Below are 226,841 nucleotides of genomic sequence, written 5' to 3' on the forward strand. Positions count from 1 at the left end.
ACGGAGCATTCTTCTCCTCCTCCGGTACGGAACCAAGTCCACGCTCGAAGTTGTCTACAACCGGAAGAATCTTTTCTATGATATCTTTCGCTCCGATCTCGTACATCTGGGATTTCTCCTTCTCAGATCTCTTGCGGAAGTTATCAAACTCTGCCATCTGACGAGTAACGCGGTCTGTGAGTTCCTCGATCTTCTCGTCTTTCTTGTCCTTCTTCTCTTTCTTTCCGAAGAACTTTTTCTTACCTTCTGATGCTGCTTCTGAATCTCCTTCAGTCTCAGTTGCTTCCTCTGTTGCTTCTTTCGCTTCAGCCTCAACTCCCTGGGCATCTTCTGTTTCTACTGTCTCTTCAGCTTCTGCCTGCTCTTTTGCAGCCTTTGCTTTTGCCTCTTCAACAGCTTCTTTTACCATATCTTCTTTGCTCATGTTCTCTGTCACCAGCTTTCTACCTTCCTATTATTACTCTTTGGGTTCTTTATTATAAATCGCATCCAACTCACTTTGCAGCGTTTTCAGCGTCTTCATGACATGTTCATAATCCATTCTCTTCGGACCGATGATTCCAATCGTTCCTTTCATACCTTCTCCCAGCTCATATGTGGCGGTAACAACACTGCAGTCTTTCATGGTCTTAACCGGAGTTTCATCTCCGATGTAAACCTGTATGCCGTTGTTCTCCTCACTTGCCAGTGTCTCTGTCACCAGATCTGCCAGCTGCTGTTTCTCTTCAAATGCACTGATGATCTCCTGTGCGCTCTGCTTATCACTAAGCTCCGGATATTTGAAAATATTCGTTGCGCCGCTTGTGTAGATCTCCATGTCATTATCTACATGAATGATCTCTGCCACTGCATCCAGTACATGACCGACAACCTCGCTGTGGATACCAGCCTGTTCTTTCAATCTGGCAATCAGACCTAATGTAATCTGATCAATGGATAATCCATTCAGTGTCGTGTTCAGAAGCATATTCAGCTTCAACAGATTCTCATTACTTAAGGTTTCTCCAACTTCAATGATCTTATTCTTGATCACATTACCACCAAGTACGATGACTGCTACGATCTGTTCTTCATCCACCTGTGATAGCTGAATGAACTTCAATGTGTTCCGGCTGTTGACCGGTGCGGAAACCATCGTCGCATAATTGGTGTTCGAAGCAAGAACCTTTGCTGCCTGCTGGAGTACCTTCTCGACCTTATCGGTCTTTTCAAGAAGTGCATCCTCTCGTCTGCTGATCTCCTGCTCCTTGTTCTCCATCAGAAGATCTACATAAAAGCGATATCCCTTATCTGATGGAATTCTTCCTGCCGATGTGTGTGGCTGGAAGATGTAACCAAGATCTTCCAGATCTGCCATCTCATTCCTTATCGTTGCGGAACTTAATTTCAAATCTGTGTATTTTGAAAGGGTTCGTGATCCGACCGGTTCGCCAGTCTCCAGATAATTCTGTATGATGGCTTTCAATATCGTAAGTTTTCTTTCACTTAATTCAGCTTCTACAGACATCTCTGTGTTCCCCTTTCTTCTCATCTTTGTTTGTTATTAGCACTCTTTGTTTTTGAGTGCTAACACCTTACAGATACTAAGATAGCACCTCGATTTCTGTTTGTCAACACTGATTGTTATTTTTATAAGTTTTTTATTTTCTTCTTATTTTATTAATAGGATGCTTTTTGGGGGAGGGAATGTGATTTTATAGAAATGTTGTTGACTTGGATTGTAATTTTGTGAATTCCGGGCAAGCTTATAGCCAAATCATAAGTTGACTTGAATTATGATACATAAAATCCAGGTCAAAGACAAGTTTATTTAACTTACACTAATTGACCTGGATTTTAAAACCTGCTATCTATACTATCCCCTGATCTGTCCGTTTCCGAAGATAATATACTTTGTTGTTGTCAATGCTTCGAGTCCCATCGGGCCTCTTGCATGAAGCTTCTGTGTGCTGATTCCGATCTCTGCACCGAATCCGAATTCGAATCCATCTGTAAATCTTGTTGATGCATTTACATAAACCGCTGCCGCATCGATCTCATCCTGGAATCTCAATGCATTGTCGTAATCCTTTGTAATAATGGATTCAGAATGTCCTGTATTGTATGTATTGATATGTGTGATTGCCTCATCGATGGAATCAACAATCTTTACAGAAATAATTGCATCCAGGTACTCTGTTCCCCAGTCTTCTTCTGTTGCCGGAATAATCTCTGAACTGATTGCCTGTGCTCTCTCATCTCCACGTATCTCTACACCATGTTCCTTCAGTCTTGTTACAATCTTCGGCAAAGCTGCATCTGCTATCTTGGAATGAATCACAAGTGATTCACATGCATTACACACACCAAGGCGCTGTGTCTTTGCATTTTCAATAATATCTGTTGCCATCTTAATGTCTGCTGTCTCATCAACATATACATGACAATTTCCGGTTCCTGTCTCAATTACCGGAACCGTACTGTTTGCGACAACATTTGCAATGAGTCCCGCTCCGCCTCTTGGGATCAGGACGTCGATCCAGCCATGCATCTTCATCATCTCATTTACAACTTCTCTGCTTGTATCTTCCACAAGAAGGATGAGATCCTGAGATAACTTCTCTTTGCGGAGTCCTTCCTTGATTACACGGGTAATTGCCCGATTGGAATGGATCGCATCACTTCCTCCGCGAAGAATTACCGCATTTCCAGTCTTGAAGCAAAGTCCGAATGCATCTGCTGTCACATTCGGTCTGGATTCATAGATAATTCCGACAACGCCAAGCGGTACGCGTTTCTTTCCGATACGAAGCCCGTTCGGTCTTGTCTTCATGCCAAGCACTTCTCCGATGGGATCATCAAGTGCTGCAATCTGACGCAGACCTTCTGCCATGTCTTCAATTCGCTGTTCCGTCAGTGCCAATCGATCAATCAAAGACTGCTTCACGCCTTTCGCTTTCGCAGCTTCAATATCCTTTGCATTCTCCTGTAAAATCAATTCTCTCTCTTCTACAAGTTCATTCGCTACTGCGAGAAGCCCTCTGTTCTTTGCCTTCGTTCCAAGCTTTGCTGCCTCACGGGATGCACTCTTTGCAAGTCTTCCAAGCATCTGCATATATGTCTCCATTTTATTGCTCCTTTCATCAGCCTGCCGTTAAATATCTCTATCAGTTTCCATTCAGGAATGCCTCGGCATTTCTGCAATCCTGCCAGAGGCTATGTCGAGAGTATACCACACACCTTTTCTTTTTTCTATATTATATCAGTATTTTGCTTTATCTTTTTCACGTATTAACGTATTAGTGCATTTCTGTGAAAACAAACATCAGATGTTTATTCCGATGTTTGTTTTCTTATTCTATAATATTTTTCATCCAGATATCTCTTAAGAATCCGCCATATTTTTCCTTCGTAAGCATCTTCTGATACCCCTGTTTCATGACATTTGATCTGCTGAAAACATTTTCCGGATGCACCGTACAAAGCAGGTAGCGATATCCCATCTGTCTCAAATCACCTTCCGCGTGCTGCATCATTTTATATTGTAAATAGTGCCCTCGAAACTCTGGTAATACAGCCGCCGTATCCATCATAGCACAAAGCTTCAGTTTCTCTTCCTCCATTCCAAGATCATATCCCAGATTATCCGGGTGAGCGCCCGGTAAAATTACGAAAAACATAGCTCCCGCCTTGCCCTCTTCATCAACAGCAAGATATAAAAGACCTCGTTCCTTCTTCATCCAGAAATCAAATTCTTCATACGTTTCTGCAACAAACCATTCCGGAACGTTCATCCCCTGGTCTACCTTATTCACAATTTCGTACGCTTCTCGTAAGCGCTCTCTTCCAACGCGAATTATCTTTATCATCAATAAATCTTCCTATTTTGTAATCACTTCTGTTCATTTATGTCTAATGCTTATACACTAAAATTATTTTTACAGTTCTTGTAGTCCTGCAAAAAACAATTCATAAGGGTCATCCTCTCCTGTAAGCACCGGTGAATTCTCTCCGCCACCATTCGTACTGCGCTTCATTGCGGCATAAAATTCATCTCCCGCCTGCACAATATCCATCGGATAAAGTTCATAACCCGTCTCACGACATACAGAGCAGAATCCTCCAAGAGGATCTTCTGCATCCCTTGTCTTTATGAACTGTTCTCTTAATTTATCATCATGTCTTGCTTTGCGCTGTAATTCATCTAAAGCTTCTACTGCGTTCATCTCTTTCTCCTCATTCTGCTCTGTTTTTCGTGGTATTTGTTTCAGCCTCACTTCCAATATGTGTTTAAGTATTCCTCTGTTTGCTCCTCTGTTAATTTATACTCTTTCCGAACATTATTAAACGTCTCTATTCTAGAAGCATTCAAATTTTGACACGTTCTAATAGTTGCTGCTATTCCTTGCTGAATTCCATCTTTCACTCCATCATCATACATTTCCTGTATTGCCTTACACATATCTACCATCTCCTCCTTCTGCTCTGTTTCACTTGGTATTTGTTTCATGTTCAAAAATGCTTTCATCGCCTGACTTGTTTCATAATCAACATTCTGAAAAAACTTTTTATTTTCATCAATATAGTGTTTCAGTTCTTCCTTACTGTCCCTATATCTTAGCATAGTTAATATCACTTGTAAATCATCCGAAAATTTTTCAACATCTTCCAATCGTTCTGCGTCTACAAGATTGATTTTATAATTGGGAAGATATTTCTCCAAAATTTCTTTCTCTTCTTTCGTTCCTTCCAACCGAAACATATCATACAGATCAACAGGTCCATCCCACGGTTCTGAACCATAATAAAAGACTAATGAAATAATCGGTATCAATCGATCTTTTTTTCGAAATCGCGACAGATATTCTCCTGCGGTAAGATGCTCTAACGACTGACCTGCTTTTTTATTCTGCTTTCGTCGGTCATTAAAGTTTTTCCAATTATTCCGAATCTGTGTTTCGTAATCCATTCCATCATAAAGCATTACCTTGTGCGGCATTGCATAATGAACCTTATCCTGTGATTCATTTGCAAGTAACACAAGTGTAGCCTGATTTCGCCATTTCATAATGATATCGCGGTATTTTTTCATGTTTTTTGTTTTCCCGGTCCGATTTTTCACACTGACAGATGAAACAGGATTCACTTCTTCCAAATCCTCTGGCAATATCACCTGCCTTCCACCATAAATCACACCATTAAATAAATTCGCAAATCTTTTCTTCTCACTTAGCCAGATATTCACATTAACATCTGCTTTTCCCATAGACGCTTCCTCCTGGTTTCTTATTCTTTTGTTATTTTGTAACTCATCAAAATGGAATCTCCTGCTGATACAGCCTTGAATATGAGATAAAGTTATCCTTTCGATAACACATTCAGACAAATGAAATATAGAAAATATACGTCTGAGATTTTGATGTGGATTTACTATAGCAGAATAAAATAACAATGTCAACGTAAAAAAGCTATCAACGACGATATTCAACTCCATTCGTTGTTATCGTAGTTGATAGCTTCCTTATTTCACTTCATTCTTCCCCGACTCCAAGTCTAACGCCCAGAAATTCCTCTGTAAATTTTCTCCGCTGTCATCGGCAGTTCTCTAATGATCACTCCTGTCGCGTTCTGGATTGCATTGCTGATTGCCGGTGACGGTGTATTGATTACGATTTCTCCGATAGACTTCGCTCCGAACGGTCCTGTCGGCTCGTAGCTGCTCTCGAACTCAACACGGATTGTTCCGACATCAAGACGAGTCGGGATCTTATACTGCATCAGGGAATTGCTGAAGTTCTTTCCCTTTTCGTTATATACAACATCTTCATACAGTGCCATACCGATTCCCTGTGCGATTCCGCCTTCCACCTGTACACGCGCAAGGTTCGGATTTATAACTGTTCCGCAGTCTACGACTGCTACGTAATCGATCAGTTCAAGTACACCTGTCTCTTTGTCGATCTCAACTTCTGCCATACCAACCATGAATGGCGGTGGAGATACCGGTGAGGAAAATGCTTCACTTGCGGAAAGTGGTGCGTTACTGAAACACATTACATTATTTCCAATCTGACTTCTTGAAATCTGCTTTCCTGTTGCCAGCTCTGTTACATATTCTCCATCGAAATCTACATCTTCCGGCTTGCATCCGAGATACTCTGCTCCACGCTCGCAGATTTTCTTGCGAAGGGATTCACAAGTCTTAACAACTGCCTGTCCTGTTACATAAGTTGTACTGGATGCGTATGAACCACAGTCGTATGGAGAGATGTCTGTATCTACTCCGAATACAACAACTTCTTCCGGTTTACATTCAAGACACTCTGCTGCCATCTGGGCAAGGATCGTATCGCATCCTGTTCCCATATCAGTAGCTCCAATGATCAGACTGTAGAATCCGTCATCATTTACTTTGATTTCAACCGCACCTGTATCTACTGCTGAGATTCCAGATCCCTGCATGGACATTGCAACTCCGACGCTGCGTACTTTTCCATTTCCCATATCACGGTATGGATACTTTTCATCCCAGTTGATCATTTCTTTTGCTCTGGCAAGACATCTGTCGAGTGTACAGCTGTTTGTAACTTCGCCATAATAAGCCGGCATCTTATCGCCCTGGCGTACCATGTTCTTCTCACGAAGCACTGTCGGGTCCATTCCGAGAACTTCTGCAAGTTCATTTACAGCTGATTCTACAGCGAACTGTCCCTGTGTTGCTCCGTATCCACGGTAAGCTCCTGCTGACATAACATTTGTATAAACGACATCATATGTAAAGCGAAATGCTTCTGTCTTTCCATAAAGTGGAATGGATTTGTGACCGGAAAGACCTACGGTTGTCGGTCCGTGCTCACCAAATGCTCCAGTGTTGGAAAGTGTATAGAGATCGATTGCTTTAATATTTCCTTCTTTATCCGCTCCCAGACGTACATGAAGTTCCATCTCATGACGCGGTGAAGAAGCGATCAAAGACTCTTCTCTTGTGTAAATGATCTTCGCCGGTTTTCCTGTCTTCCATGTGACAAGTGCCGGATAAACTTCGGAAACTACAGTCTGCTTCGCACCGAATCCTCCACCGATTCTCGGCTTGATCACACGTACTTTGCTCTTCGGAATATCGAGTGCATGAGCAAGGATTCTTCTTGCATGGAACGGAACCTGTGTAGATGAAACGACATTTAATCTTCCGTATGCATCTAAATATGTATAAGTACGGAAAGTCTCCATCATCGCCTGCTGGTTCGCCTTTGTATGATAAACGCGATCGATCACGTGATCACATTTTGCAAGAACTGCTTCTACGTCTCCATCTCCACATACATCATGTGCACAGAGATTTCTCTTGTTGTCTGCGCCAACCGGGCAGAGGCTTCTCCAGTTATCTTCCGGATGCACAAGGATTGGATTATCCTTTGCTGTACGGAAATCAAGTACCGGTTCAAGAACCTCATACTGGATCTTCACAAGCTTCATCGCTTTCTTAACTGCTTCCTCTGAAGTTCCTGCCACGATTGCAGCTGCATCTCCAACGAAACGTACTCTCTGGTCAAGGATCAGACGGTCATACGGACTTGGTTCCGGATAGGTCTGACCAGCCATTGTAAATCTCTTATCCGGACAATCTTTATATGTAAGAACACATTCGATTCCAGGTACAGCCTCAGCACGTGCTGTGTTAATATCCTTAATTAATGCGTGTGCATATGGACTTCTGATCACTTTAACAATCAGACAGTCTGACGGTGCAAGGTCATTTGTATAAACACTTTTTCCTGTAACAAGTGCAGCAGCATCTTTCTTTACGACAGGACGGTTTACAATCTTCAGGGATTCTATAGCTTCTCCTTTTTCCTGATTGCTGTGGACAAATTCCGGTTTCTCAGGAATCAGATTCTGAACTTTATCTATTCTTTCCATTCTTACTCCTCCCCGCCCATTTTCTTTACTGTAATGTTAACTGCTGTATTTCTGACTTCCATATATTTCTGGATTGCACGAAGCTGTCCCATGTATCCTGTACAGCGGCACAGATTTCCTGCCAGATATTCTTTGATTTCTTCTATAGAAGGGTTCTTCAATTCACGAAACATTGCGAGCACGTTCATAATGAATCCAGGGGAACAGAATCCACACTGCTCCGCACCTTCCTGTGCAAGAAATGAGCCGAATTCTGCTGCTTCTTTCTCCACACCCTCAAGTGTTGTCACTTCATGTCCGTCAATGCTTGCTGCAAGAACAGAACATGACAGGCGGGATTTTCCATCGATCCATACTGTACACAAACCACAGTTTGTTGTCTCGCATCCACATTTTACACTCTTACATCCAAGATCACGCAGAAGGTTCAAAAGGACTGTATCTGCAGCGATCTCTGTACTTACTTTCTTTCCATTCAGGGTAAACTGTACTTCCATCCTATTTCTCCTCCGCATTATATTCATCTAAAATTGAGCGCATCTCTCTGCGAAGCAGAACCTCCGCAAGGTGCTGTCTGTACTCCGCACTTCCGCGCATATTGCTTCCATAAGTAAATTCTGCTGCCACACGTTTTGCATACTCTGTGAGCTGCTCGTCTGTAGCATCTTTCGGGATCTCCCACTGCTTTTCAAGCAATGCCGCTTTCATCGGTCTTGCTCCTACCGAAAAGAACCAGGACTCCTGACCTCTGTAAATTCCTGTTACGACAGAACATGTCAGTACTGGAAAATCTGTCTTTGTCTGACGAATTGATTCATAACGGAATTTTCTCTTGCTCTTTCTGACGATCACGGATACAAGAATATCCTTATCTGCTTTTCTGTTTACAAACTCAGAAAGTCGAACAGTTCCTCCATTATATAATTCCACAAATGTATCCAGTGCCAGTAATGCAGTCAGCACATCAGAAAATCCGTATCTTCCATAGATACTGCCTCCAACTGTTGCCTGATTTCTAAACTGAACTCCAACAATATGACGAAGGCTTTCTGCAATTCCGTCCCCATAGAATTTTCTCAGCCCCTCATGCTCTTCCAGCTGGCGCAGTGTACACATTGCTCCAATGCGGAATACATGGTCTGTCTCCTCAATCTCATTCAAACCAAGTTCCGACATATCAATGATTGTCTTCACTCTTGCATTTCCTAATCTCATCCACATCATACCGCCCATGATACGACTGTTTCTTGCCTGATTCAGCTCGTAAGCCTCCTCCAGTGTCTTAACTTTCACGTAATTACCGATTGTTAACACAGTAGGTCTCCTTCCTATCCACATACCTTTTCCAAGGATCGCGGTTCTCATCCTCGCAATTTTCTCTTGTTATCTTATGTCGTTTCTTGCGATTGTTTTTCAAAAAACAAACATACAAGCATAAAAAAAGTGCAAATGAAACAACTTTGTCATTCACACATCTAGCGAATTAATGATATCATATATATAAGAAAAAAGTCAAAAAATCGGTTATACTTTATTATAATCAATTTTTATAAGGTGTACTTATAACCCGGGTACTATAAATAAGAAAGAAATCCAGAAACCATGTTGACATCATTGTACCCTCGGTGTTATTATTTGCTTAAACACGGAAACGTAGATAGAGGTTGCATTTTTCATAAGTAAGGTGACGGATGTGTCAGGAACAGAAGAACTCATCGGAAAGGGAAAGATGCCGAAAGGGTAAGAATCCTGAGTTCTTGTTCTTGGGCATGACGTGAATAGCGGCATGACTGTCATCGCAAGATGGAGAGCTATCTGAATTATACATAATGTATATTTTGGGACGGCGCATCTTGCCGTTTCTTTTATGTTTATTTACAGTTTACGCATTCTTGCATAGATGTATATTAAACAGTTACTGCTCATGGCTATTATAATTATCGTTCACAAGGAACTTATGCGCAATAACCGTTACTGTTCACACGATGTGCGACCAGCAACGCATCTCGCCATTTTAAATCGCCTTTGGCGATGGGGCGAGATGCATTCAAGTCAAAACACGCATCCTCCGTGTCAATCAGCGAAGTGATTGACACGGGAGTGAACAGTAACCAATAACCTGCTGTGACCAGTAATACTTTGTTTCACCATGTTGAAGGAGGATAAAAAGAATGGCAATTTTTAAAGGCGCAGGTGTAGCGATCGCTACTCCGATGAAAGAGAATCTTGAGGTCAATTATGACAAATTAGATGAGATGTTAGAGGAGCAGATTGCAGGCGGAACAGATGCGATCGTCATCTGTGGAACAACAGGTGAATCCGCTACTATGACAGAGGAAGAACATGCAGCAACAATCCGTTTTGCAATTGAGCGTGTGAACCACCGTATCCCGGTCATCGCCGGAACAGGTTCTAATTGTACAAGAACAGCGATCCAGTTATCCAAAGAAGCTCAGGAAGATGGAGCTGACGGAATTCTGCTCGTTACACCATATTATAATAAAGCAACACAGAACGGACTGATTGCTCATTACACAGCAATTTGTAATGAAGTAAATATTCCGGCGATTCTGTACAATGTACCAAGCCGTACAGGATGTGGACTTCAGCCACAGACAGTTGCAACACTTGTGAAAGATGTTGAGAACATCGTAGGTATTAAAGAAGCATCTGGAAATATCAGCACAGTTGCACAGATCATGCATCTTTGTGATGGCAACGTTGATCTTTACTCAGGAAATGATGATCAGGTTGTACCGCTTCTCGCACTTGGCGGAATCGGAGTTATCTCCGTTCTCTCCAACGTAGCTCCGGCTTACGTGCATGACATGTGCTACAAATTTTTCTCAGGAGATATCGCAGGTAGCCGCAAGATGCAGTTAGATGCACTTCCACTGGTTGATGCTCTCTTCTGTGAAGTGAACCCGATCCCGGTTAAGGCTGCTCTTAACATGATGGGAAAAGAAGTTGGAACTCTTAGAGCACCTCTGACAGAGATGGAAGATGCACATAAAGAAGTTCTGAAAAAAGCAATGATGGATCTTGGAATTCTGTAAGAGAACAAAGAAAGGAAGAAGTGATTTTGAGGTCGCTTCTTCCTTTTTTATAATTGCCTGATCCGGCGTTTCTCTTGGTATTAACATCACATCATATCGCCCGTAACCGCTTTCTCTGTTGGACTTTACTTCATAACAATCTCTTAATTCTACCAAAAGTCCCAGAACGAATCCATGATAGAAACGCTCCGGCTGACTTTTTCCTGACGGATGTCTTCCTGTATCAAAACTGTTGAATGTAGCTAGTGCAACTTCATTCATATAAGTATTCATCTCTTTCACATTCCCCCGAAGCATCGCTTGGATAAATGCGTTATAATTTGATTCAGAATTAGAGAACCATCCTTGAAACATTTCTTGAATTTTCTTTATTTTTTTCTTGACATTCATCACTCCATAAGGTATACTTAACAAGTCGCTTGAGTTAAGCGACAACTGAATAGGGGATTGGTCAAATGGTATGATAGGGGTCTCCAAAACCTTTGGTGGGAGTTCGATTCTCTCATCCCCTGTAAGCCCAGTAATCGTTATGATTGCTGGGTTTTTTGTTTTTCCCAGTAAATACAAGGGTTCTAGGATTCTAGCATATTAGAATAATTCTCATAAAATGGTGAAAATATACGATATTAGAAAACTATGCAACACGAAATGCAACACGAAAATAGAAGAAAATGATACAATATTAAAGCCCCAAAGCGAACTGCTCTGGGGCATCTTTTCTACTCAATCCAAGCCTGGAACTTATCCACGAATCTCTTCTTGTCCCCCGCATAACCGTCTGCACCGTTGGTTTTTAACGTGTCGATCTGCTCACCGTAGAAGTTAGAGTTATCTCTAACAGAAACTCTGTAATGAACCATCTTGTACTTATATCCATCCGGTGTGATGTAGTACAGCTCAATAGCAAGAATCTCTGAACCATCTCCGAGGATTCCGTTCTTTTTATCATTCAGATCATAGCTATTGCCGAATGTAAGATACGGAAGCCAACCACTCTTTCTTGTGTATACTCGACAACGGATACTTCCCTTGCTAACTTTGATCGCAAGCCACTTGATTGGAACATTATCACCTTTTCCAGCCCAATCAATCTTGTTCACTACTGGTGGCCACCATCTATCCGTGAAAGCCTGATATGTAATATCGACCTGTCCTAAGTCTTTCTTCTCTGCTGGCTTAGAAGGTGCTGACGGTGTAACAGGCTGAACAGTTCCACCAAACTCCATGTAGCAATGGTTCACATCTACTCTTCCGCTGACTCCATCTACATAACCATCTGAGGAATACTGCCAAATTGCGTACTGTCCCTTGTATGTATCTTCCGGAAGATTCTTGTATCTTGCCATCCATTCAATATACTTGCCACGTACACTTCCAAGATGGTTGCTAAACCAACTCAGTGAAGCGTAGATTCCCGGAATATATCCATTCGCCTTAAGTCCTTCGCAGACGATTTCACAGCATCTAGGAGCATAGTTCTGTGTTCCCGGCTCTTCTACATCAATGAAAATTGGTAACTGGAATGTATGCCCTTTAATCAATCTCAAGATGTGATCAAGTTCGCTCTGCGCCTGTCTGTCACAAGTAGCGTAGCTGTACAGATAGACTCCTACCGGAATTCCAAGTCTTTCGCACTCTGCAAGGTTGCGAATCCACTGCTTATCGTCCTGTGATGCGATATCATCTCCATATCCACAGCGGAGAATAGCTCCGGCACAACCAGATGCTTTTACCTTTTCCCAGTTGATGACTCCATTATGATAAGATACGTCAATAATCAGATTACTCATACCATCCACCTTCCTTCAATTCTGCTTTCTTCTGCTCAATCTCCGCAGCGTGTTCCTCTGCGAACTTCTCCATAACTTCAAGTGATGTTCCTTCGTTATCGGAGATTTCCTTTGCTGAAAGTCCGTAAGCGAAACTCTTAATTGTTTCTTTAATTGTCTGTTCTGTCATGATTCTTCTCCTTTCTTGCACTGGTGCAATTCCTTGGCTGCTTCTTTCGGAAGCTCTTCTGTCATATCATCGAGGAATTTCTGAATCCATTTCTTGATTTTGGTTGGTACTGGAAGTCCGCATAATGTCATATTCTTGAGGATGCTAACCAGTTCGTACAATATGAATAGTAGACTGAAGAATTCGCAGATTCCCATCTTATCAATTCCAAGAATCTGTACATATTTCTCAGGTACCATGCCTAATACATTAATATGCATAATCACGTCCGTTGCCATAAGGAATCCTACTGACAGGAGCATTCCTGCTTTCCGAATTGCTCCGTCGATTCCTACGCAGCTGTTGAATTTGTGTTCTTTAATCGCTCTGAGTACACCAAGTATCGTATCTAGAGCAACCGCTATCAGCAAAATTTTTACAAATGAATTGCTTGACAGCAATGTGATAATCTTATCCATCATTTCAATCCTTCCTTTCTAAAATTTATATTTTGGCCGTTTTTCTCCCCACAGCAAGTATCTTATCCAATCATCTAGATAGACGGCTACAGCCGACAGGAAGAACCACAATACCGTAAATTGCGGACAAATCTGTCCAAGCAGATTTCCTGGAAGATTGCTGTAGTCCCATACATTCCATCCCAATATGATATTTACAATAGTTCCGACAATCAACTCCAATAACGTTATAATGATAGCTCCTGCTGCCATAGCAATACCTCCATGAGCCGCATAAACTCCGGGGTTTTCGGTGTTTTTGTGTACCACCTGTATATCACGGTTGTCAGTTAATTCAAACGAGTTTCTTCTTATTTAAACAGCTCAGGGTAATTTGATGATACAATATTCAGTCCCTCTGAAAATCATTTTTATGTTTCTTTCGGTTTCGCTGTGACCGTGCAGGATACCGGGAAATCATAAGGATAGTCATACGGATAATCTGCTGTCTCCTGAATCTGCACAGATATGGTAAACTTTTCCCCTGTCCCGACAGGATTTTTGCTCAATTTGATTTCCGTGATTGTCAGCATCATACCACCTCTACTTCTATCCTTACTTTCCTCGTTGAATCAGCAACCACATAAGTAACTTCCAGTATATAAGACTTCGCCTTTTGCACTGGTGCAATTTTAATATCCAGATAATGACCATTGATCTCACATTCTCCATGAGATTCAACTTCTCCAAACCGTGACAGACTGTAAGATGCTGCCAGAATGGTAAATGGTTCATTATTCGGACTTCTTACCAGCAGTTTGACATGTTTGTCCTCACCCTGGATAAATCTTACTCTATTCACAACAGCACCTCCCATGACACGGATGAACCACATCCACACAAAATTCTTCCTGAACTACTTCCACGGTATACTCATATGGTATGAGATGGATGCATAGAGTAGCTGGATCCACGATTAACAGTAACTTCGTGCAAAATGCTATATTACCCGCCTCGTCTTCTGCAGTCACTTCTACCACATACATCCCATCAAGATCATAGGGGATCGTGACTTTCCACAGATCCCCTTCTGCCCGTTCAAAGATAACCTCTTTCCCGTCTACCTTGCCGGTTGCCTTCACAACCATAACAGAACCTCCTAGTCCGTAATCTCTACAGCAATCACAAAGGTCTTACCACAATCAACCGGATTCGGAGTCAGGGTGATAGACTTGATCACCGGAGCGGCTGTATCAAGCGTTACATTTCTCGTGATCGTTGTAGTCTTACCTGCTTTGTCCTTGGCAATGATCGTAATCTTGTTTGCACCATTGGTCAGCGTTACATCCTTGCTAAAGAATCCATCTGTCCCAACTGTAGCCGCTGCACCATTTACAGTAACTGTAACCGGCTTAGATGTTGCATCGTCTGTCTTACCTGTAACAGTAATAGTTGTCTTATTTGTCACAAGACCTTCTGCCGGTGCTGTAATCGTCAGAGTCGGCGGTACTGTATCCACTGTAAAGGTTGCTGTCTTCGCTGAAGCTGCATTTCCATCATTATCTGATGCTGTCACAGAAATTGTGTGACTTCCATCTTTCAGTGCGGTAGTCGGTTTATAGCTGCATTCATATCCACCTGTGATTGCTGTCTTTGTAACTGTAACGGCTGTACCATCCAGCTTCATTGCGATTGTACCGGAATTTACACCAGAATCTGCATCTGTTACCGTAAACTTGATGGTCGGTGTTGCGTTTGTAATATAAGAATCGGCTGTCGGTGCAGTGATACTGATTACCGGAGCTACCTTCTCTTTGACTCTGATCTTCAGAGAGGAACCAAGTGTTGCATGGCTCTGATCAACGGTCGTTGTATTTCCTGCCACATCTGTAGCCTTTACCGTACCGCCCAGAACGTGGTCCGTCTGGCTATAACTGGATTTACTTGGTGCAGTTACCGTCGCTTCCCATTTTCCTGATGTTGAATTGTATGTCAGATTAATCGTCTGACCATTAAATATATACTGTGCTGTTTTTACTGCCATCTGTTTTCACCTCTACTCCTGTGTCTCATCTGTAACAAGTTCGCCCATTCCGGAATCTTCCAGGATCTCTTTTACCTTATCTTTCAAAAGTCTTGGAACCTGTTCATACGTTTTCTTTCCCAACATAATCTGCTGTGCCCATAACATTGCCATCATTTCTTTACCTCCGTTGTTTTGTAGCATTATGAATAAATTGGTTAATAGAGTTACCATTACTGATATACCAGCTCAGACATTTCCAGAAGACAGCCCTCTAACTGGTCAATCTTCTCCTTCATGTCTGCCTTTTCTTTCTCAAGTGCCTTGATTCGGTCTTCCGGTGCCTGCTCTTCCTGGTACATGACAATTCCAAGAATGCCCGCTGTATACTTCACAACAGCATCAAACTTCGTATAATTTTCATAGCATGCAAGCTCTGATCCACGCTCACGGACTGTCATCTTCTTTGTTGTCATGGAGTCTGAAAAAATTGCTTTGATCTCATCCTCTGTTGCTGAGATTGTTTTGACCAGAAGACCACCATCAGCCTGAATGGATACATCCTGCACTGTCAGCTCCTGACCATCGTTGAATATAATTTTCATATCTTTTCCTTTCTCTGAATCATGTTTCTATGTTGCATATATAAAAGCGCATAACAAAGACACCCGACCTGCGCCGGATGTGAATCCAAAACCACTGCCAATTCCTTAGAAATAAGAATTGTGAGTTATTTCCAGGTTCCCTTAACATCATAGTTTAAATCTGTTGCTCTGGAAGTATTACCATATTGCAAGATAGTTCCTTTCATGTCGATTCCAGACACAGATGCATTGCCAGTCCATACAACACCAGAGTTATTTGCCGTGTGTTGTACAGATGAAATGGTTTTAGCAGTAATCCCAATATTTAATTTCTGATATTGAGCGTAATAAACACCGCTTGATCCAATCTGATTTGCAAATACAAGATCCTTGATTGCTATATGACCATATGCTTCAAAGCGTCCGTCTGCGTATTTCTTCACATATCTGTTATCACTGACTTTGATCAGCTCATATGATTTGCCATTTAATTCAGCAAGTGATCCCACTACACTCAACAGGCTCTTCACCTCCGTAACATTGATTCCATTGTAGTGAATTTCAAATACCGGACACTCATCTACAAGATCTCCCTCCTGAAGATTGCTCTTCGTATATGTCGGAACTGCTGGGCTGCTCGCCTTTGCTGTCCCGGTGATCACCTTCCATTCGCATTTTTCAACCTCTGTCTCCGCATTCCTGGTATACCGGTTTACCACGAGGTCAATTCTCTGCATTCCATGTGATCCATTCGTCAGAGTGACCTCATCATAAGTTCCGATTTCCACACAGGAAATACATCCATGATGGCACATCATCCCGCTCCGGATCTTGAGCAGATTATTGGAACTCAATTCCGGCTTTAAATTTTCTCCGCTCGTGAGAATATAACTGTCCTGTCCCAGTATTCCTTCCAGCATCTGCCGGAACTGCTGCGAAGTCACATGGGGTGATCCGGTTCTTCCAGATACAATTTTCATTCTTCATCTTCTCCTTCCAATTTATAAGTAATTGATTCTACATCATTTGTGATTTCATAGATGATGTTCTTTACAGGCTTTGACATATACATCCCGGTCAGGTAATCTCTGCCTCCTACGATATCTCCAATACCGACCTGAAGTCCAAGACTTGCAACATCCATTTTGAATGTCTTCTTATTCATTCGGTCCTGAAGTCGTTCAATTGCATTTTTCTCAAGTTCATCCGTCTCCGTTGATGTATTTTCGTACACCTCCGTGATTTCATCCAGCCCAGTATAATATTTTTCTTTTCCAATACTACCGTTTTTCTGTACATACAGATGGAATACATTTCTTTCCTGAAGTTCTCCCTTTCCTGCTACGATCAGATGATTCACTCCATTCCGCTTATCATCCATTGTATAATTCAGCTGCATGTCTTTCGACAGTTCCAGTTTTTTTGAATAATCTACAACAGGAACTGCTTCTATCAGCAGATATCCCGGTTCTCCCTGCTCCCGAAGGAACCGGATGTTCAACCTATACTCTTTGCTTTTCAGCATCTTGCTAATCCCTGCAAGCAAGGTACAGTAGCGGTCAAACAGATAATTACTGACCGTGATTTCTGTATTCTTGGAAGACACTACATACAAGCCACTAAACTCCGGTTCAATCAATGCTTTCATAACCTGATGTATTTCCCCTGTTACTTTCTTGTAATCAGATCCTGCCGGCGGCTCAATCACTTTGTACTGCAAAAATCCACGCCAGGTGATCCCTTTCACTTCCACATAATCAAGTGTGGTATCCGTCAGGATCTCACCGATAATTCCACCATATTCTGTACCAACAATGTATATATAACTGGAAAAGTTCAATTCCGGATACCAGTTTGATCTTGCGATCTGAACTGAAAACTCGTACTCTCCATTCACATCTGCAGTAAAATTAGCATCTTTCACATATCCAATCTCATGTAGATTCTTATCTGCCAGTGTTACCACGGCGGCTCCCTCCTGTTCAAAAATAAGGTCAAATCAAAACCAAAGTCTCCCGACCAGTTGATATTTAAAAGCCCGGAAGGAATTTTCTCAAATATGCTATGTTCCAGCGCTCTCTCATTAAATGCATTCTGCACAGTTCCATTTGATAAATATCTCATAACCTTACAAGATCTGCTGTCGATCACAAGATATTCATTTCGTTCCAGTGTCACAAATACCTCATAAGGATAATCATTGATTAAGATTCTTGGATTCACGCATGGTCCGTAGATAATCATCTGGAAATCACTCGGAATAATATGCTCTACTTCCCACACAGCGGTCCCGCGCTTCACTCCTGCAAAGTCGAACGGATGATTATACGGAAAATCAATACCTGCAGCTGCCTCTTCTTCGGGCTGTGGAAAGAATTGTTTTCCAGTTTCTACCACCCACACAAGCTCCGGTGCCTGAAAGGTAAGTCCCACCTCGGAATAGACGTAACCTTTCCATCCTTCCTTTGCCGATTTTAATATCCTGCATCGTAAATAAGCTCCATTTACATACAGCCTTCCATATACTTCATTTTCCGCATCAACTGCTATGATCTTATAGAGTTGCTCCATATTCGACCGGAATTCGTTTCGTTTCCCGAATACGTCAATTGTCACGGTCTTTTCATACCCGTTAGAAGACTCTGACCAGTCCGCATCAAACCAGTCTGTCTTCATAGTCCTATAGGGAGCCTTCAGAAGATTCAGTTGCTCCCCTTTTGAATTTTCATAATATACAATCATACTTGCGGTACCGCTCCTTTCGGCAGTGGCTTGTCAATTCGCTCTGTTCCAAGATATATTGGTCTCTTCGCTATCGTCTTGGCCGCTTTCATCTGTATCCTCTCCAATCTGTCATAATCCGTCTGATCCGTTGGTCCGCCCCATACCGGATGGTTTCGTATTCCATCCACGCTGTTGTTGGATGTGCTTCTGCTTGTAATCAATTCAGCTGACTTCTTCAGGCTTCCTACAGCTCTCTTGACTCCTGCGCTCATGCTCTTGACTGGAATATTCTTCTCAAATCCGATTCCCATACCAAGAGCCATCATCTTACCTACCTGATCACGAAACACACGGGACGGTGAATGAATACCAAGTTTTGATTTCACCCAGTCAAGGGCATTGCTTGCTGCATTTGCTGCTGCATCTGCCAGACTCTTTGCCGCGCTGCTAAGTCCGCTTGCAATTCCTTTGATAATATTAACGCCGACACTTCCCCAGTCCACACTGGTGAATGCATTCTTGATCTGGCTGATCATGGACGGGATCTTACCAAGCAGGGTCGGAATTCCTTTTACCAGTCCGACCGCCAATTGTGTGAGAATCTGAATACCAGTTTGTATGATCTTTGGCAGGTTCGTAATAATCGTAGATGCCAGTTTTCCAATAATGACCGGCGCTTTCGCTGTCACCTGCGGGATTGCATTTGCGATCCCCTGTGCGAGCCCCATCATTAAATCAAGTCCTGACGAGATAATCTGTGGGAGATTGCTGATCATCGCCTCCACCAGTGTCAGAATCATACTTGCCGCTGCCGGAATCAATTGCGGGAGCTGTTCTGCCAAACTGCTCACAAGTGTTGCTATAATACTTGCGCCCGTAGAAATAAGCGCCGGCAGATTCGCTGTGATTGCATTCATTAATCCCAAAATCAGCGTTGCGCCCTGCCCCATCAATCCCGGAAGTGCTGCTGTAATTCCATTTCCAAGATTGGAAATAATCTCCGGACCTTTCGTCTGCGCAAGAAGCAGCAGCTGATCAATCTGCGTTCCAAACTGACTGTAGATCAATCCCAAGCCGGCAACAACAACGGCTGCGACCGCCCCGAAATTCAGCAGACTGATAAAGGATGGGATAAATCCGGCAACCGATGACAGAATCGGCGCAAAGGCATTTCCAATGATACTTGCATACCCGGAAATCTGTGTTCCTACTTTTCCAAAACTTCCACCGATTACCGATCCAAGTTTTCTTATTGGCGCAGTAAATTTAGACACTGCATTTGTCACTGGTGCGCCTAATTTGCTGATCTGATTCTGAATTCCGGCTCCATAATATTTCACATGGTACGTTATTTTACCAAGCACTCCGGAAATCTGTTCTTCCATTCCTTCAAATGGAATCAACACTGCATCTTTTGCTGTAGAAAGTGCCTTGGCGCCAGCTTTCATCTTTCCGCCGAGTTTTTTGATATCTCCCGGCATCTTGTTCAGCTTTGCTACTGTTCCGCCGCTTATTTCTCCCAGACCACTCAAGATATCGCCACATGTACCGGCACTTTTCCCAAGTGCACTAAATGCCGGAGCTGCCCCTGCAAGAACCGCTACCGTCTTGCCGAGATTCATAAGCTCATCTGTGCTCATGTTCTGCAACTTATCTGCCAAATTTCCAACACTATCCGTAAAAACTTTTAGCTGCGGCACAGCTTCTCCGATTTTTCCAGATAATGATTCAAGAACATCCATTCCAGTCTTCCCAAGTCTCGGAATAATCTGTTCCAAATTGTTGAAGATATTTTGTGAAGCTGTCCAGAAAGTATCTACAAGATCATTCGCGCTGATCACGCCTGCTTCAAAGTTCTCCCATGCAGCTTTCGCAGAATTAACAGATCCCTCAATTGTTGTTGACGCTTCCTTCGCAGATGTTCCGGTTATTCCAAGATTTTCCTGGATCTTATGGATTGCGAGGATCATCTGATCAAATGTAACGTTATCGAGATCCTCTATCTTTTCGTTCAGAACACCTGAGTCGTTGATCAGCCGGATCATTTCCGCCTGTGTACCGCCATATCCCAGCTTCAGGTTGTCGAGCATGGTGTAATTCTGCTTTGCAAATCCCTGATAAGCATTCTGGATGTCGCGCATGTTCGTGCCCATCTTATTGGCATTATCTGCCATATCAATCAGTGCTGTATTCGCAATTTCTGCTGCCTTCGCAGTATCTCCACCAAGCCCCTGCAGCAATGATGCCGAGAAGCTCGTTACCGTGGACATATACTCATTCGCGGAAATCTGAGCTGTCCTATACGCCATATTGGCATTTTTAATTACCGTCGATGCACTGTCCTTAAACAGTGTCTCTACTCCGCCGACCTGCTGCTCCATATTTGCCACCACATCAAGTGATGTCTTTACGATTGCGGCCGCTCCTGTTCCAATAGCAGCTACTGCTCCTGCAGTTGCTTTCGTTACAACCGATAATCCGCTTTTCCCGAGGCTTCCCAGCTTCTTTATGCCGTCGTTGAACCCTTTTTCATTAATTTTTGTATCAAAATTCAAATAGCCGTCCGCCATACTATCACCCTTTCTGATAGCACGGCTCAACGGCTCACATGTGCTTAAATCCTAATCTTCACTTCTCTCCTGCATTCCCGACAATTAAGATACACGCCATTGCACTTGGCTGTATCTTCGTATATCAGCAGTTTCTTTCCACAATAAGGACACCTGTACCATTTGCGTTCTGTCGGGATGTTGATCATCATTTTCTTTGTCACGCAAACATATCCCCAATCTCGTAGTCTGTCATTTTTCTCTTTCTCTTCTTCAGCGCAATGGCATCCTGTATTCTCTTGATTCTTTTACGCTCATCCTTGTCCTTTACAGTTCTGAGATCTATACTTCGGTACATCATTCTCTGCTTAATCTCTGTGCTTTCCGGAAGCCCTGTAAATAATGTCTGAAACTCCCACCAGTGCATATACTCAATTTTCTGCAGGTCAATACCATACACTTCCCTGAATGCGCTGTAGATCCATGTCATGTCTTCCTCGTAGGAATAGACCTGTTTTGATGATTGCACAGGTGCAATTTCTTCTTTTTCACCCGGATTCATGGCGAGGAACTCGCCGAGTGCATCAATTGCAGCTTCCAGATCGTCCGGTATTGCGTCCGTATACCATTGCATCATTAGTCCGCACTTAACATTCTCCGGTACACTGTCGTCCTCTACCAGTTTCATTAGTCTTATCCATTTCCGGAAATCTGTCTCCACCGGATATTCCTTTCCGTCCACTGATACAAATTCCGGAAACTTATCAATCAAAATGTTCATCTCTTACCTGTTGTTGGAGTATTTCCTATTCTTCTGCTTATTATAGTTCCTTCTCTGCTGCCTGTTTCCATGTTGCTGTATGGTATATTCACTATACTTTCCATTGATTCTTTCAGCGTCCGCATCCTCGAACTTTTTCAATGCCTCTGCAGCTTCAATGCACAGGTTCAGGCTTGTCTTTCCGCAGAACATTGCTTCATGTGCCCCGTCTCCGATGATTCTGTCGAAGAAATTGAAATAGCACCTGCACTGGGCACGGATGATGTCTGCCGTCTTCCCTGTAACCGGAGTCTTCTTTGCTTCTTCCTGTAACAGCTCCTTTGCTTCTTCCAGGTTTTCCAGGAAATCAGCGTCTGTAAAATCGATCTCCGCTTCAAGATCTCCAAATTTAAAAATTTCCATTAGCTAACCTCTCTTTCTCACTCTGCTGCAAATGTACAAGTCTCCCAGCCGTCTGTAGTAGTGGCTGTGCCTTTCGTGATATTGCCTGACGCCTTGAAGCTACCTTTGTAGATCAGTGCGTCCGTTCCATCCCCTTCTGTATCCGGGATTACATTCCAGTCACGCTTTCTTGCGGTACATGTGTTTTCCACTTGCTTTTCGTCAAACAGATCTACAGTCACGATTGTAACCTGTGTGTCTGATCCAATAAGTTCATCATCTGTAATTTCTGCGATTCTTGCTTGTACCGGATCGTTTGTATACAGGTCGAACTCATAATCGACAGATGGTGCATAACCAACCACGTCCGAACGCTCACTTGCTTCGTCCACATACTGTCTGCTGTATTCTGTTGCGTTTTTTCCGTCTGACATGGAAGTAAATCCTGTCATCCTGGTGAAGTTCTTCCCATCACCTGTTGCATCCATAAACGCAACTCGCTTATGTCTTCCAACCAATTTCTTTTTTCCATCAGCTGTTGTCATTTCCATACCTCCTGTTTATTTATAAATTGCTCTGCAAATCATCTGATACCGTCCCAGATCAGCTTCTGCGCTAAATAAATAGCCGGACTGCAGCACTTCTACTCGAATAGCGTCATGCCCGTCCAGCTCCGGTACGATATCATTCATATTGTTCTGTTGTGTCCACTCCTCGAAGTCCTGATAGAACCCGCTGTTTGCGATTCCTGTTCTGGCGTCCCCGTCATAAGCTTCCTTACTTGTCAGAGCGAACTGGAACTGTTTCAGGCAGGAGCCATCCACATATTTCTTGTATATCGGATCTGCTCCGATCGGATCAATGGAGTATTCCATTCCGTCACCGAGATAATCGATATTGATCTTCCGGTTGTTAATGCCTGGGTAGGACTTCACATATTCCCGGATACTTTCGATGATTGGCGTCTTCTTATTTTCCTGCAATCTTCTCTGCCCCTTCCCTTATAACATCCTTCTTGCTTGCTTTCATGGTTTCAAACCATTTTGACCTTGTCTTGTGTTCATAGTACTGGCGGCGTGCATACGGAGTGATATACTCGATTGATCCGGATCCGATCACCGTTCCAAGCGTTCCGGACTTGATCAGCATCCCGGTTCTTCTCGGAGTCAGTGGATTCATATAGCGCAGGCATTCTGAATCGACGAATTCCTGTGCATTGGAAAAAGCACCCTCTTTTCGCTCTGAAAAGCCAGGTGCCCATTTCAGTTCTGCCGTTACCGATCCGTCTGAATTCGTAACCGTGGTGATACTTCCACGTGGCGTATTGATTGAAAATGCTTTCTTGCCAGCCATCTACTCACCTCCGACCCTCCAATGTGGAAGCGTCCCAAACCGGTTATCTGACCAGCTTGTCACCTTACAATGCCTCTGGAACAGCTTTTTCAAATCCGCCGGCTTCTCAATCTCCTGACAGCACTCACCGAGCACGATCTGATCCCCGTTCTGTATAGTCCAGTTTCCGAAGCCTCCACAACAGGCATACTCTTCCGGCGGGAGATACTGATCTGCTTCTGGAATATCCGCAGGAATACGGATCTTATAGACTTCCGCACTGTTCAGACCGTTATCTGAAACTGCGGCCTTATGATCTACATAAACATGAACGCCGTGCAAGACTGTCCGGGACCAGGTATCAAAATGAGTGGTCTCATCGTATTTCCTGTTATAAACAGTCACATCCATATTTGTGATCACAACGCATCCCCACCTTTCTTGACAGCCATCCAGTAGGAAGAAGATAAGGATATACCGCATCATATACCTTTTTCTTCACAATCTCTTCTGCTGTCTTTCCATCCGTCTGCTCTGTAACATAAGTGACACTGTATCCGTCATTATTTTCTGACTTCACCAACGGGGTTTCTGACTGCTGCTGTGCATTGTATTTGTAATAAACCTCTGCTGCAGCGCAAACAGCATCTTTTACCGCGTCATTTTCCACAGCAAAGATATCACCTTTCACATAAGTCAAATGCCGGATATAGGCTTCCGCCTGCCTTTCGGCTTTTCGAAAGTCCTGTTCCGGAATGGTTCTTCCTCCATATTCGTCTGCATAATATCCATACGTGACCTGCATGGATCATCACCTTCCCTTACTCACCGGATTTCAGAACTGCAAACGGACATCTCTTGGTCTTGTCTGTCTTCAGTGAATTGATCGGGTTCGGGATTTCCCATCCAAGACGCATCACTGCACGAAGCGCAACCATATCGTTCTGCATAAGATTGTATGCGATGGTTCCGTCCGTATTCTGGACAACACCTTCTGTGAACAGCTTAAATGTAATATCCTGACGGATAGAATATACAAGCTGCGAGAAATCTCCGGAGATCATGAGAGCTTTTGATTTATCAAACGCACCGTTGTTTGGGAAGTTCATTGGGGATCCATCAAGTGCATACTGTGTAGTTCCCTGCAAATCCTGTTTAAACAATGGATCACCATTTGTATTTTTCAGTCCTCTAAGTTTAGCTCTCATAGAGATATCTGCCATGTGACCATTTACAAAATATCCGCAATCTTCAACTTTTGCGATCACTCCATCCTCTGCCATGATTTTGTCATAGAGGCTGTCTGACGTTCCTAATGTCACAACTGCATTCGCTTTTGTAGCTGTCGCAACTACATCTTCTCTCCATGTAGAAGGTTTATTTTCACCAAACAGCACAGCTGCATCAATCACTTTTCCAAATGCCTCTGTTACTCTTGGCTTTACTTCTGCCCAAATGTCATATTCTACATCGTCCAATACAGCTTCCGGAATCGGAACAATAACAGCAATTTCCTCAGCTGTAATAAACTTCTTGTCCCAAGCCTGCTTTGTTGTCTTCTTCTGGCCATTATCACCATTTACAAAGTAAGCAATCGGCAGCATATCAAGGACTGGCATCTTGTACTGCTTACTCGTCATATTTGCAAGCTTACGTCCTCTTGACAGCACTGCTGACTGTGCGATTGTTCCCTGGATAATCTCGCTTGCTTCCTGCGTAGGAATAAGTGACTCTGCTCCGCTACGATCAATAATGTTTACATCTGTTTCAAATATTCTTAAATTCATTCTTTTTCTATTCATTTCATGCCTCCATTATCTTCTTGCAGCAGCTCTGATTCTGTCATTGATGGATGCATTCATATTTCCACCAGAACCATCGGATGCATTTCCTACTGAAGAATCTGCGATACGATAAGAGCTACCGCCTGCATATCTTGGATTCTCTTTCAAAAACTTCTCTGCTGCCTTTTCAAATGTTGTTTTATCATCTACCATTTTGGAGATTTTAAAAGTTACATAGTCCAGATCGTCCACCTTTACTCCTTTGCTGGACAAGAATTTTTCATTTTCCATCTGCTGGACCTTGTTCTGAGATTCTGCTAACTGCTGTTGTAACTGCGCTACGTTCGGTTGGTTTTTAGCTCTCTCTGTTTTGAACTGGCTAATTGCCTGAGTTACCTCGTCTTCTGTCATTCCCTGACCTCTGAAGAAATTTGCAAGAGCTGCTCTTTCCGACTTTTTCGCTCGTGAACTTGCAATCTCTTCCAATTGTTCATAGGTATATGTTCCGGTTCCATGTGCTCCGGATGCGCCACCAGTGGATCCATTTCCACCATCTCCATTCCCGGCATTTCCACCCTGTGTACCAGAGCCAGCTCCTGCGCCGTCTTCAAAGAGCTGTAACATCATTCTTTTTTTATACATTTCATACCTCCGTTTTGCCTCGACAGGCTCTGAGCTTTTTCCGTCTTCACGTTTTGGACATAATAAAAACACCCCGAAGGATGTTTTCTACATAAATGTTATACAGTTGTATTCCCTGTTAATATCTGTAACCCCAAGGAACCAAGAATCCATCAGAAGTTTTCCACCATCTGATAGTTTTTCCCATTCAATTATTGTCATTCCACTTCCAGTATCCTCTCTTATCCGATCATTAGACAGATCTTTTAATGAATTAATCAGATTACATGTAAGCGCTGATACCGCAGCGCACACACGATCGACACCGTTAGGACCATTTCTTCCTGCATGACCGTTCATCTGAATACTGCGATCTGTTATTTTAATAGTTATCATTGAAACCTCCTAAAATTGAGTACAAAAATACCACCGGTCATTATGACTGGTGGCAACTATACAACTGCATTTAATGCTTTGTTGTATTCAATTTCTAATTCATGTTTAAACTTTTCAATCTCTTCTTTTTCCCAACCCTTTTCTTGCAAAGTAGATACAATCTCTTCTGGTTCGCATAAAATTTCTTTCAGGCTATTTATTTCATCGAGCAGATGTGTATTTCTAATAGCAATTTTTATCTGCTCTTCTGAATATCCCTGTTCAACCATAACACTACGCATATCTTCATCTTCAATTTCTTGTAGTTTTTTATCTACATCTGGTGTGCTCATGTCAAACATCGTCATTGCAATCCCTCCATAATCTCTTTTAAAACCTCTCCAAAGATTCTAGCGGCTTCTCTTGGCTTTTTACTAGTCATATATTCTGAAAAGCATTCTGCAAAAAACTCTCTTTCATTCTTATTTGCATACTCTGATATATGTTTAGTAATAAATTCTTTTTTAGAAAACTCTAACGCTTCGTTAAGCTCTCTTCCATTATATCCCATCCGGGACCATTCCGCACGCTCTACACGAATATAATCAAAATATCCTAATTGTTGCAATACTTCTCGTTTTACAGCTGCACTCGTTCGAGTTGTTCCGTATATGCTTATTTTTCCTCCCCAAACTCTATTTCGTGTAAGATAACCATCTAATTGATGCCCCATTTCGTGAATTATAATAGCGTCCGCATCAGTCCCTTCAGGATGAAACTGCATTCTTACATCTCGGTCATACCGCTTTTTTAGCTCCTTGTAGTCACTAAACTCACTGCTAATTCTCAAAACGCCAGACAAAGACTCGCTCATTGCATAGCCTGTTATATTGGGATCATACAATACTTTGTTCGTATATCCTTTAAGCTGTGGAAATTTATCGTATACTTTCTTAATTCCATTATATACCGATTTCTTTGATCTTTCATCCATTTTTCCAAAATCGACATTCTTTTTATCCACGCCTAGCATTTTTACTACCTTGCTCTTTTCAAACAGATTGTCTGTACCCATTATATTCTTTGCCACTTTTAATTCTGCTTTGCTTGGAGCTACTTTTCCCCGCATATCCAAATAGATACGCTCACGTTCTTCTGTAAGGCTCATCTTCCGGCAGAATCTGGAATACTCATTAAGCTGTCCTTGATATTTTGCTTTTTGAAGTATTACTTCATTCGGATCAGCGCCACCATGTTGCAGTAAACACACTTTTTCACGCTGTGCCCTCATGGCTGTTTCCATCTGCCTCTGTCTTTGTTTTGCTTCGTATAGCGTATATTCTTTACCACGGAACTCCTTCGGATCATTCTCCTTTTGATTCTGCTCTTCCAGCCAATCATCTGGCCAGTTCCTCTCTGAAATTCCTTTTATGAATGGATAATAGGTATGATAGCAGTTTGCTCCTAGAAGACCTGTCACCGTACCAAGACCGCAAACAGAATGTAATTGCTCTTCTGTCCATATTCTTCCTTGCCATACGGAATGAGTTGGTCGTGCTCCTGCATGCCACTCCACCTCGAAATACTCCGTTCCTAGCTTCTTTGCGTTATACTCTGATATTTTCCCAGTGATCTGGCTTACCGCTGTCATAACAGCTCTCCTAGCAGCCACATCCACACGATTGGTTCTGCCGGATGCATATTCTATCTGCCGTAATCCGCTATTGGTCAGCTGTGTGACTACTCGTCTTAGAACTGTATTATAATCAAACGATCCGGTCACGATATCAAAGCAAGCTGAATCAAGATAATTTGTATAGACCTGCGACAACGGTGTTATAATCTTTTTTCCATCTCCGTAATCTAAGTAAAACCCTAGAGAATTTGTCACATTTTCTAAATTTTCCAAACTCTGCTGCACGATTGCATCTGTAATCTGCTTGAGCTGTTCATTTTCTTCGAATGGTATGTACTCTGCATTAATCTGTTCGTATATATCCTTATTGCGGACATATTCCCAATCAATCACTTTATCGTACAACTCAAACATCTCCGGGTAAGAAGCACTAAGCGTTGCCTTGATTTCATTTTCAATGTCTTCTGATGAATAACCCAAAATAAGCAATCTGCTAATCTGCCAGTCTGCTGTGCCTGTAATCTTTCCGGTTTTCTTGATCCGCCGGACAATATCCTTCATAATCCGAAGTTCTAAATCTTGATATCTTCCAGCAATCTTACTGGCCATCTGATTCTTGTAATCATCTCGCATATTATTCCATCACCTGATTCTGCTCTGGTAGATTTTGCCTTGCTTGCTCCACGGTCTCCCCGTACCATTTTGCACGGTATTCTTCATGCCGCATCACTCCCATGCTGACATCCTGACGGTCCTGCTGCCGCTCTGCGCCTTTATCCTCGATAATAGAATCGTCAAAAGCAATCACAATATCTGTATTTATATCCAGTGCGTTCCCTGTCACAATCCCGAGTCGGATAATAATTCTGATCAGCCGCTCCAGGACATCTTCCAGAATCGTCTCATGCTTTTTCAGCATCCGGTACATATCTGAGTTCTCAGAAATGATCTCTGTCGCAGTCTTTGCTCCTGCCCCATCAAACCGGTATCTTTCTGTACCGAATCCACATTTCAGAGACAGATAATTCAGATCATCCTCGATTGCCTTGCTGTGCTGCTCTACCCGAAGACTCATGTCTACTTCTTTGATCAGACCAGCCTGGTTCTTATCGTAATCTTCCGGAAGCGAATAGAACACGCTGTCATCTGGATCAAAGGTTGGAGATCCATCTTCGTTCGTCAGCATTTCCGGAGCAACAAAGATTCTTTTTCTTCCAAGATCAAACTCGTTGCAGTAAGAATCAAATTCCATGTCCAGCTTTTTCAGAGTATCGATTGCGTTTGCAAAAATCGCAATTCCCATTGGATTGCACTCAGCTGCATTGTTTGTGATATTCAGTCTGTCAATAACAAACTGTGGTTCTGTGGATCCGGTCTCGGTTCTGGCTGCCAGATTTGTAAATGGTTTCAGCTGTTTCCATTCCTGTTCTGTCAGCTCTCGCCATTCCGTACTGCCTTTTGTGCATTCCAGAACGCTGTTCTCAATCACATACATTCCCTTTTCTTCAATCCGATGGAACTGGATCTGCACGTATTTCTTCTGGCGGACTGTATGCACGAACGTAAAAATACACTCCGTAACCTCTCCATTATTCCAACTGACCGGATAAATGTTCTTGGCATCCACATAGTTGATCCCAATCTCCCCTGCCGATATCGTTCCGTCTTCCTGTACAACCGCATTATACAGATAAGGAATATACGCCACTGTTCCAGAATACGCCTTCCGTTCCTGGTAATCATTTCCCATAACCAGAAAATGATTATTATCTAGAACCTTCTGCACAAATTCCTGTGTTGCTTCGTCTTCCAGTGTAATCATAACTCTCTCGTTCAGAAGCAGATCTGCAATGTCTTCAGACAGCTTCTTTGCCATTCCCATGCTCTTTCTGCGGCATCGTTTACTTGTACCGCGTCCGGTATATACCTTGTAAAATGTAAACTGCCGGACATTGGAATTGTACCAGCTGATCCACTCATCAATCTTACGATAGAATGAAGCATCTACCGTATCGATTCCCTTCTTTCTGAAATAATTAAAGATATTCATCCTCTTCTCTCACCTCCGTGCTGCTGATATCGCCTACACTCACGTCATCTCCGACTGTATCTAAGGGCAGCCAATGTTTGATCTTGCTCCAGGCTCCCATAACCACATAACGGATTGCGTCCATGCAGTGATCACTTTCTTTCACTGGCACTTCTTTTCCCTTTTCGATGGATTTTTTATCATACTCGTATGTTCCAAACTCCTGCACCGCATATTCCTGCTTCGGAGAAATCGACAAGATATCAAATACCAGTACCTTCTGTACCCGGCTGATTCCCAGAGCCACATCATTTTCCGCATCCCGCAGAAATACCTGATAATCCAATCCGTTCCTGGTAGCTCTCTTCACCTCTTCCGCCAGACCTTTGGCAGATGGGTCCAGAAAAATATAAAAAATCCGGTTCTCATACTGTTCATGCAGCTCATTCATGAACTCAACCAGATCCTGCGCATATTCTGACGGACTTTTCTGTTTTCCAGTCTCTCGACCACTGTGATAATACTCTCCAAGTCCTGGAAACTTCTTTCTGTAAGTATCAAGACCAAATGCCTGAAATGTTGTTGCATTCTGCTGTCCATAGTCACCACCAATGTAGATTCTGTCGTATCTTCTATCCGGATCTGGCTTCTGTCTGTGCCTTTCTCCAAACATATAATAAATCAGTTCATCTACTCCTACTGATTCTCCAAGCCAAACCCATCTGTACATTTTCGGATCAGCAACCTCCATTGCCTTGGCAGAAGCAATCAGATCAGGGCCTAGCCAGGCAGCAGGTACATCTCTGTAATCTGTATGGATATGTACGCAGTCAGGACGTTTTTCCATCTTCTTACACCACTGGTTGATCGGTGCATTTGGATTCTTCGGTGGGTTATACAGATAAATCATTTGGAAACCACCTTTATTCCCACGAACAAAAGTAGCTTCGATATTACTTAACTCATCCTCTCCCTCACCATCATCAAAGAACTCTGTCAGCTCATCCAGCACAACCAACTTGATTGGCTTATCCTCATCTATAATACCTTTCGTATCATCAATTCCATCTGATCCAGCAAAATACATGGTCGTTCCATGTCTTTTATAAGTAATCTCCATTGGAGACTTTGTAATCCGGAACTTACTTTTCGGAATCTCCAAACGGTTGATTCCTCGGAGCATCTCCTTGTAAACTGTTTTCCGCAGCTTGTTATGATGCTTACGCAGCACAACCACAGAGCCATTGGCATCTGATACAAGTTGATAATCTGACCGGATGGCTGCATAGCTGGATTTCGTCCCGGCACGACCAGACGTCAGGATGATATGCTTGATACTTCGGTTATTAAATATCGGAAGATATTTCGGAATTACTATATCCGAGATTCTGATCTGTCTCTTTCGGTGCGTCATTTATGATTTCCACTCCTTCATCCTCGTTATCAGTGTTTCCGGAGCTTCTACGGATCTTTTCTGTATCCGCCTCCATCCGTTCTGTCCTGCGTTGCTGTTCTTTATCATCCGCAGCAGTCTGTGCATTCTGTCCAGCATACTGGGCAACAAAATATGCAGCCTTTGTATTTCCCCGCATTGCCTCCTTGATTTGAGCCATAAGCAAAGCCGATTCCAGAGTACACTCAACACCAAGCGACTCTAAAACCGGCTTCCATTCTTCATTATCTATTTCCGCAGTAAGCAGTAGGTTCAACGTCTTCCGGAAGTCTGCCTTCCTACGTCTTGCCCTTCCACTTGCTTTCCCGCCCTTACGTCCGTTTTTCACGGCTTCCTCACGGCTTTGATTTGTTGTAAATGGAACTAAATTTTGTTCATTCGCCACTTCACCACCTTCAATTCTGGTTTATTTCATGGACCATGTAGGAATCGAACCTACGACATTTCGCTTATGAGGCGAATGTTCTACCACTGAACTAATGATCCGTGGTTTTAGGGATTAGAAAAGCACCCCGTCATCTGACCGGATGCCTATTATTTTGTAACTAAACTTATATTTATTCTTTCTTTACATCTATCGATATTGCACTGACAAAATTCTCTGTTTTTCTATACAGATCATGATTTTTCTCTTCTTTTACAGTATCCACTTTTCCTAAAACTTTATATATTTCTATTGCATACATTCCAGTTCTAGGAAATTCAAAATCTTCAATATTTATTGAAACTGGGAATCGATGAGTCATTACTCCTTCATTGTCTTTCTTTAGCCCCATTTCACTAACTAATAATGGCATCTCATACGATGGAGATCCACCTAGTGTTCTTACAAAAAATCTAAAGGAAATCATCCCTCCTTCTTTCGGTATCTCATATTCAATAAAATTAAAGTCACATAGCAATAAAAAACTAGATTTATTGTTTTCGTTCAAATATAGAGTATCTTTGATTCCTCTTATATCTGTAATTAACCCTTCCTCTTCATCACATTTATCACATATAAACATTCCCACGTTTAATTTATTCAAATATTCATTCATCTATTTTTTCCCACTTTCTGGCATCTAATCTATTCTCTACGCTTTCGAGTTCTTTGCTCTTACCGCTATAGTTGTAATGCTTAATATCTGAAAACTGTTTATTCATATCCAATTGTAATTCATTCAATTTCAATTGAATTTCTTCTTTAACTTTTGTCATAATTTCAACAGTCTCACGTTGTACATCATTGGATTGTTCAACGTTATAGAAACTTAAAAACAATGAAATAACACCCATTATCATGGCAACCATACCAACAATCAAGCTCACCCATTCATTCATTACTGACAATGTTATACATTTATCTAGCACGAAACTAGCAATAAATAATGCTATTATGCTTTCCAAAATTATAAATGCCACTAAGCTGCCCCAATGTTTTTTCCAAAAGCTAATTACATCATTCATATATTTTTTCACCTTACTCGTCCTCCTCATAAGTATATGAGAAGATTATAACATTATTCTGATGCCTTTCCAACCTCATGCTTTATTTTATAGAGTAAATTTTATTTCAACATAGAAAAACACCCGCACATTCCTGCGCAGGTGCTTCTTGGGTTTCATATAAAGAGAGGACGAGCCGCAGGAATTCAGCCTTTGGCTCAAGTATTATTATATATGTGATTCGTGTGATTTGTGTGAAAGTTGAAGATATCTGTCGATTTTCTTACTTATCGTACTTCTCTCAAGATGAATCATCTTCGCTACCTCTGTCTGATTCACTGCATTGACACCATCAATATAATACATCCTGAAGATGTTGTGTAGCTGCGCATCTTTGATTCCTTCAACATAATGCTCTACCTCTTCACATTCCTTTTCCAGACGTTCTTTTCTCTTTAAATCACGTTCTTGTAACCGCTCATATTTTTCTTGGTCAAAACCAACTATGCTCTGCGGCATTGGATATCCCTTACTGTAATCTAAGATCACATCATTTCCCAACATGGTTTCTGATTGCCACCTGTTATTAAGAATATAGTCCAAGGATAATATCTCTGTCTTATTATTCCGGTATGCTTCCAGCCTTTCCTTCGTCATTGTCTCCAATGGTATCACTCCCTATCTTGTATTTTCTGGCTATATATCCAGTAACATCTCCATGCCACAACTGCTGCCCTTGTACTTTGATCAGATTGCCTGCTTGGTATGCCGGCCGGTGAAACTTCTCGCTTGCCTTCCGATCAGGTGGATGCTCTGCCATAGCAGCATAATGTTCTTTTTGGTTCTGCTGGATCTCTGCAGGACTCCAGCGTGTGTCTGTACTTCTTTTCACTGTTTATCACTCCAATCCTTAGCGCACTCATCACAATCACCATTCGCAGCTCCGAAGCAACCGCAACAAGCATTTGTCTGCTCTTTATTTTTCATCTCTTCCACCTCTCTTGACAATTTCAATGGCTCTGTCTAACCCGGCATTGTATCCTTGATGTATATCCGACAAAACCGTTTCGCTTTCAATAAATTTTTCCCTCTTCAACTCATTAACAACGCTATCCACATCAACCGCTGTCGGCTGGCTATCTACCAATTTGCAAAGTGCATTAGCTTTGTCCGGTGGATAATTGTTCAAGATTGCCATTCCTACTATCTGTTTTTGAAATTCATCTGCATCAATTAATCTGCTCATATCATTCTCCTTTGTACCTCTTAGGCAGTGGCATCCATGCTATCACTCCGTCCACTACATAATCATCATCGTTTGTCCACCATCTGCCATCCCAATAAGCGGAAAATGGCTGTATAACGTGCCTACTCTGCACAATGTAACCATCGGAAGAATCGACCTTTGGTTTCTCCGGCAACCTCTCGCTGCATGGAATCCACTTCTGACTTTGCAGCGCAATAGCAATTTTCGCAAGTTCGATAGCGTCAATCCATTCTCCACATTTTTCTTTTTCCTCAAACTCGGCTAACTTCTCCATAGCTTCTGACAGTTTGTTCTTGTCTTTAATTACTGCTTTTCCACAGTGGTATGTTGTTAATCTCTCTTTCATTCCATCACCTCTTCCAACAAGCCATTCACAACCAATTCGCACTCAATCTCGGTTGCTGTCCGCTTGTCACTGAATTTACAGTTTGGATTCTTGTGTATCCTTGCATCTTTGATCGGCCACTCAGTTTCAGTAAAATGCTTACTGTCCACAAACATCACTCTGTGTCCGTTCTTCACGCAGAGATAGTAACTCTCTGCGCTTTTCGGAAGTCCTCGGCAAGGCTTGAATCCGAATCTTGCAAACTCACTTGCCTTTACCTTTGGTCTTAATCTCACGATATCTCACTCCTTTTTCATACTTTGTACATTCCGACGGATCACAACCACGTTCATGGTCAGTGATTAAAATATAGTCGCAGCCTTTTCTTGCATCAGATGCTCTGTATTTACACGTCATGCAAAGATGTTCTGTCTCCGTTGAAGCTATGTACTTCTCTTTCTTTCCTTCTAATTTGACCGGCGTATATGCTAATAGTGCTATAGGAAAGTCCAGTTTCTTCTGAAATCTGCTTATATGTCTTTCCCTCTTTCATCATCTTTTTGATGATCGCTTTCTTTTCGCTTGGCTCTTTCATTTCTTCCTCGCTCTCTAAATCTCATCATCTGCCGGAAACCGGAATAGATATTTGTCTGCAAGTTGATTTCTAACTTCTCCGGTAAAAGTTATTGATACACCTTCTAAATTATCAGCTGCTTTCTGAATCAAATGCTTATTGATTTCACACTGTGCATACTTTTCTCTGCACATTTCCATAGCTTTGATTGCTTTTTCTTCGGTGGAATATTTAGCTAAAATATAAATTCTATCTCCTTTGCCGAGGTCATTCCCCGGAAACGATCCAACGATTGTTGCCCTATTTCCTGAATACGGGGAAATTGCAATTAATTCATAAGGCACATCCAGTAATCCGCTCTGACTAATGATTCTCATAACTAACTCCACCTTTCGTATCCCATGCACAAATGTCGCAATCCTCCGGACATACATTTGCCTTTATTGCTCTTTTGCACATCTCCATTTTCAATTTCCTATCATCCTCAATGTCCTTGATAAAACCGAGTTTCCTCAAGATTTTATGAATCAGTGATTCTCTTCTCACTTTATCTCCTTCTTCCTCTGTGATACTTCACTTTATTGTTTTTGATTGCATCCCATACAATCTTTTTTAATTCTTCATCGGTAATCGCTATTACTTTCCCATGTTCCAATCTTCTTTCTTCAACAAGATACACGCTGCTGCTCACCTTGTCCAAATCAAGTATTGCGATATCTTCCGGATGCATAAACAAAATGCGTTTATTTGACAGCTCTATTTTTAGCCTGGCTTCTTCAAGCACTCCTATAAAGTCTTTACCATTCATCTTTACTTTCCTTTTCAACCAACAGTTATGACCGCCGGATTTACAACACCGTCACCGTCATATCCATAATCTTTGTTGTGCCATTTTCTTAGACATTCTCCGTATTCCCAACATTGAGAAAGAATACTGACAGCTACTCCGTACATAAATCCTGTAATTCCCTCTGTATCCGCTTCATAGCTCAGCTGCTTTGCATTATCAACAATAACTTTCATTTCATCATCTTCTGATGCTTTTATCTTCTCTTCCATCATTCCAGCCCATCTTTCAGCATATGTAAAACACGCTCTACCGTATGGATCACTGTTTTTTTCATACCAGTCTTTATATTCCTGTTCTTTACCTTTTACAATTTTCATCTTTATTCTCCTTCACATAATACGGGCACTCTACCGCATATTCGTCACCGCACCGAATATTGCATTGGTCTTTTATCTGACATTCCAGACAACAAGCATTCTTTCCATACCAGCAATAATTCTTACATCCCATCTTTTCACTCCGAATACTTGAATTCACACTTGATCTGTCTGGCTGAAACAATCATATTCACGAAATCATCTGCGTGGTTGATTTCAATATTTGCCGGAATTCCACAGTCATCAAACATCTTAATTTCATAATGCTCGTCTACTAACTCCAAAACATCGGCGAAATCATTGTCCTCGTCTGGAAATCCATCGAGAATATCTGTGATTTCATCTTCGATGTTTGACAGTAATGAAATCATCGGAACATTGACTGTTCTCTTCGGAATTACAAGCCTTCTGGTTGCCTCTCCGCAAGTCAGAAGTAGCTCATATTCGCACTCGTAATATCCTTCTGTCAGATAAGCGTTTTCCGGGAATTCGTCCGTCACTGTCGGTCTATTCTTGCTGCTCTCCTGGATATCATACGGAACATAATAGTCAATCACATTCTTATCTTCTATCGTTTCTCGACTAAAGACGGTATGCTCTTTTTCTAACAATGTGACGTTCTCCCGGAATCTGTCAAATTCCGCTGTGTTGCCATTTTTATTGTCTATCTTAAAGAATGATTCGAATTCTCCGGTATCAACATTCTTTCTGCCGATTATACTCGCATAAATGTCCGGAATTGCTGTTCCTCTGCATTCAAGTTCAAGTTTATTTGGTAACACCAAACCTTTCGCTTCTAAATCTTCTCTTGCTATTCCTGTTAATTTCATAATTCGTTCCTTTCTCCTTAAAAAAGCGTAAAAAAATACCAACCACCGAATATTGATGGTTGGTAAGCTTCTTAAGCTATGTACGCATCCAAAAAAGCAGAATTTGCATTTTCTATGTCGAATATTTTTCCTATAATTGTCTGTTCTCCGATAATTTCACATGTAGTGCAATTCATATTCATAGTCAATATCGTTTTCACATCTTCGCACGTTATTACTATATCAAAACCAATAGATAGTTTTTTTGATGTACATAAAATATTTCGAAGTTTTTCGTCTGTTGAGCAAAATGTTATCATTAATGTATCCTTTGACTTATACTGAAACGTAACATTTTTTCCTTTACCACAGTCTGCATAAAACTGACGTTCATCATCTCTTGGTTGATCAAAATCACTTGCTGAAAAATGCGTTACATGAATTCTGGAAATCATTGCCTTTGACAATATTTTCAACTTCACGTTAATAAAAATATCATATTTATCCTTTTTACTAGATTTTAACACATCTGTTTTCATACCGCTATCATTATCAATGACAAGCATTGCTTTATTCTCAGAAATGCTCGCTCTTTCATATTGTTCTTTGTTTGAACGATACACTAACAAGCTTAACATAAATGTTGCACCGAACGTTAATACAGATCCTATGTACGTCAGCAAGCTCCCTGGTGGTATTTTTTCTTCTAATAATTCGCACGGTGCTGGCGTATGGTATATTGCTTGAATAATTAAAGGAGCACCAACTAAAAGCACAATAGCTATTATCAGAACAATTATAATAGGATGTTTTTTACAAACCTCTTTTATTTTTTCGATTATTGTCTGCATATAGATATATTCCTTTTCATTTTTTGTATCATTATACCATTCCAACCATCAATATTCAATTGTCAAGGTGCTTTCATGATTTTTCTCCACGTTTACAAATATCTAAAGCACAATGCATACATCCTTTGCTCCCAGTCGCACCGAGATAAAAGCTCGTCAAAATCCTTTTCCGGCATGAACTTTATCCCGTAATGCAATCTGGATATGAATTTATATAATTCTTCAAACATTGCTACTCCTTGTATTTCTCTATAATTTCCATAATTGCTTCCATGTGTTCAGCTACTTCCGGCAAATCTTCATCGCTGATTCTTGCGATGTAATTATTTCTTTTCAATTCGGTTAACTCAAATATTCCGTTTTTAATAGCACAAAATGCCTTAGCAAGAAAAGTTTCTTTCTCAGCTTCACTATCACACTCATAAAATACTTCTCTTTTGTCATGTTCTCCAAACTTATCCGTAAAGAATTTGGTTCGCTTTGGAGTGATTCTTGTAATTTGTGCCGGAAAAATCAGTCTATGCCGGAATGATAAACCCCATCCGTAGCTTACTTCTCTTGCAATCCCGACCCAATCTCCAACTTTCAATGTGTCTTTGTCTATCTCTTTTAATTCAATATTCATTTCTTACCACCTACGCAAATCTTTCATTTCGGCATTACCTCCGGGAAGTCTTCAAGGCTCATCTGCGACTCTTTTTCAACTTTCAGCATTTCATTCTTAGCTCTTTCATAGAAATTTCGGTCAATTTCAAAACCGAATGCGCTTCTACCCAGGTTTCTAGCTGCTCTCAACGTGCTTCCAGAACCGCAACATGGATCAATAACTACATCTCCAGGATCAGTAAATGTCTGAATCAATTGTTCTAACAATCTCACTGGCTTTTGAGCCGGATGAATTTTCGGAATATCTTTTCCATCCTTTTCCCACTTGAACCAGTTAAATACCATATGTCCTGTACCTCGAATCGTTTTTCCATTTTCATCAAACTGTGCGCCATTTCTAAATTTTGGAAGTTTGTCTCGGTATAATACCAAAGCGTATTCCGTAGCGCCTACAACACGCATATTTGCTTTCAATACCTGTGGGCTGTAATTTTTCACAAATACAAGCGGTATGTAATTCACAAAGCCATGTTTCTTAGCTGCGTTGATCAGTGTGCTTAACTGTTCAAAACTGCAAAATACAATCATGCACGGAGCATCAGAACTTCTGCCACGCTTGCCGGCTTTCTTAGGTTCTTTCTTCAACATCTTTGAGCAAAAATGGAAATACTCATATAGATTGAAATTGAAATCTGAATTGAACGCTGCTTTCTTTGCAAGTTTACTTTCACCGTTTTTGTTATCCCCACCTACGTACCACATTGGATTACTTCCGTAGAAGTTGCTTCCGACATTGTATGGCACATCAGCTATAATCAGCTGCGCTGGTGGGATTGCATATTTCTTGTAATTCTGCATTGAATCTCTATAAATCTCACACTTAAGTTTCTTTTTTCTTTGTTCCATCTTCTCGAAAGGAGCCGATATATCTTTGCCCGGCCGGAGCTCCGTACTCCTTTCTGTAAATTACATATTGTTTCTAAAAATTACGTCTATATATCCAGTTTGCAGTTCATATGCCGGCATTACATCTTTTACCCATATAATCGCACCCTTTGGATGTTCGTACTTCCATTCTTCTTCCGTCAGTTTCACATTTCTAAGTACCCACGCATGAGGTCTTTTATACCTTTTCTTCAACTCTGAATAAGATATGTCAACACAGTGTTTTTCTCTTTCCTCAGACCAATCAGAACAGGATATTGGATATGTAGAGTCTATAATACATGTGCCTTTTACAAGGTTTGTCCCACTTTCCAGTAAATAGATCGGCTGTCCTATTTTCTTGGTATTACTACCTCTTATTTCAATAGTTTTCTTCCCACTAAGGATAAGATTTAACCATCTCTTTTTTACAATTAGTCCATCCATCACTTCACCTCATTTGCAAGCTGGAATCCCATTCTTGCCACATTCTTTAAGTTGTCTTTAATTAATGCTTTGTTTGGACTTCTGTGTGTATCAAGAAAATTCCACAGTTCTAACTGTTCAGTTGGTTTCTTTGCTATGTAATCAGCTGTGTAATCGTACTCAGCTTTTGCGACTTTCAAACACTGAATCATGTAATCTATCTTGTCTCCAATATTCATGACTTACTCCTTTACCGCATATCTGCTTTCGCATATTGCAAAAAACTTTCCGTCATGCTCTTCGCAATATCTTTTCAGCACTTCTTCGCAAGAATCATGATTGTCAATTTCCTCTTCGTGAACAACCGTTCTTTTTTCGTCTATTACAAGGCAACAGGTTTTCTTCACAACTTCAATTTCTTTCTTTTCATGGTCTTTCTTGTACTGTTTGAGGACTTCGATATATCGTTCAGGATGTTTTACCGCTAATTCATTACAGGTAATACCCGTGCCATTGTTATAGGCACTCAGCTTGCAACGACTGCAACTCCTTCCCTCACACATTTCGCCTCTAAGTATAATTGCTTCTTCCGCTGTCAGTTCGTCCTCTGCTAATCCCTCAAGCATTTCATCTGTCCACGCATAGTCATCTTCTACAACTTTGTAGCAACCATCATACACGTATGTAATCGTTACAATCTTTTTCTTTATCATTTCAGCAACTGCGTATAAACTGCCATACAACACCGATGTTTTTAAGTCACTTCTAACTTTTACCTTGTCTCCAACTTTGTATTTCATTTCGTGCCTCTCTTTCTCAGTTTTTCTAACAGATTCTTTCTCTTCTGTTTCTTCTCTTTCCATCGTCTCAGGTACTCAATCTGCGCCTGATCCTCTTTTTCTTGTCTGTTCATGGTCTTTATCCCTTGTACAGATTCGGAATCGGCATCCATGCTGCCACTCTGTACAGTGAGCATCCACCGTGTCCGTTTGAGTATTTATCCCACTCTAGATATCCATACTGTCTGTCAAGCCAGTGCTTTTCTGTGTCCTCGTCAAATACTTGGATGTAGCATCCTACACTGTACTCTCTGTATCCGTTACCGTTCGTTGACTCAAGTGTGAGTAGTACATCTCTTTCATCTTCCGGAAGTCTTTCTGTCACTGGTATCCATCCACGCTTACTGTCAGCATTGTCAATCTTGCACATGCTCTCGACATACTTTCTGACGGTCTCTGTTGTGAGTAGGATCCCTTCGTCCTTTCTGTCCGGATTCAGTTCATCTGCCATCGTGTTCTTCAATTCTTCCTCTGATTCGTTCAGCCAGGAAAGAAATTCTTCTGCATCAATCGTCTTAGCCATATCTTCTCCCTTCACAATTCGCTACGTATTTGCCATAGCTCATTCCATGTTTTCTTGCTTCCGCTGCAGCTCTTGCTAGCTCGTTTTGAAACTTCGGTTTCATTGCGCCTTTTACTTTCTTCGGTTTGGCTTGCTTTCGTTTCATTGCCAGTTCCTTTTTCTGTTCAGGACTCAAGGCTCTGTATCTTGCCTTTCCTCTCTCACAACACTGTCTTCGGCTTCTTTCTTCTCCGCAAGCCTTGCTACAACACTTCTTTCGGTTGCCGACTATCTCAAATTCTTTTCCACAGACTGAGCATACCGCCCAGCCTTTGTTTGCTTCTGCCATTCTTAATCACCTTCCTAGCAACTTACTTTCCAGATCATCCATGTCGTAATGTCTTCTCTCAAAGTTGTTATTGTTCTTCGTTGCTGGTTTCTTATCGTGCCGTTCATCATACTTTCCTTCAAGCACCTTCACAAAATTATTCGGATTGATGAACCAATCGAAGTTCAGTGAGAATCTCGCATCTGTCTTTCCCTGAAGGAAATCACTCTGTTTGACCTTATCAACAGCTTGTATCACTTTTTCTTCTCCGAATTGCTCAAGCAAGGCAATCAGTGAAGTATATCTCTTAGAACCAGGATTGATACGGTAAATCATTTTGATTCCGTAAGGCTCTAGTTGATTCCAAGCATCGATGATGGATTGAATGCTATGCTGCTTTATAGATACGTTAGTATCTATATATTCTTTCTTTCTTCCTTTCTTCCCTTCTTCTATTGTTGTCACTTGCTTGTCACTTGCTTGTCGGTTGCTTGTCGGTTGCTTGTCACTTTGCGTGTCACTCGATTGATACGAGCAGTAATTATTTACCGTAAATACGCTGAATTTGTTATATTTTTTGCTTGTCACTTCGCCTGTCGATTCTAGGTGTTTTATTGCTGTTCTTATCTCTCTAACTGAAAGGTTAGTTTCTTCAGATAATTTGGCTAAAGAAGATACGAATGACCCCCTTTTTATCTCAATTCCTAAGAAAAATCCGTCCTTCCAGTTCGCTTTTAAAAGCATGTGTATGAACAATCTGGAAGTGTTTTTGTCTTTGTACCACCCCCACTCGAGAAGTGACCGATTAATCTTTATGTAATCGCCTTTCATATAATTTCATCCAATCTTCCATTGTCATTGTGACCAGCCAATCCTTGTGATTCTTCCGATGCATTACCGTAGGCATTTCGCCCTCTCTCGCATCGTTTATGGACTGTTCCACAGCTTCATAGATGTTAAGCTTCTCTACCCTCTTGCACTCAATATGGATGCCAGGAAGACCGACTACATCTGCATCTCCATTGGATCCACAGAACTGCTGCCCTCTCCGGCAATCATATCCGTATCTGTCTTTAAGCAGATTTGCTAACTCTCTTTCTCCCTCTTTCCCTTTTCGGTTTGAATTCATCTGTGTCTACCTCCATGTTGCAATTCTTGGCTGTTCGCCTTGCTGTTTTTAGTGCCCAGCCGATACTCTTCAGCCGGCTTTCTTCTTGTCTGATGTACTTCATCAGCATCATTCTCTCTTCTAAGATGTTCATGTCTGGAACGAAGTACCCTCTGCCATCTTGCATATTGAGAATCGGAATATCTCGTCTTGCATAATGGATCATGTCTCTTATCGTTCTATCGTCTATACCGGTCAGATCAGACAATTCAGCTCTCGTGATTGCTCTGTCATGTCCGGTTCTGATGTAATCTAATATGTCAATATCGTAAGTCTGCATTGTTCTCCTTTCTCTCCCCGGACAAGCCGAGGAGACGAATCATCATGGCTCTGATTAAGGATTGTGACATACTGTTTCAGTCAGCCATTAGGAGTTTATATATCAACCTTATCCGCTAGGTTAATACCAGTTATAGCCAAGACTTTCCGAATACCTCTCTGAACTCTTCTCTGCTGCCTATATGCTCTTCGAAATATCGTTGAGCCATCTGTTTAAGCTCCAAGTCCAAACCGTGATTCGGATTGTCATGTACACTCCCCTTTTGAAATTCATGGAGATACGGTGCAAGGGGAATCACAAATCCGTATCTCTCTGATAGTTTTCGTCTGCTTCCATAGAAGATATGGTGAATATGTGGATATGGATAACCAGTAAAGTAGCAATGGTTCATATCTTCTGTGAATACGCTCTTCAATCGTTTAGCCAATATCCACACCATACCTTTCTTTCAGCAATCTCTTTTCATCCGGTGTTGCAATCGCAGCATCCGTCATTCCAGCTTCTTTGCAGCTTGTGATAAGTCCATCAATGAGCCTTGCCATCTCTTCTGTGTTGTAAGTGCTCGATCCTCTCAAAAGCTTGTAAGTCCTGTACATTACACCGTCTACACCTTGCCTTACTTGTGATGTTGGCATCAGATGATATTCTGTTGCTTGCATCACTTTCTTTTCCGCATCTTCCGTATCCGGTACTGTCATGTATATCGGCTTTCCTTCAATGATCTCCGGCTCTCCGTAGTGAATCAGCATCAAGTTATGCATCTCTGCATTCGATGTGTTCATTACCTTTGCAAGCTTGGTGAGTAGTACCCAGTAGTAACCATTCGCATCAAGGCTTCTTTTCTTCCTGTATGGCTTGATTTCAAGGCTTAAAACCTCTTTGCCTTTCAATTCCTCATAGGTTTCGAGAAAGTCCTCATTTGGCTCAAATAGAATGGTCAGACGATGCGTTACGAAGTCGATAATTGGTTCTTTGAGTTTTCCAGTGAAACGCATTACTCATCACCATACTTCTGTTTCAATGCATTGAGCATCATGGCTGCTTCTTCCTCTGTTAGTTCTTCCCAAGTCTTTCCATTGCCAGCAACCCAGGCATCGCCATCGACACCATGACTTGTACATATTTGCTTGATTGTTTTGATTTTTGCAGCGGATGCACGTTTCTTTAATGTTTCCGGAATGAATGGTTCGTTGTGGTTCTCTTCTTTCAGCCACAGATCAAATCCTAGTCCAGTATGGATAGCTACACACTTTACAAATGCTCTGCACATGCTGTTCCATACTCTCTGCTGTGTCATTGAATTATCCTTTACCGGATTACTTCCGTTCATGACAGGTGTCTGCATGAAGTACGTGTTCTCATCAATAACAACCTTAATCAGTGTCTCGTAACATCTGTTTTTATTTCCGTTCTTATCAGAGAACTCTACATCTGTCTTTCTAAGGCTGCTACCGGTTACTGGATCCGGTACTGGTTCCCAGTAAACCTTGTCTGCTCCATGCATTCTCAAAAGGTTGATGCATGTTGCCCAGTTAAGATAATCGAGTCCATCTCTTTTCTTGCAGTACTTCTTGATATCTACTTTTCTAAGTTCTTCGTAGCTTGCAAGTGGCATTACAATCCACTCCCTTCTTCGTCTATCCAGTTCCCGGAGAAGAACCACTCTACAAGTTCTTTCTTGAACTCTCTCTGGTCTTCTTCTGTTCCTTTCAAACATCTTTCCAATGCGTAATCAAACGCTTCCTCTTCTGTTACGATTGTTCCCTCTTCCGGTCCGATGCCTCTATAAACTCTCATGTTTCGTCACCCCAATGATGAGTTTCACAGTATCAAGTTCAACGAATCCACCCTTCTTCTCAGCTTTCTCAATGTAAGCTTTAAGTGTTTCCATGCGTGCATCTATCTTGCACAGCTCTATAAATTTATCTACACTTACCTCTAATGTTCTTTCTTCCATTGCTTTCTCCTCTCTGAAATGTTATTATTAAGTTGGTTTTATAGCCGAGTGCCTGAAGGTTGCCGCCTTTATCATGGCACTCTTTTTTAATATCCGAAGATAACCCATGTTGCGATACTTAAGAAGATTACCAATGCCATCGCAACTACTGTCATAACAGCAGACTTTTTTTCTTCTCTATCATCATGTTCAATTCTTCTTGGCTTTCTCTTGATATCAATGATCTGGATTGTTCTTCTTTGGATGTCGATCATATCGATCTGATTCATTTTTTCCACCTTCTTTCCTATAGGATGTACATGGATAACAGCGGCTGCGTTCCATGCAGCTATTTCTGTATCTGCAGTAGCAGCAATCTTCCACGCTCAAATCACTTCTCTTCCTATTCGTTCTTTTTCTGATTCAGAAATTTTAAGTACCCTCAAGATCTCCCTCAGTTCTCCAAGCCGAATATCTTCCGGCATACCAAATCTCTGGTAGAGAGTACTCATCGGGATTCCTGTCAGCTTGGAAAGTTTTCCCATGTTGATGTCTTCCATCGTCTTGCCTGATTGTATGATTGCAATAAGTGTTCTGTTCTGCCTTTCCCTGTCAGATATTTTTAATTTTGGCATCTCTTCTCACCTCTCTAATCATCATAAGTGCGTGGGATCATGTCCTCTGTCAGTGCGTAAAACTCGCTGAGATACGCTCCGTCATCTGTAATGCTTAAATCAACAGCAACGTTGTTCTCGTTCATCAGCATGATACTCAACGCACACTCTTCTCCAATTGTTCCGTTGCCAACAGCTAAGACCTTAAAGCCTTTCAATGCGTGCAGCTCTTCAGAATCTCCATTGACTCTCTTATTGATAATCTTTTTCTTCATTGCTTTCACCTCTCTTCATCAGTACCCCTCACGCCACCTACTCAATCGCTGGAACCCAACCACATTTCTTACACTTTTGCGTCCTCATCACTGATAGCACTTAAATCATCCTTAACTGCGTGTGGCTCACTGATCCAAATAGCTTCATCCGAAATAGTTACATCAATAGCTACATGATGTTCATTTACCAATGTAAGAACAGTTATGTCTCCAAAATCACCATTAGTGGGTCCATCTTCCACACTTACTACCTTGAATCCAATAAGCGGAGCAAAAGCTTCTTTTTCTCCTGCGTATTCTCGATTTATAATAGTTTTCATCTTGATTCCCTCCTACACTTCAAAACTCATCTGCGCATTTTCAGCGTCAATCTCTTCTTTCAAAAACATTGGGAGCTTGTACGCTTCGATAATCTTTACTGCCAGGTTGCACTGATTTCTCTTGATTGCCTTGTATGTGTCAACGCCGAATTCTCTTTTGAGCTGTTTATCAAGGTCTTTGTAAACTTTGGTTCGCAAGCTCCTGTTCCGATACGCTGGACTACTCTTTCCGCCCATCAGTGGAACAATCTTGTTATTCTTTGCCCATGTGATTCTCTGACACTCCAAGGCAAGTAACGGCATGTCCTGTTTGAACTCCTGTAAATCCTTGTCAATGGAATTTACTTTCTCTGTTAGTTCCACATTACCCTGTGCAAGTAACTGAATCTTCTGGTCGGTTGTCATTGGAACTACTTTTGGTTTCTCAAAATAGTTGTCAACCAGTCTGTCGTAGACTTCCCATGCTGTGTCAGTGTTAAGTGACTTCGCATGAAGGAAAGCTCCTTTTTCCGTCCAAAGATAAAGCTTCGATGCTTTCTTTGAACCGTCATCAATTTGATGATGGTCAACAAACTCTCTCTTTTCACCATCTTCCAAGCAGATGTAATGTTTTCCTTCAATATATCTTTCCTTATTTCTATTGAAGTTGTTTGAAATAACTCTTGTGTCAGAGCCATACGCTTCAGCGATCTGCTGTGTTGTGAGCACTCTAATGCTTTTGTACTCTGTAATCTGTAAGTTGTTCATTTCTGTGATTCCTCTCTAAAGTGTCATTTAATTCAACTTTTCGTTTAAAAAAATTCTGTCTCTATCTGACCTTGAAAGTTTTAGCGTCTTTGTTAATCCAACGATTTCAGAAGCTGTAAACTCTCCACCTTTTAAACGATTGTAGAATGTTTCTCTAAGAATACCGCTTTTTTCACAAATGGCTTTGACTGTCATTCCGCTATCAGCAATTCTTTCTTTTAAAAGTTTGATGTCTGCCAAGGCAACTCCCCTCCTTTCTGGTTGAACTTTATTCAACATCATCAATATATCACGGAGTTGAATATGTGTCAACCATTTTTACAAAAATGTTGAATATTTTTCAATCTTGTGATATATTGAAATCAAGGAGGTACGCAAAATGCTTCAATTATATAAAAACATAAAAAAGAGACGATTAGAATTGCAATTAACGCAGACTGATTTAGCAACTAAGCTGGGTTATGCTGATAAAAGTATGATTGCAAAAATAGAAAAAGGGGTAGTAGACTTGCCTCAGTCAAAAATACTTGCTTTTGCTGATGTGCTACAGACATCCCCTAGTGATTTAATGGGTTGGGAGCAGATAGACACAAATTTTTCCGGGAAAGAAGCTCCGAAAGAAATCTATGATAAATTCAAAAATAATGTATCTAAATTTCACGGAGAACATAAAGAACTTCTTGATATATATGAAAAGCTCTCTTCTCCAAATCAGAAAAGAGTCTTCACCTATTCAAAAAATTTGCTCATGAACCAGCAAATGGAAGAAGAGTTGGCCGTCCAGGCAGCTCATGAACGTACCGATATAGAAGTAACGGATGAGATGAGGCAACATGATGATGACATCATGGATGACGAAAACTTCTAATCTCCATAGTCCACTTTTATAGGACAAATTGCTTAGTACAATTATGATGGAGGTGTTGTAAGTGAATTCTTATGAAATACTTTTAGACGAAGCTCGCAATATTGGATTAGTGGTAAAGGAAAAGCCACTTCAAAGCGGAGATGGAAGAATAAAAGGAAACAAAATTGCTATCCGGCATGATATTAAGACATCACGACAGAAAGCCAATGTTCTTGCTGAAGAACTTGGACACTACTATACTTCCACAGGTGATATTCGAGATCAGTCCAAACTGGAGAACCGGAAACAGGAACGTCAAGCCCGGTTGCACGGCTACAACCGCCTGATCGGACTTATGGGAATCATCCACGCATTCAATGCTGGATGTCAAAATAAATATGAAATTGCAGACTTTCTAGATGTTACAGAAGAATATCTAGAAGAATGTATCAGCTGCTACCGTGATAAGTATGGAGTATATACTACCGTTGATAACTATATTATATACTTCATTCCGAATCTGGTAGTAGTTGAAATAATTTGATATAACCTCACAAGGGATTATATATACGAGCAGTGGTGGCTCGTAAGGAACAGGTCTCGCAAAAGAAAGAGAGGGATAAAAAACATGGGTTTTTTAGACAAATTAAAAGGAAGCTGGGATAACGCTTCTAGATATGCTGACTTAAGGCAAAAAATAGAAAATAATGAAATTTCTACATTGACTGAAGACGACCGCAGCTTCTTTGAAGCCACTGCCAAAAAGACTCCAGAAGAACATTTAGCTGACTGGGAGAAGCGACAAGCCGAAAAGGCTGAGCGCGATCGCATCAAAGCCTTAAGAAAAGCTGAAACACAATACAATATAGGTGGTTTAAAATTCCGTAAAGATGGAAATGGTTTATATTATTTCGGAAATTCTTTTCAGGAAGGCGCTGGACACTTTAAACTGGTTGATTTTATTTGGGACGGTCCTCAATACAATTTAATCAGCAAAACAACCGGAAATAATAAAACTCACGGTCGTGCTGGCAGCGCACTAATTGGTGCTGCAGTTGCTGGACCTGTCGGTGCCGTCGTCGGCGCATCCCTCGGAAAGAAAACAAAAGTCAACACAACTACTACGACAAAACAGCAGGAATTAGATACCGTTGCATTTTTAGTATTCGAATCTACAGAAACAGGAACGAGAGTTCAAAAGGAAATCAAATGTAATACCAATACTGCAAATGAAGTTCGCAGACTTTCTTTTAATTAATACCAAAAAAGAAACCGCTCCTGCGCCAACAGGAACGGTCAACTAAAAGAAACACACGCCAATGTGCTTCTTTTAGTAACTCCGAAGAGATACTCCAAAATCCAATGAATATTGTATCATCTTCGGAGCAGTCAATCAATCAGAACTCTTGTTCTGTTGCTAGGCTGTTATTTTTATACCATTTTTTATAAAAAGGAGATGATTATATGGCAACAGCTAAGAAGTTACCTTCCGGATCATGGAGATGTCTGGTATTCTCACACTATGAAAATGTGGTGGATAAGGATGGAAAACCAGTTATTGATCCGAAAACAAAAAAGCAGAAGCAGAAAAGAATCTATAAGTCTTTCACTTGTGATGATCCATCGGCAAGAGGAAAAAGAAAAGTTGAAGCAATGGCTGCTGAATGGGCAGATAACAAAGAAATCAAGAAAGATGAAGAAGTGCAAATGACTTTCGGTGATGCACTGGAAAAGTATATACAGGAACGGTCCGCTGTCCTCTCTCCGTCCAGTATCAGGAAGTACAAGAGCATGCAACACAATTGCATGGTACCGCTTAAGGAGTATCAGCTGAAAGAACTCACCCAAAGCGTAATTCAAAAAGTGATTAATAATGCATCTACAGAGCTGTCACCTAAGTCTGTTCGTGACATGAACGGTCTGATCAGTGCGGTAATGAAAAGATTTCGTCCTGGAATCGTAATCAATATCACTCTTCCGAAGAAACTTAGGAGCAATATTTACATTCCTACAGAAGAGGACATCAAAAAGATTGTTCGTGCATCAGAAGGAACTATCATGGAAGTGCCGATTCTTCTCGCAGCGTTTGGAGCTATGCGAAGAGGTGAAATCTGTGCATTGCAGAAGTCTAACATTAAGAATCACACAATCCACGTTACAAAAACAATGGTTATGAATGACGAGGGGGAATGGATTGTAAAAGCACCTAAGTCTTATGCTGGTGACAGATATGTGAACTACCCATCGTTCGTAATCGAAAAGTTCTTGAAACTACCAACCGACACTGTAGACATGAATCCGAATACATTAACAACATTGTTTGGAAATCTGCTTAAGAAATTAGAGATACCGCACTTTCGTTTCCATGACTTAAGGCATTACAACGCTTCTGTCCAGCATGCACTTGGTATACCAGATGCATATATCATGCAATCTGGTGGATGGGGAAATGATTCGGTACTGAAAGAAGTCTACCGTCACACTCTTCCGGACATGGAAGATAAAATGAATAAGATTGCAATCGACTATTTTGAGTCTATGCAACACGAAATGCAACACGAAACATAACAATCATTGATTTTACAGGGGTTTTAGCACTTTCTGTGGGAGTTCGATTCTCTCATCCCCTGTATTAAAAAGTCTTAGAAACCGCGTAAAATCGCTGTTTTAAGGCTTTTTCTTTTTTCCAAAAAGCAAAGGTAATCAAAAAGGTAATCAACCATATGTTCGAAACATCTGAAGAAGGAGGAAATCTTGCACAAATGCGTCTCATATGGTACCAAAAAGACATACTTTGCTAAAAATTTGATTATTTCAAATGATATTTTAAAGATACAAATAAAAAGAAATGCCTTAGCAGATTAATTCATATTCACATAAACATGAAGAATACTGTTAGGACATTTCTTTTTTATCCAGATATTAACACAAGAGTATCAAAATACAATAAAACAAAGTTGATTGATATATTCTTAAAAATAGCCACTTTTCCTTAAAACATCTATAATTCTCTTTTCCTCTATTAAGTAGATACCTTATATGGGTCTCATACAACTAATAACAAGAAATAATTGAAGAATATCCAACTCTTTAAAAAAGAGGATTTTTATTGAACATACTAGATTTTAGATTAGAGTTATAAAATATTTTTATCTTTATCATTTTTAATAATCTTATAAGCTTCCAAAATTCCTTGCTTTACTGCAGATTTAATAATAAATGCTAGTAACGGAATTATAAAAAAAATAATGATTAAAGCAATAAATAGTATCATTTGTAAATCCATAGAAAACTCCATTTCTAATAACTATAGTAAGTGTTTCAAATTTATCAGATTTATTCTAGTATAACATACTATTAATGAATGTAAAGAAAAATATTCCTAAGAACAACCTTTAATGGTCATAGTACCGTTAGTTCTTTTTCCTGCTTTTTGATGTCGTTCTCTTTTCAAAATAGTATTCCCCTTTCCGGCATGACTACTCTGCAGATATAAAGGAAAGCTGCGTCTACTCAAGTAGTAAGCCATTAAAAATCTGTTGATTGATACAAGTTCGAAGGAATGGGGAGCGAAATCCCCATCAAGATTGCCAGGCATCCTGATTTCCAAAAGGAAATTAGAGTTACTCAAGGGCGCATCTTGCCCTTGTTTAATAAAAGATTCGTTATGCTTTGCAGTAAATCAATGTTTTAAGTTTTCTCCAATTTTGGGAATAACCTGTGCCTAAGTGTCTAAAGTATGATATCATGTGAGTAACAAATTAGAAGTTGCAAGGAGGAAATTATGAAATTTATGCAAACAGAGAAAAAACAGCTATTGATCTATGTGATTATAGCATACGGAATCACATATGTAATGGGACTTCTGATGTGGTATGGCTATGGAAAAGGTCTTGATCTCAGCGCTTTTCCAAATGCGCAGATGCTGTATCCAGCAGCAGGTGTGATGATGGCTTATTTAATTACCAAAAAAGGAGATAAAAATCTTCCAACGGCTTTTTTCATATTCTTTATAGCACTCACGGCGGTGCTGGTTGTCTGCACGGCGGCTTCTGTTCTGGCTCCCCAAAATAGAGATCTGATGAGCATGCCATATTCTCAGTGGGCACCGATCATGGAGTACGTTATAATAGGTGGCAGCGTTATTTTCTGGATTCTTCTTCTGCAATCCGGTAAAGAAAAGCGCAGATCCTATGGACTGAACAGCGAACATTGGAATATATCTATTCGTATGATCCTGTTGTTTATTGGATTATATCTTCTCAGATTTGTGATTGCCTGTGCTCTGAGCGGCCAGCTTTCTGAATTTGGCAAAATAATGGCAAATCCTACTACCTGGATCATATTTTTTACTGTTTTGGTAAACTTTTTCCTGTCAGTAGTGGCATTCTTTGGAGAAGAATACGGATGGAGATATTATCTTCAGCCTCTTCTTCAGAAAAAATTTGGACTAAAAGGCGGCGTAATCCTTTTGGGCTGTGTGTGGGCTGTATGGCATCTGCCAATAGACTTCTTCTATTACACTACGCCGGATATGGGGCTGGCGGCTCTGGCAAGCCAGTTTGTTACCTGTATTTCACTGGGGATTTTTATGGCATATACTTATATGAAAACCCAGAATATCTGGGTCCCGATAATTATTCATTTTCTGAATAATAATATGGTGGTAGTTTTTTCAGGAACGTACTCTGCGGATGTACTTCAGAATCAGCAAATCCACTGGGGAGATATTCCTGTTGCACTGGTAATGAATCTGCTGATCTTTGGATGGGTGATCTTTCTGAAGCCATTTAAGGAGAAAAAAGCATAATATTGAATTCATTCAAATTATTTAGAACAATTTGCAGGAGTACCTGCATTTTTAGGAATAGTTATTTTAATTTCATGTATTGCAGATTGAATGATATTTGCAAAAATTGAAGTGGCATAACTTATAATAGGTTAATCATAATTGTAATCAAAAATCAATGTCCATTCTGTGGCAAATCATTAAGGGTTGTACCTATAAATAGTGAAGAATATTGTCCACACTGTGGTTGTAAAATAGAACCGGAGCATAAGAAAAATCAAGTTTGTAGAATTTAAAAATTTAATATGAAATATGGGATAGAGCGTATGGAAACTATACGTTCTATTTTTTTGCCTTTTTGAGAAAAGTAAAGGCAAAACGCAATGTCTAGACATCGTATTTTTAGCACAGAATCGATTTTATCGTTAATGGTCATTAATACATTCAAAAAAAATCGTCAAGTCTATTGATTCGTATTATTAATAAAACATATAGGGAAATGTAGGTCATCCATAAAGTCTGCATTAAAGGAATTGGACGAAGCCGGACTACTGGTAAGAGAATCTGGTGGGTTTTCTAAGCCAAATCACTTGTATATAAAGATTCCCGCAGAAGAGATTTATCAGAAGGACAGAAATTCACCCCAATTAGAAAATAGACGGTCATATAAACAATCACTGCATAGCCAGAATACTGGCTCCCTGAGGGTCAAAAAGTCGACGCCTAATAAAGTAATAATAAATAAGAATAACATTAGTAATAAAGAGCTGAACTATGAATGTCAGGAAGGAGAGAGTTTATGATGGATGCTTTATTTATAAGCTTTTCTGGCTTTTTTGTTTTACTGGAAAATCAAAAGGTATCAGAAAAGGTATCAAAAAGGTATCGAATTGAATCAAAAGGGCTGAATCATTTTGGAGTTCCGGATTTGAAAATATGAATGGAAATTCTCTTCGTTTGCCTATTCGTCTGAAAAAATAGTTATGTAGCAAGTGATTGTCAGCTTGTCTTGTGTGAGTAATTTGTCCGCGAAGTCGAAAAGGAAGTGCTTTATCTACGGAAAGTTTCCAGATAACAGATAAGAGGACTTGCAAGGTTCGTGACCTTTCAAGTCCTCTATATAGCATGGTGGTATTGGATACCGTCTGTTCTGTCAAGGACTGCCCTAACGGCGTATCGGCTTCGCCTTGTTCCTTGACATCACTAGGGAATTCATGAGTTATTCTTCTTTAATAATATTATCTTCCCTTATATAGCCCCATATAGAATCATTATATACTTCAATATATGTAACTTTTTTTTCGTATAGCTTTCGTTAGTTGTATATAAGTAATCCCCTTGTTTTACTTTATAATTCCAAAATTTTAATTCTATAGGATCTTTTAAATCCACAGTACCGCTTTCCCAATTTGCTTTAATAGCAATAAATATATTGTCATCATTTTGAACAATACATTGTGTATTTTTTTGACTTTGACAATAAGCTATTCGGCTTTCAATTGTTTTATTTTTTCCGTTATATAAGAGCAAAAAAATTAGAAATATTATTAAGCAATCAATAACAATAGAAAGAGTATTCTCTAACCAATCAGCTAAACGAATTATTATCATAAAGATAAAATTTATTCCATATCCAATTAAAGAGGCGAATAAAAATCCTTTTGGATTTTGATATATATTACTTATTGAATGGTCTAGAATATGTATGTAATTCACATCTAGGAATTTTCCACTAATCAATAAAAACACGAGCAACATTATTGGAAAAAAGATAAAAAAATACCCAACAATATACGTGTTATTCTACTAATAAGAATTTGATTAATGGCTACGGGTCCATCGAATAAAAAGTATAAACTAAATACTATATTAATACCAGTAAGCATAAAAGATAAAATAACAATAAAAGTTGATAATAAATTTCCCAAAGCTCCGATGGTTCCTAATGCGAGAAAAAGAAGAGCCAGTATTGGTATATCCATAATCCAAAAAATATACATAATATTTATCACCTTCTGAAATAGTATTGTAATAATTGGTTATTCATGTTTCCTTGTTTACACTAATAATAATTACATAGCAAGAGAATCCTAAAAGAAAGCGGAAAGTTCGTGAGATGATTAAATACGATAAATTATGGAAGACAATGAAACCCAAAGGCATTTCACAATATGATTTGTATACGCATTATCATATGAACCGTTCTCAACTGAACAGATTAAGACATGATCAGAATGTTGAAGTGAATACCATTGATAAGCTGTGTAATATATTGGATTGTAATGTGGAAGATATTATGACACATTATCCAGATGATAATGTATTTTAGAGAAGATATGAAGTGATGCTTGAAAAAGATGACACCATGCTGAACGATTTCTCCTTTCTTATTTTTATCCCCCATATTGTCAAAAGGTAGTCAAAACTCAATCTAAGAAATGCTTATTTTACGGGGAGTGTGAGGATTTTCCACAGGGTTCGATTCTCTCATCCCCTGTATTAAAAAGTCTTAGAAACTGCGTAAAATCGCTGTTTTAAGGCTTTTTTCTTTTTTCCAAAAAGCAAAGGTAATCAATCATATGTTCGAAACATCTGAAGAAGGAGGAAATCTTGCACAAATGCGTCTCATATGGTAGCAAAAAGACATACTTTGCTAAAAAATTGATTATTTCAAATGATATTTTAAAGATACAAATAAAAAGAAATGCCTTAGCAGATTAATTCATATTCACATAAACATGAAGAATACTGTTAGGACATTTCTTTTTTATCCAGATATTAACACCACGGATTGAAAATGTAATCTTCTCCTGAACGCATCTAAAATAGGTTTATCCATTGTTTCATCATATTTGAAAAGCATATAATTAATAATGTCTGTGTAATTAGTCTCATTGGTCTGTTCTTTGCTTCGCATACAATAAGTATCTAAATTAGTTGTATCTACACTTAAGCCAAGCATTTCACGTATAACATCGACCTGCCAAACTTCAAGTGGAATTTCTAGTTCTCTGCCATCATATGCGTCAATTACTAATCTCACAGATTTAATAGTATCTTTTCTTTCTGCGTACTTTTTTGACATAAATACTCCTCTTCATATTTTACTTTGGTCAGTTCTTCAAGTAAATCTTGATTTTTTAATAATTCTACGAGCTGGAATTTATCTATTTTGTTGCCACAATACAAAGCCAATGATTTTTGGCATCGGCATATGGTTTTATTTCCATAAAACCTGCTTCTTTTAAAGCGGTGATAAGTTGATCGCAATTATAAATCTTCATACCATCAATTATCTTTGTCCATTTATCATCTGAGGCATTCATTCCGTCGCTCTCGTTACAAATCAGGAAGGTTCCTCCGTCTTTCAAAACACGATTTACCTCAGAAAAGCATTTTTTCAGTTCTGGCCAGAAGTAAACAGTCTCAAAAGCTGAGACATGATCAAAATTTGCATCTGGAAATGGGATGGCAGATACATCTCCCTGAACGACCTTGCATTTTCCCTGTTGAATGGCGGCAGCGTTCAATTTTTGAGATTCTGCCACACTAACCTCCGAATAATCCAATCCTGTCACATGGCCCTTCCTGCATTTGTTCAGCCAGACCGCAATGTTTGCACCACCTCCGCAGCCAACATCCAGCACCTCAGCGTCCGGATTTACAGAGATATTCGAGAACCCCCATTGCGATAGCCTGGAGTGGCCGCTGTTCATCATCTTTGTCATCAATTTTCCGCCGAATCCTTGTGGCTTACGGGTATTTTCAAAAAAGCTCATTGAAATATTCCTCCTTCATATTCCGATTGAGATTTCACCTGTTTTAGGAAATTTAATAACTGTTATATTTTGTTATTAAATTCACTGTAAACCTTTGAAAACGCTGGATTTGTCGCAGGTGAGCTTTCCCTTATTGTTTCCCTTGTGTTATATCTTCCCATATAAGTTTACGAACTCTGATAATGGAAAATACAAGGGCAAAAAAAATCTGATAACACATTATAACATAAAATGAAAATGACATGGTGAACTGATTGAAATGCTTCTATATTTTTATTGATTTGAAGGAGACACAACATGAATACCATTTACGCAAAATACAACATGTATCACAACAGCATTGACATTTATACATCTGCCGGATATATGTTACGCATTGACTGTAATAAGACAGAGGATGGACTAAAAGCCACTCCTCGCTCACAGTATTCGTTATATGCACTTGCTGCTTTCCAATGGGGCAGTGGAATCAATAATCTGTCTTCCGATTACTTTTTCAATCTCTAAATAGTTCATAGCAATATCTCCTCATATTTACTCAAGAACCAATAACAGTGCCATTTTGAACTGCTTTGTTGCACTTACTGAGTGCTTTCCAAACTTATCAAACTTAAAAGTTTCTCCTGCGTGGATTACCTGCTCCTGTCCCTCATATCCAATCACAGCCTCTCCATCAAGTGCCATCACAAGGGCTTCTCCCGGAGCTGCATGCTCTGAAAGACCTGTTCCTGCATCAAAACTCATAACAACAAATTTCATCTTGTCATTATGCGCCAAATCCATATTTACAATCTTTCCTTCCTGATATGGAAGTAACTCTGCTAACTTAAATACTTCTCCCGCCTTGATTACCTCGTTCATAATAGTCTCCTTTCGAAATTCAATCTCTTTATATATAGAATCTTTTATTGCACTAACTCCAACCGACCGTTGAATAGGTGTTAGAATACTTTCTCCAGGCAAAAAATTGATATCCCTGTGCCATTCTCATGATAGATTTGCTTCGAGATGGTACACCCTGGCACTGTTCTGTTTTCTCTTACAAAATCTATAATTTTTCCAGCTTGTTCTTTCATCGTTACCACCTCTCTTTCTCTTCTTTACATCTATTATTTTATCCATAGACCTCTTGTTTTTCTGTTGCTGTAGCAACAATATCGATGATATGATAAAATTTCATTTGAAAGGATGGTAATAAGCATATGAAGAAACTAGATGATTATCAGAAGTATCTTCCGATACTATCGAAAGCAAAGCTATTTGAAGGAATTCCTCTTGAACACTATCCGCAAATTTTCAACTTCCTCCAGGCCTCAATTCTCTCTTTTGAAAAAGACGAATTAATTCAACACCTAGGAGAACCTTTGTTATATTCCGGAATTGTGCTTGATGGAACAGTTGAAGGATCATTTATCAATGAAAACTACAGCAAAATCAATATGAATCATTTTGAACGTGGTCGATCATTTGCAGAAGCCCTGGCATGCGTGCAAACACCATACAGTCCAATACAGCTAAAAGCATTGACTAACTGCACCATTATGTTAATTAATCTTAAAGGTATTATAAGCGGTTCTTCCTGTCCATGCTCTTACCAACTGAATTTAACCACTAACATGCTCAAAATACTTGCCTCACAAAATGTTTTTTCAAATCTAAAACTAAGAATTGCAAATCAGAAATCTTTAAGAGATCGAATTCTAATCTATTTGCATAGTTTAGCGCCAGACTCAGAAGGGTATCTCCATGTTCCCTTTACACAGACAGCACTTGCAGAATTCTTAGGTGTAAACCGAAGTGCACTGTCCAGAGAACTTGGTCGTATGCAAGATGAAAATCTTATAGAAGTTAACGATAAAAAAATGAAACTTTTACTATAGAAAAAAGGGGATGCGCCCATCCCCTTTGCCACATACGCTGTATGCGATTTCACAACAATTTTATTCCAATGCCTCTTCCAGCACTGATTTCAGTGTTTCAGCTGATTTGTGTAATGCCTTGATTTCATCTTCAGATAGTGAAATGGGAACCTTTGATATAAATCCTTCTGCACCTACAATACTTGGCATAGACAGAACTACATCCTTGATTCCGTATTCTCCATCCATCATTGTTGAAATTGGAAGTATCGAACGTTCATCTCTGATTATAGCTTCACATATTCTCTTTACCGACATTGCTATTCCATAATAAGTAGCACCCTTCCTTTGAATAATTTCATAGGCGCTGTTTTTTACTTTCTCCGCAATTTCTGACGTAGCTCCTTCATGGTCATGATGCCCTCTCATCTCGCAGAAATCATGGAGTGGAATACCTGACACGTTGGCACTTGACCAAGCGGCAATCTCACTGTCTCCATGTTCTCCAACAATAAACGCATGAACACTTCGACTATCTACTTCCAGATGCTCCCCGAGACGTTCTTTTAGTCTTGCTGTATCCAGAACCGTTCCTGATCCAATCACACGATTCGGTGCATATCCTTGCCCTCCTTATTGTTCAAAATGCTCTTTTGCAAACTGCATATCCTGTACTACTTCAACCGTTCCAAGATAATTGCCTTTCTTATCTCTTACTGCCATATATGTTACAAGGAATGGTTTTCCATTCTTCTCCATCCAAACTGGAACTCTGTCACGCTTATTATTTCTAAAATCATCTAAAATTGCTCGCACCATCGGTTCTATCTTAGGTGGATGGCAAGAAAATACTTCCCTGTCAATCGCCATCTGAGGGCGTTTGAACACCTTTGGTCCTTCGTTGAAGAAGCGATTGATATTATTATCATCCACAAATGTAATCTCGATAGGCAATGTATTGAGAAGTGCTTCCAGCTGTGGAACTGTCATATGACCACCACTTAATATGATTTCTCCATCGCTTAGATCCGCCTCTGTTCTTGCTTTTTTATCAGCACTATATTTTTCTGCCTCATCCCAGATCATTTCTACTCCAAACACAGGTGCATAGTCCTTAGCATCCTCGTAAATGCCATACCACTCTTCCCTGCTGAAATTCACTGCGCAGATAGGGTATAAAATATTATTTTCTTTATAGATCATCTCATCTGCTCGTTTGAGAACTGTCTGAAGTCGGTTCATCCATTCTTCATCATAATCTGATATTTTATCAAGTGCAGCTAGCTCATCACGAATTTCATCATCCACTGTCCACATCACATCCGAAGGTCCTGAGATCTCATAGCGTACCTTTAATACCGGATAGACAAGATCTCCTTTTTCTGCATAATGAATAGAAATCTGTCGAAGCTCAGATAGCTTCTCTCCTACATCATTCCCAGACTCAATATCTCCTTGAATTTCATGAATCAATGCGGCTATCTTCTCGTTTTCAAGAGCCCATCGATACATCGGATGTCCAACAGTTTCTCTAAGAGTCTTTGCTGCAGCATGCTTCTGATTGTATGCATCCGGCATCAGTTTCTTAGATGTCTCCTCTTTCTTAAGCGACTCTTCTACTGCTTTTTCTGCATTTGCAATCTTTTCTTCCTTTGTTGCACCGTGAAATAAGGCACTGTGAACATCGCACAATTTCTGCACTTCTGTGATTGGTGTGCCTTCCTTAATTAGCTCCTGCTCAGCTTTCATAATTTCAGATGCCTCTACCTCTGAAAAATTCTCTACGAAGTCTTTGCGCACACTCTCTAAGTCTTCGCCTTCTCCAAGTCGCTTTAAATAGCTCTTTATCTTTTCTCTTGTATTTTCCTGAAAAGCCCCATCTTCACTGCTGGTCTCGTCTCCTGCATTATTCTTTCCAAGTGCAAAGATATTTGGCATCTTCCCAATAAGTTCAAACCCATTACTCATAAGTGCCGGCACAACCTTCATCATGGATATGTTTCTCATCTTAGCTCCCTTTGGAATTGTTGTGATGCGTCCCACAGAGTTAAGCATTGCAGGCTTTGTAATCTCTGAAAATCCTAAATCCTTTAAAACATCTACAAGCTCAGGATATTCCTGAACCAATTCAAATACTGGTTTGTTTAAGTCTAATTTCTTTGCCATATAAACATCCACACCTTTCTATCTTTCCTTGTTACAAAATAGAATAACCTAAATTCCCTAAAATAATCTGTTGTTCCAGCAACATTTCTCAATGTCTCTGTTGTGTGTCCAGCACCTCCGACAATAATATTTTTCTTTGCCACTTCGTTCTGAATGGCTTCAGCAAGAATATCACCACCGGCTATAATGCTTCCTCCAAATAAAACCATTACATCAGCCTGATTGATTCCAATTTTTTTCTAATACATTTTGTGTAAATTCTTCTATATCACGCTTGCCACAAAATTCTCCCAAAATATTAATTGCTTTTGCTTTTTACATAACTCACCTCATAAAATTCCGATTTTCATTTTCACCAATTGGAAGTTAGCTATTTTTTCATTCCTTGCTTTGTAAAATGCTTATGCAACAAAAATTCTGTCGGAATAATTGTAAGCACCATAATTCCTAATTGTAAAAACACCAAATAAACAGAAATCATTTCAAAGTTTGTATTATCTTTCGTTAAAATCAAAATAAAAATCGATAGTATCACCAGAATGATTCCTAAAACAAAGTTTATCCAGCCCCAACACCTGTGTGCATATCTCCATGTTTCATCATTCATCCTTGACATAGTAGTTCGATATCCCGAACTCCCCTGCCGATCTTTAGGAGAGTTATCTTTCCACGTATATCCCAATATAATCATAGGTAACGGTACTAAAAGTGAACACACAGATAAAAATATAAACATTATAGAGACCTCCTCTCAACTTCTGATTAATTTGCTCTAAAGACTGAAGTTGTCATCAAATAAACCCTACCCATATTCCAACCGCTATAAGTATCATACCTAATATTCTTCCGATATATCTCGCCTTTTTATTTCCAAATAAAGCAGTTGTTTCTGGAGTAGTAAATGGAAGCACAACAACTGTAACCCCCATTACTATAATTCCACTTCCAATCATGCAATTGCGGCTTAACACAACACCATAAAACATAGCTAAAAACCCTAAAATAATGCCCGAAATGAAATACTTAATTTTATGTCTATCTTTTTCAATTATCTTTCTATAGCTGTTTTCTCACTCACTGCTACAACATTCCAAATTACTATCTAATTCTTTGCCACAATATCTACATTTTTTCTGTTTTTTACATACAAGCTGGAAATTGTTACTTTCTGCATAGCGTGTTGCTTAAAATGATAATTACCACAACATCAACCAAAATAATTCCCGATGCAATATATACAAAAAATGCAGGTAAAATATTTTCAAACAAGCCCATTGTTAATAGAAGAATTGCTATAATAGACATTCCAATTCCCATTGTTCTGCATAACTTCTTTTCATTATATTTTTCCTTTTCTTCTTTTGAAGCTGTATTATATCCAGAAATGAACCAGCTTCCGTGTCCAGAAAGTAAAATAATAGAAAGTACAGCAAATATCACAAAGACAATCCACACTGTCCAATCAGAACCTGTTGCTAAATCTGATAATTTCATTTACAGTCTCCTCCTTAAATTCTGTTTTATTACTCATATGATATCATATTTTTCTTCAATTACATCCACCTAATTTTAATACATTGCCATTCGGCTTGCTTCTGTAACCAGCATTCGGTGGATTTTCTCCTGCATTTTTTCCATTCCTTTTGAATCCCGGGCAGAGAATCATTCCATTGCTCTCTGTCAGGACATTATTCTTAAAATCAGGCTCAAAATGGGCAATTCCAGTTTCGCAGGCTACCTATATATAGCCTTTTCATTTTTGCTTGCAAAAAGCCTGATTTTTCAACAAATATCAGCATTTTAGGGGATAGAGTCTTGCAATTCGATTCTCTTATCTTCTGTCAATTTTTCCACAAAAAAAGAGCTACACCTTTTTGCCAAGATGCAACTCTTTATTTCATGATACCTTGCTTTTTTTGATTCTCTGTACGGTTCATAGTTTGTGTTCTTCCTCTGTCCTATCTATAATAAATTCCATAACGAAACATTGAACCATAAAATTCTACAGATTCCTTAAACCAATTGTTTAACCATTTTTTCATTTTGCTCATTATTTTTTACCTCCTTTTTCTTTACACTTGCATTATAGTTTTTTTTGCGATATTTTTCCCACCTACCTTTCACTCATTTATTATCTTCTGGCTTTTCAGATAATAATAAATCCCATCATCTGTCACGCTTTCACAAATATCAGTCGCAATTTCTTTCACTTTTTCAGCCGCGTTTCCCATTGCAATCCCTTTTCCAACGGATAGTAACATATCAATATCATTTTCTCCATCTCCAAACGCAATGGCTTCTTCCTTTGAGAATTTGTAATGTGCAAGAACCTGTTCAATCGCAGCTCCTTTTCCACCTTCTTTTGGAATAATATCTATGGCTCTATCCCACCACGCTGCTAATTTGGCATTTTTCGTTCCCTTTAATATATACTTACGTTCTTCTAAGTCACATCCCAACATAATTTAAAACACATCTTTGTCCACATATTCTTCGAATTTCTCGGATACATTCACCCTATGATGTGCAATCGCAAAATAATCTTCTAATTCTTTATCGCTTCCATTTGCAACAATCTCTTCCGCTGTTGCAATAGAAACAGGTCTTTCCATTCTCTTTGCATTTTCAATAATTATTTCTATATCTTCTTTCGGAATAGGACATTTTGCCACTACCTGATTACCTGCAACGCAGAAAGATCCATTAAATGCCAAAATCGCATCAAATACAACTCCCTCAAACATTGGTATGGTAGCAAACGAACGCCCTGTTGCGATACATATTTTTATACCATTTTGTTTTAATGAACATAACGCCTTCCTCGTATTCGGTGTTATCTCTGTTTTTCCCATCTCCAACAATGTTCCATCAATATCAAAAAAAATAATTTTTACCTGATTCATTTCTTTTCTACTCCCTTATGCAACGAATTACTCTACATGGATTGCTAGCCGCAACATTATTTTTACCGATTGTAACTCCCGGCAAGAGAATGCTACCACTTCCAATCCAAACATTATCCTTTCATAAAAGATATGTTTTGTTCTTGATTATCATCATACTGCAATTTTAAAGAATAAAATATCTTTTTAATGCCTTTATATATCACTATTCCGCCATTTTTTTCGATATTCCATTGGTGTCATCCCCATATGTTCTCGAAAAGTCTTTCCGAAAAAGCTACTGCTTCCTAATCCGCACTCCTGACTGATTGCAGAAATAGTATCTTTGCTATGTACTAACATATAGCAGGCTTTTTGCAGCCGATAGTTTGTAATATATTCTATCGGCGTCATGTGAAGACACTCTTGAAAAACTCGAAAACAGTCTCTCTCACTTATGTAGCCAACTTTTGCAAGATCAGAAACAGTAATTTTATCTGCAAAATTTTCATGAACATAAACCATCATCAATTTTATTCTGTCGTTCGCTCTCGTACTAGTTTTCTTTTTTTCAATCACAGAAAATGACATTTTGAAAAGTGATAGCCAAATTTCAGTTAATCGCTCACGCAGTTTTAGTTCATATCCAAATTCCTTTTCTGATAAATTAAATGCATTCCTTATAAGATCTAATATTTCTTTTTGTTCCAAATTATTAGAATATAATGGAATCATATCCAATTCTCCAGATGTGATAATTGGCATAATATATTTTTTCACAATTATATTTCCTGTTTCACCGCCAATAAATGATGGATCAAAAATATGAATTAGCTGTACCGTATTGTCTTCTTGTGGCTTCGTTGTATGAAGAACATTAGAATTAACCATGCCTCCTGAGCCTTGTGGAAAAATATAATGTCCGTTAGGCGTACGGTATTCCAGGTTTCCTTGCTCTACATAAAACACTTCTACGCTTTTATGCCAATGCCATGGAATACTATCTTCTGCATATTGATTTAATTCTACACGAGAAGCGATATACGGAAAATTTGATTCAAAATTGGGTAATTCTTCTTCTCTGCTTCCTTCTATAAAATCTATTCCTCTAACAATTTTCACCTCATTCGCCCCCCTTTATACATTTGAAATATACAGTTACGCAAAGCTTCTTTGACAGGTGCTTTTCTCTATAAATTCCGTTTTTTATTTTTATAATATCATATTCTTCCTTTGATTTCATTCTTTCAAATTCTTTCAAAATCCGTAATACCAATTGTCATAAACAGAAAAGAGCGTTATAATAAAAACAATTTGAAATCAAAGAAATAAGTTGGAATTTCTAAACACAAGGAGAAAAAATGAGTACAAAAGTTGAAAAAGCATTAGAACTACATGACAAAGGGTATAACTGTGCACAGGCTGTAGCCTGTTCTTTCTGTGAGGAATTTGGTGTAGACCAGGAAACAATGTTTAAAATCTCTGAGGGATTCGGATTTGGCATGGGCATGATGGACATGTGCGGAGCTGTAACTGGAATGATGATGGTTATTGGAATGGATAACAGCATTGGAAATCTTGAAAATGGAAAATCTACTAAAGCAGATACCTATAAGAAAACAAAGCAATTTGCAGAAAAATTCCGCCAAAAGAACGGAACCTATTATTGTCGTGACTTAAAGGGAGTCTCTGGAAAGGGGAAAGTTGTCCCATGTCCTCAGTGTATTGCAGATGCTGTTGAACTGACAGAGATGTATTTAGAGAGTGTAAAATAAAGTCGCTAAATAACAATTGGGAGCTATGCTCCCATTATTTATTTCTCCCTGATTTCTTGAGGTCTCCTCATCCACCAATCTTCTCTTCCAGTTGTAACAATCGATTGTTCAGTACTGTATAATAAGCGCTTTCTCTGTTTTCAGCCAAAATCATCGTAATATTCGCCGCAACTGCAAGATCTACCAGAAAGTTATCTTCTGTTCCTGCTGTTTCCTGACTGAGAAGCAGCTTCTTCCCTTCATTCTGTTCTTCTAATATTCTTTCAAACAGTTTCGTAAGAATCGTACTCTCGTCTACCTTAATTTCTTTTATCTTTTCTATCTCAATTTCTTCTTTTCTGACCAACTGCGGCATACTTGGATGTACTGCACGTACACCTCCAAGATACCTGTAAAGCGGAATTTTTTCTGCAGCCGCTGCTGCCCGCGCCACTGCAAGTGATATTGCAAAGGATGTCTGTTCATTTCCGTTTTCTTTCAGAATTGTATCAATCTTTCTTTGTTCAAATACATTTTCACCGATTATTTCCGGTGCAATCTGACTGTTAAGCAATTCGATTTTTCCTTCGATATCCATCTGCTGTTTTTCTGTCTGCTCTTTTTTATTATAATTTTTTCCTGCCACAGATGCTTTTCCTATGATTTCTCCTCCTGCCAGAACTTCTACTTCAATGGCCGGATTTCCGGCGAAATCAAGAATTTCTCTTGCATAAACATCACGGATTTCTACTGCAAGATCCAGCTTATTTCTAACTTCTGGTTCCACACTCTAAAACCTCCTTTTCAGTGCTTTTCGTTCTATTTTGGTATGCTGTTTTCGTACTTTGCTTAATTTCAGTATTTCCTTTTTTGGATAACTTCATGCGTTGACTTTTCACTTTTCAGCGCTTACAATCATATGTACAAACATTTATGACAGCTTTTTATAGCGGATGTTGCACACGAAAGCTATCATTTTTCTTTTGGGGAGGAATTTATTTATGTTAGACAAGGGGAAGCATTTTCTTTTACTGACAGTCAGCACACTGATCATGGCGATCGGTACCTACTTTTTCAAGTTCACGAATAACTTTACCTTTGGCGGTATCACCGGTCTTGCTGTTCTTATTGCAAAGACAGGACTTATGACAGCCGGTGATTTCAACTTTGTTGCCAGTATGACGCTTCTGGTGATCGGAATGATTGTTCTTGGTAAGAAATTCGCAGCTAAGACAGCTTATTGCAGTATTCTGCTCTCGGTAACGCTTTCTTTTCTGGAGCGCGTCTGCCCGATGAAAGCTCCTTTGACAGACCAGCCGATGCTGGAGCTTTGTTTTGCGATTGCACTTCCTGCTCTTGGCTCTGCCATTTTGTTCAACATTGGCAGTTCCAGTGGCGGTACAGATATTATTGCTATGATTTTAAAAAAATATTCCAGCTTCAATATCGGACCGGCTCTTATGCTTTCTGATCTGTTGATCACTATTGCCGGATTCTTTATCTTCGATATCAAAACTGGATTATATTCTTTGCTCGGACTTACGATTCGTTCTTTCATGGTAGACACCTTTATCGAGAACTTCAATTTGTCCAAATATTTTAATGTTGTATGTGACAACCCGGAACCGATCTGTAATTTCATCGTTCATGAGCTGAACCGCAGTGCCAGCGTCTTTCACGCAACGGGTGCTTATTCCGGTCAGGACAAATCGATCGTCCTGACTGCGCTCAACCGTACCCAGGCTGTCCGCCTGCGTAATTTCATCAAGATTACTGATCCAAAGGCGTTTATTCTGATCTCTAATACAAGTGAGATTATCGGAAAAGGATTCCACAGTATCTGATCAACTCTGTTTGATCAGATACTGTGAGTGGGGCATTCTAATGAAATAAATGATCTCCGATCCGTGTTCCGTAACCGCCTACACTGAAATACAGACAATCTCCAATCGGATTGCTTCCTGCAAGCGCATCTTCTGCCGCCTGCATCGCAGCCTCTGTATAGCCCTGGTTTGCTCTTACGCGGTCAAGCCATCCAGACATTGCCGGTGAGAACTGACCGGACTGGTAGATTACTTCTTCCATCGTATCCGGATAAGAGGAACTCTTGATACGGTTCATTACAACCGCTCCAACCGCAACCTGTCCTTCATACGGCTGGTTTCCCGCTTCACAGAAGATCAGGGATGCCAGCAGTTCTTTTTCTGCCTGCTGTGCAGCCTCCGCTTCTGCCTGTGCCGCTGCTGCCGCTTCTGCTTCTGCCTTCTCTCTGGCGATCCGTTCTGCTTCTTCCGCCGCACGTCTCTCTTCTTCCAGCTTTGCTTCATAAGCTATCTTCGCTTCAACTGCCGCGATCTTCACATTCTCGATCATCCCTGACTGCACATCGATCACTTCCTTTGATACACACCAGTCAGTACCTGCATTCCCGGCAGACTGCGTGTCGTCTAAAGTTTCTTCCTGATCCGATGGCTCCGTTGACACTTCTGATTCTACAGCACTCTGCTCCTGTGCTTCCGTGGAACTTGCAAATCCCGTCAGCATGACCGCACTCATCATTGCTGTATACATCGCCAGAAACATCCTTTTATTTTTATTAAATTTCATATACCCTCCTAACAATTTTGTTGCATAATTTTTACCATTTAATTGCTATTCTTTATTAATACTATGCATTATTTTCATTTTTATTACATTTATTACAAAAATGTTACGAGCGATATATTATCATAAAAATGTGTGCATGTCAACTTTTTTATTTCATGCAGAAAATCCGATCCTTTTTTCTACTAAAATACAGCTCCTGTAAAAGTCTCAACTTCCTACAAGAACTGTATCTCTCAACATCATTTTATCTCATTTTTTACAATGTCACGATTTCTCCATCTTCATCCCAGAGATCATGCCAGTCTTTTGCTCCATGCCACAAGAACACCTGTCCTTTTACAAGGCGGTTTCCTTTTTCGAGGGTTGCGATCTTTGCCATCTCTTCTTCTGTCAGCGGATCTTCTGTCATTGCTTTTAAGTTGCTTACATAATTGTGAAGTGAGAATGGAATTGCAATCTCGCCTCTCTGTCTTGCCCATTTCAGTGCAATGATCGCCGGGTGACAGTTATGAGCCTTCGCAATCTCCTGCATAACCGGAGTCTGCAGATCTGCTACATCTTCCGGACACATGTCTCTCTCCGGTCTCATCGGAGAACCGATTGGCATATACCCTACCGGCTGGATATCGTGTGCTACGAGGTAATCGTAAAGTTCCTGTTGCTGGAAGCAAGGATGGATCTCGAGTTCACAGGCAACCGGTTTGATCTTCATCAATGGAAGTACTGCTTCGAGTTTCGGAATCGTCATATTGGAGATTCCGATGAATCTTGTCAGTCCGTCTTCGACGAGTTTTTCACACTGTCTGTATGTATTCATGAATTCTTCCACACTGAATGGTTTAGAATCCGGATTTCTTGACTCTACATCGCATTTTGGTGCATGGTAATTCGGGAATGGCCAGTGAATATAATACATATCCACATAATCACACTGGAGATCTGCGATACTTTTCTTGCAAGCTTCTTCGACATGTTCGTGCATATCGTTCCATACTTTTGTCATAATAAAGAGATCTTTACGTTCTACGATTCCCTCATCAAATGCATTTTTAAATACTTTACCGATCTCCGGTTCATTTCCGTAGCATGCGGCACAATCGAACATGCGGTATCCGCTTTTGATTGCTCCGTCTACTGCTTCAGCAATCTGATCTGCTGTAAATCTGTCGGAACCAAAGGTTCCCATTCCAATACATGGTGCTTCATCACCTGTGTAGAATTTTACTTTTGGCACATCTGCCGGATTAATAAATTCACCCATGATAATTCTCCTTTTATCTAATCTAACCGATCTTCTCAATCTCCACCTGTGGATAGATCTTTTCCATATCTTCTTTTACGAAGAATCCTGTTTCTTCTCTGAGTGCTGCTGCCGCTGAAATCGCACTTGCTTTCTTCAATGTCTCTTCAACCGAAAGTCCTTCGCTAAGTCCAAGGGCGAACCCGGCGATCATGGAATCTCCGCATCCTACTGTGTTTACCGCATCGATCTTCGGCACACGTGCGCGAAAGATTCCGTCGTCACATACGACAAAGGAACCGTCTCCACCGAGTGACACTGCTACGATCTCGACTCCATCTGCATGAATCTGTTTTGCCGCATCTACCATGTCCAGGAAGTTGTCGCAGCTTTTTCCTGTCAACATACGGATCTCATCAATGTTTGGCTTGATCATCGTCGGCTTTGCCTCGATTCCCATCTCAAGCAGTTTTCCACTTGTATCAAGGATGACTTTCTTTCCTGCCTCTTTGCAGATTCTTACAAGACGCTGATAAGCTGTTCCGTCAAGTCCTTTTGGAACACTTCCTGACATAGCAACAACATCTGCTTTCTTCACCAGTTCTGTGAAATGTTTTTCGAATCCCTTAAATTCTTCCTCAGATACCGTGAATCCCGGCTCAAGAAATTCTGTCTGCACGTGATTGACTTCATCCCAGATGTTGATACAGGATCGGCTCTCTTCTTCCAGATGATAGAATTCGCTCTTGATTCCAAATGGTTTCAGTGCGTCTTCGATATAATTTCCTGCATGACCTCCGACAAATCCTGTTGCGACCACTTCCGCTCCTGCGATAGATGCCGGCTTGGATACATTTAACCCTTTTCCACCTGGCGTGTACGCACATTCTTTCACACGGTTGACTTCACCGACCTGATAGCCTTCCACAACATATCTTTTGTCGATTGCTGCATTTAATGTTACTGTAAGTATCATATTCGGTACAGAGCTTTGACACATCAAAGCTCTTGTCCCCCTCTCTGATTAATCTTCGTTTACAAGCATTACTTTTCCCTGTACAAGTCCCGGTGTCTTAAACATCTGGAATGCTTCCTGTGCCTGACTCATCGGAACCATTTTGTAAATAAATCCTTTGTCGAATTTCAGCTGTCCTGTTGCAAAGTAATGTGCTGTCAGCTCCCACTCTTTGCCCGGGAACGGTGCGCTGTAGGACATCCAGGATCCTGTCAGTTTGAACTCTTTACGATTCATGTTCTCCCACATTGCCGGTGTGAACTCAAGATTCACATGTGGTGTTCCGATAAAGCATACATGGGATTTGTTTCCTGCAAGCTCAAAGGCCATATGCATGGTCGGAACCTGTCCGGCTGTCTCGAATACAAATCCGTATCCTTTGCCGCCTGTGATCGCCATTGCCTCTTCCATGAAATTCTCTTTCGTTGTGTTGACAACTTCGTCAGCTCCAAGACGTTTCGCAAGTTCAAGTCTCTCATCACTGATGTCGAAAACTACAACTTTCTTGGATCCGAAGATCTTGCACCACTGCATTGTGAACATTCCGATCGTTCCGCCGCCGAGTACTGCAACATACTGTCCGCCCTGATAATCATTTTGGAACACTCCGTGGATCGCTACAGTTGCAGGCTCAAACATAGCCGCCTGTTCATACGGAATGCCTGGATCATATACAACTGCATTTTGCTCTGGGATCACTACATAATCGGCATTGGATCCCTGCTCTCTGGAACCAATAAAACTGTAATGTTTGCACAGAGAGAAGTTTCCGTTCTGACAGTCATCACATTTCATACATGGTTTCAACGGTGCACCGGATACGTGATCTCCAACCTTAACCTTTGTTACACCTTCACCTACTTCTACAACATCTCCTGAGAACTCATGTCCAAGTACGATTGGATAGAAATGAACTCCGTTATGAAGTACTCGTGGAATATCAGATCCGCAGATACCGGAACATTTTACTTTGACCTTAACTTCGCCCGGTCCCGGTGTCGGTTCTTCGTAATCAAGATACTGTACGTCTTCGTTGGCGCATACAACTGCTGCTTTCATTTTCAAGATCCTCCTTTTTGGTCTTTTGTTAATTTATTTCTTATTCATGGTTTTTCGCCATAGTGTCCTTTAATTGTTTATAAAGCTCTATATATGTTTCGTAATTTCTATCATAAACTTTTCTGTTTTCATTATTCGGTTCGTGGGAACGCTTCTCTTCAACAGTAAGCTTCACCGCCTCGTCAAAGTCTTTGTACATTCCGATTCCGACTCCGGCAAGGATCACTGCACCGAGTGTTGTTGCTGTGTCAGAGGATGGAACAACAATTGGTTTTCCTGTGATGTCAGACTTGATCTGTGTCCACAACAAGGAGTTTGCTGATCCGCCCATTGCACGCAGGACTTCTACTTTCGCTCCGGCTTCTTCCGCAACATCAAGGTTATGCTTCAATGCATATGCTGTTCCTTCCATTGCCGCACGGATGAAGTGTCCTTTTGTCTTACTGAAATCTAATCCGTAGTAGACACCTTTTGCGTTTGGATCCCAGATTGGAGTTCTCTCACCGGACATATATGGGAGGAAGACCACTCCGTCACTTCCCGGTGCTACTGCTGCCGCCTCTTCATTAAATAAATCCAGTGAGCTTTTTCCCTGACGTTTTCCTTCTTCTCTTTCGTACGCTCCGAACTCCCGCTCAAGCCAGCGCATCACTCCGCCGCCTCCGGTTGTTCCGCCTTGTAAGAGCCAGCAATCCGGCACGACGTGAAATCCAAGGATCAACCGCTTATCGGCACGATACTGGTCGGTACAGATACTCATTCCACCTGCCTGTCCACCTTGTTCCTGTGTCTCTCCGCTGTGGATCACTCCTGCGCCGAGAGTTCCACATGCCGCATCGAGTCCTCCGGCCACGACCGGTGTTCCTTCCGCCAGTCCGCTTTCTTTCGCAGCTTTCTCATTTACCTCACCGATCACTTCATGACAGGCATGAATTTCCGGCAATAGCTCAGAAGAAAATCCAAATTCCTGACACATCTCTTCATTCCAGGTTCCTGTTCTCATATCGAAGCAGTGAAGGCCATATCCCTGAGAAAGATCCTGTGTCATCACACCGGTCAGTTTGTATGCAATGTAACTGTTGGATTGAAGGATCTTATAAGTCTTTGCATAGACTTCCGGCAGGTTTCTCTGATACCAGATAATCTTTGCAGTTGTATAAGACGGCTGCAAAGAGTTGCCGCAAAGCTCGAAGATCTTGTCTTTCCCAATCTTTTCATTGAATTCTTCACAGATATCTGTGGCTCTTGTGTCCATCCAGATTGGGGTATTCGTAAGTACATTTCCGTCTTTATCTACTGCGATTGCAGACCAGCTCTGCCCATCGATTCCGATTCCTTTAATCTCTTCCGGGGAAATATTTCCTTTTATGAGCACCCTTGGGATTGCATCGCAAACTGCTTCCCACCATTCTTCCGGATTCTGTTCTGCCCATCCAGGATGTGGGTAATAAACCTGATAATCACCGGTTCCGGTTGCCTTGACGGTTCCGTCTTTTGCAAAGACTGCAATCTTGCAGGCACTGGTTCCGATATCTATTCCTAATAAATATTCTCCCATGGTCTCCTCCTCTTTATGAAATGTCCGCCACTGATTCTCCTTCTACGAATCCGGTTTTCAGCCAGATTGTCTCTGTTGTTTCTATTTTGTCTGATGTTTTATCTGATGTTTCATCCTTATCTTCGAGATGACTCAATAACAGATTTGCTGCCGCTTGTCCAATCTCTTCCGTTGGCTGTGTCACGATTGTCAACCTTGGTACTACAGCTCTTGCAAAATCCATGTTATCAAATCCTATCACAGACAGCTGTTCCGGAACTTTGATACCAAGGTCATTGATCTCCATCATTGCTCCGACTGTCATCTCGTAGTTGGAGATAAAGACTGCTGTCATATCTGGATTGTCTTCGTAAAGCTTGCGCATCGCTTTCGCTCCGCCGGCAATCGTGTAGTTACCATCTGCCAGAAGTTTTGTATCTGTTCTATCTGTTTTGCCTTTTAAATCTGATTGTTGTGCTGATCTAGCTTTGGATGATTCTTGTATCGCAAGCTCATATCCTCGTTGACGTTCCCTTGCTGTATACACATTATCCGGTCCTGTGATCATACCAATCTTCTTATGCCCTTTTTTCATCAGCCGTTTCACTGCGTTCTGCGCTGCTCCTTCATTGTCTACAAGAACACAGTCGCAATCTCCGTTCTCCATCCTTCGGTCAATCAGTACAACCGGTCTTCCGGATTTTCTAAATCTATCAAATACTTTCTTCTCTGCTCCGGTTGGCATCATGATCAAGCCATCCACTCTTCTGTGAAGAAGGAATTCTGCTGCCTCTTCTTCTCGCTTCACATCGGATCTGCAGTCACAGATCATCGTCGCATACCCATGACTTCTTAATAAATCTTCCGCTGCTGTAATGATCTCTGAAAAGAAAATGTTGTTCAACTCGGGTAAGATGATTCCGATGGTCTTCGTTCGGTTTGTCTTTAATCCTCTTGCAACTTCATTTACCTCAAAATGAAGCTTCTCAATTGCCTCTTCGATCTTGATTCTGTTTTTCTCACGCACATTTCCTCCATTTAGATAAGAAGAAATTGTTGCAAGTCCGAGCCCTGTCTCTCGGGCAATGTCTTTCATCGTTGCACCCATAAACTTATTTCCTTATTCTGTATCTTGTAAGCTATCACGTGTTTTATTTTGCTTTTCCATCACATCCGCACATCTTCATGCGTGCGATCACCTGTTCTTTTACAGCTTCCATCGCAACAACACCGAGTTTCTTCGGATCGAATGTCTCCGGCTTCTCTTCAAGCAGTTTCTTCACGGCATCTGTGTATGCAACACGAAGCTCAGTAGCAAAGTTGACTTTACACATTCCACGCTCTACACATTCTCTTACATCTTCTTCACTCAGTCCGGAAGCTCCATGAAGCACGAGCGGAACATCTACAACTTCTTTGATTGCGCTTACTCTTGGCTTGTCAAGAACCGGGGTTCCTACATAAAAGCCGTGCGCTGTTCCAATCGCTACTGCAAGAGAGGAAACTCCTGTGCGCTCTACGAATTCTTTCGCTTCCTGCGGATCTGTGTTCGTATCAGCATCAGCCTCAAGGTCGTCTTCCTTTCCGCCAACTTTACCAAGTTCAGCTTCTACCGGAATACCAAATGCATTTGCTACATCTACAACCTTCTTCGTCACTGCGATATTATTCTCAAAATCTTCGTGGGAACCGTCGATCATAACAGATGTGTAACCAGCTTTCATTGCCTGAACTGCAAGTTCAAAGCTATTGCCATGATCCAGATGCAGGCATACCGGGATCTTTGTTTTCGCAGCTTCTGCTTTCACGATTCCTGCAAATGTCTCCAATGTTCCGTACTTTACAGTAGAAGGTGTTGTCTGAAGCATCACCGGTGCGTTCAGCTCCTCCGCTGCAGCAATGACTGCTTTAACCATCTCCATATTCTCTACATTGAATGCGCCTACTGCGTATCCATCCTTCTTTGCGTCTAAAAGCATCTTTTCTGATGTAACTAATGGCATCGTATCGTCCTCCTTATTTCCAAAACCGAAACGTTTCGGTTTTGCTTATGTATTTATTTTAGTACAGGATTTATTGCTTGTCAAGATAATGAAAACGAAAAGTATATTTTTATTAAAGCTGCAAATAATGTAACTGTTCAGAGCCAACCTCCAAAATGCTACGCATTTCGTCGGTGTGGCGTATCCGCCAAATAAAATTTCAAAAACAGTTTTAAAAATGCAAGCATTTTATACCTGTTTTTTGAAATTTTGCTTGGCTCTGAACAGTTACCAAATAATAGAAAAAAACACTTCAGGAGGTCTGATGAAATGAAAAACAGAGCGAAAAAGAGATGGTTTGCTTTAATAATCCTTTTACTATGCGCAGTTGTTATTGGTCTGTTTTATTGGAATGGACAGAAAAAAATGCAAAATGATGAAGGATATCTTGTGAAATATTCGTTACTGTTCACTCCCGTGTCAATCACTCCGCTGATTGACACGGAGGATGCGCGTTTTGACTTGAATGCATCTCGCCCCATCGCCAAAGGCGATTTAAAATGGCGAGATGCGTTGCTGGTCGCACATCGTGTGAACAGTAACAAATATTCTGCTCCGAATAAGAAACTGGAGGTGATCGTCCATGGCATCTGAATCAACAACTCTTTATCTCAAAGCAGACAGGAATGTTGAGGTATCAAAGCAAAACATCATGTTAGGAGATCTCCTGAGTATGGAGTGTTCAGACAAGACCATCCTGATGAAAGTAAAAACTTTGCGGATCTTGAAGATCCGGGAGGAAAAAGAACAGCGCTATGTAATTTCCGTGTTGAAAATCATTGCCTGTATTCATGAACAGTATCCCCGGCTGGAGATTCAGAATCTGGGCGAAACAGATATTATCGTTACTTATGAAAATCAGAAAACACCACCTCTTCTTTGGCACATTTTAAAAGTAGTGCTGGTATCAGCAGTGATTTTCTTTGGATCTGCCTTCTCGATCATGGCATTCAATAATGATGTTGGGGTAACGAAGCTATTTGGTCAGATTTATGAACTGATCATGGGAAAGAAGACAGATGGTTTTTCTGTTCTGGAAGTCACGTATTCCATAGGGCTTGCAATCGGAATTCTAATATTTTTTAATCACTTTGGTAAGAAACGCTTTACAGTAGATCCTACACCGATGGAAATACAGATGCGTCTTTATGAAAATGATATCCAGACAACTCTGGTGGAAAATGCAGCACGGCAAAAGAAAGAACTGGAGGTCGGAAAATGAACTTGTTGCAGACAATTTTCCTGGCATTGCTTGGTTTAAGTGCCGGAATGGTAGTAGCTGGCGGTGTCTTTTCTTTCATTGTGGAACTTGGTGTGATCTCAGATTTTGCAGATCGTACCCATACCGGCAATCATATTTTAATTTATGAAGATATGGTAGCAGCCGGTGCGATCCTCGGAAACCTGTTTCAGATTTTTGAAGTTAATCTTCCTGGAAAGATGATATTTCTTACAATTTATGGACTTTTCGGAGGGATTTTTGTTGGTTGCTGGGCAATGGCACTTGCAGAAATATTGAATGTGTTTCCTATTTTTATGAGACGGGCAAGAATTGTCCGGTATCTTGCAGTGTTTGTGGTAATGGTTGCATTAGGGAAAGGAATCGGAGCTGGATTGTTTTTCTGGAAAAGATGGTAAACTCTACCGCTTCATTTCTTTCCGCATCCGCTCCAGCACCTTTTTTTCTGTCCTTGACACCTGCACCTGAGACATTCCCATTTTCTTTCCTATCTCAGCCTGCGTCTTTCCTGCAAAATATCTCAGATAAATGATCGTCCGTTCCTTCGCTTCAAGTGTTTCCAGTACTTCTTTTAATACAATCCGGTCAAGCACCTTTTCTTCCTGTCTGTCTTTTTCTTCCAGCTTATCCATCAGAAGAATCTCGCTTCCCTCTTTCTGATGGATCGGCTTATATATGGATTCTACCTCCACTGAAGACTCCATTGCCTGGACGATCTCCTCACAATCTATCTGAAGCTCTTCTGATAATTCTTTCAATGTCGGTTCTCTCCCGAGTATCCTGGTCATCTTTTCTCTCGCCTGCAGACTCTTATAGGACAGCTCTCTCAATGAACGGCTGACTTTTATCATTCCGTCGTCTCTCAAAAAACGCCTGATTTCTCCTGATATCATTGGAACAGCATAGGTTGAAAACTGTACTTCATAAGAAAGATCAAATTTATCAATTGCCTTAAGCAGTCCAATGCTTCCAATCTGAAACAAGTCTTCCGGTTCTGCACCTCTTCCATAAAATCGCTTTACTACGCACCAGATAAGACCTATATTTTTCTCGACAAGTTCTTCTCTCGCTTTTTTATCTCCGTCATGTGACTTTCTGATTAAAGCGATTGTGTCGTCCATATTCTGCTCCCTTTACCTATTGTCTTAGTCATTTTTACACTGGTTCCTTCCCCTACCTTTGACTCTACTTCCACAGTATCCATAAATGCTTCCATAAAAGAAAATCCCATTCCTGACCGATCATCCTCCGGTTTTGTTGTAAACATCGGTTCCATTGCTTTTTCCACATTTGCAATACCTTTTCCACGGTCCGATATTTCTACTGTAAAAAGCTGGTTTTCTATACTACAATGTATCTTTACTTTCTCTACTCTCTGTTCATATCCGTGGATAATCGCATTTGTTACAGCTTCTGACACTGCAGTCTTCACATCTGCTACTTCTTCCACCGTTGGGTTGAGTTGTGTTAAAAAGGATGCTACCGATACTCTGGCAAATCCCTCATTTTCTGATCTGCTGTCAAAGCGGATCTCCATCTCATTATTCTGTGTATTACTCGCCTCCATCACTTTTCCCCCTCATAAATCTGCATAATCTTTGCTGCTCCTGAAAATGTAAGAATCTTCCGGATTCTTTCGTTCGTATGTACCGCCCAGACTTCTCCTCCGATCAGACTGACGGTCTTATACCTCCCCATAATGATTCCAATTCCTGAACTATCCATAAAATCTGTCCTGTCAAAGTCAAAGATCACATATCTGATATGATTTCTGCTGATCACTGCATCCGCTTCTTTCCTTATTTCATCTGCATTATGATGGTCTACCTCTCTTGGAAGATAGATCGTCAGACAATTTTCCTCTACCTGATATCTCATATATTTTCATGCCTCCTGCTTTTCTCATTTTCCGTTTAATTACCTGAATCTGTACGCTAAAAAAGGATATGCTTCTTCGCATATCCTTTTCCTTCGTAATCTTATTCGTTATCCTCTGTATTGTCAGAATTATCGTAATCTCCATTATCCTGAGAATTATCATAGCTATTGGAGTCATCGGAATTTTCAGAGTCCTCTGATACTGAACTACTATCTGCACTTGTATCTGAACTTGTATCTGCACTGGCATCTCCATTCAGAATTGCAAGCTGCTTTTTCGCATCCTCAATATATCTGGAATTATTATAAGTATCTACCATCTTCTGATACCAGGTCTTTGCATTCTCTGTATCACCTTTTCCCTGATAAGCCTGTGCCAAACGATAAATAGCCTGTCCATCATTATAACTTTCGTCCATCTTCACAACCTTTGTCAGGTACTCAATCGCCTGATCATAGTCCTCTGATTCCAGTGAATCTACACCGGCTGCATATCTTCTCCTGCATGCTGTTGGGAAAATAGAATCAGAAAGTGTATCATACATCTCTTTTCCACTGTCTCCAAGAGAATCTCTAGTAATCTCAAGCAGCGCGTCTGCCATATCCGTATAACTATATTCTCCGGAACGGCTCTGACTTGAAACCTGAAGCAGTTTCTCATAGCTGTCAGATGTTGCCTTTGCCTGATCAACTGCTTTCTGTGCCTCGTCTCCGGCTGTTCGATACTGATCCAGTGTTCTTGTCTGGGCACTCACCTGTGCTTCCAGTGTGTTGATTTGTTCACTGTATGCACGCATCTGATTATTTAACTTCTCCGAGCGGTTCTGATTCACCGCCGGAGCAACAAGAAACCAGATCAAAGCAGCACCAAGAACCATTCCGATCAATATATTGGCAAATGCAAGCTGCTGTGCCATATCCCGGATCTTAGAACGTTTCGGCTGAATGATCGTCTCATTTCCAAGACTGTATTCTACTGTCGCACTTTTTGGTTTCCGGAAACTTCTCTCTGCATTCTTCCCATATCTGCCACGCTGTTTTGTAACTTCTTGCAAATAGGTCAGTGTCAGTTCATTTGTTGTATCTAATTTCTTTGCTTCTATAAGAATCTGTCTTGCCTTTGTATTCTGATTCATCTGTATATAGATCAGAGCCAGAAGCTGATACGCCTTCAAAAATGTCGGATGAGACGCGATCACCTGTTTCAACTGGATGATCGCAAGATCTTCCCCGTTCTGCTGACAGTAAACCAGACACTGGTTAAACTTCTTAATTGCCTGATTCAGTGATTCTAATTCATTCGCTGAATTCTGTACATTTTTAATATAATAATCTGCAATATTGTCTCTTGGGCACAGATTCTTACTGATGATCCACTCCACAAGAGCTTCTGAAACTTCCCCTATGCCATAATACACAAGACCTAAAAGATTCCGCGCCGCAATATTCTCCCTGTTATACTGCAGGCTCTGCTGCAAGGAAACAATTGCCCCGGACATATCTCTCACCTGGGCTTTGCGCAGTCCATCATTGTACCAGGAATTTGACTGATACATGATCTTCTTTGTGTAATCCATTTATACCCACCACTATCTTTCTATCTTCTCACCGTTTTTTCTTTCTTTGCCATAACCTCTTTTACGATATCCTGCATATCTGTCAGATCTTCCTTGTAAACAGCTTCCTCAATCTGGTCCACCTCGAGACTTGGCTTGAATTTTTTGAGTTCTTCTTCATAATTAAGCATCTGCAATCAAACCTCCCCACATCCGCTTAAAGATTCCTGTATAATCTCTTTGATCATTCCTGTCAGGTAAAGAGATCCGAGACAATATACCGTTCTTCTCCCCTGAATCCGCAATACATACTGCATTGCCTCTTTGACAGATTCAATCACAGTCACCGGCTGTTCTGTATATTTCCGGAACAGTTCACCCAGAATGTGTGCGTCTGTCGCACGATCTCCGTCGATCAATGTTACTACATATTCTTCCGCATCAGCATGTTTACATAGATACGAAATCATTTCTTCATATTCTTTATCTTTTACCGCCGAAAATAAAATAATATTTCCATCTGGATTCTTCGGAACACTTCTTGCAAATGCCTGAATGGCACTCACATTATGTGCTCCGTCAACGTATACTTTTGGAAGAATCTCTTCCATTCTTCCTGCCCATTTCACCCTTGCAAGTGCTGTTCTCCACTCTTGTAGATGACCGTTTTCTTTGAAAAGATAACGCATCACTTCCATCGCAAGCAGTGCATTCCCCGGCTGATAGGTTCCAATATTATTTAATTTCCACGTGGTAGTTCCATAATAAGCACTTGCGCAGGAAAATGCAATATGTTTATCTTCAATTCCAAGAATTTCGTACGCATCTTTCCCTATTTTTTTACAGAAACAGCCTTCTTTTTCTGCTGTTTTTTCAATTACAGAATCACTTCCCGGTGCTGTCTGTGCAAAGAACACCGGAACTTCCGGCCGGATGATTCCTGCTTTCTCTCCCGCAATCTGTTCCACTGTATCACCAAGATATTCCATATGATCCAGTCCGATCGATGTGATCACGCAGGCGACCGGTTCTACAGAACTTGTTGCATCCAGCCGACCTCCAAGTCCTGTCTCAAGGACAATGTATTCCATTCCTGCTCTGTCATAAGCTTTCATCGCCATTGCAAATAAGAATTCGAAAAATGTCGGATGCTCCAATCCTGCATCCTGCATCTTGCGGACAGCCTGCATGGTCTCTTCAAATACTTCGCAGAAATCCTCATCACTGATCTGCTTTCCGTTCAGAACAATCCGTTCATTCATTTTCACCAGATGCGGTGAAGTAAACAATCCGGTGCTTTTTCCTTCTGCCCTGAGCATCGCATCCAGATAAGCGCATACAGAACCTTTTCCATTCGTTCCCGCTACATGAATGATCTTCTTTCCATTCTGCGGATTTCCCAAAAACAGAAGCATCTCTCTGGTATGAGCCAGAGAGTGCTTTCTTGTAAATCTCGGAATTTCTTCTATATAGGTTACGATTTCCTTATAGGTCATTTTTTCTTTTCTTCCTTTTGTTCTACAAAGGCCTGTCTTCCATTCTCAACATCCGTATCCTGGTCTGTCACTTCTACAAGCTGGCCTCCTGTATATTCATAAGTCTTCGATGTACGGAAGATTGTATTGCTTGAACCGCACTGCGCAACCATGATCTGATCGCCATCTTTGATTTCTGACTCTTTCAGATCCAGTCTTGTATTGTTCAGGAATTTTGTTGTCTGCTTCTCTCCGTTGATATAAACCTTACTTTGTTTTGTAAAGTTCTCTCCGTAAATGCTATAAGTTCCTTTCAGCTGCTCCACAACACTGGTGATCGTCGCATCCTTTACCCCCATGACCATATGTCCTTCTGTGATTGGAGCTCCACTGTCCTTGTATACATACTGTTTTCCGTACATGATATCATACTGGAGTAATTCCAGATCAGCAAGATAATTCTTTGTCTGTCTTCTCTGCTGATGGTAATTGAAAATAGTTCCTGTATGAATATCCAAACGATCAAAGACTTCTGCCATAATCTGGTAAGCAGCGATATTCCCATCTTTCTTTTCCAGTCCAATATTGTCCCAGATAACATAATTCGTATTGTACAGATATTTTCCTTTCAGGTCTTTTGCTTCCAGACCAAGTGTCGGGAGATGGTCTCCGTAGAATACGAGCACTGTCGGTTCCCCTCTCTGCTCGATTGCATCGATCAGCTGTCCAACGAATTTGTCCATCTCATGGACTTCATTTACATAGTACTCCCATGCATTTCTCTTGCCTTCATCTTCCACTCCGGTTACATTGATCTCCGGATTTTCCAAGGTCGGCTCTGTCGGATAATCTCCATGTCCCTGCACACTGATCGTACATACAAAGTCTGTTCCGTCTGTTGTGTCCAAAGACTCCATGATGTTCGGAACAAGAATATCGTCTGTCGCCCATCCCTTCGGAGTCGTCTTTAAGATATTCATGAATTCCTTACTTGTATAATGGTCGAATCCCATGTTGTTGTATACTTTGGCACGACTGTAGAAATTACCGCCGTTGTTGTGAAGTGCCTCTGCACCATATCCAAGGGATGAAAGCGCACTTGCCGCACTCTCAAGAGGTGTCGTCTTCACATAAGTCTTGTATGGATACTCTCCCGGTCCGAAGAAACGCATATTCATTCCGGTAAGCACCTCGAACTCTGTATTCGCTGTACCTGCTCCGACAGATGGAACTTTAAAATATCCGGAAGAATAGTCAGCATAAAGCTTTCTGAGATTTGGGATCGGATCCTCGGAAAATCGCAGCCATTCTACCTCTGTCGGATCAAAATAAGATTCCAACTGGACAAACATGATATTCGGCAGCTCCTCTTTCGAACGGCTTGTCTCACTCACGTTAAGACATCCATCCTTGTTAATCTCCGCCATCGTCTCTTCACTGTAACCGGCCGGCTGATTGATTCCTGTATTAAATAAACTTGCTGCGAAGCAATATGGAAATCCATAGTCTTCATAAGCAAATGCGATATTTCCAAAATAATTTGAGATCACTCTCTTGTCGATTGCAACATCAGTAAGCCCTACATAGGCAAATCCGGATGCCACAACAGCGATCACTGCAATAATGCGGTGCATCTTTCCAGTATACTGCCCACCGCGGCGCCACATGGAAATCACCCACAAAACAACAGCAACGATTCCAATGGTTAGCATCACGATCTCAAAGCCATTAAAGTAATTGCTTGTCAGTTCCAAAGCATCTGACAGAACTTTCAAGTCCTGCGCATTGAACGGTGTCACTCGCTTCAGGAGCAGATACCCGTTACATGCTCCCAGAAACAGCCAGAATACACAGAGAAGGATTCTGACAAATACACGTCTGCGGAACAAATACACAATCATAAATGTTGCAAATATTAAAAATGCGTTAAACAAAAACACGAGTGGTGTTCCTGTCATGTAGCTCCATGCTTCAAAAAAGGAATGCCTTGAGATCACCTCGATCAAAAAGTTCAAAACACAGGCCAGCAGATAGTGAAGAACGAGTGAAAATCTGTTCATCCACTTATAAACCGGCTGCATCTTCTTCGCAAATTTACTGTTTCTTCTTTCTTCCAGGATCCTCTGGCGTCTTGCTTTTTTCTCTTGATAGTGTCTCTTGATATCTTCTGGTTTCAGATTTTTGACCTTTGTAAAAAATCCTTTGACATCTGGTTTTTTAATATGAATCCGCTTCATCTATAACCTCTTTCTTATAGGCAAAATGCACGGCATGGGATCTTAGCTCCTTTCTGCCGTGCGACTTTTTGCCGTCTAATACCTGATACTGTGTCTAAACTGCTGTTTACAGTTTCCTGCTTTTTTGCAGCTTTTCTCCCCCCACAGTTATCTGAGACTATCGATTCTCTCTTTTACCTGCTCAAGCATCTTTGTATATTTCTCAAGTTTATCACGCTCAGCCTGAACTTTATCTGCAGGTGCTTTGCTTGTGAATCTTTCATTTGCAAGCATTCCCTGTGCTCTCTTTATCTCGCTGTTGAGTCTCTCTTCCTCTTTCTTCAGTCTTTCTCTCTCCTGCTCGAAGTCTACAAGGTCTTCCAGCGGCAGGTAAACTGTTGCTCCCGGAACAACGATAGATACTGCATCATCAGCAACATCTTTCTTCTCATAGTGAAGAATAATATCGTTTGCCAGCATCAACGGTTTTACAGATTCCTTGAATACTTCAAGTGCTGTAAGCAGTTTTGAATCACTGCTGATAATATAAACCTTTGTACGTTTGTTATTCGGAACATTCATCTCAGCACGCATATTTCTGATTCCGCGTGTGATTGCTTTTACATGCTCAATAACTTCTGTAGCATATGGGAACTCCCAATCCTCTCTGTATACCGGCCAGCTTGACATCATCAGTGACTCTTCCTCCGGTACAAGTGCTCCATAAATCTCTTCTGTGATAAATGGCATAAATGGATGAAGAAGCTTCAGTGCCTGTCCAAGTACTGTCTTAAGTACCCACAGAGCACAGTTTGCGGACTGAGAATCTTCCTCCGCATGGTAGATACGATATTTTGCGATTTCTACATACCAGTCACAGAACTCATCCCAGATAAAGTCATGCACCTTCTGGACTGCGATACCGAGTTCGAACTTATCCATGTTCTCTGTCATTTCTTTTGTCAGGCTGTTTACCTTGAAAAGAATCCATCTGTCTGCCGGTTTGAGCACGAAGTCTTCCGGTTCTTCTACAATGTTCTTCTCCATGTTCATCATGATAAATCTTGATGCATTCCATACTTTGTTTGCAAAGTTACGGCTTGCCTCAACACGCTCGTTGTAAAAACGCATATCGTTACCAGGTGCATTTCCTGTGATCAGTGTCAGCCTCAGGGCATCTGCACCGTACTTGTCGATGATCTCAAGCGGATCGATACCATTTCCAAGAGACTTACTCATCTTACGTCCCTGAGAGTCTCTTACAAGACCGTGGATCAGTACTGTGTTAAACGGAGCTTTTCCTGTATGCTCATATCCTGAGAATACCATACGGATTACCCAGAAGAAGATGATATCATATCCAGTTACAAGAACGTCTGTCGGATAGAAGTAGTCAAGGTCTTCTGTCTTCTCCGGCCATCCAAGTGTGGAGAACGGCCACAATGCTGAAGAGAACCATGTATCAAGTGTATCTTCATCCTGTGTGAAATGTGTACATCCACAGTGTGGGCATTTCTCCGGCGCTTCTTTCGCAACTACAAATTCACCGCACTCATCACAGTAATAAGCCGGAATTCTGTGTCCCCACCAGATCTGACGGGAGATACACCAGTCTTTGATATTCTCAAGCCAGTGAAGGTAAATCTTGTCAAAACGCTCCGGTACGAAACGAAGTTCACCAGTCTTCAGTGCGTTGATCGCCGGTTTTGCAAGCTCATCCATCTTTACAAACCACTGCTGTTTGATCAGCGGCTCAACGGTTGTACCACAACGGTCATGTGTTCCTACTGCATGCATGTGAGGAACAACCTTTACAAGGTATCCCTGCTCATCAAGATCAGCTACGATTGCTTTTCTCGCCTCGTAACGATCCATTCCTGCGTATTTTCCGCCCTTCTCGTTGATTGTTGCATCATCGTTCATGATATTGATTTCCGGAAGGTTGTGACGCTTTCCTACTTCGAAATCGTTCGGGTCATGTGCCGGTGTGATCTTAACAGCACCTGTTCCGAATTCTTTGTCTACATAATAATCTGCAACGATCGGAATCTCACGATTTACAAGCGGAAGGATTGCCATCTTTCCTACGATATCTTTGTATCTCTCATCATCCGGGTGAACGGCGATCGCTGTATCTCCAAGCAGTGTCTCCGGACGTGTTGTTGCAATCTCAAGGAAACGGTCTGTTCCGACGATCGGGTACTTAATATGCCAGAAGTTTCCGTCCTGATCCTCATGCTCTACCTCTGCGTCTGACAGAGATGTCTTACATTTCGGACACCAGTTGATGATTCTGGAACCTTTGTAAATATATCCCTTGTTGTATAAGTTGATGAATACTTCTTCTACAGCTTTGGAACATCCCTCGTCCATTGTGAAACGCTCTCTGTCCCAGTCGCAGGAAATACCAAGCTTCTTCAGCTGGTTCTCGATTGTTCCTGCGTACTCTTCTTTCCACTGCCATGTTCTCTCAAGGAATCCCTCACGTCCGAGTTCTTTCTTGTCGATTCCCTCTTCTTTGAGCTGATTTGTAACCTTAACCTCTGTAGAGATTGCTGCATGGTCTGTTCCCGGAATCCACAGTGCGTTATATCCTTCCATTCTCTTGTAACGGATCAGAATATCCTGCAGTGTATTATCAAGTGCATGTCCCATATGCAGCTTTCCTGTAATATTCGGAGGCGGCATTACTGTTGTAAATGGTTTCTTACTTCTGTCTACTTCAGCATGAAAATACTTGTTCTCACACCATCTCTCATAGAGTTTCTCTTCGATCTGTTTCGGATCGTAAGTCTTTGCGAGTTCTTTGCTCATGATTGTTCTCCTTTTTCCACATATTATGTTAATTTTGTAGTTGTTTTCCACAATCTCATTGTTTTAAAAGTGGATATCTCTTTCTTCTATAACTAGAAAACGCCCTCTACTTCACGTAAAGGGCGAAAATCTCGCGGTACCACCTTATTTATATATGTAAGAACTTGTTACTGTTTGTATTAACCTTGTTCTTTACATATACATCTCTTCGTTCTGTAACGTGAACGACTCCGGGAACTCCTATCCAACCTCTTCGACCTTTCAGAATTCCGGCTCCGAAGCTACCTTCCATCATCCTTTTTCCAAACCGTCTCACAGCCAGATCCTCTTAGCAATCTGAACGGTTCTCTCTGTGGGAAGTAATGATGTACTCCTCTTCTTCAACACCTGTATCTTTACATAGTTGTTAAATACTTTTTAACTGTTACTACTATAGCTGTCAAAGGCTGATTTGTCAAGGGATTTCCCTTTCTTTAAGAAATCTTAAAATATCATAACCACCGCCGGAAGTCCAGCCATATCTTCTTAACCTTGCTCTTTTAAAAGTAAATGTTGCAACATCCCTGCAATATCATACCCGTAGTTCTCTCCTGTCGCCCAACCGGCTCCTTCCGGGTTCTCTTTCTGTCCCAGCCATTGTACATAAGGTGCGGAAGCTTTTTTCACATATTCATAACGGTTATCCACGCAAGTCTGATTCAGCGGTTCATCTGTCGCATAGGCCTTCAGATGCTGGATCTGTGCCCGCACTCCTGTTCTGACATCCGGATAAGAATTCCCCGGCACTCCTCCACCGGTTGTTCCTATTCCGGCAAAATTAAACTGTTCAATACTTACATCTCCACCAAACTGAAGAAAGCCGGTCTCTTTCATTGCCTGAGTAAATGCAACCTCTGCCCGGATGTCTTCTGCCTCTGCTTCTTCACAGTAGATCTGGCAGAATGTTTCTATGGTATCTGCTCCACCTTTTGCCAGTTCTTCCGACGGATATTCGTATCCCGATTGATTGAAATAATCTGCAAGTTCATCCACCGTAACAACACTCTCCCCCATGACCGGATACTGTCCGGCCGGAGAACACATCTGTGCTGTTATTGCTATGCTGTCAGTCTGTGCAACTTCTTCTATCGAATCTGTTGCCTCTTCCGCAACTGCTTCCTTTTCATTTTGCATGTCATAATCTGATTTCTGTTCTACTTCTGACTGTTTCATAACATTATTTTTCTGGTTCTGAGGAATCATTCCGTTTCTTCCTGCCATTGCCAGAATCACTACCAGAAAAACTCCCATTGCTGCTTCTATATAAATAGGTAATTTCATTTCGCGCTTCCTGTCCATTTCCCAGGTATTTGATATAGTATATACAACAATTCTTTCAGATAACACTCAATTAATAAATAGGTACCGTTACCCGAGAACTTTAAAAACATGCCTAAAAATAGAAGCAAAAGAGAGTGTAAAAAAAGAAGCTACAATACGCAGCTTCTTTTTTACTTCTTTTTACACTTATTATTTCCACAATTTCTTGTAGATTTCAATAACATCTTCCTTATTTGGTACTCTCGGGTTTGTTGCTGTACATCCATCCTCGAGTGCGGCATCTGCCATACTGTCGATTGCATTGAAGTACTCTTCCTCTGAGATTGTACCCATCTGAGAGATTGACAGCGGAATATCCATCTCTTTTAACATAAACTGTACCCAGTTTACAAGTGATCTGACTGTCATAATCTCATTGTAGCTGCTCAGTCCAAGGATCTGAGCTACGGTTGCATAACGCTTAACAGCCGGAAGATATTCTTTCTGACTCTTACTATGTTTATTGATATCACTGTTGAATTCAATGATATGTGGAAGAAGCATTGCGTTCGCACGTCCGTGTGGGATGTGGAACTTTGCACCTAACTGATGAGCCATACCATGGTTCAGTCCGAGAGATGCTGAGTTGAATGCCAATCCTGCCAGACAGGATGCAGAATGCATCTTCTGACGTGCATGAGTATCATTTCCATCCAGATATGCTCTGAGAAGAAATACTCCAACCAACTCAATTGATTTCTCTGCAAGTGCTGTTGAGAAATCGCTTCTCTCTGTACTTACACATGCTTCAAGTGCGTGTGTAAATACGTCCATTCCTGTATCTGCTGTAATCGCCGCTGGCACACTCTTTACAAGTTCTGCATCGAGGATTGCCTCGTCCGGTGTCAATTCCCAGGATACAAGTGGATATTTTCTCTGCTCTGCCGGGTCTGATACAACGGCAAATGAAGTTACCTCTGATCCTGTACCGCTTGTTGTTGGAATTGCAATCAGCCCTACCTCTGCGTAATGATCTACGCGAAGTGCAAATTCACGGATTGACTTGGAGGAGTCAATTGCTGATCCGCCACCAACTGCAACAATTGCATCCGGCTTATATTCAAGCATCTTCTTAACACCGAGACTGATCTTCTCAATCGGTGGATCCGGAACAATATCCTGAAAGATATCATATTCCTTACCTGCTTTTTTGATTGGATCGAGAATCAGGTTCAGATTTTTGCTTTTCGCCATAAATGGGTCTGTAACGATCAGGATCTTCTTATATGGCACTTCTGCCAGTCGATCCAGCGCATTATCTCCAAAATTTACTCTAGTTTTAATCTGAAAGCTTTTCATAACTGCCCTTCCTTACTTTGGATAGATACATTTTACACCAATCTTTTCAAAATGCTGAAGCCATCTTGTCTCCGGCTTCGCATCTGTGATCACAGTTGTAATCTGGTCTAATGATCCTATCTCAGCAAATGCTACTTGATCGAACTTACTGCTGTCAATCGCAAGAATTCTTTCCTTTGCTCTTGTCAACATTGTTCGCTTATTATTCGCATGCAGATCATCTGAATCTGTAAGTCCTGCGTTCATATCAACTCCCTTTGCAGAGATAATTGCCTTATCTACATGATAAGTACGAAGCATCCTGTCTGTCTGATAACCTACCAGAGCAAAGGAGCCTTCTCTTGACTCTCCACCTGTTGAAAGAACTTTCCAATCCTGTGCCCCAAAAAGCTCTATGATAATCTCAACAGAGTTCGTGAGCACGGTAAGATTCTTCTTTCCCCGTTCGAGAAGCGTCTTTGCAACATACACTGCTGTAGAACTTGCATCAAGCATGATGCTGTCCCCGTCTTTGATCTGTTCACTCACAAGCTCCGCAATATGCTGTTTACCAACAATATTGCGATTCTTTCTGATGTTGAACGGAAGCTCAATATTCACATTTTCATTAATTACGGCACCACCATAGCTTTTTATGGCGAAACCGTCCTGAACCAGTTTATCGAGATCCCTTCGGATTGTTTCCTCAGAGACCTCATAAATCTGGCTTAATTCACTTACTACAACTCGTCTGTCGTTCTGCAGTTTTTCTAATATTTCATTTCTTCTCTCTATCGCAAGCATCTAACTGCCTCCTGTCCTAAGTCCAATATAATGTTACTGGTATTGAACTATAATTCCCTCAGACATTAAAGCAGAGTTCATTATAAGATTGCGTCGCGAATCTGAGCATCCGGATGAGCAATAACGGAAGAGTCAAGGAACATTCCTCTATCTTTGATTGCTTCCTTAGCTTTTTCGATTGCAGCTTCTACAGCAGCCACTTCACCAGTGAGCAGCATGTAGGATTTTCCGCACATACCACGTGCGATACGAAGCTCGATCAAATCAACGATAGCCGTCTTCGCAGCCTCATCAGCAGCTACAATAATTGAAGATGCATCGTATGTCTCCATAATACCAAGAGCGGATACGTCTTCAATATGTGCAGCACCGTAGATTGCCGGGAAGATGGACTCGTGCGGATTACCGAGCACAAAACTGTCGATCAGGTGAAGACCATGCATCTCTTTTGCATTATCCACTGCTGCTTTAACGGCACTTAAGTCACCTGTAATGATCGCGATATATTTGCCCGGACATACTGTCTGTGCTTCGATTATGCTGACTTCAGAAGTCTTTACCATAGCATCAGCTGCGGTAATACCTGCTGAAACAGTCTTATATTCTACCATTCCAATAGCCTTACTCATTGCCTGCACGTCCTTCCTGAGATTCTATGACAATATATTTCTCATTTACTTCTGTAACTAAACCATTCACGGATGCGTGGATTCCAACGCTTAATCCCTTTCCTGGTTCAGCAATCATCTGTCCTTTAGTTACCATGTCGCCTGCTTTCACAATTGCAGAAGCAGGTGCTCCAATATGCTGACTTAACAGAATACGTACTGTCTTAACCGGCACTGCTGATTCATCAAGCGGTGCTTCACGGTTATATCTCGTAAGATCAAGACGCGCCATAAGTCTCTCCATCGGAACTTTTCTGTATTCTCTTTCCGGTCCTACAGGTTTTGCTTCTACTTTCGGAGGACGGATTCCGTTTGCACGAAGACCTCCCTTGTACTCTGCCATAAGACTTCTTGGTGAAAGTCCCTGGAAACAGGAATACATCTCACAAAGTCCGCAGGATGAGCAGAACAACGTATTGATGAAGATGTTCGGCTCCTGTACATCCTTGCATGTTGCTGCAAGCATAAATTTATTTGGCTCAATCGGATGTCCTAACAGATGTCTTGGACATAAGTCTGTACACATTGTACACTGGCAACAGCAAGCTGCTGCTCTCTTCATATCGATTGAGTTTTTCTTTAATTTCTTCTGAATGATGTGATGGTCTTTCGGAAGAACAAGGATTGCATTTGTTGTCTTTGTAACAGGCTGCGCTCCTGTTCCGATATTACCCATCATAGGTCCACCAACGAAGTAAACTGCATCTTTTGTAGTTACACCGCCGGCAAGAGCTACTACCTCTTCCAGTGGTGTTCCGATTGGAACACGAACTGTGATCGGGTGCTCTACCTCAGCTACTACTGATACAAGCTTGTCCTCAACGGGTGTCTTCTCATTCAGTGCTCTGTATACATTGTAAACTGTCTCTACGTTGAATACAGCTACGCCGCTTTCGATTGGAAGTCCGCCCGGTCTTACAACTTTACCTGTTGTCTCATAAATAAGAACAACCTCATCACCTGCCGGATATACTTCATCCAACAGTCCAAGTCTTACTTCCGGATACTGTCCCATAACGGCCTTTACAGCTTCGATCGTTGCTGTGTAAGCTTTCTTAATACCAATGATGACTTCTTTCGCACCGACTGTCTCGCCGATCATATGAAATGTATCAATGATCTCCTTTGCATATTTCTCAAGGAGCTGTCTGTGAAGTCGAAGCAGTGGCTCACACTCTGCACAGTTCAGAATGATTGTCTCTGCACGTTCATCTAATTTAGCATATGTAGGAAAGCCTGCACCACCAGCACCAACGATACCGTTCTGCTGCAATATGCTGCTTAATTCTTTCATATCCATAATTTCACTACTCCAGTCCTAATCCTTCGTCAATAATTCCAACGATTGCAGCATCGATCGGTGCTTCCGGCATACCACTTCCGATTCTCGCAGCACTTCCCTGTACAACCAGAACGTATTCGCCGATTCCTGCGCCGATCTTATCGATTGCAATGATCTGTTTTGCTCCCTGACGCATATGATCTGCCACTTCTACAATCATGAATTTATTTCCGACTAAGTTTTCATTCTTGCGTGTTGATACAACACTGCCAACAACTTTTCCCATTAACATGATACAATCCTCACGGTATCCCCGCTCTTAATCTGCGCTGCATTTGCTTCATCTGTATCGATGTGCATCTCAAGTGTAAAGCTGTCATCTACACGGATCTGTACGTTGTTAAAGATGGTTCCTCTCTCATTATCTGCTTTTACAGATACGATATCACCATCATGAACTCCTGCTGCCATCGCATCTTTCGGAGCCATGTGAATATGTCTCTTCGCAACAATGCATCCCTCGTTCAGATACACTGCACCTTTTGGTCCGATGATCGCGATTGGTGCGCTTCCTGCAATATTTCCTGATTCTCTGATTGGTGCTTTTACACCGAGGCTGATTGCATCTGTTGCAGAAATCTCTACCTGAGTATTCTTTCTGACTGGTCCAAGAACTCTTACATTCTCGATTGCTCTTAATTTAAGACCAACAATTGTAACCTTTTCGTTTGATGCAAACTGTCCACCCATAAGTTCTTTGAACTTTGTAAGATGGTAGCCTTCTCCAAACAGAATCTCGACATGCTCCTGTGTGAGATGGATATGTCTTGCGGACACTCCGATTGGAACGAGAAAACCTTCTCCAGACTGAGCAGCATTCTTTTTCTCTACTGCTTCGAGAACCATTTTTGTAATTAATTCCACATTACTGTTATCCATATTTGTGTCTCCTCGCAAAGTGGATTGCTCCACTTACTTATTTAAGCACTCTCAGGGGATCAGCGCCCGGCGCTTAATCCCCTGAAAGTACCGGTTTTATTTACCTTTGACTATTATTTGATCTGTGGAAGAATCTTCTCAACATCTGTATGTGGTCTTGGGATTACATGTGTAGCTACAAGCTCTCCAAGTCTTCCTGCTGACTCTGCTCCAGACTCAACTGCTGATTTAACTGCTCCAACGTCTCCACGAACCATAACTGTTACAAGACCGGATCCGATCTTCTCTGTTCCAACGAGTGCTACGTTAGCAGCCTTTAACATTGAATCTGCTGCCTCGATAGATGCTACAAGTCCTCTTGTTTCAACCATTCCTAATGCTTCCTGTGACATTCTGCGTTCCTCCTTCTGAACTTCCGGTTTCTTCTGAACCGTTTCTACCTTTTGCGCCGTCTTTTTTACTCTGCGTACAGTTTTGGCTGGCGCTTTGGCTGTTGTTGTTTTCTTTTCTTTTTCGTCTGCCATCTGTAGCTGCCTCCTATACAACCTTGTTTACACTTGTGTTAATGATTCTCAAGATCTCCTCGTGAGGACTTGGGATCACTACTGTGCTCACTGGTTTTTTGATTCCATTCTGCTCGGCAGCTTCAATGGCCTGCGCAACTGCGGATACATCACCACGAATTATGATCGTGACAAGTCTTCCACCCAGTTTTTTCTCCCATGTAACGAACTGCACATCAGCAGTCTTGCACATGATATCCACGGCTACCACTGCTGCCGTAACGCTTGGGATTTCAAAGAATCCATACGCTTTTCCCATGAGACTGCTCCTTTTCTAGCTGTTTGACTTCAAACTATACTGTAGGAAGGATCTTCTCAACGTCGTTGTGTGGTCTTGGGATTACGTGTGTAGCTACGAGTTCTCCAAGTCTTCCAGCTGCGTCAGCACCTGTCTCAACTGCTGCTTTAACAGCTCCAACATCTCCACGAACCATAACTGTTACAAGTCCGGATCCGATTTTCTCTGTTCCTACAAGTGTAACCTCTGCTGCTTTTGTCATTGCATCTGCAGCCTCGATTGCTGCTGTAAGTCCTCTTGTTTCTACCATTCCTAATGCAAGCTGTGCCATTGCCATTGTAATATCCTCCTAAATTTCTTCGACTTCTTCGTCTGTTACTTTATGTGGTGTTCCTTTATCAAATGCGTTAAGCTTAAGCATCTTCTCAGTGTCCTCAGTCGGTCTTGAGATCTTATACTTTGTGACAATTCCTGTCATTGACTCTGCTTTCGCTGTAGCAGCCTCAAGTGCTGCCTCCACATCTGCAACCTGTCCGCGGAACTTGACCATTACGATCAACGGTACAGGCAATTCGTCTGCATTCGCAGGTTTATTTTTATCGAAGTTCTCCAGTCTTACATTTCCTGCTTTACATCCGGCGTCAGCCGCTGCAAATGCTGTTGCAAGTCCAAATACTTCCAGCATACCTACTGCTTCCATACTCTCTCACCTTATTTGTTGATGATTGCAATCTTAAGACCTTTCATAGCCAGGTTTGTCTGGTGAGCCTCATTGATCTGCTCGAGCGGGAACTCGTGTGTGATCAGATCATCCATCGGAAGTCCGATTGCTTTTGCTCTCTTAAGGAAATCAAATGTAGTTGCATAATCTCTCAGAGTGTATACCCATGAGCCAACCAGTGTGATCTCTTTTGAGCAAAGATCGAAGTGTGGGTTGATTGTTGCATCTCCACCATTGATAAAGAATCCAAGCTCACAAAGTCCACCACCATTGCGGATGAATTTGTAAATGTTTGCATGAGCGATCGGTGATCCTGTACACTGGAATGCGAAGTCAGCAGCATGTCCGCCGAATGCATCTTTTACTCCCTGTGCAAGTGCATCGATTCCCTGGAAATCTTTGAAGTTAACTGACTTCTCAGCTCCCATTCTCTTAGCAAAGTCAAGTCTCTTCTGCTCTCCGTCTACAGCTACGATATTCTCAATACCCATTGTACGAAGAACTGCGATACAGATCAGTCCGATTGGTCCACATCCCTGAACAACAACTCTGCTGTTGAATCTTAAGATTCCTGTTGTCTTAGCTCTTTCTACTGCATGTACAAGTACTGCACATGGCTCGATCAGTACACGGGATTTCAGATCCAGATCACTTACGTTGAATACTGTAGATCCCTCACGGATCAGGATGTAATCTGAGAACCATCCATTCAGATGAACATCATCGTCTGGAAGAAGTCCGTATACATCAGCTCCGCCTACGTTCTGTTTGTTGAGGTCGTACATTGTGATCTCCGGATCATCCTTGAAGATCATACATGTAACAACTTTATCTCCAAGATTCAGAGCTTTTCCAGCGCTGTCAACTTTAACGTTTTTACCCATCTTAACGATCTCACCTGTTCCCTCATGTCCGAGTACTACAGGAATAAGGCTGAATGGGTCTCTCTTGAATTCGTGAGCGTCTGTTCCACAAACACCACATCCTTCAACTTTAACAAGAATATCTCCGTCACCAACTTCCGGCATCGGATACTCTTTGATCTCAAAATGCTCAAGTGCTGTAAGCATAGCTACATGAGCTGTCTTTGGAATTTCATTTCCTGCTGCTTTCTGTGCCGGAGCTGCTTCTGGAACTTTCTTTTCCAGCATGCTCTCAAGTACCTGTTTTACAACAGCTTCTACATTAGCAGAATTCATTTCCATTGTCTATACCTCCGTTATCTTATACATAAGCTGTCTGTCATTACGCAACGTCTTCTCTTTGTGAAGCTGCTTGCGCTTGTAAGTCCTTCACCAGTTCTGCTGGCAATTGTAAATGTACAGAAGCCTTCGCCTCCGAATCCAAGTGCCGCATAGGATGGTCCGTTCTTAACAAGAATTGCTGTGTCAATTGCTTTTGCATATTTTGTAATACGATCTACATTCTTGGAGTGAATGTGAGCGGAATGTCTGTTGCCATGCTCAAGCCATACAGCCTGCTCTACAGCATCGTCGAAATCTTTCGCTCTTACTACACCAAGAATTGGCATCATAAGCTCTGTTGCGATCAGCGGATGTTCCTTTGGTCCTTCAAATGTAATACATCTGATATTGTCCGGAACTGTAACTCCGATCATTCCAAGCAGTGTCTTTGCATCACGTCCAACACATTTTCTGTTCAGCTTTCCGCCTGCAAGAACTACATTTGTCAGTGCATCCTGCTCTTCCTTGGAAGCCAGGTAGCATCCCTGCTCATTTACCATGTAGTGCATCAGTTCATCAGCGATAGAATCAACTGCAACAATCTCTTTTTCTGCGATACACGGAAGGTTGTTATCAAATGTACATCCGTTTACAATGTCCTCAGCTGCCTTACGGATATCTGCTGTCTCATCAACGAGTGCCGGTGGGTTACCTGCTCCAGCTCCGATTCCTCTTCTTCCTGAAGAAAGAACTGCTGTAACAACTCCCGGACCTCCTGTTGCAGCGATCAGCTGAATTGCAGGATGTTTCATCATGATGTTACTTGTCTCAAGTGTCGGATGCTCTACTGTACAAGCAATGTTGTCCGGTCCACCAGCCTCAACAGATGCTTCGTTCAGAAGATTAACTGCATAGATTGATGTTTTGATTGCTGCCGGATGTGGGTTGAATACTACTGTATTTCCACCTGCGAACATTCCGATTGTGTTACAGAGAACTGTCTCACTTGGGTTTGTACAAGGTGTAATCGCTCCGATTACTCCGAACGGTCCCATCTCGATCAATGTAAGACCCCTGTCTCCTGACCATGCCTGTGTAGTGATATCCTCTGTTCCCGGAGTCTTCTCAGCTACCAGCTGGTGTTTTAAAATTTTATGTCCGACATTTCCCATGCCAGTCTCCTGAACTCCCATACGGGCCAGGATTTCTGCATTCTCCATGATCTTTTTACGGATGTTGGAGATAACTTTCTCTCTGTGATCCAGTGACATCTTAGCCACGATCTTCTGGGACGCTTTCGCTGCCTCAATGGCCTCGTTCATATCCTTGAATACACCGCGGTCTCCCTGTACATCAGAAGCGATCTGCATCTTTGCAAGAACGTCCTGTACGATGTCCTGAACCATCTGTTCATTTATAGACACTCTAATACCTCCTTGAAGACTTGTTTTCCGTAAGCTGCGATTGCTGTGTCCTGCTCAGCAGTTCCACCGCTGACTCCGAGTGCACCGACGATCTTGCCATCAGCTTCGAGTACCTCTCCACCCCCGAAGATCACGATCTTACCGTCATTCGTAAACTGAATTCCGTATAACGGCTGTCCCGGCTGACTCAACTGACTTAACTCTGCTGTGGACATCTTAAGGCTCGCGGAAGTATATGTCTTATTTAACGCAATGTCAAAGCTTGCTATGTAGGCGTCATCCATACACTGGACGGCTACAGGTCTGCCTGCCTTGTCGGAAACTGCTACAACCGCATTCACGCCCACACGTGCCGCTTCTGCCTTAACTTTTTCAATCAAGGCATTGGCAAGCTTCAATGTCATCTGATGCTTTTTGCATTTACAGACATGTTTGTGTGTATGTTGTGGAGCTGCTTCCTTCATCTGATCCAGCACAGCCTGAACTGCACTGGTAATTTCCTGCTCATTCATAGCATTGCTCCTTTACTAATCTGTCAGATTACATTCCCAGCTGTTCCATAACTTTCTTTGTGATAGAAGCTACAAGATCAGCATCTGTTCCTTCTGGAGCTGCTGCTGAAGATCCGCCACAGTTTCCACCGCATGAATGGCAGCTTGGCTTACCAGCTTTAGCGTTCGGGCAAAGGTTTGCCGGGTGTTTTCCTGGAAGTCCCATCTGTCTTCTCAGTTCGTACAGTCTCTGAACCTGCTCATCGTTCAGTTCCTGAGGTCCGCCAACCTGCATGGACTGCCATAACAGACGTGCGTAGAACTCAAGAGACTCCATCTTGTGGTATGCGCTCAGAAGGCTGTCTGAGTAAGCAAGTGCTCCGTGGTTCTCAAGAAGAACTGCATCAAAGTGCTGAAGGTATGGCTCGATAGCGTCCGGAATCTCCATTGTAGAAGGTGTACCGTATTTAGCGATCGGAACACATCCAAGAGCGATAACCGCTTCTGGCATGATTGGCTGTGTAAGCGGAATACCAGCGATAGCGAATGTTGTAGCGTACAGTGGATGAGCATGTACTACAGACTGAACGTCTGGTCTCTCTCTGTACACACGCATGTGCATCTTAATTTCTGAAGATGGTCTGAATCCTTTATTTGCCTGAAGAACATTACCATTCTCATCTACTTTACAGATGTACTCTGGTGTCATGAATCCTTTGCTGACACCTGTTGGTGTACACAGGAACTCATGGTCGTTCAGTTTTACAGAAAAGTTTCCGTCATTAGCTGCAACCATTCCACGGTTGTAAACTCTTCTTCCGATTTCACACATTTCTTTTTTGATTTCGTATTCGTTTTGCATTTTTTCTCCTCCTTGGAATCGTGTCAAAACTTTTGTTTTGTGTTGTTTCTTAACTTATTTTACCACACAATCCCACATTAGTCAATTTGAACAGCCGTTGTTTTTGTTGTTTCTTGTGATTATTTTCACTATTTTCTCTGTTTTCGACTTCGTGCAGATTATCTGATTGTGTTTTTTATTTTTAACCACCGATCCGGCACTCTACACCGGAAACTTCTTCTGCTACTTTCAGAAGTCGTTCCATCTTTTCATTTGTCGGTGGTTTTACATCCCCCATCAGGTATGGGCGGTTCAGTCCGTCATATTTGTCCTGTCCCAGTCTGTGGTAAGGAAGAAGATGCATTCTTCTCACATTGCCAAGCTTACGGACATATGCGGCAATATCACGAATCTCCAGCTCTGTATCATTGAATCCCGGAATAACTGGAACACGGATGCTCAACTCTGTCATATGAGAGTCTGCAATCTTCTTTGCATTCTCTAACATCAGTTCATTCGAGCGTCCTGTAAATTCTTTATGTTTCTCTGGATTCATGTGTTTGATATCCAGCAGATACTGGTCTAAATATGGAAGAATCTCTTCGATTGTGCTGTATGGTGCGCATCCCATACTTTCCATCGCAGTTGTGATTCCTGACTCTTTCGCTGCCCGCAGAAGGTCTCTTGCAAACTTCGGCTGGCAAAGGCTTTCGCCTCCGGAAAGTGTAAGTCCGCCTCCGGTTCTTCTATAATAAGTACGGTCTTTTTCTACCGTCTTCATCACTTCCGCAACCGTTGTGTCCTCACCGATCACTTTTGGTTCTCCCTGCACCATCATTGTCTCGATCTCGTAGTGCTGCGATTCCGGATTACAGCACCAGCGGCATCTGAGCACGCACCCCTTCAGGAACACGATGGTTCGAATTCCATTCCCATCATGGATGGAATACCGCTGGATATCGAAGATTCTTCCTTTGGTCTTCAGATATTCTTCCATGCTGTCTCCCTCTTATTCTTAAAATCCCTGCTCTGTTCTGCGGATGATATCATCCTGCAGTGACTTGGACAATGTCGTAAACAGTGCACTATATCCAGCTACACGTACAACCAGATGTTTGTACTGTTCCGGATGCTCCTGTGCGTCCAGAAGTGTTTCACGGCTGACAACGTTAAACTGCATGTGGCTTCCCTTCTGATCAAAGTATGACTGGATCAGTCCTACAAACTTCTCAAGTCCTTCTCTTCCACTCAGTGCAGACGGATGAAACTTCTGATTGAACAGTGTTCCATTCGAAGCAATAAAGTGATCCAGTCTGGAAACGGAGTTTGCAGCTGCTGTCGGTCCGTTCACATCCTTACCGGCTGATGGCGATACTCCATCGGCTACCGGCATATGTGCCAGACGTCCGTCTGGTGTGGCTCCTGTCTGTCCGCCAAGCGGTACATTCGCTGATACTGGATATAATCCCGCCTGGAACATACCTCCACGTGGATTTTTGTATTTCTCCAGTGGTTTTGTATAAGTATAGGCAACGTCTCTTGCAAATGCATCAACCTCCGGAATATCATTTCCGAACTTCGGCACTGCATCGATCAGCTTGAGGATTCTCTCGCCGTTTGCCTTCACCTGTTCTGATTCTGTTGCTGCAACAACAGTTTTCAGGATTGCTGCAACTTCTTTCTCACCTACCGGCTGTCCGGCAGATTTCATTGCAGAAGCAACCTCTGATACCATCTCTGCAACATCCTCGTTGCTCAGGCCCTTTCCATAGTTTGTGCTAAGAGCCATCTTCAGATCATGCATCGTGATCTTATTCTCGTCATAAACGAGTTTCTTTACTGCGTAAAGTGCATCTGCCATATTGGCAACACCGAATCCCTGCGGACCTGTAAAGTTATATACAGCGCCTCCCTGTTCCAGTGTCTTTCCTCTCTTGATACAGTCATCAACCATACATGCAAGAAACGGCAACGGTGCTCTCTCCGCATGTGCCATATCAATGGCATTGTCAGCATTAACAAGCAGTGCGATCGCGTAATCCATCTGTGCTTTATAAGCATCATAGAATTCGTCAAATGTCTTCATATCCTCAACATTACCTGTCTTAGGACCAATCTGTACACCTTTGTCCACACCATTTGAAAATACCAGTTCCAGCGGACGACACATATTGAAGAATGCTGCATCATGCCACCCATTTGTCTTACCGGACTTCTGTGGTTCTACACATCCGATGATGTTGTAGTCTCTCGCATCCTGTAAAGTCAGTCCGCGGCTCTCAAGTGACGGGATAATAACCTCATCATTATAATAAGCCGGGAGTCCGATTCCTGTTCTTGTAAGTTCTGCTGCATAAATCAGGAATTCATGTGGTGATCCATTCCAAACTCTTACAGAAAGAGAAGGCATTGGAAGGAATACATGCATAGATGATGTAATACACATAAATGAAAGATCATTCGTAACATCTATACCATCTTCATTCTGTCCTCCTGCAATCAGGTTCTGGAACAGACTGTAACCTGCGAATCCTTCTGCTGAAGCCGCATCACGGCACTTGTTCAGGTCATTTAATTTAACCCAGATACAATCCAGCAGTTCCTGTGCAAACTCTCTTGTGATCTTGCCGCTGTCGAGATCCTTCTTATAATAAGGATACATATACTGATCAAATCTTCCAGGGGAGATTGAATGTCCACTGGACTCAATCTGTAACAGCTGCTGTACAAACCAGAAGGACTGACATGCTTCGTAGAATCCTGTCGCACCCTTCTCCGGTACATTCGCACAATTCTGTGCAATGATAAGAAGTTCTTTCTTTCTTACCGGATCAGAACATTTCTCCGCCATCTCAAGTGCAAGCTTTGCATAACGACGGGCATATGTAATTGCAGCATCACAGCTGATCATCACTGCCTCAAGGAAACGTGATTTTGTCTGGTAGTTACCATCACTAACCTTCATAGAAGCAAGCTCATCTTCTGCTTTCTTGCGAATTCCGGAAAATCCGATCTCGAGAACTTCACCGTACTTAACTGTCACATGTCCTACACCATTATAGAAATAGTTTCCAGGTGTAAAGATATTGTGTTCAATGTCAAGTAATGTCTCCGGCTCCATGTATGCTGTAGCCAGGTCACTTGTTGTACGGCCCTTCCAGTAAGCATTCGCCTCTTTCAGTTCCTTCTTCGTCTGCTCAGAGATGTAGAACGGGTCAGCACTTCTTGTTTCAACTGTATCAAACTCTGCCTCCAACCACTCGTAAGAGAACTCCGGAAATGTCTGGCATCCTCTTGGGGCAAGTGTGCTGCTTCCAACAACAAGTTCCAGGTCACGGATCGTAATCGGAATATTCTCCAAAATGTGCTGGAATGCTTTTGCTCTACGGATGATCATTGGTTCATTCTCAGTCTGTTTGTACGACTCCGTAATCAGTACTGCTCTCGCCGACTCAATCTCAGGCATCTTCGCATACAGGTTTTCTACCAGTTTTGGAATTCTGTCCGACTTCGGGATGGGAGTACTGTCATAAGTATAAAGTCCCATTTTACTCTTAAACTCCTTTCTTCCAATATTAACATTTATTATACTTTATTTATCCCCCAAAGTCAATCAAAACACAATACATCCCACATTATATTTCTCTAAAGTTACAACAAATCCCAACATGGTTTGTGTTGTGTTTTATTTGTTTTTTCTCTGTATTTTGCCTCGAATTAATTGACATTTCACTCGAAATACCGCATAATTAAGGTATATATGCGACCATGACACGTTAATCGACACTGTGTCTCTCGCGCGAACGATTAGAAAGAAGGGTTGGATTATATGGCTTCTTATGAATTTGATGTCCACACACATTCCATCGCCAGCGGGCACGGAACCTGTGCGACCATGACTGATATGGCAAAAGCTGCCAATGCAGCTGGGCTTAAGATGCTTGGAATTTCCGATCATGGTCCGAAAACGCTTGGTGGCGGACGCATTTCTTATTTCCGCAGCCTTGCATTTGCACAACCAAAGCGTCTCGGTGTTAGAATGCTTTACGGTGCAGAGGTAAATATTCTGGATCAGGAAGGAAAACTGGATCTTGATGATGAGATTTTAGAGTCTCTGGATTATGTTATAGCAAGTATGCACCGTCCAATTTTTAAATCCGGAACAGCAGATGAGAACACCCGTGCTTATATCAAGACTATGGAGAATCCTAATGTTAATATCATCGGTCATTGCGATGACGAAAAATTCCCTGTAGATTATTTTGCGCTTTTCCGTGCTGCAATGGAGAACCATGTTCTGCTTGAGATCAATAACAGTTCTTTAAGTCCGGATGGATATCGTGGGGATACGACCTACGCTGATCTCTTAATATTGAATCTGTCCAAGCACTTTAATTATCCGGTTCTGTTCTCCAGTGACAGCCACGGCACCGAACATATCGGTGACTTCCAGTATGCCGAAGCTTTGGCTCGAAAAGTTGACATTCCGGAGGATCTTATCCTGAATTACTCTGTGCGTAAATTTATGGGATTTTTAGGTGAGAGATAATACTATAATATAGAAGGAATACTTACAATGGGAAAATGTCTTTTCTTTGATGCAGATGGAACAATTTTAGATATTGTAAAAGGAACACCAGAAGATACAAAACTTGCACTTCAACAGTTGAAAAAAAACGGACATAAGACTTTCATCTGTACCGGTCGTTCAAACGCTTTTGTTCCTGAATATCTTATGAAGGAGATTGGATTTGACGGACTTATCGCTAATCTTGGAGCATATATCGAATATAATGGAACGCGGGTATTTGAGCGTGAGATGCCAACCGACCTGGCATGGAAGACCGTAGAGATCATTAAGGCAAACGGTTTTATCCCTGTACTGGAAGGCAATGATTATATGTACTATAATCTGGATGAATATACAAGTGACATAGACTGGTTTGCTGATCTGATCACTCAGGAACTCGGTGACAAACTGCTTCCTATTCGTGGAAATGAACATAATCTTCACTTTAACAAAATAAGTGCCAAGCGCACACCCGGATGTAATCCAGAGAAATTATGCCAGGAATTATCCCTATGGTATGATTATATTATTCACAGTGGATCTTTTGTTGGAAGAACGATTGAATTTGTCATGAAAGGCTGTTCCAAAGGACTTGCGATCAGTGTTATGAGTAATGTACTTGGATACGAAAAGAGGGATGTTATTGCTTTCGGCGATAGCAATAATGACTTGCCAATGTTCCAAGCTGCCGGATTTAAGGTTGCTATGGGAAATGGATCTGAAGACTTGAAATCACAGGCTGATTATGTGACCGGCGCCTTGGAAGACGGCGGAATCCGCCAGGCGCTGGAATATCTGAATTTGATTTAAAAAGGATACTCCATTCCTTGACCAACTTCGCATTTTCGAACAAAAATGGGGCATATCAATTTCCTGATATCCCCCATTTTTTCACTCTTTATTATGCTCTCTTAGACAGCACTTCATCCTCATATTTCTGAATGTCATCAAACCATCCTTCAGCTTCTACACCACACTGACGGCAGTACTCTTCCCATACATCACCGATTGGAAGTGTCTTGCACTGTTCCATAACAACCATCTTCTTGCTCATCTGGTTTGTATCCTGAAGCTCTTTGAGCATCTCGCTTGGCTGACAAAGTGCATCAAGCAGTGCTTTCTGGAAGCTGCGGAATCCTGTTACCCATGCGGAGATACGGTTGATGGAAGCATCAAAGTAATCCAGTGCAATATATGTACGGTCAATTCCGTTCTCGCAGCGAACGATCTCTTTTGCGATCTCTTTTGTCTCATCATCAAAGAGAACTACATGGTCTGAATCCCAACGGATCGGACGTGTAACATGCAGAGCAATCTCCGGGAAGAATGTAAGCAGTGCCGGAATCTTATCGGATACTACTTCTGTTGGATGATAATGTCCGTTGTCCATCAGTGGCAGACATTTGTCTTTGTTCATTGCAGCGTAGCTCAGTGAGAATTCAGCTGACCCTACTGTATAAGCCTCAACACCGATACCGAATACTTTAGACTCTACACAAGGTTTTACAAGGTTTGTGTCAAATGGCTCGGAAAGGATTGCATCGATAGACTCTTTGTAGCGTACACGAGGTCCCATACGGTCAGCCGGAATATCTTTGAATCCGTCACCTGTCCAGATATTCATTACACAAGGAACTCCTGTCTGCTCCGCAAAATACTGTGAAATGCGGATGCAGGCTTTTCCATGCTCGATCCAGAAGTTTCTTACTTCCTCATCCGGGCTTGAAAGTGTAAGTCCGTCTTTTACCATTGGATGTGAGAAGAATGTTGGATTAAAATCAAGTCCCATTCCTCTTTCTTTTGCAAAATCAACCCATTTCTGGAAATGTTTTGGCTCTAATTTATCACGATCTACGAATTCACCATCTTCAAAGATTGCGTAGCATGCATGAACATTGATTTTCTTTTTACCCGGCATCAGGCTCATTGCCTTATCCATATCAGCTAACAGTTCTTCCGGAGTTCTTGCTTTTCCCGGATAGTTTCCTGTTGTCTGGATTCCTCCTGTCAGAGGGCCGTCGTGGTCAAATCCTGTTACATCATCTCCCTGCCAGCAGTGAAGAGAAACCGGAATTTCTTTACATTTCGCGATTGCTGCGTCTGTGTCCACTCCTAATTTTGCATAGATTTCTTTGGCTGATTCATATCTTGTCATCTTTTCTTCCTCCATTTTTGTGAATTTGAATTACACATTTTCGTATATTTTTACATCAAACGATTTTCCAACACATGTTCTTGCTTCCGGCAGGTCTTTAAACACTCCATCATGTAGCATCTGGACAACAATATTTCCGATTGCTGTTGCTTCAGAAGGCCCTGCGGAAACTTTTTTTCCTGTATATTTTGCTGTCAGTTCGTTAAGATATCCTGCATTGGCACCGCCACCGACAACATAGATTGTAGTGTATTTTTTTCCTGTTAATGCTTCAATCTCTTCGATCGTATCGCCATAACATTTTGCAAGACTGTTGTAGATAACTGCTGCAATCTCGCCCACTGTTTCAGGCACCTGCTGCTTGGAATCACGGCAGAACTTCTTCACAGCTTCAATCATGCTCTTCGGAGCAAGGAAGCAGTCATCATTACAGTCTACTAAAGATGTGATCGTCTCTTTGGAAGCTCTCTCACAAATCTCTGCAAAAGAAAGATCCTCTGTGAATTCTTTCTTTACAGACTGGATCATCCAGAGTCCCATGATATTTTTCAGGTAACGGAAACGGTGATCGTATCCACCTTCGTTTGTGAAGTTTGCCTGCATACTTCTCAGTGAGCAGTCTGCTTCTTTTCTCTCAATTCCCATCAAAGACCATGTGCCGGAGCTGATATAAATGGCATTGTCATCGTTGGTTGGTACCGCAAGTACCGCTGAGCCTGTATCATGAGTGGCTGGAAGAACAACCTTGCAGTTGAATCCAACCTCGTTCTGAATGTCCTGTGTAAATTCGCCTACTACTGTTCCCGGCATAGATACCGGCTGGAACATCTCTTTGTTGTATCCGAGCATATCGATCAGTTCATAATCCCAGTCATTTGTCGTCGGATTCACAAGCTGTCCTGTTGTCGCATTTGTATATTCATTTTTCTTCACACCTGTCAGCAGAAAATGGAAGTAATCCGGAATCATCAGGATTGCTTTTGCCTGTTCAAGGTACTCCGGATGAGTCTCTTTTACAGCCATCAGCTGATAGATTGTATTGAATATCTGCTTCTGGATACCTGTTCTCTCATACAATGCGGAAAGGGAAATCTTTTCATACACTTTCTCATCCATTCCATTCGTACGACTGTCACGATAGCCTACTGTATCTCCGAGGATCTGATCCTTCTCATCAAGAAGCACATAGTCAACTCCCCAAGTATCAATTCCCATTGTTGCCGGTATCTTTCCAAGCTCTTTACATTTCTTCAATCCGTTCTTGATTTCTGTAAAAAGACGATCTACATCCCAGCATAAAGTACCGTTTTTGTTATCCATTCCATTTGGAAAACGGTAAACCTCTTCCAGTTTCATCTTTCCATCTTCCATGGATGCCAGCATATGACGTCCACTGGATGCTCCGATATCAACTGCCAGATAATAATTGCCCATTGTTTGGTGCCTCCTTGTTATTTTTCTATTACTGTTCATTTCTTATGACTTTATTATACCCACGCTTTTTATGTAAAAAAAGGACGCTATTTACGAAAAACAGCGTCCTTATTTGCATTATATTTTGTTTTTAGGGTTCTCTTTTGCACCTTGTACAATTTTCAATTACTATTTTTGTTGAAAATGTATATCTTCATTTCAAATGTAATTCTCCACAACCAGATACTTTATTTACCGGAGAAATTTCTATGAAGAAGCTCATGCTCTTTTCCCTTCAGCAAAGTATCGTACAAGGAAAGAATCATTGGGTTCTCATTTGATTTCTTGATCTGAGTGTTTACATCTGTATCATATAAGCCCTTCATTCTTGCTTTTCTGGTTCTCGGTCCTGCATTCACCGGCTGACCTCCACCCATGATACATCCTCTGCGGCAGGCCATCACTTCCACAAAATCATACTCTGCTTCGTGATTTTTAATCTGCTGCAATACTTTATCTGCATTTGCAAGGCCATTTACAACTGCTGCCTTAATCTCTCTTCCATTATAATTATAAGTCAGCACTTTAATACCATCGTCCCCACGCACACCACTCTTTTTAATAGACTCCATGTCTACTCTGTTGTGTCCCTGCTGCAGCCTACGGAGCACTGCCTCTGTAACACCACCGGTAACACCGAAGATCACGCCACTTCCTGAGCCGATACCAAACGGTACATCAGCCGCTTCAATCTCAACCTTGTCGAATACAATTCCTGATTTACGAATCATTCTTACGATTTCTGTTGTTGTCAGCACGTAATCAACATCCTGCTTGCCATTTGTATAAGATTCCGGACGTAAGATTTCTTCCTTCTTCGCCGTACAAGGCATAATTGATACAGATACAATCTTCTTTCCTTCATTTTTCTCAGGATCTTTATAATACTCTCTTACAACAGCTCCAAACATCTGCTGCGGTGATCTGCATGTTGAAAGATTTGGCACGAATTCCGGATATTTATTCTCACAATATTTTACCCATGCCGGACAGCACGATGTAAAGAGTGGCATCTTCTCACCGGAAGTAAATCTCTCAATAAACTCTTTGGATTCCTCCACAACTGTCAGGTCTGCGCCATAGGATGTGTCATATACTTCATCAAATCCCAGACGATGCAGTACTCCAACGAGTTTGCCCATCACATTTTCACCTTTGGCATAACCAAAGTTATCACCGATTGCAACACGTACAGCCGGAGCGATCTGAGCGATCACTTTTGTATTCTTGTCTGCCAAAGCTTCCCACACTTCATCAATATTGGTATGAATACTGATTGCACCGGTCGGACAGACAACACGACACTGTCCACAACCTACGCAGTCTGTTTCTGCAATCTTCTTATTAAATGCCGGTATTACCTGTGCATCAGTTCCACGATACGCGAAGTCGATTGCATTGATATTCTGTACATTATCACACATTCTGACACAGTCACCACACAGGATACATTTATTCGGATCTCTGATAATTGCGTGTGAACTTGTATCAATCGGCTGTATCTCTCTTACATTTTCAAAGCGGATCTCATGAACTCCCATACGGTGCGCCAGTTCCTGCAGATGACACTCGCCGCTCTTGATACACGTCGTACAATCTCTGCAGTGAGCAGCCAGAAGTAGTTCCAGTATCAGTTTTCGGTAGCGCATCAACCTTGGTGTATTTGTATAAATAATCATCCCGTCTCTCGGCTTTTCTGAACATGAAGCAAACGTTTTCCCTCTGTCATCTTCTACCGTGCATAATCTGCAGGCACCATAGATAGATAATTCCGAATGATAACACAAGGTAGGGATATCAATCCCGGCTTTTCTTATTACAGACAATACATTAGGTTCATCCGTGAACTCAATGGCCTGTCCGTCAATTGTCATAATTCCCATAAATCTCTATCCTCCCTACTCTGTATAAACAGCTCCAAATGGGCAGTTATCGATACAACTTCCACACTTGATGCACTTTGAATGATCAATTGTAAATGGTGATTTTATTTTTCCTGTGATCGCATTTACCGGACAGTTCTTCGCACATTTTGAACATCCTTTACATTTCTCCGGATCAATCTTAAACACACGAAGATTAGAACAGACTCCCGCACGACATTTCTTATCTATTATGTGCTCTTCATATTCTTTTCGGAATGCATGGATCGTACTTACGACCGGCTTTGGTGCACTCTTTCCAAGACCACATAAGGCAGTATTTTCAATCATGTCTGCCAGTTCTTCCAGTTCATCGAGGTCGCTCATTTCTCCGTTTCCGGCAACTATGCGTTCCAGGATCTCCAGCATACGCTTAGTTCCTTCTCTGCACGGAACGCATTTTCCACAGCTTTCTCTCTGTGTGAAGTTCATGAAGAATCTTGCAACCTCTACCATACAGGTGTCTTCATCCATAACAACAAGTCCACCGGAACCAATCATAGCACCGATCTTTGACAGTGAGTCAAAATCCATCTTACTGTCAAGCTGGGATTCTACCAGACATCCACCGGATGGACCACCGATCTGAACTGCCTTGAATCCTTTATCGTCTTTGATGCCGCCTCCGATATCAAAGATGATTTCACGTAAACTTATTCCCATAGGCACTTCGATCAATCCGGTATTTTTTACATTTCCGGTAAGGGCAAATGCTTTCGTTCCTGGACTTTGCGGTGTACCGATACGGCTGTACCAGTCTGCTCCGTTTTTAATGATCATCGGGATATTTGCATAAGTCTCTACGTTATTTAATACTGTTGGTTTCTCCCATAATCCCTGCTCTACTGTTCTCGGAGGTTTTACTCTTGGCATGCCACGCTTGCCTTCAATTGAAGCTGTAAGTGCAGAACCTTCCCCGCATACAAACGCACCGGCTCCACGATTGATATGTAATTTAAAACTAAATCCTGTTCCGAGGATATTATCTCCCAGAAGTCCTTTCTCCTCTGCCTGAGCAATAGCGATCTGCAGTCTTCGTACTGCCAGTGGATACTCTGCACGGACATAAATATATCCTTCCTGAGCCTGCACCGCATAAGCTGCCAGCATCATACCTTCGATCATTCGGTGAGGATCACCTTCCATAACGCTTCGATCCATAAATGCACCCGGATCTCCTTCATCACCATTGCAGACTACATAACGGATCTTTTCCGGCTGACTCGCTACCTGTGACCATTTTCTTCCCGCCGGAAATCCTGCTCCGCCTCTTCCACGAAGACCTGCATCTGTAACCGTCTTAATCACTGCTTCCGGAGTCATTTCAAACACAGCTTTTTCGAAAGACTCATATGCTCCTACCGCCATTGCATCTTCAATATGCTCTGCATCAATATGACCGCAGTTTCTCAACACTAGACGGGTCTGCTTGGCATAGAATGGAATTTCTTCCTGTGTCTGATATACATGACCATTATCTTCATACATCAATCTTGTAACCGGTTCTCCATGAAGAATCGTCTTTTCAAAAATTTCTTCGCAGTCTTCCAGTTTTACTTTCAGATACAGATAGTTATAAGGTTCAATACGAACCAGCGGACCCATCTCACAGAATCCATGGCATCCGCTCATCTTAAGTCCCACATGAGCGATTTCTTCACCGATTTTGACTGTTACATGATCCATATTGGAAGTTAGTTCTTTCAAACGGGCATATATTTTATCTGAACCACCTGCCAGACATCCTGTTCCTCCACAGACCAGAATACAGCAGTTTTCTTTCTGCCGCTTTTCCTTACACTCTTCTCTCCATAACTGGAGCTGCATTCTGTTTTCTATCCTCATTCCTCTTCCTCCCGCAGCTTCTTGATCAGCTCGCTCATTTTCTCAGGTGTCATTTTCGGATGTACTTCATCATTGACCATTACGGCCGGTGCCAGTCCGCATGCGCCTAAGCATGAAACCGTCTCTACTGTAAACAACTGGTCATCTGTTGTGTGTTTCTTTTTCCCAAGCCCCAGTTCCTTGTAAAGTCCTTCCAGAATCGGAATAGATTTGCGCACATGACAGGCTGTTCCATCACATACTTTTATCACATATTTTCCTTTTGCCTCAAAAGAAAAATTTTCATAAAAGCTTGCTACACTGTAAGCTTTCGCCTCGGAGATTCCCAGTTTCTCCGCAACATAAGTTAAAAGCTCCGGTGGAAGATAGCGATATTCTTCCTGAATCCCCTGTATAATCGGGATCAAAGACTTTTCTTCACATGTATACTGTGCAATAATCTCATCTGTTTTTTCGTAATAGGATATATCTAACATCGTGCCCCTCCTTTTTGTATTTTTCACATATGTTTCATTATACATCCTATCTTCTTTTGTGCATAGTGCTATTTTGATATTATTTTTGCAATTTTATTTCGTCGTTTTTTTATTTTTATCTGTTTCCATACGTTGTTACTGATGCAAATTGCCAACTCTCACTTCAGTATAGTCTTCGGTTTACTATTCGCGTAAAAAAAGAAGATGCCATCTGTGAAAAATAGCATCCTCTCTATACTTTATCCTTAACTCATGTTTTCAATCCGATATTCTTTCGGACTGATTCCGTAGCGTTCTTTAAATTTTCTATAAAAATAGCTTGTATTGTCGTATCCAACTGCTTCTATAATGTCCGACACCGCAATCCTGCTGTTTATCAGAAGATACACTGCCTGCTGCATCCTCTTTTCCTGAAGAAGTTCTTTATATGTTTTCCCTGATTTCTTCTTAATCTCACGACTCAGCCAATAGACATCCACTTTCATCTCTACCGCCAGTTCTGACAACGTGCCTTCTTTAAAATGATCCTCAATATAGCGATACACATTCGCCATAATCTCTGTGTCAAATTTGCGTCCGCCGGCTTCCATCTTATCCATATAATTCAACAACTGAAGAAACAAAAGTCCCATCGTGATCTGATTACTGCTTCGCTTATTGGAAATGTCATAGAAGATCGTCCATACCATATTCTCGATCAGATTCTGCACCGGGAGAATATCAGCCACATGAAAATACAGATAAGACGTCTCTTCATCTCTTCCACACAATGCACCGACAAGAAAATCTTTTAGCTGGTTTTCTTCTGCTCCGATCATCGAGAACGCTGTGTTAAAAAACTCCGGCAGGACAATAAAATTCACCGCAATATCATACTCTCCTGCCGGAAGGATCTCCTGTACTGCATTCTGATTCAGAAACAGAAGGTCACCCTGTTCGAGCACAACCTGATTGCCGTTCACGATATGTGTCGTTGTTCCCTGGCACATATAAATTACTTCTATATAATTGTGTGTATGCGCCGGGAAATGTACAAAGCGAGTATGCGGTCTGACCTGGATCAACTTCCCCTTCTTCAGAAGTTTCGCACTATCCACAACCATTTCCTTCTTTTCTGTATAAAGCTGTGGATCGATCTCCTGTTTTCCTTCAAGGATCCGGCGTTCCTCATCTGTGATCATCGCCAGTTCCCGGATCAGTTCCTGATGCATCTATTGCCTGCCTTTCTGGTTTATCCTTTTAATGTAGCTGCAATCTCTCTCGTTAATTCCATGTACTCTTTCGCACTTCTACTGCTCTTCTTATATGCGATCACCGGTGCATTATTATCCTGCGACCACTCAATTCCACTGTCCACGCGAATGTAAGTATCAAATACTTTCACATCATCTAACTCTTGCAGAGTCTCTAATGTCTGTTTGAAATAATTCTTTCTTGTATCAACCTTTGTGATCACAATTCCACCAAGCTTGAGATCCGGTGCAATTTCTTCTACACTGTCCAGGAATTCGAACATATTTCCAAGACCAAACAGTCCCCATGGAGATGCCTCTACCGGAAGGATCACATAATCGGACGCACACAGGATATTCATCACCCATCCACCAAGTGTCGGCGGTGCATCGATCAGAATATAATCATAAACCTCTGACTCGCGGATCTTCTTCAATCCTTTTTTCAAAATATACTCTCTCTGCCATTTTGTAAAAAGTTCATATTCAATCGAACTCATCAATGTAGAAGACGGAATCAGATCAAGTCCTTCGTATTTTGTATTCACGATATAATCTGTCAGATCATCCTGTCGCTTAATTGCTTCATACAAATTTTTGTCACTCTGTGCATATGCAAGCACTGTATCTTCGTCAAACAAAGAAAGGGAGAGATTCAGCTGCATATCTCCGTCGATCATCAGAACCTTTTTCCCAAGCTCTCTCAAGCCAAATCCAACATTTGAACAAGTTGTGGTCTTTCCGCTTCCTCCCTTATTATTCGTAAAACAGATTACCTTTGTCTTTGCCATTGTGTTCTCTCCTTCTTCCGAAATCATCAAATCTATCCTAATTACTGTATCCAGTAACGCCTTTTCTAAAATTTTAGCATATCCATTTACGAAAGACAATGAAATCCAATCCATTTTATGTTATAGTTAATGTATCTGAGTAATCGTTAGAATTTTATCATGATCACTCTCCAAATCAGCCGCTTATTTAAGGGCTCAGAAAGACTGAGGTTTTCTTTTATGAATAAAAAATCCATACTGATCACCGGTTCTTCCCGCGGCATCGGGCGTGCCTGTGCGAAAGCATACGCCAAGGCCGGTTATCACGTATTTCTCAACTGTGTCCACCAGGTGGAACGCTTAGAAGAACTCGCACATGAGATTCTCTCAGACGGTGGTTCCTGTACAGCAGTTCCTGGAGATGTCAGTAACCCCGACGAAGTCCGGAAGATTTTTCAGATTATTGAAAAAGAGTGTGGTGGCGTTGATATTCTGATCAACAATGCCGGTATCGCCTGGTTCGGACTTCTGACCGACATGACTGACAATGACTGGGATAAGATTCTTGCCACGAATCTTTCTTCCGTCTTCTACTGCAGCCGCGCAGCCATTCCATACATGGTATCTAAAAAATATGGAAAGATTCTGAATATTTCTTCTATGTGGGGAACTGTCGGTGCTTCCTGTGAAGTTGCTTATTCCGCAACAAAATCCGGAATACACGGATTGACACGAGCACTTGCCAAGGAACTTGCACCGAGTAATATTCAGGTGAATGCAATCGCCTGCGGTGTGATTGACACAGAAATGAATGGTCGTTTGAACGAAGAGGAACGCCAAGACCTTATGGATGAGATTCCTTCCGGACGTTTTGCCGATCCGGCGGAAGTTGCCGAGCTTGCACTGAAGCTCACAGATACGCCGGCTTATATGACCGGACAGATTATTGGAATAGATGGAGGATTTATATGATAGACGTACATCACATTGAACAGATTTCACAGGATTGTTCTCTTACTGAATTCGTTGGAACAACTGTTTTGGATACAATCGGACTTGTTATCCCGGGAATTGACCCTTCACTTCTCGAGAAGATGAATCTAAAAAGGCCATATAAAAGTCTTGGCCTGATCAGTTCAAGAACAGGTGCAGCCGGACAGATCAATGCAGCTGACGAGGCTGTCAAGTCCACGAACACGGAGATTGTTTCCATCGAACTTCCTCGTGATACAAAAGGCTGGGGCGGACACGGTTGTTTTATCGTGATCGGCGGAGACAACGTCTCTGATGTGCGCCGTGCTGTTGATATTACACTTGAATATATCGGCAAATATGCCGGTGAGCTCTACATCAGCCAGGCCGGACATCTGGAATTCACTTTCTCTGCCTGTGCAGACAAAGCACTTCATATGGCATTCAACGCTCCGATTGGAAAACCATTTGGATTCTTCTGCGGATCCCCTGCTGCCATTGGACTAGTCATGGCTGACCTCGCTGTGAAATCTTCCCCGGTTGAAGTCATCAAGTACATGACTCCTGACCAGGGAACAAGCCATTCGAATGAAGTGATTGTCGCAGTAACCGGGGATGCGGATGCCGTTAAGAATGCAGTTCTTACCGCAAGAGATGTAGGTCTTCAGCTGCTTGTCTCCATGGGAAGTTACCCTGAGAGCCCGGCAACACCGTATCTGCAGTAGGATTTAACTATACAGAAACACTATATAATATCACGCGAACTCCAAGGACAGTCTTTCCTCTGTTCTTATAAGAAAAACCGTAAGATGAAGCTCATTTCCTGCTTCTCTTACGGTTTTGTTATCTATCTATTTATAATCTCCCATAAATATCCTGCGGCACATACGCCTTAACCTCAATTCCTTCCGGCACATATTCTTCAGATAACAGCTGTCCCTTACTGCGGATCAGCTGAATCTTGCCCGCTTCACTGAAGTCATATAAACGTTCAATATAAATCTGTTCTTTACGGATAATCTCCAATAACGCCTGCTTAAACGCTTCCATTCCCTGCCCGGTCTTCGCAGATGTCGCAATGGAATAATCTGCCTGAAGATCTTTGTGATTAACCGGATTTTCAACCTTGTCCTGCTTATTAAACAGTGTAACGACCGGTTTTCCTTCTGCTCCAAGCTGTCTGAGTGTCTCATAAACTACATGCATCTGTGCATCCATCTGTGGATTCGAAGCATCAACTACGTGCACAATAATATCCGCATACTTTGCTTCTTCCAGTGTACTCTTAAATGCCTCTACTAAATGATGTGGAAGCTTGTTGATAAATCCAACCGTATCCGTAAGAAGGATTTCCTGTGTATTATCCAAGGTCAGTGCTCTCGTTGTTGTATCCAATGTTGAGAAAAGCATCGCATCCTCCAATACTCCTGCCTGTGTCAGTGCATTCTCAATACTGCTCTTCCCTGCTGAAGTATAACCTACTAACGCTGCTACTTTCAGTCCTGACTGCTTTCTCTGTCCACGAATCAATTCTCTGTGGCGCTCTACATCTTTCAATTCCTTCTTCAGTCTGCTGATACGTTCTCTGATCAGACGGCGGTCCATCTCCAGTTTTTTCTCTCCCGGTCCTCTTGTTCCGATTCCTCCGCCGAGTCTGGAAAGAGATTTTCCAAGTCCTGCCAATCTTGAAGCACGGTACTTTAACTGTGCTAATTCTACCTGAATCTTACCTTCTCCTGACACTGCCCTGGCTGCAAATATATCAAGGATCAGAAGTGTTCTATCCATGATTTTACAATCCAGTTCTGCTTCCAGATTCCCCATCTGCACACTTGTCAACTCGTCATCACAGATAATTCCTGTTCCGTGCGTCTCCCACAATAATTCCTTTAATTCCAGAATTTTTCCTTTTCCTATATAAGTTCCCGGATGGATATTTTCTCTTGGCTGGATCATACGGCCGACAACTTCTGCACCTGCTGTCTTCGCAAGCTCTCCAAGCTCATCCAGGGATCGTTCTGCCTGATCAGATCCATCCGTATCTACCGCAATGAGAATTACCCTCTCTTTTATTTCATCCATTGATATCATATTTTCTTTTCCTTATCTACTTATCATGATCTGCTAATATGCAACCTGCCCTGCTACTGACCGCAGTAACCTTTTTATCTTGTCTGAAGGAACTCTGCTTCCTTACTCACAGAATCATCTTCCGGGAAATCTGCCTGATACTGTTTCATCGCACTCTTTGCATTTTCCCAGTCTGCCTGTTGTTCGTAGCAGACAATCACATTATATTCCATTTCTTGAAGAAGTGCTGTATCTGCTTTCGTTTTGTCATCTCCTGTCTTGCTTTCTGCAAGTGCGATTCCAGCCTGGAAACATTCGAGTGCCTTCGCATAATCTTCCGTCTTCATTGCGCAAACTGCGGTCAGATTATAAAGTTCCTGCGTCTGCTCTGCTCCCTGATCCAATGCGGTCTGAAATGCTTCCAATGCCTTGTCATACTCTTTCTGCTCGTAATAAGTCATCCCAAGTCCCTGATATCCATCTGCCGCAACTTCTTTATTCTCATTCTTAGTTGCCTCTTCAAATGCCGTCTCTGCCGCATCATATCTTCCTTCACCAAGTGCTTCTGTCCCGTCCTTGACCACATTTCCACAGCCGGATGCTAAACAAGTCACACCAGCTAACATCAAGACTGCCAGTTTTTTTCTTATCATCATCTATTTTCCTCATCTTTCTATGCTAAATATCTTTCATATTTTCCATTCTTCTATTGCTATAGTATACCGAACCTATAGAAAATCATCAAGCCCCATCGCCAAAGGCGATTTGAAATAACGAGATGCGTTGCTGGTCGCACATCGTATAAACAGTAACACAATCACTTTTAACAACAAGAGCTGTGAAAATATGAATCTCTCATTTCCCACAGCTCACTTCGTTTATTACAGTTTTATATTTTCTACAGATTACTGTCTTATGTTACAATCTCTGTCACTTTTTCCTGTACTTTCGAATCTTTATATTCTTTGTTATTTCCAAGAACATCTCTGCACACATCATTCATCAGTTCTTCATTCACCTGAATCTGATCCTTATCCTGTTGGGCAATGCATTCCTGGATTGCCTCATTCAATGAAAGCATCTTATCATCCAGCTCTGATACCATCTTCGCGCATTCCTGCAGATCCTTGCTGATATACTCCGGTGCATTTCCTTCAAATTTGTAGTAGATCTTATGTTCAAGGCTTGCCCAGAAGTCCATTGCAATGGTTCGGATCTGAATTTCAACCTTCGTGTCTACTACACTATCCGAAAGAAATATCGGCACAGAAACTAACATATGATAACTTTTATATCCACTTTCTTTTGGATTCTTAATATAATCCTTAATTGAAAGAACTTTCAAATCGCTTTGATTCCCTATCATCTCTGCCAGACGATATATGTCTGATGTAAATGAACAGATCAATCTTACTCCTGCAATATCATTCACATAGCGAACCATGTTCTCTATGGACGTCTCATGTCCATACCTCTTCAGCTTTTTCACAATACTGTCCGGTGTCTTGATCCTTGTCTTAATATGTTCAATCGGATTATACTGATGTACATGCTGAAATTCATCATTAAGAATCTCCAGCTTTGTACCAACTTCTTTCAACGCTGCATTATACAGGAAAATGATTGTCTTCCAGCTGTCAACATCTTCATAACTCTTTAGCGCAGCTTCTACCTGTTGTTCACTTCTCATAGCAGTCATCCCCCGGTCTGTTTATATATCTTAAGTATAACATACTCCCATTTTTCTGTCACAGAATTCACTTCTTTTTTAGAGATATTTTAGTGTTACTGTAATAGTATCTTTCCAATCTCTGTAATCCATTTTCTGCCTACAGCTCCAGTTTCATATCTCCCTGGCGAATCCAGCCCTTCTTTCTCATAAATTCTGAAATTCCAAGTGTGATCACTGCCGGAAGTACAAACTGGATTACAATGATCTTCACCAGAACAATCATCGGATCTTCTGTCTGGATCATCACCTGCCATGTCATCAACGGACCAACCAGTCCGGCTGTTCCCATTCCGGATCCGGTTGCATTATTCGTCATATGAAGTAACATTGTACTTACAGGTCCTAAAATTGCGCTTGACAAAATGGATGGAATCCAGATCAATGGATGTCTCATAATATTCGGTACCTGAAGCATAGAAGTACCAATTCCCTGTGCCAGAAATCCACCAATCTTATTCTCTCTGTAGCTTGCAACTGCGAATCCGATCATATTGCAGCAACATCCAACCGTAGCTGCTCCAGCCGCAAGACCTGACAGATTCAGGATTACCCCCAAAGCCGCGGAACTGATCGGCAATGTCAGGATCATTCCCATCAAGACCGAAACTACGATTCCCATAAGGAACGGCTGCTGTTCTGTTCCCCAGTTAATCAAGGAACCCAGCCAGTTCATAAAGGAAGAAATCGGTGGTCCGACAAACAAACCAACAACTGCACCAACACCAATGCAGATCAATGGTGTCAGGATAATATCGAGTTTCGTTCTTCCTGTAACTAAAATCCCAATCTCAATTGCCACATAAGCTGCCACGAAAGCTCCCAGTGGTTCACCCGGTCCGACTAATACAATATTCCCATCTACAAGCACCTGACCTGCCAGAATCTTCCCCGCGAATGCTCCGATCATACCAACAACAGCTGCACAAACTGTAACAAGCTGCTGAGCCTCCAGCTTCCTTGCTACTCCGACACCAATACCTGCTCCTGTAAGCGCTGCAGCAACTTTCCCGATCAAATAAATTAAATCTCCATAATTTCCTCCAACAAACATTCCAATCTGCTGGATGATTGTTCCTATGATCAATGTCGCAAACAAGCCCTGCGCCATTCCGCTGAGTCCGTCAATAAATATTCTCTTCATCGCTCTTCTAGTCCTCCTTATACAGGACGCCCCATTCCTGTCCTTCCTTCTTCCAGGTGTCCCTCTTCAACGCATTGCCTTCCTCATCACAAAGCTCCGGGATCTGATCTACGGTATCCATCCGGTAGTCTGTCAGAAGCCAGCTTACAATATTCACATTATCCTTTCGTCCAATCACCATCTCCGGCACAAGCACAGAGAGCATCTGCTCCAGGAAATCAATTTCCACCTGGTTCTCTTTCGAATAAAGCAGTACATTTTTGTAAATCATAAGATAAACACCTTTGCACTGTTCTTCTTCAATATCCATATAAACGGACTGGAATTTCTGTTCAAATCCGAATTCATCAATCAGATGAAAGATTGCCTGTCCATAACTGTCTTCTTCCAGATAACTTCCCAGTATTTCTCTGTCTGTCTCTGTACATTCTCTAATCATAACTGCTCTCCAATCATTCTATCAATTACTATATTGCTGTTACCATTACCGTGTTACTGTTCACACGATGTGCAAACAGTAACATTACCGTTCCACTATACCAAAAAGTCTCTAAAAAAGAAATGACTTTTTGTTTTTCTTATGTTAGGATACAAGAGACAGGTATTTTCAGAAGATCCGATAGTTTCTTCTGCTGCCGGAAAGGAGTCTATTATGTTTCGTTTATGGGGAAAAGAATTTAAAGACAACCGCATGCTTTGCGATACTGTTATCTGCGATGAGACAGACGACACACGTACACATAAGATCTTTCATGCACTCGACAAGATCTGCTATGAATTTGATCTGAGCAAGCCGATCTGGCTCGACTCAACGATCAATGAGTTCAAGCGCCATGCCAAAGCTCGTTTCTATCAGGACAATTTTGTCGATGAGATCGACTTTGACTATCTGGAGATTCAGATTATTGAAGAATAACACTCGGTAGCGCACAAAAGATAGATTGAAAATAGCTTCTAAAATCCGCTTCAAATTTTTTTGAAAAAAATTCAAAATTAGTGTTGACATTTTCCAATATCCGTTATATAATCTTTTTTGTTGTGAGCGATACAACAGAGCAAACAACAAAATGTGCGATTAGCTCAGCTGGATAGAGCGTCTGACTACGGATCAGAAGGCCGGGAGTTCGAATCTTCTATCGCACGCTATAGAGACTGTAAGGAAATTTCCTTACAGTCTTTTTGTATCTTTGGAAAATCTCACTTCAAAGGATCCTCTCCGAACAGACGCCCAAAAATTTACCCAAAATCAAGCAAAGGCGGTGCCGGATTCAAGTTCACATATAAGCAACTCAAATTTGCACCGCCTGACCTGATTCAAAATTCCATTATAACTGTTCCAACAACACTCTATTTTGAAAATCTCTCTGCCTGCGCCTCAATCAGTGCCTTGTCATCAAAATAATTGATCTTCATAGCATCTTTTACTTCTTTCAATGTCTGTGCTGCAACAGCCTCTGCCTTCTCGCTTCCCTTTTTAAGAATCTCGTAGATTGCAGGAATGTCTTTCTGAAGTTCTTTTCTTCTGTTGCGGATTGGCTCCAGTTCTGCCTGAAGAACATTGTTCAGGAATCTCTTCACTTTCATATCTCCAAGTCCGCCTCTCTGATAATGTGCTTTCAGCTCATCCAGATTCTGATATTCTGGCAGGAATTCCGCAAAATACTCTGGTTTACAGAATGCATCCAGATATGTGAATACAGTATTTCCTTCCAGACTTCCAGGATCTTCCACACGGATATGATTCGGATCAGTAAACATGCTGAATACTTTCTTCTTAATATCTTCAGATTCCTCTGACAGATAAATACAGTTACCCAGAGACTTACTCATCTTCGCCTTCCCGTCAATTCCCGGGAGACGAAGGCATGCTTCATTCTCCGGAAGAAGAATCTTCGGATCGATCAGTGTATCTCCATAAACGGAATTAAATTTGTGTACAATCTCCTTTGTCTGCTCAAGCATCGGGAGCTGATCTTCTCCTACCGGTACAACAGTAGCCTTGAATGCTGTAATATCTGCTGCCTGGCTGATCGGATATGTGAAGAATCCAACCGGGATACTTGCCTCAAAATTTCTCATCTTGATCTCATTCTTTACAGTAGGATTTCTCTGCAGTCTTGAGACTGTCACAAGATTCATGTAATAGAATGATAACTCTGTCAGTTCCGGTACCTGTGACTGGATAAACAGAGTAGACTTCTCCGGATCCAATCCACAAGCCATGTAGTCTAATGCTACTTCGATAATATTCTGACGTACCTTTTCCGGGTTATCAGCATTATCAGTCAATGCCTGTGCATCTGCGATCATAATAAAAATGTCATCAAAATCTCCTGTATTCTGTAATTCAACACGACGACGCAGGGAACCCACATAATGTCCTACGTGTAATCTTCCTGTCGGTCTGTCACCAGTAAGCATAACCTTCTTCATGCTCTAGTCCTCCTAAATCTCATGTAATACTTTATTCGTAACTGTCAGGCTAATCTGCCCACAGTAATTCACTGGTTTTTATTATAACATTTCCCCAGATGCTTTTCTATAGAAACTTCTGTATATTCGGCTATATTCTATGCTAAGGACTTTCCTAATATACAAAAAAGTGCCCTTGACCTCATCAGCCAAAAGCACTTCCTGTAATTCTTTTTCTAACTCTTACTTATTCTGAAATACCGGACGCTTTGAATATCCCGGAACTTTCTTCGTCTCTTCTGCATATACCCACTGATACAACAGATAAGCCATAATAAATGCTCCTGTCACATCAAGTACGGAATGCTGCTTCAAGAACATGGTCGCCATTATGATCAATGCTCCAAGCACATATGCTCCGATACAAACAGCTTTGTGTTTCTTAAGTGCCTGACTCTTACGGATTGCAATACATGCGCACAGAGTATTAAACACATGAAGACTTGGAAATACATTCGTACACGTATCTGTCCGATACAGCATCCGAACTGCATCTACAAAAATATTATCCCGTTCAAACACAACCGGTCGCAAATCCTGACCATTCGGAAAGACGGAACAAATAATAAGGAAAATTGTCATTCCTGCAAACGAAATCTTCGCCAGTTTGTAAAATCCCTGTACATCTGTAAAGAAAAAATATAAAAATGTAGCTGCGATAAATACAAACCATAACATATACGGTACAATAAAATATTCAATAAAAGGAATTTCTTCATCTAATGCTGTCTGCACCACATGATAATTCATCGTCACATGTTTCTCAAGAAATAAAAACCACGGCATATAGATTAACGCATATAAAAACACCCATGCATGCTTATATCTTTTCATTGTCTCTATGAACTTTATCTTCCATTTCATATCTGACACTCCTCCGCTTTTCATCAAACCGATACAGCACTTGCTACTTCTACGCTATTTTCATTTAACGTTCTTTTTTGATAGGCTCGATTATAGCACTTTTAAAACACAATCTCAACCGACTTCATAAGTTTTTAACATTTCTTTTCTTTTTCTTATGAATTATCAACATCTGTCTCTTCTTTAACTCATCTCAAAAATATACATATCAAAGCTTCTTCTTGCCGCCTTAACATCTTTTTCTCCATGTAGTGTCCATGCCGCTGCCGGCGTTTTAAAAAGAACCCTGTTCAGCCATAATCCCGGATTCTTTCTGTCCGACCACCGGTAAGAAATAAAATCCGGTCTGCACATACAGTTACTCAAAAGATATTTCACACAAAATCTCAAGAGATAATGCGTTGTTCTGTCGTTTTTCGTCAGATTCTCAGATAATTGTCCTCTTGGGATTTCATTCCGATGCTTCTTCATCCAGCGAAGTACCAGGCTGTTAAAGGACTGGATCATGTATTCGCCATGATATTTTCGCAGTTCTTCATCCAATTTTCTGCAAATCTTTGTATCTGTGTTAGGAAGTTTCACCTCGATCAGAAGTGGCACCTTTCCATCTACCAACTGCAGTACTTCTGACAATAGTGGAATCCGCTCTTTTGTCTCCGCAAGTCTGTACTTCTGCATCTCTTCATATGAAGTATCTTCTACTCTGCCCCGTCTTCCACAGATTCTTTCAAATGTATCATCATGAAAAACCACCAACTGGCCATCCTTTGTCAGATGAACATCCAGTTCTATTCCATCTCCGGCTTCGATTGCCGCACGAAATGCCGGAAATGAATTTTCCGGAATTCCACGCTTCTTATCATGAAGTCCTCTATGCGCCCACTTTACGCCAAGAAACGGATGCACTCTTTTTCTGCCCGACAGCCTTGGAGCCAGCAAAAAAATTAAGAAAGCTGGTATTCCTATTACAATACATAACCCAATCGCTAAAACAATCCCTATATGCATCCTGTTTCATCACCTTTCTTCTATTCAACGATCACATTAAGTTTTTCTTTTTCCAGTGAGACTTCTATCTCTTTTGATAAAAAGGAAGGTTCTCCATCTGTATGTAACGGCAGTGCACGATCTGTCACTACCTTTACACTACGACATTTTAATATCGTCACCCCTTTAAATCTTGTATGCTTTCCTGAAAAAGCAGTCGGAAGCAGACACAGAATCTTGAGCTTCGACAGATCCGACACAACCATAATATCAAGAAATCCATCACTTCCGGAAGCGTCCGGACAAAACTTAAAGCCTCCTCCTTCATAAGGAAGATTCATAAATGCTGCAAAATAAGTCCTCTCAAACACTTTCATGCTTCCATCATCCAGTGTCAGTTCAAGTTTCACCGGCCGATCCTTTATAATACGATCCATTGCCACAACCGCATAACTCAGCTTACCGATTTTCAGAAGGTTCAATACACGTTTCCATTTTGAAACACATACTTCATGACAGACTGCAGCATCAAATCCAATACCGGCACTCACTGCAAATCTTCTTCCTTTCCCTTCCCTTTTTAGCACACCTATATCCATCTTTTCAACCCTTTTGGGTGAAAGAATTGTGTCCAATGCTTCAAAAGGATCTCCCGGGATTCCTGTTCCTCTTGCAAAATCATTGCTTGATCCAATCGGAATATATCCCAACGTCACTTTCTCCAGTGATTTAATTCCACTTAGTACTTCATTGAGTGTACCGTCGCCTCCAAGAACAACAAACATGTGCTCCTGGCCATCTTCCGTAATCTCTGATGCAATCTTTCCTGCATCCTTTTTCTTTGTTGTCAGATGAATCTGATAATCGATTCTTTTTCTACACAACTCAGGTTCCAACTGTTTCCACAGCATCTCGCCAAGCCCTGAACGAGCCCGCGGATTCACAATAAAGTGATAAATCATCAACCTTCCTCCAGTGTACTGTCCAGATACCGCCTTAAAGAACGACTCATGTTGCCCTCGAAATCAGCATTTCCCTCTCTCAGACACCATTCAAATACATTTCCGATCACGATCATCCGGATATCTGTTGTAAATTCGTCAATACTCTCTCTAATGTTAATAATCCCATCCTTTGCAGCCTGCTCTACATAAGCCTGTACTGTCACGATCGGATATGGACGTTCTGTTCTTATCGTCGGATTCAATGCCTGATTCTTTGTATCATAATACCCTGCCATAAATTCTACACCAAGCTCACGGCAATAAGCTACATAATTCAAATAAACACGGACAATTCCGTCCTTTACATCTTCCAGACTTTTCGGTGCCTCCAACAGATCCGGTCCCATCGTAGGCTGGTCTTCTATATAATAAGACAGCAAATCATCTTTTGTCTTAAAGTGATGATAGAAACTTCCGTTCAACACGCCTGCTTCTTCACAGATATTCTTGATTGACAATTTTTCATATCCGTTCTTCTGAAGAATCTTCTTCGCCGCCTGAAAGATTTTTTCTTTTGTTTCCTGTGATTTTTTCTGCTGCTTCGATAATTCTGTTTTTGTATTCATTTCTGCTAAAACTCTCCCGTATGCATTTTAAACTATGAGAGATATTATAACATATTTCGCCCTTTTTTTCAACAAAACCGAGTGAGCTCTATTTTTCATTTTCAGCCCGCATAATATTTCACAGTATTCCCATCCTCTTCATTTATAAATATGCAGAAAATGCACTTGGGATCGCATAATGTTTCTCAAGATCCTTCTTTCCCGCAAATATGATCTCCGGATTCTGAAATTCTTTTTCCAACTCATCCACCAAAATCTCATATCCGGTCATATGCCATTCCACATGACTGAAAATGTGCTTCGCCTCTGGCAGCTTCTTCACGCGCACCGGCGTAAGACCTGACTCTTTTGCATATTCTATAACTTCTTTTTGTGTCAAATGTCCCTCTACATTAGGAAATTCATACAATCCTGCAAGGAGTCCTTTTCCCGGTCTTTTGCGAATCGCAATTTCCTCATTATCACAGAATCTTAGAATCGTTCTTTTCTCGATCCTTCGCTCTTTCGCCTTTTTCTTGACCGGATAATCCATCTGGCATTCATCCTGATATGCAAGACAAAATCCCCTTATCGGACAGCTCTCACACTTTGGTTCTCCATTCGGCAGACAGACGATTGCCCCAAGTTCGATCAATCCTTGATTAAAATCTCCCGGTGCCTCTGCCGGAATCACCTGTTCAAGCATATGTTCTATCTTTGTCCTTGTACTTGCTTTCATAATGTCATCACTGTCTTCCAGAAGCCTTGTAACCACACGAAAAACATTGCCATCTACCGCTGGTTTCTGCTGATGATAAACAAACGAGCTGATCGCACCGGCTGTATAACTGCCAATTCCCTTCAACTTTTTTATCTCTTCAAATGTATCCGGGAATACACCATTATATTCTTCCATTACCTGTTGTGCTGCTGCCTTTAAATTCCTCGCCCTGTTGTAGTAGCCAAGTCCTTCCCACAGCTTAAGCAGTCTGTCTTCCGGCACTTCAGCCAACGCTTTGATATCCGGCAGTTCTTCCAGGAATCGTGTGTAATAAGATTTAACTGCTTCCACTCTCGTCTGCTGCAGCATAATCTCTGAAATCCAGACCCGATACGCATTCACATGCTTCCGCCATGGAAGATCTCTCTGATTCTCCCGAAACCACTCGACAAGAGGTTCTACCATATCATGTAATCTCTCACATTCCCCAAATTCTACTTTGCAATTTTCCTTTTCATTACATTTCATTCAATACGATTTCCTTATATATAAAAATATCTGTTTAATATTGTAACACAATACCAAACAGATATTCTATAGATAAAATATTTTTCTTTTAAAGAATCTTTGAAAGGAACTCTTGAAGTCTTGGATCTTTCGGATGTTCAAAGAATTCTGCCGGGGCAGCTTCTTCCTTAATCTGACCGTCATCAATGAAAAGAACTCTTGAAGCAACCTCACGGGCGAATCCCATCTCATGAGTAACAACAACCATTGTCATTCCCTCTTTTGCCAGATCTTTCATCAGCTCAAGAACTTCCCCTACCATTTCCGGATCAAGTGCTGAAGTTGGCTCATCAAAAAGAATCACGTCAGGATTCATAGCCATGGAACGGATAATCGCAACACGCTGTTTCTGTCCACCGGAAAGTGTAGACGGATACACATCCGCTTTGTCTTCCAGGCCGATTCTCTTCAAAAGAGCCATTGCCTGCTCCTTTACTTCTTTCTTAATCTGATCCTTTGTCTCAGTGATTGGAATTAACTCTTCCTTCTTGTTACTTCCACGGAACAGATTTTTAAATTTGATCATACGGTTCTTTTTCTTCGCCTTGTCGATATCCTTACATCTTAAATAGGCAGGCGCCATCATAACATTCTGAAGAACCGTTTTATTATTATAAAGATTAAAATGCTGGAAAACCATTCCCATATGACGGCGGTGTACATTAATATCAACCTTCATATCTGCGATATCAACACCATTGAAAATAATACTTCCGCCTGTCGGGTCTTCCATACAGTTCAGGCATCGCAGAAATGTACTTTTACCGGAGCCGGATGGTCCGAGCACCGCAACGATATCGCCTTTATTGATCGTAACATTGATTCCCTTCAGAATCTCTTTGTCCCCAAAGCTTTTTTGCAGATTAATTACGTCTATCACTCTTCTTCAGGCTCCTTTCTAATAATTTAACAAGTAATGTGATCACAAGCACAAGTGCAATGTAAATCAACGCCATAACAAGATATGGCACCATGAATTCGTAGCTGTTACTTCCGATAAAGTTGAAGGCAACATAAAGATCTGCTGCACCGACAAAACTTACTACTGAAGTTTCCTTAATCAAGGAAATAAACTCATTTCCAAGTGTTGGAAGAATATTCTTAACCGCCTGCGGAATCACAATCTTCATCATACTTGTTCCAAAGCTGAGTCCAACCGCTCTTCCGGCTTCCATCTGTCCCTGGTCAACAGACTGAATTCCACTTCGCATAATTTCAGAAATGTATGCACCACTATTCAAACCAAATACAACCATAGAAACCTGCACTCCGGTAATCTTTACTCCAAAGATCGGAAGGAGTACATAGTAAAAAATAAGGAGCTGAACTACGATAGGAGTTCCTCTGAATAATGCAACGTAAAAGCTGCAAATATGATTCAATACTCTCGGAAGAGTTTTATATTTCGGAATCACACGGACTGTAGCAATCAAAGTACCGATCACAATACCGATGATCAGACCGGTGATTGCGATCAAAAGAGTGTTCTGCAGACCCTGAACTACTTTCACATAGCCATTCTGATTCAGAAATATATCAATAAATTTGTCTACTTTCTGACTAAAATTACCCATTTGTTTCCTTTCCCCAAAAAGAGGAAAATGCATGCATTATCTTCTGCCTGTATTTTCCTCGTAAATAAATTCTGTTATTTTAGCTGCTGTCTACGAAATCTTTGCGAACATTTACTGTACTGCGTTGATTGCTGTTGTGATCGCTGCTGCCGGTGCTGCATCAATGATTACATACTGAATGTTTCCGTTGAGCATATCCTGAACTGCAAGAGATCCGCTCTTGTATGTTACACATTTTGCAGGAAGTCCCGGGAATCCCCAATCTTCGCTTCCTTCAATGTAGTACTGACCTGTTGTTCCCTGCTGAACACCGATCTGATCAGAAGACTTTGTCTCTGCGAGCTTAGCTGCAACATCGTCAGCTGTTTTGCAGTCGTCGAATGTTGTAACGTTGCTTGGAACGATTAGACGCTGAGATGCTGAGTAGTAAGAATCTGTAAATGTAACATATCCTTCTCTCTCTTCGTTGATTGTAAGACCAGCCATAGCGATATCACATTTCTGCTGACTTACTGACAGACAAACCGCATCGAAATCCATGTTCTGGATTACAAGCTCTTTACCAAGTTCATCCGCAAGAAGCTGTGCGATCTCCATGTCGATTCCGTAATAATCATCACCTTTTGTATACTCGAATGGCTCGAAAGCTGCGTTTGTAGCTACAACGAGCTGATCTTTAGATGTATCAAGTGTTGCTGATTTTACTGCTTCCGGCTCTCCGTCTGAGAAATACTTTTTGCAGATCTCATCAAGTGTTCCATCTGATTTAATCTTTGCAATGAATTCATTTGTCTTCTCAAGAAGCTCCGGCTGATTCTTGTCCACGCCAAATGCATATTCTTCATTTGTAAGGTCAATATCAATTACCTTTGCTGTTACTGTCTCTCCTTTACTTCCGCATCCTGCCAGCATGCTGACTGCCAGTGCTGCAGTGAGGAATACTGATAAAAACTTCTTCATATTAAGACCCTCCTGTTTTATCTTGTTTTGCATAAAAATTCATAACATGTTTATAATTATAACATGCTTTTTATAAAATGCAAGAGGTAATTATGCACTATTTCTTGCACAAATACAAAATTTTACTGTTCACAATACACTGTGAACAGTAAAGAAAAGCTATAATATGCATATTATTTGAATAAAGCCTGAATACCAAAGAATAAAAATACAATAATACCAAGTACAATTCTGTAATATCCAAATGCTTTGAAGTCATGGTTCTTAATATATTTCATCAGGAACTTGATCGCTATAACAGATACTGCAAAGGATACGATCATTCCAAGAAGAAGCAGGAATACCTGCATCGGGGTAAATGCCAGACCGAATTTAAACAACTTCAGTGCACTTGCTCCGAACATAACCGGAATTGCCAGGAAGAATGTAAACTCTGCTGCCACACCTCTTGAAACCCCAAGTGCAAGCGCTCCTACGATTGTTGCTCCGGATCTGGATGTTCCAGGGATCATCGCCATCATCTGGAAGACTCCGATCAGAAGAACTGTCTTCACAGAAAGCTGGGAGAGTCTTTTTACTTTCGGTTCTCTTGTCTCATTACGTTTTTCAATTATAATGAATAAAATACCATAAACGATCAGCATCAATGCAACAACATATGCATTACTCAGTTTTGATTCAATCAGGTCGTTCAGCAACACTCCTCCGATCAGTGCCGGAATTGTTCCGATCACTACTTTAATCCATAATTGAATTGTCATCTTCTTTTGTTTCTCCGTCTTCGTCGGTGAAAATGGATTCAGCTTATGGAAATAAATTACTACGACCGCCATAATAGATCCGAACTGGATCACCACATTGAACATATTCGTAAATGCCTCGCTCTGCTTCAGTTGGATCAGCTGCTCTACCAAAATCAGATGACCTGTACTACTGATTGGAAGCCACTCTGTGATTCCCTGCACAATTCCTAAAATGATAACCTTTAATACTTCTAACATGATTCCCCTCCTCGTTTCAGGACAAACTTCTCGATGGCCTTTGCAGCCCCCTCATCATTGTTGCTCTCCGTAATATAATCAGCTACAGCTTTGACCTTTTCTTCGGCATTCGCCATGGCAACCCCAAATCCAACTTCCTTGAGCATTGCGATATCATTATCGCCATCCCCACACGCCATGATCTCTTCCCGCCTGATTCCAAGCATCTTGCCAAGATTCACAAGTCCGGTTCCTTTATTTACACCAACTGCATTGATTTCTATATTATATTGAAGAGAGCCAACCAGTTCAAAGACGCCTTCTCGCTCCAGCTCTTTCCATGCCTCTTCTCTCTCTTCCATATCTGCAAACAACATCTGTACTTTATCAAGATTCCCTTCTTTTTCATCCAGCAGATCTTCCAGTCTGTCTACCGCTATTCGTGTTCTCAGAAAATAATCCCACATGTTCGGATTCTTATGATACTTTCTCACCTGCGCGATCTCATCTTTCTGAGCATATCCCTGCCCATCAAAATAAACTTCCAACAGAGTGTCATATTTTCTTCCGATTGCAATTGCTTTTTTTGCTGCTTCTTTGGATAACAGATGTTCTTCCAGTACCTTTCCGGTTCTCGTCTCGATAATCCTTGCCCCATTCGCAGTCAGTGCATAATCCATCCCCGGAAGCTCACGTAATTCTTCCGGAACTCCTGTCCATGGTCTTCCGGTTGCAACAAGAACAACTGTACCATGCTGCAATGCCTCTCCGATCACATTCTTCGTATAAGGAAGAAGTTCCTTCTTATCTGTAAGAAGTGTTCCATCGAGATCTAATCCAACAATCTTAATTTCCTTTTTTTCCATACTTTTTTCCTTATCTTCTGTATTTTCTATCCGTCAATTGTTACAAAAAGCAATATCTTTTTAATCATTTCGTAAAACAATCATAAAATATTTCGTGCCAATTTGATTAATTCTCTGTTTTATAGTATAATAGGTTTTCAACAACTATGCAATGTCATTTAAAGAAAGGATATTGAGATTATGGCATTTTACAAAAAAAGCAAGTTACATACGGGCACCGCGCTCATTTGTTCCCTTGCAATTGTATTTTCTGCACTTCCAGTCTATGCTACAGACACGATAGACAATCTGCAAAACCAGACCTCTGCCCTTGAGAACGAGTTAAAAGGCATCAACCAGGATATCCTCACCCTGAGTGAGAAGATATCTGATACTGAGATGCAGGTTGAGCTCCTCAACAGTGATATAGACAAAACACAGGATGATCTTGAGAAAGCGCAGAAAAACGAAGATCAGCAGTATGAAGATATGAAAAGCCGTATCAAATATATGTATGAGCACGGAAGTGCTACAATGCTTGAGATGCTTTTCTCAGCAGAAAATATGTCAGATTTTCTAAACAAAGCTGATTTTATTGAAAATTTAAGTAACTACGACCGCAAAGCTCTGAACAATCTGAAAGATGTTCACCAGCAGATTGCCGATCAGAAAGCAGACCTGGAAGCACAGCAGGCTTCCATGAAAGATTTACAGAATCAATTGCAGACACAGCAGACACAATTACAGGCAAAAGCTGCTGCAACTTCTACTAATTTGAATGAGGTAAATGCAAAACTGCAGAAAGCCAAAGAAGAAGAGGCAGCTCGTCAGGCAGAAGAAGCCAGGAAACAGGCGGAAGCCGCTGCGAAAGCCGAAGCAGCCGCAAAAGCTGAGGCTGCTGCCAGTGCGAACAAAGCGAATACTTCCAGTTCCTCTGGGAACTCCGGCAATTCAGGTTCCTCATCCTCCGGAAGTTCAAGTTCTTCTGGTGGCTCCAATAGTTCCGGATCTGCCATTGCGTCTGATGACCTTACACTTCTTGCAGCAATCCTGCAATGTGAGGCCCACTATGATTACGACTCTATGCTTGCAGTTGCTACAGTCATTATGAATCGTGTATATAGCAGTCGCTTTCCGAATTCTATTCATGATGTCATCTATGCCCAAGGACAGTTTGCTCCTGTATGGACAGGTTCCTTAGACCGTGTATTAAAGCAAGGTCCACGAAGTCTTTCTATCCAGGTTGCACAGGATGCGATCAACGGAGCTCGTCTTGCTGCCGTAGCCGACTGTTATTACTTCCTGTACGCACCATCGACAAGCAGAACCGGTGTTGTAATTGGCGATAACGTTTTCTTTACAAGTTGGTAAAATAATAAAAAGAAGATTAAGAAGCGCCGGAAGATTTCATTTTCATCTTCCAGCGCTTCTTTTTTAGAAACAACTCTATTTTCTACTGATAATCAACAACATCAATCCATCTCATCAGAAAATCTTTTTCAAGTTCATTTTCTTTAGATAACTGTGCTGCTGCCACAATCGGAAGCCACTGCTGTACATACTGCATTGCTGTATCACTCTTCTTGCAGAACAATTTCAGATAGAGATCTGCTACTTTCTGATCTTTCAGTGCGAAAAGCAAATATGTCATTGCTGCATCTGCACTTGCATTTCCCTGTGTTGCATGAGCCCAGTCAACTACAGTCATCTTTCCATTCTTTCCTACGATCACATTACTCGGATTAAAGTCTCCGTGACATACTTTATTATGCTTTGGCATACTCTCAAGTCTTGTCAGAAGTTCATAACGTGTAGTCGCATCAAGATCTTTCAATCCATTGATCTGACGAGCTAATTTATCTTTCATTCCTTTCAGAAGCGGTGATTTCTTACTCTGAACCTGTAACTGGAGATCAACAAAGTCTTCCATATATTTTTCCAGATTCTTCATATCAGATTCCATCATGTCCTCAAGTGTCTTACCTGCTTTGTACTCAATAGCAATTGCCCACTTTCCATCAATCTGAGTTACTTCTTTTACCTTCGGAATGTCCAGACCTGTCTCTTCCACTCTTGCAGTATTCAGAGCCTCATTAAATACATCTGACTTCGGATGTCCTTCATTAAAAACTTTCACGATACAATCATCACATTTATAGACTGATTTGTAAGCACGTTTCACGATGAGATTTTTTTCTTCTAACTTCATAATATAGACCTCCTTATATCTTGAACGCTCCTTCTTGTCTGCTCTTGTTTTATCTCAGCTCTGCGGGGCTGTTCCTTTTGCCTTACGGCTCTTACTTTGTTTTGATGATGTCATTATATCTCACAATTTTTAGAAATAAAACCCCTTTAGAGCAAGTTTGTGCAGTTTTTAACAAGATTTTTTGTCTCTTATATATTGTCTATTTATTAACAATCATAAGCTTTAGCTCGTTGCTCACGTAAAAAAGAGACAGAACAATGCTTTTCAACATCATTCTGTCTCTCTTCGTATATTTTAGATTCTAACGGTCATATGCCTGCTTATGCAATGCGATTTATTTTCCGTAGTAGCATTTCAGGTACAGATCTTTGATCTCCTGGATGAGTGGGTATCTTGGGTTAGCTCCTGTACACTGATCGTTGAATGCCTGCTCTGACATTTCATCAAGTGTGTCAAGGAAGTACTTCTCATCAATGCCGTAATCTTTGATTGTCTTCTTGATTCCGATCTTCTCTTTGAGTTCTTCAAGTTTAGCGATGAAGTTCTCAAATACTTCTTTATCATCTTTACCTGTGCATCCTGCGAAGCGTCCGAGTTCTGCGTATCTTGCAAGTGCATGTGGGTACTGATACTGTGAGAATGTTCCCATCTTTGTCGGAACTTCTGCTGCATTGTATCTCATAACCTCTGTAAGGATTACTGCGTTAGCAACACCGTGCGGCAGGTGGTGGAAAGCACCAAGCTTATGAGCCATGGAGTGGTTAACACCAAGGAATGCATTTGCGAATGCCATACCAGCCATACAGGAAGCGTTTGCCATCTCTTCACGAGCCTTCGGATCGTTTGCTCCGTTCTCGTATGCAGATGGAAGGTTCTCGAATACAAGCTTAACAGCCTTCATAGCAAGACCATCTGTGTAATCTGTTGCCATGATAGATACATATGCCTCGATTGCATGTGTCATAACGTCGATACCTGAAGCACTTGTCAGTCCCTTCGGCTGTGTCATCATGTTGTCTACGTCTACGATTGCCATGTTTGGAAGCAGAGCGTAGTCAGCGATTGGCCATTTAACACCTGTGTCAGCGTCTGTGATGATTGCGAATGGTGTTACCTCAGAACCTGTTCCTGAAGATGTTGGGATAGCTATGAAGTAAGCTTTCTCTCCCATCTTAGGGAATGTAAATACTCTCTTACGGATGTCCATGAAGTCCATAGCCATATCTTCGAAGTTTGCTTCCGGATGCTCATACATGATCCACATGATCTTACCTGCGTCCATTGCAGATCCACCACCAAGAGCGATGATTGTATCTGGCTCGAACTGTCTCATCTGGTCAACACCCTTGCGTGCACACTGAAGTGTCGGGTCTGGTGCTACTTCGAAGAAGCATGTATGCTGGATTCCCATTTCATCTAATTTATCTTCAATCGGTTTTACATATCCGTTCTTGTAAAGGAAGGAGTCTGTTACGATAAATGCTTTCTTCTTATGCATTACTGTTCCAAGCTCATCCAGTGCAACCGGCATAGAACCTTTCTTGAAGTAAACTTTCTCAGGTGTTCTGAACCACAGCATATTTTCTCTCCTCTCTGCAACTGTCTTGATGTTAAGCAGATGTTTTACTCCTACGTTCTCTGATACAGAGTTTCCACCCCATGATCCACATCCAAGTGTAAGGGACGGAGCCATCTTGAAGTTATAAAGGTCTCCGATTCCACCGTGAGAAGAAGGTGTGTTGATCAGTACACGGCAAGTCTTCATTGCTGCTGCATGTTTTGCAATCTTCTCTGTCTCTGCCGGATGTACGTAGAGTGAAGATGTATGTCCATATCCACCGTCTGCTACAAGCTGAGCTGCTTTCTCAAGAGCCTCATCAAATGTTTTAGCTTTGTACATACCAAGTACCGGTGATAATTTCTCATGTGCAAATTCTTCTGAAATATCTACAGATTCAACTTCTCCGATCAGGATCTTTGTATTCTTCGGTACATCAACGCCTGCCATCTGAGCGATTTCATAAGCTGATTTTCCTGGGATCTTGCTGTTCAGTGCACCGTTGATGATGATTGTCTTACGAACTTTGTCAAGCTCCTCACCTGGTTTCAGGAAGTAGCATCCTCTGTACTGGAATTCTTTCTTAACTTCCTCATATACGCTTTCAAGTACTGTTACAGACTGCTCAGAAGCACAGATCATACCATTATCAAATGTCTTAGAGTGGATGATTGAGTTAACTGCCATTCTTACATCTGCTGTATCGTCGATGATAACCGGTGTGTTACCAGCTCCAACTCCGAGTGCCGGCTTTCCTGAAGAGTAAGCTGCTTTAACCATTCCAGGACCACCTGTTGCAAGGATGATATCTGCATCTCTCATTACTGTGTTTGTAAGTTCCAGTGATGGAGCATCGATCCAACCGATGATTCCTTCCGGAGCTCCTGCTTTCACTGCTGCATCAAGAACAACTTTAGCTGCTGCGATTGTAGATGCTTTAGCAGCCGGATGTGGGCTGATGATGATTGCATTTCTTGTCTTTAAGCAGATCAGTGTTTTAAAAATTGCTGTTGATGTCGGGTTTGTTGTAGGGATAACTGCCGCAACAAGTCCGATTGGCTCTGCGATCTTTTTGATTCCAAATGCCTTATCTTCTTCTACAACACCACATGTCTTTGTATCTTTGTATGCGTTGTAAATATACTCTGCTGCGTAATGGTTTTTGATAACCTTATCCTCGAGAATACCTCTCTGAGTCTCTTCTACTGCAAGTCTTGCAAGCGGGATACGCTGCTTGTTTGCTGCCATAGCTGCTTCATAGAAGATTTTGTCAACCTGCTCCTGTGTAAATGTAGCGAAGATTTTCTGTGCCTCGCGCATCTCTTTCATTTTTGCTTCAAGAGCTTCAACGTTATCAATGAATCCGGTGTTTACTGTCTTTGTCTCTACAGTTTTTGCCGCCTCTTTCTTTGCCATCTGAGTATTCCTCCTGTACTTGAATAAATCATTTTTATAGTCACTGTTTTCGTAACCTGCAAGTTTTATCCGATCGGGTTGTTTTTATGTTTCCCGATTACAGGTATTAGTATACTAGTTCGTTAATTAATTGTCAATGTACCAGTTGTTAAAGTTTTAACGTTATTTTTTTAACATCATTTGTGCAGTTTTCACAAAAGCAAATTTTTACTTGACAATTTTAACTATGAAAAACACTTTAGTAATATGCAAAAAACTCCCATACAGGACATTTCTGTCCTATATGAGAGTCAAAAATCAGCTATATTATCAAATTAAACAAGCTCGATCAGAACTTCCATAGCTGCGTCACCTTTACGCTGACCAATCTTTACGATTCTTGTGTAACCACCGTTACGATCAGCATATTTTGGAGCGATCTCATCAAAGAGTTTTGCAACCATGTCAACATCTTTCATGTTTCTCTTCTCGCCTTCTTTAACAGGGAAGAGAACTTTCAGCATCTGACGTCTAGCGTGCAGTCTGCTTGGCTTATCTTTTTTGATTGTCTTCTCAACTTCGTCATAAACAGTAACTTTCTTACCGTCAACAACTTCTTTCACACGTTTGCCATCAGCATCTTTACGTGCTACTTTAGCCATTACTGTAACTTCTTCGAAGTTATCTTTCTCTTTTACAGCAAGAGCGATCAGGCTTTCTGCCTGCTTACGAATCTCTTTTGCCTTAGCTTCTGTTGTAACGATCTTTCCGTTGTTAAGAAGTGCTGTTACCTGGTTTCTAAGTAAAGCTTTTCTCTGGCTTGCTGTTCTGCCAAGTTTTCTATACTTTGCCATTTCAAATTTCCTCCATTAATTAACATTTGGTTATGCATCTTCGGGCTTACTAATCAAATGCTCCTGCTGTGCTCTTCGGGCTTACCACCAGGATATTCAATCTTCAGCGGGCTGCAATTCACGAAACTGTAATCACAGCCTGTGCAGGACATGAGTGTCCTGATAATTTATCATAGTACGGATATAGAATATTATTCTTCTCCGTGGTTCAGTTCCAGATTGAGTTCTTTCAGTTTTGCAAGAACTTCTTCGAGAGACTTACGACCAAGGTTACGAACCTTCATCATGTCTTCCGGAGTCTTGTTTGTGAGCTCTTCAACTGTGTTGATTCCGGCTCTCTTCAGACAATTGTAAGAACGAACAGAAAGCTCAAGTTCATCAATGCTCATCTCAAGAACTTTTTCTTTCTCGTCATCCTCTTTCTCAATCATAACTTCTGCCTGCTGAGCTACCTCTGACAGGTCGATGAAGAGTTTCAGATGCTCACTTAACACTTTTGCTGCAAGGCTGACAGCCTCATCAGGAGCCATTGTACCTTTTGTCCAGACATCAAGTGTCAGTTTGTCATAATCTGTAACCTGACCTACACGTGTATCCTGAACTGTCAGGTTAACACGATCGATCGGTGTGTAGATAGAATCGATTGGAAGAACACCGATTGGCATATCTTCTGTCTTATTCTTATCTGAGCTTACATATCCTCTTCCTTTTGTGATTGTAAGTTCCATATAAAGCTTGCTGTCTTTGCCACCGCTTAATGTAGCAATTACCTGCTCCGGGTTTACAATCTCAATATCAGAGTCACACTGGATATCAGCACCTGTTACAACGCCTTCTCCTTCGAACTCGATATAAGCTGTCTTCACTTCATCAGACTCAGATGTGTTCTTGATAGCCAGAGATTTCAAGTTCATGATGATCTCTGTCACATCTTCTTTAACACCCGGGATGGAACTGAACTCGTGCAGTACACCGTCGATTTTCACAGAACTGATTGCTGCTCCCGGCAGGGAAGAAAGCATAATTCTTCTCAGCGCGTTACCAAGCGTAGTTCCGTATCCTCTCTCCAGCGGTTCTACGACAAATCTTCCGTATTTCTTGTCATCTGAAACATCTGTAATTTCAATATTCGGTTTATTAAAATCAAACACTACACAGACCCTCCTTATGGGCTTAATATATGTTGAGGGGGTACAAAACTGTATCTAATCAACTTATTCAGATTAGTTAGGATTGCCCTGCATAAATGCCTGCGCAATCCTTTCAAATCATAATTATTGTAAATGTTCAGAGCCAACCTCCAAAATGCTACGCATTTCGTCGGTGTGGCGTATCCGCCAAATAAAATTTCAAAAACAGTCTTAAAAATGCAAGCATTTTATAGCTGTTTTATGAAATTTTGCTTGGCTCTGAACAGTTACAAATTATTATTTAGAATACAGCTCGACGATAAGCATCTCGTCAACCGGTACATCGATTGCTTCTCTGTTAGGAAGCTCTTTTACTGTACCTCTAAGATTCTCAGCGTCTGCCTCAAGCCACTCTGGTACCATGTTTCCAGCTGTAGCTTCAAGAATCTCTTTGTATCTCTGTGAACCTTTTTTGTTCTCTTTGATTTCAATAACATCTCCAGCCTTTACAAGGTAAGATGGGATGTTAACCTGTTTGCCGTTTACAAGAACGTGCTTATGATCAACGATCTGTCTAGCTTCTTTTCTTGTTCTAGCAAGTCCAAGACGGAAAACAACGTTGTCAAGTCTTGACTCAAGGATGATCATAAGGTTTTCACCTGTCATTCCTTCCTGCTGTTTTGCCTTTGCATAGTAGTTTCTGAAAGGTTTTTCAAGAACACCGTAGATGAATTTTGCTTTCTGTTTCTCGCGAAGCTGAAGACCATACTCGCTCATCTTTCTGTTTGCTCTTTTTAACTGTCTGTTAGATTTCTTATTGATTCCGAGATAAATCGGATCCATTCCTAATGAACGGCATCTTTTAAGAACAGGAACTCTATTTACTGCCATTTCTATCCTCCTAATATTATACATGCCAGCGGTACTCATGCCGCTGCGTCAACATTTACTATTAAATAACTGCTTTTCTCATACAGCAGAGTATAATTACACTCTTCTGCGTTTCGGTGGACGACATCCGTTGTGCGGTACCGGTGTTACGTCCTTGATGCTTACTACATCAATTCCGCATGCCTGAAGTGCACGGATTGCTGCTTCTCTTCCTGATCCCGGTCCTTTTACGAATACATCTACTGTCTTAAGACCATGTACTAATGCTGCCTTAGCTGCTGTCTCAGCTGCCATCTGTGCTGCATATGGAGTAGATTTTCTTGAACCTCTAAATCCCAGACCGCCTGCACTTGCCCATGAAAGAGCATTTCCCTGAGCGTCAGTCAGTGTAACAATTGTATTGTTGAATGATGACTGAATATGTGCCTGTCCGCGTTCAACGTTTTTCTTGACACGTTTTTTTGTTACTTTTTTCGCAACTCTCTTAGCCATTTAAACTAACCTACTTTCTTTATTTTATACGATATTATTTCTTCTTATTTGCTACAGTTCTCTTAGGACCTTTGCATGTTCTTGCATTAGTCTTAGTTTTCTGTCCACGTACCGGAAGTCCTTTTCTGTGACGGATTCCACGGTAGCATCCGATCTCTTTAAGTCTCTTGATGTTGAGCTGAATCTCTCTTCTAAGATCACCTTCTACAACCTGAGTCTCATCGATCACTGCGCTGATTTTCTTTACTTCTTCACTTGTAAGATCTCTTACACGAGTGTCAGGATTAACTCCTGCATCCTTTAAGATACGTTCTGCACTTGTTCTACCGATTCCGTAGATATAAGTAAGACCGATTTCTACACGTTTGTCTCTTGGTAAGTCTACACCTGCAATACGAGCCATGTGTCTTTCCTCCATTTTCTTTTCTGGTTTTCTTGTTAATTGTCCCTAATTGAGGCTGCGAATGCGAAATGAGTCTCTTCTTTTTATAAATGAAGTCTGGTGTAACTCATTTACTGCTGCATCCTACCGGAATGTATCCTTCCGATATCCCAGCCCAGGTATGTACGGAAACTACATACCCTTTCCCGGCACGGATCATACTCTCATCCGCCAATGCAAATGCCGGGTATTATAAGCAATATACAATAGCATCTTCCCTCTTTAATATAAAGATGACAAACGTCTGTCAGATGCCCAGACTACATGCTCTGTCGGTACCTGCGGACAGATGCGATGTATCCTTACTGTATATTAAACAGCTCCACACACCTCCTGGCGTGTCATGCTGTCAGCCGCTTGATAATTGCACAAAACATCAGTAGCATCACTCGACTAGGTTCGATAATAGCTCACCAAGTCTCCTGATAGGCTTTCTCACTAAATTCGTGCTACGCTTACGCTTGCACTCATCAAGTGTTCAATGCCTTAGCCCTGGCGCTGTTTGTGTTTCGGGTTCTCACAGATTACTCTGATACTACCTTTTCTTCTAATAATTTTGCATTTTTCACAAATTGGTTTAACTGATGATCTAACCTTCATGTCAAATCCTCCTTCCCTACTTTGCTCTGCCTATATATTCCGGTATTTTTGGACACACCTCTCCAAAAATGACCATTTCATACTTTACCACAAAACATATGGTAAAGTCAAGACCTAAATTAAAAAAGATATTATTTTCTAAAAATACTTTTCAGAAAATAATATCTTTTTATCTTTTCAGATACGGAACGTTGTAAATAACAGCATTCCCGTTATTTGGTGTGTAGAATTCTTACTTGTCTCTCCAGACAATTCTTCCTTTGCTCAGGTCATAAGGTGACATCTCAAGTGTAACCTTATCTCCCGGCAGAATCTTGATGAAGTTCATACGCAGCTTACCGCTGATATGTGCCAGTACAATATGACCATTCTCAAGTTCTACTTTGAACATTGCGTTAGGAAGTTTCTCAACTACAACTCCTTCAATTTCAATCACGTCAGTTTTTGACATTTTTAATCCTCCTGAATGAAATCAACAAAACTTACTCTCCAAGGATCTGAACGATTGCAGCAAATACATCGTTGATATCGATTGTACCATCAACTTCTCTGAGTACTCCTGCTTCTGTATAATAATCGATCAGCGGCTGTGTCTGCTCATGATAAACACCAAGTCTCTTAAGTACTGTCTCTGGTTTATCATCGTCTCTCAAGATAAGCTCTCCGCCACACTTGTCGCAGATGCCTTCTTTTGCAGTCGGAGCATATACGATATGATAAGTAGCACCACAATCAACACAAGCTCTTCTTCCAGACATACGGTTTACAATATTCTCATCTGGAACTTCAACATCGATCGCATAATCAATCTTCTGTCCCATCTCAGCAAGTGCACGATCAAGTGCCTCTGCCTGTGGAATTGTACGCGGGAATCCATCAAGTACATATCCATTCTTACAATCTTCCTGGTTTACTCTGTCTACAACGAGATCAACAACCAGTTCATCCGGAACCAGAAGACCCTGATCCATGAAAGTTTTTGCTTTCTTACCAAGTTCTGTTCCGTTCTTGATGTTTGCTCTAAAGATATCTCCAGTAGAAATATGCGGAATAGAATACTTCTCAGCAATCTTCTTTGCCTGTGTTCCTTTTCCTGCTCCTGGGGCTCCTAACATGATGAGTTTCATATCTTTATCCTCCTTATACAAGTTTAACCCGCTCTGTTCGTCCTGCAATTGAGGACAGAACAAAGCGAGCTAAAAGACGTTTAATAGAAAACAATATCAATAACTGTTATCTCTTATTATTTAAAAATCCTGTGTAATTTCTTACAAGCATCTGTGATTCAATCTTCTTAATTGTCTCAAGTACAACACCTACAATAATGATAAGTGATGTTCCACCAAAGGAAACGTTTGCACCGAAAACACCATTGAAGAAATATGGAATCACCTGTACGATGATCAAACCACACGCACCAACAAAGATGATATAATTCAAAATCTTTGTAAGGTAGTCAACTGTTGGTTTGCCCGGACGAATTCCAGGGATAAATCCACCGCTCTTTTTCATATTATTTGCAATCTCCATCGGATTGAAAGTAATCGATGTATAGAAATATGCAAAGAATATTGTAAGTAAAATGTAAACCACAAGTCCGACTGAATAAATCGGATTCTCTGGATCACACCAGTTATTGGAGTTTAAACCTGCAAGGATCTTACTTCCAATTCCAGTTCCATTTCCTTTTCCAAGGAACTGTGCAATCACGATTGGTGTCTGCATCAGTGAAGAAGAGAAGATAACCGGGATTACTCCAGCTGTATTCACCTTCAACGGAATATGTGTTGACTGACCGCCATACATTTTTCTTCCCTGTACTTTTTTGGAATACTGAACTGCAATTCTTCTTTCACCATCCTGAAGAATGATAACAAACACAACTACAACCAGAAGAACTGCAAGGATAATAACACCAGCAAGTCCTGCCTTTGCAATTGTTTTGCCTTTCATGAACTGTGTATACAGTGTCACGAAATCATCCGGAACACGGGAAATAATATTGATCAGAAGTACGATAGAAATACCGTTTCCAACTCCCTTTTCAGTAATACGCTCACCGATCCACATAAGAAATGCACTACCAGCTGTAAGCGTACATACAACGATTGCACAATTTACGAAATTATATTCTTCCAGAAGTCCCTGACGTCCAAATCCTACAGCCATTGCGATAGATTCAATCAGTGCAAGACCAACTGTCACATATCTTGTAATCGCTGCGATTTTCTTTCTTCCATCTTCACCATCTTTCTGCATCTCTTCAAGCTTTGGAATCGCTATTGTCAGAAGCTGCATGATAATAGATGATGTGATATATGGAGTGATACTCAGGGCAAATACTGACATTCTTGTAAATGAGCCGCCGGTGAACGCCTCAAAAAAGTTAAATACGTCACCGGTCTGCTGTGCAAAAAAATTCTGAATAAATGTCGGATCTACTCCCGGAGTGGGCAACTGTGATCCTAACCTAACAACGATAAGCATTGCCAATGTATAGAGAAGTCTCTTTCTGATATCCTCAATACTTAATGCTTTACGCAAGGACTTAAGCATTAGATCACCTCTGCTTTTCCACCAAGAGCTTCAATCTTCTCAGCTGCTTTTGCACTGAATGCATTAGCCTGAACTGTAAGCTTCTTAGTTAACTCTCCATTTCCAAGAATTTTTACTCCGTCTTTTGGATTCTTAACAATACCGCTTTCGATCAATGTCTCAACGGATACTGTAGCGCCATCCTCGAATACTTCAAGTGCGCTAAGGTTGATTCCTACGATTGTCTTAGAGTTTCTGCATGTGAAACCTCTCTTAGGAATTCTTCTGTATAAAGGCATCTGACCGCCTTCGAAACCAGGTCTTGTAGCTCCTGAACGAGCCTTCTGTCCTTTGTGGCCCTTTCCGGCTGTCTTACCGTTTCCTGAACCATGACCACGGCCTCTTCTGAAATTATCACTCTGTTTTGAACCGTCTGCCGGTCTTAAGTTTGATAAGTCCATGACATTACCTCCTTATCTTAATTAAGCCTCTTCTTCAACTTTAACTAAATGTCTAACCTGCTGTACCATACCTCTGGTAGCTGCATTATCTGGCAATACAACTGTTTTGTTGAGTTTCTTAAGTCCAAGAGCCTCAACTGTTTTTCTATGCTTTGGTACGGCGCCGATTGTAGACTTTACTAATGTAACTTTTAAATTTGCCATTTCAATCTTACCTCCTATGCGCTTGATCGGGCTTCTCGGTTGATTAGCCTAAGATCTCCTCAATTGATTTGCCACGAAGTCTTGCAACATCTTCCGGAGTCTTAACTGCTTTAAGTCCTTCGATTGTAGCAAGTACAACATTCTGTTTGTTGTTGGATCCTAAAGATTTTGTACGGATGTTCTTAACTCCAGCCGCCTCAATTACGGCACGCGCCGGTCCTCCGGCGATAACACCAGTACCTTCCGGAGCCTTCTTAAGAAGTACGGAAGCGCTTCCGAATTTACCAATCACATCGTGTGTTACACTTGAGTTTTCATCAAGAGATACGCTGATCATTTTCTTCATAGCGTCCTCTTTACCTTTACGAATAGCTTCCGGAATTTCAGTAGCTTTTCCTAAACCTGCACCAACATGGCCATTTCCATCACCAACAACTACTAAAGCTGTGAAACGGAAGTTACGACCACCTTTAACAACTTTGGTTACACGCTTGATTGATACCACTTTTTCTACTAATTCCATCTGACTAGCATCAATACGTTCCTGTCTCATCTGTGTTCTCCCTTCCTTAGAAATTCAGACCAGCTTCTCTTGCTGCGTCTGCTAATGCCTTGATTTTACCCTGGTAAATGAATCCGCCTCTATCAAATACAACTTCATCAATACCTTTAGCTTTTGCTCTCTCGGCAATTACTTTTCCAAGGTATGCTGCTGCTTCAACGTCGTTAGTCTTCTCGAGCTCTGCTTTCACTTCTTTCTGAAGAGTGGAAGCGGAAACAAGAGTATTTCCAACAGTATCGTCGATGATCTGTGCATACATATGATTATTACTTCTGAATACAGCTAAACGCGGTCTCTGCGCTGTTCCGCTGAAACGGTTGCGTAATTTCATGTGTTTTTTTCTACGAACTTCGCTTCTAGATTTCTTACTAACCATTTTCACACTCTCCTTATTTATTTCTTACCAGTCTTACCGACTTTACGTCTGATTACTTCATCAGCATATTTGATTCCCTTGCCCTTATATGGCTCCGGTCTTCTCTTATCTCTGATCTCAGCCGCAAACTGTCCAACTTTTTCTTTATCGATACCTTTAACAGTGATCTTGTTCTGTCCCTCAAGTACAGTCTCGATTCCTTCTGGATCGATCATCTCAACTGGATGGGAATAACCAAGGTTCAGTGTCAGTTTATTTCCTGATTTAGCAGCTCTGTAACCTACACCGTTTACTTCAAGAACTTTCTCGTATCCGTCTGTTACACCTACAACCATGTTGTTGATCAGTGTTCTTGTCAGACCATGAAGAGATTTCATTTTCTTTAAGTCGCTCGGTCTTGTAACGATTACTTCTTCGCCTTCAACTTTGATTTCCATTTCTACTGGAAGCTCTTTTGTAAGAGTTCCCTTAGGACCTTTTACAGTCACTACATTGTTCTCAGCAACTTCTACAGTTACTCCTGCAGGAATTGCTACAGGCAGTCTTCCTATACGTGACATACCATTATCCTCCTTAACTTAGATTCTCGGAGAAGCTGCGTTGGCTTCTCTGTTTTCAGTTACATTTATAAGGAAGTTCTTTTCACTAAGCAAGTAGCCTCGCTAAGCTCAAAGAACGTACCTTTTGCAATGAATCATCCACTCAACTAGGCTCGAAAATACCTCGCCAAGTTTCGGGATGGGCTTTCGTACTAGGCTCGAAAATACCTCGCCAAGTTCTCAATGCCTACCAAACGAAGCAAAGAACCTCTCCGCCTACGCCGAGTTTTCTAGCTTCTTTGTCTGTTACTACACCTTTGTTTGTAGAGATGATTGCTGTTCCGAGTCCGCCAAGTACCTTCGGGATATCCTCTGTATTAGCGTAAACACGAAGTCCCGGTTTGGAGATTCTCTTCAGTCCGGAAATAACTTTCTCGTTCTTGTCAGCACCGTATTTCAGTGTGATGTGAATTGTCTTGAAAGCTCCATCTTCTACAAGGTCATATTTTGCGATATATCCTTCATCAACAAGAATGTTTGCGATAGCAAGTTTCATCTTTGATGCCGGTACATCTACTGTATCATGTTTTGCAGTGTTTGCATTACGGATTCTTGTAAGCATATCTGCAATTGGATCGCTCATAGTCATGTGTGTGATTCCTCCTATGTTATTTCACAGTATATAGTTGCTTTCGTCTTACCAGCTTGCTTTTTTAACACCCGGGATCTGTCCTTTATAAGCCAGTTCGCGGAAGCAGATACGGCAGATACCGTATTTTCTTAAATATGCATGCGGACGACCACAAATTCTGCAACGGCTGTATTCTCTTGTGGAGAACTTTGGTGCACGCTGCTGTTTGATTTTCATTGATGTTTTAGCCATGAATTTCTCTCCTTTTTACTTTGCGAATGGCATATTGAACTGTGTCAATAATTCACGTGCTTCTTCATCAGTCTTGGCTGTTGTAACAAAAATTACATCCATACCTCTGACTTTGTCAATCTTATCGTACTCGATTTCTGGGAAGATAAGCTGCTCCTTGATTCCAAGTGCATAGTTACCTCTTCCGTCAAATGCGTTCGGGTTTACTCCTCTGAAGTCACGTACACGAGGAAGTGAGAGGTTGATCAGACGATCAACGAACTCGTACATTTTCTCTCCTCTTAAAGTAACTTTACATCCGATCGGCATACCCTCTCTGATTTTGAAGTTAGCTACAGAATTCTTTGCTCTTGTTACAACCGCTTTCTGTCCTGCGATCTTCTCCATGTCTGCAATAGCTGACTCCAGAAGTTTAGCATTGTCTTTTGCCTCACCGACACCCATGTTAATTACAACCTTGTCAAGTTTCGGCACTTCCATGATGTTTTTATATCCAAATTTTTTGATCATTGCATCAACGATCTCATTCTGATACTGCTCTTTCAGTCTACTCAAAGTCCTGGACCTCCTTCCTTGAATTAATCAATAACTTCGCCTGTTGCCTTAGCAAAACGAACTTTTTTGTCTCCATCCATCTTGAAGCCTACTCTTGTTGCTTTTCCGTTATGAAGTAACATAACGTTTGATGCATCAATGTAACCTTCCTGATGTACGATTCCACCGTTCTGGTTTGCCATGCTTGGCTTTGTGTGCTTTGTCAGCATATTGACGCCTTCAACCAGGACTCTTCCGTCTTTTTTATCTACGGCAATAACTTTGCCTTCTTTATCTTTATCTTTTCCGGCGATAACCTTAACCATATCACCTTTTTTAATTTTCATAGTTGACATTCTCAGGCACCTCCTTACAGTACTTCCGGAGCCAGAGAAACGATCTTCATAAAGTGTTTCTCTCTAAGCTCTCTTGCTACTGGTCCAAAAATACGTGTTCCACGTGGGTTCAAATCGTCTTTTATAATAACAGCAGCATTTTCATCGAATCTGATATAGGAACCGTCTTTACGACGAGCGCCTTTTACAGAACGGACAACAACAGCTTTAACGACATCACCTTTTTTAACAACGCCGCCTGGTGTTGCATCTTTAACAGTTGCAACGATCACATCTCCGATGTTGGCGTATCTTCTTGTAGAACCGCCAAGAACACGGATACACAGTAACTCTTTCGCACCTGTGTTGTCTGCTACTTTAAGTCTGCTTTCTTGCTGTATCATGCAGGTAAACCTCCTTCAAATAATTATTTCGCTTTCTCCATGATTTCCACAAGTCTCCATCTCTTGTCCTTGGACAGCGGTCTTGTTTCCATAACTTTTACTGTATCTCCAACTTTACACTCGTTGTTCTCGTCATGAGCTTTGAGCTTATAAGTTCTCTTTACGATTTTGTTGTAAAGTGGATGTTTTACATGGTCTTCAACAGCAACAACAATCGTTTTGTCCATCTTGTCGCTGACAACCTTACCCGTACGGGTTTTTCTTAAATTTCTCTCTTCCACGGTTGCTGCTCCTTTCACTATGCTCTTTTAGCCTCTGTAATCAGAGTCTGGATACGAGCGATATTCTTTCTTACTTCTTTGATTCTGCTTGTATTATCCAACTGATTTGTTGCGTTCTGGAATCTCAGATTAAAGAGTTCCTTCTTAGCAGCTACTAATTCTTCATTTAATTCCTCTACGGATTTTCCTTTTAACTCGTTTACAAATGTATTAATTTTCACTGTTATCACCGCCTTCTAAGTCTGCGCGAGAAACGATTTTGCATTTGCAAGGTAATTTATGCATTGCAAGTCGAAGTGCCTCTCTAGCTGTTTCCTCTGGTACTCCTGCAATCTCAAACATAACACGGCCTGGTTTAACTACTGCTGCCCAATACTCAACAGTACCTTTTCCACTACCCATACGAGTCTCAGCCGGTTTTGCTGTGATCGGCTTGTCTGGGAAGATTTTGATCCAAACCTTACCACCACGCTTGATGTAACGTGTCATAGCAACACGGGCTGCCTCGATCTGGTTAGAACGAATCCAGCATGGTTCCATAGCTACGATACCATATTCACCGTAAGAAATCTTATTACCTCTAAGAGCCTTACCTTTCATAGTACCACGGAACTGTTTACGACGTTTTACTCTTTTTGGCATTAACATTATCTATCTCTCCCTTCCTTATCTGCTTTAGTCGGAAGAACTTCGCCTTTGTAAATCCAAACCTTTACACCGACTTTTCCGTAAGTTGTATCAGCTTCTGCGAATCCATAATCGATGTCAGCACGAAGTGTCTGCAGCGGAATTGTTCCCTCGCTGTAGAACTCTGTACGAGCCATATCAGCACCACCAAGACGTCCGGATACGGAAGTCTTAACTCCGAGTGCTCCAGCCTTCATAGTTCTGGACATGCAAGATTTCATAGCACGTCTGAAGGAGATACGGTTCTCAAGCTGCTGAGCAATGTTCTCAGCTACGAGCTGTGCATCTTTGTCCGGTCTCTTAACTTCTTTGATGTCAACGATGAGCTTCTTATCTGTGAACTGTGCAAGCTCTGCTTTCACCTTTTCGATCTCGGAACCACCCTTGCCGATTACGACACCAGGCTTAGCTGTATAAACGATGATCTTAACGCGATCGGATGCTCTTTCGATTTCAATCTTAGAGATTCCAGCGCTGTATAATCTCTTCTTTAAAAACTTTCTGATCTCGTGGTCTTCAACCAGATTGTCAGCGAAATCTTTTTCTGCGTACCATTTGGAATCCCAGTCTTTGATAACGCCAACTCTCAGGCCATGAGGATTAACTTTCTGTCCCATATTGTCCTCCTATCTCTCATTGAGCACGATTGTGATGTGGCTCATTCTCTTCTCGATTCTGTAAGCTCTACCCTGTGCTCTAGGTTTGATTCTCTTCATTGTCGGTCCTTTGTTTGCGTAGCATTCCTCGATGTAGAGGTTCTCAACGCTCATACCGTTGTTATTCTCAGCATTTGCGATTGCTGATTTCAGTAACTTCTCTATAACGCTTGAAGCATATCTTGGATTGTATGCTAAAATACCAAGTGCTGTCTGTACATCCTTGCCTCTGATGGCATCAAGAACGAAACATGCCTTCTGAACAGATACTCTTGCGTAAGAAATCTTAGCTGAAGGTCTTGTATCTCTCTGCTCGTTTCTTTCTCTTTTGATTTGGGATCTATGTCCTTTTGCCATGGATGAACCCTCCTTTCAAAATATATGAAAATTATCTAACTTTTGACTTCTTCTCGTCTTTTCCGTGTCCTCTGTAAGTTCTTGTTGCAACGAACTCACCGAGCTTGTGGCCTACCATATCCTCTGTAACATATACAGGCACATGTCTTCTTCCATCATGTACGGCAAATGTATGACCTACAAATGATGGGAAGATTGTAGAACGGCGTGACCATGTCTTTATAACTGTTTTATCACCTGCAGCGTTCATAGCGTCTACTTTTTTAAGTAAGCTTTCGTCTGCAAATGGTCCTTTTTTAAGTGAGCGAGCCATAGGTTCTAACCTCCTTGTGAATCTGATTATTTAATCGCTTTACCATCTCTTCTTCTTACAATCAGCTTGTTAGAAGATTTGTTCTTCTTACGAGTCTTAAGACCAAGTGCCGGTTTACCCCATGGAGTACACGGTCCTGGACGTCCGATACTTGTCTTACCTTCTCCACCTCCATGTGGATGGTCGTTAGGGTTCATTACGGAACCACGAACTGTAGGTCTGATTCCCATGTGACGCTTACGTCCTGCTTTACCAACATTGATCAGATTGTGATCACCGTTTCCTACAACACCGATAGATGCGCGGCAGATGATCGGAACCATTCTCATTTCTCCTGAAGGAAGTCTCAGTGTAGCGTACTTTCCTTCTTTCGCCATCAGCTGTGCGCTGTTACCAGCGGAACGAACCAGCTGTCCACCTTTTCCCGGGTACAGCTCGATGTTGTGGATCTGTGTACCAACCGGAATCTCTGAAAGTGGAAGGCAGTTTCCTACTCTAACCTCAGCGTCAGCACCGTTCATAACTGTCATGCCGTCTGTAAGTCCTTCTGGAGCAAGGATGTATGCTTTCTCACCATCTGCGTAGCAGATCAGTGCGATGTTAGCACTTCTATTTGGATCATACTCGATTCCAACAACTGTTGCCGGAATTCCGTCTTTCTTTCTCTTAAAGTCGATAATTCTATATTTCTTCTTAGCTCCGCCGCCACGATGTCTTACTGTGATTTTACCCTGTGCGTTACGGCCAGCTTTTCTCTTCTTGGATTCGAGGAGGGATTTCTCTGGAGTTGTCTTTGTAATCTCTGAGAAATCAGAACCTGTCATCTGTCTTCTGGAAGGTGTATATGGGTTATATGTTTTGATTCCCATTACTGTCTCTCCTTTCGTTTGCTCTGATTATTTGTTTCACGGGTTTGCACCGTATAATGTCTTATTTTTTACAGACCTTCAAAGATTTCAATATCAGCGCTGTCTTCTGTCAGTGCTACTACAGCTTTCTTTGTCTTAGCTGTCTTTCCGAAAGTCATTCCACGTCTTTTGTTCTTACCATCAAGGTTCATTGTGTTGACGCTTTTTACTTTTGTACCGTTGAACATTTTTTCAACAGCTTCTTTGATCTGAGATTTTGTAGCCTCTGTGTGTACAAGGAATGTATATTTCTTGTCAGCCATAAGCTCCATGCTCTTCTCAGTTACAACTGGTTTAAGGATTACATCATAATACTGAATGTTTGCCATTATGCGTACACCTCCTCGATTGCTGCAACAACAGCTTTCGTAGCGATTACTGTGTTGTATTTCAGGATGTCATATACGTTAATTGTGTTTGTATGTGCTGTTTTAACATCCGGGATATTCTTTGCGGAAATCTCAACATTCTTGTTTCCATCTTCAAGAACTACCAGCGCTTTGTTAACGTTCAGGTTGTTCAGTACTGCCTGGAATTTCTTTGTTTTGATTTCGTCGAAATTAAGTTCATCAACAACGATGAATTTGTTCTCTTCTACTCTGGAAGTAAGCGCAGACTTAAGAGCTGCTCTCTTCTCTTTCTTATTCATTTTGAAGGAATAGTCTCTCGGAACTGGAGCGAATACAACTCCACCGCCTGTCCACTGTGGTGATCTTGTTGATCCCTGTCTTGCGTGACCTGTTCCTTTCTGTCTCCATGGTTTTCTTCCGCCACCGGAAACTTCAGAACGTGTCTTGGCTTTCTGTGTTCCCTGACGATTGTTTGCAAGCTGATTTACAACTGCCATGTGTACGAGGTGCTCATTAACTTCAACACCGAATACAGCATCGTTCAGTTCGATTGTATCAACTTCTTTACCTTCGATATTGTAAACAGATACTTTTGCCATCTGTATGTTCCTCCTTTCTTAGCTGTCAGACTAGTTTGCCTTCACTGTCTCTTTGATTGTTACCAGGCATTTCTTTGGTCCCGGTACAGAACCTTTAACGAGGATGAGATTGTTCTCTGCATCAACTCTTACTACCTCAAGATTCTGAACAGTGATCTTCTTGTTACCCATCTGTCCTGGCATCTTCTTACCTTTGAATACCTTACTTGGATCAGATGCTGAACCGTTAGAACCAGCATGACGATGGAACTTGGAACCGTGAGTCATAGGTCCTCTGCTCTGGTTGTGACGCTTGATTGCGCCCTGGAAACCTTTACCTTTTGAAACAGCAGTTGCATCAATCTTGTCTCCTGCTGCAAAGATATCAGCTTTAATTTCCTGAGCAAGTGTATACTCTTCAGCGTTCTCAAATCTGAATTCTTTTACATATCTCTTTCCGGATACGCCTGCTTTGTCAAAATGACCTTTTTCAGCTTTTGTCACACCGTTTCTGTGAGCGATGGACTTCTTTCCACTGTTGTCTTTTGTGACAATCTTTTCTTTCTTGTCAACATATCCAACCTGTACTGCGCTGTAACCGTCATTCTCAACTGTTTTAACCTGTGTTACTACACAAGGACCAGCCTGCAGAACTGTTACCGGAATCAGAACTCCGTCTTCTTCATTGAAGATCTGAGTCATTCCAACTTTTGTAGCTAAGATAGCTTTCTTCATTATAATTACCTCCTGTGATTTACAGCGGAACGCTTTCGCGCTCATCCTAAATTTTAGGAATACTGTTTAAAATTAAGATGTCCTTATTATTTGGACTTCATCTTGATGTCGATAAATACACCAGCTGGCATTTCTAATCTAGAAAGTGCATCAACAGTTTTCTGTGTTGGTGTGATGATATCGATCAGTCTTTTGTGAGTTCTCTGCTCGAACTGCTCTCTGGAATCTTTGTACTTGTGTACAGCTCTCAGAATTGTTACAACTTCCTTCTTAGTCGGAAGTGGTACCGGTCCACTCACCTGTGACCCGTTCTTTTTTACAGTTTCGATGATTTTCTTTGCGGATGCATCAACAAGCTGATGATCATACGCCTTCAATGTGATTCTCATTACTTGACTTGCCATAAAAAAAGTCGCCTCCTTTTCGTACTTTTCACATCAGTACGACAAGCGGTGACTGTACACTCTCCCGTGTGTGTCGTGAGAAACTCACACGTTGTTTCATACTCCTACCCTGGTTATCCCATTGGGGCAAATAGTAATCAGTTTTTGATTCGTACAGTGACTTGTCGCCAGTTTCCTAACTTGACATTCGCTCCACGGAAAACCTGCACCAGCTTATTCATTTGCCGGGCAGCAACCTCGCGCTTCATTGCTATCATGTCACAGCTCTCTTAGTATATCCGAGAGAGTGCAAAATTGCAAGTACTTTTTTTGTTTTTTTTCAAGTACAATCTTTTTCTTCTTTATTCTTGTGTTTTCTCATGTATATATATTTGATTATTGATCGATTCACTTCCTATTATATTTTCCGTTTCATTCCCTATTATATATAGAAGAAACTCGTTTTATATCATTATTTTCCCTTTTTATTCAATACATGATGTGTTTAAACTAGATCCCAATTAAGATTCTCATAATTTTCCTTCTCAAATACTTGACATCACTCTGTTCGAATGATATTATTATCTTGACTTGTAAGACCAAAGGCGGTTTTCCTATTTACCGAGGAGAAACTGTCTTTTTTTATTCGTTTTTACAGGTCAGATACTTCAGTTATCATGCAGTACGCTAACGCCGGATGTTTTCCCCAAGAATATCCCTGCCGCAGCAGTACCGTCAGCGCACAGCCTCTTTGTAGGAATTCCCCAGTTTCGTGTGCAGATGTTTCTGTCTGGTAACTAAAGGATCCTCTCAATTACATACCATAGAAATGACGCCGCCTGCTGGAGTTGCAGATCCAGCAAAGCGGCGTCATTTCCGTTATAATGCATTCTTGTTACTGTTCACACGATGTGCGACCAGCAACGCATCTCGCCATTTTAAATCGCCTTTGGCGATAGGGCGAGATGCATTCAAGTCAAAACACGCATCCTCCGTGTCAATCAGCGAAGTGATTGACACGGGAGTGAACAGTAATGCATTCTTTACTTTTATAAGAGTTTTTCTATCTCCGGAAATGGACTCAGACTCCTTTTCAATATTCCATGAATATATGCGATCACCATTCCATAGTTTGCAATCGGGATCCCCTGATCCTGTGCGCAACTGATCCTGTATTTCATTTCGCGTTCATTCAGCATACACCCTCCACAATGAATGATCATTTTGTATGAACCAAGGTCATCTGGGAATTCTGTCCCTGAGGAAGTCTCTATTATAAGTTCCTTCCCTGTATACTCTTTCAGCCAGCGTGGAATCTTCACCGTACCAATATCATCACACTGTCTATGATGCGTGCACCCCTCACTGATCAGGACTTTATCGCCGCCTCTTAAACTATCAAGTGCTTTTACCCCACGCACCATCGTTTCCAGATTCCCTTTATATCTTGCAAATAAAATAGAAAAGGATGTCAGTAAAATATCTTTTGGTGTATCTTTCGCAACTTTTCCAAAAACCTGGCTATCTGTAATAACCATCTTTGGCTTTTTTCCAAGTGAAGCTAATGTTTTTGTAAGTTCCGTTTCTTTCACAACGATTGCAGATGCATCCGCATCGAGAATATCTCGAATCGTCTGCTGTTGTGGCAAAATCAGGCGTCCCTTTGGTGCCGCACTGTCAATCGGCACAACAAGCACTACAAAATCGGATGGTTCAAGAAGATCTCCAACAATCTTTCGTTCTTCCTCTTCCTTTCCTTTCAACGCTCCAAGTTCTTCCTTCAGCTCGTAAATTCCGCTTTTATCCGCTGCACTTACAAGAAGAATCTTCTCTTTTTCTGTTTTCAAATAACTTGCGGTATTTTCCTGTACCCGCAATCTCTCATCTTCTTGTGTAAACCGTTCACATTTATTCAGTACTATTATATAAGGTATGTTCTTTTTCTGAATCCGCTCTGTTATCTTGAGATCTTCTTCACTGACACCACACGTTCCATCAATCACAACAACAGCAATGTCTGTCTTATTCAACACCTGATAGCTCTTCTTCACACGAAGTTCACCCAGTTCACCTTCATCATCAATTCCAGGCGTATCCATCATCACAACAGGACCCAACGGAAGAAGTTCCATTGTCTTATAAACCGGATCCGTTGTTGTTCCTTTCACATCAGAAACCACCGCAAAATTCTGTCCTGTTACCGCATTCATCACACTTGATTTTCCTGCATTCCGCTTACCAAAAAAGCCGATGTGCACTCGTTCGGACACCGGCGTCTGATTCATACCCATATTCTTTTTCCTTTCTTTTGGCGGAGACATGTGGGAATCGAACCCACCCGGGACGTACCACGCCCCACACTGGTTTTGAAGACCAGGAAGCACACCAGTTACTCTTCTGCCTCCATAATGCTTAGACAATTCATCATTGATGTATTTATTAAGAAACGGAGCAAACGCCAGCTGATATCTGGTCATCCGCTCCGCCATCTGATTCTATCCTAACAGAATCTTTCTTTCCTGTAAATCACAATTGCTTACATCAGTTCCTCTGCCATCTTCTCGATATCCGCTTTATTCTGCTCATCCATAGAAGACATAATCTTTACTGAAGTCTCAAGCCATGTGATGTTCTTGCTCTTCTCAAACATTCCTGTCATCACTTTACCAGCCATAGAAGCCCAGGATCCATTCTCAATCAGACCAATTGTCTTATTCTGATAGTTACGCTCTGTCAAGTGCTCGATAAATGTCTTCATGAACGGGAATACATCTCCGTTATAAGTTGTTGAAGCAAGAACAATCTTACCGTAACGGAACGCATCTTCTACAGCCTCTGCCATATCCTCACGGGCAAGGTCTGTTACTACGACCTTAGGGCATCCTTTTTCTTTCAGCTTCTCAGCAAGAAGTTCAACTGCCTTCTTTGTATTTCCATAAACAGATGTGTACGCGATCATAACACCTTCAGATTCTGTTCCATAAGAAGACCATGTATTATACTGTCCAATGTAGTGCTCCAGATTCTCTGTAAGAACCGGTCCATGCAGCGGGCAGATTATCTGAATATCCAGTGTTGCTGCAACCTTCAAAAGATTCTGAACCTGTGCTCCGTATTTTCCAACAATTCCGATATAGTAACGGCGTGCTTCGCAATCCCAGTCTTCCTCTACATCAAGCGCTCCGAACTTACCGAATCCATCCGCAGAGAAAAGAACCTTATCCTTGCTATCGTATGTTACCATTACCTCCGGCCAATGTACCATCGGTGCAAATACAAATGTAAGCTCATGTTTTCCAAGTGTCAGTGTATCTTTATTCTTCACTTCCAGCTTGTTCTCGTCTGCAAGTTTCAGGTCACGGAAGAAGTTTCCGATCATTGTAAATGTCTTTGCATTTCCAACCACCTTTGTATTCGGATATACTTCCAGAAATTTCTGAATATTTGCTGAATGATCCGGCTCCATGTGCTGAACGATCAGGTAATCAGGTGTTGCTCCATTCAATACATCTGCAATATTCTTCAGCCACTCATCGCCAAAAGCTGCATCCACTGTATCCATAACCGCAATTTTCTCATCATTGATCACATAGGAATTGTAAGCCATGCCATTCGGCACAATATAGTGACCCTCGAATAAATCAATGTTGTGATCATTTACACCTACATATAAAATGTCATCTGTAATTCTCATATTATGCTCCTTCTCTGCCGAACTATCAGCAGTCTTTTCATTACCGCTCCCACTGATCTGTGAGCAGCACTTTTTTCGTTACTGTACACTCCCGTGTGAACAGTAACCTTTTTTCTTTTATTACTGAATAGAGTATAGCGCAAACCGCCCTCAGAATCAACGTTCATTCTCATATTCTCGTTTCTTTTTTGAAAACATGTTACTGTTCACACACCACTATCCCGCGAGGTGTTTTGGCATGAATATGCCAAAATCCCGAGACATACACGCCAAAATTCCATTGCCGCAGGCAATTTGGAATGAATTTTGGCTACGTTACTGTGAACGGAGTGAACAGTAACGAAAACATGATTACTTTTCACTTCCATATCTATCGCTCCACTGTTCAACACAGAATATGCGCATTTTGCCTTGAATCCAAAGATTAGACCATACACTCATGAAGTTCTTCTCTCTCAATCCCCTTTTCCTGCATTACATGCTTGATCTGTTCTACCGCCTCAAGCGGTGCTGCCCAGGCAAGTCCACAACCGGCCGAGATTACTCTTGGCACCGGAATCAGTCTGCCCGGTACCTCCTCTGCCTTACACGCTTTTTCCATCGCCATCGCATCCGCAGTTGTGTGAAATGTCACCACAAGTTTTAATTCTTTCTTTCTCATTTATGAGATCTCCTGTTTTCCTTTTATCTTTCTCAAAAAATCACAGATTGCCCAGGCAATACTCATACCTGCCGCAATCCCTAGTGCATATAAAAATGTATCTCTTCCATAATTCCACGCCTGATGTAAATCCCCCTCAACAACGCTTCTCATGCAATAATAAAGTGTGCTTCCTGGAATCAGCGGAATTACTGATGTCACAAAAAATGATGTCGAAGTACTCTTGCAACTACGTGCAAGTATCTCCGCATATAAGTCGATTCCAAAAGCTGCTGCCAGTGTCGGGAAGAACACACCACCCCAGCATTCTCTGCAGATGATAAATAACAGCCAGCCCAGAAAACCACCAAGTGCCGCCAATGGAAGGTGTTTCTTCTTCATATGAAACAATATGCCAAATGCAACCGAACCCGCTGCGCCTGTAAATAATTGAACAATATACGTCATCAACCAATCCTCCCAATCAGAAATATTGCTCCGATAAATCCAAGTGCAAGCACTGCCGCAAGAAGCATTGCCTCTATAAAACGCATAACCCCAGATATCGTATCTCCGATCAATATATCACGGATCGCATTTGTTGCCATCAATCCCGGGATCAATAACATAATATCACCAATCATAATCTTATCCACGTGCAGAGCCGGAAAAAGCCTCGCCATAACACAAATAAAACATCCCGTAAGAAATGATGCCACAAATTGAAACGTCACTTCATTCATGCAATACTTTCTTATATGTCTCTGTGCTCCCCAGATTAAGATGCCTGCTAATCCGGCCAGTAATGCATCCCAGAGATTTCCTCCATAGAAAAGCGCAAAGCTAAAAGCTGCCAGAATACTCCCTGCGAGTTTTCCTGTCTGTGTCGGAACAACTTTGTCAATCTGATCGAAGACTTCCCTGAGTTCTTCAGGAGACATAGGATTCTGGCAAAACTGTCTGCTCAGATTGTTCAGTTTCTCCAGCTTCTCGAAATCATTTCCTCCGGTCTTTCGGATTCTCCTTGTCTGAGTTCGTACATTTTCTTCTGGAAATTCCATTGTAATAACAATACTCGATGTGATCACGAACACATTCATCTGTGTTGCACCGCATGCATATCCCATACGGTTCAATGTATCTTCTACACGAAATATCTCCGCCCCGCTTGAAAGCAGCGCATCTCCGATATCAAGAAATACATGCAGATATTTTGTTGAAATATACATGCTGTTATCCTCGCACTTTCCTTTTTCTCAACTCTCTTATTATAACCGAAACCAGACAAATAGAAAACATTTTTTATTACTAAAATGCTCCCTTTACCAAATTCACATTCAGTAAAGGGAGCAGGACTTTTTACTATTTCATTTTACTCGATCACAACAGCAAATCCATCTTCGATTTCTTCTACTGTTGTTTTCTTTCCGTGATCCTTTGCAAATTTCTCCACATTTGTTTTCTGATGTGGTTCTGTCACAAGAACCTTTACCGGACTATTTTCACTTTTAATCGCTTCTGCTGTCAGCATCAATGGTTCTGGACAAGATAATCCTCTTGCATCTACTTCTCTCATAACTATTTTCTCCTTATTTTGCTTCGCTTCTCTTGTTTGTAAATGCGATTACAAAACATACAATAATACAAATAATTGCTGCGATCTTACCTGCTGGCGGAACAGCTCCGGCTACGATCTCACCTGTCTCAGCATTCAGTGCTGTTCCACTTGCTGCCAGGCCAAGGTTATGTGCAAGTGCTCCACCTGCAAACATACCGATCACTGTTACTCCTGCATCAGATGATCCCTGACCTGCAAGTACAAGCTGACGCAGCGGGCATCCTCCTGCAAGAACTGCTGCAAATCCTACTGCATACATTCCAAGAATGCTCCACAAGTGCTGGGAGTGAGCGATCACTCCAGGTGTATTGAATGCAAGAACAAAATGTCCTGTTGCAACATTATATACAAGCATAACTGCGAAGAATCCTACAACGATTGTGATCAGGTCAAAGTTCTTCATAAGAATGATATCACGGATACTTCCTGCGAAACACATTCTTGATTTCTGAGCAAATGCTCCAAAGAGAAGTCCACCGATCAGAGAAATAATGATTGGTGCATGCATACTTCCAGGACCTGCTGTACTACTCTTTAAAAGATTTGTTCCAAGTGCAAGTACAAGTACTCCGATCATAAGAAGTGGAAGTACACTTCCGCTCACTTTATTTGTCACATGTGCACGCCCAAGGCTGAAACCTTTCTTCAGTGCAAACACGCCTGTAGCAACACCAAGAGCAAATCCGATCAGTGCTACCCATGCATTCAGATCTCCGGCTGACATACGTATCACCATACGAAGCGGACACCCAAGGAATACAAGTGCTCCGATCACAAGAATCATTCCGAGTACAAAACGTACGATTGTGGAAGATCCTGCTGTTGCACGATATTCTTTTGTCGCAATTGAAATAATAAATGCACCGAGGACGATTCCGATGATTTCCGGTCTTGCATACTGTACCGGTTCTGCGGAATGAAGTCCAAGTGCTCCTGCTGTATCACGTACAAAACACGCAATACAGATTGCCATGTTCGCTGGGTTACCAAAATAAGCAAGTGTTGCTGCCACCAGACCCATTACGACACCGGCGATTCCCAGTTTCTTCTTTGAATCAAATAAATTCATTTCCTTTTCCTCTCTTTCTCTACAACTCTTTTATTGCACGAATTGCAAAATCGACCTCTTCTTCTGTATTGTAATGAGAAAAACTGAATCGGACAGCTCCCTGTTCTACTGTACCGAGTGCTTTGTGCATCAGTGGTGCACAATGTGCTCCCGGTCTGGTCGCAATCCCATAAACTTCATTTAATTCATCACTGACTTCAGAAGAGTCATAATCTCCCAGATTGAAAGTCACGATCGGAGCTCTTTCCTCTGCTGTAAAATCTCCATAGACTTTCACATCCGGGATCTGAGAAATCCCATCATAAAACCTGCGCATCAGATGAAGTTCTTTCTCACGGATCACATCAATTCCTGTACGGTTCAGATAATCAATTGCTGCGCCAAGTCCTGCAATCCCATGCCCATTAAGAGTTCCGGCCTCAAGTGCCGTCGGCATCTGGGACGGATGATGCATGTTATAAGTATCCACGCCACTTCCTCCACACAGAAGCGGACGAATTTCCACACCTTCCCTAACATAAAGCCCTCCGGTTCCCTGCGGTCCAAGCAGACCTTTATGTCCTGTGAAGCACAATACATCAACCCCAAGTTCCTGCACATCAATTGGATAAACACCTGCTGTCTGAGAAGCATCCACAACAAACAAAATATGCTTCTTCGATGCAATCTGTCCTACCCGTTTCAGATTGATCATATTTCCCGTTAGATTTGAAGCATGGGTACACACAATTGCTTTTGTATTTTCCCTCACTGCATTCTCCATCTCTTCATATGACAGATTTCCCTTTTCGTCACAGTTTAGAATTGTAAGCTCTACTCCCTGTTCCTGACACCAATACAGCGGACGCAATACTGAATTATGTTCCAGCACTGTTGTGATCACATGATCGCCCGGTTGAAATAAACCTTTTAATGCAATATTAAGACTCTCTGTAGAATTTGCAGTAAATGCAATTCTTGTCGGACTTTCTGCATTGAAAAAATCTGCAAGCTTTTCCCTTACTGCATAGATACTTCTCGAAGCATCAAGTGCAGCTTCTGTTCCGCCTCTCCCTGCATTACCCATATGCTCGAGAGCATAGAGAATCGCCTCTTTTACTTCTTCCGGTTTCTGCAATGTAGTTGCCGCATTATCCATGTAGATCATAGGGCTTCTCTTCCTTTCTGTATGTGTTTATATCGTTTACTTTTTAGATACAAATCACTAGTTATAGTATACTTCTCTTTTCTGTTTCCGTCTAATAGGAATCCGTAATGGATCTGCCCTATTTATAGGCTTTTTCTATAAATAGGGCGTGTTATTTGCATTCACCTATCCCTGTATTTTCTTTCTTCAAATACATTCTCTTTATCATCTTTATAAAACGCTCTGCTGCCGGAAGCAACGGATATTCTGCATCATAGACAAGGTTGATCATTCTCTTTCCACCTTGACTGCCCAGTGGAAAAGCCAGAAGTGTTCCATTTTTCAATTCCTCTTCTGCCGCAAGTTTAGACAAAATCGTAACTCCCATCCCTTTACTTACAGATCTTTTGATTGTCTCCTGATTCTCCATCAATGCTGCAAGCTTCAGTTTCTTCATATCAATCCCTTGTTCTGCCAGCATTTTTTCTGCTTCTTTCTTTGTTCCGGATCCTTCTTCTCTTAAGATCACCGGCTCGTCCATGATCCAATCCGCCAATATTTGTCCACCACAAAGCTTTTCAACAAATTTCTCATTTGCCGGAGTAAGCACAACTAATTCGTCTTCATAAAATGGAAGATATTTACAGTTTCCTTTCTCAATCACGGTTCCTGTAAATCCAATATCAATATGATGGGAAAGAATCATATCGATAACTCCTTTACTGTCTGTCTCAAAAAGCTTCAATTTTTCGCCAGGATATTCTGCATGAAATGTAGACATTACATTTGGAAGAATATATTGCGCCGGTACGGTTGAAGCACCAATACGAAGTACATTTCCCTCCGGTTTTATTTCTTTTCCAAACCGTCCTTTTATTGTCTTTTCGATTTCAAGCATTTGTACCGCATAAGCATAAAGCTCTTTTCCACTCTCTGACAGCTCAACTCCTCTTGTATTTCTTATAAGGAAACAGGTATTCAGTTCTTTTTCTAATGCAGACACATGTGCACTGATAGTTGGCTGCGTAAGGAATAACTGCTTTGCCGCTTCCGAAAAACTTTTTGTTTCTGCTACTTTCACAAACGCTTCCAGTTGTTTTAAGTTCATTCACTCTCCCCTTACTTTCCTCTGATTTGTTCTCTTTGCAATTTATTTCCTGCCAAGCGTTCTGTCCGTGCACCTTCTTTTGCTGTAAATCCGATTCGATCTGTATATTCAAAAATCAATCTGGCATTTTTTCTGCTTGTCTGAAATACTTCTTTCACCTGACTCAGTGTAATCACTTTAGATACAGATAACATACGGCTTACTTCTGTTCTAATTTTAAACGTAATCTCTGTTGTTGTATAAACACTCTCACAAACCTCTGTAATTTCGTTTTCTTCCTGCATATAATTCAGAATTTCCATCAATTCATCCTGACTTTGTATTCCACTTTTCTTTTTCGTTTTTCTTGCTGACTCAAAAAATGTTTCCAATTCCACTTTGTTCAAAAAGAAAACTTTATTCTCATCTGATTGACTGGCAAAGATTTCTCTTAATTTAGAAACTTCTTCCGTCTCTTTTACTTTATATCCCTCCGGAGAAATCAGCTCTATGCCAGAATTTTCCTGTTGCAACCTTATACAACCGACATTTCCATGTTCCTCCAATCGTATAAGACATTTCTGAATTTCCCGATTCTGTTCCTTTTTCCCTTTGCTGATCTGATTGAAAAGAACTGTCTTTGGCATTCCTCTTCGATATGGATGAGCAGACAACCAGCTTTCCAATTCATCCATAATTCTCTTTTCTAAAGAAATCTGTTCCTGCAGGCTCTTTTCTTGATCTGGGATTTCCTTTGAACACTTATTTTCTTGATTCCAAAGATTGTTTTCCAACAGTTCCAGTCTTTGTAAAACCCCATCATGATATTTTCGCTCTTTTTTTTCTCCCATTTCAAGGATAATTCCTCCACCGATTGTCTCGAGTGGTGAATAAAATCGGACAATAAACCTGTCCCCCGGACAAAACGCAGCAGGTTCTTCTAATCTTAATTGGACATAGGCTGATTCCCCCGGCTCAACTTTCTCACAGGACAACGGAACTGCTCTGCACAGAACTTCTGTTGTTCCGCTATAAAAATGTAATCGAGTCTGATGCTCAATACTTCTTTTACTTTGTGGAAGAAGTGTCAGTTTTGCATTCACATAGCGGCTGACTTTCATACTTCCTTCCGGTGCGATCACATTTCCTCGATACACAAACTTCCCATCACTGCTCTGTCTTCGGTCCGTCTGAACCAGGTTCAGTGCGCTTCGCTGACCTGCTTCACAAGCTTCTGCCTCCTGCTCATGCACCTGAACTCCACGAACTCTGCACGAAGTTTGTTGTGGATAGATCATCACCCGATCTCCCGAATGAATTTTCCCGTCAAGAAGTGTTCCCGTCACAACTGTTCCGCTTCCTTTCATTGAAAATACTCTGTCCACAGGAAGTCTTGGAAATGCAGGGATTTTCCACATTTCTTTCTGCTTTTTTACACATTTCAGGATTTGATTTCTTAATTCTTCTATTCCGGCTCCTGATTTTGCTGAAACACGTACAATGTCCACATTATATTCCAGCTTATCTTCTACCTGATCATTTCTCTGACCTACTGTAAGCAACTGTTGCATTTCTTCACAGATCTGCTGTTCTACCATCTCCAGCCATTCCTCATCCACAAGGTCACATTTATTCAAAACAACAAGGATATTCTCAACACCCAGAAGGCGTAAAATTGCCAGATGTTCTCTTGTCTGTGGCATAATCCCCTCATCTGCTGCAATTACAAGAAGAACAAGGTCCATTCCTACCACACCTGCAGTCATATTAGAGATAAATTTCTCATGCCCGGGAACATCAATGATTCCGACACGCTCTCCGTCTGTCAAATCCATCCATGTAAACCCTAGATCAATTGTGATTCCACGTGCTTTCTCTTCTTTCAGACGGTCTGTATCTCTTCCCGTTAATGCCTTGATCAGTGTCGTCTTACCATGATCGATATGTCCGGCAGTTCCGATGATCACATGTCTTTCCATCTAATGCAGTCCCTTTCTTAATGCTGTTTTTCTTTCTTAGTTATGTTTTCTTTCCATAACATGCCTGATCTGTGTCGCCAGATATTCGATTCCTTCTTCCGGGAAAGTTCTCATATCCAGAAGGAAACGTCCTTCCTTTATTCTTCCGATCACCGGAATTGAGAGATTTCTCATCCTGCTTTCTAATTCTTCAACGGTGATCTCGTTTGCTTCCAATGTTACTCCATAACTTGAAATCCCTGTTTCGGGAAGTGCTCCACCGCCTGCCTTAGAAATACATTTTTCCACTTGAATCTGAACCAACGCTCCCTCTTGATTCCATCTATCAGCACAGACTCTTGCTTTCTCTTTTATTTCCTCCACAGGTCTTGTCAGCATTCTCAAAGTTGGAATCTTTTGAACCGCTTCTTTCTGATCCAGATAACATTTCAATACTTCTTCTATCGCTGTCAATGTGAATTTATCTGCTCGAAGAGCCCGAAGTAATGGATGATTACGCATCTGATCAATATATTTTTTCTTTCCGACAAGGACTCCTGCCTGTGCTCCACCAAATAGTTTATCCCCACTAAAACAAACAACATCTGCACCGGCCTTTACTTCTTCCTGTACGGTTGGTTCTTTGGATAAACCATATTCGTCCAGTTTTATAAGTACACCACTGCCCAGATCTTCAATCACTGGAATTCCGCTTCGTTCCGTATGATTCTCGAAGTTTTCAGGTGGCAATTCCTGCGTGCACTCTATCAGACCAGTACTTAATTCATACAATTCTTCTGCACTTACCGATTCTGTAAACCCGACAATTCTGTAATTACTTGTGTGGACTTTCAAAAATGCTTTCGTCTTTTCACTGACTGCTGCTTTATAATCTTCTATCCTTGTACGATTGGTTGTCCCGACTTCTTTCAAAATAGCACCGCTTAATTCAAGAACTTCCGGAATACGGAATTTCCCGCCGATTTCAACAAGTTCTCCTCTGGAGACGATCACTTCTCCGCCTTTTGTCAATGCACTCAAGGCAAGAAGTACAGCTCCGGCATTGTTATTCACAACAATTGCCGCTTCTGCTCCCGTGATCTGACAAAGCAATTCTTCTGCATATCCGGTCCTGTTTCCACGTTTTCCAGTCTGTAAATCATATTCCAGACTGGAATAATTCTCTGCAACTGCTTTCAGTTTTTCCGCAATCTCATGACTAAGCGTTGCACGTCCAAGCCCGGTATGAAGGATTACTCCTGTTCCGTTATAAACTGGTTGGATCTCCTTTTTCTGTTCTTGTTCCAGAAGATGGTTCACTTCTGATTTCCTTGAACTTGATTCTATCTCATACAGAAATTTCTGAATCATTTCTTTCGCTTCATGCTCACTGATTCCCTTTTTGATTCCTTGTGAGATTTCATTTCTCAGATTCTCCACAGAATCTCTGACTGCTCCGAGAACACGCTCATATCCTTCTTTCTCTGCCAGTCTCTGAACATTTTCTTTCTTCATCAAGTCATCTACTCGCGGAAGCAGGCGAAAGATCTGATTCTTTTCTTTCTGCAAATTTTCTCTTTTCTTATTCTGATCTGACTGTTCCAACTACTGCTGCTCCTTATTTTCTCTTTCTACAGCGAAATGCCGCAAGAAACCGTTACTGCTCACAAAGCACTGTGAACAGTAACAAGAAATCTCTTACAGCATTTCCATTTTTCCTTTTTTTAGTTGGATGAGTTTTTCCTGCCGCTCTTTAACACAGCCTACAACAGAAACTTTCGTCTCCATTCCCACTGCCTCAAAGTCTGCTAACAGACAATCTAATTCTTCTCTTGGGACACTGACAAGAAGTCCTCCTGAAGTCTGCGGATCGCTGATCAGATCTAAATAGACCTCTTCTATATCTCCTGCATCCAGTCCTTCTGCTGCAAACTCCCGGTTCTTATATGCTCCTGCCGGAACGAGTCCCATCCTTGCATATGCAATCGCTTCTGTCATATATTCAATCTGCTCCGGATATAATTCCAGAGTCATGTCACTTGCCTCAGCCATCTCTGTACAATGTCCCAGCAATCCAAATCCCGTCACATCTGTACATGCGTGGATCGTGTGTTTCTCAATTGCTCTTTTCGCTCTCTGATTCAATGAAGCCATTACTTTCGCAGCTTCATCTGCGGCTGCTTCGGAAGCCATCTGTGCTTTCACTGTTGTATTCACAATACCACTTCCAAGCTGTTTGGTCAGAACCAGCACATCTCCCGGCTGACACCCGTAATTCTTATAAATCTTATCCGGGTGAACGAAGCCTGTTACCGAGAGTCCGTATTTCGGTTCATCATCCTGCACCGAATGACCTCCGACCAGAACGGCTCCTGCTTCTAACACCTTGTCTGCTCCGCCTCGCAAAATCTCCCCTAAGATCTCTGGATCCAGACAATTTGGAAAACATACAATATTCAATGCAACCTTCGGCTCTCCTCCCATTGCATATACATCGCTTAAGGAGTTCGCCGCTGCAATCTGTCCGAACAGATACGGATCGTCCACAACCGGTGTGAAGAAATCCAGTGTCTGTATCATGGCAGTCTCATCCGATATTTTATAAATTGCGGCATCATCTGATGTCTCAACACCGACAAGCAGACGCTCATCGGAAAATTTAGGCAGCTTACCCAGAACCTGGGCAAGGGTCTCAGGACCGATTTTGGCCGCTCAACCAGCTGTCTTTGTCATCTGTGTCAGATGAATCTCTTTGAGTCCCTTACTCATTTCGCCCACTTCCTTTCGAATATTTTTTCAAAATAATTCCCTCGGTATACGAAAAAGCTGTTGCAGCAGCTTTTCCATCACATTTTCAAATTACTGTAACTATTCCTATGTTTCTAACAAGGTTTCACAATCTTACCTGCATTATTCATAGACTCGACGATGTCATACATATTTGTAACTGTTCCTACTGCAAGCTTGTCTTTCAGTCCATAATAATCCAGACATGTCCCACAAGTCACGATTTCAACGCCCTGGCTTTCAAGATTCTTCAGATCCTCCAGAGAGTCAGATCCTTCACATGTGATCGTGGCACCACCATTGTAGAAGATCATCTTCTTTGGCAGTTCATCAAGCTGTGTGATTGCAAAGATGCATCCTTTGATCAGCACTTTACCAAGCTCATCATTTCCACTTCCCATCTTGTCAGAAGAAATCACAACTACCGTATCCCCTGTTGGAACACAATCGCAAACCGCACCCGCCGGCGCAGTCTGAGTTTCCTCTCCTGCAAGTGCCTGAATTGTCACTTTATATTCATCCTCTCCAAGCTTCTCCTGTGTTACTGCTGCGCCTGTACTCTGTGCCATCTTAGTCACATTAGCCACTGCTGTCTCATTGTCAACGAGAACTTCTATTGTCTCCGGAGCTGTCAAAGCATCTAATGCTTTCTTTGTCTTGATTACCGGAACCGGGCATTTATCTCCCATAGCATTTACTGTTACCATTCTATTGCTCTCCTTTACCTATTCGTTCAGGTATTTCAACCTCCAGGCTTCTGTTTTTCAGTATAACATTTTTACTATAGGTTATCAAACTATTCTATAGAAATTCTCTATAAATTTCCTTCTTTCTGATTCACATTTTTACGCAAAGCTTCTCCCAGTTCCGTAATACACAGTAATGTGATTACAAGCACGCTTCCCGGAATCAGAATGATCCACCAGGAGTTTGTCATCAATGCCTTTTCAGAAAGCGAGAGCATGCTCCCCCAGGAAATAATTTCCATCGGAAGACCAATCCCAAGAAAGCTCAATGTTGACTCTGCTATAATTGCACTTCTGATGTTCATCACGACCATAAACATAATTGACGAAACAAAATTCGGCAGCAAATGCACACGTAAAATATGCCAGAAGCTTCCCCCCATACATTTTGCAGCAATCAGATATTCACTCTCACGGAGCTGTCGTACCTCGGTACGTACCATTTTTGCGATATTCATCCAACTGGTAAGACCAATTACTATGGTGATTGCAACAACCGAGTTCTTTCCTGCCAGTGCCTGAAGAAAGATAATTAACAGAATGGAAGGGATACTCAATAAAATTTCTGTAAAACGCATCATCAGTTCATCAATCCACTCCGGTGCGATTCCACTGAAGGATCCGTAGATCACCGCAATCGTAGTCGATAACACGGTGGATATCAACCCGATAAACAACGATATTCTACCACCGTATAAAATCATTGAAAAAATATCTCTTCCCATCGTATCCGTTCCAAAAAAGAACTCTTTATTCGGTGAAATGTTGCAGTTCTTCAGATCCATGTATGTAGGGTCTTTCGTCATAAAGAAACGACAGAAAACACAGGCAAATACAATGACTGCAAGAATACTTCCGGCAATGATAACGGCATTATTTTTTTTCGCTTTTTTCATTTTCTCCACCTTATACCCTATCTGCCTTTCCTGTCATTTTTATCTCTTTCATTCTTGGATCGATCCATTCACTGACAGACTGTCCGATCACATTTCCTGCAATAACAAAAATACCGGTAAATACACAAAGCACCATCAGCATATTATAGTCATGATATTTTGCACTTTCAAAAGAAAGCGTTCCGATTCCCGGATAGGAAAATACCATTTCCACGATATACGTCCCTTCGATCACATGCTGAAGTGAAATTGCCATCAGACTGATGAATGATGGCATAATATTTTTCACACAGTGAAAGAACAATACTCTTTTTCGTGACATTCCTTTTGCCTTTGCCAGTAAAACATAGTCTTTTCTAGTTTCTTCCAACAATCGGTTACGGATCAGATACGCATAATACCAAAGGTGGCTCAGCACAACAACTGTCAGCGGAAGAATCAGATGCGTCAATCTGCTCAACGGATTTGCCGATTGTCCGAAATCATATGCCCCACTTCCCGGAAGGAGCTTTAGATTCACACTAAAAATCAAAATCAATATAAGTGACAACCAGAATTCCGGAATACAGCTTGTGATTGTTCCCACCTTACGCAAAATCCGGTCTAGAAGCTGATTTTCATAATACACACAGAAAATTCCAAGCAAAAGTGCCAGTCCAAATGTCAGGATAAAACCAATTCCACCAAGCAATAATGTATTGACTAAACGTCCCTCGATCACGGTAAGAACATCTTGTTTATATTTATAAGAGATTCCAAACTCCCCCTGAAATGCATTTCCAAGCCATTTCACATACTGAACAGGGATAGGTTCGTTTAATCCAAGTCGTTCCATTGCATGCTCATGTTCTTCCACAGACATCCTCTCTGCACGCTCTCCATAATAAGAAACCAGCGGATCCCCGGGCGCCAGCCGCGACATTACAAACACAAGAAGTGAGAGCACAAAAACAGATAGCAAGATCAGTCCGATTTTTCTAAACCATTGTTTCTTCATCACTCTGCTCCTCTCCTGAAATCTCCGGAATCGGAATCGCCTCCAGAAGTTTCTTCGTATATAAATGCTGTGGATATTCAAACACCTGCTCGGTTTCTCCTATCTCCACAAGTTTTCCATCCTTCATCACTCCGACACGGTCGCACAACAGACGCACCATTGAAAGATCATGCGCAATAAAAAGGATTGCACAGTCATGTTCTCTTTGTAAATGCCGAAACAGCTTCACCATCTGTGCCTGTGTAGTTACGTCCAGCGAAGCGATGGGTTCATCTGCAATCAAGAGCTTCGGCTTCATTGCAAATGCTCTTGCGATTGCAACTCTCTGTCTTTGTCCGCCTGACAACTCCGGTGGCCACACGTGAAGCTGTTCTTCCTGCAATTCCACTTCTTCCATCATTTCACATAAAAAATCATGTTGTTCTTTCTTGTCAGAAAATACTTTATGTATTTCCAATGGCTCTGCAAGGATCTTCTCTACCTTCATTTTCTGGTTTAAGGAAGATGTTGAATCCTGAAAGATCATCTGCCGCTCTTTTTGCAGTCTTCTCGCATTTTTCTTTTTTGCTTTTTTATCAAGAAGATTTATCCCATCATAAGAAAATGTTTCTGCTTCCGGACTTAGAATTCCCATCAGACATTTTCCAACCGTTGACTTTCCAGATCCCGACTCACCTACCAGTCCAAAAATCTCGTCTCTTCTTATATCAAAGGACACATCTTTTACTGCCTGAAACGTCCTTTTTCTATCCAAAGGATAGGCGTAGGACAAATGCGAGATCTCTACCAGTTTTTCATGCAATTTCGACTCACTTTTTAATTCTGATTCATTTCTATACATATAATAAGGATGATCATGAAGCAATTTCTTTGTATAAGAATGTTTTGGAGCTGTGAAAAGCTGTTTTGCTTCTTCCAATTCCACGATATTTCCATCCTGCATGACTGCCACCCTGTCTGCGATCTGAGCAACAACTCCGAGATCATGTGTGATAAACAGAATGCTTAAATTCAATTTTTTCTGTAATTTTTTCAACAGTTTCAGAATCTCTGCCTGGATTGTCACATCCAGCGCTGTTGTCGGTTCATCCGCAATTAAAAGCTTTGGATTTGAGGCAAGTGCTGTTGCAAGCACACATCTCTGACGCATTCCACCTGAAAAATGATACGGATATAGATCATAACGCTGCTCTGCGTCTTTGATCCCAACGAGCTTCATCAGTTCGATTGCCCGCTCTTTTGCTGATTTCTTCTTATTTTTCTCGAAATCTTTCTCTCTTTTCTTCTGATTTAAAGCTTTTTCATGCAGCAAAATAGCCTCTTCCATCTGACTTCCAACTGTCATCGTCGGGTTTAACGTACTCTGTGGATCCTGAAAGACCATCGCGATTCCATGTCCTCGGATCTGTTGCATCTCTTTCTCATTATATCCGATCAGGTTCTGATCTTTATATTGAATGGCTTCGCCTGTCACAGACGCACTCTTGGGCAGTAATTTCAAAATTGATCGGCACAGTACAGTCTTTCCACATCCTGACTCTCCAACAAGAGCAAGGACCTCCCCTTGTCTTAACGACAAGGAGACGTCCTTTACTACTTGTTTCTTTCCATCTGAAGTTTGAAATTCAACTGACAAATGCTTCACTGCCAGTATTTCTTCTATTTTCATTCGATTGTCCAATCCTCTATATTCCAGAAAATTCCAACACCATGATGGCCAAGAACTGTATCCTTTGTAATTCCCTGGATTTTCTTATTCGTCACATAATCTACATCGCAATAACAGAAGAATGTATATGCCGGATCTTCTGCAAGTGCAACCTGAAACTTTGCATATGCTTCTTTACGTTCATTCTCATCACTTGTCTGCCTTGCCTGTGTCAGATAAGTGTCTACCTGTTCATTGGAATATCCACTGTAATTACTTCCTTTATCTGTACCAAACACTTTATATGTATGGTCATCAGCATCAAACGGGCTTCCCCATCCGATCAAAAATGCTTCCTGATTTGCCCAGTCGATTTCTGACTGAACCTGTGCTTTTGCATCAACTCCAACTTCTTTCAGCTGCTGACATGCGATAGCCGCAAGATCTGCGCGCACCTGATCACCTTCCATCACATTGATTGTAAAAGAAAGCTTCTCTCCGTTTCTCTCATAGATTCCGTCATCTCCCAATGTCCAGCCAGCCGCTTCTAACACTTCTTTTGCTTTTGCCGGATCATAAGAGTATTTCTCTACATCTTCATTATTATATTTATTTCTCTGAAGCGGACCATAAGCTACAATTCCTTCTCCCAGAAGAACACTGTCTACTATCTTCTGACGATCGATTGCATAGCTGATTGCCGGAATTGCATCTTTGTTCCTCTGCCAGAACTCATTATTAAAGTTATAAAGGATACCTCTGTAATCTGCTGTCTTCATATCATATACTGTAAAAGTATCATCATCTGTGAAATTCTGTGCATCCTTCGGTGTCACCTTTGCCAGATTGATTTCACCGGATTTTAACTGAAGTGCCTTTGCATTATCATCCGGTACAATCTTAAACACGATCGTATCAATCTTCGGAGCTCCTTTATAATAATCCTCATTCTTTACAAGTGTAATACTCTGTCCTTCATCCCACTCCTGAATCTTATACGGACCCGTTCCGATTGGATTATGGAAATATTCATCTGTCTGCATATCCTTGCTTTCCAGTAAGTGTTTCGGAAGGATACCAATTGTCATATAGTCGAGAAATGCCACATTCTTATCCCGAAGTGTAAAAGAAATCGTCTTATCATCGATCACATTGATTGCTGTAACATCCTCATAATTAGAAGCAATCTCTGATTCATTGTCCGGATCCATGATTGCTTTGATCGTAAACTCAACATCATCTGCTGTAAATTTCTCTCCATCATGCCAATTTACATCATCCCTAAGATGGAATGTATAAGTATTTGTCGCGTCATCCAGCTCCCATGATTCTGCCAGTCCCGGTACCACCTCATTATTCTCATCATGTGCTGTCAGACCGTCAAACAGAAGCAGATTAATCTCTCCATGCTCATCAATAGCCGGATTGATCCTTGTGTAATCATTACTTCCATAGATTAATGTAGACCCGCTTTGTGTAGTCTCTTTATTTGCATTGTCTGATTTACTTCCACAGCCTGTAAGTACATAACCTGCCAACATGCAGACTGCTAATGTTACCACGATCACCTGTGATAGTTTTCTTCGTTTCATCGTTTTCTCCTCACGCTGTCTATTTTCTTTCAATGCAATTTATTGTATAAGAAATAGAATAAATCCACAAGCCAGGTGGGGGGATATAAGATATTTTTTATTGCTCCATTAAAAAAACTCCGGTGATTTCAAAAAACACCAGAGCTTTAAATCTTCTATATCTAGTTTTATTTTTAACTTTCTTTTCCTTCCCCCGCAAAATACTCTTTCACAAGCTTTACAACTACACCTGACAATAAGAATACTGCAATCAGGTTCGGGATTGCCATCAGACCATTAAATGTCTCTGCGATATTCCACATCAGTCCAAGTTCCATTGTAGCACCGACGATTGCAACGAGTGCATAGAGTACCATGAATGGCTTATTCGCTTTTGTACCAAGAAGGAATTCCACACATCTCGTTCCGTACAATCCCCATCCGATAATCGTAGAAAATGCGAAGCAGCACATTGCAACCGCTGTAAAGATAGATACCCAGTTTCCATAAGTGGATGTAAATCCAAGAATAGTAAGTTCTGCTCCTGCTGCCTCTCCATATCCAACCGGAACACCGCTGCACAGAATAACGAGTGCTGTCAATGTACAGATTACAATGGTATCAACAAATACTTCGAAGATTCCGAAAAATCCCTGCTTTACAGGCTTTTTCGTATCTGCACATGCATGTGCGATAGAACCTGTACCAAGTCCTGCCTCATTAGAGAAGATTCCTCTGGAAACACCTTTCTTCATACTCATAAAGAAAGATCCCACGGCGCCTCCGGTCACAGATGCCGGTGAAAATGCACCTTCGAAAATGGATCCAAATACGCTCGGAATGTTCTGGAAATTCAGAACAACAACGCCAAGTGCCAAAATCACATAAATTGCTGCCATAAATGGAACAAGCTTTTCTGTAACCTGACCAATTCTCTTAATTCCTCCAAGAAGGATCATGCCGATCAGGATAGCAAGTACAATTCCGATAATCAGATTCAATGTTCCAACAGAATCCTTTTCTATGATTCCATAATTAAAAAGTGCAGAATTGATTGCTGTTGTAATTGTATTCACCTGTGTTGCATTTCCCGTTCCAAATACAGTCAGAACTCCGAATGCAGCGAACAGATAAGCCAGCCAGTGCCAATGCTTTTTCAGACCATTTTTGATATAATACATCGGTCCACCGACACGATCTCCTTCCGCATTCGTCTCATGGAAATGAACTGCAAGAGTAACTTCTGAAAACTTTGTACACATTCCAAGAAGTGCTGAGATCCACATCCAGAACACTGCGCCCGGCCCTCCGATTGCGATTGCTCCGGCAACCCCGGCGATATTTCCGGTTCCGACAGTTGCCGCCAGCGCGGTACAAACTGCCTGGAACGGAGTCAGTGCACCGTCAGATGCATCTCTTTTGCGGAGCATCCTTCCGATTGTCACTTTCATCGCATACGGAAATTTTCTGATCTGAAGGAAGCCGGTCCGGATACTTAAGTAAAGCCCGACTCCAATAATGCAGATCATAGCCGGAACGCCCCAGATAAAGTTATTCACAGCACTATTTACTGATTCTATCGTAGATAACATACTTCTTCAATTCCTTTCTTTTATGATATTATTGCGTCGACTGTTCATCACATTAAATCGATAAATCATTAAAATAACTTTTAAATTATATCATAAAAGTAGGGAAATGTATAGAATTATTCCAATACTTCTTTCGAATCAAACTGATCCATAAACTCCGCATACTTTGCTGAATTTTCAAATACCGGCTTATAATTTTTAACAAGCTCTCTGCTTCTTGCTGCTTTTTCTTTCAAAAGTCCATAGGCTCCAAGTGCAAACATCTTCGCAGTGACAATATAAGCTTCTTCCTCATCCGTCACTTCAAATTCTACCTGATGGAGTCCACCCTTTACACCACCTGTATTAAATGTATATACAGGCATTAAGTGCTGGACATCACCGACATCTGTTGATCCTCCCGTATGTCCTGAGGCCTCGATCACATTTGTTTCCGGTGCAGAAAGTTCTGCTGCTCTTTTTAATTCTGGGAGTGCTTCTTCCGCAAGTGTCGGAAGGTATCCCGGAAGTGTTGTGATTTCAACCTTCGCTCCCATTGCAGTAGCTCCTGCGTGAAAGGATCGGTCTGTTTTCTTCGCTGCATCTGTAAATGCCTCGATTGTTTTAGCTCTTACCAATGTCTCTACTACAACTTCATCAGGCACTACATTTACCAGGTTGCCGCCCTTTGTAATGATCGGATGGACACGGACACAATCCTCATCACGGAACGTCTCTCGATTCAGACCGAGTGCCTGCAGACCAAGTGACGCCGCCGACAGAGCATTTACACCTTGTTCCGGTGTTCCTGCCGCATGGGCTGCCTTACCTAAACAACGGATCACTTTAGATACAAATCCATTTCCGGTTCCACTTCCTACTATGATATCATCCCCCGGCGCAATGTGATGTGTAATACAAAGATCAATATCATCAAATGCACCGATACGAAGCAGCTCACATTTTCCACCGCCATATTTTATTTTTCCCTGTGCACGCAGCTCATTTTTGAATCCAATTTCACCATACTCTTCCGCCGGTGTTGCAAAAAATACCACCTGTCCATCCAGTTTTTCCGCGATCTCCGGAACTGTAAGAGCCAGTGCCGCACCAAAGATTCCAGCCATCTGTGCATGATGTCCGCAGCAATGTGCCGCATCTGTCTCTGGATTCGCATGAGCATGCTCCGGAATCCTAAGTGCATCAAGTTCTCCAAGAAGTGCAAGGCTTGCTGTATCTTTCTTTTCTTCATTTAAATACGCTTTTGTTCCTGTAATTGCAAGTCCGGTTTCTGTGCGCAGACCTAATTCTTTCATCTTCTTTATGAATTTTTCTGCTGTATTGAATTCTTTATATCCAAGTTCTCCATGATCGTATATATCTCTGGCAAATTCAATGATCTCATCTCTGTGCTGATCGATTGCTTCCAGGATTAATTTTTCTGTCTGATCCATTTTCATCACTGCCTTTCTTAATTATTGAAGCTCCTCCGGGATCCACCATAATCCATCATTGTTTTCTTTCATATACTGTTTGAATTCATCTGAGTGGTATGCGTCCACGATTGCCTGTGCCCAATCTGCATCTTTGTTCTCTTCTTTTACAACAACCTGAAGTACAAGATAATCTGAAATATCTTCATTGGCCAATGCTGTAGAAGCATCAATGCCTGCATTATATACGACACTTCCTGTGATTGCAATATAATCAAAATCAGATTCTGCTGCCGGAATTGTCATGCTGTTCATTTCTGTAAATTCAATATTATGTGGGTTCTCTACAATATCATCCTGTGTAACTGTGGATGGATCAGCATTCTCGTCAAGCTTGATCCAGCCGATTTTCTGAAGCATCAGATAGCAGCGTGCTGTGTTGGACGCATCATTTGGGACTGCAACCTTCGCACCATCCGGGATTTCATCTACAGAATCGTATTTTTCTGAATAAACTCCTGCCGGAACAGTTGGAATCGGACTGATTGCAACCAGATCTGCATTGTAGCTTTTATTGAAATTGTCCATGTATGCTGTATGCTGTTCTACATTGACATCTACATCCCCATCATTCAGTGCAACATCTGCTGTCTGAAGATCTGAAAGGTCAACAGCTTTTAAGGTATATCCTTCTTTCTCAAGAATTGGAACAATTGCATCTTCGAAAAGTTCTGTATATGGTCCCTGGGATTTTCCATAGACGATTTCCTTTTTCTCTGATGTATCCGCGTCACTTTTCTTCGTATCTCCTGAACCTGAATTTCCGCATGCCGCCAGGCTGAATGCTGTTGTCGCTACTAATAATCCTGCAATAATTTTCTTGATTTTCATAATATAATTCTCCTCGTTCTTTCTTAATCAATTATCTATGTTGTCTGAGTTTTCTTGAAATTGTATTTCCTGCAAGCTGAAGGATCTGTACAAATACGACCAGTACAACTACAGTAAAAATCATCAATGGTGTATTCATCCTCTGATATCCATAAGTCAGTGCCAGGTCTCCGACACCTCCTCCGCCTACATACCCAGCCATTGCTGATGCTCCAAGCAGCCCGATCGTACCTGTTGTCAATGCGAGTACGATAGATCCAAGTGTTTCCGGAAGCAGAAAATACCGAATCGTCTGCCAGGTAGATGCCCCCATTGCTTCAGCCGCTTCCAGAATACCCGGATTAATCTCCAGTAAGCTATTTTCCATCAAGCGTGCAAGATATGGACTGATATAAATAACAAGCGGAACAAGTGATGCTGTACTTCCGATGGTCGTTCCAACAATTGCCCTTGTCAGTGGCATGATCGCTACCAGTAAGATCACAAATGGAATACTTCTTACTATATTAATATAGATACTTACAATATTGTAAAGGATCAGATTCTCTATCAGTCCTCCCTTACGGCAAAGCACAAGGATCAGTGCCAAAATAATTCCTATGATTGTTCCAATAATCAGTGACCATGCAACCATATATAAGGTCTGTCCACCACTGGTCAGTAACTTTTCCAGTGATACTCCAAAATACTCTTGTTCCATTAAATCGCCTCCACTCTTTCTCTGATTACTCCATTCTCATCAATCTGTTTCTCAGCTTCTAATATTTTCTCTTCCGTTCCAATCAGCTGCAAAATGAACACACACATTACATTCTCCTGCAATTCCTGCACGGTCGCTCCCAAAATATTTACTACAATTCCATCCACATGACAGATATCTGAAATCACAGGTCGTTTTACACTACTTCCGATAAACTTAAGCCTCTCTACCCAGAAATGTTCTTTCTGTTCTTTCACAAGACTTAGAATGCTTTCCGGAATCTGATCATTTACTACAGTCTGAACGAATCTTCTTGTAACAGGTGCCTGTGGCTTTCCGAATACATCAAGCACACTTCCGGCCTCCACTACTTGTCCGTTCTCCATAACTGCTACTTTATTACAGATCATCTGAACAACCTGCATCTGATGTGTGATCAGAAGGATTGTAACTCCCATCTCCCGGTTGATCTTCTTAAGCAGTTTCAGAATGGATTCTGTAGTTTGTGGATCCAGTGCACTTGTTGCCTCGTCACAGAGCAGGATGTCCGGTGTTGTTGTCAGTGCCCTTGCGATTCCCACTCTCTGTTTCTGTCCTCCCGAAAGCTGGCTTACATAAACATCTTTCTTATCTTCCAGTTCTACAAACCGGAGTACTTCTTTTACTTTCTTATCAATCTCTTCCTTTGGTGCCTTTTCAAGAATCAATGGCAATGCAATGTTGTGATACACTGTTTTTGATTCAAGAAGATTAAATTGCTGAAAAACCATTCCGATTTTTCTTCTAAGCTTGCGAAGCTGCGTTTTTTTCAGATTCCCAAGATTTTCTCCCTGGACTATAACATTTCCCGTATCCGGTGTCTCTAATCCATTTACCAACCGGATCAAAGTTGATTTACCTGCTCCGGAAAATCCGATAATTCCGTAGATGTCACCTTTCTCTACATGAATGCTGACATCCTGCAGCGCATGTACTGTACCGTATTTCCCGGAAAATGTTTTGTTTGCATGTTCTACTTTTATCATACCTATCACTCCATCTATCATTTGATGTAACGTTGTTACTTTTCGCATCTCAGATTCGATAGGCGTATGATACACCTTATTAACCTACTACGTCAATAGGTTTTATATGTTTTCGGCGTTTTGTTTTTATATTCCTATGTGTTTAGTAGGTTTATAGTGCATTTTAACCAGTCCCGTTATAAGAATGCTGTTCACACATCGTGTGAACAATACCGGCTGGCAACACTTGATTTCTGAATCTGAAAATTTTCATTGCATTACCATAGGGCTTTCGATTATAATAGAAATGTTATAGACGATATAAAACGAAACAATTTCAAAATGTATCGTTTTTTGAGATTGTCTCTGAATGATTACAAGTATTTTTTTTAGAAAGGATTAACTAATTCATGTGGATTGCAGATAATTGGAAAGATTACGAAATTCTTGACTGCTCAGGTGGCGAAAAGCTTGAGCGTTGGGGAAATTATCTTCTTGTCCGTCCGGACCCGCAGGTCATCTGGGATACTCCTAAGAAGAACCGCGGTTGGAAAGAGATGAACGGACATTATCACCGTAGCAAAAAGGGTGGCGGTGAATGGGAGTTTTTTAGTCTCCCACAGCAGTGGCAGATCCATTACGGTTCTCTCACATTTAATTTAAAACCATTTAGTTTCAAGCACACAGGACTCTTCCCAGAGCAGGCAACTAACTGGGACTGGTTCTCTGAGAAGATTAAGAATGCTGGACGTCCGGTCAAGGTGCTGAACCTTTTTGCTTATACCGGAGGTGCTACACTTGCAGCGGCAGCTGCCGGAGCGCAGGTTACTCATGTAGATGCATCTAAGGGTATGGTGACATGGGCAAAGGAGAATGCGGTTTCTTCCGGTCTGGGAGATGCACCGATCCGCTGGCTTGTCGATGACTGTGTGAAGTTCGTTGAACGCGAGATCCGCCGTGGCAACACTTATGATGCAATCATTATGGATCCGCCGTCATATGGGCGTGGACCAAAAGGCGAGATCTGGAAGATTGAAGATATGATCCATCCACTCATCAAGCTTTGTACAAAGATTCTTTCCAAGGATGCACTGTTCTTCCTTGTGAATTCTTATACAACAGGACTTGCTCCTGCCGTACTTACCTACATGATCTCAACTGAATTAAAACCTTGGAACGGACATGTAGATTCTCAGGAGATCGGACTTCCTGTTACAGATTCAGGATTGGTTCTTCCATGTGGTGCTTCCGGTCGTTGGGAACGTGACTAGCAGAATCCCAATTATAATTCGTTTGTTACTGGCTTCAAATTTCTGAGTCAGTGGCTATAAATTGTACCTGTGCAAAACGTTACTGCTCACAGTAACTTCTAAACAGCTACAGCAATATTCTAAACAGCAGAAAAGACCAGAGGTTCTTGTTTCAATTTGTAAAACAAGCCTCTGGTCTTTTCATTTATTTATGCTGTTCTTGAACTCCCCTGACAGATTTCTTCAAACTCTTTTAATTTCTGTCTTGCCTGCAAACTTAAGTTTCTTGGCACTTCAATCTGAATCGTCACATACTGGTCTCCGTGAACGGATGAATCTTTCATCGAAACAATTCCCTTACCTCTCAGACGAATCTTGGAACCCGATTGTGTTCCCTCTTTAATCTTACACATAACATCTCCATACAGTGTATGGACCAATGCTTCACCTCCGAACACAGCTGTTGTATACGGAACAGATACGGTTGTATACACATCCATACCTTTCCGCTCATATCCAGGTTTCGGAGCAACTGTTACTTTCAACAGAAGATCTCCGGCTTCACCACCACCGGTTCCCGGCATTCCCTTTCCTCTTAAACGGATTGACTTTCCGTTATCAATACCTGCCGGAATATGAACCTTCAGTGACTGTCCCGGTTGTCCCGGATTTTCCGGATTACTCAGTGTAATAACCTTATCTCCACCAAATGCAGCCTCATCAAATCCTACAGTGATACCTGCCTTGATATCAGAACCTTTTGATCTAAAGCTTTCACCTCCAAATCCTCCGGTAAATCCTGATGTCCTTCTGCTGCGACCTGAAGCACTTCCTCCATGGAACATATTTCCGAAAATGTCATCAAACATATCATCCATGTCGCCACCTTCGAAATGATACTCCTGATATCCACTTCCCGGTCCACCATAACTACGGTAAGTACCGCCTTTGAATCCGCCGTTTCCGCCGAATCCTCCAAAGCCACCTGTACCGGCATTTCCGTATCCGGAACCTGCAGCACCGCTCTGATCAAATGCAGCATGACCGAACTGGTCATACAGTTTCTTCTTCTCCGGATCACTCAGTACAGAGTACGCCTCCGTCACTTCTTTGAATTTCTTCTCCGCTTCTTTATCCCCAGGATTCGTGTCCGGATGATACTTCTTCGCCAGCTTACGATATGCTCTCTTTATTTCTTTATCCTCTGCGCCCTTTGACAGCCCAAGCACTTCATAATAATCTCGTTTCATTCTTTCCACATCCTTCCGAATCTCTTATTGTTTTGAACATATATAGTTTATTATTTCTCTGTGTTCTACTTGTAATATAGCAGACATTTTCCAGGCTGTCAATATATCAATCTTAATTTCAATATTAGGTCAATAAATGTATCTGTTCCATTTACAGGAATCCTAACAGGCAAATCAAATTTTATTTTAACAACTCCCGCAGCACCTGATTCACCATTCCTGGGTTTGCTTTCCCCTTCATGGCGCGCATTGTCTGTCCAAGCAGTGCTCCGATTGCTTTCTCTTTACCGCCTTTGAAGTCTGCGACTGCCTGTGGGTTGTCTGCGATCACTTTGGCAGCTGTCTCACGGAGTGCACCTTCATCATTCACCATCTTAAGCCCGTGTTCTTCGACATATTTCTCAGGATCTATATCCTCCTGGAAAATCTGCTTGAATACATCTTTTGCCACAGAACTGTTAATGGTTCCTGCCTCCGCAAGATCAATTAATTTTGCCAGGTTCTCCGGAGAGAATGTTAAATCTTCCGGCTCCATTCCATTGTCTTTCATCAGACGGAAGGTCTCTCCGATCAGCCAGTTTGCAACTTTCTTCGGTTTCTCACAGATTGCTGTTGTTGCCTCAAAAAGATCGGCCATTTTCTTAGAACCTGTGATGATCTCTGCGTCATACTGCGGAATATCAAACTGTTCCTTGTAACGCTCCAGCTTCTCCGTACGAAGTTCCGGCTGCTGAGATTTGATTTTCTCGATCCATTCATCACTGATCACGATCGGAACAAGGTCTGGTTCCGGGAAATAACGATAATCCTGTGCATCCTCTTTGGAACGCATTGCATAAGAATGCTCTTTGTTGTCATCCCAGCGTCTTGTCTCCTGTACAACCTGTTTTCCTTCTTCGATCAACTCAATCTGTCTCTGACGCTCGCCTTCAATTGCATGTGCGATTGCCTTAAATGAGTTCAGGTTCTTCATCTCTGTTCTTGTACCAAACTGATCGGATCCGACTTCACGGACAGACAGGTTGACATCTGCACGCATAGAACCTTCCTGAAGCTTACAATCAGATGCTCCTAAATACTGCACGATCATACGCAATTTTTCAAGATAAGCAATAACTTCCTCCGCGGAACGCATATCCGGTTCAGATACGATCTCTACAAGTGGCACACCGCTTCGGTTATAATCGACAAGTGAAGTATCATCCCACTCATCATGAACCAGCTTACCTGCATCTTCTTCCATATGCATCTCGTGGATTCTTACTTTCTTCTTTCCCGAACCACTCTCGATCTCTACATATCCATCTCTGGCAATCGGGAGATACAGCTGGGAAATCTGATAGTTCTGCGGGTTATCCGGGTAGAAATAATTTTTACGGTCAAATTTGCATACCTGTGTAATCTTACAGTTTGTTGCAAGACCAATTGCCATAGCATATTCTACGACTTGTTTATTCAACACCGGAAGCGATCCCGGCATACCGGTACATACCGGACAAGTATGTGTATTCGGTGCGCCACCGAATTCTGTGCTGCATCCACAGAAGATCTTTGTCTTTGTAGCCAGCTCAATATGCACTTCCAGTCCAATGACTGTTTCATACTGCTTTGCCATTGTTAACGCACCTCCTTTTCTGACATAAGACCGACATTTGCCGGTGTTTCATGCATCTTCTTTGTCGCACACTCATAGGTATATGCTGCACGGATCAAAGTTTTTTCTTCAAATACATTTCCAATCAGCTGCATACCGATTGGAAGTCCTTTGCTGTCTTTTCCAACCGGAACGCTCATTCCCGGAAGACCTGCAAGATTGACTGAGATTGTATAAATATCTCCCAAATACATCTTCATCGGATCACTTAAGCTCTTTCCAAGCTCCGGAGCAGTTGTCGGTGCTGCCGGTCCGAGAATGATGTCATAATTACGGAATGCACGGTCAAACTCTTTCTTGATTAAAGCTTTTGTTCTAAGTGCCTTCAGATAGTAAGCATCATAATATCCTGAACTTAAGACAAAAGATCCAAGCATGATTCTTCTCTTTACTTCAGGGCCAAATCCTTCTGAACGTGTTTTCTTGTACATGTTATGAAGTCCATCGTAATCTTTCGTACGATAACCATATTTCACACCATCAAAACGTTCCAGGTTAGAACTTGCCTCTGCATCTGCGATCGTATAATAAGCAGGGATTGCATATTTTACAAGTCGCAGATCAAACGCCTCAACAATCGCACCCTTTTCTTCGAGTACTTTTGCTGCCTTCATCACAGCATCATTTACTTCAGGATCCAGACCTTCTCCCATATAGTCTCTTGGGATTCCAATACGGAGTCCTTTCACATCATCGACAAGTGCTTCTGTGAAATCACAATCATCACGATCCATGGAAGTGCTGTCCTTCGGATCATGGGATGCAATTGTTTCAAGAATTGCCGCACAATCCGATACATCTTTCGCTACCGGTCCAATCTGATCTAAAGAAGATCCATATGCGATAAGTCCATATCGGGAAACGGTTCCATAAGTTGGTTTTAGTCCGACAACTCCACAGAAAGAACTCGGCTGACGAATGGATCCGCCGGTATCAGATCCAAGTGCATAATAACATTCGGATGCTGCCACTGCCGCACAGGAACCACCGGAAGAACCTCCCGGAACATGCGCTGTGTTGTGCGGATTGCGTGTCGGTCCGTAATAAGACGTCTCTGTTGTACTTCCCATGGCAAATTCATCCATGTTTGTCTTACCAATGATAACCGCTCCTGCTTTTCTGAGGTTCTCAACTGCCTCTGCCGTATAGGTCGGTTTGAAGTTGGAAAGAATCTTTGAACTACATGTGGTAAGCTGTCCCTCGATACACATATTATCTTTTATTGCAACCGGAACTCCTGCAAGTGGACCTGTCAGTTCGCCCACATCTATTTTCTTCTGAATTTCCTCCGCTTGTGCATAAGCACCTTCTTCATCTATCGTCACAAAGCTATGAATCTCTGACTCCGCTTCTTTGATCTGTCCAATCACTGCATCGACTGCTTCTCGTACAGTTACTTCTTTTGCTTTGATCTTCTCGCCCAGTTCAAGGGCTGTAAGTTTTAATAAATCCATCTGCTCTCACTCCCTTAACCAATTGTCTTCGGCACTTCAAAACTGTCCTCTTTACGAAGTGGTGCATTCGCAAGTGTTGCCTCTTTGTTATCGCCATTTGTCACCACATCTTCACGGAACACATTCTGTACCGGAAATACATGAGACATTGGTTCAATCCCTGTTGTATCAAGTTCATTTAATGTATCTATATAATCCAGCATCTGCTCCATGTCTTTTTTCGCTGCTTCTTTCTCTTCCTCTGAAAGTTCCAGCTTTGCAAGGATTCCTACATACTCGATTGTTTCATCGGATATTTTATTTGCCAATTTAATCATCCTTTCTTTCTACTCTGTCTTTGCTAATCCTGACAATTTCCAAAATCAGTATCATAAATTTCTCAGCTTATTGCGACCTGTAGCGGTACATATCATAGAAACTGTCATAATTCTGGTTTTTTACTGAGCCGGACGGCGTCAAGATTAAGTCCCCATCATCCACTTCCAGCTCCGTTCCTTCCGGGAAAACTGCATTTCTATAAGATTCTGATCCATCTGTATCATAAAACCAGAGTCCATAATTTTCATAATTGAGATTTTCATTTTCCTTATCATAAAAATCACCAAGATAAATCTTGTAATGAAGCTCCGCCCAGTCGACTCCTGATGCCTCGGTCACATCATACCATCCTGCCGGGAAATCTGTTCCCGCCGTATAAGTGTTTCCGGCTTTCAATGTTACCTGTTCCGTCAGCGGATTTTCTTCCAGCTGCATCTGTTCCGTCTGTGCATTCTCAGAATGAAACTGGACAACCAGTCCTGTATCAATCTTCAGATGACCTCCTGTATACAGTCTCACATCATCCAGATAATCTCCTGCATCCGTATCTGACTCATCTTCACTAAAATAAGAATAGTAATAAATCGAATTCTCAGGATCATCCTGCTGCATGGAGCCTTCTCCTGAGACAAGCTCCACTTCATAAGTTCCTTCCGGGATCTGTGCTCCGATCTCATACTCCCCATATCCTAATACACAATCATAAGTTGCTCCTGTCTCAGAAAGTTCTCTCGTTGTATTCATATATGGATCATACTCAGAATCCACTTCGCTGCCATCATCATTCCAGTCATAATCTGAGGAATGAAAATCATCCCCAAATGAGGAAATGAAATCACCAACGGAACCTGCAATGCTTGTAAATGCTACGATTGCTACGATGATTCCCGCAAGAATTCCACTGATTTTCCTTGCCTTTTTCTGTTCCTCGTAAGATCCTGCATGAACCTTCCTTGCCGGATTAAATATCGTCGGCCCACCCAGCTGCATCTGCCCTGTCTGTGGGATTTCCATCCGCGGATTCTCTTTTTGCTGATATTCTGTCTGCGTTCTTTTCCGTCCGTTATGACTCTCACAGAGATGTCCCGCATCCTGCTTTTTCTCCCGTTTTTTTGTCTCTCCAGTCTCATTCTGTCGTTTCTGGGAATATGTCATTTTTTTCTTGCGATCAAAGCTGCTCTCATTCAGCCTGTAATTCTTTTTCTCCAGCTTTGTGTTATCCAGCCCGCAGGAACTGCAACGGCCATCAATCAATTTACCTCCGCAAAGATAACATTCTTTTTTCTTAAACATAAAGATCCTCCCTCATTTCTACTCCTTAAGTTTCTGACCACAACATCCTGTGGGCAGTTCTCTTTCTCAGTTCAGACCTTCACATCCAACAGTTTTTTCGTTCAATCCAGGGGGATTGACCCATTTTTTGTATTTTCTTCTTATGGTTCCAGACGACTTAAGTCTCTTGGGAATAATGTTGTTTCTCTTACATTGTCTTCGTTCATCATCTTCATTGTCAGACGTTCCATACCTATTCCAAGACCTCCGTGTGGTGGCATTCCATGCTTAAATGCACTTAAATACTGCTCCATGCCTTCATCTGTCATACCTCGCTTCTCCATCTTCGCAAGAAGTTCATGATAATCATGAATACGCTGTCCGCCGGTTGTGATCTCCATTCCTCTGAAAAGCAGGTCAAAACTGAGCGTGTAAGTCGGATCCTCCGGATCATCCATTGCATAGAATGGACGTTTCTTTGATGGGTAATGAGTAACGAATACAAAATCTGCATCCCATTCTTCCTTCGCATAACGGCTGATCAATGTCTCTTCCTCTGGTTCCAGGTCAAATGGGTTCTTGATCTTTCTGTCATACTTCTCGGATACCAGTCGTTTGATCTCGTCGAATCTTACTGCCGGAATATTATCTGTCTTCGGTACTTCAATATTCAGAATCTGAAGTTCTCTTGCATACTCTTTCTTCAACAGCTCCATCGTATACTGAAGAAATCCCGTTTCCATTGCCATGATATCTTCAAATCCATCAATATATCCCATCTCGAAATCAAGGCTTGTGTACTCATTCAGATGACGCTTTGTGTTGTGTTTCTCTGCACGGAATACTGGCGCTGTCTCAAAGACTCTGTCGAATACTCCGACCATCATCTGCTTATAGAACTGTGGACTCTGCTGAAGGATCGCCGGTCTGTGGAAATACTCCAGACGGAAAAGGTTCGCACCGCCCTCTGCACTCTTGGCACCGATTTTCGGAGTATGGATCTCTGTAAATCCTTCTTTATAAAGGAAATCACGGAACCCTCTTACGATTCCTTCCTGAATTCTGAACTTCGCACGCTCTCTGATATTTCTCAGAGAAATCGGTCTGTAGTTTAATTTTGCTTCCAGAGATGTGTTCAGCTTCCACTTTGCAATCGGAAGCGGCATTGGCTCTGCCGGCTCACTTAAGATCTTCAATTCACCAAGGCGAATCTCAATCCCATTCGGAGCTTTCGCAGACTCTACAAGCACACCTGTTACCTCTACTGTATCTGCTTCCTTCACATCTTTCAAGTCAAATTTGGAAATATCTTCTTCATATACACACTGAACAAGTCCTTCTCTTTTTCTGAGAATAATGAATGCAATTGTTCCCATATCACGGATCGTATGGATCGCACCATTTACTTTCACTTCGGTTCCAATTCTTCCCTCTTCGAGAAGTTCACTCAGTTCCAATGTTTCCTTCTTTTTTACACCTGTTACAAATTCCATAATTCTTCTCCTTTCAGATTCCAGTATCCCGAGAAGAACTTTTCTATACAAAAAGCCCCGGGATACATCAGTATCCCGGGACGGAAATTACAATCATAATATCCGCGGTACCACCCGCATTGAATCTCAGTCTTCACATTTCAAATCTTATCCCTGTGTAAGCCAGATTCCACTCTTTGCATGTAACGTATGCTCCACGTGCTGCCCTACTTCATCTGTTCAGACAGCCAGCTCCCAAGTGTTCCCTTAATCCGCTCCGCTGTCCGGCGCTCTCAGTCGGTGACGCCAACTTCCTGTCAGTTTCTGTGAATCAGAGTCTTGTTCTTAGCCTTTTTCTGGTTCAGCACTTTAGTTTGCTAAAACTTGTTTCCAATATTAGCACATCATTTTTTGATTTTCAAGAGTTTTTATCTGAATTGTCACACATTTTAACATTTTATCAGAATGAGGCTTTTTCAACCTATCGGTTTTGTGTACTTTCAACAATTTCTTCCTGTACTGTGCTTAATGCCTGATCCAGCTGGTTATCCGCTTTGGGATTCTCTTCGTCATACTGATACTCCACCTCGACATCCGGCTCAACACCTTTCCCATTGATGCTTCTTCCATTTGGAGTATAATACTCTGCAATCGTCACTTTCAGACAGGTTCCATCTCCCAGATCCATCAATTGCTGCACAACACCTTTTCCATACGTTGTAACTCCGACAATCTTCGCTGTTCCATAATCCTGTACTGCAACGCTGAAGATTTCAGATGCGCTGGCACTGTACTGGTTTACAAGAACTGCCATTGGTTTCTTAAATTCATGAGTTCCGTCACAAGTGATTTCGTCTGTCTTTCCATTCTTGTCCTTTGTCGATACAATTGTACCTTCCGGAAGAAGCAGACGCAGCATATTTGTAACTGTATCAAGACTTCCGCCCGGGTTGTTTCTCAGGTCAACAATAAGACCCTGCATTCCCTGCTTTTCAAGATCGTCCAACGCTTCTTTAAACTGGTCATAAGTTACTGTATCAAACTCAGACACTCTGATATAGCCAATCTGGTTCTCCTTCATCTCATACGAAACTGTCTTCACTTCGATCGTATCTCGTGTGGCAGTCAGTTCCAGCTCTTCTCCATCTCTGAGAACTGTAATCTTTACATCTGTTCCCTTTTCCCCTTTGATCCAGGACACCACCGTATCAAGCTGCTCATCACCAACCTCGTGGTCATCGATTTTCTCCAGGATATCTCCTGCTTTCAGTCCTGCTTTCTCTGCCGGAGAGTCTTCATAGACATTTACAATTGTCGCATAGCCCGTATCCGCATCTTTTGTCAGCGTTGCACCCACACCTGAAAATGTTCCGCTTGTTGATTCCATCAGAGCTTTCGTCTCATCTTCATCATAATAAACAGTGTACTTATCTCCCAGTGCACTCGTATATCCGGAATAAATTCCTTCTGCCAGCTTATCTGTATCAATTTCATCTTCATACAGATAATATTTATCAATCAAAGCATTCAGCTTATTCAGTTTTTTTGATACCTCTTTTTCTGTCACTTTACCTGATGCATAACTGCCGGCTGTGTTCGTAATGACCTTGAATCCCCCAAGGAGAAGCAGGCTGACAAGAACTGTTGCAAGAATTCCGGTAACAATCCCGGCTCCATATCCCTTTTTCTTTTTCTGTTCCATTGTCTGTCCCTTTCGCTGTTATTTAAAGAAAAGGACAAAGCAGAATCTTCCACTTTGTCCCCCTTTATTCTTTGAATCACTTTCATGTAAACATGAAAGGAAGATTTTGAATCCCTTTGTCTTACATATAATTATTTGGATTCACTGGTGTTCCGTTAAGCTCCACCTGGAAATGTAGATGTGCTCCGGTTGAATATCCTGTAGAACCAACATATCCGATCTGTTGTCCTTTTTCCACTCTCTGACCGGCACTCACACAAATTGAGCTGTGATGCATATACTTTGTCACCAATCCGTTTCCATGGCTTATAACAACCCAGTTTCCCGCACTGTTGCTCCAGCCTGCCGTAATGACTGTTCCGGCTGCTGCTGCATATGTAGGTGTTCCTGTCGGTGCGGCATAATCATTTCCTTTATGTGGTCTTGAATCGAAAGATCGAACCTCTCCAAAATAACTGGACTGGTACGTCATTCCCGGACATGGATGTGTAAAATATCCACTTCCGCTCACCACGTTTCCGCTGGAAGCCGGTCTGGAACTACTGCTTCCGTTACTACTGCTTCCGCTATTGTTCTTCTTTGCCGCCGCAGCAGCTGCAGCAGCCGCCGCTGCCTGCTCTTCCTGAAGACGTTTTGCTGCTTCTGCTTTCGCCTTGAGGTCTGCAAGAAGGTTCGCATTATCTGTAATCTGATTCTGAATCTCCGCAATCTGTGCTTCCTTACTGCTGATCAGATTCTGCGCTTCCGTCTGCTGACTTACCAAGCTTGTCTGTAATGTATTCAGCTTCTCATACTCATCTTTAAGCTTTGCTTCCTTTTCTTCTACAACTTTCACCGTTTCCTGAAAAGCAACAAGCATATCTCTGTCATAGGAAGAAAGCTTTGATACATACTCCGCTTTATTGAGCAGATCACCAATATTGCTGCTGGACATCAGTATCTCAAGGAACTGGGTATTACCACCCTCATACATGAATTTGATTCTCTTCTTCATGCTGTTATACTGATCATCCTCATCAACCTTCGCCTGTACAAGCTCTTCCTCAGCTGTTGAAATTTCAGTTTCCTTGGCACTTAATTCTTCCTGCGTCTTGTTCATCTGGTCAATGATGGAATTAAGTTTCGCAGCAAGTGTATCTTTTTCAGCCTGAGCTGCACTCTTCTGTGATTGCAGCTCATCTGCTTTTTTCTGCGCTTCATCAATTGTCACAGCACCGGAAGTAATTGTCATTGACAGCATCATTCCGACTGACAGAACCAGTGCTGTCACCTTTCTCATCCGTCTTTTCATAGGTATCTCCTATTACACTCTTAAGTGCTTACGAACAGTGAAGTAACTTCCGAGGAATCCAATTCCAATTCCCATTGCAAGCCCGATTGGCAACAAATAGATATATACATTTCCAACCGGAAGGAATGTAATGATATTCTTCAGAATGCTAAACTTCTCCATAATATATACTACAGCCTTGTCATAAAGGAAATATAACAGAGCAAGCGGAATAACTGCACCGAATAATCCGATGATCAGACCTTCGATCACGAATGGTGATCTTACTACAAAGTCCTTCGCTCCGATATATTTCATGATTGCAATCTCTTCTTTTCTGACTGTAATACCTGTTGTTACCGTATTACTGATCAGGAAGATCGATACTCCGAGAAGAATTGCGATAATTGCAATTGAAACATATGCAACAAGCATATTCACACTGGAAAGTGTGTTCGCTACAACATCTGACTTATTGACCTGTCTGACTCCGTCCAGACTCTGTGCAAATTTAACCAGATCCTGCTGCGTAGCTGAAAGAGACTTACTCTTCGCGATCAGATCCTTATTATCACCTTTTACCGTCTTCATGTAGACTTCATAGTTATCCGAACCTGCCAGCGGGTTATCATCCTTAAAACCTTCTGCAAGTTCCGGGTTGTCTCCAAAATACTCTTTCTGGAATTCTGCCCATGCATCATCTGATGACACATACTTCACTTCTGAAACATCATCACGGGACTCAAGCTGTTCGCCAATCTCTTTCTTCTGTTCCTCTGTTGCGTCATCATTAAAGAAGACGGTGATCGCAACACCTTCTTCTGCACTTTTGATAATATACTGGAAGTTAACAAGTATCGAGAAAAACAATCCAAACAGGAAAATACATGCTGACATCGTCGCTATGGATGCGAGTGAAAACATCTTGTTTCTCCAGATATTCTTAACGCCCTGTTTTCCAACGTATCCAAATGTACTAATCCTCATTTATATACCCACCTTTTTTCTCATCACTGACGATTACGCCCTGCTTCATAGTAATGACGCGCTCGTTCATCTCGTTTACGATCTCCTGGTTATGTGTAACAACAAGTACTGTTGTTCCACGCTCATTCGCCTCTTTCAGCAGACTCATGATCTCCCATGAGTTTGTCGGGTCGAGGTTTCCTGTCGGCTCATCCGCCAGCAGAATGGCAGGTTCATTTACAATTGCTCTTGCAATCGCTACTCGCTGCTGCTCTCCACCTGAGAGTTCCTTTGGGAATGACTTGTATTTCTGTGCAAGTCCTACCAGTGACAGAGCTGCCGGTACCTTCTTCTTGATCACACGGGTCGGTGTCTCAGTCACGCGCAAAGCGAATGCAATATTCTCATAAATATTACGATCCTTCAGAAGACGGAAATCCTGGAACACAACTCCAAGTCCTCTTCTGTATTTAGCAATGTTTCTGTGTTTCATACGGTTCAAATTCTGGCCGTTGACGATAATTGTACCCTCGGTCGGATTCAACTCTTTCATGATCAATTTGATCAATGTAGACTTACCTGATCCACTGTCACCAACGATGAATACAAATTCTCCGCGCTCAATCTTCACGGAAACTCCATTCAAGGCTGCGTGACCTTTGGAATACTCCTTCGTCACATTCCTTAATTCAATCATATGTTCCTCCTAAAACTTATCTATACTCCTACGGTTCTAGTACTCTAATGTCTCCATATACTTCATATACTTTACTACCATTAAGGCAATCTTGAAAGTAATGGCATCCTCAAACACACGCAGATCCAGACCGGTACTCTTCTGAAGCTTATCCAGTCTGTATACCAGTGTATTTCTGTGGATATAGAGCTGTCTGGATGTCTCTGATACATTAAGGCTATTCTCAAAGAACTTATTGATCGTTGTCAATGTCTCTTCATCAAAGTCATCCGGAGATTTTGCTTCGAAAATCTCTTTAATAAACATCTTACAAAGTGGCAGCGGCAGCTGATAGATCAGACGACCGATTCCAAGTGTTGTATAAGCAACGATATCCTTCTCATCAAAGAAAATCTTACCTACATCAAGTGCAAGCTTCGCCTCTTTGTATGACTTGGATACTTCCTTGATATCACTTACGATGGTTCCGTATGCAATATGGATCTGCTCGTCGCCTCCCTCTGCCTGGAGCGTATCCAGCATCTCTTTCGCCATCTTCTCAAGTTCCTTATTGCCGTCCTTATCTGAGAGTTCTTTCACAACAATAATATTCTTCTCATCAACAGCTGTGATAAAGTCTCTTGACTTTCCTCCCAGAAGATTTCTCACATTATCAAGTGCAGCACTGTCTTTCTCGTGCGATGTTTCAATAATAAAGATAACACGTTTTACTTCTGTGTCAATATGTAATTTCTTTGCACGATTGTAAATATCAACCAAAAGAAGGTTGTCTAAAAGAAGATTTTTGATAAAGTTATCTTTGTCAAAACGCTCCTTATAGGCTACAAGCAGACTCTGGATCTGAAATGCCGCAATCTTACCGAGCATATACACATCTTCTGTCTCGCCATCTGCAAGCAAAACATATTCCAAACGCTGTTCGTCAAAGATCTTAAAGAACTGGCATCCCTGGATCACCTGGCTGTCTGCCGGGGATTCAACAAAAGAAAGAACCGCTTCCCCACAATCTTTTGCCATATCAAATGTTGCTGCAAGTTCCTTGCCTTCTGTGTCGAGTACACAGAAATCAACCCTTGATATTCCCTTTAATCCTTCAATAGTGTTTTGAAGTATCTGATTCGAAATCATCCTTTTTTCCTCCACTCTGTACGATGTATTGCTGATTACAGCAAACTGTAAGTAGTAACACGCATGTGCATATTCCACAATTTTTTTGTATGCATTATTTATCCGTACACATACCCTTATATTATATTAAGGCAAAACAGCAAAAAAAGAAAGAGGAAATCCATCTTTTTTATGCATTTCTTAGTCGAATCTATGAAATATTCACATTTTTATCTTTTAGCATTCTTCACAAAGACTAATTCTGCTTCTCTACTTTATAGCGAAATACTTTCTTTACTAACATTCTCTTTATCCGGCTTGTCATCTTTCTGTCGTCAAAGCTGCGCATCAGAACTGATCCACAGCCAATCCAGACTCTTGTGTCGATCAATGCCCGGTTCTGTTCAATAAAATCTTCCTGCGCCGGCGATGGAAGGACTGATAAAATACAATCTGCCTCTGAGCCATTGACTGCATTCACTATTCCATGGATCCTGTCTGCATCTGTCAACTCTCCGTCTTCCAGATGGATCACGGCATCTCCTACCACACGGATTCCCTGATTATACCTTGCAAGAGCTTCCTCTGCTTTTACCAGTTCCTCCTGACTGGCTGCCAGAAGATAGATCTTATGATGGTTCTTCTGTAAATATTTCAAAAACATTCTTAAGAATAATTTATTATCCGTCTCACGCAGCAATCTTGCATCATCTGTTTTCGCTGCCTCAAGAATCTCTACACTTCCCGGAAGGACCAGATCCTGCATTGAAACCTTTTTTTTCCATTCCGGATTTTCATGTTCTTTCATCAGAGATTCCATCGATACAAGTTCAATGGTATTGACGGAATCGTCTTTCATGAATCCGATTGCCTGCATCATCGCTTCTTTTGCCTTGATACAGGAAATCTCCACATCAAATATTGAAATTTTTTCTGTCATTTATGCCACCAAAGTTATCACTTTCCAAAAACTCTGCGAATTCTAACGCAAAATAATTTCTCCCCATTCTGTCTATTTTACCAAATTTATCCTTATTTGTCAAAAGCTGTGTCATTCAAAATTTTACTTTTGTTTATCTTTCATCATTTTTATCCGCAATTTTTGTCTGTTTTTTTATCTCTCGTCTTCTTCCGGTGACCATTCCGCCAATCCGTCCTGTCTCTTTTGATGTTAATGACTTCCACCCATCCTGCATCACGCGATCTAAAAGGCCTAATTCTTCTGCTATCTCATACTTCAGCTTTTCTTCCGGTTCAAGTTTAGTAAGATTGATCGTCTTTTTCTTTTTTCTTCCCATACTTCTTTCTGCTGCTGACAGCATCCTCCTTTTCAGAAGTATTTGCAGAAAAAAAATTTTTATTCGTCACTCACCTGAATCGCACCAAGAATCTCTCCGATCGGAGCCGATATTGCAAGTTCTGCCCGGACACTTCTGGCTGTTTCTGATTTATTGATCACAACAAGGTGTTTTCCGTGAAAATAATCAATAAAACCGGCTGCCGGATAAACAACAAGGGAAGTACCTCCGATGATCAGCATGTCGGCTGATGAAATTGCTTCGACTGCCCCTTGGATCGTCTTCTGGTCAAGTCCCTCTTCATAAAGTACTACGTCCGGCTTAATCATCCCGCCGCAGTTGCATCTCGGAATTCCTTCTGAATTCTTCACATATTCCGCATCATAGAACTTCCCACATTTCATACAGTAATTTCTGTGGATGCTTCCATGAAGTTCATAGACGTTTCTGCTTCCTGCCGCCTGATGCAGTCCGTCAATATTCTGTGTCACAACAGCCTGCAATTTTCCGGCCTGCTCCAATTCTGCCAGTTTCAGATGGGCAGCATTTGGCTTCGCATCCAAAATCATCATCTTCTCTTTATAAAACTCATAGAATGCTTCCGGATATTTCATAAAAAAGCTATGACTGACCACCTGTTCCGGTGAATACTTATATTTCTGATGATAAATTCCTGTTGCACTTCGAAAATCCGGAATATTACTTTCTGTTGATACACCGGCTCCTCCGAAAAACACGATCCGGTTACTCTCATCAATCATTGCCTGCAGCTGCTCAATCTCTTTCTCGTACATATTACATACTCCTTTCTCAAACCGCACTTGCCAGATTCCTGTCACCTTAAGGCACACTGCCTTCTGCACCGGTGAAATGTTTACAAGGACTTTCCTAATATAGAACAAAGAATGTGCAAAGGCACATTCTTGCGCCTGCGGCGGTCGCTTGCGACACCTACCTTGTACGCCGCAGTGCGCATCCTTAGCGGAGCGTTTTTAATATATTAGGAAAGCACTTTCCTAATATATTAAAAAGACAGGTCCGTCCTTCACCTGCATTCAGCTGTGTCTGACTCCCTGTCTTTTCTTAAGTAAACCTGTTCCCGGTACGTCCGGAAAGCGATCTTATATCTTTTATTTATATCTTACAGATCGATTTTTCCTGTTGTATCTCCATTAACAACATAATATGCTGCTGACTCTTCCGGTTTCAGATAAATCTTAACATCTTTCATGTCTCCGACTTTATTCTTCAAATCCTTTGTCCATACATCTTTGACTTTCTTAAGGATCTCTTTCTCTGTATACTCTTTACCAGAGAACTGAAGGAAGAATTCTGTCTTCAGCTCAGCTTTCTTTGTAGTCTTGGTTGCTGTCTTCTTAGCTGCTGCTTTCTTTACAGTCTTCACAGCCTTTTCAGCTGTATCTTCTGCTTTTGCTGCAACCTTCTTAGCTGCCTTCTTCACTGTCTCTTTTACTTCTTCTGCCTGAACTTCTGGTGTATCTACCAGCACTGCTGCCTTTGTTTCAAGTTTCTTTGTTGTGTCTTTCTTTGTCTCGATCGCTTTCGCAGCTGCTGTCTCTTTCTTCTCTGCCTTTACTGTTGCTGTTTCAGCTTTTGTTGTTGAAGATGTCTTCTTTGTTACCATACTTGTTTCCCTCCTAAAATATACACCCAAGTATATTGGCACTACCTCATTACAATGTTATTCTTAACGCGAAATAATGACAAGGACTTTTGTCCGTAATGATAAATTATTCACGATACGGATTATTGTAACTCATTTTTGACAAAACGTCAAATTTTCCTTGATTTTCCTTAATAATTATCATGTTATCGTTTCCACAATTTATTCCTCAGAAGAATAGCCCCTGAAAAATTCTGAAAGTCCGTCCAATGTCTTCATAAGAACCGGAATCTCTTTTTCATCCAGTCTGTTCAACACAGCATTTGTCATCTCTCTGTGAAACTCCTCATGATGATAGTAAGCCTTCTCCCCTTTTTCTGTCAGCCAGATATACACCACTCTTCGATCCTCTTCACCGCGGGCACGCATTACATACTTCTTGTTTACCAGCCCATTCACCGCTGTGGTCAGAGACCCTGCCGTAATCTTCATCTTCTTTGCCACTACAGACATCGTTGTCTTTCCTGAAACACCGATTGCTTCTATTATATGCATATCGTTGTTTGTGATGTCTTTAAACTCCTCTGTAATGATTGCCTTTTTCTCCAGCTCCCAGATTTCATTAAATAAATGTACCAGAATGTCATTGATGGTATTATACGCATCCATCTTTTTTCCTCCTCGTCTTCTACTGTTCTCTGATCTCTTCAAACAGCTCTTCTCTATTCAATCTTCCGGGATCACTTTCATTCTGGTCTGCTATCTTAATTCAGACAATACCATGTTTTCTATCTCTTACATTCGACGAAATCTGTCGTATCTTCTATCTGTCAGTTGTTTTTCTGAAAGGTTTCCATATTGTTCAAGGAAATGTTCCATCTTCTCTTCCAGTTCACAGAGCACAGGAACCATCGTATCTTCCCGGTACACTTCAGGCTCGCAAATTATTTCTTCGATCACCTTAAGTTCCTTAAGATCTGCTGCTGTCAGACGCATCACCCCTGCCGCCTCTGACGCTCTCTTGCTGTCTTTCCACAAGATGCTTGCAAACCCTTCCGGTGAAAGTACTGAATACACTGCATTCTCCATCATCCACACTTCATCTGCAACTGCAAGTGCAAGCGCACCGCCGCTTCCACCTTCTCCGATTACAATTGAAAGAACCGGCACTTTCAAAGCTGACATCTCATACAGATTCCGGGCAATTGCCTCACCCTGTCCACGCTCTTCTGCCTCCATTCCGCAGAAAGCCCCCGGAGTATCCACAAAACAGATGACCGGACGCTGGAACTTCTCTGCCTGTTTCATCAGACGCAGTGCTTTTCTGTAACCTTCCGGAGACGGCATTGCAAAATTCCGTTCCAGATTCTCTTTCGTTGTCTTTCCTTTGCACTGGGCGATCACAGTAACCGCTTTTCCATGAAAATACGCAATTCCGCCTACTACTGCCGGATCATCCTTATAATATCTGTCTCCATGTAATTCTACAAAATCTGTAAACAGTCTGTCAATATAATCCTTACCGACCGGGCGTTCTTTTTCCCTGGATTTCAAAACACGCTCCCAGGCTGACACATTTTCTTTTCCTGCAGATATGTTTTTTCTGTTCTCCTTTTTCTTTTCCGGACATTCTTCTTTCTTCTCATCTATAACCGTATGCATTTTCAGAATCTGTCTCAGTACTTCCTTCATCTCATCCCTGGTTACGATTCGATCAACAAATCCATGCTCAAGAAGAAATTCTGCTCTCTGAAATCCTTCCGGCAACTTCTGTCCGATCGTCTGCTCGATCACACGCGGACCGGCAAATCCGATCAAAGCTCCCGGTTCTGCAAGAATAATATCTCCAAGCATAGCAAAACTTGCTGTGACACCTCCCGTAGTTGGATCCGTCAATACCGGAATATAAAGAAAGCCTGCATCACTGTGGCGTTTCAGTGCCGCTGAAGTCTTTGCCATCTGCATCAGGGAAATGATTCCCTCCTGCATACGTGCGCCTCCGGAACAGGTAAAAAGAACAACAGGAAGCCTCTCCTTTGTTGCACGCTCGACTGCACGGGTAATCTTTTCTCCTACCGCATGTCCCATACTGGCCATCATAAATCTTCCGTCACAGACCCCGATCACAACCGGATATCCACAGATTGTTGCTTTTCCTGTAACAACCGCTTCATCAAGCCCTGTCTTTACTCTTAAAGCTTTGACTTTTTCTGTATAACCCCGGAAATTCAACGGATTCTCTGGTCTTTCCCCTTCATCGATCTTTGCATCCCATTCTTCAAAAGAGCCAGCGTCTGTCACAAGCTCAATTCTCTTATATGCCGGAATACGAAAGTATCCATGACATTTAGGACAAATATATTTTCCGTTGATTACTTCATCTGTTAAGATTGCCGCACCGCATTTATTACATTTTTTCAAGATTCCTTCCGGTGCTTCCGGCTTTCTTCTGTTTCGTGAATGAATCGAAGTGATCTTCTCTCCGGTCTTTTTAAACATATTATGCAGTCTCATTCATCATTCCTCCGATAAACTCCACATCAATATCTCCAGATATGAATTTTTTATGATTCAAAATCTCATACTGATAATCAATATTTGTATCCACACCTTCAATAATAACTTCGCCAAGTGCGCTTCTCATTTTACGGATAGCCTCTTCTCTGTCGTCCGCATGTACGATCAGTTTCGCAAGCATGGAATCATAATAAGGCGGAACTTCATATCCTGTGTAAATCGCACTGTCTACACGTACGCCTTCACCACCCGGGAAATGTACATCTGTGATTTTTCCAGGAGACGGGCGGAAATTCTTTTCCGGGTTCTCTGCATTGATCCTGCATTCGATCGCGTGACCTGTGATCTTGATGTCTTTCTGCTGAAGCTTTAGTCTCTGTCCGTCTGCAATCTTAATCTGCTCTTTGATCAGATCGATTCCTGTCACCCATTCTGTCACCGGATGTTCTACCTGGATTCTTGTATTCATTTCCATAAAGTAAAAGGCACCACTCTTTTCTAAGAGAAATTCAATTGTTCCGGCATTTGTATAATGAGCCGCCTTTGCCGCTTTTACAGCCGCTTCTCCCATCTTCTGTCTCAATTCCGGTGTCAGTGCTTCTGATGGAGATTCCTCGATCATCTTCTGATGATTTCTCTGAATGGAACAGTCTCTTTCTCCAAGATGGACCACATTTCCATACTTATCTGCAAGAATCTGGAATTCTATATGACGCGGATGTTCTACAAAATGTTCCAGATACATTGTTCCGTCTCCGAATGCCATCTGCGCTTCTTTCTGTGCTGTCTGGAAACTTGTCTGGAACTCGTCCGGTGTCTGTGCGACACGCATTCCTTTTCCTCCACCGCCAAGTGCTGCCTTAACGATGATTGGATAACCAATCTCACCAGCGATCTTCTCGCCTTCTTCTACAGTATAGACAGGCTCCTTGCTTCCCGGAATAACCGGAACACCTGCCTCCACCATCGTATTTCTTGCAACGGATTTATTTCCAAGAGCACTGATCACCTTTGAATCCGGTCCGATATATGTGATCTTGCACTGTTCACACAGTTCTGCAAATTTGCTGTTTTCAGAAAGGAATCCGAATCCCGGATGGATTGCATCTGCGCCGGACACAAGTGTTGCACTGATGATATTCTGCATATTCAGATAACTTTCTGCGGATGGAGCAGGACCTATACAGACTGCTTCATCTGCGAGCTGGGTATGCAGCGCATCTTTATCTGCCTCAGAGTAAACAGCAACCGTACGGATTCCCATTTCTCTGCAGGCGCGGATCACCCGGACTGCAATCTCCCCTCTGTTCGCAATTAAAATCTTCTCTATCATTTCTTCTGCTCCTGATTTTTTTATTCTCCAACCATAAATGTAAGTTCTGCCGTAACAACGACCTTTCCGTTAACTGTTGCCACAGCTTCTCCTACGCCTACCGGTCCTTTTCTTTTAATAATCTTTGTCTCTAATTTCAACTGATCTCCCGGAAATACCATTCCTTTGAAGCGACATTTTTGTACACCACCGAAGAATGCAATCTTTCCCTGATTCTCCGGTACACTTAAGATTGCCACAGCTCCTGTCTGAGCAAGTGCCTCAAGGATCAGAACTCCCGGCATTACTGCTTTCTGTGGGAAATGTCCACGGAAGAAATCTTCATGATAAGAAACACCCTTGTATCCAATTGCATATTCTCCCGGAACATAATCTTCAATCTTATCAATCAAAAGAAATGGATGTCTGTGCGGAATGATTTCCTGAATCTGTTCTACATTTAAACTATTCATATCTGAATCCCTTTCTTAAACAATTCTAAAAAGCGGCTGGCCGTATTCTACCGGTTCTCCATTTTCTACAAGAACTTCTGCAACTGTACCAGCACATTCACTCTCAATCTCATTCATAAGTTTCATCGCTTCTACGATTCCGACAACCTGTCCGACTTCGACCTTGTCACCAACCTTGACAAAACTCGGTGCATCCTCTGCCGGTGCAGCGTAGAAAGTTCCAACCAAAGGTGAAATGATCAGCTTGCCTTCTGGTTCTTTTTCAAGATTTTCTTCCGGATCTGCATTCTCAGAACTTCCGGATACAGCCATGTTCTGTGGAAGAACAGTTGCCTGGAAATCACCACCGGAAATTCCTGTCAGCGGAATAGAAGCTGCATTCTGAACGATTTCTACCTTCTGCTGTTCCTTTTTCAGATTCAGCTTTGTTCCATTTTCTTCATATTTAAATTCTGTGAGCGTAGAAGCCGATACAGCTTCGATCAGCTTCAATATTTCTTCCATCTTCATCTTCGCTTCTCCTTACTCTTCGAAACGTTTTACAAGAAGAGACACATTGTGTCCACCAAAACCAAGAGAATTGGAAATTACACAGTTCACTTCTTTCTCTACCGGTGCACCTACTGCATAGTTTAATCCACATTCAGGATCTACATTCTTTGTACCAACTGTCTGATGGATAAAATTATCCAGAATACTTTTTACACAGACAACAAATTCTACTGCCCCTGCTGCTCCAAGAAGATGACCGATCATAGATTTTGTTGAGTTGACAACAACATTTTCGGCCGCATCTCCTAATGCATAATAGATTGCGCGTGTCTCAAAGAGGTCATTGTGATGTGTACTTGTTCCATGGGCATTGATATAATCTACCTCATCCGGTGTCACACCTGCCTCTTTCATTGCAAGCTTCATTGCCATTCCGGCTCCTTCTCCGTTCTCTGCCGGGGATGTGATATGATAAGCATCTCCTGTAGAGCCATATCCTGCGAGTTCTGCGTAAATCTTCGCACCTCTCGCTTTTGCGTGTTCAAGTTCTTCCAGAACTACGATCCCGGCTCCTTCTCCGAGGACAAATCCATCCCTGTCCTGATCAAACGGACGTGAAGCTGTCATCGGATCTTCATTTGTAGACAGTGCTGTCAACGCAGTAAATCCTGCAATTCCGGTCGGACAGATACAGCTCTCTGTACCCCCTGCAACACAGACATCCAAGTCACCATACTGAATCGCACGGAGTGCATCTCCGATACTGTTAGATCCTGATGCACATGCTGTCACGACATCTGTACATTTTCCTTTCAGTCCAAGCTGGATGGATACATTTCCTGCTGCCATATTGGAGATCATCAACGGAACCATCAATGGATTTACACGCGCCGGTCCTTTTGTCTGGATCTTGTCGTAATTCTGCTCTACACAGCTGAGACTTCCGATACCTGAACCGATGATTGTTCCCACACGGTAAGGATCTTCCTGCTCCATATCAAGTCCCGCATCCGCAAATGCTTCCTTTGCTGCTGCAACCGCATACTGGGAGAACAATTCCATTCTCTTTGCTGCCTTGAAATCCATTCGTTCTTTTCCAACGAAATCTTTCACTTCTGCTGCCAGCTTAACCTTATAATCTGTTGTATCGAATTTTGTGATCGGACCAATTCCAACTTTACCTGTTTTGATTCCGTTCCAGAATTCTTCTACTGTATTTCCAATCGGTGTCACCGCACCCATTCCGGTTACAACAACTCGTCTCTTCATTTTCCTACTCCTTCTATTCTTACATCGCCATTCCGCCGTCGACATGCAGCGTCTGGCCTGTGATATAACGTGCTTCATCAGAAGCTAGAAATGCCGCCGCATTCGCAATATCTTCTGTCTCTCCAAACTTTCCAAGAGGGATCTGGGCTGTTGCTCCTTCTTTCACCTTCTCTGAAAGTACTTCTGTCATCTCTGTGTTAATAAATCCCGGAGCGATCGCATTTACGGTAATTCCTCTGGAAGCCAGTTCTCTTGCCGCACTCTTTGTGAGTCCGATCACACCAGCCTTTGATGCGGAATAATTAGCCTGTCCTGCATTTCCAAGAACTCCTGATACAGAAGACAGGTTAATAATTCTTCCGGATCTCTGACGTAGCATCTGTCTTGAGACTGCACGGATACAATGAAAAGTTCCTTTCAGATTCGTATCGATCACAGCATCAAAATCCTCTTCTGCCATCTTCATAAGCAGTCCGTCTCTTGTAATTCCCGCATTGTTCACAAGGATATCTATTCTTCCGAATTCTTTTATGATTGTCTGAAACATCTCATCACAAGATGCTGCATCTGCCACATCACACTGCATGATCTGCGCTGTTCCACCTGCAGATTCAATCTCTGTCTTCACTTCCTGCGCACGCTCTTTCGATCCATTATAATTGATCACTACTGCTGCGCCCTCCTGTGCCAGACGCAGTGCGATCGCTCTTCCGATTCCTCTGGAAGCACCTGTCACTACTGCAACTTTCCCTGTCAGTCTGTCTAACATAATTCATTTACCACCTTATCTACATCTTCCCAGGTTCCGACGTTATACACTTTCACCTCACGGTTTATCTTTCTCAGGAAACCAGCCAGTGTTCTTCCAGGCCCGATCTCAACAAATGTATCTACACCGTCCGCAATCAGAAGTTCCATACTCTGCTGCCAGCGTACGGAAGATGCCACCTGACGTGCGAGCAGTTCTTTTGTCTTTGTAATATCAGTTACATATTCTGCTGTCACATTCGTCACATATGGAATCTGGAGATCAGAAAAATCTACCTGTTCCAGTTCTTTTCCAAGCTCTTCTCCGGCCTGCTTCAGAAGGGAAGAATGGAACGGTCCACTGACATTAAGCGGAAGGACTCTCTTTGCTCCGGCTTCCTTCAGTGCATCTGCTGCCTGTTCCACATCTTCCTTCCATCCTGTAATCACAATCTGTCCCGGACAATTGTAGTTGGCGATCATTACACCACTTCGATCTGCCAGTACTTCCTCAATCTTTCCGGCATCCAGTCCAAGAACCGCTGCCATGGCTCCCTGACCACCCGGTACTGCATTCTGCATCAGAATCCCGCGTTTTCTTACTGTTGTGATTGCATTTTCTGTGCTCATTCCTCCTGCTGAAGCAATCGCACAATATTCACCCAGGCTTAAGCCTGCTGTGACATCCGGGGCGAGTCCCCGTTCTCTTAATACCTTCTCCATTGCCATACAGACAGTCACAAGTGCTGCCTGTGTATATTCTGTCTGATCCAGAAGATCATTTTCCTCAAAACAGAGTGCTTTCATATCCAGTCCAAGCAGTTCACTTGCACGGTCAATCACCTCTGCTGCCGTCTTACTGTTTTCATAGAAATCTTTTCCCATTCCGGCTTTCTGTGCTCCCTGTCCCGGGAAAATAAATGCGACCTTACTCATAGAATCCTTTTCCTCCGATCAGTTCATCTGTCTGTGAGACCAGCTTCTGGATCACTTCCTGACAGGTAAGCTTCTCCTTGATCATACCTGCGATCTGCCCTGCCATCACGCTTCCGCTCTGAACATCTCCATCAACAACAGCTCTCCTGAGTCCTCCTAGTGTCAGATGTTCAAGTTCTTCGAATGTTGCTCCTGCCTGTTCTTTCTCAAGATACTCTTTCGTCATTTTATTACGAAGGGCACGAACCGGATGACCTGTAGATCTTCCTGTCACACGAGAATCAATATCCCTTGCTTTCAAAATGCATTCTTTATAATTCTCATGCACCTGTGCTTCTTCTGTCACAACAAAACGTGTTCCGATCTGGACACCCTCTGCTCCGAGCATAAATGCCGCTGCAATTCCTCTTCCATCTGCAATTCCTCCGGCTGCGATCACCGGGATTTCAACTGCATCTACAACCTGCGGAACGAGAACCATCGTTGTATTCTCGCCGATGTGTCCGCCTGCTTCTGTTCCTTCTGCCACCAGAGCATCTGCTCCACAACGCTGCATTCTCTTCGCCATCGCTACAGAAGCAACTACAGGAATCACTTTGATTCCGGCTTCCTTCCACATCTTTATATATTTTTCTGGAGATCCTGCACCTGTCGTGACAACTGCGACACCTTCTTCGACAGCCACCTTTGCAACTTCATCTGCATAAGGACTGATCATCATGATATTGATTCCAAACGGCTTATCTGTCAGCTTCTTTGCCTCACGGATCTGTTCTCTGACCCACTCGGCCGGTGCACTTGCTGTTCCGATCAGTCCAAGTCCACCGGCATTTGAAACTGCTGCCGCCAGATGATATTCTGCAACCCATGCCATACCGCCCTGAATGATCGGGTACTCAATTCCAAGTAATTCTGTTATTCTCGTTCTCATAAGAACTCCCTTCTTGATCACTTCTCTATCAACGGTTCTCTCGGATTGGCTGCCGAAAGGAACCGGAATGCTTCGTTTTCTACTTGTTCTATACTTCTACTTGTGTGATTCGATATATTTTACAACGTCCCCCACTGTTGTGATCTGCTCTAGGTCTTCAGATGGGATCTCTACTTCAAAAGCTTCCTCAAATGCCATTACCATCTCAAAAAGATCCAGGGAATCTGCTCCAAGATCCTCTTTGAAAGATGTTGTCTCACTTAATGTGCTTTCCTCTACGTTTAATGACTCTGCTACGATTTCTTTTACTTTTTCTAACATGATTTTGTTTTCCTTTCTTGAATTTACCATTCCATCAGGCATCCTGCCCATGTAAGTCCTGCCCCGAATCCGGCAAGTATAATTTTCTGATCTCTTTTCAGCTTTCCATCCCGATTCATTTCATTTAAAAGGATTGGAACTGACGCCGCCGACGTATTCGCATATTCACCAAGATTCATTGGGAACTTCTCAATTTCTACGCCAACCCTCTTTGCAGCCGCTTCAATGATTCTTCTGTTTGCCTGATGCAAAACAAAGTAATCCACATCTTCTCTTGAAACATCTGCTTTTTTCAACATTTCTTCGATGATTTCCGGTACTTTTCTCACAGCGAACTTAAAAACTGCCTGTCCATCCATCCGGATTACCGGCGTTTCTTCTGTTCCATATTGTAAGGTCAATGCCTCTCCCTTGTCTCCTGCCGAATGTGCCATGGCCGTGTAGACTGCTTCTGCACTTTCACTTTCTTCTCCCCGGAGAACCACTGCACCTGCACCGTCTCCGAATAAAATGCAAGTTCCACGGTCTTTCCAGTCTACAATTCTGCTCATCTTCTCTGCACCGATCACCAGTGCGGTCTTAACAAGACCCGAACGGATATAAGACTGCGCCGTATTCAATGCGAGAATAAATCCCGAACAGGCTGCATTCAGATCGTATCCCCATGCATGAACTGCACCGATTGCTTTCTGCACTTCACAGGAAGTATTCGGAAATACTGTTTCTGAAGAAGACGTCGCTACAAGGATCAGGTCAATCTCTTCTGCTTTCAACCCGCTGTCTGCAAGAGCTTCTTCTGCTGCTTTTGCAGCCATAAAAGATACCGTCTCCTGTTTTGCGAGATGTCGGCTTTGAATTCCTGTGCGTTCCCGGATCCATTCATCACTTGTGTCGACCAGAGAGGACAATTCCACGTTGTCCATTCGATGGGACGGTATGTACGATCCTGTCCCGCATATTCTTCCTATCATATCTCTTCTCCAACTCTGTCAAAATAATTGTCACTCTTCACAATATGATTCTTTCCAGATCTGAACCATAATTGTTTTGACTTTTAAATACTTTGACTCTCAAAGTATATCATAAATAAAATAGATGTCAAGATAATTTTTAGACAGTTTTTCTCTTTTTGTCTATTAGTTGCTGGTCGCACATCGTATGAACAGCAATACATATTTTATTTGAATCTGTCTTTTCTGCGCAGTATAATAAAATAAACGTAACTGTTCAGAAAGGAAATTTGTCATGAAATACAAGAATATTGTTTTTGACTTTGGAAATGTCATCGGACGTTTCGATGGAAAAGCGATCCTCTCAGAATTCTGCCCACATGAAGAAGAACTGGATTATTTATCCGAAATCGTTTATAAACGCTGGGCAGAGCTTGACGCCGGCACACTTGATTATGATAGTTACATAAATGAAGTCATCGATCAGGTTCCGGAACATTTGAAGGACTGCATCCGCCGGTTTGCAAAAGAATGGCCACGCTGCACTACTTTACTTCCGGATACCATTACATTTATCCATGAATTAAAAGAGCGCAATATACCAATCTATCTGCTGTCTAATGCTCCAACCTATTTTGCAGAATACTATGAAGGAAGTGAACTTCTCTCTCAGTTTGACGGAATCTTATTTTCCGGACCGATCAGACTTGCAAAGCCGTCTCCTGAAATCTACAGTCATTTTCTCAGGAAATTTGATTTAAAGGCAGAAGAATGTTTCTTTATTGATGATCTTGAGCCAAACATCAATGCAGCAAAAGAAGCCGGAATGGGTGGCCTTGTATTTACTGGCGATATCAATGAAGTAAAAAAAGCAATTGGTTTCTGATCCAATTGCTTTTTCTATTCGCTCCTGCTTCAATCCCTTATCGATTGAACGCTTTGAATTCTCTCTGTGCTTCACGCTTCTGATCTTTCTTTGCGATCGTCTCACGCTTGTCATATAATTTCTTACCTTTGGCAAGTCCAATCTCAATCTTTACAAGACTTCCGCTGAAATAAACCTGCAGCGGAACAACTGTAATTCCCTGTTCTTTCATCTTACCAAATATTTTCAGTATCTCCTTCTTATGAAGAAGCAGCTTTCTCACACGAAGCGGATCTTTGTTAAAGATATTCCCCTTCTCATAAGGACTGATATGCATACCATAGATATACATCTCCCCATCTTCCACACGGATAAATGCTTCTTTAATACTACACTTTCCCATACGAAGAGACTTTACTTCTGTGCCATGCAGCACAAGTCCTGCTTCGTATTTCTCAAGAATAAAATAATCATGATATGCTTTTTTATTATTCGCAATAAGTTTTTTCTCTGTCTTTGCCATCTGATTCCAACCTCTAACTCATCTATTTTAACCGCACTCCTGCAAGTATTATGCCAGCTCGAAATTAATTATCCGGAGCAGCTTGTCTGCATCACTTACGCGGACACGCACCTTTTCACCAAGTTTATATGTCTTTCCTGTATGCTCTCCGACCATTTCATACGTCTGCTCTATAAAATTATAATGATCGTCCCGCAGATCCACAACATGAACAAGACCTTCTACTGTATTCGGAAGTTCTACATAGATTCCCCATTTTGTAACACCGGAAATGACACCTTCGTACTCTTCTCCAATATGCATGCGCATATACTCTGCTTTTTTCATCTTCACAACTTCACGTTCTGTCTCTTCTGCCAGTCGTTCTCTGTCACTACACTGCTTCGCTACTTCCGGAAGGATCTTGTCATAATGTTCTATACGATTCTCATTCAATCGTCCGCGCAGGTTCTCCTTAATGATTCTGTGAATCTGGAGATCCGGATAACGGCGGATCGGAGAAGTGAAATGTGTATAATACTTCGCTGCCAATCCAAAGTGTCCTGTATTATCTGTTGTGTATTTTGCCTGGCACATGGAGCGTAATGTAAGTCTGCTGATCAGAGCTTCTTCCGGGGTTCCTTCCACCTGACTGAGAAGTTTCTGAATCTCCTTTGGCTTTACTTCATCATGCACATGAATATGATAACCGAAATTATTGATAAATGTACTCAGTTTCTTTATCTTCTCTTCGTCTGGAACTTCATGCGTTCTGTAGAGAAATGGAACCTCTCTCCAAAAATATTCTTCTGCCACCGTCTCATTGGCAAGAAGCATAAAATCTTCGATGATCTTCGTTGCACTGTTTCTTTCATAAGGTTTGATATTAATTGGTTTCCCCTTCTCATCCAATTCAATCTTTGTCTCCGGAAAATCAAAATCAATCGAACCTCTCTTGCCACGTCGTTCTCTGAGAATCGTTGAAAGTTCCTGCATCTTCTGAATCATCGGAACAAAATCCTCATCTTCTTTCAGTGCTTCCGGTTCTTCTGCCAGCACCTTAGATACACCTGTATAACTCATACGCTTGTCTACCCGGATCACAGTCTCCGCGATCTGATGATCGATCACCTCGCCTTTCGGAGACACTGTCATAATGCAGGATAATGCCAGACGGTCTTCCCCTGCATTCAGAGAACAGATGCCATTCGACAACACATGCGGCAGCATCGGTATGACACGGTCAGCAAGATAAACACTCGTCCCACGCTTCAGTGCTTCTCGATCCAGAGCACTTTTCTCCTGTACATAATTGGTAACATCCGCAATATGAACTCCCAGCTGATAATTCTCATCCTTCATTGTCAGAGAAACCGCATCATCCAGATCCTTCGCATCTTCACCGTCGATCGTAACCATCTGCCAGTCACGTAAATCCAATCTTCCTGCACAATCTGCTTCTGATACATCTTTTCCAACACGAACCGCCTGATTCAATACCTTCTCCGGAAATTCTGTAGGAAGATCATAATCCTTTACAATAGATAAAACATCTGCTCCCGGATCATTCACATGACCGATGATCTCAACAATCTTTCCTTCCGGCTTAGCATGTTCCTGTCCATAAGATGTCAGTTCTACCACAACCTTATGACCGTCCATGGCACCCATCTCTTTTCCGGCCGGAATATAAATATCTTTCAGATATCTCTGATTATCCGGACGTACAAATCCAAAACTCTTACTCTTCTCATACAATCCGACAATCTTCTTCACCTGATGCGACACGATTCTTACGATTTTTCCTTCTTTTCTCTTACCGCCCGGCGCACCTGTAATAATACATTCCACTTCATCTCCCTGGAATGCACCGTTCACATTCTCTCCAGGAATAAAGATATCCTCATCTTCACCCTCTACCATAACAAATCCAAATCCACGGATATTCGCCTGGAAGGTTCCTGTGATACGCTTCGTCTGCCCTTTACTGTATTTCCCTCTTTTAGAAAGTGTAATCTTTCCTTCTTCAACGAGCGCATCCAACACTTCCTGAAGCTCTCTTCTCTGTTCTTTCGATACCTGAAGAACTGTCGCAATCTCTTTAACTTTCATTGGGATATAAAAATCATCACAAATAAAGTCATAAATCACTTTTTTTCTCTTTTCAAATGTCTGATCCATTCTGTTTCCTTTCATCGTTACTGTTCACACGATGTAACCTTTCATCACTACTTAAAGTAAAAAAAGACATTCTATAGTCTTATTATAGAATGTCTTATACTTACTTCATCATCTGTTATTAATTAAAAACCTTAAGGTTCAGTACTACTGCAAGCACCAGGAAAAGGATAGCAAGAAACTTTGTAGACTTTACAAGTGCACCTTCCATAGAACGTCCCTTGTTCTGTCCCCAATAAGTATCCGCCATACCGCCAATTGTTCCCAATCCGGCTGACTTTCCTTCCTGCAAAAGAATAATCGCTGATAATGCGATACAGTCTATAACAAAGATAATGTATAAAACAATCTTCAAAATGTCCATCTTCCATGACCTCCTACACACTAACGTAACAGCACACTTATTAAACCATAAAAACATAGCTTCTAAAATCTTCTCATGCCATTACATGAATCTTAATTATTCTATCACAAGTAAGGTTGATTTGCAAGTATTAAAAGATTCCAAATATCTTCTCACGGAATGAAACATATAGGGAATCATAATCTGTATACTGAATCTTACTGTTCTTAAACTTTTCCCCCATCTGCTGCAGAGATGATCTGCAATCAGTTTCGCATCGTCATGCTCTGTCAAAAGAATTGCCGGAAATACATAATAGATCATAAAGAAATTCAGATCTGTCTGAACCGCACTGTCTATTTTTCCTTTTTTCGGAGAAACATATGCATCATAAACCTTATCTGTAAAGTCTACTGCAAGCTCTTTGGCTGCCGTCTCTTTATCAGAAGCATTCTCCGTATATTCTGTCATCTCACGGAAATAATGTCCATGATTCTCTATAAAAGCCTCCATATTTACTTTATAAGAAGCCTTCTTCAACTTTTTCATCATCGGCTTCATATCTGCAAATATTTTTTCTACATGATCAAGCATATTGTTCCTCCATTACGTTAAAAAATGTGACTAGTCTGTTACAACACCCTTCTGAAGCATTACATTCGCATAAAGTGCTGATTCACCTGTTGCAATGATTGCATAAGCTGTCTTAGCTTCATCATAGAATGCAAAACGCTCAATGTTTCCAACAACAGCATCACCTCTGTCATCATATTTACGGATAATCTCTTTATATGTATCCCAGATTGGTGTCTCCACAGTATCTCCAGGCATAACTTCCATAAGATTTACCGGATGCTCCACATAGCTGTCCAGAGGGAACACCTGAAGAATCGCATCAAGAATCTCCGGTACTCCGTGTCCGTCGCAACGGATCACAATCGCGTCTTTTCCCATTGATTCAGCCGGAAAGTTTCCATCAGAGATGACCAGTCTGTCACTGTGTCCCATCTCAGCAAGTACTTTTAACAGTTCTGGTGATAAAATTTTTGGAATTCCTTTTAACATATTATCTTCCTCCTTGATATAATAACATATTATTTTAAAAAAGGAACCGGGAATTTCCCGATTCCTTTCTTTTCACTTTAATAATTCAGCTTCTCTTTACAGATATGAATTAGTCATAAAGGTTTGGAACGATGTCAGCATCTTCCATGTTTGTAGAATCATACCAGTAACCATCTGTTGTAACGTCTTCTACAGACTCACCATCACAGATCTTAGCAAGAGTCTCGATGGAGATTTTACCCTGCATCAGAGGAGACTGTGTAACAGCACCGAGCATTGTACCATCTTTAACAGCTGCTTTAAGAACTGAACCAGCATCGAATCCAGCTCCAACGATCTTTCCTTCGTCTGTTCCAAGTTTGTTCAGGTTCTGGTTAGCTGTGAGAACACCCTCTGCAGATACCTGGTTTGATCCGAACATAGCGATTGTATCGTCTTTGTTCATGATGTTAGAAGCCTCTGTAGCACACAGCTCAACTGTTGTCTGAGCCGGAACTGCAACTTCAAGGATAATGTCTGCAGATGCCTGATCTCCGTTGTCTTTAACCTGGTTTACATAGAAGTCATTTCCTACAACTGCTACTGTATATCCATCAGCTTTAGCAAGTTCGATGAACTTGTTGATGAATCCCATACCACGCTCAGAAATGTTAGCGGATGTTGCATCCTGGTTAACTTCACCTACACGAACCTGTCCTTTTCCAAGTCTGTCTTTGATTGCTGGATAGATGTGCTCAGCAGCAATTCCACCAGCCTGCTCGTTGTCTGTTACAACTGTTGCGTATACAGATCCTTCTGGAGCGTCCGGAACACCTGAGTCGAAGCATACTACTGGGATTTTCTTCTCAAGTGCTGACTTCAGTGAATCAATAACTGAGTTCTGGTCACAAGCTGCAAGAGCGATTCCGTCTGGGTTCTTGTTGATTGCGTTGTTCAGCATGTTAACCTGGTCAGCGATATCGGACTCAGCGTTCGGTCCTGTTGTGTTAGCTGTAACACCGAGCTCATCACAAGCCTGGTTGATTCCCTGTACAGCTGCCTGCCAGTATGAAGACTGGAAGCTCTTTACAACAACTTCGAAATGATATCCCTTGGAATCTCCTGATCCATCTGTCTTAGTGTCGCCATCTGCTTTCTTAGTGTCATCTGCCTTAGATCCACATCCTGCGAGCATTCCAACTACCATACATCCACCAAGTAAAACTGCTAAAACTTTCTTTTTCATAATTATGTCCTCCTGACAAAATAAATTTGTGACTGCTTGTCTGAGTTTTCTTCCAGTTTTCCTCTCCCTAATGCCGGGCCTCTCTGGCAGAGCCTCTTTCGTGCATTTCTTAAATCGCTCTGCAGAAGTAGTTTGCCCAGGCTTCTTTGTCCGAAAACTCTTTATACAGTCTGTTTCGTTTAGCTTCTATAGTAACAGCTTTCTTTTTCACACTTTTTTCAGCATGTTTCCCCGCTGCTATCTATCCGCACACATTAATAATATAACACATTACCAATGGTTTTGCAATTAGTTATTGCTTTTTCGTGATTTTTCACAAATTCTAAATTTAAGTGAAAAAAATTACTCTTTTCCTGCTTTTCTCTTAAGAATATCAACAAGTACGGCTGCGATCAGGACAAATCCTGTAATGATCTGCTGCCAGTTAGCTGTCAGTCCGATGAATGGAAGACCAGTCTTCAGAAGACAGATAACGAATACACCAAACAGTGTTCCTGTGATGCTTCCTACACCACCTGTCATGGATACACCACCGATGATTGCTCCACCGATAGCCTCAAGCTCGAATCCAGCACCACTTCCTGGCTGAACTGTAGCGAAGATAGCGGAGTATGCGATAGAAGCAAGTCCTGCGAAGAATCCACAGATTACATATGCTGCAATATGATAGAATCTTACATTAACTCCGGAAAGTCTTGTTGCTTCTTTGTTACTTCCGATTGCAAGTGTATAACGTCCAATTCTTGTATGATTCAGTACAAATGTCATAACAACAACCAGAAGAATTACCCATAAGAAACCGATCGGGATATTCTGTCCGCCAGACTGAATCTTGAAGATACTTCTGAACCATCCACCCGGTGCTGCTGCTGCCGGCCATGAGATTCCGAATCCACCTACGATAATGGAACCAAGTCCACGAGTAATCATACAAGTACAAAGTGTTGCCAGGAATGCCGGCAGATCCATGATTGCTACCAGTACACCATTCAGAACACCAATCAGCATTCCAAGAATAATTGCTGCAAGGATACCAACGATTGTAGGCATTCCTTTGTGAACGATCAGATATCCACCAACGAGTGAATAACATACAAGTCCAGTACCGATTGACAGGTCAACACCACCTGTCATCAGTGGAAAGGCTACTCCAATTGCCATCAGGACAATATAATAGGAGAAGTCCAGAATGTTAATAAATGTTGTATATTTTCTGAAGTTCGGGCTCATTGCACAGAAGAAGATAAACAGTGCAATAACAACGAGCAGGACGATGAATTTCTGTCCTCCCATTCTGTCAATAAATGACTTATTAGAGCCGGCCTTCTTTGTTGTATTATTTGCCATTACTTTTTCCCTCCCTACTCAATCTCACGTGTAGCCATGTTCATGATATTTTCCTGTGTAGCTTCGGAAATATCCAGCTCACCTGTCTTCTTACCTTCGCACATAACAACGATTCTGTCACTCATACGAAGGATCTCTGTCATCTCGGAGGAAATCATAATAATGGCTTTTCCTTCTGCTGCCAGCTGATTCATCAGCTTGTAAATCTCATTCTTAGCTCCAACGTCGATACCTCTTGTAGGCTCATCGAAGATAAGGATGTCACAGTCTCTTGTCAGCCATTTTGCAATAACGACTTTCTGCTGGTTACCACCTGACAGGTTAACTACCAGCTGATCTGTACCAGGAGTCTTTGTTGCAAGCTGCTCAACATATTCCTGAGCAATCTTGTTCTCTTTCTTCTTATCGATAAAAGGACCGCTCATGAATTTTTCAAGTGTTGCCATTGTTGTATTCTCAGCAACTGATTTCTGTACAACAATACCATATCTCTTTCTGTCCTCTGACAGATAACCGATACCATACTTAACAGCATCCTGTGGGCTCTTGATTGTAACCTTCTTACCGTTGATATAAATATCACCGCTGTCGATTGGGTCAGCTCCAAAGAGTGCTCTGGCTGTCTCTGTACGTCCAGCTCCCATCAGTCCGGAGAATCCAAGGATCTCACCTTTGTGAAGCTCAAAGCTTACATCCTGTACCATCTTACCAGCGTTCAGGTGATCAACTTTAAGAACTACCGGTGCTCCCGGAGGTGTCATGTTTTTCTCCTTCGGATCTTCGTAAATAACACGGCCAACCATCATGTTGATGATGTCATCTTTTGTACTGTCTTTTGTGATCAATGTTCCAACATAAGTACCATCTCTCATGACTGTAACACGGTCTGTGATCACTTTGATCTCATCCATACGGTGGGAGATGTAAACAATTCCCATTCCCTGACTTCTCAGGTCACGGATGATCTTGAACAACTGTTCAATCTCTGTCTCTGTCAGAGCTGCTGATGGCTCATCAAAAATAATAATCTTTGCATCATGTGAAATTGCTTTTGCGATCTCACACATCTGCTGCTTACCTACTGTAAGTTTTGACATTGTCTCTCTCGGATCAATATCAACGTTCATTCTGTCGAACAGTTTCTGTGCTTCTTCGTTCATCTTCTTGTCATCGATCTTGATACCCTTCTTGAACTCTCTTCCGATGAAGATGTTCTGAGCAACTGTCAGATGACCAAGCATGTTCAGCTCCTGGTGTACGATGATAACACCATTATCCTGTGCTTCACGAGCACTATGGAACTCAACTTCTTTACCTTCATATGTAATTGTTCCTGAATCTTTTGTATAAATACCTGTGAGAACTTTCATCAGAGTTGATTTTCCGGCACCATTCTCTCCCATAAGAGCAAGAACTTCGCCTTTTCTGATTTCAAGATCTACATGGTCAAGTGCGTGAACACCTGGGAAAGATTTATCAATCCCTTTCATTTCCAATATAACTTCGCCCATTTTATTACCCTTGCCTTTCTTTCAATCAAACATTTCGTTCATCATTCATAAAGCTGATCTCTTATTATAGAAGAGAAATTAGTTCTTTCTGCGTCTTGCAAGTACGTCACTGAATACTGCGACGATAACAATAACACCTGTAATGATAAGCTGATAATCTTTTGTAAAGCCAAGAGCCAGAATTCCTTCCTGAAGAAGAGCGATGATAAATACACCAATGATTGTACCGCTGATGGATGCAAGTCCACCTGCCATGGATGTACCACCCATTACACATCCGGCGATTGCTTCGTTGTTGTACTGATCTCCGTATCCAGGCTGTACTGTTGTATATGCAGATACATAGAAGATAGCACCCATTCCAACGAGAACTCCACAGATAATGAATGCAAGCATTTCCCATTTCTTAACATCTACACCTGAAAGTCTAACAGCTTCTTTGTTACTACCAAGGCAAAGGATGTAACGTCCGATTCTTGTCTTGTTCAGGATAATCGCACAGACAACTGCAACTACCAGAAGAATAACAAGTCCAACCGGGACCCCGTTATATCTTACAAGATTTCTGAACCATCCGTTGTCCGGATCTGCTGCCTGCGGCCAGCTGACTGACTGTGTCTTTGTGTAAACTGATGCAAGACCTTTTGCGATATTCATACTTGCCATTGAAGTAATGAATGAAGGTACTGACCAGTAAGCTACCAGGTATCCGTTAAAGAGACCAAAAGCAAATCCTACAAGGATACTGATCAGGAATGCAACCGGCATTGAAATTCCATGTGTTGTCAGTGTGTAACCTGAGATAAGTGCACAACAGAACATAACCGGTCCAATAGAGAAGTCGATCTGTCCTGTAGCAATTACAAATGTAACACCCAGTGATAAAAATCCAAGGAAATAAGCATAATTGAGTGCGCTCATGATTCGGTTCATTCCTGCGAAGCTTCCTCCGGTCAGTGCACAGAAGAGTCCGTACATCAGAAGAAGGACACAGCACAAAACAATTCTGTTAAATCCTACCTTTTTTACAAAAGGATTTTGTTTAATTTTTTCCAATTTTCTTCCTCCCATCTTTTACTTTGCTGGTGTTGACTGGATTGTCGATTAACTCTTACGATACCCCCATTCCTCTTAACCTCAGCGTAACGGTTCGCTTTCAAAGCTTTAAGATTTTTTGTTTTTCAAAGTGTGTTTTCGATTTCCCCGCACACCTTTGATACATGAATAAATTATAGCTTTGTTTCCACATTTTGTCAAGATTCCCCACCGTTTTTAGGGCGAAACGGTTCGTTTTTGTTTGTTTTCACTATATTTTTATCCATTTTCACAACAAAACCCACGCTTTTCTGTGCATTTTGCTTATGCACTATCCAAGGTCTCGTATTGAGTCTCCCTCTCTTACAGAGGTACTGAAACTAATTTTTACCGGCATACCGTTTTGCTCTCCATTTACTCGCTCCAGGAGCATAGCTACAGCCTTCTCGCACATCGTTTCCATTGGCTGGACAATCAGCCATAATTTAGGGCGCAGCACCTGGGTCATCGGAAGATTATCCACTCCGATGAGCGAGACATCTTGCGGACAGGAGAGTCCTGATTCGTTCAATGCCATAATTCCACCAAGCATGGTGTTATAGTTTCCTAAGATCACACCGGTCGGACGGTCTTCAAGCTCCAAAAGTTCTTTCATTCCTCTGTACCCATGTTCAAAAGAATGCCTTCCCAGCTTACAGTATTCCTTTGGAATCTCCAGTCCTGCCTGGTTCATCGCATCAGAATATCCTTTCACACGTTCCCTTCCGGTATATTCAATATTAGAGGCAATCACAGCTATTTTCTTGTGATGGTTCTCAATTAATTTATTTGTTGCACGATAGATTGCTGTCCGGTTATCAACCTCAACGCAATCATATTCTTCATCCTGGAATGATCTGTCAACCAGAACAACCGGAACATTTGCTTTTTTCGCAGCATGAAGAAACTTTCCATGCATTCCTACCGCAAATACCAATATTCCATCTACTTTCCTGCTCAGAAGAAACTGCAGATTTTCTTTCTGTAGCTTCTCGTCATTGCAGGAATCACAGATCAACATTCCATATCCCTTTTTATGAAGTTCCATTCCCAGATAATGCAGCATACTTCCTACAAAAAGACACTGTATATCATAAACCAGAACTCCAATCGTCTTTGTCTTGTGGGTAACAAGCCCTCTTGCGAGCTCGTTCACTTCATAATGCAGTTCGTTGATTGCCTCCTCAATCAAGATACGATTTTCCGGCAATACATTACCGCCATTCAAATACTTCGATATCGTTGCAAGGGACAATCCTGTCCTTTTCTTGATATCGCGAATAGTAGCAGCCATAATCTTCTCCTCCCAGGCCAATCAGCGAACCGTTATGCATTTTGCCCAACTTAACTGCTCATTCTATTAAATCATACAGCAGATTGACAGTCAAGTGTTTCTGAAGAATTCTTTTTTATTACGTTGCCAGCCATAATGTTACTGTTCACACGATGTGCGACTGGCAACTCATTCCCCCTTAGTTCAAAGCACTATACTAAAATTTTCTTAAATCTCTCGTATGCTTCGTCCCATGCTTCTTTGTCCTGTGGCTCGTAGATCTTGATGTCCTGAGAACGTTTGATAATTTCTCTTGCTTCTTCGATAGATTTGATATCTCCGGAAGCCATGAGCTGCAGTGCAATATTTCCAAGAACAGTTGCCTCTATTGGGCCTGCACTTACTCTGCATCCACATGCATTTGCTGTGAACTGGCAAAGAAGAGCACTCTGTGTTCCACCGCCTACCATGTAGACTGTCTTATAATCTTTACCTGTACACTCTTTAATCTCTTCCATCGCATGACGATATTTCATTGCAAGACTCTGGTTGATGCAACGAACAACTTCTCCGACTGTTTCCGGAACAGGCTGTCCTGTCTTCTTGCAGAATTCACGGATTCTTGTCGGAATATCTCCGGCTGGTGTGAATTCCGGTGCATCCGGATCAATAAAGCTCTGGAGTGCCGGAGCTTCTTTTGCCATAATCTCAAGCTCGCCAAATCCATACTCATTTCCTTCACGGATCCACTGACGACGGCTTTCCTGAATACACCACAATCCGATGATATTCTTAAGGAAGGAAATCTTTCTTCCATATCCACCTTCATTCGTGATGTTGTAATGCTCAGATTTCTCATTGATAATAGGTTCTGCAAGCTCTGTTCCAAGCAGTGACCATGTTCCGCAACTCAGGAAGATAAAATCTTCTTCTGATGTTGGTACAGATACAAGCGCACTCTGCGTATCATGTCCTGCAACAGCCATAACATCAATCTTATCCAGACCAAGCTCTGTACAGATTTCATCTGTAAGAGTACCGATCTTTGTACCTGTAGGTACGATTTCCGGGAAAATATGTTTCGGAATTCCCAGTGCTTCGATCACTTCGTCTGACCACTCGCCCTTTTTCGCATCAAGAAGCTGTGTTGTAGAAGCGATAGAATACTCAGCTTTTTTCTCCCCTGTAAGGAAGTAGTTGAAAAGGTCTGGCATCAAAATCATCTTGTCAGCTTTCTCAAGAAGCTCTTTTCTTGTCTTTACAAGAGAAAGGAGCTGGAATGCTGTGTTGAGATCCATGAACTGATTTCCTGTGATCTGGTAGAATTTCTCTTTATCGATCAGTTTGAAACTTTCTTCGATCATTCCTTCTGTACGTGCATCACGGTAATGTACAGGGTTCTCAAGAAGTCTTCCTTCCTCGTCGATCAGTCCAAAATCAACTCCCCATGTGTCGATACCGATACTTTCGATTTTTCCACATTTTTTTGCTTTGATCAGACCCTGTTTGATCTCAAAAAATAATCTCAGTACATCCCAGTACATTGATCCATTCAGGATAACCGGATCGTTAGAAAAACGGTGAAGTTCTTCAATGCTGATCTTGTCACCATCAAAAGTTCCGCACATTGCTCTTCCGCCTGAAGCACCAAAGTCAAATGCTAATACTTTTTTCTCCATAATCTTCCTCTTTTCTTAATACTCTTTTACTCGGTATTAAAACAGGGGCCCTGCATAGGCAGCACCCCCGCATTCTTTGTTCTAGTTCTGTATCGAAACTGCATTTACAGTCTTTTTACATTTCCTAACAAAAGGACTCCTTCTTATTTGTAAAGCGGTCCGTAGTTCTTACAAGCTCTGAAGTCAGCGCCTTCTTTATCCATTCCAAATGCATTCCATGCTGCCGGACGGTAGATATCTTTCTCCGGTACGTTGTGCATAGATACTGGAATACGAAGCATTGAACACATTGTGATCAGGTCAGCTCCGATGTGTCCGTAGGAGATAGCACCGTGGTTAGCTCCCCAGTTGTTCATTACATCATAAGCTGTCTTGAATGCTCCCTCTTTACCATCACATCTTGGAGCAAACCATGTACATGGCCATGTGTAGTCTGTACGTTTCCAAAGCTTATCAGATACTTCTTCTGGAAGTTCAAGTGTCCATCCTTCTGCAATCTGAAGAACCGGTCCAAGTCCTTTTACAAGGTTAAGACGGATCATTGTAGCTGGCATCTGAGCGCGTGTCTCGTAACGGCTTGAGTATCCGCCTCCACGGAAGTATCCGTTGTCAGCCATGCACCACTCTGTAGCATCCATGATTGCTTTCTGGTCTTCTTCTGTAACGTTCCACCATTCTTTCATAACGCCGTTACCGTTCTCGTCTTTAGCAACACCAGATGCATCAAGGCAAGCTGCTCCAGAGTTGATCAGGTGAAGGAATCCACCGTTCTCTTTAGCAACACCCTCGAGGTCATATCCTGTAGCTTTCTTAACTGCCTCTGGGCTCCAGTATGTACGAACATCAGCGAAGATCTGAGCACGTCCTGTAAGAAGTTTCATGAACATCATTCCAAGTCCGTTGAGAACGTCGTTCTCTGTAGCAAGGATGTATGGCTCACGAGCTCCGTTCCAGTCGAAAGATGTATTCAGAACTGCCTCTGCGAAGTCTCCGTTCGGATAGAAGTCTGTCCACTGTCTCTGTCCCTGGAATCCAGCTGCCAGAGCGTTGTGTCCGATTGCTTCCTCTGAGAACTTCTCGTCAAGGTTCTTATTTCCATTCATAAGGTCTTTGATGATAACTGCCATCTTAACAACGAACTCGAACTGCTCCTCTTTCTCCTCTGGAGTAGCCTGAAGCTCTTCTGGGTTCTTGTCCCAACCAATCTTGCAAGTCTCTTTTGCCCATTTCAGAGCTTTCTCGAATTCAGCCTTGTCATAGATCTCTTCTGACATACGACGAATGATTTCTACCTCATCAACAGACTCTACACGCATTCCAAGGTAAGACTCGATGAAATCAGAATCAATGATAGATCCACCGATACCCATTGTAACAGATCCGATCTGAAGGTAAGATGTTCCTCTCATGGATGCTGCTGCAACAGCTGCACGTCCGAATCTAAGAAGTTTCTCTTTAACGTCTTCCGGAATTGTTGTGTCGTCAGCTTCCTGAACGTCATGTCCGTAAATTCCGAATGCCGGAAGTCCCTTCTGTGCATGTGTAGCAAGTACAGATGCAAGGTATACAGCTCCCGGTCTCTCTGTTCCGTTGAATCCCCATACAGCTTTGATTGTCTGTGGATCCATATCCATTGTCTCAGCTCCGTAGCACCAGCAAGGTGTAACTGTAACTGTGATATCTACGCCTTCTCTTCTAAACTTATCAGCACAAGCAGCACTCTCACCTACACGTCCGATTGTTGTGTCAGCGATAACAACTTTAACCGGCTCGCCATTTGAATATCTTAAGTTCTCCTCAAACAGTTTTGCTGCAGATTTTGCCATGTTCATTGTCTGCTCTTCAAGAGATCCTCTTACGTCAAGAGCTCCTCTACGTCCATCGATTGTCGGTCTGATACCAATTACTGGATAAGATCCTACTAATCTTCTTTCTGCCATAATTACATTCCTCCTTAATTGTTTGCCTTGCTCTGCTTATCTTCCTTCGCAGAACCGCTTCTTTAAGTATCATTATAGTTCTTTCCTTTCTTTTTGTCTTGTGGTATACTAGAATAAAAATATAAAGATATTCACCTTTTATACAACAAAGTACAATTTACAAGCATATATCTTCATATCTATGTTTGTATTTACACTATTTAGATTTTTAAAGGAGATTATTGCATGAAATACATTAATTACAAAGAAGAGCGTAATCACGGAACCATTGATTTTCCAATTGAATTTTATCATGTTACGCCGAATCATCCACGGTATGACATGTCTTATCACTGGCACATCGAATACGAACTTATTCGTGTTTTAAAAGGGAAATTACTTATGTCAATTGGTGAAAATGAATTCACTGCAGAAGCCGGAGACCTTATTTTTATAAAAGGAGGGCTTCTTCATGGCGGAACTCCTAAGGATTGTGTCTATGAATGTCTTGTTTTTAACCTTGAATCGCTCATGGCAGTAAACCATGCCAGCGAACGTCTGCTTAAGAAGATCGGAAGCGACACTCTGACTATCCCTCCCCTCATCAAAGCACCCGTAAAGAATTTAGAGCATATCACCTCCATGATGTTTGAACATATCAAAAAGCGTACCGAAGGACACGAGCTTATGGTGATTGGTACTCTGTACGAATTCTTAGGCTATATTTTGGAAAATAAATTGTATGAAAACGTTCGAATCATCAGTCAAAAGGATAGCCGAAAAATAGAACATTTAAAGAAAGCTCTTGAAGTGATTGAAAACCATTATGCTGACTGTATCACACTGGAAGATCTGGCTCAGGCAGCCGGCATGAATTCAAAATACTTCTGCCGCTACTTTAAAGATATGACCCACAGAACTCCTGTTGACTATCTGAATTACTATAGAATAGAACAAGCTTGTTTCAAGCTCGTTACTTCGAATGAATCAATCGCAGACATCGGACTTAGCTGTGGATTTAACGATGTAAGCTACTTTATCAAAACATTTAAAAAATATAAAGGAATGACACCGAAGAAATATCTTCGCGCACCACTGTAATCAAAAATTGCGAAACAGGTCAACCCCATCATTTTTTCACGCAAAAGGAGATCCCCTTACGGAGATCTCCTCTTTTCATATCTCATTCACTCATGAAATATCCTTATTTATCTTCTTTTTCTGCAGCGTATACAGTTACCAGTTTGTTCAGGTAATCGTATCTCTCCATAGCTTCCTGCTCATTGAGAGCGAAGAGCTTGTCAGCCTTAGCCGGGTTAGCTCTCTTCAGTGCGTTGTAACGCACTTCACCATTCAGGAAGTCCTGGTATCCTTCTGCCTTCGGAGCCTTGCTGTCAAGTGAGAACTTGTCTCCCTCTGCAGCCGGGTTGTAACGGAAGTTATTCCAGTATCCACACTCTACTGCCAGCTGTTCCTCTGTCTGAGCTTTGCTCATACCCTTCTTGATACCATGGTTGATACATGGAGCGTAAGCGATGATCAGTGATGGTCCCGGATAAGCCTCAGCCTCAGCGATTGCCTTAACTGTCTGGTTGAAGTCAGCACCCATAGCGATCTGAGCTACGTATACGTATCCGTATGTCATAGCCATTCCTGCAAGGTCTTTCTTCTTAGTCTCTTTTCCGCCTGCTGCGAACTGAGCTGTAGCACCAGTCTTAGTAGCCTTAGAGGACTGTCCACCTGTGTTGGAGTAAACCTCTGTATCGAATACCATAATGTTGATATCTTTCTTGCTTGCAAGAACGTGGTCAACTCCGCCGTATCCGATATCGTAAGCCCATCCGTCTCCTCCGAAGATCCACTGGGATTTCTTAGCAAGGAAATCTTTGTTCTTCAGAACTTCTGCTCTCTCTTCGCAATCGCAATCGAGTGCTTCAAGAGCTGCAACAAGTTTGTCTGTAGCTGTTCCGTTTGTAGCACCTACTGTATATGTCTCAAGATACTCAGCTGCTGCAGCCTTAACTGCCTCATCTGTAGTCTTCTCTGCGATCTTCTCAACTTTTGCTTTCAGTCTGTCTCTGATTGTATTCTGTGCAAGCAGCATACCGTATCCGAACTCAGCGTTGTCTTCAAACAGGGAGTTGCTCCATGCAGGTCCTTTACCTTCCGGTGTTACTGTGTAAGGTGTAGACGGTGAAGAGTTACCCCAGATAGAAGAACATCCTGTTGCATTTGCAATATACATTCTATCACCAAACAGCTGTGTGATCAGCTTAGCGTATGGTGTCTCACCACATCCTGCACAAGCTCCTGAGAACTCAAGGAGTGGCTGTTTGAACTGGCTTCCCTTAACTGTTGTCTCTTTGAATTTAGCAACAACTTCTGGTTTAACCGGAATCTCTCTACCAAAGTCGAAGAATGTCTGCTCTCCTGCATTAGCTTCCATGTTAGCCATTGTAAGAGCCTTCTCAACTTCGCCTGTCTCTTTATTCTTCTTGCCTGGGCAGACATTCACACAAGATCCACATCCTGTACAGTCGTAAGCGGATACTGTCATTGTGAACTTCATTCCCGGCATTCCGATCATATCAAGTGTCTTAAGTCCTTCTGGAGCCTGAGCAACTTCTTCCTCTGTCAGAGCTACCGGACGGATAACTGCGTGCGGACATACATATGCACAACGGTTACACTGGATACACTGATTTGGATTCCAAACCGGAATATCTACTGCGATACCACGTTTCTCGTATGCAGATGTTCCTGACGGTGTAGATCCATCAATATAATCATTAAATGCAGATACAGGGAGTGTATTTCCTTCCTGAGCATTAACTTTTGCCTGAATGTTCTTAGCAAATGCAATCGCATCAGCTCTTCCGCCATCTGCGATGTGTGGTGTAGCAAGACCTTCGTCAGCTGCATCTTTCCAGCTTTCTGGAACTTCTACTTCTACAACCTGTTTTGCACCTGCATCGATTGCATCGTAGTTCATCTGTACGATCTTGTCGCCTTTTCTTCCGTAAGTAGCCTTAGCAGCTGCTTTCATAAGGTCAATAGCCTCTTCTTCCGGAATGATAGCTGCAAGTTTGAAGAATGCAGACTGAAGAACTGTATTGATACGTCCGCCAAGTCCGATCTCTTTACCAATCTTGATACCATCGATTGTGTAGAATTTAATTCCGTGGTTAGCGATATAAGCTTTTACCTGTCCCGGAAGATGCTCCTCAAGTCCTTCCATATCCCATGGGCAGTTCAGAAGGAATGTTCCTCCATCAACAAGTTCCTGAACCATGTTGTATTTGTTAACATAAGACGGGTTATGACATGCAACAAAGTTAGCCTGATGGATCAGGTATGTTGATTTAATCGGTTTCTTACCGAAACGAAGGTGAGACATTGTAACACCACCGGACTTCTTAGAGTCATAATCAAAGTAAGCCTGTGCATACATGTTTGTGTTATCACCAATGATCTTGATGGAGTTCTTGTTTGCTCCAACAGTACCATCTGCTCCAAGTCCCCAGAACTTACAGTTGATTGTTCCTTCTGGTGTTGTAACAAGTGGCTTACCAGCATCAAGTGAAAGATGTGTAACATCATCTTCAATACCGATTGTGAATTTAGCTTTCTCATCGTTGTGGTATACAGCAACGATCTGAGCAGGTGTTGTATCTTTAGAACCAAGTCCATAACGTCCTGTGTAAACCGGAACTGCATCGAACTTAGATCCTTTAAGTGCTGCAACAACATCCAGGTACAGTGGCTCGCCAAGTGCTCCTGGCTCTTTTGTTCTGTCAAGAACAGAAATCTTCTTAACTGTATCCGGGATAGCGTCGATCAGAGCTTCTGCGCTGAATGGTCTGTAAAGACGAACTTTAACAACTCCGACTTTCTCTCCTGCAGCTGTCAGGTAATCGATTGTCTCCTCGATTGTGTCACAAACAGATCCCATAGCTACGATCACGTGCTCTGCATCTGCTGCTCCATAGTAGTTGAACAGTTTGTAGTCTGTTCCGATCTTCTCATTAACCTTATCCATGTACTTCTGAACGATTCCCGGAAGTGCATCATAGAATGGGTTACAAGCCTCTCTAGCCTGGAAGAAGATATCCGGGTTCTGAGCTGAACCTCTCTGACATGGGTGGTTCGGGTTAAGTGCATGTGCGCGGAACTCGTCGATTGCTTCCATGCTTACCATGTCTTTCAGATCTTCATAATCCCATGTCTCGATTTTCTGAATCTCGTGTGATGTTCTGAATCCATCAAAGAAGTTGATGAATGGAATCTTTCCTTCAAGTGCTGCACAATGAGCAACCGGAGTAAGGTCCATTACTTCCTGTACGCTGGATTCACAGAGCATAGCTGCTCCTGTCTGACGACATGCATAAACATCAGAATGATCTCCAAAAATTGACAGTGCGTGGCTTGCAAGTGCACGGGCAGATACGTTGAATACTCCCGGGAGCTGCTCACCAGCAACCTTATATAAGTTAGGAATCATAAGAAGGAGTCCCTGAGAAGCAGTAAATGTTGTTGTAAGAGCACCTGCTGCTAATGATCCGTGAACAGCACCTGCTGCTCCGGCCTCGGACTGCATCTCTGTAACCTGTACAGTCTGTCCGAAAATGTTCTCCCTTCCTTCAGTAGCCCACTCATCGATATGCTCCGGCATAACGGATGAAGGCGTAATCGGGTAGATAGCTGCTACTTCTGTATATGCATAAGAAACGTGAGCTGCTGCCTGATTACCGTCCATGGTCTTCATTTTTCTTGCCATTTTTATTCCTCCTTAGGTGTTACATAGGTTTTACACTGAGTTAAGTATAATTAATTCACATGTAGTTTCATTATATCTCCAAAAGTCACAAAAGTCTAGAGTTATAAATATCCTCTTTTGTATATTTTCGTGTACAGAGCAGTGTTTTGAGAATAGTTATCAGTGCTATTATTGGGGATTATTAACTAAAACAGACAGAAATGGAAAAAGCCAGAAGAGTACTTTCTGTTGAACATTAACTCTTCTGGCTTATGAATCACTATACTTTTTTCTTATCATTCTATCTGTTTTTAAACAACCGGTCATCCCACTTCGGTGGTTTTTTCCCTTTGATCTTTGTTGGCACCGGCTCATACTGATCCACTTTTTTCTTCTCATTTCTTTTTCTGCAATGCCTTCTGCAATAGATCAGCATAATTCCTGTCACAATCACCAGGCAACCTGCCAGAAGTTCTGACACCGGAAATCCGATTCCCGGAAGAACAAGCTGATCTGTTCTAAGCCGCTCGATCCACACGCGTCCTGCCCCATAACCAAACAGGTACATAAGAAAGAGCTCACCTTCATATTTCTTATGTTTCCTATACAGAAACAATATAATAAGAAGTCCTGCACACCATAATGATTCATACAAAAATGTCGGGTGTACCTGAATATAACTGACCCCGTCAATTCTCTGCATGTTCTCGCGCATAAGTTCTGTGATATCTCCCGGCCTTACTGCATCAACCGGAAGCCTCATCGCAAACAGACAATCCGTATATTCTCCAAATGCTTCCCTGTTAAAGAAATTCCCCCAACGTCCAAGCATCTGACCATTCAGAAGCGCCAGTGCAATTGTATCCAAAATCTGAAATGGTGATTTTTTCTTAACAGCAGCCATCACAAAAACTGCGATCACTGCTCCGATCACGCCACCATAAATTGCCAGACCACCTTCTCTGAGATTAAAGATAGACAAAAGATTATCTTTATATAAATCCCAGGAGAAAATCACATAATAGATTCTTGCGCCTGCAATTCCTGCAATTACTCCGACAATTCCCATATCCAGATAGTCTTCCGGATTCTGTCCTGTTCTTTTTGCTTCCACTGTGGCAATCAAAAATCCAATCAAAATTGCTGCACCGATAATCATGCCGTAGTAAGCAATGGAAAAGCCAAAGATGCTGATGCTTTTTCCTACATGATCCAGATAAATCCCCAAATTCGGAAAGCTGATATTATAATGCATATTATGTTATTTCCTTTCATATCCACAGAAATCAGGAACAAATCCAGTTGTTCCTGATTCCTGTTTTTACTGCTTTTCCAATTAGAAAACAATGAATCTAACCGGTTTTCAAGCATATTCCCTATATCTGTTAAACATTAAATCTGAACAGTATCTGTTAAACATTAAATCTGAACAGCATGATATCTCCGTCCTGAACGACATAGTCTTTTCCTTCCAGACGAACTAATCCTTTTTCTTTTGCTGCCGCATGAGTTCCGCATGCCATCAGATCATCATAACTTACTACTTCCGCACGGATAAATCCACGTTCAAAGTCTGTATGAATCTTACCAGCTGCCTGTGGTGCCTTTGTTCCCTTCTTGATTGTCCATGCACGAACTTCCGGCTCCCCTGCTGTCAGATAACTGATCAGTCCAAGAAGATGATAGCTTGCCTTGATCAGCTTCTCAAGTCCGGATTCTTCTAATCCAAGATCTTCAAGGAACATTGATTTTTCATCGTCATCTAACTGAGAAATCTCTTCTTCAATCTCTGCACATACTACGAACACTTCGCAGTCTTCCTCTTTTGCATACTCACGAACTGCCTGAACCCCTGCATTGTTCACACCATCATCAGCAAGATCATCCTCAGATACATTTGCTGCAAAGATTACAGGTTTTGCTGTCAGAAGGTTGTACTCGGCAAGCCATGCCTGCTCATCCTCATCCTCTGTCACGAAGCTCTTTGCCATCTTATTCTCTTCCAGATGTGCTTTCAAACGGTTCTGAAGATCCAGCTCTTTCGCCGCCATCTTATCATTTCTAGAAAGCTTCACTGTCTTGGAGATTCTTCTTTCAAGAACCTCAAGATCTGAGAAAATCAGCTCAAGATTGATTGTCTCAATGTCACGCAGCGGATCAATACTTCCGTCTACATGCACAATATTCGTATTCTCGAAGCATCTTACAACATGTACGATTGCATCAACCTCACGGATATTGGCAAGAAACTGGTTTCCAAGTCCTTCTCCTTTGGATGCTCCCTTCACAAGTCCTGCAATATCAACAAACTCAATTGCTGCTGGAATGATCTTCTTTGTATGATACATCTCTCCAAGCACATCCAGTCTCTTATCCGGAACTGTTACAACACCGACATTCGGGTCAATTGTACAGAATGGATAGTTTGCAGATTCTGCACCGGCCTTTGTCAGTGAGTTAAACAGTGTACTTTTTCCTACGTTCGGTAATCCTACGATTCCAAGTTTCATCTTTCTATATTCCTCCTATAAATCCTTAGATTTCAATCCTACCAATTCGCCTGTTCGCAATCCGGTTTGTAGTATAAAACGATACTGATTTCATTCTTGTAACCTTTTAAATCTTTTCCCATATTTCAGCGCCTCTCATAAGAAGCCCTAATACAGTACCTTGTATTATACCATAGCATCTTATTTTTGTGAATATTCATTTTCATCTCTTGTCACATAAAACACCCCATAAATAAGAAAGTCCCACCGGGTTGCGCATGAAAAATCAGAGGCGTGGTGGGTTCTGTTAATGTTATTATACAGCTTTCAATGTCACTGTCACGATTGTTCTTGTAAAAAAATCAGCAGCGCCTGTCACACTGAAAATAATTGTTGTAAAAAATATTTTTATGCCGGCTCAAAGAATGTCCTTACATATATTCAAAAGATAAAGGTCATAAATACAGGCTCTTGATGAAATTTTTTATCTATCCTGATTAAAGGGCAAAAGACACGTTAATTAATATATTTGTACCTTGAAAATTTAACACGAATTGCGTATGAGTTTTGCACCTGCTGGAATTGAATCATCTACCATTACAAGATTCAGCTTTTCTTCACCATTTACATTATGAATAGCTGAAAGTAACATACCACAAGAGTCAATTCCCATCATAGAACGTGATGGAAGATATCAATTCTCCCATCTTCCTCGTAATATTTCCCTAAGGTGAAAATGGGAATTAAATAACTATACCCTTTCTATTTACAGCTCTAATGTGTCAATTATATTCTTTAATGCGTCTGCTGAT

The 226,841-nt window shown here is 41.7% G+C and carries 258 protein-coding genes, 4 tRNA genes, 6 pseudogenes, 1 riboswitch and 1 other annotated feature (2 of these 270 cut by a window edge); of the genes and pseudogenes, 26 read left to right on the forward strand and 242 right to left on the reverse strand.

Going from position 1 to position 226,841, the window contains the following annotated elements; genetic code table 11:
- The 9 genes from grpE to ACZ47Z_RS11765 all read right to left on the reverse strand — a co-directional run.
- Window positions 1-424, reverse strand: partial view of a nucleotide exchange factor GrpE gene (grpE, locus tag ACZ47Z_RS11725; protein WP_054751834.1) — the 5' portion only. 230 nt of this gene lie to the left of the window's left edge; 424 of the gene's 654 nt are visible here — the first part of the coding sequence; the start codon lies at window positions 422-424; its stop codon lies beyond the left edge, outside the window.
- A gap of 33 nt (window positions 425-457) precedes the next feature.
- Window positions 458-1,507, reverse strand: a complete 1,050-nt coding sequence (hrcA, locus tag ACZ47Z_RS11730) for a heat-inducible transcriptional repressor HrcA (RefSeq protein ID WP_015528713.1) — start codon at window positions 1,505-1,507, stop codon at window positions 458-460.
- Between the two features lie 348 nt (window positions 1,508-1,855).
- Window positions 1,856-3,106, reverse strand: a complete 1,251-nt coding sequence (locus ACZ47Z_RS11735; protein ID WP_020437003.1) for a glutamate-5-semialdehyde dehydrogenase — start codon at window positions 3,104-3,106, stop codon at window positions 1,856-1,858.
- Window positions 3,107-3,332: 226 nt separating this feature from the next.
- Window positions 3,333-3,848 carry a GNAT family N-acetyltransferase gene (locus ACZ47Z_RS11740; RefSeq protein ID WP_020437002.1) on the reverse strand — a complete coding sequence of 172 codons (516 nt, stop codon included), beginning with the start codon at window positions 3,846-3,848 and terminating at the stop codon, window positions 3,333-3,335.
- A 69-nt stretch (window positions 3,849-3,917) separates the two neighbouring features.
- On the reverse strand, window positions 3,918-4,205 hold the full coding sequence (locus ACZ47Z_RS11745; protein WP_020437001.1) for a hypothetical protein: 288 nt from the start codon (window positions 4,203-4,205) through the stop codon (window positions 3,918-3,920).
- 47 nt (window positions 4,206-4,252) lie between these two features.
- Entirely contained in the window at window positions 4,253-5,245 is a 993-nt protein-coding gene (locus ACZ47Z_RS11750) for an Rpn family recombination-promoting nuclease/putative transposase (protein ID WP_020437000.1), read from the reverse strand.
- Between the two features lie 287 nt (window positions 5,246-5,532).
- Window positions 5,533-7,899 carry a xanthine dehydrogenase family protein molybdopterin-binding subunit gene (locus ACZ47Z_RS11755; protein WP_020436999.1) on the reverse strand — a complete coding sequence of 789 codons (2,367 nt, stop codon included), beginning with the start codon at window positions 7,897-7,899 and terminating at the stop codon, window positions 5,533-5,535.
- 2 nt (window positions 7,900-7,901) lie between these two features.
- A complete protein-coding gene (locus tag ACZ47Z_RS11760) occupies window positions 7,902-8,396 on the reverse strand; it encodes a (2Fe-2S)-binding protein (protein WP_015528188.1) in 495 nt (164 codons plus the stop codon).
- A gap of 1 nt (window position 8,397) precedes the next feature.
- Window positions 8,398-9,213 (reverse strand): FAD binding domain-containing protein, encoded by an 816-nt coding sequence (locus ACZ47Z_RS11765; protein ID WP_020436997.1) that lies wholly within the window; start codon window positions 9,211-9,213, stop codon window positions 8,398-8,400.
- A gap of 336 nt (window positions 9,214-9,549) precedes the next feature.
- Window positions 9,550-9,721, forward strand: a riboswitch (Lysine riboswitch).
- 349 nt (window positions 9,722-10,070) lie between these two features.
- Between ACZ47Z_RS11765 and dapA the strand changes: the two genes are divergently transcribed.
- The gene (gene dapA / locus ACZ47Z_RS11770) at window positions 10,071-10,955 is read left to right on the forward strand and encodes a 4-hydroxy-tetrahydrodipicolinate synthase (RefSeq protein WP_054751748.1); all 885 of its coding nucleotides are present in this window, start codon (window positions 10,071-10,073) and stop codon (window positions 10,953-10,955) included.
- Between the two features lie 78 nt (window positions 10,956-11,033).
- On the opposite strand, the pseudogene ACZ47Z_RS11775 reads toward dapA, so the two are convergent.
- Window positions 11,034-11,345, reverse strand: a pseudogene (locus ACZ47Z_RS11775) (PD-(D/E)XK nuclease domain-containing protein); the annotation flags it as partial.
- Between the two features lie 51 nt (window positions 11,346-11,396).
- On the opposite strand from ACZ47Z_RS11775, the gene ACZ47Z_RS11780 reads away from it, so the two are divergent.
- Window positions 11,397-11,467: transfer RNA gene (locus tag ACZ47Z_RS11780), tRNA-Trp, on the forward strand.
- A 207-nt stretch (window positions 11,468-11,674) separates the two neighbouring features.
- Here ACZ47Z_RS11780 and ACZ47Z_RS11785 read toward each other — a convergent pair.
- The 65 genes from ACZ47Z_RS11785 to ACZ47Z_RS12105 all read right to left on the reverse strand — a co-directional run bounded on the left by ACZ47Z_RS11785 (window position 11,675) and on the right by ACZ47Z_RS12105 (window position 47,249).
- Entirely contained in the window at window positions 11,675-12,745 is a 1,071-nt protein-coding gene (locus ACZ47Z_RS11785; protein WP_226871629.1) for a glycoside hydrolase family 25 protein, read from the reverse strand.
- Window positions 12,738-12,914, reverse strand: a complete 177-nt coding sequence (locus ACZ47Z_RS11790; RefSeq protein ID WP_157050385.1) for a hypothetical protein — start codon at window positions 12,912-12,914, stop codon at window positions 12,738-12,740. The genes ACZ47Z_RS11785 and ACZ47Z_RS11790 overlap by 8 nt, the downstream gene beginning before the upstream one ends.
- On the reverse strand, window positions 12,911-13,375 hold the full coding sequence (locus tag ACZ47Z_RS11795; protein WP_319018167.1) for a phage holin family protein: 465 nt from the start codon (window positions 13,373-13,375) through the stop codon (window positions 12,911-12,913). The genes ACZ47Z_RS11790 and ACZ47Z_RS11795 overlap by 4 nt, the downstream gene beginning before the upstream one ends.
- Before the next feature lie 15 nt (window positions 13,376-13,390).
- Entirely contained in the window at window positions 13,391-13,624 is a 234-nt protein-coding gene (locus ACZ47Z_RS11800) for a putative ABC transporter permease (protein WP_319018166.1), read from the reverse strand.
- A gap of 158 nt (window positions 13,625-13,782) precedes the next feature.
- The gene (locus ACZ47Z_RS11805) at window positions 13,783-13,947 is read right to left on the reverse strand and encodes a hypothetical protein (RefSeq protein ID WP_226871628.1); all 165 of its coding nucleotides are present in this window, start codon (window positions 13,945-13,947) and stop codon (window positions 13,783-13,785) included.
- Window positions 13,944-14,213, reverse strand: coding sequence for a hypothetical protein (locus tag ACZ47Z_RS11810; protein ID WP_054751742.1), 270 nt, complete (start codon window positions 14,211-14,213; stop codon window positions 13,944-13,946). Before ACZ47Z_RS11810 ends, ACZ47Z_RS11805 begins: the two co-directional genes overlap by 4 nt.
- Window positions 14,206-14,499, reverse strand: a complete 294-nt coding sequence (locus tag ACZ47Z_RS11815) for a PF13754 domain-containing protein (protein ID WP_117569493.1) — start codon at window positions 14,497-14,499, stop codon at window positions 14,206-14,208. Before ACZ47Z_RS11815 ends, ACZ47Z_RS11810 begins: the two co-directional genes overlap by 8 nt.
- Before the next feature lie 11 nt (window positions 14,500-14,510).
- The gene (locus ACZ47Z_RS11820; protein ID WP_054751738.1) at window positions 14,511-15,395 is read right to left on the reverse strand and encodes an Ig-like domain-containing protein; all 885 of its coding nucleotides are present in this window, start codon (window positions 15,393-15,395) and stop codon (window positions 14,511-14,513) included.
- Between the two features lie 12 nt (window positions 15,396-15,407).
- A complete protein-coding gene (locus tag ACZ47Z_RS11825) occupies window positions 15,408-15,551 on the reverse strand; it encodes a CD1375 family protein (RefSeq protein ID WP_226871627.1) in 144 nt (47 codons plus the stop codon).
- A 56-nt stretch (window positions 15,552-15,607) separates the two neighbouring features.
- Window positions 15,608-15,979 carry a hypothetical protein gene (locus ACZ47Z_RS11830; RefSeq protein WP_054751733.1) on the reverse strand — a complete coding sequence of 124 codons (372 nt, stop codon included), beginning with the start codon at window positions 15,977-15,979 and terminating at the stop codon, window positions 15,608-15,610.
- Between the two features lie 125 nt (window positions 15,980-16,104).
- On the reverse strand, window positions 16,105-16,938 hold the full coding sequence (locus tag ACZ47Z_RS11835) for a hypothetical protein (protein ID WP_464525595.1): 834 nt from the start codon (window positions 16,936-16,938) through the stop codon (window positions 16,105-16,107).
- Complete coding sequence (locus tag ACZ47Z_RS11840; protein ID WP_226871625.1) at window positions 16,935-17,924, reverse strand: siphovirus ReqiPepy6 Gp37-like family protein; 990 nt, start codon at window positions 17,922-17,924, stop codon at window positions 16,935-16,937. The genes ACZ47Z_RS11835 and ACZ47Z_RS11840 overlap by 4 nt, the downstream gene beginning before the upstream one ends.
- Entirely contained in the window at window positions 17,918-18,700 is a 783-nt protein-coding gene (locus tag ACZ47Z_RS11845) for a hypothetical protein (protein ID WP_054751729.1), read from the reverse strand. Before ACZ47Z_RS11845 ends, ACZ47Z_RS11840 begins: the two co-directional genes overlap by 7 nt.
- Window positions 18,697-21,237, reverse strand: coding sequence for a phage tail protein (locus tag ACZ47Z_RS11850; protein ID WP_226871624.1), 2,541 nt, complete (start codon window positions 21,235-21,237; stop codon window positions 18,697-18,699). Before ACZ47Z_RS11850 ends, ACZ47Z_RS11845 begins: the two co-directional genes overlap by 4 nt.
- Window positions 21,238-21,451: 214 nt before the next feature.
- Window positions 21,452-22,012, reverse strand: a complete 561-nt coding sequence (locus ACZ47Z_RS11855) for a bacteriophage Gp15 family protein (protein WP_117569499.1) — start codon at window positions 22,010-22,012, stop codon at window positions 21,452-21,454.
- 3 nt (window positions 22,013-22,015) lie between these two features.
- Complete coding sequence (locus ACZ47Z_RS11860) at window positions 22,016-22,414, reverse strand: DUF6673 family protein (RefSeq protein WP_117569500.1); 399 nt, start codon at window positions 22,412-22,414, stop codon at window positions 22,016-22,018.
- Between the two features lie 17 nt (window positions 22,415-22,431).
- Window positions 22,432-22,938 carry a hypothetical protein gene (locus ACZ47Z_RS11865; RefSeq protein ID WP_117569501.1) on the reverse strand — a complete coding sequence of 169 codons (507 nt, stop codon included), beginning with the start codon at window positions 22,936-22,938 and terminating at the stop codon, window positions 22,432-22,434.
- Window positions 22,939-22,953: 15 nt separating this feature from the next.
- Window positions 22,954-23,376: a hypothetical protein gene (locus ACZ47Z_RS11870; RefSeq protein ID WP_117569502.1), complete on the reverse strand. Its 423-nt coding sequence runs from the start codon at window positions 23,374-23,376 to the stop codon at window positions 22,954-22,956.
- Window positions 23,363-23,746: a minor capsid protein gene (locus ACZ47Z_RS11875; RefSeq protein WP_226871623.1), complete on the reverse strand. Its 384-nt coding sequence runs from the start codon at window positions 23,744-23,746 to the stop codon at window positions 23,363-23,365. The genes ACZ47Z_RS11870 and ACZ47Z_RS11875 overlap by 14 nt, the downstream gene beginning before the upstream one ends.
- A complete protein-coding gene (locus tag ACZ47Z_RS11880) occupies window positions 23,747-24,148 on the reverse strand; it encodes a DUF6751 family protein (RefSeq protein ID WP_226871622.1) in 402 nt (133 codons plus the stop codon). It lies immediately after the preceding gene.
- Window positions 24,117-24,530 carry a head-tail connector protein gene (locus ACZ47Z_RS11885; protein ID WP_226871621.1) on the reverse strand — a complete coding sequence of 138 codons (414 nt, stop codon included), beginning with the start codon at window positions 24,528-24,530 and terminating at the stop codon, window positions 24,117-24,119. The genes ACZ47Z_RS11880 and ACZ47Z_RS11885 overlap by 32 nt, the downstream gene beginning before the upstream one ends.
- A gap of 16 nt (window positions 24,531-24,546) precedes the next feature.
- Window positions 24,547-25,527, reverse strand: a complete 981-nt coding sequence (locus tag ACZ47Z_RS11890; RefSeq protein WP_054751718.1) for a phage major capsid protein — start codon at window positions 25,525-25,527, stop codon at window positions 24,547-24,549.
- 12 nt (window positions 25,528-25,539) lie between these two features.
- Window positions 25,540-26,151 (reverse strand): hypothetical protein, encoded by a 612-nt coding sequence (locus tag ACZ47Z_RS11895; RefSeq protein ID WP_226871620.1) that lies wholly within the window; start codon window positions 26,149-26,151, stop codon window positions 25,540-25,542.
- A gap of 87 nt (window positions 26,152-26,238) precedes the next feature.
- A complete protein-coding gene (locus ACZ47Z_RS11900; protein ID WP_370791390.1) occupies window positions 26,239-26,526 on the reverse strand; it encodes a ribosomal-processing cysteine protease Prp in 288 nt (95 codons plus the stop codon).
- Window positions 26,527-26,582: 56 nt separating this feature from the next.
- A complete protein-coding gene (locus ACZ47Z_RS11905; RefSeq protein WP_054751716.1) occupies window positions 26,583-26,873 on the reverse strand; it encodes a hypothetical protein in 291 nt (96 codons plus the stop codon).
- Window positions 26,870-28,774, reverse strand: coding sequence for a phage minor capsid protein (locus ACZ47Z_RS11910; protein ID WP_464525596.1), 1,905 nt, complete (start codon window positions 28,772-28,774; stop codon window positions 26,870-26,872). The genes ACZ47Z_RS11905 and ACZ47Z_RS11910 overlap by 4 nt, the downstream gene beginning before the upstream one ends.
- 1 nt (window position 28,775) lies before the next feature.
- Complete coding sequence (locus tag ACZ47Z_RS11915) at window positions 28,776-30,191, reverse strand: phage portal protein (RefSeq protein WP_226871616.1); 1,416 nt, start codon at window positions 30,189-30,191, stop codon at window positions 28,776-28,778.
- Complete coding sequence (locus ACZ47Z_RS11920) at window positions 30,178-31,584, reverse strand: PBSX family phage terminase large subunit (protein WP_054751711.1); 1,407 nt, start codon at window positions 31,582-31,584, stop codon at window positions 30,178-30,180. Before ACZ47Z_RS11920 ends, ACZ47Z_RS11915 begins: the two co-directional genes overlap by 14 nt.
- Window positions 31,517-32,008: a hypothetical protein gene (locus tag ACZ47Z_RS11925; protein ID WP_226871615.1), complete on the reverse strand. Its 492-nt coding sequence runs from the start codon at window positions 32,006-32,008 to the stop codon at window positions 31,517-31,519. The genes ACZ47Z_RS11920 and ACZ47Z_RS11925 overlap by 68 nt, the downstream gene beginning before the upstream one ends.
- Window positions 32,009-32,037: 29 nt before the next feature.
- Window positions 32,038-32,109: transfer RNA gene (locus ACZ47Z_RS11930), tRNA-Met, on the reverse strand.
- A gap of 71 nt (window positions 32,110-32,180) precedes the next feature.
- The gene (locus ACZ47Z_RS11935) at window positions 32,181-32,663 is read right to left on the reverse strand and encodes a hypothetical protein (protein WP_226871614.1); all 483 of its coding nucleotides are present in this window, start codon (window positions 32,661-32,663) and stop codon (window positions 32,181-32,183) included.
- Window positions 32,656-33,084, reverse strand: a complete 429-nt coding sequence (locus ACZ47Z_RS11940) for a hypothetical protein (protein ID WP_054751706.1) — start codon at window positions 33,082-33,084, stop codon at window positions 32,656-32,658. Before ACZ47Z_RS11940 ends, ACZ47Z_RS11935 begins: the two co-directional genes overlap by 8 nt.
- 195 nt (window positions 33,085-33,279) lie before the next feature.
- Window positions 33,280-33,615 carry a hypothetical protein gene (locus ACZ47Z_RS11945; RefSeq protein WP_464525597.1) on the reverse strand — a complete coding sequence of 112 codons (336 nt, stop codon included), beginning with the start codon at window positions 33,613-33,615 and terminating at the stop codon, window positions 33,280-33,282.
- Window positions 33,616-33,673: 58 nt separating this feature from the next.
- Window positions 33,674-33,943: a hypothetical protein gene (locus ACZ47Z_RS11950; RefSeq protein WP_226871613.1), complete on the reverse strand. Its 270-nt coding sequence runs from the start codon at window positions 33,941-33,943 to the stop codon at window positions 33,674-33,676.
- Between the two features lie 84 nt (window positions 33,944-34,027).
- Complete coding sequence (locus ACZ47Z_RS11955) at window positions 34,028-34,297, reverse strand: hypothetical protein (protein WP_054751704.1); 270 nt, start codon at window positions 34,295-34,297, stop codon at window positions 34,028-34,030.
- 1 nt (window position 34,298) lies between these two features.
- Window positions 34,299-34,664 carry a DUF551 domain-containing protein gene (locus tag ACZ47Z_RS11960; protein WP_054751702.1) on the reverse strand — a complete coding sequence of 122 codons (366 nt, stop codon included), beginning with the start codon at window positions 34,662-34,664 and terminating at the stop codon, window positions 34,299-34,301.
- Window positions 34,661-34,939 carry a hypothetical protein gene (locus ACZ47Z_RS11965; protein ID WP_054751700.1) on the reverse strand — a complete coding sequence of 93 codons (279 nt, stop codon included), beginning with the start codon at window positions 34,937-34,939 and terminating at the stop codon, window positions 34,661-34,663. The genes ACZ47Z_RS11960 and ACZ47Z_RS11965 overlap by 4 nt, the downstream gene beginning before the upstream one ends.
- Window positions 34,908-35,060, reverse strand: coding sequence for a hypothetical protein (locus ACZ47Z_RS11970; RefSeq protein ID WP_464525598.1), 153 nt, complete (start codon window positions 35,058-35,060; stop codon window positions 34,908-34,910). Before ACZ47Z_RS11970 ends, ACZ47Z_RS11965 begins: the two co-directional genes overlap by 32 nt.
- Window positions 35,050-35,238, reverse strand: a complete 189-nt coding sequence (locus tag ACZ47Z_RS11975; protein WP_464525599.1) for a LuxR C-terminal-related transcriptional regulator — start codon at window positions 35,236-35,238, stop codon at window positions 35,050-35,052. Before ACZ47Z_RS11975 ends, ACZ47Z_RS11970 begins: the two co-directional genes overlap by 11 nt.
- 14 nt (window positions 35,239-35,252) lie before the next feature.
- The gene (locus ACZ47Z_RS11980) at window positions 35,253-35,594 is read right to left on the reverse strand and encodes a hypothetical protein (RefSeq protein ID WP_226871612.1); all 342 of its coding nucleotides are present in this window, start codon (window positions 35,592-35,594) and stop codon (window positions 35,253-35,255) included.
- The gene (locus ACZ47Z_RS11985) at window positions 35,581-35,763 is read right to left on the reverse strand and encodes a hypothetical protein (protein ID WP_054751694.1); all 183 of its coding nucleotides are present in this window, start codon (window positions 35,761-35,763) and stop codon (window positions 35,581-35,583) included. Before ACZ47Z_RS11985 ends, ACZ47Z_RS11980 begins: the two co-directional genes overlap by 14 nt.
- Before the next feature lies 1 nt (window position 35,764).
- Window positions 35,765-36,025 (reverse strand): hypothetical protein, encoded by a 261-nt coding sequence (locus ACZ47Z_RS11990; RefSeq protein ID WP_226871611.1) that lies wholly within the window; start codon window positions 36,023-36,025, stop codon window positions 35,765-35,767.
- Between the two features lie 14 nt (window positions 36,026-36,039).
- Window positions 36,040-36,384 (reverse strand): hypothetical protein, encoded by a 345-nt coding sequence (locus tag ACZ47Z_RS11995; RefSeq protein ID WP_054751693.1) that lies wholly within the window; start codon window positions 36,382-36,384, stop codon window positions 36,040-36,042.
- Window positions 36,385-36,521: 137 nt separating this feature from the next.
- Window positions 36,522-37,214: a hypothetical protein gene (locus ACZ47Z_RS12000; RefSeq protein ID WP_054751690.1), complete on the reverse strand. Its 693-nt coding sequence runs from the start codon at window positions 37,212-37,214 to the stop codon at window positions 36,522-36,524.
- Window positions 37,215-37,285: 71 nt separating this feature from the next.
- Entirely contained in the window at window positions 37,286-38,044 is a 759-nt protein-coding gene (locus ACZ47Z_RS12005; RefSeq protein WP_054751688.1) for a hypothetical protein, read from the reverse strand.
- A gap of 232 nt (window positions 38,045-38,276) precedes the next feature.
- Window positions 38,277-38,669 carry a hypothetical protein gene (locus ACZ47Z_RS12010; protein ID WP_226871608.1) on the reverse strand — a complete coding sequence of 131 codons (393 nt, stop codon included), beginning with the start codon at window positions 38,667-38,669 and terminating at the stop codon, window positions 38,277-38,279.
- Between the two features lie 23 nt (window positions 38,670-38,692).
- Window positions 38,693-39,508, reverse strand: coding sequence for a DNA-methyltransferase (locus tag ACZ47Z_RS12015; RefSeq protein ID WP_226871607.1), 816 nt, complete (start codon window positions 39,506-39,508; stop codon window positions 38,693-38,695).
- Window positions 39,509-39,616: 108 nt separating this feature from the next.
- Window positions 39,617-40,021 (reverse strand): ASCH domain-containing protein, encoded by a 405-nt coding sequence (locus tag ACZ47Z_RS12020; protein WP_054751682.1) that lies wholly within the window; start codon window positions 40,019-40,021, stop codon window positions 39,617-39,619.
- A complete protein-coding gene (locus ACZ47Z_RS12025; protein ID WP_054751680.1) occupies window positions 40,021-40,239 on the reverse strand; it encodes a hypothetical protein in 219 nt (72 codons plus the stop codon). Before ACZ47Z_RS12025 ends, ACZ47Z_RS12020 begins: the two co-directional genes overlap by 1 nt.
- A gap of 3 nt (window positions 40,240-40,242) precedes the next feature.
- Window positions 40,243-40,800 carry a hypothetical protein gene (locus ACZ47Z_RS12030; RefSeq protein ID WP_054751678.1) on the reverse strand — a complete coding sequence of 186 codons (558 nt, stop codon included), beginning with the start codon at window positions 40,798-40,800 and terminating at the stop codon, window positions 40,243-40,245.
- 118 nt (window positions 40,801-40,918) lie between these two features.
- Window positions 40,919-41,362 (reverse strand): DUF551 domain-containing protein, encoded by a 444-nt coding sequence (locus ACZ47Z_RS12035; protein WP_054751676.1) that lies wholly within the window; start codon window positions 41,360-41,362, stop codon window positions 40,919-40,921.
- Entirely contained in the window at window positions 41,355-41,690 is a 336-nt protein-coding gene (locus ACZ47Z_RS12040; RefSeq protein WP_054751674.1) for a hypothetical protein, read from the reverse strand. Before ACZ47Z_RS12040 ends, ACZ47Z_RS12035 begins: the two co-directional genes overlap by 8 nt.
- Window positions 41,691-41,696: 6 nt before the next feature.
- Window positions 41,697-42,500, reverse strand: coding sequence for a hypothetical protein (locus tag ACZ47Z_RS12045; RefSeq protein ID WP_464525600.1), 804 nt, complete (start codon window positions 42,498-42,500; stop codon window positions 41,697-41,699).
- Window positions 42,475-42,798 carry a putative PDDEXK endonuclease gene (locus ACZ47Z_RS12050; protein WP_054751670.1) on the reverse strand — a complete coding sequence of 108 codons (324 nt, stop codon included), beginning with the start codon at window positions 42,796-42,798 and terminating at the stop codon, window positions 42,475-42,477. The genes ACZ47Z_RS12045 and ACZ47Z_RS12050 overlap by 26 nt, the downstream gene beginning before the upstream one ends.
- The gene (locus ACZ47Z_RS12055) at window positions 42,743-43,117 is read right to left on the reverse strand and encodes a hypothetical protein (RefSeq protein ID WP_054751668.1); all 375 of its coding nucleotides are present in this window, start codon (window positions 43,115-43,117) and stop codon (window positions 42,743-42,745) included. Before ACZ47Z_RS12055 ends, ACZ47Z_RS12050 begins: the two co-directional genes overlap by 56 nt.
- A 419-nt stretch (window positions 43,118-43,536) precedes the next feature.
- The gene (locus ACZ47Z_RS12060) at window positions 43,537-44,112 is read right to left on the reverse strand and encodes a hypothetical protein (protein WP_054751666.1); all 576 of its coding nucleotides are present in this window, start codon (window positions 44,110-44,112) and stop codon (window positions 43,537-43,539) included.
- Complete coding sequence (locus ACZ47Z_RS12065) at window positions 44,112-44,732, reverse strand: Sak single strand annealing protein (RefSeq protein WP_054751664.1); 621 nt, start codon at window positions 44,730-44,732, stop codon at window positions 44,112-44,114. Before ACZ47Z_RS12065 ends, ACZ47Z_RS12060 begins: the two co-directional genes overlap by 1 nt.
- A complete protein-coding gene (locus ACZ47Z_RS12070; RefSeq protein ID WP_054751663.1) occupies window positions 44,732-44,914 on the reverse strand; it encodes a hypothetical protein in 183 nt (60 codons plus the stop codon). Before ACZ47Z_RS12070 ends, ACZ47Z_RS12065 begins: the two co-directional genes overlap by 1 nt.
- The gene (locus tag ACZ47Z_RS12075) at window positions 44,901-45,074 is read right to left on the reverse strand and encodes a hypothetical protein (RefSeq protein ID WP_157050379.1); all 174 of its coding nucleotides are present in this window, start codon (window positions 45,072-45,074) and stop codon (window positions 44,901-44,903) included. Before ACZ47Z_RS12075 ends, ACZ47Z_RS12070 begins: the two co-directional genes overlap by 14 nt.
- 86 nt (window positions 45,075-45,160) lie before the next feature.
- On the reverse strand, window positions 45,161-45,343 hold the full coding sequence (locus tag ACZ47Z_RS12080) for a hypothetical protein (protein WP_054751661.1): 183 nt from the start codon (window positions 45,341-45,343) through the stop codon (window positions 45,161-45,163).
- A 96-nt stretch (window positions 45,344-45,439) separates the two neighbouring features.
- Entirely contained in the window at window positions 45,440-45,688 is a 249-nt protein-coding gene (locus tag ACZ47Z_RS12085; protein WP_054751659.1) for a hypothetical protein, read from the reverse strand.
- Between the two features lie 14 nt (window positions 45,689-45,702).
- Window positions 45,703-45,942: a hypothetical protein gene (locus tag ACZ47Z_RS12090; protein WP_054751657.1), complete on the reverse strand. Its 240-nt coding sequence runs from the start codon at window positions 45,940-45,942 to the stop codon at window positions 45,703-45,705.
- A 68-nt stretch (window positions 45,943-46,010) separates the two neighbouring features.
- The gene (locus ACZ47Z_RS12095) at window positions 46,011-46,262 is read right to left on the reverse strand and encodes a hypothetical protein (RefSeq protein ID WP_054751655.1); all 252 of its coding nucleotides are present in this window, start codon (window positions 46,260-46,262) and stop codon (window positions 46,011-46,013) included.
- Between the two features lie 12 nt (window positions 46,263-46,274).
- Window positions 46,275-47,009, reverse strand: coding sequence for an ORF6C domain-containing protein (locus ACZ47Z_RS12100; RefSeq protein WP_054751653.1), 735 nt, complete (start codon window positions 47,007-47,009; stop codon window positions 46,275-46,277).
- Window positions 47,010-47,036: 27 nt separating this feature from the next.
- Complete coding sequence (locus ACZ47Z_RS12105) at window positions 47,037-47,249, reverse strand: hypothetical protein (RefSeq protein ID WP_054751650.1); 213 nt, start codon at window positions 47,247-47,249, stop codon at window positions 47,037-47,039.
- 139 nt (window positions 47,250-47,388) lie between these two features.
- On the opposite strand from ACZ47Z_RS12105, the gene ACZ47Z_RS12110 reads away from it, so the two are divergent.
- The 4 genes from ACZ47Z_RS12110 to ACZ47Z_RS12125 all read left to right on the forward strand — a co-directional run bounded on the left by ACZ47Z_RS12110 (window position 47,389) and on the right by ACZ47Z_RS12125 (window position 50,424).
- Complete coding sequence (locus tag ACZ47Z_RS12110) at window positions 47,389-47,877, forward strand: helix-turn-helix domain-containing protein (protein WP_117569529.1); 489 nt, start codon at window positions 47,389-47,391, stop codon at window positions 47,875-47,877.
- Between the two features lie 61 nt (window positions 47,878-47,938).
- Window positions 47,939-48,400, forward strand: coding sequence for an ImmA/IrrE family metallo-endopeptidase (locus ACZ47Z_RS12115; RefSeq protein ID WP_054751645.1), 462 nt, complete (start codon window positions 47,939-47,941; stop codon window positions 48,398-48,400).
- A gap of 84 nt (window positions 48,401-48,484) precedes the next feature.
- Entirely contained in the window at window positions 48,485-49,114 is a 630-nt protein-coding gene (locus ACZ47Z_RS12120) for a hypothetical protein (RefSeq protein ID WP_054751643.1), read from the forward strand.
- Window positions 49,115-49,320: 206 nt separating this feature from the next.
- Complete coding sequence (locus ACZ47Z_RS12125; RefSeq protein WP_226871599.1) at window positions 49,321-50,424, forward strand: site-specific integrase; 1,104 nt, start codon at window positions 49,321-49,323, stop codon at window positions 50,422-50,424.
- A 568-nt stretch (window positions 50,425-50,992) separates the two neighbouring features.
- On the opposite strand, the gene ACZ47Z_RS12130 is transcribed toward ACZ47Z_RS12125, so the two are convergent.
- A complete protein-coding gene (locus ACZ47Z_RS12130; protein ID WP_155492229.1) occupies window positions 50,993-51,142 on the reverse strand; it encodes a hypothetical protein in 150 nt (49 codons plus the stop codon).
- A gap of 498 nt (window positions 51,143-51,640) precedes the next feature.
- Here ACZ47Z_RS12130 and ACZ47Z_RS12135 point away from each other — a divergent pair, with 498 nt between their 5' ends.
- Both ACZ47Z_RS12135 and ACZ47Z_RS12140 read left to right on the forward strand, forming a co-directional pair.
- Complete coding sequence (locus ACZ47Z_RS12135; RefSeq protein ID WP_117568546.1) at window positions 51,641-52,666, forward strand: CPBP family intramembrane glutamic endopeptidase; 1,026 nt, start codon at window positions 51,641-51,643, stop codon at window positions 52,664-52,666.
- A gap of 778 nt (window positions 52,667-53,444) precedes the next feature.
- Window positions 53,445-53,585: a hypothetical protein gene (locus ACZ47Z_RS12140; RefSeq protein ID WP_181987463.1), complete on the forward strand. Its 141-nt coding sequence runs from the start codon at window positions 53,445-53,447 to the stop codon at window positions 53,583-53,585.
- 308 nt (window positions 53,586-53,893) lie between these two features.
- Here the strand turns inward: ACZ47Z_RS12140 and ACZ47Z_RS12145 are convergent, their stop codons facing one another.
- Complete coding sequence (locus ACZ47Z_RS12145; protein WP_117916872.1) at window positions 53,894-54,361, reverse strand: hypothetical protein; 468 nt, start codon at window positions 54,359-54,361, stop codon at window positions 53,894-53,896.
- Window positions 54,362-54,761: 400 nt separating this feature from the next.
- Here ACZ47Z_RS12145 and ACZ47Z_RS12150 point away from each other — a divergent pair, with 400 nt between their 5' ends.
- On the forward strand, window positions 54,762-54,974 hold the full coding sequence (locus tag ACZ47Z_RS12150; protein WP_054751631.1) for a helix-turn-helix domain-containing protein: 213 nt from the start codon (window positions 54,762-54,764) through the stop codon (window positions 54,972-54,974).
- A 438-nt stretch (window positions 54,975-55,412) separates the two neighbouring features.
- Here the strand turns inward: ACZ47Z_RS12150 and ACZ47Z_RS12155 are convergent, their stop codons facing one another.
- The gene (locus tag ACZ47Z_RS12155) at window positions 55,413-55,730 is read right to left on the reverse strand and encodes a hypothetical protein (protein ID WP_054751629.1); all 318 of its coding nucleotides are present in this window, start codon (window positions 55,728-55,730) and stop codon (window positions 55,413-55,415) included.
- An 82-nt stretch (window positions 55,731-55,812) separates the two neighbouring features.
- Window positions 55,813-56,424 carry a class I SAM-dependent methyltransferase gene (locus ACZ47Z_RS12160; protein WP_117568543.1) on the reverse strand — a complete coding sequence of 204 codons (612 nt, stop codon included), beginning with the start codon at window positions 56,422-56,424 and terminating at the stop codon, window positions 55,813-55,815.
- Between the two features lie 297 nt (window positions 56,425-56,721).
- On the opposite strand from ACZ47Z_RS12160, the gene ACZ47Z_RS12165 reads away from it, so the two are divergent.
- Window positions 56,722-56,931, forward strand: coding sequence for a hypothetical protein (locus tag ACZ47Z_RS12165; RefSeq protein WP_054751623.1), 210 nt, complete (start codon window positions 56,722-56,724; stop codon window positions 56,929-56,931).
- A 27-nt stretch (window positions 56,932-56,958) separates the two neighbouring features.
- On the opposite strand, the gene ACZ47Z_RS12170 is transcribed toward ACZ47Z_RS12165, so the two are convergent.
- Window positions 56,959-57,285, reverse strand: a complete 327-nt coding sequence (locus ACZ47Z_RS12170; protein WP_009244745.1) for a cupin domain-containing protein — start codon at window positions 57,283-57,285, stop codon at window positions 56,959-56,961.
- A gap of 341 nt (window positions 57,286-57,626) precedes the next feature.
- Here ACZ47Z_RS12170 and ACZ47Z_RS12175 point away from each other — a divergent pair, with 341 nt between their 5' ends.
- Window positions 57,627-58,304: a Crp/Fnr family transcriptional regulator gene (locus ACZ47Z_RS12175; protein ID WP_004613243.1), complete on the forward strand. Its 678-nt coding sequence runs from the start codon at window positions 57,627-57,629 to the stop codon at window positions 58,302-58,304.
- 60 nt (window positions 58,305-58,364) lie between these two features.
- Here ACZ47Z_RS12175 and ACZ47Z_RS12180 read toward each other — a convergent pair.
- The 9 genes and pseudogenes from ACZ47Z_RS12180 to ACZ47Z_RS12220 form a co-directional block, all read right to left on the reverse strand.
- Window positions 58,365-58,907 (reverse strand): annotated as a pseudogene (locus tag ACZ47Z_RS12180) (Rossmann-fold NAD(P)-binding domain-containing protein); the annotation flags it as partial.
- 9 nt (window positions 58,908-58,916) lie between these two features.
- Complete coding sequence (locus ACZ47Z_RS12185) at window positions 58,917-60,449, reverse strand: DUF438 domain-containing protein (RefSeq protein ID WP_054751821.1); 1,533 nt, start codon at window positions 60,447-60,449, stop codon at window positions 58,917-58,919.
- A complete protein-coding gene (locus ACZ47Z_RS12190) occupies window positions 60,434-60,658 on the reverse strand; it encodes a hypothetical protein (RefSeq protein ID WP_054751620.1) in 225 nt (74 codons plus the stop codon). The genes ACZ47Z_RS12185 and ACZ47Z_RS12190 overlap by 16 nt, the downstream gene beginning before the upstream one ends.
- 161 nt (window positions 60,659-60,819) lie before the next feature.
- Entirely contained in the window at window positions 60,820-61,185 is a 366-nt protein-coding gene (locus ACZ47Z_RS12195; protein ID WP_117568540.1) for an SdpI family protein, read from the reverse strand.
- Window positions 61,186-61,240: 55 nt separating this feature from the next.
- On the reverse strand, window positions 61,241-61,378 hold the full coding sequence (locus ACZ47Z_RS12200) for a hypothetical protein (RefSeq protein WP_270376265.1): 138 nt from the start codon (window positions 61,376-61,378) through the stop codon (window positions 61,241-61,243).
- A 232-nt stretch (window positions 61,379-61,610) separates the two neighbouring features.
- Window positions 61,611-61,943 (reverse strand): DUF3784 domain-containing protein, encoded by a 333-nt coding sequence (locus ACZ47Z_RS12205; RefSeq protein ID WP_054751616.1) that lies wholly within the window; start codon window positions 61,941-61,943, stop codon window positions 61,611-61,613.
- A gap of 626 nt (window positions 61,944-62,569) precedes the next feature.
- A pseudogene (locus ACZ47Z_RS12210) lies at window positions 62,570-63,352 on the reverse strand (Cof-type HAD-IIB family hydrolase).
- A gap of 7 nt (window positions 63,353-63,359) precedes the next feature.
- Window positions 63,360-63,464 (reverse strand): annotated as a pseudogene (locus tag ACZ47Z_RS12215) (hypothetical protein); the annotation flags it as partial.
- 83 nt (window positions 63,465-63,547) lie between these two features.
- Window positions 63,548-64,453 carry an AraC family transcriptional regulator gene (locus ACZ47Z_RS12220; RefSeq protein WP_464525601.1) on the reverse strand — a complete coding sequence of 302 codons (906 nt, stop codon included), beginning with the start codon at window positions 64,451-64,453 and terminating at the stop codon, window positions 63,548-63,550.
- A gap of 239 nt (window positions 64,454-64,692) precedes the next feature.
- Between ACZ47Z_RS12220 and ACZ47Z_RS12225 the strand changes: the two genes are divergently transcribed.
- On the forward strand, window positions 64,693-65,106 hold the full coding sequence (locus ACZ47Z_RS12225) for a C-GCAxxG-C-C family protein (RefSeq protein ID WP_054751614.1): 414 nt from the start codon (window positions 64,693-64,695) through the stop codon (window positions 65,104-65,106).
- A 67-nt stretch (window positions 65,107-65,173) separates the two neighbouring features.
- Here ACZ47Z_RS12225 and ACZ47Z_RS12230 read toward each other — a convergent pair whose 3' ends face one another.
- On the reverse strand, window positions 65,174-65,872 hold the full coding sequence (locus tag ACZ47Z_RS12230) for a phosphopyruvate hydratase family protein (protein WP_054751613.1): 699 nt from the start codon (window positions 65,870-65,872) through the stop codon (window positions 65,174-65,176).
- Window positions 65,873-66,086: 214 nt separating this feature from the next.
- On the opposite strand from ACZ47Z_RS12230, the gene ACZ47Z_RS12235 reads away from it, so the two are divergent.
- Window positions 66,087-66,929, forward strand: a complete 843-nt coding sequence (locus tag ACZ47Z_RS12235) for a YitT family protein (RefSeq protein ID WP_464525602.1) — start codon at window positions 66,087-66,089, stop codon at window positions 66,927-66,929.
- 37 nt (window positions 66,930-66,966) lie between these two features.
- Here the strand turns inward: ACZ47Z_RS12235 and ACZ47Z_RS12240 are convergent, their stop codons facing one another.
- The 7 genes from ACZ47Z_RS12240 to ACZ47Z_RS12270 form a co-directional block, all read right to left on the reverse strand.
- Complete coding sequence (locus ACZ47Z_RS12240) at window positions 66,967-67,692, reverse strand: cell wall hydrolase (protein WP_054751610.1); 726 nt, start codon at window positions 67,690-67,692, stop codon at window positions 66,967-66,969.
- A gap of 256 nt (window positions 67,693-67,948) precedes the next feature.
- Window positions 67,949-68,953 (reverse strand): aldo/keto reductase, encoded by a 1,005-nt coding sequence (locus tag ACZ47Z_RS12245; protein WP_015528207.1) that lies wholly within the window; start codon window positions 68,951-68,953, stop codon window positions 67,949-67,951.
- Between the two features lie 22 nt (window positions 68,954-68,975).
- Window positions 68,976-69,908: a 1-phosphofructokinase gene (pfkB, locus tag ACZ47Z_RS12250; protein ID WP_464526058.1), complete on the reverse strand. Its 933-nt coding sequence runs from the start codon at window positions 69,906-69,908 to the stop codon at window positions 68,976-68,978.
- 48 nt (window positions 69,909-69,956) lie between these two features.
- A complete protein-coding gene (locus ACZ47Z_RS12255) occupies window positions 69,957-71,006 on the reverse strand; it encodes a galactitol-1-phosphate 5-dehydrogenase (RefSeq protein ID WP_054751609.1) in 1,050 nt (349 codons plus the stop codon).
- A gap of 40 nt (window positions 71,007-71,046) precedes the next feature.
- Complete coding sequence (xylB, locus tag ACZ47Z_RS12260; protein WP_278733790.1) at window positions 71,047-72,564, reverse strand: xylulokinase; 1,518 nt, start codon at window positions 72,562-72,564, stop codon at window positions 71,047-71,049.
- Window positions 72,565-72,577: 13 nt separating this feature from the next.
- Window positions 72,578-73,651, reverse strand: coding sequence for a LacI family DNA-binding transcriptional regulator (locus tag ACZ47Z_RS12265; protein ID WP_054751607.1), 1,074 nt, complete (start codon window positions 73,649-73,651; stop codon window positions 72,578-72,580).
- A gap of 43 nt (window positions 73,652-73,694) precedes the next feature.
- The gene (locus tag ACZ47Z_RS12270) at window positions 73,695-74,546 is read right to left on the reverse strand and encodes a class II fructose-bisphosphate aldolase (protein ID WP_015528212.1); all 852 of its coding nucleotides are present in this window, start codon (window positions 74,544-74,546) and stop codon (window positions 73,695-73,697) included.
- A 309-nt stretch (window positions 74,547-74,855) separates the two neighbouring features.
- On the opposite strand from ACZ47Z_RS12270, the gene ACZ47Z_RS12275 reads away from it, so the two are divergent.
- Genes ACZ47Z_RS12275 through ACZ47Z_RS12285 form a run of 3 tightly spaced genes read left to right on the forward strand, consistent with a single transcriptional unit; the run spans window position 74,856 to window position 76,223 of the window.
- On the forward strand, window positions 74,856-75,179 hold the full coding sequence (locus tag ACZ47Z_RS12275) for a hypothetical protein (protein WP_054751603.1): 324 nt from the start codon (window positions 74,856-74,858) through the stop codon (window positions 75,177-75,179).
- Window positions 75,169-75,807, forward strand: a complete 639-nt coding sequence (locus ACZ47Z_RS12280; RefSeq protein ID WP_117568531.1) for a stage V sporulation protein AA — start codon at window positions 75,169-75,171, stop codon at window positions 75,805-75,807. The genes ACZ47Z_RS12275 and ACZ47Z_RS12280 overlap by 11 nt, the downstream gene beginning before the upstream one ends.
- Window positions 75,804-76,223: a stage V sporulation protein AB gene (locus tag ACZ47Z_RS12285; protein ID WP_054751599.1), complete on the forward strand. Its 420-nt coding sequence runs from the start codon at window positions 75,804-75,806 to the stop codon at window positions 76,221-76,223. Before ACZ47Z_RS12280 ends, ACZ47Z_RS12285 begins: the two co-directional genes overlap by 4 nt.
- 3 nt (window positions 76,224-76,226) lie before the next feature.
- Here the strand turns inward: ACZ47Z_RS12285 and sigF are convergent, their stop codons facing one another.
- From sigF to ACZ47Z_RS12410, 25 genes are all read right to left on the reverse strand, one after another.
- Entirely contained in the window at window positions 76,227-76,946 is a 720-nt protein-coding gene (sigF, locus tag ACZ47Z_RS12290; RefSeq protein WP_054751597.1) for an RNA polymerase sporulation sigma factor SigF, read from the reverse strand.
- On the reverse strand, window positions 76,925-77,392 hold the full coding sequence (gene spoIIAB / locus ACZ47Z_RS12295) for an anti-sigma F factor (RefSeq protein WP_015528216.1): 468 nt from the start codon (window positions 77,390-77,392) through the stop codon (window positions 76,925-76,927). Before spoIIAB ends, sigF begins: the two co-directional genes overlap by 22 nt.
- A complete protein-coding gene (locus tag ACZ47Z_RS12300; protein ID WP_015528217.1) occupies window positions 77,392-77,703 on the reverse strand; it encodes an STAS domain-containing protein in 312 nt (103 codons plus the stop codon). The genes spoIIAB and ACZ47Z_RS12300 overlap by 1 nt, the downstream gene beginning before the upstream one ends.
- A 101-nt stretch (window positions 77,704-77,804) precedes the next feature.
- Window positions 77,805-79,280 carry a tetratricopeptide repeat protein gene (locus tag ACZ47Z_RS12305; protein ID WP_464525603.1) on the reverse strand — a complete coding sequence of 492 codons (1,476 nt, stop codon included), beginning with the start codon at window positions 79,278-79,280 and terminating at the stop codon, window positions 77,805-77,807.
- Window positions 79,281-79,300: 20 nt separating this feature from the next.
- Window positions 79,301-79,450, reverse strand: coding sequence for a hypothetical protein (locus ACZ47Z_RS12310; RefSeq protein WP_167549861.1), 150 nt, complete (start codon window positions 79,448-79,450; stop codon window positions 79,301-79,303).
- A gap of 6 nt (window positions 79,451-79,456) precedes the next feature.
- The gene (locus tag ACZ47Z_RS12315) at window positions 79,457-80,755 is read right to left on the reverse strand and encodes a bifunctional folylpolyglutamate synthase/dihydrofolate synthase (RefSeq protein ID WP_117568527.1); all 1,299 of its coding nucleotides are present in this window, start codon (window positions 80,753-80,755) and stop codon (window positions 79,457-79,459) included.
- A complete protein-coding gene (locus ACZ47Z_RS12320; RefSeq protein WP_117916387.1) occupies window positions 80,752-82,971 on the reverse strand; it encodes an LTA synthase family protein in 2,220 nt (739 codons plus the stop codon). Before ACZ47Z_RS12320 ends, ACZ47Z_RS12315 begins: the two co-directional genes overlap by 4 nt.
- A gap of 147 nt (window positions 82,972-83,118) precedes the next feature.
- Window positions 83,119-85,764 carry a valine--tRNA ligase gene (locus ACZ47Z_RS12325; RefSeq protein ID WP_464525604.1) on the reverse strand — a complete coding sequence of 882 codons (2,646 nt, stop codon included), beginning with the start codon at window positions 85,762-85,764 and terminating at the stop codon, window positions 83,119-83,121.
- 115 nt (window positions 85,765-85,879) lie between these two features.
- Window positions 85,880-86,157, reverse strand: a binding site (T-box leader).
- 132 nt (window positions 86,158-86,289) lie between these two features.
- Entirely contained in the window at window positions 86,290-87,084 is a 795-nt protein-coding gene (locus tag ACZ47Z_RS12330; RefSeq protein WP_226861182.1) for a glucosaminidase domain-containing protein, read from the reverse strand.
- Window positions 87,085-87,273: 189 nt separating this feature from the next.
- Window positions 87,274-88,422: a 1-propanol dehydrogenase PduQ gene (locus ACZ47Z_RS12335; protein ID WP_054751590.1), complete on the reverse strand. Its 1,149-nt coding sequence runs from the start codon at window positions 88,420-88,422 to the stop codon at window positions 87,274-87,276.
- A gap of 12 nt (window positions 88,423-88,434) precedes the next feature.
- The gene (locus ACZ47Z_RS12340) at window positions 88,435-89,205 is read right to left on the reverse strand and encodes a DeoR/GlpR family DNA-binding transcription regulator (RefSeq protein ID WP_054751588.1); all 771 of its coding nucleotides are present in this window, start codon (window positions 89,203-89,205) and stop codon (window positions 88,435-88,437) included.
- Window positions 89,206-89,285: 80 nt separating this feature from the next.
- Window positions 89,286-89,834: a BMC domain-containing protein gene (locus ACZ47Z_RS12345; protein WP_015528225.1), complete on the reverse strand. Its 549-nt coding sequence runs from the start codon at window positions 89,832-89,834 to the stop codon at window positions 89,286-89,288.
- A complete protein-coding gene (locus tag ACZ47Z_RS12350; protein WP_015528226.1) occupies window positions 89,827-91,173 on the reverse strand; it encodes an SLBB domain-containing protein in 1,347 nt (448 codons plus the stop codon). Before ACZ47Z_RS12350 ends, ACZ47Z_RS12345 begins: the two co-directional genes overlap by 8 nt.
- A gap of 7 nt (window positions 91,174-91,180) precedes the next feature.
- Window positions 91,181-91,447 carry a EutN/CcmL family microcompartment protein gene (locus tag ACZ47Z_RS12355; RefSeq protein ID WP_015528227.1) on the reverse strand — a complete coding sequence of 89 codons (267 nt, stop codon included), beginning with the start codon at window positions 91,445-91,447 and terminating at the stop codon, window positions 91,181-91,183.
- Window positions 91,441-92,094, reverse strand: coding sequence for a phosphate propanoyltransferase (pduL, locus tag ACZ47Z_RS12360; RefSeq protein WP_015528228.1), 654 nt, complete (start codon window positions 92,092-92,094; stop codon window positions 91,441-91,443). The genes ACZ47Z_RS12355 and pduL overlap by 7 nt, the downstream gene beginning before the upstream one ends.
- Window positions 92,095-92,207: 113 nt before the next feature.
- Entirely contained in the window at window positions 92,208-92,486 is a 279-nt protein-coding gene (locus tag ACZ47Z_RS12365) for a BMC domain-containing protein (RefSeq protein WP_054751816.1), read from the reverse strand.
- A gap of 145 nt (window positions 92,487-92,631) precedes the next feature.
- Entirely contained in the window at window positions 92,632-92,916 is a 285-nt protein-coding gene (locus tag ACZ47Z_RS12370) for a BMC domain-containing protein (RefSeq protein ID WP_020436527.1), read from the reverse strand.
- A 34-nt stretch (window positions 92,917-92,950) separates the two neighbouring features.
- Window positions 92,951-93,226: a BMC domain-containing protein gene (locus ACZ47Z_RS12375; protein ID WP_009003872.1), complete on the reverse strand. Its 276-nt coding sequence runs from the start codon at window positions 93,224-93,226 to the stop codon at window positions 92,951-92,953.
- An 18-nt stretch (window positions 93,227-93,244) separates the two neighbouring features.
- A complete protein-coding gene (locus tag ACZ47Z_RS12380) occupies window positions 93,245-93,595 on the reverse strand; it encodes a BMC domain-containing protein (RefSeq protein ID WP_015528232.1) in 351 nt (116 codons plus the stop codon).
- Between the two features lie 11 nt (window positions 93,596-93,606).
- On the reverse strand, window positions 93,607-94,821 hold the full coding sequence (locus tag ACZ47Z_RS12385) for a zinc-dependent alcohol dehydrogenase (RefSeq protein ID WP_015528233.1): 1,215 nt from the start codon (window positions 94,819-94,821) through the stop codon (window positions 93,607-93,609).
- Between the two features lie 14 nt (window positions 94,822-94,835).
- Window positions 94,836-96,224, reverse strand: a complete 1,389-nt coding sequence (locus ACZ47Z_RS12390) for an aldehyde dehydrogenase family protein (protein WP_117568522.1) — start codon at window positions 96,222-96,224, stop codon at window positions 94,836-94,838.
- On the reverse strand, window positions 96,215-96,736 hold the full coding sequence (locus ACZ47Z_RS12395; RefSeq protein WP_117540814.1) for a GlcG/HbpS family heme-binding protein: 522 nt from the start codon (window positions 96,734-96,736) through the stop codon (window positions 96,215-96,217). Before ACZ47Z_RS12395 ends, ACZ47Z_RS12390 begins: the two co-directional genes overlap by 10 nt.
- A gap of 28 nt (window positions 96,737-96,764) precedes the next feature.
- Entirely contained in the window at window positions 96,765-97,577 is an 813-nt protein-coding gene (locus tag ACZ47Z_RS12400) for a class II aldolase/adducin family protein (protein ID WP_020436524.1), read from the reverse strand.
- A gap of 181 nt (window positions 97,578-97,758) precedes the next feature.
- Window positions 97,759-98,553 (reverse strand): glycyl-radical enzyme activating protein, encoded by a 795-nt coding sequence (locus tag ACZ47Z_RS12405; protein ID WP_117540816.1) that lies wholly within the window; start codon window positions 98,551-98,553, stop codon window positions 97,759-97,761.
- Window positions 98,554-98,571: 18 nt separating this feature from the next.
- Complete coding sequence (locus ACZ47Z_RS12410; RefSeq protein WP_464525605.1) at window positions 98,572-101,103, reverse strand: glycyl radical protein; 2,532 nt, start codon at window positions 101,101-101,103, stop codon at window positions 98,572-98,574.
- A 282-nt stretch (window positions 101,104-101,385) separates the two neighbouring features.
- Here ACZ47Z_RS12410 and ACZ47Z_RS12415 point away from each other — a divergent pair, with 282 nt between their 5' ends.
- Both ACZ47Z_RS12415 and ACZ47Z_RS12420 read left to right on the forward strand, forming a co-directional pair.
- Window positions 101,386-102,105 carry a phosphatase gene (locus ACZ47Z_RS12415; protein WP_117916390.1) on the forward strand — a complete coding sequence of 240 codons (720 nt, stop codon included), beginning with the start codon at window positions 101,386-101,388 and terminating at the stop codon, window positions 102,103-102,105.
- Window positions 102,106-102,132: 27 nt separating this feature from the next.
- Entirely contained in the window at window positions 102,133-102,936 is an 804-nt protein-coding gene (locus tag ACZ47Z_RS12420; RefSeq protein WP_054751577.1) for a Cof-type HAD-IIB family hydrolase, read from the forward strand.
- Between the two features lie 91 nt (window positions 102,937-103,027).
- Here ACZ47Z_RS12420 and ACZ47Z_RS12425 read toward each other — a convergent pair whose 3' ends face one another.
- The 7 genes from ACZ47Z_RS12425 to ACZ47Z_RS12455 all read right to left on the reverse strand — a co-directional run bounded on the left by ACZ47Z_RS12425 (window position 103,028) and on the right by ACZ47Z_RS12455 (window position 112,020).
- Window positions 103,028-104,281, reverse strand: coding sequence for an L-rhamnose isomerase (locus ACZ47Z_RS12425; protein ID WP_054751575.1), 1,254 nt, complete (start codon window positions 104,279-104,281; stop codon window positions 103,028-103,030).
- A gap of 30 nt (window positions 104,282-104,311) precedes the next feature.
- Window positions 104,312-105,715, reverse strand: a complete 1,404-nt coding sequence (gene rhaB, locus ACZ47Z_RS12430; RefSeq protein ID WP_117568518.1) for a rhamnulokinase — start codon at window positions 105,713-105,715, stop codon at window positions 104,312-104,314.
- A 227-nt stretch (window positions 105,716-105,942) separates the two neighbouring features.
- Window positions 105,943-107,637: a [FeFe] hydrogenase, group A gene (locus tag ACZ47Z_RS12435; protein WP_055161057.1), complete on the reverse strand. Its 1,695-nt coding sequence runs from the start codon at window positions 107,635-107,637 to the stop codon at window positions 105,943-105,945.
- 15 nt (window positions 107,638-107,652) lie between these two features.
- Window positions 107,653-109,521 (reverse strand): NADH-quinone oxidoreductase subunit NuoF, encoded by a 1,869-nt coding sequence (gene nuoF / locus ACZ47Z_RS12440; RefSeq protein ID WP_117579163.1) that lies wholly within the window; start codon window positions 109,519-109,521, stop codon window positions 107,653-107,655.
- On the reverse strand, window positions 109,518-109,997 hold the full coding sequence (locus tag ACZ47Z_RS12445; RefSeq protein WP_015528258.1) for a complex I 24 kDa subunit family protein: 480 nt from the start codon (window positions 109,995-109,997) through the stop codon (window positions 109,518-109,520). The genes nuoF and ACZ47Z_RS12445 overlap by 4 nt, the downstream gene beginning before the upstream one ends.
- A gap of 245 nt (window positions 109,998-110,242) precedes the next feature.
- Window positions 110,243-111,208, reverse strand: coding sequence for an AraC family transcriptional regulator (locus ACZ47Z_RS12450; RefSeq protein ID WP_117835524.1), 966 nt, complete (start codon window positions 111,206-111,208; stop codon window positions 110,243-110,245).
- A gap of 20 nt (window positions 111,209-111,228) precedes the next feature.
- Window positions 111,229-112,020, reverse strand: coding sequence for a ParA family protein (locus ACZ47Z_RS12455; protein WP_054751814.1), 792 nt, complete (start codon window positions 112,018-112,020; stop codon window positions 111,229-111,231).
- Window positions 112,021-112,239: 219 nt separating this feature from the next.
- On the opposite strand from ACZ47Z_RS12455, the gene ymfI reads away from it, so the two are divergent.
- Both ymfI and pduB read left to right on the forward strand, forming a co-directional pair.
- Window positions 112,240-112,971, forward strand: coding sequence for an elongation factor P 5-aminopentanone reductase (ymfI, locus tag ACZ47Z_RS12460; RefSeq protein ID WP_464525606.1), 732 nt, complete (start codon window positions 112,240-112,242; stop codon window positions 112,969-112,971).
- Window positions 112,968-113,696 carry a microcompartment protein PduB gene (gene pduB / locus ACZ47Z_RS12465; protein ID WP_117568513.1) on the forward strand — a complete coding sequence of 243 codons (729 nt, stop codon included), beginning with the start codon at window positions 112,968-112,970 and terminating at the stop codon, window positions 113,694-113,696. Before ymfI ends, pduB begins: the two co-directional genes overlap by 4 nt.
- A 130-nt stretch (window positions 113,697-113,826) precedes the next feature.
- On the opposite strand, the gene hflX is transcribed toward pduB, so the two are convergent.
- The 5 genes from hflX to ACZ47Z_RS12490 form a co-directional block, all read right to left on the reverse strand.
- Entirely contained in the window at window positions 113,827-115,062 is a 1,236-nt protein-coding gene (gene hflX, locus ACZ47Z_RS12470) for a GTPase HflX (protein WP_054751567.1), read from the reverse strand.
- Window positions 115,063-115,136: 74 nt separating this feature from the next.
- Complete coding sequence (locus ACZ47Z_RS12475; RefSeq protein WP_117890497.1) at window positions 115,137-115,697, reverse strand: tetratricopeptide repeat protein; 561 nt, start codon at window positions 115,695-115,697, stop codon at window positions 115,137-115,139.
- A gap of 257 nt (window positions 115,698-115,954) precedes the next feature.
- A complete protein-coding gene (locus ACZ47Z_RS12480) occupies window positions 115,955-116,731 on the reverse strand; it encodes a GTP pyrophosphokinase (protein ID WP_054751565.1) in 777 nt (258 codons plus the stop codon).
- Window positions 116,732-116,870: 139 nt separating this feature from the next.
- Window positions 116,871-117,914 (reverse strand): PTS sugar transporter subunit IIC, encoded by a 1,044-nt coding sequence (locus ACZ47Z_RS12485; protein WP_055172169.1) that lies wholly within the window; start codon window positions 117,912-117,914, stop codon window positions 116,871-116,873.
- A gap of 7 nt (window positions 117,915-117,921) precedes the next feature.
- Complete coding sequence (locus ACZ47Z_RS12490) at window positions 117,922-118,353, reverse strand: hypothetical protein (RefSeq protein WP_054751563.1); 432 nt, start codon at window positions 118,351-118,353, stop codon at window positions 117,922-117,924.
- 213 nt (window positions 118,354-118,566) lie between these two features.
- Here ACZ47Z_RS12490 and ACZ47Z_RS12495 point away from each other — a divergent pair, with 213 nt between their 5' ends.
- Complete coding sequence (locus ACZ47Z_RS12495; protein WP_020436496.1) at window positions 118,567-118,830, forward strand: hypothetical protein; 264 nt, start codon at window positions 118,567-118,569, stop codon at window positions 118,828-118,830.
- A gap of 153 nt (window positions 118,831-118,983) precedes the next feature.
- A tRNA-Arg gene (locus tag ACZ47Z_RS12500) sits at window positions 118,984-119,057 on the forward strand.
- A gap of 204 nt (window positions 119,058-119,261) precedes the next feature.
- Here the strand turns inward: ACZ47Z_RS12500 and trpS are convergent.
- The 11 genes and pseudogenes from trpS to ACZ47Z_RS12555 all read right to left on the reverse strand — a co-directional run bounded on the left by trpS (window position 119,262) and on the right by ACZ47Z_RS12555 (window position 129,454).
- A complete protein-coding gene (gene trpS / locus ACZ47Z_RS12505; protein ID WP_020436495.1) occupies window positions 119,262-120,347 on the reverse strand; it encodes a tryptophan--tRNA ligase in 1,086 nt (361 codons plus the stop codon).
- A 222-nt stretch (window positions 120,348-120,569) separates the two neighbouring features.
- Entirely contained in the window at window positions 120,570-121,250 is a 681-nt protein-coding gene (locus ACZ47Z_RS12510; RefSeq protein ID WP_054751561.1) for a phosphatase PAP2 family protein, read from the reverse strand.
- 183 nt (window positions 121,251-121,433) lie between these two features.
- Window positions 121,434-122,258 carry a glycerophosphodiester phosphodiesterase gene (locus tag ACZ47Z_RS12515; protein ID WP_015528271.1) on the reverse strand — a complete coding sequence of 275 codons (825 nt, stop codon included), beginning with the start codon at window positions 122,256-122,258 and terminating at the stop codon, window positions 121,434-121,436.
- 20 nt (window positions 122,259-122,278) lie between these two features.
- Window positions 122,279-123,199 (reverse strand): diacylglycerol/lipid kinase family protein, encoded by a 921-nt coding sequence (locus tag ACZ47Z_RS12520; protein ID WP_055161033.1) that lies wholly within the window; start codon window positions 123,197-123,199, stop codon window positions 122,279-122,281.
- The gene (locus ACZ47Z_RS12525; RefSeq protein WP_464525607.1) at window positions 123,199-123,807 is read right to left on the reverse strand and encodes a TetR/AcrR family transcriptional regulator; all 609 of its coding nucleotides are present in this window, start codon (window positions 123,805-123,807) and stop codon (window positions 123,199-123,201) included. Before ACZ47Z_RS12525 ends, ACZ47Z_RS12520 begins: the two co-directional genes overlap by 1 nt.
- 142 nt (window positions 123,808-123,949) lie before the next feature.
- Window positions 123,950-124,981 (reverse strand): annotated as a pseudogene (mutY, locus tag ACZ47Z_RS12530) (A/G-specific adenine glycosylase); the annotation flags it as partial.
- 142 nt (window positions 124,982-125,123) lie between these two features.
- Window positions 125,124-125,954, reverse strand: coding sequence for an amino acid ABC transporter ATP-binding protein (locus tag ACZ47Z_RS12535; RefSeq protein WP_412284718.1), 831 nt, complete (start codon window positions 125,952-125,954; stop codon window positions 125,124-125,126).
- Window positions 125,938-126,648 (reverse strand): amino acid ABC transporter permease, encoded by a 711-nt coding sequence (locus ACZ47Z_RS12540; RefSeq protein ID WP_054751555.1) that lies wholly within the window; start codon window positions 126,646-126,648, stop codon window positions 125,938-125,940. Before ACZ47Z_RS12540 ends, ACZ47Z_RS12535 begins: the two co-directional genes overlap by 17 nt.
- A gap of 111 nt (window positions 126,649-126,759) precedes the next feature.
- A complete protein-coding gene (locus tag ACZ47Z_RS12545; protein ID WP_117540855.1) occupies window positions 126,760-127,608 on the reverse strand; it encodes a transporter substrate-binding domain-containing protein in 849 nt (282 codons plus the stop codon).
- Window positions 127,609-127,781: 173 nt separating this feature from the next.
- Complete coding sequence (locus tag ACZ47Z_RS12550; protein WP_117540857.1) at window positions 127,782-128,609, reverse strand: undecaprenyl-diphosphate phosphatase; 828 nt, start codon at window positions 128,607-128,609, stop codon at window positions 127,782-127,784.
- Window positions 128,603-129,454, reverse strand: a complete 852-nt coding sequence (locus tag ACZ47Z_RS12555) for a Cof-type HAD-IIB family hydrolase (RefSeq protein WP_464525608.1) — start codon at window positions 129,452-129,454, stop codon at window positions 128,603-128,605. The genes ACZ47Z_RS12550 and ACZ47Z_RS12555 overlap by 7 nt, the downstream gene beginning before the upstream one ends.
- Before the next feature lie 180 nt (window positions 129,455-129,634).
- On the opposite strand from ACZ47Z_RS12555, the gene ACZ47Z_RS12560 reads away from it, so the two are divergent.
- Window positions 129,635-130,804, forward strand: a complete 1,170-nt coding sequence (locus ACZ47Z_RS12560; protein WP_020436485.1) for a cell wall hydrolase — start codon at window positions 129,635-129,637, stop codon at window positions 130,802-130,804.
- An 82-nt stretch (window positions 130,805-130,886) separates the two neighbouring features.
- On the opposite strand, the gene ACZ47Z_RS12565 is transcribed toward ACZ47Z_RS12560, so the two are convergent.
- From ACZ47Z_RS12565 to ACZ47Z_RS12835, 55 genes and pseudogenes are all read right to left on the reverse strand, one after another.
- On the reverse strand, window positions 130,887-131,642 hold the full coding sequence (locus ACZ47Z_RS12565) for an aminoglycoside phosphotransferase family protein (RefSeq protein ID WP_054751553.1): 756 nt from the start codon (window positions 131,640-131,642) through the stop codon (window positions 130,887-130,889).
- 334 nt (window positions 131,643-131,976) lie between these two features.
- Window positions 131,977-134,616 (reverse strand): bifunctional acetaldehyde-CoA/alcohol dehydrogenase, encoded by a 2,640-nt coding sequence (adhE, locus tag ACZ47Z_RS12570; RefSeq protein ID WP_055161012.1) that lies wholly within the window; start codon window positions 134,614-134,616, stop codon window positions 131,977-131,979.
- Between the two features lie 314 nt (window positions 134,617-134,930).
- On the reverse strand, window positions 134,931-135,449 hold the full coding sequence (locus tag ACZ47Z_RS12575) for a bL17 family ribosomal protein (protein ID WP_015528282.1): 519 nt from the start codon (window positions 135,447-135,449) through the stop codon (window positions 134,931-134,933).
- Window positions 135,450-135,640: 191 nt separating this feature from the next.
- Complete coding sequence (locus tag ACZ47Z_RS12580; protein ID WP_054751551.1) at window positions 135,641-136,600, reverse strand: DNA-directed RNA polymerase subunit alpha; 960 nt, start codon at window positions 136,598-136,600, stop codon at window positions 135,641-135,643.
- 276 nt (window positions 136,601-136,876) lie between these two features.
- Window positions 136,877-137,470, reverse strand: a complete 594-nt coding sequence (gene rpsD, locus ACZ47Z_RS12585; protein WP_015528283.1) for a 30S ribosomal protein S4 — start codon at window positions 137,468-137,470, stop codon at window positions 136,877-136,879.
- A 96-nt stretch (window positions 137,471-137,566) separates the two neighbouring features.
- The gene (rpsK, locus tag ACZ47Z_RS12590; protein WP_015528284.1) at window positions 137,567-137,962 is read right to left on the reverse strand and encodes a 30S ribosomal protein S11; all 396 of its coding nucleotides are present in this window, start codon (window positions 137,960-137,962) and stop codon (window positions 137,567-137,569) included.
- Between the two features lie 34 nt (window positions 137,963-137,996).
- Window positions 137,997-138,365, reverse strand: a complete 369-nt coding sequence (gene rpsM / locus ACZ47Z_RS12595; protein WP_015528285.1) for a 30S ribosomal protein S13 — start codon at window positions 138,363-138,365, stop codon at window positions 137,997-137,999.
- Window positions 138,366-138,890: 525 nt separating this feature from the next.
- Window positions 138,891-139,004: a 50S ribosomal protein L36 gene (gene rpmJ, locus ACZ47Z_RS12600; protein WP_020436478.1), complete on the reverse strand. Its 114-nt coding sequence runs from the start codon at window positions 139,002-139,004 to the stop codon at window positions 138,891-138,893.
- A gap of 232 nt (window positions 139,005-139,236) precedes the next feature.
- Complete coding sequence (gene infA, locus ACZ47Z_RS12605; RefSeq protein WP_005613024.1) at window positions 139,237-139,455, reverse strand: translation initiation factor IF-1; 219 nt, start codon at window positions 139,453-139,455, stop codon at window positions 139,237-139,239.
- A gap of 31 nt (window positions 139,456-139,486) precedes the next feature.
- Window positions 139,487-140,131: an adenylate kinase gene (locus tag ACZ47Z_RS12610; protein WP_055146112.1), complete on the reverse strand. Its 645-nt coding sequence runs from the start codon at window positions 140,129-140,131 to the stop codon at window positions 139,487-139,489.
- Between the two features lie 106 nt (window positions 140,132-140,237).
- The gene (gene secY, locus ACZ47Z_RS12615; protein ID WP_054751548.1) at window positions 140,238-141,560 is read right to left on the reverse strand and encodes a preprotein translocase subunit SecY; all 1,323 of its coding nucleotides are present in this window, start codon (window positions 141,558-141,560) and stop codon (window positions 140,238-140,240) included.
- Window positions 141,560-142,000 (reverse strand): 50S ribosomal protein L15, encoded by a 441-nt coding sequence (rplO, locus tag ACZ47Z_RS12620; protein ID WP_015528288.1) that lies wholly within the window; start codon window positions 141,998-142,000, stop codon window positions 141,560-141,562. The genes secY and rplO overlap by 1 nt, the downstream gene beginning before the upstream one ends.
- Window positions 142,001-142,021: 21 nt before the next feature.
- Window positions 142,022-142,204 carry a 50S ribosomal protein L30 gene (rpmD, locus tag ACZ47Z_RS12625; protein WP_015528289.1) on the reverse strand — a complete coding sequence of 61 codons (183 nt, stop codon included), beginning with the start codon at window positions 142,202-142,204 and terminating at the stop codon, window positions 142,022-142,024.
- Window positions 142,205-142,247: 43 nt separating this feature from the next.
- Complete coding sequence (rpsE, locus tag ACZ47Z_RS12630; protein ID WP_015528290.1) at window positions 142,248-142,757, reverse strand: 30S ribosomal protein S5; 510 nt, start codon at window positions 142,755-142,757, stop codon at window positions 142,248-142,250.
- 16 nt (window positions 142,758-142,773) lie between these two features.
- Window positions 142,774-143,142, reverse strand: a complete 369-nt coding sequence (rplR, locus tag ACZ47Z_RS12635) for a 50S ribosomal protein L18 (protein WP_015528291.1) — start codon at window positions 143,140-143,142, stop codon at window positions 142,774-142,776.
- Between the two features lie 17 nt (window positions 143,143-143,159).
- Window positions 143,160-143,702, reverse strand: a complete 543-nt coding sequence (gene rplF, locus ACZ47Z_RS12640; RefSeq protein WP_054751546.1) for a 50S ribosomal protein L6 — start codon at window positions 143,700-143,702, stop codon at window positions 143,160-143,162.
- Between the two features lie 226 nt (window positions 143,703-143,928).
- Window positions 143,929-144,330, reverse strand: coding sequence for a 30S ribosomal protein S8 (gene rpsH / locus ACZ47Z_RS12645; protein ID WP_015528293.1), 402 nt, complete (start codon window positions 144,328-144,330; stop codon window positions 143,929-143,931).
- A gap of 48 nt (window positions 144,331-144,378) precedes the next feature.
- Complete coding sequence (locus tag ACZ47Z_RS12650; RefSeq protein WP_005613006.1) at window positions 144,379-144,564, reverse strand: type Z 30S ribosomal protein S14; 186 nt, start codon at window positions 144,562-144,564, stop codon at window positions 144,379-144,381.
- 15 nt (window positions 144,565-144,579) lie between these two features.
- Entirely contained in the window at window positions 144,580-145,119 is a 540-nt protein-coding gene (gene rplE, locus ACZ47Z_RS12655) for a 50S ribosomal protein L5 (RefSeq protein ID WP_020435987.1), read from the reverse strand.
- A gap of 23 nt (window positions 145,120-145,142) precedes the next feature.
- Window positions 145,143-145,454 (reverse strand): 50S ribosomal protein L24, encoded by a 312-nt coding sequence (gene rplX, locus ACZ47Z_RS12660; protein WP_015528294.1) that lies wholly within the window; start codon window positions 145,452-145,454, stop codon window positions 145,143-145,145.
- 14 nt (window positions 145,455-145,468) lie between these two features.
- Window positions 145,469-145,837: a 50S ribosomal protein L14 gene (rplN, locus tag ACZ47Z_RS12665; protein ID WP_015528295.1), complete on the reverse strand. Its 369-nt coding sequence runs from the start codon at window positions 145,835-145,837 to the stop codon at window positions 145,469-145,471.
- A gap of 23 nt (window positions 145,838-145,860) precedes the next feature.
- Window positions 145,861-146,118, reverse strand: coding sequence for a 30S ribosomal protein S17 (gene rpsQ / locus ACZ47Z_RS12670; protein ID WP_054751807.1), 258 nt, complete (start codon window positions 146,116-146,118; stop codon window positions 145,861-145,863).
- Between the two features lie 17 nt (window positions 146,119-146,135).
- Window positions 146,136-146,339 (reverse strand): 50S ribosomal protein L29, encoded by a 204-nt coding sequence (gene rpmC / locus ACZ47Z_RS12675; RefSeq protein ID WP_054751544.1) that lies wholly within the window; start codon window positions 146,337-146,339, stop codon window positions 146,136-146,138.
- The gene (gene rplP, locus ACZ47Z_RS12680) at window positions 146,329-146,766 is read right to left on the reverse strand and encodes a 50S ribosomal protein L16 (RefSeq protein ID WP_005612996.1); all 438 of its coding nucleotides are present in this window, start codon (window positions 146,764-146,766) and stop codon (window positions 146,329-146,331) included. The genes rpmC and rplP overlap by 11 nt, the downstream gene beginning before the upstream one ends.
- Window positions 146,766-147,422, reverse strand: a complete 657-nt coding sequence (gene rpsC, locus ACZ47Z_RS12685; RefSeq protein ID WP_015528296.1) for a 30S ribosomal protein S3 — start codon at window positions 147,420-147,422, stop codon at window positions 146,766-146,768. The genes rplP and rpsC overlap by 1 nt, the downstream gene beginning before the upstream one ends.
- Window positions 147,423-147,431: 9 nt before the next feature.
- Entirely contained in the window at window positions 147,432-147,818 is a 387-nt protein-coding gene (rplV, locus tag ACZ47Z_RS12690; protein ID WP_015528297.1) for a 50S ribosomal protein L22, read from the reverse strand.
- Window positions 147,819-147,849: 31 nt separating this feature from the next.
- Window positions 147,850-148,131 (reverse strand): 30S ribosomal protein S19, encoded by a 282-nt coding sequence (gene rpsS / locus ACZ47Z_RS12695; protein WP_015528298.1) that lies wholly within the window; start codon window positions 148,129-148,131, stop codon window positions 147,850-147,852.
- A gap of 26 nt (window positions 148,132-148,157) precedes the next feature.
- Entirely contained in the window at window positions 148,158-149,000 is an 843-nt protein-coding gene (rplB, locus tag ACZ47Z_RS12700; RefSeq protein WP_117824826.1) for a 50S ribosomal protein L2, read from the reverse strand.
- 68 nt (window positions 149,001-149,068) lie between these two features.
- Window positions 149,069-149,368 (reverse strand): 50S ribosomal protein L23, encoded by a 300-nt coding sequence (gene rplW, locus ACZ47Z_RS12705; RefSeq protein WP_005612991.1) that lies wholly within the window; start codon window positions 149,366-149,368, stop codon window positions 149,069-149,071.
- Complete coding sequence (gene rplD, locus ACZ47Z_RS12710) at window positions 149,368-149,988, reverse strand: 50S ribosomal protein L4 (protein WP_015528300.1); 621 nt, start codon at window positions 149,986-149,988, stop codon at window positions 149,368-149,370. Before rplD ends, rplW begins: the two co-directional genes overlap by 1 nt.
- Before the next feature lie 30 nt (window positions 149,989-150,018).
- Window positions 150,019-150,702, reverse strand: coding sequence for a 50S ribosomal protein L3 (rplC, locus tag ACZ47Z_RS12715; protein WP_015528301.1), 684 nt, complete (start codon window positions 150,700-150,702; stop codon window positions 150,019-150,021).
- Window positions 150,703-150,788: 86 nt separating this feature from the next.
- The gene (rpsJ, locus tag ACZ47Z_RS12720) at window positions 150,789-151,106 is read right to left on the reverse strand and encodes a 30S ribosomal protein S10 (RefSeq protein WP_005612986.1); all 318 of its coding nucleotides are present in this window, start codon (window positions 151,104-151,106) and stop codon (window positions 150,789-150,791) included.
- Between the two features lie 1,028 nt (window positions 151,107-152,134).
- On the reverse strand, window positions 152,135-153,376 hold the full coding sequence (hydF, locus tag ACZ47Z_RS12725) for a [FeFe] hydrogenase H-cluster maturation GTPase HydF (protein WP_464525609.1): 1,242 nt from the start codon (window positions 153,374-153,376) through the stop codon (window positions 152,135-152,137).
- An 18-nt stretch (window positions 153,377-153,394) separates the two neighbouring features.
- Window positions 153,395-153,490 (reverse strand) — tRNA-Sec (locus ACZ47Z_RS12730).
- A gap of 137 nt (window positions 153,491-153,627) precedes the next feature.
- A pseudogene (locus ACZ47Z_RS12735) lies at window positions 153,628-154,779 on the reverse strand (FprA family A-type flavoprotein); the annotation flags it as partial.
- A gap of 424 nt (window positions 154,780-155,203) precedes the next feature.
- Entirely contained in the window at window positions 155,204-155,440 is a 237-nt protein-coding gene (locus tag ACZ47Z_RS12740) for a putative Se/S carrier protein (protein ID WP_015528306.1), read from the reverse strand.
- Window positions 155,441-155,887, reverse strand: coding sequence for a threonine/serine exporter family protein (locus ACZ47Z_RS12745; protein ID WP_226870890.1), 447 nt, complete (start codon window positions 155,885-155,887; stop codon window positions 155,441-155,443).
- Entirely contained in the window at window positions 155,887-156,648 is a 762-nt protein-coding gene (locus ACZ47Z_RS12750; RefSeq protein WP_227188938.1) for a threonine/serine exporter family protein, read from the reverse strand. Before ACZ47Z_RS12750 ends, ACZ47Z_RS12745 begins: the two co-directional genes overlap by 1 nt.
- 143 nt (window positions 156,649-156,791) lie before the next feature.
- Window positions 156,792-156,995 (reverse strand): sulfurtransferase TusA family protein, encoded by a 204-nt coding sequence (locus ACZ47Z_RS12755; protein ID WP_054751534.1) that lies wholly within the window; start codon window positions 156,993-156,995, stop codon window positions 156,792-156,794.
- 13 nt (window positions 156,996-157,008) lie between these two features.
- On the reverse strand, window positions 157,009-158,106 hold the full coding sequence (gene yedE / locus ACZ47Z_RS12760; RefSeq protein WP_015528310.1) for a YedE family putative selenium transporter: 1,098 nt from the start codon (window positions 158,104-158,106) through the stop codon (window positions 157,009-157,011).
- A 19-nt stretch (window positions 158,107-158,125) separates the two neighbouring features.
- Window positions 158,126-159,253: an aminotransferase class V-fold PLP-dependent enzyme gene (locus tag ACZ47Z_RS12765; protein WP_117824820.1), complete on the reverse strand. Its 1,128-nt coding sequence runs from the start codon at window positions 159,251-159,253 to the stop codon at window positions 158,126-158,128.
- Between the two features lie 151 nt (window positions 159,254-159,404).
- Window positions 159,405-160,340: a selenium metabolism-associated LysR family transcriptional regulator gene (locus tag ACZ47Z_RS12770; protein ID WP_054751530.1), complete on the reverse strand. Its 936-nt coding sequence runs from the start codon at window positions 160,338-160,340 to the stop codon at window positions 159,405-159,407.
- Window positions 160,341-160,351: 11 nt separating this feature from the next.
- Window positions 160,352-162,298: a selenocysteine-specific translation elongation factor gene (gene selB / locus ACZ47Z_RS12775; protein WP_464525610.1), complete on the reverse strand. Its 1,947-nt coding sequence runs from the start codon at window positions 162,296-162,298 to the stop codon at window positions 160,352-160,354.
- A 36-nt stretch (window positions 162,299-162,334) separates the two neighbouring features.
- The gene (gene selA / locus ACZ47Z_RS12780) at window positions 162,335-163,882 is read right to left on the reverse strand and encodes an L-seryl-tRNA(Sec) selenium transferase (protein ID WP_054751526.1); all 1,548 of its coding nucleotides are present in this window, start codon (window positions 163,880-163,882) and stop codon (window positions 162,335-162,337) included.
- Between the two features lie 93 nt (window positions 163,883-163,975).
- The gene (selD, locus tag ACZ47Z_RS12785; protein WP_081019605.1) at window positions 163,976-165,046 is read right to left on the reverse strand and encodes a selenide, water dikinase SelD; all 1,071 of its coding nucleotides are present in this window, start codon (window positions 165,044-165,046) and stop codon (window positions 163,976-163,978) included.
- Between the two features lie 113 nt (window positions 165,047-165,159).
- Window positions 165,160-165,771, reverse strand: coding sequence for a sulfurtransferase-like selenium metabolism protein YedF (gene yedF / locus ACZ47Z_RS12790; protein ID WP_464525611.1), 612 nt, complete (start codon window positions 165,769-165,771; stop codon window positions 165,160-165,162).
- Between the two features lie 107 nt (window positions 165,772-165,878).
- Window positions 165,879-166,706, reverse strand: a complete 828-nt coding sequence (locus tag ACZ47Z_RS12795; RefSeq protein ID WP_464525612.1) for an ABC transporter permease — start codon at window positions 166,704-166,706, stop codon at window positions 165,879-165,881.
- Window positions 166,707-166,716: 10 nt separating this feature from the next.
- Window positions 166,717-167,703: an ABC transporter permease gene (locus ACZ47Z_RS12800; RefSeq protein WP_464526059.1), complete on the reverse strand. Its 987-nt coding sequence runs from the start codon at window positions 167,701-167,703 to the stop codon at window positions 166,717-166,719.
- The gene (locus ACZ47Z_RS12805; protein WP_464525613.1) at window positions 167,684-169,372 is read right to left on the reverse strand and encodes a dipeptide ABC transporter ATP-binding protein; all 1,689 of its coding nucleotides are present in this window, start codon (window positions 169,370-169,372) and stop codon (window positions 167,684-167,686) included. Before ACZ47Z_RS12805 ends, ACZ47Z_RS12800 begins: the two co-directional genes overlap by 20 nt.
- Window positions 169,369-170,943, reverse strand: coding sequence for an ABC transporter substrate-binding protein (locus tag ACZ47Z_RS12810; RefSeq protein ID WP_054751520.1), 1,575 nt, complete (start codon window positions 170,941-170,943; stop codon window positions 169,369-169,371). Before ACZ47Z_RS12810 ends, ACZ47Z_RS12805 begins: the two co-directional genes overlap by 4 nt.
- Window positions 170,944-171,116: 173 nt before the next feature.
- Window positions 171,117-172,514, reverse strand: a complete 1,398-nt coding sequence (locus ACZ47Z_RS12815) for an alanine/glycine:cation symporter family protein (RefSeq protein ID WP_464525614.1) — start codon at window positions 172,512-172,514, stop codon at window positions 171,117-171,119.
- 116 nt (window positions 172,515-172,630) lie between these two features.
- A complete protein-coding gene (locus ACZ47Z_RS12820) occupies window positions 172,631-173,947 on the reverse strand; it encodes an amidohydrolase (protein ID WP_055161196.1) in 1,317 nt (438 codons plus the stop codon).
- 21 nt (window positions 173,948-173,968) lie between these two features.
- Complete coding sequence (locus tag ACZ47Z_RS12825) at window positions 173,969-174,817, reverse strand: MetQ/NlpA family ABC transporter substrate-binding protein (RefSeq protein ID WP_055172241.1); 849 nt, start codon at window positions 174,815-174,817, stop codon at window positions 173,969-173,971.
- 31 nt (window positions 174,818-174,848) lie between these two features.
- Entirely contained in the window at window positions 174,849-175,517 is a 669-nt protein-coding gene (locus tag ACZ47Z_RS12830) for a methionine ABC transporter permease (RefSeq protein WP_020436418.1), read from the reverse strand.
- Window positions 175,517-176,542, reverse strand: coding sequence for a methionine ABC transporter ATP-binding protein (locus ACZ47Z_RS12835; RefSeq protein ID WP_464525615.1), 1,026 nt, complete (start codon window positions 176,540-176,542; stop codon window positions 175,517-175,519). Before ACZ47Z_RS12835 ends, ACZ47Z_RS12830 begins: the two co-directional genes overlap by 1 nt.
- Before the next feature lie 389 nt (window positions 176,543-176,931).
- Here ACZ47Z_RS12835 and ACZ47Z_RS12840 point away from each other — a divergent pair, with 389 nt between their 5' ends.
- Window positions 176,932-177,792, forward strand: a complete 861-nt coding sequence (locus tag ACZ47Z_RS12840; protein ID WP_015528327.1) for a class I SAM-dependent methyltransferase — start codon at window positions 176,932-176,934, stop codon at window positions 177,790-177,792.
- Window positions 177,793-177,980: 188 nt separating this feature from the next.
- Here the strand turns inward: ACZ47Z_RS12840 and ACZ47Z_RS12845 are convergent, their stop codons facing one another.
- The 26 genes from ACZ47Z_RS12845 to ACZ47Z_RS12970 all read right to left on the reverse strand — a co-directional run bounded on the left by ACZ47Z_RS12845 (window position 177,981) and on the right by ACZ47Z_RS12970 (window position 203,824).
- Window positions 177,981-179,021: a DnaJ C-terminal domain-containing protein gene (locus tag ACZ47Z_RS12845; RefSeq protein WP_054751513.1), complete on the reverse strand. Its 1,041-nt coding sequence runs from the start codon at window positions 179,019-179,021 to the stop codon at window positions 177,981-177,983.
- Window positions 179,022-179,202: 181 nt separating this feature from the next.
- Entirely contained in the window at window positions 179,203-180,636 is a 1,434-nt protein-coding gene (gatB, locus tag ACZ47Z_RS12850) for an Asp-tRNA(Asn)/Glu-tRNA(Gln) amidotransferase subunit GatB (RefSeq protein ID WP_270840505.1), read from the reverse strand.
- A 2-nt stretch (window positions 180,637-180,638) separates the two neighbouring features.
- A complete protein-coding gene (gene gatA / locus ACZ47Z_RS12855) occupies window positions 180,639-182,129 on the reverse strand; it encodes an Asp-tRNA(Asn)/Glu-tRNA(Gln) amidotransferase subunit GatA (RefSeq protein WP_054751511.1) in 1,491 nt (496 codons plus the stop codon).
- A gap of 14 nt (window positions 182,130-182,143) precedes the next feature.
- Complete coding sequence (gene gatC / locus ACZ47Z_RS12860; protein ID WP_054751804.1) at window positions 182,144-182,437, reverse strand: Asp-tRNA(Asn)/Glu-tRNA(Gln) amidotransferase subunit GatC; 294 nt, start codon at window positions 182,435-182,437, stop codon at window positions 182,144-182,146.
- A 76-nt stretch (window positions 182,438-182,513) separates the two neighbouring features.
- Window positions 182,514-183,740 carry a hypothetical protein gene (locus ACZ47Z_RS12865; RefSeq protein WP_055172254.1) on the reverse strand — a complete coding sequence of 409 codons (1,227 nt, stop codon included), beginning with the start codon at window positions 183,738-183,740 and terminating at the stop codon, window positions 182,514-182,516.
- A gap of 140 nt (window positions 183,741-183,880) precedes the next feature.
- Window positions 183,881-185,212, reverse strand: a complete 1,332-nt coding sequence (gene aspS / locus ACZ47Z_RS12870) for an aspartate--tRNA(Asn) ligase (protein WP_020436411.1) — start codon at window positions 185,210-185,212, stop codon at window positions 183,881-183,883.
- Window positions 185,213-185,672: 460 nt separating this feature from the next.
- Window positions 185,673-186,893, reverse strand: a complete 1,221-nt coding sequence (locus ACZ47Z_RS12875) for a S41 family peptidase (RefSeq protein WP_464525616.1) — start codon at window positions 186,891-186,893, stop codon at window positions 185,673-185,675.
- Between the two features lie 121 nt (window positions 186,894-187,014).
- Window positions 187,015-188,184, reverse strand: a complete 1,170-nt coding sequence (locus tag ACZ47Z_RS12880) for a murein hydrolase activator EnvC family protein (RefSeq protein WP_054751504.1) — start codon at window positions 188,182-188,184, stop codon at window positions 187,015-187,017.
- Between the two features lie 12 nt (window positions 188,185-188,196).
- Window positions 188,197-189,150 (reverse strand): permease-like cell division protein FtsX, encoded by a 954-nt coding sequence (gene ftsX / locus ACZ47Z_RS12885; RefSeq protein ID WP_020436408.1) that lies wholly within the window; start codon window positions 189,148-189,150, stop codon window positions 188,197-188,199.
- The gene (gene ftsE / locus ACZ47Z_RS12890) at window positions 189,140-189,826 is read right to left on the reverse strand and encodes a cell division ATP-binding protein FtsE (RefSeq protein WP_015528337.1); all 687 of its coding nucleotides are present in this window, start codon (window positions 189,824-189,826) and stop codon (window positions 189,140-189,142) included. Before ftsE ends, ftsX begins: the two co-directional genes overlap by 11 nt.
- Window positions 189,827-189,862: 36 nt before the next feature.
- Window positions 189,863-190,954, reverse strand: coding sequence for a PucR family transcriptional regulator (locus ACZ47Z_RS12895; RefSeq protein WP_015528338.1), 1,092 nt, complete (start codon window positions 190,952-190,954; stop codon window positions 189,863-189,865).
- A gap of 235 nt (window positions 190,955-191,189) precedes the next feature.
- Complete coding sequence (locus ACZ47Z_RS12900; protein ID WP_054751502.1) at window positions 191,190-191,873, reverse strand: WecB/TagA/CpsF family glycosyltransferase; 684 nt, start codon at window positions 191,871-191,873, stop codon at window positions 191,190-191,192.
- A gap of 133 nt (window positions 191,874-192,006) precedes the next feature.
- On the reverse strand, window positions 192,007-192,231 hold the full coding sequence (locus tag ACZ47Z_RS12905) for a small, acid-soluble spore protein, alpha/beta type (RefSeq protein ID WP_054751802.1): 225 nt from the start codon (window positions 192,229-192,231) through the stop codon (window positions 192,007-192,009).
- A 59-nt stretch (window positions 192,232-192,290) separates the two neighbouring features.
- A complete protein-coding gene (locus ACZ47Z_RS12910; protein ID WP_054751800.1) occupies window positions 192,291-193,025 on the reverse strand; it encodes an NAD-dependent protein deacylase in 735 nt (244 codons plus the stop codon).
- A gap of 347 nt (window positions 193,026-193,372) precedes the next feature.
- Entirely contained in the window at window positions 193,373-193,876 is a 504-nt protein-coding gene (locus ACZ47Z_RS12915) for a DUF6465 family protein (protein ID WP_020436404.1), read from the reverse strand.
- A 201-nt stretch (window positions 193,877-194,077) separates the two neighbouring features.
- A complete protein-coding gene (locus ACZ47Z_RS12920; RefSeq protein ID WP_015528342.1) occupies window positions 194,078-194,524 on the reverse strand; it encodes a MarR family winged helix-turn-helix transcriptional regulator in 447 nt (148 codons plus the stop codon).
- Between the two features lie 126 nt (window positions 194,525-194,650).
- Window positions 194,651-196,369: an acetyl-CoA carboxylase carboxyltransferase subunit alpha gene (locus tag ACZ47Z_RS12925; RefSeq protein WP_464525617.1), complete on the reverse strand. Its 1,719-nt coding sequence runs from the start codon at window positions 196,367-196,369 to the stop codon at window positions 194,651-194,653.
- Entirely contained in the window at window positions 196,356-197,705 is a 1,350-nt protein-coding gene (locus tag ACZ47Z_RS12930; protein WP_015528344.1) for an acetyl-CoA carboxylase biotin carboxylase subunit, read from the reverse strand. The genes ACZ47Z_RS12925 and ACZ47Z_RS12930 overlap by 14 nt, the downstream gene beginning before the upstream one ends.
- Window positions 197,706-197,725: 20 nt before the next feature.
- Window positions 197,726-198,157: a 3-hydroxyacyl-ACP dehydratase FabZ gene (gene fabZ / locus ACZ47Z_RS12935; protein ID WP_015528345.1), complete on the reverse strand. Its 432-nt coding sequence runs from the start codon at window positions 198,155-198,157 to the stop codon at window positions 197,726-197,728.
- Between the two features lie 15 nt (window positions 198,158-198,172).
- Window positions 198,173-198,667, reverse strand: coding sequence for an acetyl-CoA carboxylase biotin carboxyl carrier protein (gene accB / locus ACZ47Z_RS12940; RefSeq protein WP_054751494.1), 495 nt, complete (start codon window positions 198,665-198,667; stop codon window positions 198,173-198,175).
- Between the two features lie 12 nt (window positions 198,668-198,679).
- The gene (fabF, locus tag ACZ47Z_RS12945) at window positions 198,680-199,918 is read right to left on the reverse strand and encodes a beta-ketoacyl-ACP synthase II (protein WP_226900992.1); all 1,239 of its coding nucleotides are present in this window, start codon (window positions 199,916-199,918) and stop codon (window positions 198,680-198,682) included.
- A gap of 19 nt (window positions 199,919-199,937) precedes the next feature.
- Entirely contained in the window at window positions 199,938-200,687 is a 750-nt protein-coding gene (gene fabG / locus ACZ47Z_RS12950; RefSeq protein ID WP_054751492.1) for a 3-oxoacyl-[acyl-carrier-protein] reductase, read from the reverse strand.
- A complete protein-coding gene (gene fabD / locus ACZ47Z_RS12955) occupies window positions 200,681-201,601 on the reverse strand; it encodes an ACP S-malonyltransferase (protein WP_270840496.1) in 921 nt (306 codons plus the stop codon). Before fabD ends, fabG begins: the two co-directional genes overlap by 7 nt.
- Window positions 201,594-202,550, reverse strand: coding sequence for an enoyl-[acyl-carrier-protein] reductase FabK (fabK, locus tag ACZ47Z_RS12960; RefSeq protein WP_270363765.1), 957 nt, complete (start codon window positions 202,548-202,550; stop codon window positions 201,594-201,596). The genes fabD and fabK overlap by 8 nt, the downstream gene beginning before the upstream one ends.
- Window positions 202,551-202,628: 78 nt before the next feature.
- Window positions 202,629-202,853, reverse strand: a complete 225-nt coding sequence (locus ACZ47Z_RS12965; protein ID WP_081016846.1) for an acyl carrier protein — start codon at window positions 202,851-202,853, stop codon at window positions 202,629-202,631.
- A 23-nt stretch (window positions 202,854-202,876) separates the two neighbouring features.
- On the reverse strand, window positions 202,877-203,824 hold the full coding sequence (locus tag ACZ47Z_RS12970; protein WP_117960636.1) for a beta-ketoacyl-ACP synthase III: 948 nt from the start codon (window positions 203,822-203,824) through the stop codon (window positions 202,877-202,879).
- Between the two features lie 274 nt (window positions 203,825-204,098).
- On the opposite strand from ACZ47Z_RS12970, the gene ACZ47Z_RS12975 reads away from it, so the two are divergent.
- Window positions 204,099-204,689, forward strand: a complete 591-nt coding sequence (locus ACZ47Z_RS12975) for an HAD family hydrolase (protein WP_054751489.1) — start codon at window positions 204,099-204,101, stop codon at window positions 204,687-204,689.
- Window positions 204,690-204,726: 37 nt separating this feature from the next.
- On the opposite strand, the gene smpB is transcribed toward ACZ47Z_RS12975, so the two are convergent.
- From smpB to ACZ47Z_RS13035, 12 genes are all read right to left on the reverse strand, one after another.
- Entirely contained in the window at window positions 204,727-205,191 is a 465-nt protein-coding gene (gene smpB / locus ACZ47Z_RS12980; RefSeq protein WP_015528354.1) for an SsrA-binding protein SmpB, read from the reverse strand.
- Between the two features lie 48 nt (window positions 205,192-205,239).
- Window positions 205,240-207,351, reverse strand: a complete 2,112-nt coding sequence (gene rnr, locus ACZ47Z_RS12985) for a ribonuclease R (RefSeq protein WP_464525618.1) — start codon at window positions 207,349-207,351, stop codon at window positions 205,240-205,242.
- Between the two features lie 118 nt (window positions 207,352-207,469).
- The gene (gene secG, locus ACZ47Z_RS12990) at window positions 207,470-207,712 is read right to left on the reverse strand and encodes a preprotein translocase subunit SecG (protein ID WP_015528355.1); all 243 of its coding nucleotides are present in this window, start codon (window positions 207,710-207,712) and stop codon (window positions 207,470-207,472) included.
- 96 nt (window positions 207,713-207,808) lie between these two features.
- On the reverse strand, window positions 207,809-208,285 hold the full coding sequence (locus tag ACZ47Z_RS12995) for a hypothetical protein (RefSeq protein ID WP_464525619.1): 477 nt from the start codon (window positions 208,283-208,285) through the stop codon (window positions 207,809-207,811).
- 30 nt (window positions 208,286-208,315) lie between these two features.
- A complete protein-coding gene (locus tag ACZ47Z_RS13000; RefSeq protein ID WP_020436394.1) occupies window positions 208,316-208,756 on the reverse strand; it encodes an RbsD/FucU family protein in 441 nt (146 codons plus the stop codon).
- Window positions 208,757-208,865: 109 nt separating this feature from the next.
- Window positions 208,866-209,981 carry a substrate-binding domain-containing protein gene (locus ACZ47Z_RS13005; RefSeq protein ID WP_054751483.1) on the reverse strand — a complete coding sequence of 372 codons (1,116 nt, stop codon included), beginning with the start codon at window positions 209,979-209,981 and terminating at the stop codon, window positions 208,866-208,868.
- A 342-nt stretch (window positions 209,982-210,323) separates the two neighbouring features.
- Window positions 210,324-211,328: an ABC transporter permease gene (locus ACZ47Z_RS13010; protein WP_015528359.1), complete on the reverse strand. Its 1,005-nt coding sequence runs from the start codon at window positions 211,326-211,328 to the stop codon at window positions 210,324-210,326.
- A gap of 14 nt (window positions 211,329-211,342) precedes the next feature.
- Complete coding sequence (locus ACZ47Z_RS13015) at window positions 211,343-212,839, reverse strand: sugar ABC transporter ATP-binding protein (protein WP_054751481.1); 1,497 nt, start codon at window positions 212,837-212,839, stop codon at window positions 211,343-211,345.
- 78 nt (window positions 212,840-212,917) lie between these two features.
- Complete coding sequence (locus ACZ47Z_RS13020; RefSeq protein ID WP_464525620.1) at window positions 212,918-213,895, reverse strand: ABC transporter permease; 978 nt, start codon at window positions 213,893-213,895, stop codon at window positions 212,918-212,920.
- 310 nt (window positions 213,896-214,205) lie between these two features.
- Complete coding sequence (locus ACZ47Z_RS13025; RefSeq protein ID WP_054751477.1) at window positions 214,206-215,207, reverse strand: LacI family DNA-binding transcriptional regulator; 1,002 nt, start codon at window positions 215,205-215,207, stop codon at window positions 214,206-214,208.
- Window positions 215,208-215,398: 191 nt separating this feature from the next.
- A complete protein-coding gene (locus ACZ47Z_RS13030) occupies window positions 215,399-216,868 on the reverse strand; it encodes a rhamnulokinase (protein WP_334290420.1) in 1,470 nt (489 codons plus the stop codon).
- 140 nt (window positions 216,869-217,008) lie between these two features.
- Window positions 217,009-218,805 (reverse strand): L-fucose isomerase, encoded by a 1,797-nt coding sequence (locus ACZ47Z_RS13035; RefSeq protein WP_055146244.1) that lies wholly within the window; start codon window positions 218,803-218,805, stop codon window positions 217,009-217,011.
- Between the two features lie 225 nt (window positions 218,806-219,030).
- On the opposite strand from ACZ47Z_RS13035, the gene ACZ47Z_RS13040 reads away from it, so the two are divergent.
- Window positions 219,031-219,885: an AraC family transcriptional regulator gene (locus ACZ47Z_RS13040; RefSeq protein WP_464525621.1), complete on the forward strand. Its 855-nt coding sequence runs from the start codon at window positions 219,031-219,033 to the stop codon at window positions 219,883-219,885.
- Between the two features lie 103 nt (window positions 219,886-219,988).
- On the opposite strand, the gene nifJ is transcribed toward ACZ47Z_RS13040, so the two are convergent.
- The 4 genes from nifJ to ACZ47Z_RS13060 all read right to left on the reverse strand — a co-directional run.
- Window positions 219,989-223,561: a pyruvate:ferredoxin (flavodoxin) oxidoreductase gene (nifJ, locus tag ACZ47Z_RS13045; RefSeq protein WP_464525622.1), complete on the reverse strand. Its 3,573-nt coding sequence runs from the start codon at window positions 223,559-223,561 to the stop codon at window positions 219,989-219,991.
- A 280-nt stretch (window positions 223,562-223,841) separates the two neighbouring features.
- Window positions 223,842-224,795 (reverse strand): prolipoprotein diacylglyceryl transferase, encoded by a 954-nt coding sequence (gene lgt, locus ACZ47Z_RS13050; protein WP_117579120.1) that lies wholly within the window; start codon window positions 224,793-224,795, stop codon window positions 223,842-223,844.
- Window positions 224,796-224,952: 157 nt separating this feature from the next.
- Window positions 224,953-226,050: a redox-regulated ATPase YchF gene (ychF, locus tag ACZ47Z_RS13055; RefSeq protein WP_117540951.1), complete on the reverse strand. Its 1,098-nt coding sequence runs from the start codon at window positions 226,048-226,050 to the stop codon at window positions 224,953-224,955.
- A gap of 745 nt (window positions 226,051-226,795) precedes the next feature.
- Window positions 226,796-226,841: the 3' portion of an L-lactate dehydrogenase gene (locus tag ACZ47Z_RS13060; RefSeq protein WP_054751473.1), read on the reverse strand. Its footprint extends 911 nt past the window's final position; only the last 46 of its 957 coding nucleotides appear in the window; the start codon falls outside the window, past its right edge — the gene reads right to left on this strand; its stop codon occupies window positions 226,796-226,798.

The sequence above is a fragment of the Mediterraneibacter faecis genome (assembly GCF_055383675.1).

Coding starts and splice junctions, on each gene's coding strand:
- hrcA (WP_015528713.1), bottom strand. CDS start 1,507: ATGTCTGTAGAAGCTGAATTAAGTGAAAGAAAACTTACGATATTGAAA.
- ACZ47Z_RS11735 (WP_020437003.1), bottom strand. CDS start 3,106: ATGGAGACATATATGCAGATGCTTGGAAGACTTGCAAAGAGTGCATCC.
- ACZ47Z_RS11740 (WP_020437002.1), bottom strand. CDS start 3,848: ATGATAAAGATAATTCGCGTTGGAAGAGAGCGCTTACGAGAAGCGTAC.
- ACZ47Z_RS11745 (WP_020437001.1), bottom strand. CDS start 4,205: ATGAACGCAGTAGAAGCTTTAGATGAATTACAGCGCAAAGCAAGACAT.
- ACZ47Z_RS11750 (WP_020437000.1), bottom strand. CDS start 5,245: ATGGGAAAAGCAGATGTTAATGTGAATATCTGGCTAAGTGAGAAGAAA.
- ACZ47Z_RS11755 (WP_020436999.1), bottom strand. CDS start 7,899: ATGGAAAGAATAGATAAAGTTCAGAATCTGATTCCTGAGAAACCGGAA.
- ACZ47Z_RS11760 (WP_015528188.1), bottom strand. CDS start 8,396: ATGGAAGTACAGTTTACCCTGAATGGAAAGAAAGTAAGTACAGAGATC.
- dapA (WP_054751748.1), top strand. CDS start 10,071: ATGGCAATTTTTAAAGGCGCAGGTGTAGCGATCGCTACTCCGATGAAA.
- ACZ47Z_RS11785 (WP_226871629.1), bottom strand. CDS start 12,745: ATGAGTAATCTGATTATTGACGTATCTTATCATAATGGAGTCATCAAC.
- ACZ47Z_RS11790 (WP_157050385.1), bottom strand. CDS start 12,914: ATGACAGAACAGACAATTAAAGAAACAATTAAGAGTTTCGCTTACGGA.
- ACZ47Z_RS11795 (WP_319018167.1), bottom strand. CDS start 13,375: ATGATGGATAAGATTATCACATTGCTGTCAAGCAATTCATTTGTAAAA.
- ACZ47Z_RS11800 (WP_319018166.1), bottom strand. CDS start 13,624: ATGGCAGCAGGAGCTATCATTATAACGTTATTGGAGTTGATTGTCGGA.
- ACZ47Z_RS11805 (WP_226871628.1), bottom strand. CDS start 13,947: ATGATGCTGACAATCACGGAAATCAAATTGAGCAAAAATCCTGTCGGG.
- ACZ47Z_RS11815 (WP_117569493.1), bottom strand. CDS start 14,499: ATGGTTGTGAAGGCAACCGGCAAGGTAGACGGGAAAGAGGTTATCTTT.
- ACZ47Z_RS11820 (WP_054751738.1), bottom strand. CDS start 15,395: ATGGCAGTAAAAACAGCACAGTATATATTTAATGGTCAGACGATTAAT.
- ACZ47Z_RS11825 (WP_226871627.1), bottom strand. CDS start 15,551: ATGATGGCAATGTTATGGGCACAGCAGATTATGTTGGGAAAGAAAACG.
- ACZ47Z_RS11830 (WP_054751733.1), bottom strand. CDS start 15,979: ATGAAAATTATATTCAACGATGGTCAGGAGCTGACAGTGCAGGATGTA.
- ACZ47Z_RS11835 (WP_464525595.1), bottom strand. CDS start 16,938: ATGAAAATTGTATCTGGAAGAACCGGATCACCCCATGTGACTTCGCAG.
- ACZ47Z_RS11845 (WP_054751729.1), bottom strand. CDS start 18,700: ATGATTGTATATTATGAAAATTCAAAAGGGGAGCAACTGAATCTTCTG.
- ACZ47Z_RS11855 (WP_117569499.1), bottom strand. CDS start 22,012: ATGAACATTTTGATTGATAAGTTTCCGGAATTTGTATCAGTGGACGGA.
- ACZ47Z_RS11860 (WP_117569500.1), bottom strand. CDS start 22,414: ATGGAAATTTTTAAATTTGGAGATCTTGAAGCGGAGATCGATTTTACA.
- ACZ47Z_RS11865 (WP_117569501.1), bottom strand. CDS start 22,938: ATGACAACAGCTGATGGAAAAAAGAAATTGGTTGGAAGACATAAGCGA.
- ACZ47Z_RS11875 (WP_226871623.1), bottom strand. CDS start 23,746: ATGGCTGGCAAGAAAGCATTTTCAATCAATACGCCACGTGGAAGTATC.
- ACZ47Z_RS11885 (WP_226871621.1), bottom strand. CDS start 24,530: ATGCAGGTCACGTATGGATATTATGCAGACGAATATGGAGGAAGAACC.
- ACZ47Z_RS11890 (WP_054751718.1), bottom strand. CDS start 25,527: ATGAATAGAAAAAGAATGAATTTAAGAATATTTGAAACAGATGTAAAC.
- ACZ47Z_RS11895 (WP_226871620.1), bottom strand. CDS start 26,151: ATGTATAAAAAAAGAATGATGTTACAGCTCTTTGAAGACGGCGCAGGA.
- ACZ47Z_RS11900 (WP_370791390.1), bottom strand. CDS start 26,526: ATGATAACTATTAAAATAACAGATCGCAGTATTCAGATGAACGGTCAT.
- ACZ47Z_RS11905 (WP_054751716.1), bottom strand. CDS start 26,873: ATGACGATGTTTGACATGAGCACACCAGATGTAGATAAAAAACTACAA.
- ACZ47Z_RS11910 (WP_464525596.1), bottom strand. CDS start 28,774: ATGCGAGATGATTACAAGAATCAGATGGCCAGTAAGATTGCTGGAAGA.
- ACZ47Z_RS11915 (WP_226871616.1), bottom strand. CDS start 30,191: ATGAATATCTTTAATTATTTCAGAAAGAAGGGAATCGATACGGTAGAT.
- ACZ47Z_RS11920 (WP_054751711.1), bottom strand. CDS start 31,584: ATGACGCACCGAAAGAGACAGATCAGAATCTCGGATATAGTAATTCCG.
- ACZ47Z_RS11935 (WP_226871614.1), bottom strand. CDS start 32,663: ATGAATGAATATTTGAATAAATTAAACGTGGGAATGTTTATATGTGAT.
- ACZ47Z_RS11945 (WP_464525597.1), bottom strand. CDS start 33,615: ATGTTGGGAAATGATGTGATCTTAGATTACAGTAAGGGATATCCAATG.
- ACZ47Z_RS11955 (WP_054751704.1), bottom strand. CDS start 34,297: ATGAGCAGATTAATTGATGCAGATGAATTTCAAAAACAGATAGTAGGA.
- ACZ47Z_RS11960 (WP_054751702.1), bottom strand. CDS start 34,664: ATGAAAGAGAGATTAACAACATACCACTGTGGAAAAGCAGTAATTAAA.
- ACZ47Z_RS11970 (WP_464525598.1), bottom strand. CDS start 35,060: ATGACGTGTAAATACAGAGCATCTGATGCAAGAAAAGGCTGCGACTAT.
- ACZ47Z_RS11975 (WP_464525599.1), bottom strand. CDS start 35,238: ATGAAAGAGCCAAGCGAAAAGAAAGCGATCATCAAAAAGATGATGAAA.
- ACZ47Z_RS11980 (WP_226871612.1), bottom strand. CDS start 35,594: ATGAGAATCATTAGTCAGAGCGGATTACTGGATGTGCCTTATGAATTA.
- ACZ47Z_RS11990 (WP_226871611.1), bottom strand. CDS start 36,025: ATGAATGGTAAAGACTTTATAGGAGTGCTTGAAGAAGCCAGGCTAAAA.
- ACZ47Z_RS11995 (WP_054751693.1), bottom strand. CDS start 36,384: ATGAAAATTGTAAAAGGTAAAGAACAGGAATATAAAGACTGGTATGAA.
- ACZ47Z_RS12000 (WP_054751690.1), bottom strand. CDS start 37,214: ATGAAATTAACAGGAATAGCAAGAGAAGATTTAGAAGCGAAAGGTTTG.
- ACZ47Z_RS12005 (WP_054751688.1), bottom strand. CDS start 38,044: ATGCAGACAATAATCGAAAAAATAAAAGAGGTTTGTAAAAAACATCCT.
- ACZ47Z_RS12010 (WP_226871608.1), bottom strand. CDS start 38,669: ATGAATATTGAATTAAAAGAGATAGACAAAGACACATTGAAAGTTGGA.
- ACZ47Z_RS12015 (WP_226871607.1), bottom strand. CDS start 39,508: ATGCAGAATTACAAGAAATATGCAATCCCACCAGCGCAGCTGATTATA.
- ACZ47Z_RS12020 (WP_054751682.1), bottom strand. CDS start 40,021: ATGGATGGACTAATTGTAAAAAAGAGATGGTTAAATCTTATCCTTAGT.
- ACZ47Z_RS12025 (WP_054751680.1), bottom strand. CDS start 40,239: ATGAATATTGGAGACAAGATAGATTACATGATTCAGTGTTTGAAAGTC.
- ACZ47Z_RS12030 (WP_054751678.1), bottom strand. CDS start 40,800: ATGAAATACAAAGTTGGAGACAAGGTAAAAGTTAGAAGTGACTTAAAA.
- ACZ47Z_RS12035 (WP_054751676.1), bottom strand. CDS start 41,362: ATGGCTAAGACGATTGATGCAGAAGAATTTCTTTCCTGGCTGAACGAA.
- ACZ47Z_RS12040 (WP_054751674.1), bottom strand. CDS start 41,690: ATGGCAGAAGCAAACAAAGGCTGGGCGGTATGCTCAGTCTGTGGAAAA.
- ACZ47Z_RS12045 (WP_464525600.1), bottom strand. CDS start 42,500: ATGAAAGGCGATTACATAAAGATTAATCGGTCACTTCTCGAGTGGGGG.
- ACZ47Z_RS12050 (WP_054751670.1), bottom strand. CDS start 42,798: ATGAATTCAAACCGAAAAGGGAAAGAGGGAGAAAGAGAGTTAGCAAAT.
- ACZ47Z_RS12055 (WP_054751668.1), bottom strand. CDS start 43,117: ATGCAGACTTACGATATTGACATATTAGATTACATCAGAACCGGACAT.
- ACZ47Z_RS12060 (WP_054751666.1), bottom strand. CDS start 44,112: ATGCGTTTCACTGGAAAACTCAAAGAACCAATTATCGACTTCGTAACG.
- ACZ47Z_RS12065 (WP_054751664.1), bottom strand. CDS start 44,732: ATGCCACTTGCAAGCTACGAAGAACTTAGAAAAGTAGATATCAAGAAG.
- ACZ47Z_RS12070 (WP_054751663.1), bottom strand. CDS start 44,914: ATGAGAGTTTATAGAGGCATCGGACCGGAAGAGGGAACAATCGTAACA.
- ACZ47Z_RS12075 (WP_157050379.1), bottom strand. CDS start 45,074: ATGGAAGAAAGAACATTAGAGGTAAGTGTAGATAAATTTATAGAGCTG.
- ACZ47Z_RS12080 (WP_054751661.1), bottom strand. CDS start 45,343: ATGAATCAGATCGATATGATCGACATCCAAAGAAGAACAATCCAGATC.
- ACZ47Z_RS12085 (WP_054751659.1), bottom strand. CDS start 45,688: ATGCCAAAATTAAAAATATCTGACAGGGAAAGGCAGAACAGAACACTT.
- ACZ47Z_RS12090 (WP_054751657.1), bottom strand. CDS start 45,942: ATGAAGAAAAAGATTATCAATAAGAGAGTCAATGGAGATTCTGAAGAG.
- ACZ47Z_RS12095 (WP_054751655.1), bottom strand. CDS start 46,262: ATGAAAACTATTATAAATCGAGAATACGCAGGAGAAAAAGAAGCTTTT.
- ACZ47Z_RS12100 (WP_054751653.1), bottom strand. CDS start 47,009: ATGAACAACTTACAGATTACAGAGTACAAAAGCATTAGAGTGCTCACA.
- ACZ47Z_RS12110 (WP_117569529.1), top strand. CDS start 47,389: ATGCTTCAATTATATAAAAACATAAAAAAGAGACGATTAGAATTGCAA.
- ACZ47Z_RS12120 (WP_054751643.1), top strand. CDS start 48,485: ATGGGTTTTTTAGACAAATTAAAAGGAAGCTGGGATAACGCTTCTAGA.
- ACZ47Z_RS12125 (WP_226871599.1), top strand. CDS start 49,321: ATGGCAACAGCTAAGAAGTTACCTTCCGGATCATGGAGATGTCTGGTA.
- ACZ47Z_RS12130 (WP_155492229.1), bottom strand. CDS start 51,142: ATGGATTTACAAATGATACTATTTATTGCTTTAATCATTATTTTTTTT.
- ACZ47Z_RS12135 (WP_117568546.1), top strand. CDS start 51,641: ATGAAATTTATGCAAACAGAGAAAAAACAGCTATTGATCTATGTGATT.
- ACZ47Z_RS12140 (WP_181987463.1), top strand. CDS start 53,445: ATGATGGATGCTTTATTTATAAGCTTTTCTGGCTTTTTTGTTTTACTG.
- ACZ47Z_RS12150 (WP_054751631.1), top strand. CDS start 54,762: ATGATTAAATACGATAAATTATGGAAGACAATGAAACCCAAAGGCATT.
- ACZ47Z_RS12155 (WP_054751629.1), bottom strand. CDS start 55,730: ATGTCAAAAAAGTACGCAGAAAGAAAAGATACTATTAAATCTGTGAGA.
- ACZ47Z_RS12160 (WP_117568543.1), bottom strand. CDS start 56,424: ATGAGCTTTTTTGAAAATACCCGTAAGCCACAAGGATTCGGCGGAAAA.
- ACZ47Z_RS12165 (WP_054751623.1), top strand. CDS start 56,722: ATGAATACCATTTACGCAAAATACAACATGTATCACAACAGCATTGAC.
- ACZ47Z_RS12170 (WP_009244745.1), bottom strand. CDS start 57,285: ATGAACGAGGTAATCAAGGCGGGAGAAGTATTTAAGTTAGCAGAGTTA.
- ACZ47Z_RS12175 (WP_004613243.1), top strand. CDS start 57,627: ATGAAGAAACTAGATGATTATCAGAAGTATCTTCCGATACTATCGAAA.
- ACZ47Z_RS12185 (WP_054751821.1), bottom strand. CDS start 60,449: ATGGCAAAGAAATTAGACTTAAACAAACCAGTATTTGAATTGGTTCAG.
- ACZ47Z_RS12190 (WP_054751620.1), bottom strand. CDS start 60,658: ATGGTTTTATTTGGAGGAAGCATTATAGCCGGTGGTGATATTCTTGCT.
- ACZ47Z_RS12195 (WP_117568540.1), bottom strand. CDS start 61,185: ATGTTTATATTTTTATCTGTGTGTTCACTTTTAGTACCGTTACCTATG.
- ACZ47Z_RS12200 (WP_270376265.1), bottom strand. CDS start 61,378: ATGGGGGTTACAGTTGTTGTGCTTCCATTTACTACTCCAGAAACAACT.
- ACZ47Z_RS12205 (WP_054751616.1), bottom strand. CDS start 61,943: ATGAAATTATCAGATTTAGCAACAGGTTCTGATTGGACAGTGTGGATT.
- ACZ47Z_RS12225 (WP_054751614.1), top strand. CDS start 64,693: ATGAGTACAAAAGTTGAAAAAGCATTAGAACTACATGACAAAGGGTAT.
- ACZ47Z_RS12235 (WP_464525602.1), top strand. CDS start 66,087: ATGTTAGACAAGGGGAAGCATTTTCTTTTACTGACAGTCAGCACACTG.
- ACZ47Z_RS12240 (WP_054751610.1), bottom strand. CDS start 67,692: ATGAAATTTAATAAAAATAAAAGGATGTTTCTGGCGATGTATACAGCA.
- ACZ47Z_RS12245 (WP_015528207.1), bottom strand. CDS start 68,953: ATGGGTGAATTTATTAATCCGGCAGATGTGCCAAAAGTAAAATTCTAC.
- pfkB (WP_464526058.1), bottom strand. CDS start 69,908: ATGATACTTACAGTAACATTAAATGCAGCAATCGACAAAAGATATGTT.
- ACZ47Z_RS12255 (WP_054751609.1), bottom strand. CDS start 71,006: ATGAAAGCAGCAGTTGTATGCGCCAACGAAGACGTACAGTATCTTGAT.
- xylB (WP_278733790.1), bottom strand. CDS start 72,564: ATGGGAGAATATTTATTAGGAATAGATATCGGAACCAGTGCCTGCAAG.
- ACZ47Z_RS12265 (WP_054751607.1), bottom strand. CDS start 73,651: ATGGGTGCAACGATGAAAGACATTGCCCGAGAGACAGGGCTCGGACTT.
- ACZ47Z_RS12270 (WP_015528212.1), bottom strand. CDS start 74,546: ATGCCATTAGTTACATCAGAAAAGATGCTTTTAGACGCAAAGAAGGAT.
- ACZ47Z_RS12275 (WP_054751603.1), top strand. CDS start 74,856: ATGAAAAACAGAGCGAAAAAGAGATGGTTTGCTTTAATAATCCTTTTA.
- ACZ47Z_RS12280 (WP_117568531.1), top strand. CDS start 75,169: ATGGCATCTGAATCAACAACTCTTTATCTCAAAGCAGACAGGAATGTT.
- ACZ47Z_RS12285 (WP_054751599.1), top strand. CDS start 75,804: ATGAACTTGTTGCAGACAATTTTCCTGGCATTGCTTGGTTTAAGTGCC.
- sigF (WP_054751597.1), bottom strand. CDS start 76,946: ATGGACGACACAATCGCTTTAATCAGAAAGTCACATGACGGAGATAAA.
- spoIIAB (WP_015528216.1), bottom strand. CDS start 77,392: ATGGAGGCGAGTAATACACAGAATAATGAGATGGAGATCCGCTTTGAC.
- ACZ47Z_RS12300 (WP_015528217.1), bottom strand. CDS start 77,703: ATGAGATATCAGGTAGAGGAAAATTGTCTGACGATCTATCTTCCAAGA.
- ACZ47Z_RS12305 (WP_464525603.1), bottom strand. CDS start 79,280: ATGGATTACACAAAGAAGATCATGTATCAGTCAAATTCCTGGTACAAT.
- ACZ47Z_RS12310 (WP_167549861.1), bottom strand. CDS start 79,450: ATGCTTAATTATGAAGAAGAACTCAAAAAATTCAAGCCAAGTCTCGAG.
- ACZ47Z_RS12315 (WP_117568527.1), bottom strand. CDS start 80,755: ATGACCTATAAGGAAATCGTAACCTATATAGAAGAAATTCCGAGATTT.
- ACZ47Z_RS12320 (WP_117916387.1), bottom strand. CDS start 82,971: ATGAAGCGGATTCATATTAAAAAACCAGATGTCAAAGGATTTTTTACA.
- ACZ47Z_RS12325 (WP_464525604.1), bottom strand. CDS start 85,764: ATGAGCAAAGAACTCGCAAAGACTTACGATCCGAAACAGATCGAAGAG.
- ACZ47Z_RS12330 (WP_226861182.1), bottom strand. CDS start 87,084: ATGAAATTACCTATTTATATAGAAGCAGCAATGGGAGTTTTTCTGGTA.
- ACZ47Z_RS12335 (WP_054751590.1), bottom strand. CDS start 88,422: ATGAAAAGCTTTCAGATTAAAACTAGAGTAAATTTTGGAGATAATGCG.
- ACZ47Z_RS12340 (WP_054751588.1), bottom strand. CDS start 89,205: ATGCTTGCGATAGAGAGAAGAAATGAAATATTAGAAAAACTGCAGAAC.
- ACZ47Z_RS12345 (WP_015528225.1), bottom strand. CDS start 89,834: ATGAGTAAGGCTATTGGAATGGTAGAATATAAGACTGTTTCAGCAGGT.
- ACZ47Z_RS12350 (WP_015528226.1), bottom strand. CDS start 91,173: ATGGATATGAAAGAATTAAGCAGCATATTGCAGCAGAACGGTATCGTT.
- ACZ47Z_RS12355 (WP_015528227.1), bottom strand. CDS start 91,447: ATGTTAATGGGAAAAGTTGTTGGCAGTGTTGTATCAACACGCAAGAAT.
- pduL (WP_015528228.1), bottom strand. CDS start 92,094: ATGGATAACAGTAATGTGGAATTAATTACAAAAATGGTTCTCGAAGCA.
- ACZ47Z_RS12365 (WP_054751816.1), bottom strand. CDS start 92,486: ATGTCACAGGAAGCATTAGGAATGGTTGAAACAAGAGGACTTGTAGCA.
- ACZ47Z_RS12370 (WP_020436527.1), bottom strand. CDS start 92,916: ATGGGAAAAGCGTATGGATTCTTTGAAATCCCAAGCGTTACGGCAGCA.
- ACZ47Z_RS12375 (WP_009003872.1), bottom strand. CDS start 93,226: ATGGCACAGCTTGCATTAGGAATGGTAGAAACAAGAGGACTTACAGCA.
- ACZ47Z_RS12380 (WP_015528232.1), bottom strand. CDS start 93,595: ATGGAAGCAGTAGGTATGCTGGAAGTATTTGGACTTGCAACAGCATTT.
- ACZ47Z_RS12385 (WP_015528233.1), bottom strand. CDS start 94,821: ATGGAAATGAATTCTGCTAATGTAGAAGCTGTTGTAAAACAGGTACTT.
- ACZ47Z_RS12395 (WP_117540814.1), bottom strand. CDS start 96,736: ATGAATGAGCAGGAAATTACCAGTGCAGTTCAGGCTGTGCTGGATCAG.
- ACZ47Z_RS12400 (WP_020436524.1), bottom strand. CDS start 97,577: ATGCAAAACGAATACGAAATCAAAAAAGAAATGTGTGAAATCGGAAGA.
- ACZ47Z_RS12405 (WP_117540816.1), bottom strand. CDS start 98,553: ATGGAAGAATATCTGAAGACCAAAGGAAGAATCTTCGATATCCAGCGG.
- ACZ47Z_RS12410 (WP_464525605.1), bottom strand. CDS start 101,103: ATGGGACTTTATACTTATGACAGTACTCCCATCCCGAAGTCGGACAGA.
- ACZ47Z_RS12415 (WP_117916390.1), top strand. CDS start 101,386: ATGGCTTCTTATGAATTTGATGTCCACACACATTCCATCGCCAGCGGG.
- ACZ47Z_RS12420 (WP_054751577.1), top strand. CDS start 102,133: ATGGGAAAATGTCTTTTCTTTGATGCAGATGGAACAATTTTAGATATT.
- ACZ47Z_RS12425 (WP_054751575.1), bottom strand. CDS start 104,281: ATGACAAGATATGAATCAGCCAAAGAAATCTATGCAAAATTAGGAGTG.
- rhaB (WP_117568518.1), bottom strand. CDS start 105,715: ATGGGCAATTATTATCTGGCAGTTGATATCGGAGCATCCAGTGGACGT.
- ACZ47Z_RS12435 (WP_055161057.1), bottom strand. CDS start 107,637: ATGGGAATTATGACAATTGACGGACAGGCCATTGAGTTCACGGATGAA.
- nuoF (WP_117579163.1), bottom strand. CDS start 109,521: ATGAGGATAGAAAACAGAATGCAGCTCCAGTTATGGAGAGAAGAGTGT.
- ACZ47Z_RS12445 (WP_015528258.1), bottom strand. CDS start 109,997: ATGTTAGATATATCCTATTACGAAAAAACAGATGAGATTATTGCACAG.
- ACZ47Z_RS12450 (WP_117835524.1), bottom strand. CDS start 111,208: ATGCATCAGGAACTGATCCGGGAACTGGCGATGATCACAGATGAGGAA.
- ACZ47Z_RS12455 (WP_054751814.1), bottom strand. CDS start 112,020: ATGGCAAAGACAAAGGTAATCTGTTTTACGAATAATAAGGGAGGAAGC.
- ymfI (WP_464525606.1), top strand. CDS start 112,240: ATGAATAAAAAATCCATACTGATCACCGGTTCTTCCCGCGGCATCGGG.
- pduB (WP_117568513.1), top strand. CDS start 112,968: ATGATAGACGTACATCACATTGAACAGATTTCACAGGATTGTTCTCTT.
- hflX (WP_054751567.1), bottom strand. CDS start 115,062: ATGATATCAATGGATGAAATAAAAGAGAGGGTAATTCTCATTGCGGTA.
- ACZ47Z_RS12475 (WP_117890497.1), bottom strand. CDS start 115,697: ATGATGATAAGAAAAAAACTGGCAGTCTTGATGTTAGCTGGTGTGACT.
- ACZ47Z_RS12480 (WP_054751565.1), bottom strand. CDS start 116,731: ATGAGAAGTGAACAACAGGTAGAAGCTGCGCTAAAGAGTTATGAAGAT.
- ACZ47Z_RS12485 (WP_055172169.1), bottom strand. CDS start 117,914: ATGAAGAGAATATTTATTGACGGACTCAGCGGAATGGCGCAGGGCTTG.
- ACZ47Z_RS12490 (WP_054751563.1), bottom strand. CDS start 118,353: ATGATTAGAGAATGTACAGAGACAGACAGAGAAATACTGGGAAGTTAT.
- ACZ47Z_RS12495 (WP_020436496.1), top strand. CDS start 118,567: ATGTTTCGTTTATGGGGAAAAGAATTTAAAGACAACCGCATGCTTTGC.
- trpS (WP_020436495.1), bottom strand. CDS start 120,347: ATGAAGAAGGTTATGCTTACTGGTGACAGACCGACAGGAAGATTACAC.
- ACZ47Z_RS12510 (WP_054751561.1), bottom strand. CDS start 121,250: ATGAAATGGAAGATAAAGTTCATAGAGACAATGAAAAGATATAAGCAT.
- ACZ47Z_RS12515 (WP_015528271.1), bottom strand. CDS start 122,258: ATGCATATAGGGATTGTTTTAGCGATTGGGTTATGTATTGTAATAGGA.
- ACZ47Z_RS12520 (WP_055161033.1), bottom strand. CDS start 123,199: ATGATTTATCACTTTATTGTGAATCCGCGGGCTCGTTCAGGGCTTGGC.
- ACZ47Z_RS12525 (WP_464525607.1), bottom strand. CDS start 123,807: ATGAATACAAAAACAGAATTATCGAAGCAGCAGAAAAAATCACAGGAA.
- ACZ47Z_RS12540 (WP_054751555.1), bottom strand. CDS start 126,648: ATGGGTAATTTTAGTCAGAAAGTAGACAAATTTATTGATATATTTCTG.
- ACZ47Z_RS12545 (WP_117540855.1), bottom strand. CDS start 127,608: ATGAAGAAGTTTTTATCAGTATTCCTCACTGCAGCACTGGCAGTCAGC.
- ACZ47Z_RS12550 (WP_117540857.1), bottom strand. CDS start 128,609: ATGTTAGAAGTATTAAAGGTTATCATTTTAGGAATTGTGCAGGGAATC.
- ACZ47Z_RS12555 (WP_464525608.1), bottom strand. CDS start 129,454: ATGGAAAAAAAGGAAATTAAGATTGTTGGATTAGATCTCGATGGAACA.
- ACZ47Z_RS12560 (WP_020436485.1), top strand. CDS start 129,635: ATGGCATTTTACAAAAAAAGCAAGTTACATACGGGCACCGCGCTCATT.
- ACZ47Z_RS12565 (WP_054751553.1), bottom strand. CDS start 131,642: ATGAAGTTAGAAGAAAAAAATCTCATCGTGAAACGTGCTTACAAATCA.
- adhE (WP_055161012.1), bottom strand. CDS start 134,616: ATGGCAAAGAAAGAGGCGGCAAAAACTGTAGAGACAAAGACAGTAAAC.
- ACZ47Z_RS12575 (WP_015528282.1), bottom strand. CDS start 135,449: ATGGCAAAGTATAGAAAACTTGGCAGAACAGCAAGCCAGAGAAAAGCT.
- rpsD (WP_015528283.1), bottom strand. CDS start 137,470: ATGGCAGTAAATAGAGTTCCTGTTCTTAAAAGATGCCGTTCATTAGGA.
- rpsK (WP_015528284.1), bottom strand. CDS start 137,962: ATGGCTAAGAGAGTTGCGAAAAAAGTAACAAAAAAACGTGTCAAGAAA.
- rpsM (WP_015528285.1), bottom strand. CDS start 138,365: ATGGCTCGTATTGCAGGTGTAGACTTACCAAGAGACAAACGTGTAGAA.
- rpmJ (WP_020436478.1), bottom strand. CDS start 139,004: ATGAAGGTTAGATCATCAGTTAAACCAATTTGTGAAAAATGCAAAATT.
- infA (WP_005613024.1), bottom strand. CDS start 139,455: ATGTCAAAAACTGACGTGATTGAAATTGAAGGAGTTGTAGTTGAGAAA.
- ACZ47Z_RS12610 (WP_055146112.1), bottom strand. CDS start 140,131: ATGAAACTCATCATGTTAGGAGCCCCAGGAGCAGGAAAAGGAACACAG.
- secY (WP_054751548.1), bottom strand. CDS start 141,560: ATGCTTAAGTCCTTGCGTAAAGCATTAAGTATTGAGGATATCAGAAAG.
- rplO (WP_015528288.1), bottom strand. CDS start 142,000: ATGGACTTATCAAACTTAAGACCGGCAGACGGTTCAAAACAGAGTGAT.
- rpmD (WP_015528289.1), bottom strand. CDS start 142,204: ATGGCAAATTTAAAAGTTACATTAGTAAAGTCTACAATCGGCGCCGTA.
- rpsE (WP_015528290.1), bottom strand. CDS start 142,757: ATGAGACAGGAACGTATTGATGCTAGTCAGATGGAATTAGTAGAAAAA.
- rplR (WP_015528291.1), bottom strand. CDS start 143,142: ATGGTTAGTAAGAAATCTAGAAGCGAAGTTCGTAGAAAAAAACACATG.
- rplF (WP_054751546.1), bottom strand. CDS start 143,702: ATGTCACGTATAGGAAGACTGCCTGTAGCAATTCCTGCAGGAGTAACT.
- rpsH (WP_015528293.1), bottom strand. CDS start 144,330: ATGACTATGAGCGATCCAATTGCAGATATGCTTACAAGAATCCGTAAT.
- ACZ47Z_RS12650 (WP_005613006.1), bottom strand. CDS start 144,564: ATGGCTAAAACATCAATGAAAATCAAACAGCAGCGTGCACCAAAGTTC.
- rplX (WP_015528294.1), bottom strand. CDS start 145,454: ATGTCAACTATGAAAATTAAAAAAGGTGATATGGTTAAGGTTATCGCC.
- rplN (WP_015528295.1), bottom strand. CDS start 145,837: ATGATACAGCAAGAAAGCAGACTTAAAGTAGCAGACAACACAGGTGCG.
- rplP (WP_005612996.1), bottom strand. CDS start 146,766: ATGTTAATGCCAAAAAGAGTAAAACGTCGTAAACAGTTCCGTGGTACT.
- rpsC (WP_015528296.1), bottom strand. CDS start 147,422: ATGGGACAGAAAGTTAATCCTCATGGCCTGAGAGTTGGCGTTATCAAA.
- rplV (WP_015528297.1), bottom strand. CDS start 147,818: ATGGCAAAAGGACATAGATCCCAAATCAAAAGAGAAAGAAACGAGCAG.
- rpsS (WP_015528298.1), bottom strand. CDS start 148,131: ATGGCTCGCTCACTTAAAAAAGGACCATTTGCAGACGAAAGCTTACTT.
- rplB (WP_117824826.1), bottom strand. CDS start 149,000: ATGGGAATCAAAACATATAACCCATATACACCTTCCAGAAGACAGATG.
- rplW (WP_005612991.1), bottom strand. CDS start 149,368: ATGGCAAACATTCAGTATTATGATGTAATCCTTAAACCAGTTGTAACT.
- rplD (WP_015528300.1), bottom strand. CDS start 149,988: ATGGCAAAAGTATCTGTTTACAATATCGAAGGTAAAGAAGTTGATACA.
- rplC (WP_015528301.1), bottom strand. CDS start 150,702: ATGAAGAAAGCTATCTTAGCTACAAAAGTTGGAATGACTCAGATCTTC.
- rpsJ (WP_005612986.1), bottom strand. CDS start 151,106: ATGGCAAGTCAAGTAATGAGAATCACATTGAAGGCGTATGATCATCAG.
- hydF (WP_464525609.1), bottom strand. CDS start 153,376: ATGGGTATGAATCAGACGCCGGTGTCCGAACGAGTGCACATCGGCTTT.
- ACZ47Z_RS12740 (WP_015528306.1), bottom strand. CDS start 155,440: ATGAGAAAGAAAGAATTAAAACTTGTGGTGACATTTCACACAACTGCG.
- ACZ47Z_RS12745 (WP_226870890.1), bottom strand. CDS start 155,887: ATGACGTATATTGTTCAATTATTTACAGGCGCAGCGGGTTCGGTTGCA.
- ACZ47Z_RS12750 (WP_227188938.1), bottom strand. CDS start 156,648: ATGTATATTTCAACAAAATATCTGCATGTATTTCTTGATATCGGAGAT.
- ACZ47Z_RS12755 (WP_054751534.1), bottom strand. CDS start 156,995: ATGAGAGAAGTAGATGCAAGAGGATTATCTTGTCCAGAACCATTGATG.
- yedE (WP_015528310.1), bottom strand. CDS start 158,106: ATGAATTTATTTGATTCAAAGAAGAAACTGGGAATCGCCGGTGTCGTA.
- ACZ47Z_RS12765 (WP_117824820.1), bottom strand. CDS start 159,253: ATGATCTACATGGATAATGCGGCAACTACATTGCAGAAACCGGAAGAA.
- ACZ47Z_RS12770 (WP_054751530.1), bottom strand. CDS start 160,340: ATGAACTTAAAACAACTGGAAGCGTTTGTGAAAGTAGCAGAAACAAAA.
- selB (WP_464525610.1), bottom strand. CDS start 162,298: ATGGAAAGACATGTGATCATCGGAACTGCCGGACATATCGATCATGGT.
- yedF (WP_464525611.1), bottom strand. CDS start 165,771: ATGGTAACAGTAAATGCTATGGGAGATAAATGCCCGGTTCCGGTAATC.
- ACZ47Z_RS12795 (WP_464525612.1), bottom strand. CDS start 166,706: ATGAAAAAAGCGAAAAAAAATAATGCCGTTATCATTGCCGGAAGTATT.
- ACZ47Z_RS12800 (WP_464526059.1), bottom strand. CDS start 167,703: ATGAAGAAACAATGGTTTAGAAAAATCGGACTGATCTTGCTATCTGTT.
- ACZ47Z_RS12805 (WP_464525613.1), bottom strand. CDS start 169,372: ATGAAAATAGAAGAAATACTGGCAGTGAAGCATTTGTCAGTTGAATTT.
- ACZ47Z_RS12810 (WP_054751520.1), bottom strand. CDS start 170,943: ATGAAACGAAGAAAACTATCACAGGTGATCGTGGTAACATTAGCAGTC.
- ACZ47Z_RS12815 (WP_464525614.1), bottom strand. CDS start 172,514: ATGTTATCTACGATAGAATCAGTAAATAGTGCTGTGAATAACTTTATC.
- ACZ47Z_RS12820 (WP_055161196.1), bottom strand. CDS start 173,947: ATGGATCAGACAGAAAAATTAATCCTGGAAGCAATCGATCAGCACAGA.
- ACZ47Z_RS12825 (WP_055172241.1), bottom strand. CDS start 174,817: ATGAAAATCAAGAAAATTATTGCAGGATTATTAGTAGCGACAACAGCA.
- ACZ47Z_RS12830 (WP_020436418.1), bottom strand. CDS start 175,517: ATGGAACAAGAGTATTTTGGAGTATCACTGGAAAAGTTACTGACCAGT.
- ACZ47Z_RS12835 (WP_464525615.1), bottom strand. CDS start 176,542: ATGATAAAAGTAGAACATGCAAACAAAACATTTTCCGGGAAATACGGT.
- ACZ47Z_RS12840 (WP_015528327.1), top strand. CDS start 176,932: ATGTGGATTGCAGATAATTGGAAAGATTACGAAATTCTTGACTGCTCA.
- ACZ47Z_RS12845 (WP_054751513.1), bottom strand. CDS start 179,021: ATGAAACGAGATTATTATGAAGTGCTTGGGCTGTCAAAGGGCGCAGAG.
- gatB (WP_270840505.1), bottom strand. CDS start 180,636: ATGGCAAAGCAGTATGAAACAGTCATTGGACTGGAAGTGCATATTGAG.
- gatA (WP_054751511.1), bottom strand. CDS start 182,129: ATGGATTTATTAAAACTTACAGCCCTTGAACTGGGCGAGAAGATCAAA.
- ACZ47Z_RS12865 (WP_055172254.1), bottom strand. CDS start 183,740: ATGTTTAAGAAAAAAGAATGTTATCTTTGCGGAGGTAAATTGATTGAT.
- aspS (WP_020436411.1), bottom strand. CDS start 185,212: ATGGAATTTGTAACAGGTGTAAAAAAGAAGGAAACATTGGAACTGAGT.
- ACZ47Z_RS12875 (WP_464525616.1), bottom strand. CDS start 186,893: ATGGAACAGAAAAAGAAAAAGGGATATGGAGCCGGGATTGTTACCGGA.
- ACZ47Z_RS12880 (WP_054751504.1), bottom strand. CDS start 188,184: ATGAAAAGACGGATGAGAAAGGTGACAGCACTGGTTCTGTCAGTCGGA.
- ftsX (WP_020436408.1), bottom strand. CDS start 189,150: ATGAGGATTAGTACATTTGGATACGTTGGAAAACAGGGCGTTAAGAAT.
- ftsE (WP_015528337.1), bottom strand. CDS start 189,826: ATGATTGAATTAAGGAATGTGACGAAGGAGTATTCCAAAGGTCACGCA.
- ACZ47Z_RS12895 (WP_015528338.1), bottom strand. CDS start 190,954: ATGATTTCGAATCAGATACTTCAAAACACTATTGAAGGATTAAAGGGA.
- ACZ47Z_RS12900 (WP_054751502.1), bottom strand. CDS start 191,873: ATGACAGAAAAAATTTCAATATTTGATGTGGAGATTTCCTGTATCAAG.
- ACZ47Z_RS12905 (WP_054751802.1), bottom strand. CDS start 192,231: ATGGGAAGAAAAAAGAAAAAGACGATCAATCTTACTAAACTTGAACCG.
- ACZ47Z_RS12910 (WP_054751800.1), bottom strand. CDS start 193,025: ATGTACGAGAAAGAGATTGAGCAGCTGCAGGCAATGATTGATGAGAGT.
- ACZ47Z_RS12915 (WP_020436404.1), bottom strand. CDS start 193,876: ATGGTAACAAAGAAGACATCTTCAACAACAAAAGCTGAAACAGCAACA.
- ACZ47Z_RS12920 (WP_015528342.1), bottom strand. CDS start 194,524: ATGGATGCGTATAATACCATCAATGACATTCTGGTACATTTATTTAAT.
- ACZ47Z_RS12925 (WP_464525617.1), bottom strand. CDS start 196,369: ATGAGACTGCATAATATGTTTAAAAAGACCGGAGAGAAGATCACTTCG.
- ACZ47Z_RS12930 (WP_015528344.1), bottom strand. CDS start 197,705: ATGATAGAGAAGATTTTAATTGCGAACAGAGGGGAGATTGCAGTCCGG.
- fabZ (WP_015528345.1), bottom strand. CDS start 198,157: ATGAATAGTTTAAATGTAGAACAGATTCAGGAAATCATTCCGCACAGA.
- accB (WP_054751494.1), bottom strand. CDS start 198,667: ATGAAGATGGAAGAAATATTGAAGCTGATCGAAGCTGTATCGGCTTCT.
- fabF (WP_226900992.1), bottom strand. CDS start 199,918: ATGAAGAGACGAGTTGTTGTAACCGGAATGGGTGCGGTGACACCGATT.
- fabG (WP_054751492.1), bottom strand. CDS start 200,687: ATGTTAGACAGACTGACAGGGAAAGTTGCAGTAGTGACAGGTGCTTCC.
- fabD (WP_270840496.1), bottom strand. CDS start 201,601: ATGAGTAAGGTCGCATTTATTTTCCCGGGACAGGGAGCACAGAAAGCC.
- ACZ47Z_RS12965 (WP_081016846.1), bottom strand. CDS start 202,853: ATGTTAGAAAAAGTAAAAGAAATCGTAGCAGAGTCATTAAACGTAGAG.
- ACZ47Z_RS12970 (WP_117960636.1), bottom strand. CDS start 203,824: ATGATAGGAAGAATATGCGGGACAGGATCGTACATACCGTCCCATCGA.
- ACZ47Z_RS12975 (WP_054751489.1), top strand. CDS start 204,099: ATGAAATACAAGAATATTGTTTTTGACTTTGGAAATGTCATCGGACGT.
- smpB (WP_015528354.1), bottom strand. CDS start 205,191: ATGGCAAAGACAGAGAAAAAACTTATTGCGAATAATAAAAAAGCATAT.
- rnr (WP_464525618.1), bottom strand. CDS start 207,351: ATGGATCAGACATTTGAAAAGAGAAAAAAAGTGATTTATGACTTTATT.
- secG (WP_015528355.1), bottom strand. CDS start 207,712: ATGGACATTTTGAAGATTGTTTTATACATTATCTTTGTTATAGACTGT.
- ACZ47Z_RS12995 (WP_464525619.1), bottom strand. CDS start 208,285: ATGCTTGATCATGTAGAAAAAATATTTGCAGATATGAAGCCGATGATG.
- ACZ47Z_RS13000 (WP_020436394.1), bottom strand. CDS start 208,756: ATGTTAAAAGGAATTCCAAAAATTTTATCACCAGAACTGTTAAAAGTA.
- ACZ47Z_RS13005 (WP_054751483.1), bottom strand. CDS start 209,981: ATGAAAAAGAAAGTTTTAGCAGTTTTACTTGGTGGATGTATGGTAGTT.
- ACZ47Z_RS13010 (WP_015528359.1), bottom strand. CDS start 211,328: ATGGCAAATAATACAACAAAGAAGGCCGGCTCTAATAAGTCATTTATT.
- ACZ47Z_RS13015 (WP_054751481.1), bottom strand. CDS start 212,839: ATGGGCGAAGTTATATTGGAAATGAAAGGGATTGATAAATCTTTCCCA.
- ACZ47Z_RS13025 (WP_054751477.1), bottom strand. CDS start 215,207: ATGGCTGCTACTATTCGCGATATCAAGAAAAGGACAGGATTGTCCCTT.
- ACZ47Z_RS13035 (WP_055146244.1), bottom strand. CDS start 218,805: ATGGCAGAAAGAAGATTAGTAGGATCTTATCCAGTAATTGGTATCAGA.
- ACZ47Z_RS13040 (WP_464525621.1), top strand. CDS start 219,031: ATGAAATACATTAATTACAAAGAAGAGCGTAATCACGGAACCATTGAT.
- nifJ (WP_464525622.1), bottom strand. CDS start 223,561: ATGGCAAGAAAAATGAAGACCATGGACGGTAATCAGGCAGCAGCTCAC.
- lgt (WP_117579120.1), bottom strand. CDS start 224,795: ATGCATTATAATATCAGCTTTCCGAATTTGGGGATTTATCTGGATCAT.
- ychF (WP_117540951.1), bottom strand. CDS start 226,050: ATGAAACTTGGAATCGTAGGATTACCGAACGTAGGAAAAAGTACACTG.